General features: G+C 68.3%; 192 protein-coding genes (2 of these 192 only partly in view). 64 read left to right on the top strand and 128 right to left on the bottom strand.

The features are described 5' to 3' along the window. The 7 genes from PSR88_RS31015 to PSR88_RS30985 all read right to left on the bottom strand — a co-directional run. On the bottom strand, positions 1-22,761 hold the 5' portion of the coding sequence (locus PSR88_RS31015; RefSeq protein WP_037197338.1) for a non-ribosomal peptide synthase/polyketide synthase. 10,986 nt of this gene lie to the left of the window's left edge; the window shows 22,761 of its 33,747 coding nt (coding positions 1-22,761); its start codon is at positions 22,759-22,761; its stop codon lies off the left edge, out of view. 1,325 nt (positions 22,762-24,086) lie between these two features. After that, on the bottom strand, positions 24,087-26,030 hold the full coding sequence (locus tag PSR88_RS31010; RefSeq protein ID WP_029539477.1) for an acetoacetate--CoA ligase: 1,944 nt from the start codon (positions 26,028-26,030) through the stop codon (positions 24,087-24,089). Between the two features lie 48 nt (positions 26,031-26,078). Beyond that, positions 26,079-26,924 carry an HpcH/HpaI aldolase/citrate lyase family protein gene (locus PSR88_RS31005; protein WP_011598128.1) on the bottom strand — a complete coding sequence of 282 codons (846 nt, stop codon included), beginning with the start codon at positions 26,922-26,924 and terminating at the stop codon, positions 26,079-26,081. Then, a complete protein-coding gene (locus PSR88_RS31000; RefSeq protein WP_009479336.1) occupies positions 26,921-27,406 on the bottom strand; it encodes a MaoC family dehydratase in 486 nt (161 codons plus the stop codon). Before PSR88_RS31000 ends, PSR88_RS31005 begins: the two co-directional genes overlap by 4 nt. Next, complete coding sequence (locus tag PSR88_RS30995; RefSeq protein ID WP_009479335.1) at positions 27,403-28,563, bottom strand: acyl-CoA dehydrogenase family protein; 1,161 nt, start codon at positions 28,561-28,563, stop codon at positions 27,403-27,405. The genes PSR88_RS31000 and PSR88_RS30995 overlap by 4 nt, the downstream gene beginning before the upstream one ends. Next, positions 28,560-30,569, bottom strand: a complete 2,010-nt coding sequence (locus tag PSR88_RS30990; RefSeq protein WP_009479334.1) for an acetyl/propionyl/methylcrotonyl-CoA carboxylase subunit alpha — start codon at positions 30,567-30,569, stop codon at positions 28,560-28,562. Before PSR88_RS30990 ends, PSR88_RS30995 begins: the two co-directional genes overlap by 4 nt. A 14-nt stretch (positions 30,570-30,583) precedes the next feature. Further along, entirely contained in the window at positions 30,584-32,173 is a 1,590-nt protein-coding gene (locus PSR88_RS30985; protein ID WP_011598126.1) for a carboxyl transferase domain-containing protein, read from the bottom strand. A 115-nt stretch (positions 32,174-32,288) separates the two neighbouring features. Between PSR88_RS30985 and PSR88_RS30980 the strand changes: the two genes are divergently transcribed. Beyond that, positions 32,289-32,894, top strand: a complete 606-nt coding sequence (locus PSR88_RS30980; protein WP_029539478.1) for a TetR/AcrR family transcriptional regulator — start codon at positions 32,289-32,291, stop codon at positions 32,892-32,894. A gap of 107 nt (positions 32,895-33,001) precedes the next feature. Here PSR88_RS30980 and PSR88_RS30975 read toward each other — a convergent pair whose 3' ends face one another. The 3 genes from PSR88_RS30975 to PSR88_RS30965 all read right to left on the bottom strand — a co-directional run bounded on the left by PSR88_RS30975 (position 33,002) and on the right by PSR88_RS30965 (position 35,245). Beyond that, a complete protein-coding gene (locus PSR88_RS30975) occupies positions 33,002-33,271 on the bottom strand; it encodes a GlsB/YeaQ/YmgE family stress response membrane protein (protein ID WP_009479331.1) in 270 nt (89 codons plus the stop codon). Between the two features lie 148 nt (positions 33,272-33,419). After that, entirely contained in the window at positions 33,420-34,046 is a 627-nt protein-coding gene (locus PSR88_RS30970) for a response regulator (protein ID WP_009479330.1), read from the bottom strand. After that, positions 34,043-35,245, bottom strand: coding sequence for a sensor histidine kinase (locus PSR88_RS30965; protein WP_016883262.1), 1,203 nt, complete (start codon positions 35,243-35,245; stop codon positions 34,043-34,045). The genes PSR88_RS30970 and PSR88_RS30965 overlap by 4 nt, the downstream gene beginning before the upstream one ends. Positions 35,246-35,408: 163 nt before the next feature. Between PSR88_RS30965 and PSR88_RS30960 the strand changes: the two genes are divergently transcribed. Continuing rightward, on the top strand, positions 35,409-35,993 hold the full coding sequence (locus PSR88_RS30960) for a GlcG/HbpS family heme-binding protein (RefSeq protein WP_016883263.1): 585 nt from the start codon (positions 35,409-35,411) through the stop codon (positions 35,991-35,993). A gap of 12 nt (positions 35,994-36,005) precedes the next feature. Beyond that, complete coding sequence (locus tag PSR88_RS30955) at positions 36,006-36,503, top strand: ankyrin repeat domain-containing protein (protein ID WP_009479327.1); 498 nt, start codon at positions 36,006-36,008, stop codon at positions 36,501-36,503. 9 nt (positions 36,504-36,512) lie between these two features. On the opposite strand, the gene PSR88_RS30950 is transcribed toward PSR88_RS30955, so the two are convergent. From PSR88_RS30950 to mftA, 19 genes are all read right to left on the bottom strand, one after another. Continuing rightward, positions 36,513-38,150 (bottom strand): AMP-binding protein, encoded by a 1,638-nt coding sequence (locus tag PSR88_RS30950; RefSeq protein ID WP_011598121.1) that lies wholly within the window; start codon positions 38,148-38,150, stop codon positions 36,513-36,515. Positions 38,151-38,311: 161 nt separating this feature from the next. Continuing rightward, complete coding sequence (locus PSR88_RS30945; protein ID WP_011598120.1) at positions 38,312-39,652, bottom strand: MFS transporter; 1,341 nt, start codon at positions 39,650-39,652, stop codon at positions 38,312-38,314. A 121-nt stretch (positions 39,653-39,773) separates the two neighbouring features. Next, positions 39,774-40,319: a hypothetical protein gene (locus PSR88_RS30940; protein ID WP_016883264.1), complete on the bottom strand. Its 546-nt coding sequence runs from the start codon at positions 40,317-40,319 to the stop codon at positions 39,774-39,776. Positions 40,320-40,397: 78 nt separating this feature from the next. Beyond that, the gene (gene eutC / locus PSR88_RS30935; RefSeq protein WP_011598118.1) at positions 40,398-41,165 is read right to left on the bottom strand and encodes an ethanolamine ammonia-lyase subunit EutC; all 768 of its coding nucleotides are present in this window, start codon (positions 41,163-41,165) and stop codon (positions 40,398-40,400) included. Then, complete coding sequence (locus tag PSR88_RS30930) at positions 41,162-42,574, bottom strand: ethanolamine ammonia-lyase subunit EutB (RefSeq protein WP_009479322.1); 1,413 nt, start codon at positions 42,572-42,574, stop codon at positions 41,162-41,164. Before PSR88_RS30930 ends, eutC begins: the two co-directional genes overlap by 4 nt. After that, complete coding sequence (gene eat / locus PSR88_RS30925; RefSeq protein WP_016883265.1) at positions 42,571-44,025, bottom strand: ethanolamine permease; 1,455 nt, start codon at positions 44,023-44,025, stop codon at positions 42,571-42,573. Before eat ends, PSR88_RS30930 begins: the two co-directional genes overlap by 4 nt. Positions 44,026-44,180: 155 nt before the next feature. Beyond that, complete coding sequence (locus tag PSR88_RS30920; protein WP_016883266.1) at positions 44,181-44,723, bottom strand: DUF779 domain-containing protein; 543 nt, start codon at positions 44,721-44,723, stop codon at positions 44,181-44,183. Then, on the bottom strand, positions 44,723-46,246 hold the full coding sequence (gene adh / locus PSR88_RS30915; protein ID WP_009479319.1) for an aldehyde dehydrogenase: 1,524 nt from the start codon (positions 46,244-46,246) through the stop codon (positions 44,723-44,725). Before adh ends, PSR88_RS30920 begins: the two co-directional genes overlap by 1 nt. A gap of 75 nt (positions 46,247-46,321) precedes the next feature. Then, positions 46,322-47,638, bottom strand: a complete 1,317-nt coding sequence (locus PSR88_RS30910) for a helix-turn-helix domain-containing protein (protein ID WP_011598116.1) — start codon at positions 47,636-47,638, stop codon at positions 46,322-46,324. A 66-nt stretch (positions 47,639-47,704) separates the two neighbouring features. Continuing rightward, positions 47,705-49,177, bottom strand: coding sequence for a mycofactocin system GMC family oxidoreductase MftG (mftG, locus tag PSR88_RS30905; RefSeq protein WP_016883267.1), 1,473 nt, complete (start codon positions 49,175-49,177; stop codon positions 47,705-47,707). Continuing rightward, complete coding sequence (gene mftF, locus PSR88_RS30900; protein ID WP_016883268.1) at positions 49,177-50,577, bottom strand: mycofactocin biosynthesis glycosyltransferase MftF; 1,401 nt, start codon at positions 50,575-50,577, stop codon at positions 49,177-49,179. Before mftF ends, mftG begins: the two co-directional genes overlap by 1 nt. 106 nt (positions 50,578-50,683) lie before the next feature. Beyond that, positions 50,684-51,406 carry a mycofactocin biosynthesis peptidyl-dipeptidase MftE gene (gene mftE, locus PSR88_RS30895; protein WP_009479315.1) on the bottom strand — a complete coding sequence of 241 codons (723 nt, stop codon included), beginning with the start codon at positions 51,404-51,406 and terminating at the stop codon, positions 50,684-50,686. Positions 51,407-51,446: 40 nt separating this feature from the next. Next, the gene (locus tag PSR88_RS30890) at positions 51,447-53,408 is read right to left on the bottom strand and encodes a mycofactocin system FadH/OYE family oxidoreductase 2 (protein WP_016883269.1); all 1,962 of its coding nucleotides are present in this window, start codon (positions 53,406-53,408) and stop codon (positions 51,447-51,449) included. Continuing rightward, positions 53,405-54,217: a mycofactocin-coupled SDR family oxidoreductase gene (locus PSR88_RS30885; RefSeq protein WP_009479313.1), complete on the bottom strand. Its 813-nt coding sequence runs from the start codon at positions 54,215-54,217 to the stop codon at positions 53,405-53,407. Before PSR88_RS30885 ends, PSR88_RS30890 begins: the two co-directional genes overlap by 4 nt. Positions 54,218-54,225: 8 nt before the next feature. Beyond that, the gene (locus PSR88_RS30880) at positions 54,226-56,190 is read right to left on the bottom strand and encodes a mycofactocin system FadH/OYE family oxidoreductase 1 (RefSeq protein ID WP_016883270.1); all 1,965 of its coding nucleotides are present in this window, start codon (positions 56,188-56,190) and stop codon (positions 54,226-54,228) included. 16 nt (positions 56,191-56,206) lie between these two features. Further along, a complete protein-coding gene (gene mftD / locus PSR88_RS30875; protein ID WP_009479311.1) occupies positions 56,207-57,388 on the bottom strand; it encodes a pre-mycofactocin synthase MftD in 1,182 nt (393 codons plus the stop codon). A gap of 29 nt (positions 57,389-57,417) precedes the next feature. Next, positions 57,418-58,635 carry a mycofactocin radical SAM maturase gene (gene mftC, locus PSR88_RS30870; RefSeq protein WP_007295767.1) on the bottom strand — a complete coding sequence of 406 codons (1,218 nt, stop codon included), beginning with the start codon at positions 58,633-58,635 and terminating at the stop codon, positions 57,418-57,420. A 35-nt stretch (positions 58,636-58,670) separates the two neighbouring features. Beyond that, entirely contained in the window at positions 58,671-58,973 is a 303-nt protein-coding gene (mftB, locus tag PSR88_RS30865; RefSeq protein WP_081437482.1) for a mycofactocin biosynthesis chaperone MftB, read from the bottom strand. A 2-nt stretch (positions 58,974-58,975) separates the two neighbouring features. Beyond that, positions 58,976-59,071, bottom strand: coding sequence for a mycofactocin precursor MftA (gene mftA, locus PSR88_RS30860; protein ID WP_005573048.1), 96 nt, complete (start codon positions 59,069-59,071; stop codon positions 58,976-58,978). Positions 59,072-59,203: 132 nt separating this feature from the next. On the opposite strand from mftA, the gene mftR reads away from it, so the two are divergent. Then, entirely contained in the window at positions 59,204-59,827 is a 624-nt protein-coding gene (gene mftR, locus PSR88_RS30855; RefSeq protein ID WP_029539479.1) for a mycofactocin system transcriptional regulator, read from the top strand. A gap of 38 nt (positions 59,828-59,865) precedes the next feature. Continuing rightward, on the top strand, positions 59,866-60,690 hold the full coding sequence (gene mftM / locus PSR88_RS30850; protein ID WP_016883271.1) for a mycofactocin oligosaccharide methyltransferase MftM: 825 nt from the start codon (positions 59,866-59,868) through the stop codon (positions 60,688-60,690). A gap of 5 nt (positions 60,691-60,695) precedes the next feature. Here the strand turns inward: mftM and PSR88_RS30845 are convergent, their stop codons facing one another. Then, positions 60,696-61,982, bottom strand: a complete 1,287-nt coding sequence (locus tag PSR88_RS30845; protein WP_016883272.1) for an HNH endonuclease — start codon at positions 61,980-61,982, stop codon at positions 60,696-60,698. Positions 61,983-62,276: 294 nt separating this feature from the next. Here PSR88_RS30845 and PSR88_RS30840 point away from each other — a divergent pair, with 294 nt between their 5' ends. Then, positions 62,277-62,732 (top strand): hypothetical protein, encoded by a 456-nt coding sequence (locus PSR88_RS30840; RefSeq protein WP_016883273.1) that lies wholly within the window; start codon positions 62,277-62,279, stop codon positions 62,730-62,732. Positions 62,733-62,752: 20 nt separating this feature from the next. Here the strand turns inward: PSR88_RS30840 and PSR88_RS30835 are convergent, their stop codons facing one another. Further along, positions 62,753-62,911, bottom strand: a complete 159-nt coding sequence (locus PSR88_RS30835) for a hypothetical protein (protein ID WP_009479305.1) — start codon at positions 62,909-62,911, stop codon at positions 62,753-62,755. A 42-nt stretch (positions 62,912-62,953) separates the two neighbouring features. Between PSR88_RS30835 and PSR88_RS30830 the strand changes: the two genes are divergently transcribed. Then, entirely contained in the window at positions 62,954-63,256 is a 303-nt protein-coding gene (locus PSR88_RS30830; RefSeq protein WP_016883274.1) for a putative quinol monooxygenase, read from the top strand. A 44-nt stretch (positions 63,257-63,300) separates the two neighbouring features. Beyond that, complete coding sequence (locus PSR88_RS30825) at positions 63,301-63,873, top strand: putative immunity protein (RefSeq protein ID WP_051004179.1); 573 nt, start codon at positions 63,301-63,303, stop codon at positions 63,871-63,873. On the opposite strand, the gene PSR88_RS30820 is transcribed toward PSR88_RS30825, so the two are convergent. The 8 genes from PSR88_RS30820 to mdo all read right to left on the bottom strand — a co-directional run bounded on the left by PSR88_RS30820 (position 63,860) and on the right by mdo (position 73,908). Further along, positions 63,860-65,524: an ABC transporter permease gene (locus PSR88_RS30820; RefSeq protein ID WP_016883276.1), complete on the bottom strand. Its 1,665-nt coding sequence runs from the start codon at positions 65,522-65,524 to the stop codon at positions 63,860-63,862. The genes PSR88_RS30825 and PSR88_RS30820 overlap by 14 nt on opposite strands. Further along, a complete protein-coding gene (locus PSR88_RS30815) occupies positions 65,521-66,456 on the bottom strand; it encodes an ATP-binding cassette domain-containing protein (protein ID WP_016883277.1) in 936 nt (311 codons plus the stop codon). Before PSR88_RS30815 ends, PSR88_RS30820 begins: the two co-directional genes overlap by 4 nt. Positions 66,457-66,526: 70 nt before the next feature. Then, positions 66,527-67,213, bottom strand: a complete 687-nt coding sequence (locus tag PSR88_RS30810) for a MadR family response regulator transcription factor (RefSeq protein WP_016883278.1) — start codon at positions 67,211-67,213, stop codon at positions 66,527-66,529. Further along, positions 67,210-68,550, bottom strand: a complete 1,341-nt coding sequence (locus PSR88_RS30805; protein ID WP_016883279.1) for a MadS family sensor histidine kinase — start codon at positions 68,548-68,550, stop codon at positions 67,210-67,212. Before PSR88_RS30805 ends, PSR88_RS30810 begins: the two co-directional genes overlap by 4 nt. 4 nt (positions 68,551-68,554) lie before the next feature. Then, positions 68,555-69,742, bottom strand: coding sequence for an iron-containing alcohol dehydrogenase (locus tag PSR88_RS30800; RefSeq protein WP_317569181.1), 1,188 nt, complete (start codon positions 69,740-69,742; stop codon positions 68,555-68,557). Between the two features lie 139 nt (positions 69,743-69,881). Then, the gene (madC, locus tag PSR88_RS30795; protein ID WP_016883280.1) at positions 69,882-71,420 is read right to left on the bottom strand and encodes a MadC family VWA domain-containing protein; all 1,539 of its coding nucleotides are present in this window, start codon (positions 71,418-71,420) and stop codon (positions 69,882-69,884) included. Positions 71,421-71,422: 2 nt separating this feature from the next. Continuing rightward, on the bottom strand, positions 71,423-72,529 hold the full coding sequence (locus PSR88_RS30790) for a MadB family AAA-type ATPase (protein WP_009479296.1): 1,107 nt from the start codon (positions 72,527-72,529) through the stop codon (positions 71,423-71,425). A gap of 107 nt (positions 72,530-72,636) precedes the next feature. After that, a complete protein-coding gene (gene mdo, locus PSR88_RS30785; RefSeq protein ID WP_005239439.1) occupies positions 72,637-73,908 on the bottom strand; it encodes an NDMA-dependent methanol dehydrogenase in 1,272 nt (423 codons plus the stop codon). Positions 73,909-74,230: 322 nt separating this feature from the next. Here mdo and PSR88_RS30780 point away from each other — a divergent pair, with 322 nt between their 5' ends. Next, entirely contained in the window at positions 74,231-75,286 is a 1,056-nt protein-coding gene (locus PSR88_RS30780; protein ID WP_009479295.1) for a ferredoxin--NADP reductase, read from the top strand. A gap of 6 nt (positions 75,287-75,292) precedes the next feature. On the opposite strand, the gene PSR88_RS30775 is transcribed toward PSR88_RS30780, so the two are convergent. Further along, positions 75,293-75,889: a CHAP domain-containing protein gene (locus PSR88_RS30775; RefSeq protein ID WP_016883281.1), complete on the bottom strand. Its 597-nt coding sequence runs from the start codon at positions 75,887-75,889 to the stop codon at positions 75,293-75,295. Between the two features lie 26 nt (positions 75,890-75,915). After that, entirely contained in the window at positions 75,916-76,644 is a 729-nt protein-coding gene (locus tag PSR88_RS30770) for a DNA alkylation repair protein (RefSeq protein WP_051004180.1), read from the bottom strand. Positions 76,645-76,818: 174 nt separating this feature from the next. Here PSR88_RS30770 and PSR88_RS30765 point away from each other — a divergent pair, with 174 nt between their 5' ends. Beyond that, a complete protein-coding gene (locus PSR88_RS30765) occupies positions 76,819-77,184 on the top strand; it encodes an SPW repeat protein (RefSeq protein WP_029539480.1) in 366 nt (121 codons plus the stop codon). Between the two features lie 86 nt (positions 77,185-77,270). Continuing rightward, complete coding sequence (locus PSR88_RS30760) at positions 77,271-77,924, top strand: TetR/AcrR family transcriptional regulator (protein ID WP_011598094.1); 654 nt, start codon at positions 77,271-77,273, stop codon at positions 77,922-77,924. Here the strand turns inward: PSR88_RS30760 and PSR88_RS30755 are convergent. The 4 genes from PSR88_RS30755 to PSR88_RS30740 all read right to left on the bottom strand — a co-directional run bounded on the left by PSR88_RS30755 (position 77,912) and on the right by PSR88_RS30740 (position 83,340). After that, complete coding sequence (locus PSR88_RS30755; RefSeq protein ID WP_009479290.1) at positions 77,912-78,685, bottom strand: glutamate racemase; 774 nt, start codon at positions 78,683-78,685, stop codon at positions 77,912-77,914. The two genes, PSR88_RS30760 and PSR88_RS30755, sit on opposite strands and share 13 nt — an antisense overlap. 32 nt (positions 78,686-78,717) lie before the next feature. Continuing rightward, positions 78,718-79,947 (bottom strand): FAD-dependent oxidoreductase, encoded by a 1,230-nt coding sequence (locus tag PSR88_RS30750; RefSeq protein ID WP_016883284.1) that lies wholly within the window; start codon positions 79,945-79,947, stop codon positions 78,718-78,720. 83 nt (positions 79,948-80,030) lie between these two features. Then, positions 80,031-82,562, bottom strand: a complete 2,532-nt coding sequence (locus PSR88_RS30745; protein ID WP_009479288.1) for an ABC transporter permease — start codon at positions 82,560-82,562, stop codon at positions 80,031-80,033. Between the two features lie 4 nt (positions 82,563-82,566). After that, a complete protein-coding gene (locus PSR88_RS30740; RefSeq protein WP_005239421.1) occupies positions 82,567-83,340 on the bottom strand; it encodes an ABC transporter ATP-binding protein in 774 nt (257 codons plus the stop codon). Between the two features lie 142 nt (positions 83,341-83,482). Between PSR88_RS30740 and PSR88_RS30735 the strand changes: the two genes are divergently transcribed. The 5 genes from PSR88_RS30735 (at position 83,483) to PSR88_RS30715 (ending at position 89,087) form a co-directional block, all read left to right on the top strand. After that, the gene (locus PSR88_RS30735) at positions 83,483-84,400 is read left to right on the top strand and encodes a hypothetical protein (protein WP_016883285.1); all 918 of its coding nucleotides are present in this window, start codon (positions 83,483-83,485) and stop codon (positions 84,398-84,400) included. Positions 84,401-84,472: 72 nt separating this feature from the next. Further along, the gene (locus PSR88_RS30730; RefSeq protein WP_009479284.1) at positions 84,473-86,035 is read left to right on the top strand and encodes a long-chain-fatty-acid--CoA ligase; all 1,563 of its coding nucleotides are present in this window, start codon (positions 84,473-84,475) and stop codon (positions 86,033-86,035) included. After that, a complete protein-coding gene (locus PSR88_RS30725; RefSeq protein ID WP_011598089.1) occupies positions 86,032-86,460 on the top strand; it encodes a YchJ family protein in 429 nt (142 codons plus the stop codon). Before PSR88_RS30730 ends, PSR88_RS30725 begins: the two co-directional genes overlap by 4 nt. A gap of 24 nt (positions 86,461-86,484) precedes the next feature. Further along, positions 86,485-87,087 (top strand): hypothetical protein, encoded by a 603-nt coding sequence (locus tag PSR88_RS30720; RefSeq protein ID WP_016883286.1) that lies wholly within the window; start codon positions 86,485-86,487, stop codon positions 87,085-87,087. A gap of 101 nt (positions 87,088-87,188) precedes the next feature. Next, complete coding sequence (locus PSR88_RS30715) at positions 87,189-89,087, top strand: ABC transporter ATP-binding protein (protein ID WP_009479281.1); 1,899 nt, start codon at positions 87,189-87,191, stop codon at positions 89,085-89,087. On the opposite strand, the gene PSR88_RS30710 is transcribed toward PSR88_RS30715, so the two are convergent. Beyond that, positions 89,068-90,471 (bottom strand): maltokinase N-terminal cap-like domain-containing protein, encoded by a 1,404-nt coding sequence (locus PSR88_RS30710; protein ID WP_009479280.1) that lies wholly within the window; start codon positions 90,469-90,471, stop codon positions 89,068-89,070. The two genes, PSR88_RS30715 and PSR88_RS30710, sit on opposite strands and share 20 nt — an antisense overlap. After that, entirely contained in the window at positions 90,468-92,324 is a 1,857-nt protein-coding gene (gene treS / locus PSR88_RS30705; RefSeq protein ID WP_029539482.1) for a maltose alpha-D-glucosyltransferase, read from the bottom strand. The genes PSR88_RS30710 and treS overlap by 4 nt, the downstream gene beginning before the upstream one ends. A gap of 151 nt (positions 92,325-92,475) precedes the next feature. Here treS and PSR88_RS30700 point away from each other — a divergent pair, with 151 nt between their 5' ends. Both PSR88_RS30700 and PSR88_RS30695 read left to right on the top strand, forming a co-directional pair. Further along, a complete protein-coding gene (locus PSR88_RS30700; protein WP_009479277.1) occupies positions 92,476-93,027 on the top strand; it encodes a DUF664 domain-containing protein in 552 nt (183 codons plus the stop codon). Positions 93,028-93,114: 87 nt separating this feature from the next. Then, on the top strand, positions 93,115-93,747 hold the full coding sequence (locus PSR88_RS30695) for a hypothetical protein (RefSeq protein WP_037197346.1): 633 nt from the start codon (positions 93,115-93,117) through the stop codon (positions 93,745-93,747). 36 nt (positions 93,748-93,783) lie between these two features. On the opposite strand, the gene PSR88_RS30690 is transcribed toward PSR88_RS30695, so the two are convergent. Next, positions 93,784-95,544 (bottom strand): DEAD/DEAH box helicase, encoded by a 1,761-nt coding sequence (locus PSR88_RS30690; protein WP_009479275.1) that lies wholly within the window; start codon positions 95,542-95,544, stop codon positions 93,784-93,786. A gap of 109 nt (positions 95,545-95,653) precedes the next feature. Here PSR88_RS30690 and PSR88_RS30685 point away from each other — a divergent pair, with 109 nt between their 5' ends. The 4 genes from PSR88_RS30685 to PSR88_RS30670 all read left to right on the top strand — a co-directional run bounded on the left by PSR88_RS30685 (position 95,654) and on the right by PSR88_RS30670 (position 99,871). Then, the gene (locus tag PSR88_RS30685; RefSeq protein WP_016883289.1) at positions 95,654-96,451 is read left to right on the top strand and encodes a carbon-nitrogen hydrolase family protein; all 798 of its coding nucleotides are present in this window, start codon (positions 95,654-95,656) and stop codon (positions 96,449-96,451) included. Between the two features lie 59 nt (positions 96,452-96,510). After that, positions 96,511-97,140: a phosphoribosyltransferase gene (locus PSR88_RS30680; protein ID WP_009479273.1), complete on the top strand. Its 630-nt coding sequence runs from the start codon at positions 96,511-96,513 to the stop codon at positions 97,138-97,140. A gap of 99 nt (positions 97,141-97,239) precedes the next feature. Continuing rightward, positions 97,240-97,944: a hypothetical protein gene (locus tag PSR88_RS30675; RefSeq protein ID WP_029539483.1), complete on the top strand. Its 705-nt coding sequence runs from the start codon at positions 97,240-97,242 to the stop codon at positions 97,942-97,944. Positions 97,945-98,083: 139 nt separating this feature from the next. Then, positions 98,084-99,871, top strand: a complete 1,788-nt coding sequence (locus tag PSR88_RS30670; RefSeq protein ID WP_009479271.1) for an AMP-dependent synthetase/ligase — start codon at positions 98,084-98,086, stop codon at positions 99,869-99,871. A 51-nt stretch (positions 99,872-99,922) separates the two neighbouring features. Here PSR88_RS30670 and PSR88_RS30665 read toward each other — a convergent pair whose 3' ends face one another. Continuing rightward, on the bottom strand, positions 99,923-100,546 hold the full coding sequence (locus tag PSR88_RS30665) for an alpha/beta hydrolase (RefSeq protein ID WP_050787532.1): 624 nt from the start codon (positions 100,544-100,546) through the stop codon (positions 99,923-99,925). A gap of 78 nt (positions 100,547-100,624) precedes the next feature. Between PSR88_RS30665 and PSR88_RS30660 the strand changes: the two genes are divergently transcribed. Beyond that, positions 100,625-104,092, top strand: coding sequence for a TM0106 family RecB-like putative nuclease (locus PSR88_RS30660; protein ID WP_016883291.1), 3,468 nt, complete (start codon positions 100,625-100,627; stop codon positions 104,090-104,092). Here the strand turns inward: PSR88_RS30660 and PSR88_RS30655 are convergent. Both PSR88_RS30655 and PSR88_RS30650 read right to left on the bottom strand, forming a co-directional pair. Continuing rightward, on the bottom strand, positions 104,077-105,276 hold the full coding sequence (locus PSR88_RS30655) for an amino acid deaminase/aldolase (RefSeq protein ID WP_016883292.1): 1,200 nt from the start codon (positions 105,274-105,276) through the stop codon (positions 104,077-104,079). The genes PSR88_RS30660 and PSR88_RS30655 overlap by 16 nt on opposite strands. 60 nt (positions 105,277-105,336) lie before the next feature. After that, the gene (locus tag PSR88_RS30650) at positions 105,337-105,981 is read right to left on the bottom strand and encodes a TetR/AcrR family transcriptional regulator (RefSeq protein WP_009479267.1); all 645 of its coding nucleotides are present in this window, start codon (positions 105,979-105,981) and stop codon (positions 105,337-105,339) included. 101 nt (positions 105,982-106,082) lie between these two features. Here PSR88_RS30650 and PSR88_RS30645 point away from each other — a divergent pair, with 101 nt between their 5' ends. Next, positions 106,083-107,399, top strand: a complete 1,317-nt coding sequence (locus PSR88_RS30645; RefSeq protein ID WP_011598078.1) for a D-arabinono-1,4-lactone oxidase — start codon at positions 106,083-106,085, stop codon at positions 107,397-107,399. Between the two features lie 10 nt (positions 107,400-107,409). Beyond that, positions 107,410-108,774 (top strand): amidase family protein, encoded by a 1,365-nt coding sequence (locus tag PSR88_RS30640; RefSeq protein WP_011598077.1) that lies wholly within the window; start codon positions 107,410-107,412, stop codon positions 108,772-108,774. 12 nt (positions 108,775-108,786) lie between these two features. Here the strand turns inward: PSR88_RS30640 and PSR88_RS30635 are convergent, their stop codons facing one another. From PSR88_RS30635 to PSR88_RS30625, 3 genes are all read right to left on the bottom strand, one after another. Continuing rightward, positions 108,787-109,752 (bottom strand): adenosine deaminase, encoded by a 966-nt coding sequence (locus PSR88_RS30635; RefSeq protein WP_011598076.1) that lies wholly within the window; start codon positions 109,750-109,752, stop codon positions 108,787-108,789. Positions 109,753-109,778: 26 nt separating this feature from the next. Further along, on the bottom strand, positions 109,779-110,975 hold the full coding sequence (locus tag PSR88_RS30630; protein WP_009479263.1) for a class I adenylate-forming enzyme family protein: 1,197 nt from the start codon (positions 110,973-110,975) through the stop codon (positions 109,779-109,781). Between the two features lie 92 nt (positions 110,976-111,067). Further along, positions 111,068-111,874, bottom strand: coding sequence for an enoyl-CoA hydratase/isomerase family protein (locus tag PSR88_RS30625; RefSeq protein WP_011598075.1), 807 nt, complete (start codon positions 111,872-111,874; stop codon positions 111,068-111,070). Between the two features lie 40 nt (positions 111,875-111,914). Here PSR88_RS30625 and PSR88_RS30620 point away from each other — a divergent pair, with 40 nt between their 5' ends. Continuing rightward, entirely contained in the window at positions 111,915-113,279 is a 1,365-nt protein-coding gene (locus PSR88_RS30620) for an FAD-binding oxidoreductase (protein WP_009479261.1), read from the top strand. Here PSR88_RS30620 and PSR88_RS30615 read toward each other — a convergent pair. Both PSR88_RS30615 and PSR88_RS30610 read right to left on the bottom strand, forming a co-directional pair. Beyond that, positions 113,233-114,744, bottom strand: a complete 1,512-nt coding sequence (locus PSR88_RS30615) for an MFS transporter (RefSeq protein WP_009479260.1) — start codon at positions 114,742-114,744, stop codon at positions 113,233-113,235. The two genes, PSR88_RS30620 and PSR88_RS30615, sit on opposite strands and share 47 nt — an antisense overlap. A 2-nt stretch (positions 114,745-114,746) precedes the next feature. Beyond that, positions 114,747-115,361 (bottom strand): PadR family transcriptional regulator, encoded by a 615-nt coding sequence (locus PSR88_RS30610; protein WP_009479259.1) that lies wholly within the window; start codon positions 115,359-115,361, stop codon positions 114,747-114,749. Between the two features lie 79 nt (positions 115,362-115,440). On the opposite strand from PSR88_RS30610, the gene PSR88_RS30605 reads away from it, so the two are divergent. Beyond that, positions 115,441-116,163, top strand: coding sequence for a GNAT family N-acetyltransferase (locus PSR88_RS30605; protein ID WP_009479258.1), 723 nt, complete (start codon positions 115,441-115,443; stop codon positions 116,161-116,163). A gap of 30 nt (positions 116,164-116,193) precedes the next feature. Beyond that, complete coding sequence (locus PSR88_RS30600; protein WP_016883293.1) at positions 116,194-117,231, top strand: glutathione S-transferase family protein; 1,038 nt, start codon at positions 116,194-116,196, stop codon at positions 117,229-117,231. A gap of 10 nt (positions 117,232-117,241) precedes the next feature. Here PSR88_RS30600 and PSR88_RS30595 read toward each other — a convergent pair whose 3' ends face one another. Next, positions 117,242-117,637: a VOC family protein gene (locus PSR88_RS30595; RefSeq protein WP_011598069.1), complete on the bottom strand. Its 396-nt coding sequence runs from the start codon at positions 117,635-117,637 to the stop codon at positions 117,242-117,244. A 4-nt stretch (positions 117,638-117,641) separates the two neighbouring features. Continuing rightward, a complete protein-coding gene (locus PSR88_RS30590; protein ID WP_009479255.1) occupies positions 117,642-118,496 on the bottom strand; it encodes an AraC family transcriptional regulator in 855 nt (284 codons plus the stop codon). A gap of 98 nt (positions 118,497-118,594) precedes the next feature. On the opposite strand from PSR88_RS30590, the gene PSR88_RS30585 reads away from it, so the two are divergent. Beyond that, positions 118,595-119,281: a hypothetical protein gene (locus tag PSR88_RS30585; RefSeq protein ID WP_011598068.1), complete on the top strand. Its 687-nt coding sequence runs from the start codon at positions 118,595-118,597 to the stop codon at positions 119,279-119,281. Between the two features lie 17 nt (positions 119,282-119,298). Here PSR88_RS30585 and PSR88_RS30580 read toward each other — a convergent pair whose 3' ends face one another. Beyond that, complete coding sequence (locus tag PSR88_RS30580) at positions 119,299-120,681, bottom strand: glutamate decarboxylase (protein ID WP_011598067.1); 1,383 nt, start codon at positions 120,679-120,681, stop codon at positions 119,299-119,301. A 128-nt stretch (positions 120,682-120,809) separates the two neighbouring features. Between PSR88_RS30580 and PSR88_RS30575 the strand changes: the two genes are divergently transcribed. From PSR88_RS30575 to PSR88_RS30555, 5 genes are all read left to right on the top strand, one after another. Then, the gene (locus PSR88_RS30575) at positions 120,810-121,922 is read left to right on the top strand and encodes an ABC transporter ATP-binding protein (protein WP_011598066.1); all 1,113 of its coding nucleotides are present in this window, start codon (positions 120,810-120,812) and stop codon (positions 121,920-121,922) included. Further along, complete coding sequence (locus tag PSR88_RS30570) at positions 121,919-122,698, top strand: ABC transporter permease (protein ID WP_009479251.1); 780 nt, start codon at positions 121,919-121,921, stop codon at positions 122,696-122,698. The genes PSR88_RS30575 and PSR88_RS30570 overlap by 4 nt, the downstream gene beginning before the upstream one ends. Positions 122,699-122,748: 50 nt before the next feature. Further along, positions 122,749-126,630, top strand: a complete 3,882-nt coding sequence (locus PSR88_RS30565) for an ABC transporter ATP-binding protein (RefSeq protein ID WP_029539485.1) — start codon at positions 122,749-122,751, stop codon at positions 126,628-126,630. Positions 126,631-126,741: 111 nt separating this feature from the next. Then, positions 126,742-130,518 carry a multifunctional oxoglutarate decarboxylase/oxoglutarate dehydrogenase thiamine pyrophosphate-binding subunit/dihydrolipoyllysine-residue succinyltransferase subunit gene (locus PSR88_RS30560; RefSeq protein WP_011598064.1) on the top strand — a complete coding sequence of 1,259 codons (3,777 nt, stop codon included), beginning with the start codon at positions 126,742-126,744 and terminating at the stop codon, positions 130,516-130,518. 21 nt (positions 130,519-130,539) lie between these two features. After that, the gene (locus PSR88_RS30555; RefSeq protein WP_009479247.1) at positions 130,540-131,256 is read left to right on the top strand and encodes an AAA family ATPase; all 717 of its coding nucleotides are present in this window, start codon (positions 130,540-130,542) and stop codon (positions 131,254-131,256) included. Positions 131,257-131,268: 12 nt separating this feature from the next. On the opposite strand, the gene PSR88_RS30550 is transcribed toward PSR88_RS30555, so the two are convergent. Together PSR88_RS30550 and PSR88_RS30545 are read right to left on the bottom strand one after the other, a co-directional pair. Next, the gene (locus PSR88_RS30550) at positions 131,269-131,982 is read right to left on the bottom strand and encodes a hypothetical protein (RefSeq protein WP_016883296.1); all 714 of its coding nucleotides are present in this window, start codon (positions 131,980-131,982) and stop codon (positions 131,269-131,271) included. A gap of 175 nt (positions 131,983-132,157) precedes the next feature. Next, complete coding sequence (locus tag PSR88_RS30545) at positions 132,158-132,796, bottom strand: TetR/AcrR family transcriptional regulator (protein WP_016883297.1); 639 nt, start codon at positions 132,794-132,796, stop codon at positions 132,158-132,160. Positions 132,797-132,866: 70 nt separating this feature from the next. On the opposite strand from PSR88_RS30545, the gene PSR88_RS30540 reads away from it, so the two are divergent. From PSR88_RS30540 to PSR88_RS30530, 3 genes are read left to right on the top strand one after another with little or no spacing between them, the layout of a single operon-like run. After that, a complete protein-coding gene (locus PSR88_RS30540; RefSeq protein ID WP_016883298.1) occupies positions 132,867-134,468 on the top strand; it encodes a flavin-containing monooxygenase in 1,602 nt (533 codons plus the stop codon). Continuing rightward, positions 134,465-135,295: an SDR family NAD(P)-dependent oxidoreductase gene (locus PSR88_RS30535; protein WP_011598060.1), complete on the top strand. Its 831-nt coding sequence runs from the start codon at positions 134,465-134,467 to the stop codon at positions 135,293-135,295. Before PSR88_RS30540 ends, PSR88_RS30535 begins: the two co-directional genes overlap by 4 nt. 7 nt (positions 135,296-135,302) lie before the next feature. Continuing rightward, a complete protein-coding gene (locus tag PSR88_RS30530; protein ID WP_016883299.1) occupies positions 135,303-136,223 on the top strand; it encodes an alpha/beta hydrolase in 921 nt (306 codons plus the stop codon). Here PSR88_RS30530 and PSR88_RS30525 read toward each other — a convergent pair. Then, positions 136,182-137,123 carry an ABC transporter substrate-binding protein gene (locus tag PSR88_RS30525; protein WP_029539486.1) on the bottom strand — a complete coding sequence of 314 codons (942 nt, stop codon included), beginning with the start codon at positions 137,121-137,123 and terminating at the stop codon, positions 136,182-136,184. The two genes, PSR88_RS30530 and PSR88_RS30525, sit on opposite strands and share 42 nt — an antisense overlap. A 143-nt stretch (positions 137,124-137,266) precedes the next feature. Here PSR88_RS30525 and PSR88_RS30520 point away from each other — a divergent pair, with 143 nt between their 5' ends. From PSR88_RS30520 to PSR88_RS30505, 4 genes are read left to right on the top strand one after another with little or no spacing between them, the layout of a single operon-like run. Beyond that, a complete protein-coding gene (locus PSR88_RS30520) occupies positions 137,267-138,241 on the top strand; it encodes an ABC transporter substrate-binding protein (protein ID WP_016883301.1) in 975 nt (324 codons plus the stop codon). 10 nt (positions 138,242-138,251) lie between these two features. Beyond that, positions 138,252-139,409 (top strand): ABC transporter ATP-binding protein, encoded by a 1,158-nt coding sequence (locus PSR88_RS30515; RefSeq protein WP_016883302.1) that lies wholly within the window; start codon positions 138,252-138,254, stop codon positions 139,407-139,409. 4 nt (positions 139,410-139,413) lie between these two features. Then, the gene (locus PSR88_RS30510; RefSeq protein WP_005239327.1) at positions 139,414-140,112 is read left to right on the top strand and encodes an ABC transporter permease; all 699 of its coding nucleotides are present in this window, start codon (positions 139,414-139,416) and stop codon (positions 140,110-140,112) included. Further along, positions 140,109-140,813, top strand: a complete 705-nt coding sequence (locus tag PSR88_RS30505; RefSeq protein ID WP_005253728.1) for an ABC transporter permease — start codon at positions 140,109-140,111, stop codon at positions 140,811-140,813. The genes PSR88_RS30510 and PSR88_RS30505 overlap by 4 nt, the downstream gene beginning before the upstream one ends. Before the next feature lie 82 nt (positions 140,814-140,895). On the opposite strand, the gene PSR88_RS30500 is transcribed toward PSR88_RS30505, so the two are convergent. The 3 genes from PSR88_RS30500 to PSR88_RS30490 form a co-directional block, all read right to left on the bottom strand. After that, positions 140,896-142,089, bottom strand: coding sequence for an NADP-dependent malic enzyme (locus tag PSR88_RS30500; protein WP_009479238.1), 1,194 nt, complete (start codon positions 142,087-142,089; stop codon positions 140,896-140,898). 376 nt (positions 142,090-142,465) lie between these two features. Beyond that, positions 142,466-142,825 (bottom strand): hypothetical protein, encoded by a 360-nt coding sequence (locus PSR88_RS30495; protein WP_011598054.1) that lies wholly within the window; start codon positions 142,823-142,825, stop codon positions 142,466-142,468. After that, a complete protein-coding gene (locus PSR88_RS30490) occupies positions 142,822-143,676 on the bottom strand; it encodes a PHP domain-containing protein (protein ID WP_009479236.1) in 855 nt (284 codons plus the stop codon). Before PSR88_RS30490 ends, PSR88_RS30495 begins: the two co-directional genes overlap by 4 nt. Positions 143,677-143,823: 147 nt before the next feature. Between PSR88_RS30490 and corA the strand changes: the two genes are divergently transcribed. After that, positions 143,824-144,915 carry a magnesium/cobalt transporter CorA gene (gene corA, locus PSR88_RS30485; protein WP_011598053.1) on the top strand — a complete coding sequence of 364 codons (1,092 nt, stop codon included), beginning with the start codon at positions 143,824-143,826 and terminating at the stop codon, positions 144,913-144,915. On the opposite strand, the gene PSR88_RS30480 is transcribed toward corA, so the two are convergent. Then, a complete protein-coding gene (locus PSR88_RS30480; protein WP_029539487.1) occupies positions 144,912-145,499 on the bottom strand; it encodes a suppressor of fused domain protein in 588 nt (195 codons plus the stop codon). The two genes, corA and PSR88_RS30480, sit on opposite strands and share 4 nt — an antisense overlap. A gap of 65 nt (positions 145,500-145,564) precedes the next feature. Here PSR88_RS30480 and PSR88_RS30475 point away from each other — a divergent pair, with 65 nt between their 5' ends. Both PSR88_RS30475 and PSR88_RS30470 read left to right on the top strand, forming a co-directional pair. Then, the gene (locus PSR88_RS30475) at positions 145,565-146,260 is read left to right on the top strand and encodes a metallophosphoesterase (RefSeq protein ID WP_011598052.1); all 696 of its coding nucleotides are present in this window, start codon (positions 145,565-145,567) and stop codon (positions 146,258-146,260) included. Then, entirely contained in the window at positions 146,250-147,116 is an 867-nt protein-coding gene (locus tag PSR88_RS30470; RefSeq protein WP_005264657.1) for a hypothetical protein, read from the top strand. Before PSR88_RS30475 ends, PSR88_RS30470 begins: the two co-directional genes overlap by 11 nt. On the opposite strand, the gene PSR88_RS30465 is transcribed toward PSR88_RS30470, so the two are convergent. After that, positions 147,106-148,212, bottom strand: a complete 1,107-nt coding sequence (locus PSR88_RS30465; RefSeq protein ID WP_029539488.1) for a winged helix DNA-binding domain-containing protein — start codon at positions 148,210-148,212, stop codon at positions 147,106-147,108. The two genes, PSR88_RS30470 and PSR88_RS30465, sit on opposite strands and share 11 nt — an antisense overlap. Positions 148,213-148,287: 75 nt before the next feature. On the opposite strand from PSR88_RS30465, the gene PSR88_RS30460 reads away from it, so the two are divergent. Then, positions 148,288-149,823, top strand: a complete 1,536-nt coding sequence (locus tag PSR88_RS30460; protein WP_016883304.1) for an MFS transporter — start codon at positions 148,288-148,290, stop codon at positions 149,821-149,823. Here the strand turns inward: PSR88_RS30460 and PSR88_RS30455 are convergent. The 6 genes from PSR88_RS30455 to PSR88_RS30430 all read right to left on the bottom strand — a co-directional run bounded on the left by PSR88_RS30455 (position 149,793) and on the right by PSR88_RS30430 (position 155,919). Then, positions 149,793-150,962: an ABC transporter ATP-binding protein gene (locus PSR88_RS30455; protein WP_009479229.1), complete on the bottom strand. Its 1,170-nt coding sequence runs from the start codon at positions 150,960-150,962 to the stop codon at positions 149,793-149,795. The genes PSR88_RS30460 and PSR88_RS30455 overlap by 31 nt on opposite strands. A gap of 37 nt (positions 150,963-150,999) precedes the next feature. After that, entirely contained in the window at positions 151,000-151,836 is an 837-nt protein-coding gene (locus tag PSR88_RS30450; RefSeq protein ID WP_005239292.1) for a carbohydrate ABC transporter permease, read from the bottom strand. A gap of 2 nt (positions 151,837-151,838) precedes the next feature. Next, the gene (locus PSR88_RS30445; RefSeq protein WP_005573473.1) at positions 151,839-152,786 is read right to left on the bottom strand and encodes a carbohydrate ABC transporter permease; all 948 of its coding nucleotides are present in this window, start codon (positions 152,784-152,786) and stop codon (positions 151,839-151,841) included. Next, entirely contained in the window at positions 152,783-154,147 is a 1,365-nt protein-coding gene (locus PSR88_RS30440; RefSeq protein ID WP_192815080.1) for an ABC transporter substrate-binding protein, read from the bottom strand. Before PSR88_RS30440 ends, PSR88_RS30445 begins: the two co-directional genes overlap by 4 nt. Positions 154,148-154,397: 250 nt before the next feature. Beyond that, positions 154,398-154,889, bottom strand: coding sequence for a general stress protein (locus PSR88_RS30435; protein WP_005239275.1), 492 nt, complete (start codon positions 154,887-154,889; stop codon positions 154,398-154,400). A gap of 67 nt (positions 154,890-154,956) precedes the next feature. Continuing rightward, positions 154,957-155,919: an HpcH/HpaI aldolase/citrate lyase family protein gene (locus tag PSR88_RS30430; protein ID WP_009479227.1), complete on the bottom strand. Its 963-nt coding sequence runs from the start codon at positions 155,917-155,919 to the stop codon at positions 154,957-154,959. A gap of 71 nt (positions 155,920-155,990) precedes the next feature. On the opposite strand from PSR88_RS30430, the gene PSR88_RS30425 reads away from it, so the two are divergent. The 5 genes from PSR88_RS30425 (at position 155,991) to PSR88_RS30405 (ending at position 161,392) form a co-directional block, all read left to right on the top strand. Then, on the top strand, positions 155,991-157,262 hold the full coding sequence (locus PSR88_RS30425; protein WP_009479226.1) for a magnesium transporter MgtE N-terminal domain-containing protein: 1,272 nt from the start codon (positions 155,991-155,993) through the stop codon (positions 157,260-157,262). Next, a complete protein-coding gene (locus PSR88_RS30420; RefSeq protein ID WP_005264640.1) occupies positions 157,259-157,780 on the top strand; it encodes a DUF1003 domain-containing protein in 522 nt (173 codons plus the stop codon). Before PSR88_RS30425 ends, PSR88_RS30420 begins: the two co-directional genes overlap by 4 nt. Before the next feature lie 116 nt (positions 157,781-157,896). Next, a complete protein-coding gene (locus PSR88_RS30415) occupies positions 157,897-159,060 on the top strand; it encodes a lytic transglycosylase domain-containing protein (RefSeq protein ID WP_011598047.1) in 1,164 nt (387 codons plus the stop codon). A gap of 293 nt (positions 159,061-159,353) precedes the next feature. Further along, positions 159,354-160,232 (top strand): lytic transglycosylase domain-containing protein, encoded by an 879-nt coding sequence (locus tag PSR88_RS30410; RefSeq protein ID WP_011598046.1) that lies wholly within the window; start codon positions 159,354-159,356, stop codon positions 160,230-160,232. A 23-nt stretch (positions 160,233-160,255) separates the two neighbouring features. After that, positions 160,256-161,392: an Mrp/NBP35 family ATP-binding protein gene (locus PSR88_RS30405; RefSeq protein ID WP_016883305.1), complete on the top strand. Its 1,137-nt coding sequence runs from the start codon at positions 160,256-160,258 to the stop codon at positions 161,390-161,392. 66 nt (positions 161,393-161,458) lie between these two features. Here PSR88_RS30405 and tatB read toward each other — a convergent pair whose 3' ends face one another. The 4 genes from tatB to sigE form a co-directional block, all read right to left on the bottom strand. Further along, positions 161,459-161,884, bottom strand: coding sequence for a Sec-independent protein translocase protein TatB (gene tatB, locus PSR88_RS30400; protein WP_009479222.1), 426 nt, complete (start codon positions 161,882-161,884; stop codon positions 161,459-161,461). 68 nt (positions 161,885-161,952) lie between these two features. Next, entirely contained in the window at positions 161,953-163,476 is a 1,524-nt protein-coding gene (locus PSR88_RS30395; protein WP_016883306.1) for a trypsin-like peptidase domain-containing protein, read from the bottom strand. A 94-nt stretch (positions 163,477-163,570) separates the two neighbouring features. Next, the gene (locus PSR88_RS30390; RefSeq protein ID WP_009479219.1) at positions 163,571-163,933 is read right to left on the bottom strand and encodes a DNA-directed RNA polymerase sigma-70 factor; all 363 of its coding nucleotides are present in this window, start codon (positions 163,931-163,933) and stop codon (positions 163,571-163,573) included. Between the two features lie 16 nt (positions 163,934-163,949). Continuing rightward, a complete protein-coding gene (gene sigE, locus PSR88_RS30385; protein ID WP_011598042.1) occupies positions 163,950-164,582 on the bottom strand; it encodes an RNA polymerase sigma factor SigE in 633 nt (210 codons plus the stop codon). 284 nt (positions 164,583-164,866) lie between these two features. Here sigE and PSR88_RS30380 point away from each other — a divergent pair, with 284 nt between their 5' ends. Then, on the top strand, positions 164,867-165,505 hold the full coding sequence (locus PSR88_RS30380; protein ID WP_016883307.1) for an O-methyltransferase: 639 nt from the start codon (positions 164,867-164,869) through the stop codon (positions 165,503-165,505). A gap of 27 nt (positions 165,506-165,532) precedes the next feature. Here PSR88_RS30380 and glgC read toward each other — a convergent pair whose 3' ends face one another. Next, the gene (glgC, locus tag PSR88_RS30375; protein WP_005239253.1) at positions 165,533-166,747 is read right to left on the bottom strand and encodes a glucose-1-phosphate adenylyltransferase; all 1,215 of its coding nucleotides are present in this window, start codon (positions 166,745-166,747) and stop codon (positions 165,533-165,535) included. Between the two features lie 121 nt (positions 166,748-166,868). Between glgC and glgA the strand changes: the two genes are divergently transcribed. Beyond that, the gene (glgA, locus tag PSR88_RS30370) at positions 166,869-168,038 is read left to right on the top strand and encodes a glycogen synthase (protein ID WP_009479216.1); all 1,170 of its coding nucleotides are present in this window, start codon (positions 166,869-166,871) and stop codon (positions 168,036-168,038) included. 9 nt (positions 168,039-168,047) lie between these two features. On the opposite strand, the gene PSR88_RS30365 is transcribed toward glgA, so the two are convergent. The 11 genes from PSR88_RS30365 to PSR88_RS30315 all read right to left on the bottom strand — a co-directional run bounded on the left by PSR88_RS30365 (position 168,048) and on the right by PSR88_RS30315 (position 177,511). Beyond that, positions 168,048-168,890: a putative RNA methyltransferase gene (locus PSR88_RS30365; RefSeq protein ID WP_016883308.1), complete on the bottom strand. Its 843-nt coding sequence runs from the start codon at positions 168,888-168,890 to the stop codon at positions 168,048-168,050. A 90-nt stretch (positions 168,891-168,980) separates the two neighbouring features. Next, the gene (locus tag PSR88_RS30360) at positions 168,981-169,148 is read right to left on the bottom strand and encodes a DUF3117 domain-containing protein (RefSeq protein ID WP_003936084.1); all 168 of its coding nucleotides are present in this window, start codon (positions 169,146-169,148) and stop codon (positions 168,981-168,983) included. A 150-nt stretch (positions 169,149-169,298) separates the two neighbouring features. Next, positions 169,299-169,874, bottom strand: coding sequence for a DNA-3-methyladenine glycosylase I (locus tag PSR88_RS30355; protein ID WP_009479214.1), 576 nt, complete (start codon positions 169,872-169,874; stop codon positions 169,299-169,301). Beyond that, positions 169,871-170,182, bottom strand: a complete 312-nt coding sequence (locus PSR88_RS30350) for a DivIVA domain-containing protein (protein WP_011598039.1) — start codon at positions 170,180-170,182, stop codon at positions 169,871-169,873. Before PSR88_RS30350 ends, PSR88_RS30355 begins: the two co-directional genes overlap by 4 nt. A gap of 52 nt (positions 170,183-170,234) precedes the next feature. Continuing rightward, entirely contained in the window at positions 170,235-171,194 is a 960-nt protein-coding gene (locus tag PSR88_RS30345) for a glucosyl-3-phosphoglycerate synthase (protein WP_011598038.1), read from the bottom strand. Beyond that, the gene (gene folP, locus PSR88_RS30340) at positions 171,191-172,090 is read right to left on the bottom strand and encodes a dihydropteroate synthase (protein ID WP_016883309.1); all 900 of its coding nucleotides are present in this window, start codon (positions 172,088-172,090) and stop codon (positions 171,191-171,193) included. Before folP ends, PSR88_RS30345 begins: the two co-directional genes overlap by 4 nt. A 93-nt stretch (positions 172,091-172,183) precedes the next feature. Beyond that, a complete protein-coding gene (locus tag PSR88_RS30335) occupies positions 172,184-173,959 on the bottom strand; it encodes a long-chain-acyl-CoA synthetase (protein ID WP_016883310.1) in 1,776 nt (591 codons plus the stop codon). An 83-nt stretch (positions 173,960-174,042) separates the two neighbouring features. Beyond that, positions 174,043-174,600 carry a TIGR00730 family Rossman fold protein gene (locus PSR88_RS30330; protein ID WP_029539490.1) on the bottom strand — a complete coding sequence of 186 codons (558 nt, stop codon included), beginning with the start codon at positions 174,598-174,600 and terminating at the stop codon, positions 174,043-174,045. Beyond that, positions 174,600-175,400 (bottom strand): TIGR00730 family Rossman fold protein, encoded by an 801-nt coding sequence (locus PSR88_RS30325; RefSeq protein ID WP_016883313.1) that lies wholly within the window; start codon positions 175,398-175,400, stop codon positions 174,600-174,602. Before PSR88_RS30325 ends, PSR88_RS30330 begins: the two co-directional genes overlap by 1 nt. 42 nt (positions 175,401-175,442) lie before the next feature. Next, positions 175,443-176,516, bottom strand: coding sequence for a succinyl-diaminopimelate desuccinylase (gene dapE / locus PSR88_RS30320; RefSeq protein ID WP_009479211.1), 1,074 nt, complete (start codon positions 176,514-176,516; stop codon positions 175,443-175,445). Positions 176,517-176,557: 41 nt separating this feature from the next. Next, on the bottom strand, positions 176,558-177,511 hold the full coding sequence (locus PSR88_RS30315; RefSeq protein ID WP_009479210.1) for an SMP-30/gluconolactonase/LRE family protein: 954 nt from the start codon (positions 177,509-177,511) through the stop codon (positions 176,558-176,560). Positions 177,512-177,652: 141 nt separating this feature from the next. On the opposite strand from PSR88_RS30315, the gene dapD reads away from it, so the two are divergent. Both dapD and PSR88_RS30305 read left to right on the top strand, forming a co-directional pair. Then, on the top strand, positions 177,653-178,606 hold the full coding sequence (dapD, locus tag PSR88_RS30310) for a 2,3,4,5-tetrahydropyridine-2,6-dicarboxylate N-succinyltransferase (RefSeq protein ID WP_011598033.1): 954 nt from the start codon (positions 177,653-177,655) through the stop codon (positions 178,604-178,606). Between the two features lie 31 nt (positions 178,607-178,637). Continuing rightward, the gene (locus tag PSR88_RS30305) at positions 178,638-180,002 is read left to right on the top strand and encodes an amino acid permease (RefSeq protein ID WP_037197365.1); all 1,365 of its coding nucleotides are present in this window, start codon (positions 178,638-178,640) and stop codon (positions 180,000-180,002) included. A gap of 18 nt (positions 180,003-180,020) precedes the next feature. Here PSR88_RS30305 and PSR88_RS30300 read toward each other — a convergent pair whose 3' ends face one another. The 10 genes from PSR88_RS30300 to pruA all read right to left on the bottom strand — a co-directional run bounded on the left by PSR88_RS30300 (position 180,021) and on the right by pruA (position 192,934). Next, positions 180,021-180,434 (bottom strand): DUF1622 domain-containing protein, encoded by a 414-nt coding sequence (locus PSR88_RS30300; RefSeq protein ID WP_011598031.1) that lies wholly within the window; start codon positions 180,432-180,434, stop codon positions 180,021-180,023. Between the two features lie 106 nt (positions 180,435-180,540). Then, positions 180,541-181,470, bottom strand: coding sequence for an HAD family hydrolase (locus tag PSR88_RS30295; protein ID WP_016883315.1), 930 nt, complete (start codon positions 181,468-181,470; stop codon positions 180,541-180,543). Positions 181,471-181,483: 13 nt separating this feature from the next. Next, complete coding sequence (locus PSR88_RS30290) at positions 181,484-183,844, bottom strand: arylsulfatase (protein ID WP_016883316.1); 2,361 nt, start codon at positions 183,842-183,844, stop codon at positions 181,484-181,486. Between the two features lie 109 nt (positions 183,845-183,953). After that, the gene (locus PSR88_RS30285) at positions 183,954-185,600 is read right to left on the bottom strand and encodes a substrate-binding and VWA domain-containing protein (protein ID WP_016883317.1); all 1,647 of its coding nucleotides are present in this window, start codon (positions 185,598-185,600) and stop codon (positions 183,954-183,956) included. Positions 185,601-185,731: 131 nt separating this feature from the next. Continuing rightward, positions 185,732-186,970 carry a PucR family transcriptional regulator gene (locus PSR88_RS30280; protein ID WP_011598027.1) on the bottom strand — a complete coding sequence of 413 codons (1,239 nt, stop codon included), beginning with the start codon at positions 186,968-186,970 and terminating at the stop codon, positions 185,732-185,734. Between the two features lie 129 nt (positions 186,971-187,099). Beyond that, on the bottom strand, positions 187,100-188,140 hold the full coding sequence (locus PSR88_RS30275; RefSeq protein ID WP_342338612.1) for an NADP-dependent oxidoreductase: 1,041 nt from the start codon (positions 188,138-188,140) through the stop codon (positions 187,100-187,102). A gap of 52 nt (positions 188,141-188,192) precedes the next feature. Next, a complete protein-coding gene (locus PSR88_RS30270) occupies positions 188,193-189,593 on the bottom strand; it encodes an acyl-CoA synthetase (RefSeq protein ID WP_009479200.1) in 1,401 nt (466 codons plus the stop codon). A gap of 12 nt (positions 189,594-189,605) precedes the next feature. Further along, a complete protein-coding gene (locus PSR88_RS30265; protein WP_011598025.1) occupies positions 189,606-190,265 on the bottom strand; it encodes a rhomboid family intramembrane serine protease in 660 nt (219 codons plus the stop codon). 54 nt (positions 190,266-190,319) lie between these two features. Then, positions 190,320-191,297: a proline dehydrogenase family protein gene (locus tag PSR88_RS30260; RefSeq protein WP_016883318.1), complete on the bottom strand. Its 978-nt coding sequence runs from the start codon at positions 191,295-191,297 to the stop codon at positions 190,320-190,322. Further along, the gene (gene pruA / locus PSR88_RS30255) at positions 191,294-192,934 is read right to left on the bottom strand and encodes an L-glutamate gamma-semialdehyde dehydrogenase (RefSeq protein WP_011598023.1); all 1,641 of its coding nucleotides are present in this window, start codon (positions 192,932-192,934) and stop codon (positions 191,294-191,296) included. The genes PSR88_RS30260 and pruA overlap by 4 nt, the downstream gene beginning before the upstream one ends. Before the next feature lie 155 nt (positions 192,935-193,089). On the opposite strand from pruA, the gene PSR88_RS30250 reads away from it, so the two are divergent. Beyond that, positions 193,090-193,680 carry a hypothetical protein gene (locus PSR88_RS30250; protein ID WP_029539491.1) on the top strand — a complete coding sequence of 197 codons (591 nt, stop codon included), beginning with the start codon at positions 193,090-193,092 and terminating at the stop codon, positions 193,678-193,680. Positions 193,681-193,687: 7 nt separating this feature from the next. Here the strand turns inward: PSR88_RS30250 and PSR88_RS30245 are convergent, their stop codons facing one another. From PSR88_RS30245 to PSR88_RS30215, 7 genes are all read right to left on the bottom strand, one after another. Further along, complete coding sequence (locus tag PSR88_RS30245) at positions 193,688-194,101, bottom strand: PPOX class F420-dependent oxidoreductase (RefSeq protein WP_009479195.1); 414 nt, start codon at positions 194,099-194,101, stop codon at positions 193,688-193,690. Positions 194,102-194,150: 49 nt separating this feature from the next. Then, entirely contained in the window at positions 194,151-195,044 is an 894-nt protein-coding gene (locus PSR88_RS30240) for a hypothetical protein (RefSeq protein ID WP_016883319.1), read from the bottom strand. A gap of 45 nt (positions 195,045-195,089) precedes the next feature. Continuing rightward, complete coding sequence (gene dapC, locus PSR88_RS30235) at positions 195,090-196,190, bottom strand: succinyldiaminopimelate transaminase (protein ID WP_016883320.1); 1,101 nt, start codon at positions 196,188-196,190, stop codon at positions 195,090-195,092. 2 nt (positions 196,191-196,192) lie between these two features. Continuing rightward, the gene (gene fdxA, locus PSR88_RS30230) at positions 196,193-196,516 is read right to left on the bottom strand and encodes a ferredoxin (protein WP_005263360.1); all 324 of its coding nucleotides are present in this window, start codon (positions 196,514-196,516) and stop codon (positions 196,193-196,195) included. 108 nt (positions 196,517-196,624) lie between these two features. Then, positions 196,625-197,392: a hypothetical protein gene (locus PSR88_RS30225; protein WP_016883321.1), complete on the bottom strand. Its 768-nt coding sequence runs from the start codon at positions 197,390-197,392 to the stop codon at positions 196,625-196,627. After that, positions 197,389-200,016, bottom strand: a complete 2,628-nt coding sequence (locus PSR88_RS30220) for a bifunctional FO biosynthesis protein CofGH (RefSeq protein WP_016883322.1) — start codon at positions 200,014-200,016, stop codon at positions 197,389-197,391. The genes PSR88_RS30225 and PSR88_RS30220 overlap by 4 nt, the downstream gene beginning before the upstream one ends. Positions 200,017-200,061: 45 nt before the next feature. Further along, positions 200,062-200,247, bottom strand: coding sequence for a hypothetical protein (locus tag PSR88_RS30215; protein ID WP_005239177.1), 186 nt, complete (start codon positions 200,245-200,247; stop codon positions 200,062-200,064). Between the two features lie 84 nt (positions 200,248-200,331). On the opposite strand from PSR88_RS30215, the gene PSR88_RS30210 reads away from it, so the two are divergent. From PSR88_RS30210 to PSR88_RS30200, 3 genes are read left to right on the top strand one after another with little or no spacing between them, the layout of a single operon-like run. Further along, positions 200,332-200,832 carry a PH domain-containing protein gene (locus tag PSR88_RS30210; RefSeq protein ID WP_029539492.1) on the top strand — a complete coding sequence of 167 codons (501 nt, stop codon included), beginning with the start codon at positions 200,332-200,334 and terminating at the stop codon, positions 200,830-200,832. Further along, positions 200,829-202,370 carry a PH domain-containing protein gene (locus PSR88_RS30205; RefSeq protein ID WP_011598016.1) on the top strand — a complete coding sequence of 514 codons (1,542 nt, stop codon included), beginning with the start codon at positions 200,829-200,831 and terminating at the stop codon, positions 202,368-202,370. The genes PSR88_RS30210 and PSR88_RS30205 overlap by 4 nt, the downstream gene beginning before the upstream one ends. Beyond that, positions 202,355-203,068 (top strand): uracil-DNA glycosylase, encoded by a 714-nt coding sequence (locus tag PSR88_RS30200; RefSeq protein WP_009479189.1) that lies wholly within the window; start codon positions 202,355-202,357, stop codon positions 203,066-203,068. Before PSR88_RS30205 ends, PSR88_RS30200 begins: the two co-directional genes overlap by 16 nt. A 56-nt stretch (positions 203,069-203,124) precedes the next feature. Here PSR88_RS30200 and PSR88_RS30195 read toward each other — a convergent pair whose 3' ends face one another. Beyond that, on the bottom strand, positions 203,125-203,967 hold the full coding sequence (locus tag PSR88_RS30195) for a uroporphyrinogen-III synthase (RefSeq protein ID WP_029539493.1): 843 nt from the start codon (positions 203,965-203,967) through the stop codon (positions 203,125-203,127). Between the two features lie 39 nt (positions 203,968-204,006). Here PSR88_RS30195 and PSR88_RS30190 point away from each other — a divergent pair, with 39 nt between their 5' ends. Then, on the top strand, positions 204,007-204,384 hold the full coding sequence (locus PSR88_RS30190; protein WP_016883325.1) for a VOC family protein: 378 nt from the start codon (positions 204,007-204,009) through the stop codon (positions 204,382-204,384). On the opposite strand, the gene PSR88_RS30185 is transcribed toward PSR88_RS30190, so the two are convergent. The 6 genes from PSR88_RS30185 to typA form a co-directional block, all read right to left on the bottom strand. After that, on the bottom strand, positions 204,381-205,898 hold the full coding sequence (locus tag PSR88_RS30185) for a catalase (protein ID WP_009479186.1): 1,518 nt from the start codon (positions 205,896-205,898) through the stop codon (positions 204,381-204,383). The two genes, PSR88_RS30190 and PSR88_RS30185, sit on opposite strands and share 4 nt — an antisense overlap. 30 nt (positions 205,899-205,928) lie before the next feature. Next, positions 205,929-206,357: a hypothetical protein gene (locus PSR88_RS30180; protein ID WP_009479185.1), complete on the bottom strand. Its 429-nt coding sequence runs from the start codon at positions 206,355-206,357 to the stop codon at positions 205,929-205,931. Between the two features lie 14 nt (positions 206,358-206,371). Then, positions 206,372-206,530, bottom strand: coding sequence for a hypothetical protein (locus PSR88_RS30175; protein ID WP_005239161.1), 159 nt, complete (start codon positions 206,528-206,530; stop codon positions 206,372-206,374). Between the two features lie 99 nt (positions 206,531-206,629). Next, the gene (gene mshB, locus PSR88_RS30170) at positions 206,630-207,508 is read right to left on the bottom strand and encodes an N-acetyl-1-D-myo-inositol-2-amino-2-deoxy-alpha-D-glucopyranoside deacetylase (protein WP_016883326.1); all 879 of its coding nucleotides are present in this window, start codon (positions 207,506-207,508) and stop codon (positions 206,630-206,632) included. Beyond that, on the bottom strand, positions 207,505-209,325 hold the full coding sequence (locus PSR88_RS30165) for an ABC transporter family substrate-binding protein (protein WP_016883327.1): 1,821 nt from the start codon (positions 209,323-209,325) through the stop codon (positions 207,505-207,507). Before PSR88_RS30165 ends, mshB begins: the two co-directional genes overlap by 4 nt. 122 nt (positions 209,326-209,447) lie before the next feature. Continuing rightward, positions 209,448-211,355: a translational GTPase TypA gene (typA, locus tag PSR88_RS30160; RefSeq protein WP_009479182.1), complete on the bottom strand. Its 1,908-nt coding sequence runs from the start codon at positions 211,353-211,355 to the stop codon at positions 209,448-209,450. Between the two features lie 333 nt (positions 211,356-211,688). Between typA and PSR88_RS30155 the strand changes: the two genes are divergently transcribed. Continuing rightward, positions 211,689-211,865 carry a hypothetical protein gene (locus PSR88_RS30155; RefSeq protein ID WP_005253649.1) on the top strand — a complete coding sequence of 59 codons (177 nt, stop codon included), beginning with the start codon at positions 211,689-211,691 and terminating at the stop codon, positions 211,863-211,865. A gap of 2 nt (positions 211,866-211,867) precedes the next feature. Here the strand turns inward: PSR88_RS30155 and PSR88_RS30150 are convergent, their stop codons facing one another. Beyond that, positions 211,868-212,248, bottom strand: a complete 381-nt coding sequence (locus tag PSR88_RS30150; RefSeq protein ID WP_016883328.1) for a (deoxy)nucleoside triphosphate pyrophosphohydrolase — start codon at positions 212,246-212,248, stop codon at positions 211,868-211,870. Between the two features lie 58 nt (positions 212,249-212,306). On the opposite strand from PSR88_RS30150, the gene PSR88_RS30145 reads away from it, so the two are divergent. Then, a complete protein-coding gene (locus tag PSR88_RS30145) occupies positions 212,307-212,591 on the top strand; it encodes a 4a-hydroxytetrahydrobiopterin dehydratase (RefSeq protein WP_011598010.1) in 285 nt (94 codons plus the stop codon). Here PSR88_RS30145 and PSR88_RS30140 read toward each other — a convergent pair. Continuing rightward, a complete protein-coding gene (locus PSR88_RS30140; RefSeq protein WP_016883329.1) occupies positions 212,539-213,870 on the bottom strand; it encodes a mannosyltransferase in 1,332 nt (443 codons plus the stop codon). The genes PSR88_RS30145 and PSR88_RS30140 overlap by 53 nt on opposite strands. A gap of 318 nt (positions 213,871-214,188) precedes the next feature. Between PSR88_RS30140 and PSR88_RS30135 the strand changes: the two genes are divergently transcribed. Beyond that, on the top strand, positions 214,189-214,971 hold the full coding sequence (locus PSR88_RS30135; protein ID WP_192815081.1) for a hypothetical protein: 783 nt from the start codon (positions 214,189-214,191) through the stop codon (positions 214,969-214,971). 109 nt (positions 214,972-215,080) lie between these two features. Then, positions 215,081-215,431 (top strand): hypothetical protein, encoded by a 351-nt coding sequence (locus PSR88_RS30130; protein ID WP_009479177.1) that lies wholly within the window; start codon positions 215,081-215,083, stop codon positions 215,429-215,431. 10 nt (positions 215,432-215,441) lie between these two features. On the opposite strand, the gene PSR88_RS30125 is transcribed toward PSR88_RS30130, so the two are convergent. Further along, positions 215,442-215,912 (bottom strand): MarR family winged helix-turn-helix transcriptional regulator, encoded by a 471-nt coding sequence (locus tag PSR88_RS30125; RefSeq protein ID WP_016883330.1) that lies wholly within the window; start codon positions 215,910-215,912, stop codon positions 215,442-215,444. 325 nt (positions 215,913-216,237) lie between these two features. On the opposite strand from PSR88_RS30125, the gene PSR88_RS30120 reads away from it, so the two are divergent. Then, positions 216,238-216,741: a nuclear transport factor 2 family protein gene (locus PSR88_RS30120; protein ID WP_011598006.1), complete on the top strand. Its 504-nt coding sequence runs from the start codon at positions 216,238-216,240 to the stop codon at positions 216,739-216,741. A 4-nt stretch (positions 216,742-216,745) separates the two neighbouring features. Here PSR88_RS30120 and PSR88_RS30115 read toward each other — a convergent pair whose 3' ends face one another. The 12 genes from PSR88_RS30115 to nuoD all read right to left on the bottom strand — a co-directional run. Then, positions 216,746-217,480 carry a DUF1906 domain-containing protein gene (locus PSR88_RS30115; RefSeq protein ID WP_016883331.1) on the bottom strand — a complete coding sequence of 245 codons (735 nt, stop codon included), beginning with the start codon at positions 217,478-217,480 and terminating at the stop codon, positions 216,746-216,748. A gap of 165 nt (positions 217,481-217,645) precedes the next feature. Next, on the bottom strand, positions 217,646-219,265 hold the full coding sequence (gene nuoN / locus PSR88_RS30110) for an NADH-quinone oxidoreductase subunit NuoN (protein WP_016883332.1): 1,620 nt from the start codon (positions 219,263-219,265) through the stop codon (positions 217,646-217,648). Continuing rightward, a complete protein-coding gene (locus PSR88_RS30105; RefSeq protein WP_192815082.1) occupies positions 219,262-220,833 on the bottom strand; it encodes an NADH-quinone oxidoreductase subunit M in 1,572 nt (523 codons plus the stop codon). The genes nuoN and PSR88_RS30105 overlap by 4 nt, the downstream gene beginning before the upstream one ends. Continuing rightward, positions 220,830-222,752: an NADH-quinone oxidoreductase subunit L gene (nuoL, locus tag PSR88_RS30100; RefSeq protein WP_016883334.1), complete on the bottom strand. Its 1,923-nt coding sequence runs from the start codon at positions 222,750-222,752 to the stop codon at positions 220,830-220,832. Before nuoL ends, PSR88_RS30105 begins: the two co-directional genes overlap by 4 nt. 72 nt (positions 222,753-222,824) lie before the next feature. Beyond that, positions 222,825-223,124 carry an NADH-quinone oxidoreductase subunit NuoK gene (gene nuoK, locus PSR88_RS30095; RefSeq protein WP_005239116.1) on the bottom strand — a complete coding sequence of 100 codons (300 nt, stop codon included), beginning with the start codon at positions 223,122-223,124 and terminating at the stop codon, positions 222,825-222,827. After that, entirely contained in the window at positions 223,121-223,930 is an 810-nt protein-coding gene (locus PSR88_RS30090; RefSeq protein ID WP_085990446.1) for an NADH-quinone oxidoreductase subunit J, read from the bottom strand. The genes nuoK and PSR88_RS30090 overlap by 4 nt, the downstream gene beginning before the upstream one ends. A 31-nt stretch (positions 223,931-223,961) precedes the next feature. Beyond that, positions 223,962-224,528 carry an NADH-quinone oxidoreductase subunit NuoI gene (gene nuoI, locus PSR88_RS30085; RefSeq protein ID WP_011598000.1) on the bottom strand — a complete coding sequence of 189 codons (567 nt, stop codon included), beginning with the start codon at positions 224,526-224,528 and terminating at the stop codon, positions 223,962-223,964. Then, complete coding sequence (gene nuoH, locus PSR88_RS30080; RefSeq protein ID WP_016883336.1) at positions 224,521-225,873, bottom strand: NADH-quinone oxidoreductase subunit NuoH; 1,353 nt, start codon at positions 225,871-225,873, stop codon at positions 224,521-224,523. The genes nuoI and nuoH overlap by 8 nt, the downstream gene beginning before the upstream one ends. After that, positions 225,870-228,347 (bottom strand): NADH-quinone oxidoreductase subunit G, encoded by a 2,478-nt coding sequence (locus PSR88_RS30075; protein ID WP_411755672.1) that lies wholly within the window; start codon positions 228,345-228,347, stop codon positions 225,870-225,872. The genes nuoH and PSR88_RS30075 overlap by 4 nt, the downstream gene beginning before the upstream one ends. Positions 228,348-228,423: 76 nt before the next feature. Further along, positions 228,424-229,722, bottom strand: a complete 1,299-nt coding sequence (gene nuoF / locus PSR88_RS30070; protein WP_009479165.1) for an NADH-quinone oxidoreductase subunit NuoF — start codon at positions 229,720-229,722, stop codon at positions 228,424-228,426. A 1-nt stretch (position 229,723) separates the two neighbouring features. Continuing rightward, complete coding sequence (gene nuoE / locus PSR88_RS30065) at positions 229,724-230,647, bottom strand: NADH-quinone oxidoreductase subunit NuoE (protein WP_016883339.1); 924 nt, start codon at positions 230,645-230,647, stop codon at positions 229,724-229,726. Continuing rightward, positions 230,644-230,686 carry the 3' portion of an NADH dehydrogenase (quinone) subunit D gene (nuoD, locus tag PSR88_RS30060; protein ID WP_016883340.1) on the bottom strand. The gene runs 1,274 nt beyond the window's last position, so only the last 43 of its 1,317 coding nucleotides appear in the window; the start codon falls outside the window, past its right edge — the gene reads right to left on this strand; the stop codon is at positions 230,644-230,646. The genes nuoE and nuoD overlap by 4 nt, the downstream gene beginning before the upstream one ends.

The following is a 230,686-nucleotide window of genomic DNA, read 5'->3' as shown; positions in this document are numbered from 1 at the left end:
CAGCGACTCGCCCTCGAACACGAGAGCGGTGACGTCCGGGTTCTCCGCGGCGGCGGACGCGAACATGTCCGAGAGCGTCGTCTCCGGCAGGGCCCGCTCCGTGTCGTTCCATCCGGACACCACCAGCGCACGCTCGTCGCTGCCTGCGAGCGGCAGGTCGCCGACCGCGGTCCGCGGCGAGTCCACCGCGGCGGCCAGGACGCGGCGGAACATGTCCGCGAAACGCTTGACGGTGGCGGCGTCGAACAGGTCGGTCGCGAACGTGAACACGCCCGACATCTGCTCACCCTCGGGGCTGTCGCCCAGGATCAGATGCAGGTCGAACTGCGCGGTGTCGCCCTCGACCTCGAGCGGTGTGACGGTGAGGTCGGGCAGTTCCAGCTCGGCCTTCGTCGTGTTCTGGAACGAGTAGCCCACCTGGAAGATCGGGTGGTGGGCCATCGAGCGTGCCGGGTTCAGGACCTCGACCAGGCGCTCGAACGGCACGTCGGCGTGCGAGAACGCCTCGAGGTCGGCCTCCCGGGCACGATCGAGGATCTCGTCGAACGTCTGCTGCCCGTCGACCTGCACCCGCAGCGCAAGGGTGTTGACGAACATGCCGACGACGTCGTCGAGTTCGCGCTCGCCGCGGCCTGCGATCGGGGTGCCCACCGAGATGTCCTCGGCGCCGGACAACCGGCTGAGCAGCACCGCGAACGCGGCGTGCACGGCCATGAACACGCTGGCGTTGTGCCTGCGGGCCAGCGCTGCCAGACCGCGGTGCACCTCGGCGTCGATGGTGAAGTCGATCCGCGACCCGCGCAGGGACTGCACGGGCGGTCGCGGCCGGTCCACCGGCAGCTCGAGGAGATCGGGCACGCCGGCAAGCGTCTTCTTCCAGAAGGCCAACTGGGCGGCGATCAGGCTGTCGGGGTCGTCCTCGCTGCCGAGGAGTTCACGCTGCCAGATCGCGTAATCCGCGTACTGCACCGGGAGCGGCGCGAAGCCGGGTTCCCGGCCTGCCGCCCGCGACGCATACGCCACCATGACGTCGCGCACGAACGGCGCCGTGGACTCACCGTCGGTGGACACGTGGTGCACGACGAGTGCCAGCACGTAGTCCTGCGGGCCGACCTCGAACAGTCGCGTCCGGATCGGCGGAACGTCGGCGGTGACGTCGAATCCGGCGGTGACCATCTCCACCAACTGCTCGCGCAGTTCGTCATCCGACACCGCAGCGGGCGTCAGGTCCAGCCGGACCTGGTCGGCGGGGAGGATCACCTGGTGCGGGCCCTCCGGCGAGTCCGGGTAGATCGTGCGCAGCGACTCGTGCCGGTCGAGCACGTCGAACACGGCGGACTGCAGCGCGTCCACGTCCAGCGCACCGGTCAATCGGACCGCGAGGGGAATGTTGTAGGCGGGCGAGTCGGGGTCGAAGCGGTTGATGAACCACATCCGGGACTGTGCCAGCGACAGCGGGACGAAGGCAGACCTCTCCCGCGGCGCGAGGACGGGCCGCGGTCGGAGGTTCTCGTCCGGAGTGGCGATGCGGGCGGCGAGGCCCGCGACCGTCGGCGCCTCGAACAGTTCCCGCACTCCGATGCGGCGACCGAAGACCTGCCCGGCCCTGGACACGACACGGGTGGCGCTCAGCGAATTTCCGCCGAGGTCGAAGAAGCTGTCGTCGACGCTGACCTGCTCGAGTCCGAGCACGTCGGCGAAGATGCCTGCGATCGTCTCTTCCGCGGGTGTCGTCGGGGCACGGAACTCCGCGCCCGCGGTGACGAACTCGGGTTCGGGCAGCCGCGCGCGATCCAGCTTGCCGATGCCGGTCAGCGGGACCTCGTCGAGGAGAATCACGACGGACGGCACCATGTACGGCGGAAGCGTCTCGCCGACAACCGACTTCAGCGATTCCGGATCGACCGTTGCCCCGTCGGCAGGCAGGACGTACGACACGAGAGTCGTCAGCCCGGCAGGGTTCTCGCGACCCACGGTCACGGCGAACTCGACGTTCGGCTGCGCGGCCAGGGCGGCGTCGATCTCACCGAGTTCAACGCGGAACCCGCGGACCTTCACCTGGAAGTCGGACCGGCCGACGTACTCCACCCGGTGTCCGTCCGCCCAGCGCACGACGTCGCCGGTGCGGTACATGCGCGCGCCGGGTTCGCCGAACGGGTTGGCCACGAACCGCTCCGCCGTGACCGACGGACGGTTGTGGTAGCCGCGGGTCACCGACGGACCGCAGATGTAGAGCTCCCCGGGAACTCCCTCGGGCACCGGACGCAACCTCGAATCGAGGATGAGGGATTCGACGCCACGCAGCGGCGAACCGATCGTCACGCGTTCGCCCGCCACCATCGGTTCGGTGATGGTGACGATGACCGTGGTCTCGGTGGGACCGTAGGCGTTGCGCATCTCGCGGCCGGGAGCCCACCGTGCCACGAGTTCCGGTGTGCAGGTGTCGCCGCCGACCACGACGGACGTGACCGTGTCGAGCCCGTCGGGGTCGACGGTCATCAGCGCGGTCGGTGTCATGACCACGTTGTTGACCCGTTCGCGGCGGATCAGGTCGGCGAGTTCGTCGCCGCCGTACACGTCCGCGGGCGAGATCACCAGGGTGGCGCCCGCGCTGAACGCGGCGAGCATCTCCCCGACCGACGTGTCGAAGCTCGGCGACGCCACGTGCAGGAAACGGGAGTTCGGCGACACGACGTAGTGCTCGCGCACCTCACGGGTGAGGTTCGCCAGACCGCGGTGGGTGACCACGACGCCCTTCGGCTTACCCGTCGAACCCGAGGTGTAGATGAGATACGCCGGGTGATCGACCGCGAGGGGACGGATGCGGTCACTGTCCTCAACCGGGCCCGCATCCTCCAAATCGACCTCGGCGACGAACTTTTTGTTGTCAAGCTGCAACCACGTCACGGCCTGCGGGAGACTGTCGTGCACGCCTGACACAGTGAGGCCCAGGCCCGCACCCGAGTCCGACAACATCTCGGCCACGCGGTCGAGCGGAAGCTTCGGGTCCACAGGCAGGTAGGCACCGCCGGCCTTCGCGATCGCCCAGATTCCCCAAATTGATTCGACAGAACGCGTGATCGCGAGAGCAACATAGGTCTCCGGACCCACGCCGTGCCCAATGAGCACTCGTGCCAACCGGTTGGACTGCTCATCGAGCTGACGGTAAGTCAGCTCACGTCCCTCGAAAGAGAGCGCGGTTGCATCCGGAGCGATCTCGACCCGTGAACGCAGCAGATCGGGCAGCACCTGCGGTGCCACCGAATCGAGACCTCGCACCGGCGCGATTGCCGCCTTCTCCTGCGGATCGAGGATCTCGATATCACCGAGCACTGCCGACGGCTCGGTCGAGACCACGTCGAGGATGCGGGCGAATCTCCTCGCGAAGCCCTGGATCGTGTCCTCATCGAACAGATCTGTCGCGTAGTTGAAGGACGCGGAGATACCCGCGGCTCCCCCCTCGACGTAGCGCTCGCCGACACTGAGCTGTAGATCGAATTTCGCCACATCCAAGGGTGTTTCGAGTATCGACACCTCCAGTCCGGGGAGTTCGAGCGTGGCGCCGGTGCTGTCGTTGAACGCCAGCGCGACCTGGAACAGCGGTTGATGCGCGGTCGAGCGGGGCACCTTCAGCACCTCGACCAGGCGCTCGAAGGGGACGTCGGCGTGCGCGAATGCCTCGAGGTCCGTCTCGCGAACCTGCTCGAGCAACTCGACGAAGCGGGCGTCCGGGTTCACCGTGCTCCGCAACACCAGCGTGTTGACGAACATGCCGACCATGTCGTCGACTTCACGTACGCCGCGACCAGCGATCGGGGTCCCGATGGCGAGATCGGTGTCGGAGCTGAGACGCTCTAGCAGCACCGCGAACGCCGCGTGCACAACCATGAACATGCTCGCGTTATGCCGGCGCGCGACAGCGGCGAGCGCTCGATGCGTCTGCGCATCGATCTCGAACGCGAATGTCGCGCCCCGCAACGACTGCACCGGCGGACGCTGATGGTCGGTGGGCAATTCGAGCAGTTCAGGGAGGTCCGCGAGTGTCCTACTCCAGTAGCCGATCTGTCGCGCCGCGATCGAACCCGGTTCGGATTCGTCGCCGAGCACCTGACGCTGCCACAGTGCGAAATCCGCGTATTGCACCGAGAGCGGATCCCAGCCTGGTTCTGTCCCCGCAGCGCGCGCAACATACGCTTCCATCATGTCGCGGAACAGCGGCGCCATCGATGCACCGTCAGCCGCGATGTGGTGGACGACGAGGACGAGGATGTACTCGTTCTCGCTCACCTTCAGAAGGCGGACGCGAAACGGAACGGAAGTGCTGACGTCGAAACCGGCGTTTGCCAGTTCCCTGGCCTGCCTGTACAGCTCGGCCTCGTCGCCCACAGACTCCGCGACCAATTGCGGTACCGCATCCGAGGCCGGGAGAATGACCTGACACGGCCCGTCGGGCGATTCGGGAAACACGGTGCGCAGCGACTCGTGCCGTTGCAGGACATCAGCAAGTGCAGCACGTAGGGCCTCGACGTCCAGGTTTCCGCTCAGGCGTAGCGCCATCGGCAGGTTGTAGGCCCCCGACCCGGTGTCGAACTGGTTGATAAACCACATCCGGGACTGTGCCAGTGACAGCGGAATCCGTTCCGGACGCGGTCCGGCGACCAGTGGAAGACGGGGGCGGTCGCCGTCGACAGCCCGCTCGACCAGTGCAGCAACACCCTCGACGGTGGGGTTCTCGAACACCGAACGCACCGTGAGCTCCGTGCCGAGAGCCATATCGAGACGTGCAACCACACGGGTGGCACTGAGCGAGTTCCCGCCGAGATCGAAGAACGAATCGGTGGCGCCGACCCTGTCGATTCCGAGGACCTGCGCGAAGACGCCCGCCACGACCGCCTCGACCTCGGTCCGCGGTACGACGTACTCGCGATACTCCGATTCGAAGTCGGGTTCCGGCAGGCGCTTGCGGTCGACCTTGCCGTTGTTGTTGAGCGGCATCGACTCGAGCACCACGAGTACGTCCGGAACCATGTGCGCGGGCAGCTTCTTCTCGAGCGAGGCCAAGACCTCGCTCGGGTGCAGCTCTCCCTCGGCCGGCACCGCGTATGCCACGAGGCGCTGACCCTGCGGACTCTCATGCACCACCGCCACCGTCTGGTAGACGTCGGGGTGGGCGAGCAGCGCGAACTCGATCTCACCAAGTTCGATACGCAGCCCGCGAATCTTGACCTGGAAGTCGGTACGGCCCAGGAAGTCGTAGTTCTTGTCGTTTCGGCGACGCACGAGGTCGCCGGTGCGATACATGCGCGTTCCCGAAGCGCCGAACGGGTCGGCGATGAAACGGGTCGACGTGACACCGAACATGTTGCCGTATCCGCGGCCGACCGCGATGCCACCGACGTACAGCTCACCCGTCATGCCGTCTGGCACTCGGCGCAGACGGCTGTCGAGAACATAGAGAGCCACGTTGTCCAGCACGGGTCCGATCGGCAGACGCAGCTGATCTGACACCGCGTCCGCGGGCTGGATCACGTACGACGTCACGATGTCTGACGCCTCGGTGGGCCCGTAGCTGTTGTGGCACCGCACGCCTCGGTCGAGGAACTTCTTCAGCGGCGCCGCCTTGACGGCTTCGCCACCGAGCGCGATGGTGCGAACGGAGGCAAGTTCCTCATCGTTCTCCAGCTCGGCGACGATCTCGAATGCTCCGGGCGCCATGTTGACCACAGTCAACTCGTTCTCGGCGATCTGCCGCAGAATCGACTGCGGCTCGAAGCCTTCCACCGCGAGATGGATGGCGCCTCCCGATGACAGCGTTCCCCACACCGTCTTCTGGGTGAGGTCGAATCCCGGAGCCGATGAAACCAGAACACCGTCCCCTTGCTCGAGGGAGAGCTGCCCCCGGAACCAGACCATCATGTTGCAGAAGCCGGTCATCGGTACGAGGGCGGGCTTCGGCCTGCCGGTGGACCCTGACGTAGAGATCACGTATGCCAGGCGTACACCGGAACCCGGCTCCGCCCAACGGTTGTCGAGATCGGTGCCCTCGCGCGCGGCGAGTGCCTCGGACACATCGGGATCGTCGAGAACGAGCACATCGACATTCACGCCGTCCGCGTCAGCCCACGAGCCCGTGCTGATCACCATGCGAGCGCCACAGTCCTCGATCATGGCTGCGATGCGCTCAGCCGGATACGCCGGATCGATCGGAGCATAGGCAGCTCCGGCCTTCCAGGTCGCCAGCATGCCGACGATCCACTCGATCGACCGCGGGACGACGAGGGCCACCACGTCGTCCGGACGGACTCCGCGAGCCACCAGCTCGTGCGCAACGTGGTTCGCACGCGTGTTCAGCTCGCGCCGCGACAGTCGGATCCCGTTACCTACGAGCGCGAGAGTGTCCGGGTCGAGACTCACCTGCTCGTGCCAGCAATCGATCAGATCGACAGGAAGGGCGTCGACGCGTCCGTCGGACGTCGAGGTGGCCTCGGCGATCACCCCGGCGAGCATGCCTGCGAACTGATCCGCGAAACCCTCACCGGACGCACCATCGAGCAGACCGGGCAGCAAGGTGGACAGCGCGACAGTCACCGCGGCCTCCGGACCGACACCGACACTCGCCAAGGTCTTGGCCAGCTCGCCGGACTTCTCGTGCCATTGCCGATAGGTGACGTCTATTCCGTTGTGCGACAGCGCGGTGCCGTCGGGGTTGATCGACGCTGCAGCGTCGAGGAGCTCCGGCAGCGGCTTCGCGGCCAAGTCCTCGGCGACACTGTGCGAACCGAGCGACGCTACGGGGGCTTCGGACGCGACGCGGCTGTCGAGCTCCGCGTGCTCGTCGGCCGACAGGATGTCGATGTCGCCGACCACGACGGAACTGTCCGCCACGACCGCGTCGAGGATGCGCTGGAAACGATCCGCGTACTTGCCCACGGTCGTCTTATCGAAGATGTCGGTGGCATAGGTGAGGACCGCCCGCGTCGGGCCTTGGGCGTCCGCTCCCTGCTCGTCGATTGCGAGCGTCAGATCGAACTTCGCGAGGGTGGCTTCGCTGTCCAGTGCCGTCACGGTCAGTCCCGGCAGCTCGAGCCGGGCAGTCTCGTTGTTCTGGAAGGTCAGCATGACCTGCACCAACGGTGCATACGTGTTGGACCGCACCGGAGCGAGCGCTTCGACCAAACGCTCGAAGGGCACATCCGTGTGCTCGAACGCGCCGAGATCCGTCTCGCGCGCACTCGCCAGGACGTCGCCGAAGGTGGCCGATTGCGCGACCTTCGTCCGCAACACGAGCGTGTTGACGAACATACCGACGAGGTCGTCGAGGGCGGCATCTCCGCGACCACCCACCGGTGTGCCCACCGCGATGTCGTCGGTCCCGCTCATCCGCGAGAGGAGCACCGCGAAGGCGGCATGCACCACCATGAAGACGGTCGCGTCGTGCCGACGGGCGACCTCGGCGAGCGCGGCCTTCTGCTCGGCATCGATCTCGAACTCCACACGCGCACCCTGTGGCGACCTGTGGGGGGTCCGCTGACGATCCAATGGGAGGTCGAGCAGGGCCGGGAGGTCCGCGAGGGTGTCCTTCCAGAACTCGAGCTGCTTCGACGCCGGGGACGTCGGGTCGTCCTCGGAGCCGAGCACCTCACGTTGCCACAACGCAAAGTCCGCGAACTGCACCGGAAGCGGCGTCCAGCCAGGCTGCCCGCCGGCAATCCGAGCACTGTAGGCAGTCAGCAGGTCCCGCGCGAGCGGCGCCATGGAGCCGCCGTCCGCGGAAATGTGGTGGATCACCACGACGAGCACGTGTTCGGTACTGCTCTCGCCGCCTACCCGGTAGAGCGCGGCGCGAACCGGGACGGCCTTCGCGACGTCGAAACCGGTCGTTGCGAGGGCGAACACCTGCCGGTGCAGATCGGTGTCGTCGGCGACAGGCGTGACCGCGAGGTCGATTCCTACCTCGTCCGGGGTACGCACGACCTGGTACGGCCCCTCCGGCGAGGAAGGGAACAGTGTCCGCAGCGATTCGTGCCGTACCACGACGTCCCGCAACGCGGTCTGCAACGCCGCGACGTCGAGCGATCCCGTGAGCCGTAGCGCGAGCGGGATGTTGTACGCGGCTGAAGCCGGGTCGTACCGGTTGGCGAACCACATCCGCTGCTGTGCGAGAGACAGCGGGATGCGGTCGGGGCGCGGACGCGGAACGAGCGCGGGGCGGGCGGCAGTACCGGCGCCGTGTTCGGCCACGCGCCGGGCGAGACCGGCGACGGTCGGTGCCTCGAAAAGTTCACGAACGCCGAGGTCGGTGCTGAGCGCCGTGTTCAGCCGCGACACAACGCGAGTCGCGACAAGCGAGTTGCCGCCCAGATCGAAGAACGAGTCGTCCAGTCCGACCCGCTCCACACCGAGAACGTCGACGAAGATATCCGCCACGATGCGCTCGACGTCTGTCTCGGGAGCCCGGTATTCCCTTCCCTCCGCCAGGAACTCGGGCTCGGGCAGGGCGCGGCGGTCGAGCTTGCCCACCGGGGTGAGCGGGATGGCGTCGAGGGTCACGATCGTCGACGGCACCATGTACGTGGGCACGAACTCGCCCACGAAGTCCAGCATCCGGGTGACGTCCACCTCGGCGCCCGGCACCGGAAGCACGTACGACACGAGGACCGAATCGCCGGACGGTCCGGGCAGCACGGACGTCGTGGCGAAGTCGACGGCGGGGTGCTTGGCGAGCACCGCGTCGATCTCGCCGAGTTCGATGCGGAACCCGCGGACCTTCACCTGCTGGTCCGAGCGGCCGACGTAGTCGACGGTCAGCGCACCGTCCGCGTCCTTCGTCCAGCGCACGACGTCGCCGGTGCGGTACATCCGGTCGCCCGGCTCACCATACGGGTTCGCGACGAAGCGTCCCGCGGTCAGCGGCGTGCGCTGGTGATAGCCACGGGCGAGTCCGAGACCCGACAGATAGAGGTCACCTGCGATACCGACCGGAACGGGGCGGAGCCGATCGTCGAGGACCAGCGCGCTGGTGCCGCGGATCGGACCACCGATCGTGACCGGGCCGTCGGCGGCCATCGGGTCGCTGATGTTTGTCATGATCGTGGTCTCGGTGGGACCGTATCCGTTGAACAGCGAACGTCCGGGTGCCCAGCGGGCCGCGAGTTCCGCCGGGACGGCCTCGCCGCCGGCGACGACGAACTGGAAGTCGTCCAGCCCGGATGGGTCCACGGACGCCAGCGCCGAAGGCGTGACGAAGCCGTGCGTGACGCGGTGTGCGCGCAGGAACTTCGCGAACTCGGGTCCGCCGTACACGTCGGTGGGAGCGATCACCATGGTGGCACCGGCGCCGACCGCGAGCAGCAGTTCGAGAACGGACGCGTCGAAGCTCGGCGACGCGAAGTGCAGCGTCCGCGAGTCCGTCGTCACCCGGTAACGCTCACGCTGTTCGGCCGCGAAGTTGGCGAGACCCCGGTGCGTCACGACGACGCCCTTGGGCTGCCCGGTGGTGCCGGACGTGTAGATCACGTAGGCGCTGTTGGCCGGTGTCACGGCCGTGCGACGCTCCGCCTCCGCGACGGGAGCCGTGGAATACTGCGCGGCGGCGTTCTCGAAGTCTTCGCTGTCGAGGACCAGCCAATCCACGTCCGCAGGAAGCCGGCCGACCTCGGAGCTCACGGAAAGCCCCAGCGACACACCGGAATCGGTGACCATGTGCGCTATGCGCTCGTCCGGGTACCCGGGGTCGATCGGCACGTACGCGCCGCCGCTCTTGGCGACCGCCCAGATGCCGGCGATCGACGCGATCGAGCGGGTGATGCCGAGCCCGACGAACGTCTCCGCGCCGACTCCGCGCTCGATCAGGATGCGCGCCACACGGTTCGAGAGCTCGTCCAGCTCGCGGTAGGTGATGCTGTCGCCGCCCGAGACGATCGCGACCCCGTCGGGGTTCGCGGCGACCGCCGCGGACAGCAGTTCGACGAGAGTCGTGGGCGGTGTGCCCTCGATACCGCGGACCGGTGTCAGTTCCGCTGTCTCCTCGGCGTCGAGGATGGGGATGTCCCCTACCGCGGTGTCGGTTCCGCCGCCTGCGACGGCGGCGAGGATCCGCACGAAACGGTCCGCGAAGCCCTGCACGGTCTCCGCGTCGAAGATCTCGGTGGCGAACCCGAGAACGCCGGTGATCCCGGTGGGCGCACCCTCGTCCGACCACAATTCGCGCAGGTCCACGGTGAGGTCGAACTTACTGAACTCGACGTCCACGGCGCCGGGTGTCGCCTCGAGTCCGGCGAATTCGAGCGACGGAATGCCGTTGACCTGATGGGTCAGCACGACCTGGAACAGCGGCGAGTACGCCGTCGACCGGGTCGGCTTCAGGGCGTCCACCAACTGCTCGAACGGGACGTCCTGGTTGCTGAACGCGGCGAGGTCCTGGGTGCGGACCTGCTCGAGCAGTTCGGCGAAGGACGTGCCGGGCTCGACTTCGGTCCGCAGCACCAGCGTGTTGACGAACATGCCGACGAGGTTCTCGAGTGCCTCGTCACCGCGACCGGCCACAGCTGTTCCGATGGCGATGTCGGTGCTCGAACTGAGCCGTGCCAGCAGCACGGACAGCGACGCGTGCAGCACCATGAACAGCGACACGTTGTGTGCGCGCGCGACCTCACCGAGACGACGGTGGATGTCCTCGTCGACGGAGAAGCCGACGGAGGCACCGGCCATCGACCGCACCGTCGGGCGGGGCCGGTCGGTGGGGAGCGCCAGGACGTCGGGCACACCCGCGAGGGTCTTCGACCAGAAATCGATCTGCTGCGTGGCAACAGATTCCGGATCGTCTTCGGATCCGAGGAGAGCGCGCTGCCAAATCGCGTAGTCGGCGTACTGGACCGGGAGTTCCGGCCACTGTGGCTCGCTCTCCTCGAGACGCGCGGTGTAGGCCGCCATGATGTCGCGTGCCAGCGGAAGGGTCGACGCGCCGTCGGAGGCGATGTGGTGCATCACCAGAACCAGTACATGGTCGTCCGCACCGATCCGGAACAAGCCTGCGCGGACAGGGAGGGTGTCGGTGACGTCAAATCCCTGGGACGCGAACTCGAACAACCGCGCCGTCAGATCCGTCTCAGCCACCTCGACCGATTCGATCCCCAGGTCGACTTTCGACGCAGGAAGAATGACCTGGTGCGCACCGGAATCCGAGTCGGGGAACACCGTCCGCAGGACTTCGTGGCGCGTCACGACGTCGGAAAGAGCAGACGACATCGCCGCGACGTCGAGGTCGCCACGGAGCCGGACCGTCAGCGGCACGTTGTACGCCGGGGACGCCGGGTCGAAGCGGTTGAGGAACCACATGCGCTGCTGCGCCAGCGACAGCGGGAGTTCCTGTGGCCGGGCCTGCGCGACGAGAGCGGGGCGCGGTGTTCCGTCGCCGCCCTGCTCCTCGACGAAGGCGGCCAGTTCGGCGACGGTGGGAGCCTCGAAGAGATCCCGCATGCCTACGATCGCGCCCGTCGACGACGACAGGCGTGCCGCGACCCGAGTGGCGCTGAGCGAGTTGCCACCGAGATCGAAGAACGACGCGTCGACGCTGACGCGATCGACACCAACCACGTCGCCGAAGATCGTTGCGACGATCTCCTCCAGCGGCGTGCGCGGAGCAACGAACTCGGCAGTGTCCGCGGCGAACTCGGGTGCCGGGAGCGCCTTGCGATCGATTTTGCCGCTCGAGTTCAACGGCATCTCGTCGAGGACGACGAGCGCGTCGGGGACCATGTGTGACGGCAGAAGCGAACGCAGGTGCGTGGACACGTCGTGCGCCACCACGGTCGCATCTGCCGCGGCGGTGACATACCCGACGAGCCGCTGAAGTTCGTCACGCTCGTGGACGACGACGATCGACTGCTTGACCCCGTCCATCGCGGTCAGGGCCGACTCGATCTCACCGAGCTCGACCCGCAGACCGCGGATTTTGACCTGGAAGTCACTGCGCCCGAGGAAGATCAGCTCACCGTCGGCGCGCTCGCGCACGAGATCGCCGGTCCGGTAAATACGGGAGCCGGCATCGCCGAGGGGGTTGGCGACGAAACGCGCGGCGGTGGTGCCGGTCATCCCGCCGTAACCGCGCCCCACTACGACGCCGCCGATGTACAGTTCGCCGGTCACGCCGGCAGGCACGGGGCGCAGCCGCTTGTCCAGCACGTAGTAGTCGGCTCCCGGCAACGCGGACCCGATCGGGATCGGGGTGGCCTCGGCGCCGGGTGCAGTCAGGTCGAGCTCGTAAGACGCACTCACGTCCGACGCTTCCGTCGGGCCGTAAGAGTTGACCAGGCGGACGCCCCGGCCGATCAGCTTCGCGTACGCAGCCGGCCGGATCTGCTCACCACCGAGGACGACGCAGTCCAGTGCCGCCAGACGGTCGTCGACGTCGAGTTCGGCGAGCAGTTCGAATGCGCTGGGCGCCATGTTCACGACGCGGACGTCGCCCATGGCGAGATGACCGAGTATGTCCGCCGGGTCGAACCCCTCCGCCGCGAGGTGGAGTACGCCACCGGAGATCAGCGGAACCCAGACGTTCTTCTGTGTGAGGTCGAACAGCGGGGAACTCGCGACGAGGACACCCGTGCCGTCGCCGATGCGAATTTCGTCGCGGTACCACCGGTAGGTGTTCATCACACCAGCCATGGGCACCATTGTCGGCTTCGGCCGTCCCGTCGAGCCCGACGTCGAGATGACGTATGCGAGACGGGATCCCGCCTCGTCGTCCGACCACGGGTCAAACCCGAGGTCGCTGGCGTCGTACTCGGTCAGCGCCGCGACGGTGTCCGGAGCGTCGAGGACGATGGCCTCGTCGAGAACGGTGTCGCCCAACGGCGTACGGCCCAGTTCGCGCCACGACGACGTGGTGATCGCCACGCGCGCTCCGCTCGTCTCCACCAGACCGGCGATACGCTCGAGAGGCCACGCCTGGTCGAGTGGAGAGTACGCGGCACCGACCTTCCACGCGGCGAGCATCCCGACGACCCAGTCGAGCGAACGCGGAACGATCAGGGCGACGACGTCGTCGGCCCCGACACCCCGGTTCGCGAGTTCGCGGGCCATCTGGTTGGCGCGGCCGTTCAGCTCGGCACGCGTCGTCGTGATTGTCCCGCCGACCACCACGACGGCGTCGGGGTCGCGCTGCACGTGCTCGTGCCATGCGGCGAGAGGGGACTCCGGCCGGGCCGCGGCCGTATCAGCGGGGGCTGCCAGCTCCGGGACGATCGGTGCGGCCGTGTACTTTTCGAGGTCGACGTCTCCAACGAGCGCGTGCGCATCGGCGATCACCGTGTCCAGGATCGCCCCGAAGCCGTCCTTCCCGTCCTCGGACGGCGGGGCCATCATGATCGTGGGAACCAGACCCGACAGCACCACGGAGACGATCGCGTCCGGACCCATCCCCCGCTCCGACAGCGGCGCGGACATCAAGCGGAGCCGCTCGTCGAACTCGCGGTACGTCACCTGCATGCCGTCGTGGGCGACCGCGACGGCGTCGGGAGCGACCTCGACAGCGGCAGCCAGGAGCTGCGGCAGCTCGCGAACGGTCATCGTGCGGGCGGGCCTGACAGGGGTCAACTTTGCTCTTTCACGTTCGGTAAGAATGTCGATGTCCCCCACCGAGACATCCGGGTCGGCGACGACCGCTTCGAGAATGCGGACGAAACGCTCCGCGATCCGCTCCACGCTCGCCCGTTCGAACAGGTCGGTGGCGTACGTGAACCGGCCGCCGAGGCCTGCCGGTTCACCCGACTCGTCGGCCTTCTCGGTGATCGTCAGTGTGAGGTCGTACTTGGCGCCCTGCGCCATGTCCTCGATCACGCGGACGGTCAGACCGGGCAGTTCGAGCGCGTCCATCCGGTTGTTCTGGAACGACAGCATCACCTGGAACAGCGGCGAGTACGCCGCCGAGCGCCGAATCCGCAGTGCCTCCACGATCTTCTCGAACGGCACGTCGGAATTACCGAACGCCGCCAGGTCGCCTTCGCGGACCCGTTCGACGAGTTCGGCGAACGAATCCCCCGGCCGCACGTGGGTGCGCAGGACCAGGGTGTTGACGAACATGCCCACCAGGTCGTCGAGCGCCTGATCGCTGCGTGCGGCGAGCGGGGTGCCGACGGTGATGTCGTCGCTGTTGCTCAGCCGCGACAGCAGTGTCGTCAACGCCGCGTGCGTCACCATGAAGAGCGAGGCGCCGCGTTCCTTGCCGACCGCTTCGAGGCCGCGCCGCAACTCGGGGGTGATCGCGAAGTCGATCGAATCGCCCCGCATCGACTGCCTGGCCGGGCGTGCGTGGTCCAGCGGAAGGTCGATGAGCTCGGGTGCCCCGGCGAGGGTGTCAGCCCAGTGCGCGATCTGCTTGCCCGCAAGCGACTGGGTGTCGGCGGGGTCGCCGAGGACTTCGCGCTGCCACAGTGCGAAGTCGGGGTATTGCACCGGCAGCGGCTGCCACAGGGGCGCCGCACCAGCGGTGCGCGCGCTGTAGGCGACCATGAGGTCGCGCGCGAGCGGGGACATCGACGCGCCGTCGGCGCAGATGTGGTGCACGACGAGGACGAGCAGGAACTCGCTCTCGCTCGTGGCGAACAGCCGGATGCGCAGCGGGGGCGCGACCGTGACGTCGAATCCCTCGGTGGCGAATTCGGTGAGGGCCGTGCGGAGTTCGGCCTCGGTCACCGGGACGGGCGTCAGGTCGAACGGAACCTGCGCGGTGTCGACGACCTGCTGATACGGGCCGTCGCCGGAGTCGGGAAACACGGTCCGCAGCGACTCGTGCCGCGCGAGCACATCCGACACGGCGGACGACATCGCGTCGATGTCGAGCGAACCGGACAGACGCACGGCGAGCGGGATGTTGTACGCGGAGGACGCCGTGTCGAACCGGTTCATCAGCCACATGCTCTGCTGAGCCATCGACAACGGAACCCGCTCGGGGCGGGGTCCTGCGACGAGGACCGGGCGGTCGGAGCCCGTGCCTGCCTGCTCGGCCACCTTCAGGGCGAGCCGTTCCACGGTCGGTGCCTCGAACAACTCGCGCACACCCAGACGGGTGCCCGCGGCAGCGTTGAGCCGGGCGACAGCCTTCGTCGCCACGAGCGAGTTGCCCCCGAGGTCGAAGAACGACTCGGCGACACTGATCTTCGCGAGCCCGAGCACGTCAGCGAGGACACCGGCGACCAGTTCCTCGGTCGGCGTACGCGGCTCGATCATCTCGCCCTGCAGGGCGTCGAAGTCGGGCTCGGGCAGGGCCTTCCGGTCGAGTTTGCCTGCGGTGGTGAGCGGGATCTCGTCGAGGACGACGACCGCGCTCGGCACCATGTGCGCCGGAAGCATGTCGCCGACGAAATGCGTCACCTCGGCGACGTCCACCGCGGCGCCCGCGGTCGGCAGCACGTACGACACGAGGGCGGTCGAACCCGACGGCATCGACGTGCCGAGGGTGGCCGCGAACTCGAGGTCCGGGTGCTTGACCAGAACGGCGTCGATCTCGCCGAGTTCGATCCGGAAACCACGGACCTTCACCTGGAAGTCACTGCGACCGACGTACTCCACGCCGTAGCCGGCACGGTGCCCGGGGTCGACGACGAACCGGACGACGTCGCCCGTGCGGTACATCCGGCTGCCGCTGTCGCCGAACGGGTTCGCGACGAATCGTTCGGCGGTGAGGCCGAGACGGTCGTGGTAGCCGCGGGCGAGGCCGGGGCCTGCGATGTACAACTCCCCCGCCACGCCGACGGGTACCGGGCGCAGCAGTTCGTCGAGAACGTAGACGGTGACACCGCAGACGGGACCGCCGATCTCGACCCGGCTCCCGGGCACCAGCAGGTTGCTGACGTTGCTCATGACGGTGGCCTCGGTGGGTCCGTAACCGTTGTACATCCGGCGACCCGGCGCCCAGCGTTCCACCAGTTCCGGCGGGCACGCCTCGCCGCCGACCACGACGACCTCGAGCCGGTCGAGTCCGGCCGGCTCCACCGACGCGAGCGCGGCGGGCGTGACGAAGGCGTGGGTGACCTCGTTGTCCGCGAGGAAGTTTCGGAGCTCCTCGCCGCCGTACAGGTCTGCGGGGGCGACGATCATCGTCGCGCCGCAGCCGAAGGCGAGCAGCAGTTCGAGGACGGACGCGTCGAAGCTCGGGGACGCGAAGTGCAGGGTCCGCGCCGACGGGCTCACCCCGTAGTGGGTGCGCTGCTCGGCGGAGAAGTTGGCCAGACCGGTGTGGGTGACGACGACGCCCTTGGGCAGACCGGTGGTACCGGACGTGTAGATCATGTACGCCGGGTGCTCGAGCTGCACCGACGCGGTCCGCTCGGAATCCGTGACCGGATCCGCCGACTTCGGGGCGCACAGCGCGTCGCACTCGGACGAATCGAGGGCGAGCCATTCGACGTCCGAGGGAAGGGTGTCCCGCTGGGCGGCCACGGTCAGGCCGAGAATCGCACCGGAGTCGGCGACCATGTGCGCGATGCGCTCGGACGGGTAGCGGGGGTCGACGGGCACGAAGGTGCCGCCGGCCTTGGCCACGGCCCACGTTGCGATCACCGAGTGCAGCGAGCGCGTCATCCCGAGCGCCACCGACGTTTCCGGTCCCACACCGCGATCGACGAGAACCCGGGCGAGCCGGTTCGAGCGCGCGTCGAGTTCCGCGTAGGTCAGCGATTCGCCGTCCGCGACCAGCGCGGTGCGCTCGCCGTTCTCGGCCGCGGTCGCGGCGAGGATCTCCGGCAGCGACAGCGGTGCGACGGCGTCGGTGCCGTGCGCCGCCAGCAAGGACGCACGCTCACCGGGAGCGAGGATGTCGATGTCCGCGACGAGCGTGTCGACGTCCCCGGACAGCGCACCGAGCACGCGGACGACCCGCTCCATGATCTCCTCGACCTCGGCGGCCTCGAAGATCTCGGGAAGGAACTTGGCCGTCAGGTGCAGCCGCGGGTCGGTCATCGCGACGATCGCCAGCGGGTAGTGCGTGGCGTCGTTGGACGTCACGTCGAGAACGCGGAGACCCTCGATGTCGCTGCTCTTCGTGAGCGCCTCACGGTCGAGCGGGTAGGACTCGTAGACCATCAGCGTGTCGAACAGCGCGCCGAGGCCGAGTCCCTGCTGGATGTCGGTGAGCCCGACGTGATGGTGATCGAGCAACTCTGTCTGCTCGTGCTGGATGCGGTCGAGCAGGGTGCGGACGGCGTCGCCGGCACGGACGCGGACCCGCACCGGCAGAGTGTTGATGAACAGCCCGAGCATGGACTCGATGCCGGGCACCTGCGGCGGACGACCCGAGACGGTGGTGCCGAACACCACGTCGTCCCGTCCGGTCAGCCTGCCCAGCACGATTCCCCACGCGGCCTGGACGAGGGTGTTCATGGTGACACCGAGTTCGCGCGAGCGCGCGGTCATGTCGGCGAGCAGGTCGTCCGGCAGGTCGATCACCAGCTCACCGGGGGTGAGCGTCGGCGCGGTCTCCGCGTGCGCGGGTGCGAGGAGGGTGGGCTCCTCGATACCGCCCAGGGCATTCGTCCACGCGGCCACGGGCACCTGCGGGTCCTGCGCGGACAGCCACTCGAGGTAGCTGCGGTACGCACGCGGCTGCGGCAGTGCCAGTTCGTCGCCGTCCACCGCGTACAGGGTCAGCAGATCCTGGATGAGGATCGGCAGCGACCAGCCGTCGAGGAGGATGTGGTGGTTGGTGACGGCGAACCGGTAGCGGTCCTCGCCCGTCTCGACCAGCAGGAACCGAACGAGAGGCGGCGCAGTCATGTCGAACCGGTCGGTCCGGTTCGCGAGCATCAGCGCCTCGAGTTCCGCAGCACGATCGGACTCGGACGCGGCCGAGAGGTCGACGTGCGTCCACGGCACGTCCACCCGGTCGACGACCACCTGCATGCCGGCGCCGTCGTCGCCCGCGACGAACGCGGTGCGCAGGTTGGGGTGCCTCGCGACGAGTGACTCCGCGGCACGGCGGAGGCGGTCGGTGTCGACGGATCCGCCCAGGTCCATCACGAGCTGGGTGGTGTACACGTCGGTGGCGGTACCGGCCAGCGACGCGTGGAACAGCAAGCCCACCTGCAGCGGGGCCAGCGACCAGACGTCGGCGAGCGCGGGGTAGTCGCTCTCGAGGGTGTCGATCCGGCTCTGACTCAGGGACACGAGGTCGAGGTCCGACGGCGTCCGGCCACCGGCTCCGGGCCGCTTCGTGTGTTCGACGAGCCCTTCGAGCGCGCGTGTCCACAGGCCCGTGAGCTCGCCGACCTCGGCGTCGGTGAGGACGCCCCGGGGGAAGTCGACGGTGGCCGAAAGTCGCTGTTCTCCTTCGACATCCACGATCATCGCGTTGATGTCGAGGGCGAAGTGCACCGGCATCTCGCTGTTGCGGGTACCGGTCAGCTCCATCGTGTCGGTGTCGGGCACCCAGCCCGCCGCCCGGAACGCGTCGGGGATCTCGCCCACCGACACGCGACCGAGGTAGTTGAAACTGATCTGCGGGCTCGGCAACGCGGCGAGAACCGCGCGGGTCTCGGCGTTGAGGAATCGCAGCATTCCGTAACCGATGCCGTGCTCGGGTACCCGGGCGAGTTGTTCCTTCACCGACTTGACGGCCCGGCCTGCGGCCGCACCGCCGGCGAGGGCGTCGCGCACGTCGACGCCCGGCGCCGACAACCGGACCGGGAACATGCTGGTGAACCAGCCGACCGTGCGGGAGAGATCGGCGCCGGGCAGCACCGTCTCCTCGCGGCCGTGGCCTTCGAGGTGCACGAGGGTGGAGGACTCGGTGACGCCGCGTTCCGCGCGCCACGCCGCGACGGCGAGGGCGAGGGCGGTGAGGAGACCGTCGTTGACGCCGCCGTGGAACGCGCGCGGCACGTCGGTCAGCAGACCGTCGGTGACGTCGGCCGGGACCTCCAAGCGGACCCGGCCGGTGGTCGAGACCGTGTCGCGTCCGTCGAGGGCGCGCGAACCGATCAGCGGGTCCGCACCGTCGAGAGTGGTGCGCCAGTGGTCGAGTTCGGCCACGCGGCGGGCGCTCCGGGCGTTGTCGGCGAGGCCGTGCGCCCAGCGGCGCACCGACGTGCCGACTGCCGGGAGCAGCGGGTCGGCCCCGGCGGCGATCTGCGCCCACGCGGATGCGAAGTCGGGCACCAGCACTCGCCAGGACACCCCGTCCACGGCGAGGTGGTGGATCACGACGAGCAGTCGTCCCGACTGCGGGGTGCTCTCGCCCTCCCCGCTGTCGGCGTCCGCGCCGTCCCGCGGTGCGAGATCTCCGGCATCCTCTGCGGGCGCGAACCAGACGAAACGCACCACGCTGCCGGTCGCCGGGTCCAGCGTGTCCACCGTGCGCTCGAGAGCGTGCGCGGCCAGCGCCTCGAACGAGTCGGTGCCGGGTCCCTCGCTGAACTCGACGCGATCGACGAGCCGGTCGACGTCGACGGAGCCGATCGGTGCGACCTCCAGCGACCATCCGGCCGGAGAGTCGGTGCGGCGCAACGACGAACGCAGAGCGTCGTGACGATCGACGACGGCCGCGAGCGTGCGCACCAGGCGGTCCCGCTCCACCTTCGGCGGCAGTGCCAGGAGAATGGACTGGGAGAAGCGGTGGAAGTCGCCGCCGAGTTCCGTCATCCAGTGCACGACCGGTGTCAGCGGCATCGTGCCGATACCGGCGCCCGGAAGTTCCTCGAGGACGTGCACCGTCGCCGACTCGGATGCCGACTTCGCGACCTCGGCGAGCGAGGCCACGGTCTTGCGCTCGAAGACGTCGCGGGCCGTGAACAGGACACCGGCTTCCTTCGCGCGGGACACCAGCTGGATCGAGACGATGCTGTCGCCACCGAGCGCGAAGAACGAGTCGCCGACACTGACCCGCGGCAGACCGAGAACCTCGGCGAACAGTCCTGCGATCGACTCCTCCATGGTGCTGCGAGGGGCCACGTACTCACTGGACTCCGCCGCGAACGTCGGTTCGGGCAAGGCCTTCCGGTCGAGTTTGCCGCTCGCTCCGACCGGCATCTCGGCGATCACCACGACGGCGTCGGGAACCATGTACGAGGGCACCGCGCGGCCGACGTGGACCGTCAGATCCTCGACGTCCACCGCCGAACCGGGTTCGGGGACGACATAACCGACGAGCCGCTGCCCCAGGGAGCTATCGTGCACGACCGCAACCGACTGCGCCACATGGGGATACGAGGACATCGCGGCCTCGATCTCGCCCAGTTCGATGCGCAGGCCGCGCACCTTCACCTGGAAGTCGGTGCGACCGAGGTACTCGATGCTGCCGTCGACGCGCCACTTGACGAGGTCGCCGGTGCGGTACAGACGGGTTCCCGCGGCGCCGAAGGGATTGGCCACGAAGCGTTCTGCCGTGAGTTCCGGCCTGCCCTCGTAGCCGCGCGCGACCTGGGCGCCCGCGAGATAGAGCTCTCCCGCGGATCCGATGGGAGCGGGCCGGAGGTGGCCGTCGAGCACGTACGCCTCGGTGTTCCACACCGGGGTGCCGATGGGAATCGTGTGGAGGGTCTCCCGATCCACCTCGCCTGCGGTGGCGTGCACGGTGAACTCGGTGGGGCCGTACAGGTTGTGCAACCCGGCGTCGGACTTCGCGCGGAACGTTGCGGCGACGGCAGGCGGAAACGCCTCGCCCGCAACGAGAACAACGCGCAGGCTGACGAGTTGTTCGCGGTCCGCTTCGGCGACGAACACCGACAGCATCGACGGGACGAACGACGTCGCCGTGACCTTCTCGCGCGCGATCACGTCGGCGAGGTAGGCGGGGTCGCGATGCCCCTCGGGTGCGGCGATCACCAGGCGCGACCCGGAGGCGAGTGCGGCGAACAGTTCCCACACCGACACGTCGAACGTCGTCGGGGTCTTCTGCAGCACGACATCGTTCGCATCGAGCCCGTAGCGCGACGCGATCCACGTGACCTGGTTCAGGACCGAAGCGTGGCTCACCGCCACGCCCTTCGGACGTCCGGTGGACCCGGACGTGTAGATGACGTAGGCCGGGTTCGCCGGCCGCAGATCGGCTGCCCGTTCGTCGTCGCGGATCGGGCCGGCCGGGGCGCCGCTCAGATCCAGGGCGTCGATCTCCAGGACGTCCTGATCGGCGGGAAAGACGAGGCCGTCGCGCGCGACCGTGAGGATGCACAGCGGGCGGGCACTCTCGAGCACGTACGCCGTGCGCTCGGCGGGGTGGTCGGGGTCGAGGGGCACGTACGCGCCGCCCGCCTTGACGACGGCGTACATCGCGACCATGGAGTCGAGCGAGCGGCGGATCGCGAGGGCGACCTTCGTCTCCGGACCCACCCCCCTGCCGATCAGCGTCCGGGCGAGACGGTTCACCCGCGCGTCGAACTCGGCATACGTGAGCTCCTCGCCGTCGAAGACGAGTGCCGTCGCGTCGGGCGTGCGCCCGACCTGGGCGTCGAACAAGTCGACGACGGTCCCCGCCGGCGGGGTCACGACGTCGCCGTTCCACCCGGTCACGACCTGTCCGCGTTCCTCGTGGCTCATCGCGGCCAGGTCCGACACCGAGGCGTCGTCGCCGGCGCCGAGGAAGCGCTCGAAGAAGTCGAAGAAGCGGCTGTGGTGACGGTCCAGCTCGTCGGCGGAGTACAGGTTGGGGTTGGCCTCGAAGTCGATGTGGATCTTGCTGCCCGCCACACCCTGGTAGATGTTCAGCGAGAGATCTTCGACCGGTCCGGTGGTGAGGACGTTCTGGTGTCCGGTGACCGTCCCCAGCTTGATCTCGCTGTGGAACATCATGATGTTGATCGAGGGACCGAAGAAGCCACGCTGCCCCTGGGGCGCTCCCGCGTCCCGGCGGATGTCCTCGTGGCGGTACCGCTGGCGGCGCAGGGCGCCAGTGAGCTCGATCTGGACGCTCTTGACCAGCTCGGGGACGGTCATCTCCGGGGTGATCTGGAGTCGGAGCGGAACGATGTTCGACACCATTCCGCCGGAGCGACGCAGCGTGGCGGTGGTGCGCGCCGAGACCGGGAGGCTGAGGACGACGTCCGTCCGGTCGGTCATATGGGCCAGGTACGCGGCGAATGCGGCCACCACGATGGGTGCGGAGCTGGCGTTGCTGCCGCCGAGCGCCTCGTCGAGCAGGGTGGCGGTGGACTCGGGCAGGGCCTCGGAGGAGAGCCGCGCGAACTTGCCCACCATGGCCGCGCGACCGGCGAGGCTCGGAGCCTCGGGCAGGTGCGCGGTGCGTTCGGCCCAGTATTCGCGATCCTTCGCGAACCGCTCGGAGTTGCGGTACCGCTGCTCGTCCTCGACGATCCGGACCAGGTCCTCGGCGCGGCAGGCCGGCGGCTCGGTGCCCTCGACCAGTGCGGTGTAGATCTCGGCGATGCGAGCGATCAGCGCCATCGCGCCGAAACCGTCGAGCGCGATGTGATGGATGCGGCAGAACCAGAAGTAGTGATTCTCCCCGACGTGGAGCAGGTAGACCACGACGAGGCGGTCCTCGAGGAGGTCGACGGGGGCGCTGTAGTTGGCCCGCATCCACTTCTCGGCGGCGTCGACGGAATCGTTCTCGGCGCGGAGGTCGACGTAGGTGATGGCGTCGTCGAGCGCCTTGTCGACGTACTGGTACGGAACGCCGTCGATCTCGACGAGGCGGAGGAAGCCGGAGCCGAACTCCCGGCCGGTGCGCTTGCTGGCCTCGGTCAACAGGTCGAGGTCGATGTCACCGCGAAGCTCGATGTACTGGGCGATGGTGAGAGGAACGTCGCCCATCGCGTGTTGCGCGAACCAGATGCCACGCTGCGCAGCCGACAGCGGAAACGCTCCTTCCGGAGCACCGCTACTACCCGCTGCTTGTCCCGACCCCAAGGGTTACTCCGTTCTCGAACGCGTGGCGACTGCCGCCTGTGTCTTTGGTGATTCGTAGCTCTCGGTCGCACGGACTACGTCGTGGGCCGGTCTTCCGATGAACGCCATCACATGAACAAGCCTTGCCGGTTCGAAGCATCTCGCGGAGCGGTGACGTGCCGGGCATGGGACGCCCTGCGCTGATCGAAGAGTTCCGCCACACTCGGAGTCGATGTCAGACGATCGTCCGAAACCCGATTGCCTGCGACGCTGAACACTCCAAGGCCCTTACATCCCGAACTACTTGCGGTGAGCGGGTTCATACGTGGCTCCGTTCTCTCATCGATCCAACAAGCGGCCACCCAATCGGTGCTCGTCATCCTCCGAGTCGAGAGCCGAGTCTACGGCGCTGGTGGAGGAGCGAAACATCGTCGCGATCATTGCTTCGGCCTCCTCTCGCTCGGTGGTGACAATCTCGGTTCGTACGGTTCTGCGGTAGCGCCGGGAATTACATCGGTGTCGGATCCACTGCCGTTACCGGCGCCGGTGTGACGTACCCAACCCTCGATACTTCCAGAACCAGGCCTGAATTCGATCTTCGACGCGCACATATTCAACAGGCCGAACCACATTCCGGGCACTGTGTACAACCAGAATACGGATACCGTACCGAGAGTCGGAATTTCGCTAGGTGTACAACTGTCGTATCCAGTTTCATGTTCCACCTCCCGACTGTTATCCGCGCACGGTGCAGCCGATCTGACGACCGGCCGCGGCGTTGAACACTCACTGCCCCCCGTGACCGCAGTTTTTGCCAACCACCGTGTCTACCAAAGCCCCGCGCAGGTCTCAAAATGAAGAGCACCCGAAGTTGCACACCGGGAATAACCGACCAGGCCCGTCACGCATCCGCTTCGAACGGAAACTTGGACGTTCACGTGAGCACCCGGGCTCCGGAAGATCGGCCGCTGACCTGCCACGAGGACGCAGACACGCGCCCCCGGCGAAGGGAGGTGAACCGACGACACCACGGCTGCATCCCAGCATCTGGAACACCCTCCCGGTGCGCGGCACTCTCGATGTCCGATTAGTCGCGATCGCTGACGCGTGACCGATCGTAGGCTGACGGGAGATTTCTCACATTCGGCGGCGCGTCGACGTCGGGGAGCATGCTTCTACCAGCAAGTAACTAAAGTAAGACTAACCTAAACTTTGCCGCCCGACGACACTGACATCGAGGGACTCGCCGCTCACCGTCCGTGGCTCGCGAACCAATCGAGCAGACCGGGGTCGTCCACGGCGCTGCGGTCCACCGTGCGCCCCGCATCCGCTCCCTGGAAAATGCGCTTGAGGGGCACCTCGAGCTTCTTGCCGGTCCGGGTGTGCGGGATACCGGGCGCCTCGATGATGTCGTCGGGCACATGCCGCGGAGAGGCCTGCTCACGAATCGCGGCACGGATACGCTGCTTCAGCGCGTCGTCGAGTTCCGCCCCCTCCGACAGGACCACGAACAGCGGCATCCAGTATCCGCCGTCCGCCAGGTCGACACCGACGACAAGCGCTTCGGCGACCTCCGGGAGCTTCTCCACCACCTGGTAGATGTCGGCGCTACCCATCCGAATCCCGTTGCGATTCAAGGTGGAATCGGACCTCCCGTGCATCAGGACGGTCCCGCGATCGGTGATCGTGATCCAGTCGCCGTGCCGCCACACTCCGGGGAAGACATCGAAATATGCCTCGCGGTACCGCTTTCCGTCCGGATCGTTCCAGAACGACACCGGCATGGACGGCATCGGCGCCGTCACGACCAGTTCACCGACCTCCCCTCGCACCGGTTGCCCCGACTCGTCGAACGCGTCGACGGCGACACCCAGGCAGGGGGCGGACAGCTCCCCCGGCCAGACCGGTACGTTCCGGGCTCCCCCGACGAACGCCGACACCACGTCGGTCCCACCGGTGATCGACACGACGGGAACGCGGCGACCGACGTTCTCGGACAACCACAGTGACGACGCCGCCGGCAGCGTGGACCCGGTCACCCCCACCGCCCGGAGTGCGCTCAGATCGTGCTCGCGCACGGGGACCACACCCGCCTTGTCGCACGCGAGAACATAGCCGGGACTCGTGCCGACCACGGTCACACCCAGTCGTGACACCAAGGACCACAACGCATCCGGCGTCGGATAGGACGGACTTCCGTCGTAGGTGACGATGGTGGCCCCCACCAGCAGGCCCGCCGTCTGGAAGTTCCACATCATCCAACTGGGACTGGTGTACCAGAACAGGGTGTCGTCGCGGCGGATGTCGAGTTGGAGCGCGAGCGACTTCACGTGTTCGAGGAGGACGCCGCCGTGACCGTGCACGATGCCCTTCGGCAGGCCCGTGGTCCCCGAGGAGAACACCACCCACAGCGGGTGGTCGAACGGGACGGCGACGGACTCGAGTACGGCGTCCCGGCCGGTGGCATCCGCCCAGGTGAGGGTGCCGTCGACGGCACTGTCCGGATCGAGATGCGGCACGACCACGGTGAGGGCCGACGACGGCAATCCGCCGCGCAGGTCGGCGGCCGCGGCGAGCCGATCGTGTTCCTTGCCCCCGAACCGGTAGCCGTCCGCGGTGATCAACGCTTTCGGGTCCAGTTGACCCAGTCGATCGAGCGCGGCCGGCGCGGAGTAGTCCTGTCCGCACGCGGCCCACACGGCACCGAGCGACGCCGTGGCGAGGAACGCGACGACGGCCTCGGGAATGTTCGGGAGGTAGCCGACGACCCGGTCACCGACCCCGACTCCGTGCTCGCGGAGAGTCGCGGCGAGGCCCGCCACCGCGGACCGCAACTCGTCCCACCCGACGGAGACGTCGGTGGCGCCCTCACCCGCGTACAGGATCGCCGGTGTGCCGGGGCGGGCGTTCCGGAAGACGTGGTCGACGTAGTTGAGGGTCGCCCCGGGGAACCAGACGGCACCCGGCATCGCGTCGTCCGCGAGGGCCGGTCCGGGGTGGGTGGCGGACCGGAACTCGAAGTAGTCCCACACGTCCTGCCAGAACGCCGCCGGGTCGGCGATCGACCAGCGCCACAGCGCCCGGTAGTCGTCGACCCGGACGCTGTGACGCCGTGCGACGAACCGGGCGAAGTCGGTGACGACCGCGTCGCGCACGTCGGATTCGGTGGGCACCCATTGCGGATCGGCAGTCATGGGCACCATCTTCCCCGAGAGCGCGGCAGTTCCGCGCTCTTTCGCCGCCTACCGCGGGGACTCGGACGTGCTCTTCCCCTTCGAATCGACCTGGGAGCGGCGCAGGATCGCCTCGGCGTGACGCAGGACCGGCGCGTCCACCATCTTTCCCTCGAACGCGAAGACTCCCCGTTCGTCGGCGACGGCGGCGAGAACCCGCGTGGCCCAGTCGACGTCCTCGTCGGACGGCGCGTACGCCTCCCGGATCACCGCGATCTGGCTGGGATGGATGCCGACCTTGACGTCGAATCCGACGGCGACGGCGTCGACCGCCTCGGCACGCAACCCGTCGAGGTCCTTGATGTCGAGATAGACGGAATCCAGGGCGAGCCGGTGATACGCCTTGGCGGCCAGCAGTGTCGACGACCGCACGTGATCGGCGACGTCACGATAGCTGCCGTCCTCGCGGCGACTGGAGTTACCGCCCATCGCCGCCACGAGATCTTCGGCGCCCCACATCACGCCGATCGTGCTCGCCGCGAGCGCGATCTCGCTCACCGCGAGCGCACCGAGAGGCGACTCGACGAGGGCGATCACCTCACGCGGCGCCAACGACAGCACCTGGTCGGCGGACTCGCACTTGGCCAGCATCAGCCTCGTGTAGCGGGTGCCGTCGAGTGCCAGCAGATCGCGCTCGTGGTCCTCGGTTCCGACCGGATTGACCCGCACCACCGTGCGATCCGGATCCAGCGGGGTGTCGATCAGGGCGACCCGCGCCGCTTCCTTGTCCGCGGGCGCCACCCCGTCCTCGAGGTCGAGGATCACGACGTCGGCTGCCGCAGCCGCTTTCGCATACCGTTCGGGCCGGTCGGCCGGGCAGAACAACCAGGCGGGCCCGGGCAGTTCCCAGCTCACGACGGCCTCTTCTGGACGAGGGTCTTGCGGACCGCGATCGCCACCACGTCGCCGTTCTGGTTGCGGCCGGTGTGCTCGAGCGTGACGATGCCCTCGCCGGGCCTGCTCTTCGACTCACGCTTGTCCACGATCTTCGTCTCCGCGTAGAGCGTGTCGCCGTGGAACAGCGGCTTCGGGAAACTGATCTCCGAGAACCCCAGATTCGCGACGATCGTCCCCTGCGTCAGTTGTGCCACCGACAACCCGACCACGGTCGAGAGGGTGAACATCGAGTTGACGAGGCGCTCACCGAACTGGGTGTTCTCGCTGTACGCGGCGTCCAGGTGCAGTGCCTGCGTGTTCATCGTCTGCGTCGTGAAGAGGACGTTGTCGGCCTCCGTGACGGTCCGGCCGGGACGGTGCTCGTACACCGCTCCCAGCTCGAACTCCTCGAACCACAGGCCCCGCTGGACGATTCGCTTCGGTTCGGTCGTCGCGGTCACAGGCCCGCCTCCCGCGCGATCAGCATCAGCTGCACCTCGGTGGTGCCCTCGCCGATCTCCAGGATCTTGCTGTCACGGTAGTGCCGGGCCACGGTGTACTCGTTCATGAATCCGTAACCGCCGTGGATCTGGGTGGCGTCCCGGGCGTTGTCCATCGCGGCCTCGGAGGCGACGAGCTTGGCGATGGCGGCCTGCTTCTTGAACGGCTTGCCGGACAACATCCGGGCAGCGGCGTCGTAATAGGCGGTGCGCGCGGTGTGGGCGCGCGCCTCCATGCGGGCGATCTTGAAGGCGATGGCCTGGTTGTGGCCGATGGGCCGTCCGAACGCCTCGCGTTCCTTGGCGTACTTGACCGACTCGTCGACGCATCCCTGGGCGGCTCCGACGCTGAGCGCGGCGATGGCGATGCGGCCCTCGTCGAGGATCCGCAGGAAGTTCGCGTACCCGCGGCCACGCTCGCCGAGCAGATTCTCCTCGGGAACGCGCACGTCCGAGAACGTGAGCGGGTGGGTGTCGGAGGCGTTCCAGCCGACCTTGTTGTACGCCGGCTCGGCGGTGAAGCCCGGCGTCGACGTCGGCACGAGGATGGTGGAGATCTCCTTCTTGCCGTCCTTCGTACCGGTCACCGCGGTAACGGTGACGAGCTTGGTGATGTCGGTGCCGGAGTTGGTGATGAACTGCTTGTTGCCGTTGATGATCCACTCACCGCTGTCGAACTTCGCGGTGGTCTTCGTCCCGCCGGCATCGCTTCCGGCACCCGGCTCGGTGAGCCCGAACGCGGCCAGGCTCTTGCCGCTCGTCAGCTGCGGCAGCCACTCCTGCTTCTGCTCCTCGTTGCCGAACCGGTAGATCGGCATCGCACCCAGCGACACGCCGGCTTCCAGGGTGATCGCGACACTCTGGTCGACCTTGCCCAGTTCTTCGAGTGCCAGGCAGAGGGCGAAGTAGTCGCCGCCCATTCCGCCGTACTCCTCCGGGAACGGCAGGCCGAACAGGCCCATGTCGGCCATTCCCGCCACCACCTCGTACGGGAACGTGTGGTTGGCATCGTGTTCCGCCGCGACCGGTGCCACCACGTTCTTGGCGAAATCGGCGACGGTCTTCGCCAACTGCTGGTACTCGTCGGGAAGCTGGCCGGTGGCAAGGAATTCGGTCATGACGCGTCTTCTTTCGTGTCGGTGGTGTCGGTGTGCGGGGTGACTCGTGCGAGCAGCTGGTCGACCATCACCTGGTCACCGGGTGCGACGAGGATGTCGACGACGCCGTCGACGGGGGCGGTGAGCGAGTGCTCCATCTTCATCGCCTCGACCACGACGAGGCTCTGGCCTGCGGTGACGTGGGCGCCTGCCTCGGCGCCGACGGCGATGACGGATCCGGGCATGGGGCTGGTGATCTCGGCCTCGCCGGCGTGGACGTCGCCGGTGCGGACACTGAGTTCGCGGACCTCACGCAGCATCGTCGTGCCGTCGGAACCGGCGAGCCAGATGTGCCCGTCGGTCTGGGCGACGCGGTAGGTTTCGCGCCTGCCGTCGATCACCACGGACAGCGTCGTTCCGTCGAGCGCCGCCGTCAGGGACAGGGTGTCGCCGTCCTCCACCTGCGCGGTGGCCTCGGACGGACTGCCGGTGATGCGCACGTGGTCGGTGCGGGTGGCAGAGGACAACCGGATGCTGGTGGGCGCGGGAACCCCGACCCGCCAGCCGCTGGGAACGTCCCACGGATCGGCCTGTGCCCGCTCGGGCCAGCGCTGCAACCAGCGGAAAGCCGCAGCGGCGATCAGGGCGGCGTCGGTGGCCTCCGCGGCGACGAAGTCCTCGAGCCGTCGGTCGAGCAGACCGGTGTCGAGGTTGCCGGCCACCACGTCGGGATCGGCGAGCAGGAAGCGTGCGAACTCGATGTTGGTGACCACTCCCAGCACACCGGTGCCGGCCAGTGCCCGGTCCAGCTTGCGCAGCGCACCGGCGCGGTCGTCGGCGTGGGCGATGACCTTCGCCAGCATCGGGTCGTAGTCGCTGCCGACCACCGTGCCGGGCTGCAGCCCGGAGTCGACCCGGACACCGGGGCCGGCGGGTTCGACGACGTCGGCCACGAGTCCGCCGGTGGGGAGGAATCCGCGACTGGGGTCCTCGGCGTAGACGCGGGCTTCGATGGCGTGACCGGTGAGGGTGATGTCGTCCTGGGCGAAGCCGAGCGGCTCACCGGCGGCCACTCGCACCTGCCACTCGACGAGGTCCAGGCCCGTGACGAGTTCGGTGACCGGGTGCTCGACCTGCAGCCGGGTGTTCATCTCCATGAAGAAGAACTCGTCGGGCTTGTCGGCGGAGACGATGAACTCGACCGTTCCCGCTCCGGAGTAGTCGACGCTGCGCGCCGTGTTGCAGGCGGCCTCACCGATCCGGGCGCGCGTCGCCTCGTCCAGCAGCGGCGACGGAGCCTCCTCGATGACCTTCTGGTGGCGGCGCTGCAGACTGCATTCGCGCTCACCGAGGTGGACGACGTTCCCGTGCCCGTCCGCGAGGATCTGCACCTCGATGTGCCGGGGCCGCAGCACGAATCGCTCGAGGAACAGCGTGTCGTCGCCGAACGCCGACGCCGCCTCCCGCCGAGCGCTGCGCAGTGCCTCGGCGAGTGCGCCCGGCTCCTCCACCAGTCGCATGCCCTTGCCGCCGCCGCCTGCCGACGGCTTGACGAGGACGGGGTATCCGATGTCGCCTGCGGCCGCGATCAGTTCGTCGTCGGACAGGCCGGGACGGGCGATGCCGGGGACGACGGGCACGTCGAACTTCGCCACCGCGTTCTTGGCGGTGATCTTGTCGCCCATCACCTCGATCGCGTGAGCGGACGGGCCGAGGAACGCGATTCCCGCGTCCGCGCAGGCCCCGGCGAACTTGGAGTTCTCCGACAGGAACCCGTAACCGGGATGGATGGCCTGCGCGCCGGTTGCCTGCGCCGCCGCAATCACCTTCTCGATGACGAGGTAACTCTCCCGGGCCGCGGCCGGGCCGAGCAGCACCGCGGTGTCGGCCTCACGGACGTGCCGCGCGTCCCGGTCCGCCTCGCTGAACACGGCGACGGAACGGATTCCCATGGCCCGCAGGGTGCGGATCACACGCACCGCGATCTCGCCGCGGTTGGCTACCAGGACGGTATCTATCCGAGTCATTTCAGTCATTCCACTCACATCCGGAAAACGCCGTAGGAAACCGGCTCGACCGGTGCGTTCGCACACACCGAGAGCGCCAGTCCGAGAACAGTTCTGGTATCGGCGGGGTCGATGATGCCGTCGTCCCACAGCCTGGCCGTCGAGTAGTACGGATTACCCTGCGCCTCGTACTGCTCGCGGATCGGCGCCTTGAACGCCTCTTCGTCCTCGGCCGACCACGGGTTGCCCGCGCTGTCGAGTTGCTCGCTGCGCACCGTAGAGAGCACCGATGCCGCCTGCTCGCCGCCCATCACGGAGATCCGGGCGTTAGGCCACATCCACAGGAACCGCGGCGAGTACGCCCGCCCGCACATCGAGTAGTTGCCCGCACCGTAGGAGCCGCCGATCACGACGGTCAGCTTGGGAACCCGGGCGCATGCCACCGCGGTCACCATCTTGGCGCCGTGCTTGGCGATGCCGCCGGCCTCGTAGTCGCGACCCACCATGAAGCCTGCGATGTTCTGCAGGAACAGAAGCGGAATCTTGCGCTTGTCGCACAGTTCGATGAAATGCGCGCCCTTCATCGCGGACTCGGCGAACAGCACGCCGTTGTTGGCGACGATGCCGACCGGGTGGCCTTCGATGTGCGCGAAACCGGTGACCAGGGTCTTGCCGTACTCCGCCTTGAACTCCTGGAACTCGCTTCCGTCCACGATGCGGTCGATGACCGCGTGGACGTCGTACGGGGTGCGCGGGTCGGTGGGGACCACGTCGTAGAGGTCGGTCTGCGGCGCCGACGCGGGGACGGCGCTGATCACGTCCCACGGACGCTCGGCGCGCGGGCCGAGGGTCGCGACGATGTTCCGCACGATCCGCAGCGCGTCCTGGTCGTCCTCCGCGAGGTGGTCGGTGACGCCGGAGACCTTCGAGTGCAGGTCGCCGCCGCCGAGCTCCTCCGCTGTCACGACCTCACCGGTGGCGGCCTTCACCAGCGGCGGGCCACCCAGGAAGATGGTGCCCTGGTTGCGGACGATGACGGCCTCGTCGCTCATCGCGGGCACGTAGGCGCCGCCCGCGGTGCACGAGCCGAGGACCGCCGCGATCTGCGGGATGCCCTGCGCGCTCATCGTGGCCTGGTTGTAGAAGATGCGGCCGAAGTGCTCGCGGTCCGGGAACACCTCGTCCTGCCTGGGCAGGAACGCGCCGCCGGAGTCGACGAGGTAGATGCACGGTAGCTGGTTCTGCAGCGCGATCTCCTGCGCCCGCAGGTGCTTCTTCACCGTCATCGGGTAGTAGGTGCCGCCCTTGACGGTCGCGTCGTTGGCGACGATCACACATTCCCGGCCGGACACCCGGCCGATGCCGGCGATGACGCCCGCGCCGGGGCATTCGTCGTCGTACAGGCCGTTCGCCGCGAGCGGGGAGATCTCGAGGAACGGGCTTCCGGGGTCGAGCAGGGTGTCCACTCGATCGCGGGGCAGGAGCTTGCCTCGGCTGACGTGCCGCTCGCGCGACTTCTCGCTGCCGCCGAGTGCGGCCACGGCCAGCCTCGACTTCAGCTCGTCCACCAATTTCGTGTGCTCTGCCCGGTAGCCCTCCCGTGCAGTGGTTCCGCTCAGTGCCATCCTGCCGCCTTCTCGTCTTGACGCCCGTGCCGAGTGAGTTAATACTCGATAACTGAATCTAAGATAACTGTGATTAACTGAGTTGTCCAGACCGCATCCGAGAAAGAGCAAGGCGATGACCACAGACGTCGACGGCACCGAAGCGCCGATCACGCGCCGGGAACAGATGAAGGCGGATCGTCGCCGCCAACTGCTCGACGCCGCCGCCCGCCTCATCGCCGAACGGGGCTTCCTCGGCGTCCGCCTCGAGGACCTCGGTTCCGCGGCGGGAATCAGCGGCCCCGCCGTGTACCGGCACTTCCCCAACAAGGACGCCGTCCTCGTCGAACTGCTCGTCGGGATCAGCACGCGACTGCTCGAGGGCGGGTCGCTCGTCGTGGCGGAGGCCGCCTCCCCGGAAGCGGCCCTCGAGGGTCTGATCGACTTCCACCTGGACTTCGCGCTCGGCGAACCCGACCTCATTCGTATCCAGGACCGGGACCTGGAGAGCCTGCCCGCCGAGGCCCGCCGGGAGGTCCGGCAGACGCAGCGGCGCTACGTGGAGATCTGGGTGAAGGTGCTGCTGCAGGTGGACACGTCACTGGACGAGACGGATGCCCGCACCAAGGCACACGCCACGTTCGGGCTCATCAACTCGACCCCGCACAGCGCCGATCCCACGACCCCCTCGCGCACTCGGAAAGTACTGCGCGACATGACGCTTCTCTGCCTACGCCCGTGAGTACTTGTTAACGTCCGGCGGTTAATAAGTACTCACGGGCGGCGAAGCCGCAGAAGGGCCCCGCCCTGACCGGACGGGGCCCTTCTCGTGCCAGTGCGATGTGGCGCCTACACCCTGTTCTTGCTCGTCATCGAGGTGTATCCGAGGGTCAGCACGGCCGCTACGGCGATGCTGATGATCCACCGGATCCAGTCGATTCCGCCGGTGTCCCCCTTGTCGAGGAGCCCCTCCCACACCCAGTACCCGATCAGCGCACCGATGATGCCGAGGACGACGGTGATGATCCAACCCATCGCCTGCTTTCCCGGAATCACGAGACGCGCCAGAACGCCGATGACCGCACCGAAGATGATGGTGCCGATGATGTCCATGACCATGGCGCTTGTCCTCTCAACACGCAATTCATGGTGCGAGCGGAAGGTCACCGCTCATGTCGAACATAACCACGTGGACACCCGTTCGACAGGGCTTCGGCAAATCGTTGCCAAAAGGTTCATGCGGCGTACCGCTGTGAACCCCCTCGGTTCAGCGAATGCCCTGCCGTCGCAGGGCCACGGACACCGCCGCGGCGCGGGTGTCGACACCGAGTTTCGCGTAGATGTGGGCGAGATGGGTCTTGACCGTCGCCTCGCTGATGAAGAGGGCTTTGCCGAGTTCCTTGTTGGTCATGCCCTCGGCCAGCAGGGTCAGCAGTTCGGCCTCCCGCGGCGTGAGGGCCTCCTCGGGGCGCTGCATCTGCTGCAGTAGCCGCGACGCGACGGGCGGCGACAGCACACTCTGGCCGGCGGCCGCGCCGCGCACGGCCGCGAAGATCTCCTGGGGTGTCGAATCCTTCAGGAGGTATCCGATGGCACCGGCGTCGATGGCGCGCACCACGTCGGCATCCGTGTCGTAGGTCGTGAACACCAGCACCGGCAGGGCCCGATCGACCTGTCGGATGCGGCGAATGGCCTCGACCCCGTCGATACCGGCGCCCAGGGCGAGATCCATCGTCACGAGCTGCGGCCGGAAGGCGCTCACCGCGTCGACCGCCTCCTCCCCCGTGCCCGCCTCGGCGATCACCTCGATGTCCGGCTGCGAGTCGAGAAGCGCTCGCAGCCCGGCACGAACGACCACATGGTCGTCGACCAGCAGCACGGTCACTCTCGTCATGCCGCGGTTCCTCTCGCGCACGGTATCTGGGCGGCCACCACGGTGCCCTCGCCCGGTGCGCTCTCGACGGTGAACGTGCCGCCTAGTTGCTCGACGCGACTGCGCATCGCGCGCAGGCCGTATCCGCCTCGCGCCGAGGGAGATCCGGCGGGCGGGGGTTCGAAACCGGTGCCGTCGTCGAAGATGTCGAGCGCGACGGCGTCCGGAAGGTACGTCAACGTGACACCCACGGTCTCGGCGTGGGCGTGCCGGGCGATGTTGGACACCGCGCTCTGGGTGATCCGCAGCAGCGCATGCGTCACCTCCGCCGGAATCGCGATCGGAGTGCCCACGATCCGGAGCTCCGTCCGCGGGTGGTGGGTACGCGCGGCGGCGAGCAGTGCCGCGTCGAGTGGCTGGGATTCCAGATTGGGCGCCGCGAGATGGTGCACGAGACTGCGTGTTTCCGCCAGGTTCTCGCGCAACGTTCCGGTCGCCACGCGGACGTCCTCACGTGCCCGCTCCTCCGTCCGCGGATCTGCCCGCGCCCAGATCTGCTCGGCCGCCTCGAGCCGGAGCAGGCTGCTGGTCAGCCCCTGCGTCACGGTGTCGTGGATCTCGCGGGCCAGTCGTTCGCGTTCGGCGAGCACCCCCGCCTCCCGCTCGGTTTCCGCGAGCCGGGACCGGGTCTCCGCCACCTGGCGGAGCAGTCGCACCCGTTCCCGGCCGTCGCGCTCGATCTGGCTGTACGCCATGACGATCAGCGCCCCGGTGCACAGCGGTCCCACCAGCACGGCCCACTCGGTGCGGCCGGAGAAGGTGAAGAACGCCACCGAGGTGAGGACGGCGAGAACCCCGACGACCGGGTACGCGATCCGGCTCGGGTACGCCCGCGTGCACAGGAAGAACATGGGAAACGCGCACCAGGCGAAACTCGGCGCGAGCCAGACGAGCACCGCCCACGTCGTCAGGACCGGCCATACCCACGGTTCCCACACGCCTCCCCGCCGTGCGACAACGGCGGTGACCGTGTACAACGCGGCAAGCGCCGCGATCAACGCGACCACCACGATGAACCGTCCGCTCACTCCGTGGTAGGTCAGATATCGCGCCGTCGACGTCGCGAGGAGGACGTAGAACGACACATGGATGGCGGTAACGAGCGGGCCGCGCAGACCCGCGCCGTCCGGCCTGTCCACTCCGTCCACAGGTGTCGTCACGTCGAGTGATCCTACGGATGTGCCGTAGTTCGCGGATCCACCGTTCGGATGATCTGCCGGGACCGGACGGATGAGTTCGGGGGCGCCGTCGGCCCGATGCAGTCACCGGCACCGCCGGGCCAGGCTGGTCACGTCAGCTCGTCACTTCCCGAAAGGCCTTCCGATGCGCACCTTCCACCGCCTGCCCCGCGTTCTGGCGATCACAGTCCCGCTCGCCGCGATCGTCGCCACCTCGGCGTGCGGCACGTCCGCGTCCGACGAGGCGAGTCCGACGTCCACTCCGCTCGCGACCGCCGCCGCGCCTGCCCCGATCGACGGTGCGGACGGCGTGGTGAGCCAGAACCGTCTCGGTATCGGCACAGCGCAGGCCGCCGCGCAGGCGGCGCTCGCGAAGTGCCAGGCCGACGGGCTCGGCTTCGTCACCGTGTCGGTGGTCGATCGTGCCGGCAACGTGCACGCCATGTTGCGCGGGGACAATGCCGCTCAGCACACCGTGGAGGCGGCCCGCCAGAAGGCGTACACCGCTGCCGCGTTCGGCGCGAACACCAGCGATCTGAGCGAACGGGCCAAGGGCGACGGCGCGACGGTCGCCGACCTTCCCGGCACCTTGTTCCTCGCAGGCGGGGTGAGCGTGAAGTCGGCCGGCGGGTCGATCGCGGGTATCGGCGTCGGCGGCGCGCCCGACGGAATGCGGGATCAGGCGTGCGCGGCCGCCGGGCTCGACGCGATCGCCGGGACGCTCGGTTGAAGAGCAGCCCCCGTGTCGACGCCCGAACTGGAACACGCGCTGTTCGACGCCGTCGTCCGTGACGACGTCGCCGCCGCGCGGACGCTGATCGACGCCGGAGCGGACGTCGACGCGAAGAACGCCCGCGAGGACTCGGCGTTCCTGTACGCCGGCGCGGAGGGACTGAACGAGATTCTCGCGCTCACCCTCGACGCCGGCGCCGACGTCACCAGCATCAACCGGTTCGGCGGAACCGCGCTGATCCCGGCGGCCGAGCACGGCCACGTCGACACCGTGCGGATGCTGATCGAGGCCGGCGTGCCGATCAACCACGTCAACGAGCCGGGCTGGACGGCCCTGCTCGAGGCCGTGGTCTACGGCGACGGCTCCGAGCGGTATCAGGACGTCGTCCGCCTGCTGCTCGACGCGGGCGCCGATCCTTCCATCGAGGACGCGGACGGCCGCACGGCCCTGCAGCATGCCGAGCGGCGCGGGCAGGACGCCGTCGCGACGTTGCTGCGGACCAGATGACGAGACGGGTCAGGTGCGCCCGATCAGGTCGAGGGACTGCTCGCGCATCTCGACCTTGCGCACCTTGCCGGTCACCGTCATCGGGAACTCGTCGACGACGTGCACGTACTTCGGGATCTTGTAGTGGGCGAGCTTCCCGGTGCAGAATTCGCGCACCTTCGCCGCGTCCAGGGGCTCGGCACCGTCCTTCATCCGCACCCACACCATCAGTTCCTCGCCGTACTTCGCGTCCGGCACCCCGATGACCTGGGCGTCGAGGATGTCCGGATGCGTGTACAGGAACTCCTCGATCTCGCGGGGATAGACGTTCTCGCCACCGCGGATGACCATGTCCTTGATCCGCCCGGTGATCGCGACGTAGCCGTCCGAATCCATCACACCGATGTCACCGGTGTGCATCCACCGTCCGGCGTCGATCGCTTCCGCGGTCTTCTCCGGGTTGTTCCAGTACCCGAGCATCACCGAGTAACCCCGGGTGCAGAGCTCGCCCGGCGTGCCCCGCGGAACGGTCAACCCCGTTGCCGGATCGACGATCTTGACCTCGAGGTGCGGGCCGACCCGGCCGACCGTCGACACGCGCTGATCGATCGTGTCGTCCGACCGGGTCTGCAACGACACCGGCGACGTCTCGGTCATGCCGTAACAGATGGAGACCTCGGCCATTCCCATCTGTTCGATGACCTGCTTCATCACCTCCACCGGGCAGGGTGACCCGGCCATGATTCCGGTCCGCAGACTCGACAGGTCGAACGATGCGAAGTCCGGTTCGGCGAGTTCGGCGATGAACATCGTCGGCACCCCGTACAGCGACGTGCACTTCTCCGCTTCGACGGCCTGCAGCGTGGCTGTCGGGTCGAAGGACGGCCCCGGAATGATCATGGTCGCGCCGTGACTCGTGCACGCCAGGTTGCCCATCACCATGCCGAAGCAGTGGTAGAACGGCACCGGGATGCAGACGCGGTCGTTCTCCGTGTAGTGGCACAGCTCGCCGACGAAGTACCCGTTGTTCAGGATGTTGTGGTGGCTGAGCGTCGCCCCTTTGGGGAATCCGGTTGTCCCCGAGGTGTATTGAATATTGATCGGATCGTCCGAGGACAGGGCCGCCTGCGCGGCAGGCAGCAGCGCCGGGTCGGCCTCGTGCGCAGCCATGCCGTCCGACGCCAGCCGGCTCCACTCGGCACTCCCGAGGAGCACCACCATCTCGAGGTCGGGGCACTGCGGCCGGACCTCCTCGATCATGGCCGCATAGTCGGACGACTTGAATTCGGGCGCCGACACCAGCAGGCGGATACCGGCCTGGTCGAGCACGTACTTCAACTCGTGCGCCCGGTAGGCGGGGTTGATGTTGACGAGCACGGCGCCGATCTTGGCCGTCGCGAACTGGATCAGCGTCCACTCCGGGCAGTTCGGCGCCCAGATCCCCACCCGGTCGCCCTTCCCGATTCCCCGCTTCAGCAACCCCGCCGCCACGGCGTCGACGTCCCGCCTCAGTTCGGCGTACGTCCACCGCCGTCCCGAGGGCCGGTCGACCAGGGCGTCACGATCGCCGTGGGCTGCCACGGTCCGGTCGAAGTTGTCTCCGATGGTGTCGCCGAGCATCGGGGCGTCCCACACGCCGTTGGTGTAGCTGGGAAGCGGGGTTGTCATCACTCTTCCTCTCCAGGAGCCCGTTCGGGCACCTACGGGACGGGCAGACCCGAAGGCCCTTCCGCGGTCGAACTTACTCTTGGTTGATGTGATCCAGGGCATACTGCACGGCGAGGGGCGCCGGTATCTGTGCGAAGTCCGGACACCCCTCGCCGGCCCTGTCAGAGCGCGTCGTCTTTCGTTTCCACCAGGGCTTTCGTGCACAGCAGGCTGACCACGCCGAGGACGGCGAGCATCACGCCGATCGCGGCGCTGCCGTACGCGGACGCCAGCGGCGCGGCGATCAGCGGCGGCACCGCGCCGCCGAGCACGCCGGCGAGGTTGTAGCCGAGGCCGGCGCCGGTGTAGCGGTAGCGCGTCTGGAACATTTCGGGAAGCAGGGCGCCGCAGGGGCCGTAGGCGATTCCGAAGATGGCGAGCGTGACCATCACGCCGATCGTGAACGCGACGGGTGAACCGGTGTCGAGCAGGGGGAACAGTGCGAGCGCCCACACGACGGCCAGTCCGCAGGAGATCATGATGACCCGTCGGCGCCCGATCCGGTCCGAGTACAGAGCCGAGACGACGATCGTGAATCCGAAGACCACGGCCGAGGCGATCCCGACCGTCAGCACGAACGGGCGGCTGAATCCGAGGGTCTTGGTGCCGTAGCTGGTGAGAAACGCTGTGCCCATGTAGAAGAACGCGAAGAGTGTAGCGAGCGCGCCGGCGGAGAGGAGGATCTCCTTTGTCTGGTACCGCCAGGCGTCCATCAGCGGGAGGGTCCGCGGGGCCGCGTCGGCACGGTCGGCAAGCTGGGCCGCGCGGAACACCGGTGTCTCCTCGATCGCCAGTCGCATGTAGAGGCCGATGCCGACAAGGACGGCGCTGAACAGGAAGGGAATCCGCCACCCGAACTCGAGGAAGACCTCGTTGGTGTCGCCGAGCAGGGTGCCGGTGACGAGGAACGTGGCGCTGGAGAGGATGAAGGCCACCGCGGGGCCGAGTTGCGGGAACATCGCGTAGAGGCCGCGCTTACCCGGGGGTGCGTACTCCGCCGTCAGCAGTGTGGCGCCCGCCCATTCGCCGCCGACGGCGAATCCCTGACCGAAACGCAGCAGCACCAGCAGGATCGGTGCCGCGACCCCGATCGTCGCGGCACCGGGCAGCAGGCCGATCAGGAACGTCGAGACACCCATCAGGATGAGCGTGGAGATCAGCGTCTTCTTACGTCCGATCCGGTCTCCGTAGTGGCCGAACAGCATGGCACCCACGGGCCTGGCGACGAACGCGACGGCGAAGGTCGCGAAGGAGGCGACGGTGCCTGCGGTGGAGCCGAGGGCGGGAAAGAACACCGTGGGGAACACCAGGGCTGCGGCGGTGCCGTAGATGAAGAAGTCGTAGAACTCGATGGTCGTGCCGATGCCGCTGGCGATGGCCACCTTGCGGACGCTGGTACCGCCCTGGCGCACCGGCGTGGGGGCGTGGGGGGCTCCCGCACCCGAGTTGGAGACTGTGGTCACTCGATTCCTCCGTGGTCCGTGGGGAACACCCTGGTGGGCGTATCCCGGATGAGAGGAAAAGTAGTGATCCGGCTCACTGCGCCACCACCCCCGAATAGGGGGGGTGGTGACGCGCGTCACGTCACTCGGCGGTGCCGGACGCGCCGAGCAGCTCCGTGCGGAGTTCGGTCCACACGGTGGCGTACGAGTCGATCACGGGTTCCGAGATCCACTTCGTCTCCCCCGCAGTGACTTTCGCGAGAGCATCGGCGAACAGGTCCTGGTAGCGGGACAACCGGGGCACGAACGCCGACAGGTCGTCGAACACGACCGACGCACGTCGGTCCAGGTCGGCCAGCTGATCGGCGTCGGCCGAATCGATCAGTCCGACGAACTCCTCGTGGAACGGCACGAAGCTCTCGTACACCTCCGCGATGGAGTCCTCGTCGATGGACACCCGCTCGGCGTCAAGTTGATCCTCGAGTTCCGACAGTCCGGCGTCGGTGAGCTCGATCCGGCCGTCCGAGGCTTCCTGCGCCTTGCCCTGTGTGAGCAGCGCGTCGTAGGCGGCCTGCGCGGACGCGGCGCTCACCCCGAGATGCTCGGCCAGAACAGACGCGCTGACCTGCTCTTTCAACCGGACCGCCTGCAGCAGGGCCAGCTCGTCCACATTGCCAGCGAAGGCCATAGATCTCTCCTCGTCACACCCCGTCCAGGGCGGTTCTCCGCAGGCCCGGTCGGACCTGCCGCCCTTTAGATAACACGACTACAGTTCGAGGATCTCCGAGGGGGCTGCGAGCGCATCGGCACGGGAGGTGTCCTTCAACTCCACTCCGGACCGGCCCAGTTTCCTGGCACCGGACACGAGACCCGCCACGACGCGGGCTGCGAGTTCGTAGCCGAGCCCCTCGGGTGGGTGGATGTTGGACACGCAGTTCCGGTCCGCGTCGGTGCGTCCGGGACGCGGGAGGTGCGTGAGATAGACGCCGACGCTGTCGGCCACCGACAGCCCCGGCCGCTCCCCGATCAGCAGGACGAGCGTCTGCACGCCGAGTGCCTGCGCGATGTGGTCACCGAGCGCCACCCGGGCCTGGGTCGCGATCACCGGCGGCGCCAGCGAGTACGTCCCGCCGAATTCGTCGACCAGCGCGGACAGCAGGGACACCCCGTGATCGGTGAGCGCCCGCGGCGACAACCCGTCGGCGAGGACGAATCCGACCTCGGCCGTCACCGCGGGAACCGCGGACAGGTCGGCCGGCGTGCGGCCCAGGTCGGGCCGGCGCAGGTATTCGCTGCGGTCCGATGCCTGACTCGTGACGACCACCGGCCTGCCCAGGCCCACGGCCTCGACCTGCTCGGCCAGCGCCTCCGCGTCGAGCGGCTGGTGGACGGCGTCACGTGCGGCGGCGTGCGCCGACCGGAACTCGAGGACGCGCTGCGTGGGCAGGGCGTCACCGGTGCGGCCGAGTCCGATGCGCGCCTGCGTCGTGGCCCGCAGTTCCGCCCAGAAGTCTTGCACCACAGGATCGCTCATCGTGCCACCGTCAGTGCCCGCAGCGGCGACGCCGCGGCGTCGACCGGCAGGACCCGTCCCGCGTCGTCGACCATGCCGAGACGGCGCATCCAGTCCTCGAATTCCGGTGCCGGCCTGAGTCCGAGCACCTGGCGCGCGTACAGCACGTCGTGGAACGACAGACTCTGGTACCCGAGCATGACGTCGTCCGCACCGGGTACCGCGATGACGAAGGCCGCGCCTGCGACACCGAGCAGGGTGAGCAGCGTGTCCATGTCGTCCTGGTCGGCCTCGGCGTGATTGGTGTAACAGACGTCGACACCCATCGGCAGGCCCAGGAGCTTTCCGCAGAAGTGGTCCTCGAGCCCGGCCCTGATGATCTGCTTGCCGTCGTACAGGTACTCCGGACCGATGAACCCGACCACCGTATTGATCAGCAGCGGTTCGAGATCACGGGCCACCGCGTACGCCCTGGTCTCGAGGGTCTGCTGGTCGACGGGCCTGCCGCCCGTGCCGAGGTGGGCGCCCGCACTGAGCGCCGAGCCCTGACCGGTTTCGAGGTACATGACGTTGTCGCCGACGGTGCCGCGTTTCAGGGACCGACCGGCCGCGTTGGCCTCTCGGAGCAGCGAAATGTCCACACCGAAACTCGAATTGGCGCCCTGTGTTCCGGCGATGGACTGGAACACGAGGTCGACGGGAACGCCTTCCTCGATCAGGCCCATCGTGGTGGTCACGTGCGACAGCACGCACGACTGCGCCGGAATGTCGAAGCGCTGACGGATGTCGTCGAGGAGGTGGAGCAGTTCCGCGGTGGCGTGCGGCGAATCGGTGGCCGGGTTGATCCCGATGACGGCGTCACCGCAGCCGAGCAGCAGGCCGTCGAGCGTGGCGGCCGCGATTCCACGCGGGTCGTCGGTGGGATGGTTGGGCTGCAGCCGGGTTCCCAGGTGCCCCGGTACGCCGAGCGTCGTCCGGAACCCCGCGGTGACGGTGACGGCCCGCGCGACCGCGATGAGGTCCTGGTTGCGCATGATCTTGCTGACCGCCGCGACCATCTCCGGTGTCAGCCCCGGGGCGACGCGACGGAAGGTCTCGGCCGCACCGTCTCGCGCCGCGACGTCCAGCAGCCAGTCGCGCAGGCCGCCGACGGTGAGATGGGAGATCTCGCCGAACGCGACCCGGTCGTGCGAGTCGATGATGAGCCTCGTGACCTCGTCGTCCTCGTAGGGAACGACGAGTTCGTTCAGGAACGTGCCGAGCGGGACGTCGGCCAGCGCCCATTGCGCGGCGGCGCGTTCGGCGTCGGAGGACGCCGCGCACCCGGCCAGTTCGTCGCCGCTGCGGAGCGGTGTCGCCTTGGCCATGAGGTCGACGAGACCGTCGAACGTGTACCCGGTTCCCGCGACTCCGTGACTGTAGGTGGTCATTCCAGGTCTTCCTCTGCCTTCGCAAGAACAGCAAACTCCTCGTCGGGCGAATTGGCAACGAGGTGATGGCGGCTGTACAGGCCGAAGTACGCCATGAAGGCCGCGAAAGCGATCAGCGTCCAGAGTGCGGCGACCGGATCGACGAGGAAGGTGGCGATCACCGCGGCGGCCGCGATGACGAGCGCGAACGACGTGGTGACGATGCCCCCCGGGGTGCGGTACGGCCGCTTCATCTCCGGCTCACGCCTGCGGAGGACGATGTGGCTGACCATCATCAGCACGTAGCTGACGGCCGCGCCGAACACCGCCATGTTCAGCAGCATTGCGCCTTCACCGGTGAGCGACAGTACGAACCCGATGACGCCCGGCACGATGAGGGCGAGCGTGGGCGCCTTCCGCGAGTTGGTGATCGACAGGTTCTTGGGAAGGTAACCGGCGCGGGACAGCGCGAACGTCTGCCGCGAGTAGGCGTACATGATCGAGAAGAAGCTGGCGACGAGGCCGGCCAGTCCGATGTAGTTGACGACCTTCGCCGCGGTTCCGTCACCGAGCGCCTCGACCAGCGGATTGCCGGACGTCGACAGACTCTCGGCACCCAGCGCTCCGGTAGCGAGGAACAGGACAGCCGCCCCCGTGACGATGAGGATGAGCATGCTGATGATGATTCCGCGCGGCACGTCCTTCTCCGGCTCGCGGGCTTCCTCCGCGGCCAGCGGCACGCCTTCGACGGCGAGGAAGAACCAGATGGCGAACGGGACGGCGGCCCAGATACCGAATGCACCGAAGGGCAGGAAACTCGACGCTCCCACCGCATCGGTCGCCGCGATGTCGGTGAGGTTGCCCGCGTCGAACAGGCCGATCGCGGAGACCGCGAAGATCACGAGACCGACCAGTGCGATCGCCGTGATGACGAACATGGCCTTGAGTGCCTCGCCGGCGCCGGTCAGATGGATTCCGATGAAGATGGCGTAGACCGCCAGGTACACCCACCACCCGTCGGTGATACCGAACAGGTTCAGTGACTCGACGTAGCTGCCGATGAAGGTCGCGATGGCGGCGGGCGCGATCGCGTATTCGATGAGAATGGCCGTGCCGGTGGCGAATCCGCCCCACGGCCCGAGTGCGCGCCGCGCGAACGTGTAACCGCCGCCGGCGGCGGGCAGGGCGGACGACATCTCGGCCATGCCCAGCACCATGGCCAGGTACATGCCCGCGATGACGACGCCGGCGATCAGCAGGCCGCCGAATCCGCCCTCGGCCAGTCCGTTGTTCCATCCGGCGTAGTCGCCGGAGATCACGTAACTGACACCGAGGCCGGCGAGCAGCACCCAGCCCGCCGAACCCTTACGGAGCGTGCGTTTTTCCAGATAGCTGCTGTCTTCCGAGTGGAAATCGGCAGCATCGTGATGTTGCCCGGTTCCGGAATTCTTGGATGGTTCTACGAGTGACATTCCGTCCCCTACGTCGATCCGAATGGTGCCTCGCCCGCCCCGCTCGTGGAGCGGGATCGAACGGCCGAGGCCAATGGTGAACGAGTTGTGTACACGTCGTGTCAGCGAATCATGACCACGACGTAAAAACCTAGGTCGTAGTGCACTGCGGGGCGCTACGGGCCCGGGCGGCGGGCGGGCACGGGACATGCGTCGACGGCTTCGGCGACCACTTGCGGTTCGGGGGACGGCGCGGGCCTCCAGCCCTGCTCCCACCGCTGACCCACGATGACCTCCTCCGCGGCGAGGCTGGCGTTCTCCTCCGGGGTGAACGCACGCGCGCGACTGAGAAAACGCATGCCTTCGGGACTTTCCAGGCTGAATCCCGATCCGCGGCCGGGCACGACGTCGAGCACCAGCTGGGTGTGCTTCCACGCCTCGAACTGCGAACCGGAGATCCACACGGGCACCGCATCGCCGCCTTCGGGCCGGGTGGACGGGGTCTCCCCGACCCCGAGTCGCAGGTCGAGGACGCCGAGCAGCACGTCGCGGTCGCCGACGATGAATTCACCGTCGGGGTAACACATCGGCGCGGAGCCGTCGCAGCACCCGCCGGACTGATGCATCATCAGCGCCCCGTGGGTACCGCCGAGGCGGCGGAGAAGCTCCACCGCCCCGGCGGTTGCCTTCAGGCGCTGAGGCGCCCGGGCTGCGTCCATCAGAAGAAGCCCTGAGCCTTCTGGGCGTAGCTGACCAGCAGGTTCTTCGTCTGCTGGTAGTGCTCGAGCATCATCAGGTGGTTCTCGCGGCCGATGCCGGACTGCTTGTAGCCACCGAACGCCGCGTGCGCGGGGTACTGGTGGTACGTGTTGGTCCACACGCGCCCGGCCTGGATGTCGCGACCGGCGCGGTAGGCGACGCCACCGTCCCGCGACCACACGCCGGCGCCGAGGCCGTACAGCGTGTCGTTGGCGATCTCGATGGCCTGGTCGTAGTCCTTGAACGACGTGACGGAGACGACGGGACCGAAGATCTCCTCCTGGAAGATCCGCATCTTGTTCTGACCGGTGAAGATCGTCGGCTGCACGTAGTAGCCGCCGGACAGGTCGCCGCCGAGTTCGGCGCGCTCACCGCCGGTGACGACCTTGGCGCCTTCGCCCTTGCCGATCTCGATGTACGACAGGATCTTCTCGAGCTGATCGTTCGAGGCCTGCGCGCCGATCATCGTGTCGGTGTCGAGCGGGTCGCCCTGACGGACGGCCTTGGTGCGGATGGCCGCCATCGCGAGGAACTCGTCGAAGATGTCCTCCTGGATCAGCGAACGCGACGGGCAGGTGCACACCTCGCCCTGGTTGAGGGCGAACATCGTGAAGCCCTCGAGCGCCTTGTCCTGGTAGTCGTCGTTGGAGGACAGCACGTCGGAGAAGAAGATGTTGGGGCTCTTGCCACCGAGTTCGAGGGTGACCGGGATCAGGTTCTGCGACGCGTACTGCATGATGAGCCGGCCCGTGGTGGTCTCACCGGTGAACGCGATCTTCCGGATCCGCGGGCTCGAGGCGAGCGGCTTGCCCGCCTCCACACCGAATCCGTTGACGATGTTCACCACACCGGCGGGCAGCAGGTCGCCGATGACGGAGATCAGGTGCAGGATCGACGCCGGGGTCTGCTCGGCGGGCTTGAGGACGACCGCGTTGCCCGCGGCGAGTGCGGGAGCGAGCTTCCACACGGCCATGAGGATCGGGAAGTTCCAGGGGATGATCTGGCCGACGACGCCGAGCGGCTCGTGGAAGTGGTAGGCGACGGTGTCGGAGTCGATCTCCGACAGTGCGCCTTCCTGCGCCCGGATCGCGCCGGCGAAGTAGCGGAAGTGGTCGACGGCCAGCGGAATGTCGGCGTTCAGGGTCTCGCGGATCGGCTTGCCGTTGTCCCAGGACTCGGCGAGCGCGATGGACTCGAGGTTCTCCTCGATGCGGTCCGCGATCTTGTTCAGGATGATGGCGCGCTCCGCCACCGACGTCTTGCCCCAGGCCGGGGCCGCAGCGTGTGCGGCGTCGAGCGCAAGTTCGATGTCCTCGGACGTCGAACGCGCGACCTCGCAAAACGGCTGTCCGGTGACGGGTGTCGGATTCTCGAAGTACTGGCCCTTGACGGGCGCAACCCACTGGCCGCCGATCCAGTTGTCGTAACGCGATTGGAAGGACATGACGGCGTCCGGCGAACCCGGGCGGGCATACACGGTCATCGATAACTCCCTGGTGTCGTGAAACTCGGGTGGAACTGGGTGTGACTCACAACACTAGGGACCGTACCGTTGCAACTACGTTGCGTACTGCTGATCGAACAGATCAATCCTGGACTTGACCTGGGAATACAGGGGCGAACGCGGGTCGAGGCCCGCCAGGTACGCCTCCCATGCGGCGACGTCCTCGCGGCCGTGGACGGACGTGGTCCATTTGGCGAGCAACCGTTGATCACCTTCCCGCAGCAGCGCCGCCTGGACGCGTGCCCGCAACTCGTTGCGAAGATCCTCGACCCCGGGCGCCTCCGACCCGGGAAGGACCGGGCCCGAGTACACGTCGAGGGCGGCGGTGAGCTCGCCACGGTCCAGGGCTCCGCGAACCTGCCGGACGTCCGACGTCAACTCGGCGAGCAGCCGATAGGGCCGCGAACCGAGGTTTGCGGGACCGAAAACCTTACGCAGGCGCGACATCTCGGCACGAATGGTGACGGCGTCGAGTTCGTTCTCGTCGAGCAGCACCGCGAGGCGGTCGGAACTCAGGCCTTCGGGGTGCTCCGCCAGAAGCAGGAGGATCTCCGCGTGCCGCTGCGACAGCGGGATGCGTTCGGGCCCACGGACCAGAGTCGGCCGTCCCGATCCCAGCACCTCCAACCGCAATACCGTCTCGACGAGCGGGTGCGGCGAACGCAGCTGGTGCAGTCGCAACTCCGCCTCGGCCGCCGCGACGGTCGCCCTGATCAGCGAGAGCACCTCGGGCACCGCCACCCGCGGACCACCGGTGATGTCGATGGCCCCGACGATCAGCCCGGTCGCGGGGTCGTGGACGGGCGCCGCCGAACAACTCCAGTCGTGCACCGAGCGACTGAAATGCTCGGCACCGAAGATCTGCACGCAATGGTCGAGCGCCAGCGCGGTACCCGGGGCGTTGGTGCCGACGGTGTCCTCACTCCAGTCGGCGCCCTCGACGAAGTTCATCTCCAGTGCGCGGTCCTTGGCGGACGAATCGCCCTCGACCCACAGCAGCTGACCCTTCTCGTCCGTGATGGCCACGAGCAGCCCGGTGTCGGCGGCGTCCTCGACGAGAAGCTTGCGGACCACCGGGCGGATGATCGACATCGGGTGCGACGCCCGGTACGCGGCGAGATCCGCGGCCGCCAGATCGACCGCGCGGGCCGACCCGTCCGGGTTCACTCCCTTGCTGGTACTGCGCAACCACGAGTCGAGGATGACGGAACGAACGGAATTCCCGTCACCGTCCGGGGCACGACCGGCGGGTGCGTGACGCTCGACGAACAACTGATGCGCCGACGACACCCTGCGTGCCAGCATCGCGACGTCGTCTCCCGGGCGCACGGCGACCCACGGATTGCCCCCTGTGGGCGGTTGACTTTGCATCGAACTCCTCCACGGCGTCTCTGCCTACTGTAACCCGCGTCACACGGGCCTGTGTCGTCCCCTCGGTCACTCCCCCAGGAACGTACTGACGCGCTCGGCGACCATCACCGCCGTGGCGTGCGGCCCACGGCTCGGGACCACCGGGAACACCGAGGTGTCGGCGATGGTCAGCCCTTCCATTCCGCGGACGTTGCACCACTCGTCCACCACCGCGCCCGCGTCGTCGCGTCCGCCCATCCGGCAACTGCCGCACAGGTGCAGCGACGTCCCCAGGTGGGCGAGCACCGCGCGGTCGGACACCTCCCGGGACAACGGCTCGAGCAGCGGGCCGAGTTCCGGTGAGCGGAGCAGTTCCAGCCCGATGGCCTGCCCCTCGCGCAGCGCCCGGCGGTCGGCGGCGGATTGCGCGTAGCGGTATTCGATTCGGGGACGGTCCCGGCGGCGCCCCGACGTGAGCCGGATGTCGCCCCGACTGTCCGTCACCATGAGCCCGATCCCGAGGATCGGGTCGGGCTGCCCGGATCCGGGGACGAGCACGTCGAACGGCGCCGTGTACGGACGGATTTCGAGGTCGCCGACATTCAGCACCGTTTCGACGACCGGACTGGTGTCATTGCGGCGGAGCGAGTCCCGGATACGGTACGGCAGAGCCACTTCGGGGTGATCACTGAAGTCGCTGCCGACACCGGGCGCGTCGAGGACGACGGGAATGCCGTTGTCCTTCAGGTGTTCTGCCGGACCAATCCCCGAAAGCATCAGCAGCACCGGGGTTTCGACAGGACCTGCCGCCAGCACGACCCGACCGGTGCGGACCGTGCGCCGCACCCCGTCCGACTCCACCTCCACCCCGACGGTCTCGTTACCGGAGAACAGAATTCGGACGACGTCGGAATTCGCTTCGACCGTCAGATTGGGCCGCTTCCACGCCGGCAGCAGGTACGCCACTGCCGTACTGACACGGTGGCCGCCGTCGACGTTCAGGGGCACCGGACCGACCCCGCCTGCGCCCGCGCTGTTCTTGTCGGGTTCCTCGGGATGTCCTGCACCGAGCGCCGCGGCGCGGAACGCCGCGCTGATCTCGCTCAGCCGCTCCGCGGGCTGCCTGCGAACGGGCATCGGTCCGGTCGTGCCGTGCCGGGAGTCGTCGAAGTCGGCGTCACGCTCGAGTGCCCGGAAGGCGGGCAGCACGTGCTCGTATGACCACGACGCGGGCCAGTGCCGGAAATCCGCTTCCGTCCCACGGACGAAATAGGCGCCGTTGACGGCGCCCGAACCACCGAGGACGTGTCCCCGCACCATGGCCGACGGAACGCTCGGGGCCAACTCCACGCCGTACGTCTCGGCGAACGCGCTACCCGGACCGACCGGCAGCGTCCGGTAGTCGAGCACGGGACAGTCGGACACCGTTCGGTAGCCGGGCCCGGACTCGAGGAGCAGAACCGATCGTCCGGGATTCTCGCTGAGCCGGGCGGCCACCACACATCCACTCGAACCGCCGCCGACGACCACGACTTCGGCGGCGCGAATCGGATCGGCCACTACGACTTCAACCGGGGCTTCAATGCGTCGAGGTCGCGGGCGGTGATGGCGCCCTTCCAGAGCCCGGCGCCGTACGCGACGTCGTCGATCCGCTTGAACACCGTGTGCCGCACCGGTCCCAGCCCTCCGGGCGCCCGGTGGGTCACCCAATCGGCGACGCCCTCGGCGACGGCGATCGCGAGCGCGATACGGCGAATCCGTTTCGAGAGCAGCACCGCCAGCAGTGTGATCGGCCAATAGTGGCGACACATCGCGGACGCCAGCTGCCAGGCACCGCCGGCGAAACCCTGGGCCGCGAGGATCGCGGCGATGCGGGTCGGCTGGTCGAGTCCGGTGAACATGCGGCGCAGGCGCATCAGCATCATCGCGAGTGTGGCGACGGCGCCGAGCAGGCCGAGCCGGGTGCACGTGGCGGCGGCGAGGCACGCGAAGAACGTCCACGGCGACATCGACAGCGGGGGAACCATCCCCGAATGCCTTGCCGCCAGCGGCGCCGCACCGGTGCCGTAGAACAGCTTGCGGTCGAACCACTTTCCGAACGTCACACGGTGATCGTGCGCAACGTGGGCCACGGGCTCGTACCGCAGTCGCCAGCCGGACTCCTGGAGTCGCCAGCACAGGTCGACGTCCTCCGCCACGTGCATCGACTCGTCGAAGCCGCCGAACTCGTCGAGCACTTCGCGGCGGGCGATCATCGCGGCGCTCGGGACGTACGACACCGGGCCACCGGACTGGACCGCGGACTCCTTACGTCCGAGGTCGAGGGAGGAGCGGGCGTGCTCGTACCGCGCGAGTGTGCTCGCGTCGGGTTCGAGCGCCACTATCCTCGGGGCGACAAGTGCGACTGCGGGATCGCTGAAGTGGCCGAGCATGACCTCGATCCAGCCGGTGCGCGGCAGGACGTCCGAGTCGAGGAACGCCACGAACGGAGTTGCGGCGTAACGCAGACCGGTGTTCCGGGCCGCGGCCGGCCCCTTGGCCGTCTCGTGGCGCAGGACGGTGACGTGGCCACCGCACCCGTTCTGCAGCACGGGGGCGACGATCGGGACGTCGGAGCCGTCGTCGACGACGACCACCTCGAGTCCGCGGAGCGAGGCCAGCACCCGGTGCAGCCCCGACGCGTTGTTCTTCACCGGAATGACAACGGTGACATCCCGGGGCGACGGAGTACTCATGGGGCGCGGGTTGGCGACCCCCGAATCGAGGAGGCGGCGTGCGACGACCGCGGACTGCGGATCGACGACCTCGAGGTAGCCGTCTCCGATCATGGCCGCCGCGGTGGGCGCCAGCTTCAGCATCCGAGTCGGCGAACCGCCGATGAGCACGCGACCTCCGGAATATGCGCGTACCTTGGGGTCGATTCGGATCCCGAATCCGTCGGGAAGTCGAGCTTGGCGCATCAGTCGATCGTATGCGGATCGGAGAGCGCTGGCAGAGCATGCCGGAAATTAGTCGCGTCGGCATGCCGGAAATCCGCCCTCGGCAACTCGAGGACGCCCGTGCGGGTCATTGGAGCCTCCCATCGGCGCCCGGTTCCGACCGGAGCCTTCCATCGGGGCCCGGTTCCCACCGGGCCAGTGCCTTGGTGACTGCGTGGACGAGTACGCCGAAGATCTGCGCCCCCTCCGCGGCCGTAGCGCCCGTCGGGTCACCGAGCACGCCGTTGGCCGACACGGCGACCATACCGCCTTCGCGCAGTCTTGGCATCAACCTCGCAACAGGTTCCGTATTACCGGCTTCAGCCCTGGACAACCTCACTCGAGCGGGTGAAAGGTGTAGCAACAAGGACGTTTCCGTACGCCCGGCATGGGCGTCCGCCCCGGGTACCGCACACGGCACCCAAGCCACATCGCGTGCCTCGTACCGAAGCAAGGCGACAGCCTTGACCAGCGCGGGCCCGTTCCCTCCGTGCCCATTGACGAACAGCACGCGGTCGGCCCACCGGCACGCGGACCTGCCGTACTCGACCAGCACGGTTTCGAGCGCCTCCGACCCGAGCGAGACCGTCCCGGGAAACCCTTCGTGCTCGCCGCTGGCTCCGTAGGCGATCGGGGGCGCCACCAGTACGTGCGGCAGCGCGCGGCACACGGCGTCGGCGATGGCGGTGTCGGTGTCGAGCGGCAGATGCGGTCCGTGCTGCTCGAGAGAGCCGACCGGGACCACCACCGTCGACACGCGGGACACGAGTTCGGGCCACACCGCGTCGTCGAGGTGTCCGGAATGGGGCATCCACCGATGCTAGGCGATGCGGAACCGGCCGCTGCGGGCGCTAGAGCGCGAGCGCAACCCGCTCCCCCTCGATGACGGCGGAATGCGCGCGGCGCGGAGCCAGGGCATCGCCTATGCGATGAACCTCGATACCTCTGTCGGCCAGGTCTTTCCAGAGCTCTTCCTCCGGCTGCTGATGCGCCGAGGACACCACCCAGTCGACGGTGAGCTGCCGCGACTCACCGGTCGGATGATGCAGGAGCGTGACCGCGAGCCGCCCTCCGTCGACGGCCTCGCACCCGGTCGGCACCACGTCCGTCACCTGCGTGATGCCCTTGTCGTGCGCCCGCCGGTTCCAGCCCTCGAGGTCCAGCGTGATGCCGAGGTCCTGGCCGACGATCATCCCCGGTGTGCAGATCGTGACGGCACACCCGGCGTCGGCGACGAACTCCGCGACGGACGTGCCCTGATGGAATCCCAATTCGTCGACCACCAGCACCGTCCCGGCCGGACGCGCGCGGCCCTCCAGCACGTCCCGCACGTCCACCACCCGGTCCGACGCGCCCGCCCAGCGCGGTCGGCGCGGACGCGCCCCGGTCGCGAGCACCACCACGTCGGGACGTCCCTGCATCAGCGCCCCGGCGGTCGCGTCGGTGCCGGTCCGCACATCCACACCGCGCCGAACGCATTCCGATTCCAGATCGACGACCAAGTCGAGGAAGTCACGGCGCCCCGGGACGACGGCAGCCGTCCGGACCTGGCCGCCGAGAACCGTCGCGCGTTCGAACAGGGTCACGTCGTGCCCCCGCTGCGCCGCGGTCGCCGCGGCCTTCAGCCCGGCCGGTCCACCGCCGACCACGAAGACCCGCCTGCCGGGAACCGTCGGTTCGGGCAGCAGGACCGATTCCCTGCCCGCGCGCGGGTTGACGACGCACCCGAGCCACCGGCCGAGCCCCATACGTCCGATGCATTCCTGATTGCACGCCAGGCACGTTCGGATGCTTCCTTCTTCGCCGGCCAGGGCCTTCGCCGCGAAATCCGGGTCCGCGATCTGGCCGCGCACCACCCCGATCAGGTCACAGTGCCCCTCGTCCAGAGCCTGGTCGGCCTGGTGCGGATCGGAGAATCGGCCGACACCGACCACGGGAAGACCGACCCGTTGCCGGATCGCGTTCGGGACGAACAGCGCGTACCCGCGAGGGACGGCCATGGACGCCTCGATCATGTGGAGCGTCTCGGTGGCCATCCCGATGGACGTGTTGATGTAGTCGACACGGCCGCCCGCCTCGACCAGAGCGGCCACCTCCACCGCCTCGTCGAGGCGGACTCCACCGTCGAACAGATCCTCCCCCGCGAGCCTCACCCCGAGTGCGCGATCCGGACCGATCGCGACGCGCACGGCCTCGACGACCTCGAGGAGGAACCGGGCCCGGTTCTCCAACGATCCCCCGTAATCGTCCGTGCGCTGGTTCGTGGCGGGGGCGAGAAAACTGCGCACCAGCGACGAATGGGAGCACTGCAGTTCGATCCCGTCGAATCCGCCTCGGACGCAATGCTCGGCCACGCGCGCGTACCCGTCGACGAGGGTCCGGATCTCCCGCTGATCGACCGCCTTGGGAACTTCGCGGAACAGTGGATCGGGGACTGCGCTCGGCGCCCACAGCGGCCGCCGCGAGTACATGCTCGACCCCTGGCCACCGTTGTGGTTGACCTGAGCCAGGATCGGGACTCCGTGCTGGTGAACCGCGTCGGTGATCCGCCGGTACCCCGGGACGACCTCCGGCCGGTAGCCGGCGATCACCTTCTCGTACGGCCAGTCGCCCGGATGGGTGGCGTGCTCCTCGGAGACGATCAGGCCGGCACCGCCCTTCGCGCGCGCCGCATAGTAGGCGGCGTGCTGCGCGGTGGGCAGGCCGTCCACGGCGTACCCCGTGAGGTGCGCGGAGAAGACCACCCGATTGCGCAGGGTCAGCGGCCCCAGACGCAATCGGGTGAACAGGTGGCGGTACGCGGAGGTGCTCACACCTTGGTGTTGCCCATGTCGACGGCGACCTGACTGCCCGTGACCCTCCGCGAACCGTCGCCGGCCAGCCACAGCACCGCATCGGTGATGTCGTCGGTGTCGGCCAGCGGGTGCTCGGTGAGGATGGTGCCGAAGCTCGACAGGTAGTGCGGGTGCTTCTCGAGTATCACGAGGCTGCCCGGATCGGTGCCCATCGGAGTCTTCACCCCGTACGGGTGAACGGAGTTCACCCGAATCCCGTATTCGCCCAGTTCCTTTGCCGCGGTCTGGGTAAGTCCGACGAGCCCGAACTTGGAGGCGGCGTAATTCGCCTGCCCCGGCAACGGCTTGATGCCCGCGACGGAGCTGATCACGATGATCGAACCCCCGCGACCTCCCTCGATCAGCGCAGGCACCGCAGCCTTCAGCGTCTTCCACGCCCCGGTGAGGTTCACGTCGATCAACGTCTCCCACTGCTCGTCGGGCATCTCCCAGAAGCGGTTCCAATTGCAGATCCCGGCGTTCGCGATCACGATGTCGAGCCGGCCGAACTGTTCGACTCCCCGGTCGACGACAGCCTTCAGTTGCGCACTGTCACGCACGTCCGCCTGCTCGGCGAGAATCTTGCCACCCTCGGATTCCACGAGCCGCACCGTCTCGGCCAGGTCGTCCGGCGTCGCCGGCTCGTAACTGTTGTACTCCGACACCGGCCCGCAGATGTCCACGGCGATGATCGCCGCACCATCGCGCGCCAACCGCACCGCGTGCGTCCGTCCCTGCCCACGGGCAGCCCCGGTGATGAACGCGACCTTGCCGTCGAACTGTCCCATGAAATGACCTATCTCTCGTTGACGAGGGTGAACGGATGGTGGTCGAACTCGTTCTGCCTGTGCGCGGTCCAGGTCAGCGCCTCGGCGCGACCCTCCCGGACGGCCTCGAGCAGTGTGCGGGGGGCCACGCAGTCGCCGATCCGCACCGCATCCGGACGCGACGAGCCGAGTGTGTCCTCGGAGAGGCGGTGTGAGCAGTCGATCAGCACGGTGCACGGCACCACCGACTCTTCGGCGGTGTACCGGTTGCGGATACGCATGCCGTCGTCGCCGATCGAGACGATGCGACTGTCGAGGTGGCGCGTCACCCCGGCTCGTTGCATCCGGGTGTTGGCATCGGCGAGATCTCCGGTCATGCCGAGTCGCGAGCCGGCCACGGAGTCCTGGGTCACGATGCTCACGTCGCGCCCCTGCGCCGCGAGCCATTCGGCGACTGCCACGCCGACCGGTCCGCCGACCGGGTCGAAGACGACATGGGGCCCCTTCGTCGGCGGTCCCCTGTCCAGCAGATCCGCGGCGCCGACGCACCGGACGTTCCCCTTGGCGGGAAACGGCAACGGGCGGGGCCTGCTGCCGGTCGCGAGGATTACCGTCGCGCCCGCGCGTTCCGCGGCGTCGATGTCGGCGTCCGAGACAGCGGTTCCGAGACGGAATTCGACTCCGAGGCTGCGGCATTCGTTCTCGAGCCAATCGGTGAGCGCTCCGAGGTGCGGCGCACCTACGGCTGCCCGCACCATCCCGCCGAGCCTGGCCGACGCGTCCGCCACGGTGACGCGGTGACCGCGCAGGGCCAGCACTCGCGCCGCCTCGAGACCGGCCGGGCCGCCGCCGACCACCAGGACCGCGCCGGTGGCCACCTCGGCGGTGTCCTCGACGGGATCGACGGTCTCGTGCCCGGCCGTCGGATTACCGACACACGTGACCACCGGATTGCGGGGGTCGAGCACCTGGCACGTCTGATTGCACAGGACGCACGGCCGCGGCGCCGCACCGCGCCGAATCTTGACGACGAGATCCGGGTCGGCGATCTGGGCACGCGTCATCTCGACGACGTCGGCGACGCCCTCGTCGAGCGCCTGCCGGGCGTCGGCCGGATCGACGACGCTGCCCTGGAGAACGACCGGGACCACGCCCGCGACAGCGGCGCGGATGTCCCGGCAGAGCTCGGTGTTGAACGAGGGTGGCCGGTGGAAGTCGGGGCGGTACGCGTTCGGCGTCATCGGTCCGCCCCGGACCACCACGAGCAGGTCGAGATCCTCGGCAACTTCTCGTGCGTGTCCGGCGGCGATCGACGGCGTGATCCCCGCCCAGGACGTCGCCTCGTCGCAGCTCAGGCGGAGCGACAGGACCCGGCCGGGGCCCAGCTCGTCGCGGACGGCGGCGAGGACCTCCCGGGTGAGGCGCAGCGGGTCGGCGCCGTACGCGTCATCGCGCACATTGGTGAGGTTCGAATGGAACTGCCGCAGTATCCCTCTCGGTCCCGCGTCGAGCTCGACACCGTCCACGTCCGCGGACACGGCCGCGGCGGCCGCGGCACGGAAGCCCTCGACGAGACCGTCGATCTCCGCCCGCTCCATCTGCATCGGCATCTCACGGGAGATCACGTCGGCAATGCCCGACGGTCCCCACAGCACCGCCTGCGAATACGCACTCGACCCCTGCAGTCCGGTGTGCCCCAGTCCGGCCAGCACCAGCGTGCCGTGCGGGCGGCACGCAGCGACCACGTCCCGCCAGCCGCCGACGCAGTCGGACGCCAGCGGCGCCCGCTCGTACGGCCAGTCGGACGCATGGACCGACGCCACCTCGGTGACGACGATCCCCGCACCACCACGCGCCCGACGCTCGTAGTACGCGACGTGCCGCGAGGAAAGCGCTCTTCCCGCACCGAGATTGGTGGGGTGCGGACCCAGAAGCACCCTGGCCGGGGCGTGGCGTCCGGCCAGGGTGATCGGGTCCGTCAGTTGCGCAGACATCTACGCCGTTCGTCGGTCAGGATTCGGCGCCGAGCACACGGGCGAATCCGGGCGGGATCACGACGTCGGACGGCGTGAGGTCGTGGATGGACGAATGACCCAGCCCGAGCAGCGCCGAGTCGATACCTCCGCGGAGGACGTCGAGAACGTTCTCGACGCCGGCCTGACCGTTCGCCGAGAGGCCCCACAGGTACGCGCGGCCGATCATGACCGCCCTCGCACCGAGCGCGACGGCCTTCACGACGTCGCTACCGCGGCGGATACCACCGTCGAGAAGCACCTCGACCTGGTCGCCGACGGCCTCCGCGATGGCGGGCAGCGCGCGGATCGGCGCCGGGGTGCCGTCGAGGTTGTTGCCGCCGTGATTCGACACGGAGATCGCGGTGACGCCGGCGTCGACGGCGCGCTTGGCGTCGTCGACCCGCATGACACCCTTGAGCATGAACGGCCCGCCCCACTGCTCGCGCAGCCACGCGATGTCGTCCCACGTCGGCAACGGCGTCTGCATCCACTCGCCGTAGGCGCCGAAGAACGTGGGCGGTTCCTGACCGGGCTGCGCCAGGTTCGGGGTGGTCAGATCCGGGATCTTGCGGGTCTTCGCGAACTCGTACAACCACTTCGGACGGGCGATGCCCTCCGGGGCGAACTGGAGCATCGCCTTGAGGTCCATCTTCTCGGGAATCGCCGGGCTACCCCAGTCGCGTCCGTACGAGAACGACCAGTCGGTGGTGATGATCAGGCCGGTCGCCCCGGCGGCGCGGGCGCGTTCCATCCGCTGGATCAACACGTCCCGGGTGCCGACCCAGTACATCTGGAAGAACGTCTGAGGATTGGCCGCCGTGACCTCCTCGATCGACTTGCTCGCGAACGAACTCAGACCGATCGCCGTTCCCCGTGCCGCCGCCGCACGCGCGACCGCGACCTCGCCATCGGGGTGCACCGCCTGCACACCGGTCGGGGAGATCACGACGGGCAGCGAAATCGGCTGACCCATCACGGTCGTCGACAGCTCACGCTTGTCGGACAAACCGACGACGTGCGGGGCGAACCCCAACTCGGCGAACGCCGCGATGTTGTCGTCGACCGTCACGCCCCGCTCGGAACCGGCGATCAGCGCCGCGTACACCGACTTCGGCAGGCGCTTCTTCGCGCGACGCTGAGCCTCCGCCACCGTCTCGAAGAACGGATTCTTACCCATGGCAATACCTCTCGTACCTGGCAGACGACTTACGTCTGGTCCATGCCCGCAAGCGGGTTCTCGTCACAAATCTTTGCCGGCGGACGCACCATCAGCGTCAACGGAACCGGCGCCCGCGGAGTCCGGCGCTGGCCGGTGCGGGAATGGTCGACACTGGATTTCGGGATCTCCCCCGCGGCAGCCAACGCCAGTTCGCCGTTGCCGATCACACATTCGGGGTCCGGGCCGTCCATCGGCAGCCCGGTGAAGAACTTCGCGGCCATGCATCCGCCGCGGCAGGAGTCGTAGTGGTTGCACTTGCTGCACGCGCCACCGGTCTGCGGGGACCGCAGCTCCTGGAACAGCTCCGACGTCTGCCACACCTGCTGGAAACCGCCGTCCGCCACGATGTTTCCCGCGAGGAACTGCTCGTGGATCGCGAACGGGCAGGCGTAGACGTCGCCGATCGGGTCGATCAGGCACACCACCCGTCCGGCGCCGCACAGGTTCAGACCGGGCAACGCATCGCCGTACGCGGACAGGTGGAAGAAGGAGTCGCCGGTGAGCACACCCTCTCCGTTGGCGACCAGCCAGTTGTACAGCTCGCGCTGCTGCGCCTGCGTGGGATGCAGTTCGTCCCACACGTCCGCGCCGCGCCCCGACGGTCGCAGCCGGGTGATGCGCAGGGTGGCGCCGTACTTGTCGGCGAGGGCCTTGAAGTCGTCGAGCTGGGACACGTTGTGCCGGGTAACCACCACGGAGATCTTGGCGTCCTTGAAACCCGCCTCGGACAGATTCTCGAGTGCCCGCACCGCCATCGCGAACGAACCCGGACCACGGACGGCGTCGTTGACCTCGGCCGTCGCACCGTCGAGGGAGATCTGCACGTCGACGTAGTCGCTGGCCGCGAGCCGGGCGGCGACCTTCTTGTCGATCTTCACCCCGTTCGTGGAGAACTTCACCCCCACCTGGTGGGCCGTCGCGTAGTCGACCAGCTCCCAGAAGTCCGAGCGAACCGTCGGCTCACCGCCGCCGATGTTCACATAGAAAACCTGCATACGCTGCAGTTCGTCGATGATCGACTTGCACTGCTCGGTGCTCAACTCCCGCGGGTCACGTCGGCCGGAGGAGGACAGACAGTGCACACACGACAGGTTGCACGCGTAGGTCAACTCCCAGGTGAGGCAGATCGGGGCGTCGAGACCGAGTTCGAACTGGTCGACGAGGCGGCCGACCGGGGCGGAAGGCCTTTCGAGCATGGAGGTCATGGGCTGTGTCCTCTGGTACGGGTGGAGAGAGCTGGTCAGGCGGGGACGATCATGTGCGACTCGGCCAACGTGCCGAGCGCTCGCGCATACTGCGCGGCAGCGTCGTCCCCGATACCCTGCGCCCGCAGTGCGGACCGGGCGTCGGCGTGTGAGGGAAGCGCTTCGACCACCGCGACGATCGTGCGGTTCTTCAGGAACGACAGCTTGCGCGTCCCGAAGTGGTAGAGCAGCGCCCCGAAAGGTTCGGGACGCAGCGCCACCTGCGGATGAAGCTTCCAGCCCACATCGAGATCGATACCGGCGTTGCCGGCCACTGAAGGAGAAGCTGGAGCGGACATGATCAGTACACGCCGCACATGCCGTCGATCGAGACCTCTTCCACCAGGGATTCCTCGACCAAGTCGTTTTCCAGCACGTTGTTGTCGCGATCCGACATGATTTCCTCCTACTGTTCGGTGATACGGCGCGAGCCGGAGGGATGTTCCCCGTCATAGGAGACCGTCCCTGTGACTCGCCTCACCACTGTAATGGCATCGAGTGCAGAATGACAGATCGGGAGGGGACGAAATTGAGAAGTCGTCGAAAACCATCCAGTCGGATAGGGCGACGCCCGTCCACAACGCAGGATCGGATCAGCACCGTCGGGATCGAACTGTTCACGGAACAGGGGTTCGACGCCACCAGCGTCGACGAAGTCGCCGAAGCGTCGGGCATCGCCCGACGCACCCTCTTCCGCTACTTCCCGTCCAAGAACGCGATCCCGTGGGGAGACTTCGACGCTCACCTCGCCGAAATGCGCGCCCAACTCGCAGCGCAACCCGACGACATCCCGATCGTCGACGGACTCACCGCAGCACTCCTACAGTTCAACGCGTTTCCCGCGAGCGAGGAACGCAACCACCGCAAACGCATGGGGCTGATCCTGCGAGTCCCCGCCCTGCAGGCGTATTCGGTGGTGATGTACGAAGGGTGGCGCAACGTCATCGCCGAGTACGTCGCGAGCCGGCTCGGAACCTCACCGACCGACCACGTTCCCCGGACAGTCGGCTATCTTCTACTCGGCGTTGCGATGTCGGCGTACGAGCAGTGGCTCGACGACGATTCGCTCGAACTGAACGAACTACTCGCCAGCGGAATGCAATCGCTCTACGATGGGCTGAGTTCCCTCGGCGAGCCCGACACCCGAACCTGACCCACTCCCGCCATCACCTCTCGGCAAGGTTGCCTCGAATGACTTCCACTCTCGACACGCCCCCTTTCGACTCCCTTGCACCGTGCGAATCCGGGCTGTGGTCACATGGTCATGTCACGGTCGAGCGGGTCGCGGCCGGGCCGCTCACACTCACCCGTGACGGCGACCAGCTGCGGGTGACGCACGCCCTGACACCCGACGATCTGAGCGAACGACTCGTCGCCTCGGTCACCGCGTCCATCGAGGACGCCGACTTCGGCCAGGACGAATTCGAATCGACCATGGTGGGACTGGTTCGCTCTACCGTCGACGGTGCGCTCGAAGCGTGGACCGTCTACTACCGCAACTCCATGAACGAACTGCTGGACGGCGCCGCCGACTTCGCACCGATCCACGAGAAGGCGGAACAACTGGTCCGCGGTTCGGTCCTCGACCTCGGGTCGTGCTTCGGATTCCTTCCGCTCCGACTCGCCCGCGCCGGTCGGTCCGTCACGGCAACCGACATCCTGCCCGGCACCATGACCCTCCTCGACGCCGTGGCACTGCAACTCGGCCTCGATCTGCGCACCCTCGTCTGCGACGCCGCGCACGTGCCGGTTCCCGACAACAGCGCCGACACCGTCACCGCAATCCACCTCCTCGAACACGTCGACGAAAACATCGGGGCCGCAGTGATATCCGAAGCCCTCCGCGTTGCCCGCGAGCGGGTTGTCGTCGCCGTCCCCTACGAGGACGAGGCAACGGCCTGCCACGGACACATCCGCACGTTCGACACCCCGTCGCTCACGAAGCTCGGTGAATCGACGGGACGCCCGTTCGAGGTGTTCGAGCACCACGGCGGCTGGCTCGTGATCGACTGCTGACCACCTCACGACGCCCACAGATGCGCCGGGGTCGGGAGCGGCGGCGCGGTTGATCGGTAGTGGTGCCCGGTCGGGGTGCCGAGGTCGATGAGGTGGGTGCCGCCGGGATTGCGTACGGGGCGGGCGGACCATCCGTCGCCCTCCTTCGCATAATTGCAGGCCTCGCAGAGGCCGGTCCCGTTGTCCGCCGTCGTGGCACCGGATTCTCGGTGTGAGCGGATGTGGTCGTGATGCCGGATCGGCGCGTCACACCACGGGGTGCGGCACGTTCGGTCCCGCAGATCGATCAGTGTGGCGAGGCTTTTCGGGAACGTGCGCGACTGCGATTCCATCGCGGTCAACGCCCCCGACTGCGGGCACGCATACACCCGCCGCAACGACGTCGTGTCACTGTCGACGGCGTCGGCCACCAACTGCCGGGCGATTCCCGCCGGCACCGGCCCGAACCCCTGCAAGTGCGCGGCCTCGTGACCGCCCGCCAGCAGGGTCTCGTCCGAGAGCACCAGATTCACCGCCACGGGAACACCCGACGCCACCGCGTGCCCGGTGCCGCGGTCGAACAACAAGTCCACCATCAGCTGATTGCGGGTGCGGCCGCCGCTGTTCCCGGTTGCGATGAGACTGTCCGCATCCCGACCCAGCGTGGCCTGCAAACACACCGCCTGCTCCACCGGCATCAGCACGCTGAGATACGCCATCGAGTCCGGCGCCGGCCGTGTCGTCACCCGACGCTCCGATACCGCCTTACGATGCCGGGCCACGACCGCCGCGGCATCGAGTTCCACCGCCAATGCTTTCGCCCGTGCGATCAGACCGCGGTCGCCGACGCCGTCGAGAGTGGCCGGGTCCGAGCACAACCGACGGTCCACGATCGCCCGATCGGCCGCGGACAGGCAGGCTGTTTCGCGCACTAGCAGGGTGGCTCGCCATTCGTTCAGCCGGCCGGTCTGCAACAGGGCAAGGGTGTGCGGCATCTCGTGCACCAACGCCCGAGCGAACCCGAGATGCCGACCACCACGGTTCGGGGATTCCCTGCGCGCCAACGCAATCTGCGACGCAATGCCGCGGTCCCACTCCACCCGCGGCAAACCTCGAGCTCTGCGGTCCGCACGTATCTGCGTGGCGATGTCGTCGGTGATCACCGCCTGCACCGCACACCCGACCGACTTCAACGCCTCGATTGCATCGAGCCACTCGATCCCCAACCCAGTGTCCACACCCGCCTCGACACTTCGCAGCCGCGCCGCGAATACACGCAACTCCTCCAGATCCGGCGCCACCAATCCCCCCACAACCAACCTCCCCCAAGGTCATTCGAAACTTTGTTCGATTCTAGCCCCCGAACACGACCACAGCAATAGAAAGCTCCGACAGACCCGTCGCGCAGGCGCGAGACCCGCTCCCCGACGCTGGAGCCGGTGTTGGTCACGCAGCCCCGGAGTGATCGTCGCCAACTCGAGCGTCGCGACCGTCCGCGACCTCGACGGCACCACCGCACGGCTAACGAAATCCGATGCCGCAGCGACAGAAGCACCATACGGACCCGATCGTCAGAAGCGGGGCCGCCGGACCCGAAGGAGTATCCGATGACCCAAAGGATCCGCAGGTTCCTCGCCGGAGCGGCCGCGTCGTCCGCCCTTGCCGCCGCGGTGGTCGCGGTTGCCGCCGCACCCGCACAGGCCGAACCCTCGGCCGACTGTCACACCGGCACCACGCCCACATCGGGCACCTCGCACTGCACGGCGCAGGGCGTGCCCGATGGCATGACTGCGGTCCACATCGGCACCGTCGAGTGCTTCGGCCTGACGCCACGAGCGATTCCGGGACCCGGGGGTGTCTCGGACATTCCGTGGATTCAGGGCTATCGCCGCGATGGCCTGTGGGTGCCGACGGGGACACCGTCGACCGGATCGTGCGTCGGCGGGATCGGTGCCCCGTGGTGGGAGGTCGGCGTCTCGACGGGCGCCTTCACTACGTGCGGGCTGCAGGAGGGGATCGTCACCTATGTCAGCGTCGGCTGCAATCCGATCCGCCCCCAGTAGGGCACACGGACCGTCAGCGATTACGGAATGCGGTCGGCGAGGATCTGCTCGCGGAGTATGTCGGCGTGGTCGTCGAGCATGGATGCGATGGTGTCGGAACGGGCGAGGGTGAACGACTGGTCGGGAGTGCTCGCGATGAGAGGTGCTGTGGCGAAGACACGTCCCGGCCCGAAGTACACCCGACCGGCTCGACACGAGGACGCCAGGAAGAGAAGCGGACCATGGTCATCGTCGCAGGACACATCACCGTCGAACCGCAGCAGCGCGAGTCCTATATCGCAGGCTGCGTGAGCGTCGTCGAACAGGCACGCGGCTCCGCGGGTTGCCTCGACTTCGCCATCTCCGCCGACCTGATCGACCCCGGTCGCATCAACGTTGTCGAGCGCTGGGAGTTGCAAGCGGCGGTCGACACTTTCCGCGGCAGCGGCCCGAGCGACGAGCAAGGCGCGGACATGCTGTCGGCGTCGGTGGCCGAGTACGACGTCGCCGACGTGCGGACCCTGTTCGGGGAAGACACAGCGTGAACGCGCGGTACGGCACACCGGCCCCGATGGTCGAAAATGGAACGATGGCAGGGGAAGCGAACGAGATCGTTCTGAGCACGCAGGAACTTCGTGAGGTCACCGCATTCGCCGTCGGGTGTGCGGAGGTGGTCCTCGAGATATTCGAGGCCGATCAGCCGCACGACTCGCGGCCCCGAGACGCGATCACGGCTGCGTGGGAATTCGCGCGGGGTGCTGAACGCGGCAAGTCTCTGCGCGACACAGCGTGGGCCGCGCTCGCGGCAGCCAAGGGCACCGACACTGTGGCTGCGCGCGAGGCAGCGTGGGCAGCGATGTCTGCGGCAGGCGCCGCCTATCTGCATCCGTTGGCCAAGGCCACCCAGGTCAAACATGTTCTCGGAGCAGGCGCTCACGCGGCCAGAGCCGCCGAACTCGTCGCCGGTGACGATCGGACCGTCGGTGCCGGGCACGTCGTGCAAGCGGTGCTTCGTGCGACACTGGTCGTCGTCGATGTGCTCGAACGCTTCCCCGCGGCACCGGGAGGTGGTGGACGGGTCGGTGAGTTGATCCGCATGCTGGACACCGACCTTCGCCGCCGACCGCCGGCCCAGCCTCCCTGTTCCGCTACGAGTTCGTGAGGTCGCGCCGACGGAACAGCACCACTCCGACGGCACCCACGCCGAGGGCGATCACCGCGAGCGAAATCAGCGGAGTGGCCGTCACGTCCGCGGCGGGAACGGGCGGGACGTGCGTGAACGGCGACAGATCGCGGACCGCCTGAGGCAGCCCGAGCAGTGGTCCGAGGAAACCGAAGATCAGGCAGACAGCGAGCACACCCCAGGAGAGCCCGGCCGACCAGGCCGGGACGCCGCCGAACACCAGCACCACCAATGCCGCGACCACCCCGATCGCCGGTACGAAGACGAGGGCGGCCCCCGTGAGGTGCACGACCTTCCCCGGCGCGTCCTCGGTCACCAGACCGTACGCGAGCCCGGTCGCCGCCCCGGTCAGCGTCTGCAGGACGACGATGCCGACGGTGACCAGGCCGACGTGCGCCAGCATCCACCGCGGACGCGAGACCGCTGTCGCGAGAACGGGTTCGAGTCGACCCGCCGACTCCTCTCCGCGCATCCGCAGCAATGCCTGGACGGCGTAGCCTGCGACCGCGATCGCCATCATGCCGAAGATGGCGGCGAAGTAGGCGTCGACCATGTTCGTCGTGCCGCCGCCGAGCTGTTCCATCATGTCGGCCACCTGCTCGCCCTCGCCGAGGAAGTCGTCGATCTGCTCTGCGATCGCGCCGTACACCACGGCGAGGACAGCGATTCCGAATGCCCACCAGAACAGGATTGTCCGTTGTATCCGCCACGCCGATCCGACCGCCGTCGGCAGCGAACGGGACGCGCGGGCGGGGCCCGGGCGGGTCGGGACGAGCCCCGAGCCGACATCGCGGTGTTCTGTGAGGGCGAAGCCGACCGAGCCGACCGCGAGTGCGAACACGACGGGGAGCACCAGCACCCACCCGGCGTTGTCGTCGTACGGACGGACCTGCTCGGCCCAGCCGATCGGCGACACCCACGTCGGCCAGCCGCTCACCACCCGCGTGCCGTTGTCCGTCACGGTTCCCGTCATGTCCCCCACCGCACGCAACAGGAATGCCACGCCCAGGGCGGCCCCGGCCAGTCCGTTGGCGGTGCGGGCACTGTCCGTCACCTGCGCCGTCACCGCGGCGATCGCCGCGAACGCGATACCGGCACCGGCGACGGCCGCGCCGAGCGCCACCGACCCGTCCAGCGGCAGACCCGCCGCCACCAGCACGACGACGTTGAGCAGTCCGAGAGCAAGGTTCGCACCGACCGCGACCACCAGGGCTGCGGTGAGCAGTGCCTTCCGGCCCACCACGGCGGCCTCGACGAGTTCGGCGCGGCCGGTCTCCTCGTTCTGGCGGGTGTGCCGCACGACCAGCAGTGTGGTCATCAGGCCGGCGGCCAGCGACAGTGGCATGACGATCTGACAGGCGAGCACGGCGCCGGCACTGTACCCCGACACGAGACCGTTGGTGGCCAGCGCGACCGGCGACGCCGCAGTGGCCATAGCGAAACTGCGAAGGTCGGGCTCCGTGGGATACAGTCCGAGCACGCTCGATGCCGAGAATGCCTGCAGCGCTGCGAGAGCGAGCAGCCACACCGGCAACTGGATGCGGTCGCGGCGCAGGGCGAGCCGCACGAGCCGGGCGGTTCCCGCATACTGGCCGCGGCCCGCCGTGGACGGCGCCGTCACCGTGCTCACGGCGTCCGCGTCCCGGACTCGGCCCGCCGATGGTTCTCGCCCTCTCGGGCCAGTTCGTCCCCGTAGTGCCGGAGGAACAACTCTTCCAGCGTCGGTGGCGTCGACGTCAGCGACGTGATGCCGAACGTCAGCAGGTGGCGCAGCACCCCGTCGATCGCGCTGGTATCCACCTCGCACCGGGTGTGCAGGCCGTCGACTCGCACGTCGTACACCCCGTCGACGGCGTCGAGCCCGGTCACCGGCCGCTGCGTCTCGGCGGTGATCGACGTGCGCGTGAGGTGACGCAGTTCCGCGAGGGTGCCGGTCTCCACGGTCCGGCCCTCGCGGATGATGCTCACCCGATCGCATAACGCCTCGACCTCCGCGAGGATGTGACTCGACAGCAGGACCGTCTTCCCCGCGTCGGACATTTCCTCGACGCAGTCCTGGAACACCGACTCCATCAACGGATCCAGCCCGGACGTGGGTTCGTCGAGCACGTACAGTTCGACGTCCGACGCGAACGCGGCCACCAGTGCGACCTTCTGCCGATTGCCCTTCGAGTACGTGCGTGCCTTCTTCGTCGGATCGAGTTCGAATCGCTCGAGGAGTTCCGCGCGCCGCGGCTCGTCCAGCCCGCCGCGCAACCCCGCGAGGAGGTCGATCGCCTCCCCGCCGCTGAGGTTGGGCCACAGGTTCACGTCACCGGGAACGTAGGCGAGCCGCCGGTGCAACGACACGGAGTCGCGCCACGGGTCGCCGCCGAGGAGGTGCGCACTGCCCGAGTCGGCGCGCAGCAGGCCGAGCAGGACCCGGATGGTTGTCGACTTGCCGGACCCGTTGGGGCCGAGGAATCCGTGCACCTCCCCCGTCCCCACCTCGAGGTCGAGGCCGTCGAGTGCGCGGGTCGGCCCGAACGTCTTGACGAGATTCTCCACCGAGATCGCAGCCATGATGGGGACGCTACGCCGGTTCGCGGGTGGTCACGACGGGTTCCGCTGCCCCCGCCGCGACGGGGCCGGATCAGATCAGACCGAGTTTGCCCGCCTCGTACACGGCCTCCGCACGGCGGCCGACGTCGAGTTTGCGCATGATGTTGCTGACGTGAAATTTCACCGTCGTAGCCGAGATGAACAGCCGCTCGCCGATTTTCGCATTCGACAGACCCTTGGCGAGGAGCTGCAGGACCTCGAGTTCACGTTCGGTGAGCCCGTCCCGCGGCGTCGTCTGCCCGTTGAGCGAGCGGATCACCGCCGACGCGCTGCGTGAATCGAATGCGCTCTCGCCGCGGGATACGGCGCGGATGGCGCGGACCAGTTCGGTGGTGTCGACATCCTTGACCACGTATCCGCGGGCGCCGGCTTGGATGGCGCGGACTACGAGTTGCTCGTCGAGGAACGTCGTGAGCACGAGCAGTCCCATCGTGCCGTCCGCGGCGGACAGCTGGGCGCACAGTGCCAGCCCCTCGTAGTCGGAGGCCGCCGACAGCTTCAGGTCCATCAGCACGACGTCCGGCGCGACGTCACCGACGACGGCCAGCGCCTCCTGCATGGACGACGCCTCCCCGACGACCTCGAGATCCGGCTCCCGTTCGAGGACCGATCGCAGACCCTGACGGAGAATCGCGTGGTCGTCGACGAGCACGAGCTTCACCACCGAGGTGGGGCGAGCGGACCCGGCCTGGTCACGCACCGCGGTTCGTATGGTCATCGGTCCACCTCACTGTCGGAATATAACGGGATCCGGGCAGCCACCCGGACCCCGCCGATCCTGGCCCGCGCCACTTCGAGGGTGCCGCCCAATTCGGCTGCCCGGGCCTGCATGTTCGCCAACCCGCGGTGGTGCCCGTCGAGGTCGTTGTTCGCCGCCATCCGCAGCATCAGTCGCATCCGCTTGGGATCTCCGTCTCCGTCGTCGGCGACGGAGAGCAGCACCGAATCGGCCGAATACGTGAGTCGCAGGACGGCGCGCGTCGCGTGGGCGTGGACGGCCGCGTTGAACAGTGCCTCGCCGGCGATCCTCAGCAGCGCGTGTTCCCGGTCGCTGGACAGCTCGGCGGGTGTGCCGCCGACGCGGACGGTGACCGCGAGTTCGTCGGGCATGTGCACGACCCCGAGTTGCTCGAGCATTTCGGGCAGGGACGTCCGGTCGGATCCCCCGGAGTGGTTGAGCGCGTAGATGGCCGAGCGCAACTGCTCCACGGCGCGGCGCGTCAATTCCTTGGCAAGATCGAGCCTCTCACTGCGTTCGTCGTCCGGGACACCGCTGCGGCACACCTCGATCTGCATGCCCGCCGACAGCACCGCCTGCGTGACACTGTCGTGGAGTTCGCGGGCGATCCGGTGCCGTTCCTCGTCGAGCACCTGGTGCCGGTGCGCCGCCCCGAGTTGACGCTGGGTGGATTCGAGTTCGGCGTTGCGCACCGCGAGATCGGAGGCGGTGCGGCGCGCCTCCGAGTACGCGTGCTCGGCCCGCTCGAGCAGCAGCTGTCCCCGCTGGTAGAGCGCCGAATTCTGCAGTGCCACGGCGGTCTGACTCGCGAGGATGCTGAGGACCGCGCCGTCGGTGGTGTCGAGAGTGCGGTGCTCGGCCGTCCAGGCCGCGAAGGCTCCCACGACGCCACCCTCGAGGACGATCGGCACGAAGGCGTGGTGCGCGTCGATGACGGGAGCGCCCCCGGTGCGCGCGGACCGGATGTCGGCCAGACACGTCACGACCTCGTCCGGCAGCGGTGGGCCCTCGACGTCGTCGACGAGGAACGGCGTCGCGTCCGGCCCCAGGACCAGCCGGCGCGGGCCGGCGTCGGGCAGCATGCCGTCGGCGAGGGCGAACGCGACCCATCGCGCGTCCAGGTGCGCCCGGGCCGCCTCGGCGACCGCGCAGATGAGGGTCTCGGGGCCCTCCACCGTACGGACGAGGGCCCGTGAGATGAGTTCCAGCGCGTGGACGACCCGTTCGAGACGTTCTGCGGCGCCACGATATTGGGGGTAGAACGTCGGCTTGCCGGACCGCAGTCCGGTGAGCGTCGACAGGTCCGGGGCGTTCACGGGCTCACAGCGCAGTCCGGAACAGCGCCACCATCTGCTCCTGGGTGGCCGTGCGTGGGTTGGTGGACATGCAGGCGTCGCGGAGGGCGAACTCGGCCAGGCGTGTCAGGTCGGCTTCGCGAACTCCCAGCTGCCCCAGACCTTTCGGCACTCCGACCTCGCGGGCGAGGCGTTCCACCCGGTCCGCGACCGCGAGAGCGGCCTCCTCGGGTGTTCCGCGACGCTCCTCGAGACCGAGCGCCGCGGCGATGGCGACGAACGGGGTGGCGTCGTCGGTGGCGTTGAATCGGATGACGTGCGGGAGAAGGATGCCGTTGATGACACCGTGCGGCAGGTCGAGCAGTCCCCCGACCTGATGGCTCATCGCGTGCGCGGCACCGAGGATCGCATTGGTGAACGCAAGCCCGGCTTCGAGACTCGCCTGCGCCATGACGGCACGCGACTCCATCTCCATCGGCTCCTCGATGGTGCGGACGAGGGTGTCGGTGACCAGTCCGACCGCGCGGAGCGCATGGTGGTCGGTGAGCGGGTTGTGGGCCAGCGACACGAACGCCTCGATGCCGTGAGTGAGCGCGTCCAGGCCCGTCGCGGCGTTGAGCCAGTCCGGCATGGTGGTCAGCAGCCGGGGGTCGATCACGGTCACGTCCGGCACGAGCGCGCGGCCGATGATGGTGATCTTGGTGCCCCGCCTCGTGTCCGTGACGATGCAGAACTGCGACACGTCGGCGCCCGTTCCCGACGTGGACGGCACCATCACCAGCGGCGGGATCGGACTGGTGGCCTGGTCGACTCCCTCGTAGTCGAGGATGTTGCCCCCGTTCGCGGCGAGCACCGCGATGCCCTTCGTCGCGTCGATGACGGAGCCGCCGCCCAGCGCGACGAGGACATCGCACTCGCCCTCGCGATACGCGTCGTGCCCGGCCGCGATCTCGTGGTCCTTGGGGTTGGGCGTCAACGCGCTCCACACGACGGGGGTGAGGCCCTGTTCGCGCAGCTGATCCTGGAGTTCGGCGGCCCAGCCGGCGTCGATCAGACCGGGATCGGTGACGAGCATCGGCCTCGATCCGCCGAGGCGGAGTACGGCATGCGCGGCCTCGACCATGGACCCGATACCGAACACGATCTCGGGTGCGTGGAATTTCACCAGCCTGCCCGGGGCGGTGGTGCGGGTGGACGGATAGGACACGGACAAGTCGACACTCCTCCCGACACCTGCGTGCATGTGATCCAGATTACAAGACTCTGACCTAGACCCTACGGTCCGGGACGAGCCCCCACACCCGCCGAAGGACAGGTGCGGTACCTGCCCGATCGGGTAGGTAGCGGGGTTCTCACCGCAACGCGTGCCCCAGCTCGGCGGCGCGGGACATCAGCTGGGCGGCATCCCGCGCGACGACGACACGGTCGCAGATGTCCGCGTACTCCGGCATCGCGCACGACGCCTGGTTCCAGTACCGCTCGGGTTCCGGCGTGATCCAGGCCAGCCGGTGGACCTTGCGACGCAGTTCGGCGAATTCGTCGACACCCGGCGGCAGGCCGTTGCACCGCCCGTCGCCGACGACGACCACAGAGGTGCGGGAGTTCACGTCGGTGCCGAACTCGGTCAGCACGTCGGCGAACACCCGGCCGTAGTCGCTGCTCGCCTCCAGGTCGATGCGCGGGTCGGCGAGCACCGACGCGAGCGCGTCGTCGTCGGTCCCGGCGAGGAGGGTGTCCGTGACGTCGACGGGCCGGTCCACGAACGCCAGGACCTGGCAGCGGCTCGCCCGGCGATGCATGGCCTGCGCCAGCCGGAGTGTGAAGGCGGTGACGGGTCGTACCGACAGCGACACGTCCGCGAGGATCAGCACCCGCACCCGGTCCGGGCGGGGCGCCTTCACCATGAGATGGAACGGTATGCCCTCGGTCCGCAGGCTCGCGCGCACGGTCCGTCGCATGTCGAGCCTGCCCCGCGCGAGTTCGCGCGGCCGGGGGCGCGACGGCCCGCGCATCCGCCGAAGCACCTCGTAGCACGCCTGATTCACTTCGGCGCGGGTCGTGGCCGCCACCGCGCCGCTCGTGGTCTCCGGTCCTTTTTCGGGTCCGCCGGTCAGGTCCCGGGCGTCCGCCAGCGCGTCGACGAAGGCCTCGACCGCCTCCGCCAGCCGGTTCAACTGGGCCGCGGTGAGTGGTTCGGCCCCATCGGAATCGGCATAGACCGTGCTCGGGTCGTAGGCGTCGAGCCACGCGAGGATCGACTCCGGATCGTCCCAGGACAACGATCCGACGACGGCACCGCTCGTCGCCGACGCCAGGTCCCCGACGGCGGTGCTCGCCGCCCGCTCGACCTCCACCGTGTAGGTGACACCGCGTCGTCCGGATTCGGCTTCCGAATCGACGGACAGATCCGCGTCGCTCGACGTCATGCTGACATCGTCGTCGTCCTTGTGGGGGTTGAACCCCTTCTGTGCCTCGGGGGTGTCGAAGTGGTCGCCCACCTCTGCGGCGCGCTCATTGTATTCGGCGTATCGCGCCGTCTCCGCGTTGTCCGCGACCTCCAGCGCGGTGGGCAGGCCCTCCGCGAACTCGGTCCGGGACGGTGCACGCACGTCGTCGGGTGCCGCGTCGGCGACCGATGCGAAGAACACGTCGAAGGCGCGGTCGAAACCCGCTTGCTCGTACGTGTACTTCGCGCACACCGCACGCAGCGACGCCCTCAGCGTGGGCAGGTCCCGGCCGCCGATCAGGCCGAACACCCGGCGAACCTCGATGACCTCGGCCGGGGACGCGGCGACACCGTAGCGGCGCAACACCTTTCCGAAGGACGCCGCGAGCACGTCGAGGAGTTGCGCGGGAAGGGACCGGGAAGGGTCGGGCTGCGGGTGGAGCATCGTCAGCGCCTGCCCTGCCGACCCGCGCCGATGCCGCCGCGGTCGCGACCGCCGTGCCCGCGGAACACCGCGGTGGTGGTGTTGGCCGGCCGCGATGCGACCGTCACCCGCTCCACCGGCCCGGCCGGAGCGGTCTCGCCGTCGTCCGCCGGGAACGGCCGTTCGCCGGAGAGCCGGGTGCGGACCAGTTCGACGTCGCTGGTGTATTTGAGCAGGGCGGTGAGCAGGATGTCGCGGACCGCGGCCTGCGAACTCACGGCCACTCCGGTCGACTTCAGGACCACCGCCGCACGGGCCGCGTCGATGACCTCCGCGATGGACGGACTCTTGCGGAGCGGCAACTGCCGCAACGTGCGAGCCAGATCCACCACGTCCGCCGCGACGGCCTCCTCGACCTCGGGGGCCTTGGCCGTCACGATGTCCCGCTCACGCTGTGGTGTCGGGTAGCCGAGGTGGTAGTGCAGGCAACGACGCTTGAGTGCGGGTGACAGTTCGCGAGTGTCGTTGGACGTCAGGATCACCCACGGCGCCGACCGCGCGGTGAACGTCCCCACTTCTGGGATGGTGACCTGCCCCTCCGCGAGAACTTCGAGGAGCAGCGCCTCCATCGACTCCTCGGTGCGGTCCACCTCGTCGACGAGCAGCACCACCGGTTCCGGTGACAGGATCGCCTCGAGCAGAGGACGGACCGACAGGAACTTCTCCGAATACAACCCGAAATCCTGCGCGGCCAGGAACTGCGACGCCTCGGCGACGTCGTCGAACGCGGCCATCTTCTCGCCGATGCGGTCGCGCAACATCTGCACGTGCAGAAGCTGTTTCGCGTAGTCCCACTCGTACAGGGCCCGGTTGTCGTCGAGACCTTCGTAGCACTGCAGCCGCACGAGCTTGCGCCCCGACGCCTCGGCCAGCGACTTCGCCAGCTCCGTCTTGCCGACGCCGGCCGGCCCCTCCAGCAGCAGCGGACGTTCGAGGGCGGTCGCCAGGTGGACGACCACCGCGAACTCGTCGTCGGCGATGTAGTCGACCTCGCGCAACGCCTCCTTCAGTTCCGCGCCGTCGGCGAAGCGGATGTCCTCCGGTTCGGGGGCTGTGTGCGGTGCAGTCATGATCGGGGCGTCCGTCCTTCGTCAGCGGTGTGGTGGTGGGAACGCATCCGGGGCGGGGCCGGGCTGGGGTGTGGCTCCCGCCCCGGACGCGAGTTTCGGTGAGCCGGTCAGTACGCGCTGTTGATCGCGTGATCGACCACGGGGAGCATCGACTCGACCGTCACCTCGCGCGGGTTGCCCGGCGTGCACCAGTCGCCCTGGATGTGCTCGGAGATGGCCCGCACGGTCTTCTCGTCGCCCCGGATGGTGTCACCGCGACCCTCGTACTTCTTGGTGTTCATCTGGTTCTTGTCGTACGAGTCGGTGCGAACCTGACCGAAGTTGTCCGGAATGCCGACGTCCTTCGCCAGGCGGATGGCCGCCTCGACCGCAGCGTCCGCGGCCTGCACCGTGGTGAGGTTGCGGGTGTCGACCCCCAGCGCCCCGGCCAGCTGGGCGTAGCGCTCGTACCGCGACGGCAGGTTGTACTCCCAGACGCGGGGCAGGGCGATCGCGTTGTTCAGACCGTGGTGGCTGTCGAAGAACGCGCTGACCGCGTGCGAGATGGAGTGCACGATGCCGAGACCGCCGGAGTTGAATGCCTGGCCGGCGATGTACTGCGCGTTCATCATTCCCTCGCGGGCCTTCAGGTTGCGCGGCTCGAACACGGCCTCGCGCAGGTTCTTCGCGACGAGTTCCACCGAATACAACGCATTGCCGAGCGACGGCGCGAAGTCGAGACGCGACACGTACGGCTCACTGCCGTGCGCGAGGACGTCGAATCCGCAGTACGCCGTGAAGTGCTGGGGGCAGGTGTAGTACAGCAGCGGGTCGTCGATCGCGAGGGTCACGATGGTCGCCTCGTCGAATCCCACCCACTTGTGCGGGTTGTTCATGTCCGACGTGTCGGTGATGACGTACGCCCATGACGTCTCCGAACCCGTACCGGCCGTGGTGGATACGGCGATGTGGGGCGGGTTCTCCTTGTTGGTGGACTTCGCGAATCCCTCGAACTCGTTGATGTTGCGGCCGTCGTGCGCGACCACCACACGGGCGCCCTTGGCGGCGTCGTGGCTCGAGCCGCCGCCGACGGAGATGATCGAGTCGCACTTCTCCTTCTGGTAGAGCGCTGCCGCCTCCATGACGTTGTAGTCCTTGGGATTGGACTCGACCTTGTCGTAGAGCACGACCTCGACGCCCTGGTACTCGATCTTGCCGACCAGTTCCTCGATGATGCCCGAGCCGCGCAGGCCCGTGGTCATGAGCAGGGTCCTCTTGAATCCGAGGTTCTTCGCCTCGACGCCGATGATGTCGTGGGCGCCCACTCCCATCAGTGCCCGCGGGAACGGGTGGAATTCCTTGATGGGGAAGTCCCAGATCTGGTTGAGCTCGATGGCCATGGCCGTCTCCTCGATTAGTCGATGTCGGATCTGAAGCGTTGTGGAAGGGGACGCACTCGATGTGATCGGCGTCTCACCTGGAACCCACTGTGACCTAGTTCGGGCCCCGGTTACAGGCCTGCGAGGCCGAACCGTCCGACCGCGGCGCACAAACTGCCCGAACGGGCAGGTACGGCCGGGCCGAGCCGGAGAGGGCGGCACTCGATAGGCTGTCCCCTTCATGCGGAGTCCACCCGCTAGGCAAAAACTAGAACCTGTTCTATATTTGGAGCAGGCAAGCGAGCGTTCCGGCGCTGCGGAGTACGGAAGGACTGCACACACGATGACGACTGTCGAGGTGCCACACAGCTCACGATCGGTGGTGCTCACCGTGTCGGGCGTGGTCGAGGAAACCCCCGACTCCCTGTCACTGGTCTTCGACGTCCCTGCAGACCTCGCCGACAAGTTCGCCTACAAACCGGGCCAGTTCCTCACCCTGCGCATCCCCAGCGACCGCACGGGATCGGTCGCCCGGTGCTACTCGCTGGCCAGCTCACCGTTCACCGACGACGCGCCCAAGGTGACCGTCAAGCGGACCGCCGAGGGCTACGGGTCCAACTGGCTCTGCGACAACGTCGCCGTCGGCGACACCATCGAGGTCCTCCCCCCGTCGGGAGTGTTCACCCCCAAGTCGCTGGACCACGACTTCCTGCTGTTCGCGGCAGGCAGCGGCATCACCCCGGTGATCTCGATCCTCAAGTCCGCCCTCACCGAGGGGTCCGGCAAGGTCGTGCTCTTCTACGCCAACCGCGACGAGAAGTCGGTCATCTTCGCCGAGGAACTCCGCACACTCGCGAGCCGGTACCCGTCACGGCTCGTGTCCATCCACTGGCTCGAGACGGTTCAGGGACTGCCCGGCGTCGATCAGCTCGCCTCCGCCGTCGCGCCCTACCTCGGGCACGAAGCGTTCATGTGCGGACCGGCGCCGTTCATGGACACCATCCACAAGGCCCTCGCCGACGCCGGGATGCCCCGCAGCCAGGTGCACGCCGAAGTGTTCAACTCGCTGGCCGGCGACCCGTTCCGTGACGCCGACGTCGTGGAGGTCACCGAGGACGAGGCCGCCGACGCCGCCACCGTGGAAGTGGAACTCGACGGCGAGATCCACAACCTCAGCTGGCCCCGCAAGCAGACCCTCGTCGACATCATGCTGGCCAAGGGAATCGACGTCCCCTACTCCTGCCAGGAGGGCGAGTGCGGATCCTGTGCGTGCACCGTGCTCGAGGGCAAGGTCGAGATGGAGAACAGCGAAATCCTCGACCCCGAGGACATCGAGAGCGGCTACATCCTGGGTTGCCAAGCCCGTCCGGTCACCGATCACCTCAAGATCGAATTCTGACGCCGCTCACCCGAGCCGGCCGAAGCCGACGACGGCGGAGTCGCTCGACCAGTCCACGGTGTGGACGCGGATACGGCCGAACTCGTTGCCGCCGACCGTCGTAGCGGTGTCCCCGTCGACGGCGACGACGATGTTGGTGTGCTGGCCGACCCAGCTGCTGTTGTCGTAGAGCACCACGTCCCCGACGGTCGGGCGGTATCCGCCACCGACCTCTTCGAACCGCGACTGCGACTCGTAGTACTCCTGCAACGTGTAGACCCCGGGAATCCGCCAGTGCCCGGAATTCGGATTCGACAGTGGCCGGCCGGCTTCCCGCATGATCCAGCTGACGAAGTCCGCACACCAGGGCTCTTCGACCCCTTCGGAGTAGAACGTGCCCGGCCGCTGCCTGTCGTGTTCGGCCTCGAGCAGCCCGACGATCCGTGCCTGCTGCGGCGACAACGCGGTCGTGTCGACGGCCGGGAATTCCGCGGTGTCCCAGGGCAGGTAACGGTCCGGCGCCAGCCACAACACCCCTCCCGCCACGACGACCAGCACCGCAACGACGGCGGCGACGATCAGCCCGGCACGTCGGCGGCGGCGAGTGGGCGCGGGAGCAGTCATGCCACCCGAATGTAGCGGGTATCCGGTCACCTCATCGCGCGGTAGCCCGCGCGCTCCTCGGCGGTCAGATGCTCACACGCGTACGTCAGCGCGGTGCGACCCATCGCCGCAGCGTGCCGGTCGAGGAAACCGGTGAGCAGGTCGCGGTCGACCCGCTTACCGACCTCGCGCAGCATCCAGCCCGTCGCCTTCTGCGTGAGGTCGCGGCGATCACCCAGGACGGACTCCGCGACCTCGAGTGTCGTGGAAGCGTCACCCCGGCGGATGAAACCGAACGTACTGAGCAGCGCCACGCGGCGCCGCCAGAGGTCGTCGTCCGCGGCCAGCGCGAACACCGGGTCCCGCGGCCGGTCGTACAGCCACGCGCCCAGGATCCGGTCGGCGGACGAATCCACCAGATCCCAGTTGTTCACCCGTCCCCGCAGCACCAGGTCGAGGTAGAAGGAAGCGATCTTCTCGCGCAGGGCGTCGTCACCGACCTTCGCCGCCCGGTCGAACTGCGTCGCGAGCACTAGCAGCCCCGCCAGTCGATGCTCATGCACCGGACTGTCGAGAAGCACCGTCACCTCCGGAAGGTCCAGATCGGCGTGAGCACGGACCACGCTGCGCGTCCCGGGAACCCGCACGCCGATGAAGACGTCGCCCTCCCCGTATTCCCCCGGACCGGTCTTGAAGAACCGTGCCAGATTGACGGCGTCGGCCGCGTCCGACAACTCGTCGAGTGCGCGCTTCAGGTCGTCCGCGGTGGAAGTCACGAACGCACTGTCCCACAGGTGACCGACAGTCGCCGTGACAGTGCGGTCGAAGATCACGAAACATACTCTGACCTGCAGTTCGCGTTATCCGACTGCAACGAGCCAGGTATTGATCGGTCGGTCAATCAGGCGTGTACTCGAGGTGGACACAATCCATTTTCGAGGAGGCTGGACATGAGATCGTGGAGTCGTATGCAAGATGTGGTGGCGATCGTGATCGGAGTTTTCGCGGCGCTCTCGCCGTTGTGGCTCGACACCAACAACGCCGCGATGTGGTCACTCATCGTGCTCGGTGTACTCGTGGCCCTCTCCGGTCTCGTCCATATGAGCCGCCCGGAGATGACTGTGGCCGAGTACGCGATGGCCGTCTTCGGAGTGCTGTTGTTCCTCTCCCCGTGGGTGATGAACTTCGACGCATTCACAGGCGCGTCGTGGACCGCATGGGTCGTCGGTGTCCTGGCAGTCGTCGTGGCTGTCACCGGATTGCCGATGATGAGTTCCCGGATGCACGGACACGGAGGGCTGGCGACTCATCACTGATCCGTGAACCACAGCACCGAGAACATCGATTGGGGCGGGGCACAGGCTTACGGCCTGTGCCCCGCCGTTCACGTCCGGAAAGGCCCATGCCAACACCCCATCTCGGTAAGCCCGGTGGCCCCCAACCGCGGAAAGGCCGGCGGCGGCGCAGCGCGAAGATCGACGGCGACGCCCGGGAACTGATTCTCGACGCTGCCGAATCCCTCTTCGCCGTACACGGATTCGATGCCACGTCCACCGCATCGATCGCCTCTGCCGCGCACGTCCCGAAAGGACTGGTGTTCTACTACTTCCCCTCCAAGACCGACATCCTTCTGGCGCTGCTGTCCGAAAGACTGCCGACCGAACCCTTCGGCGACGTGGGCCCCCTGGTGACTCCGGGTGACCCCGCCGCCAGCCTCGTCAACCTCGACAACGCGCTGAATCTGCGCGACCACCACTCGTCGGTGATGCGCGTGATCATCTGGCGCGAGGCCGAGACCCACCCGGACGTCCGTGCGCACCTGCGACGGTTCCGCGACTACCTCAGCGACATCACCGAGCGTCTCCTGCAGGCCAGTTCGCCCTACCCCGTGCAACCCGGAACGCTCCGGGCCTGCGCGACGGCGTGGGTGGCCGCGATGTTCTCCGTGGCCGGCAGCGACCGCCTCCACGACCTCGACGACCTGCCGCGACGGCACGGCGAGGAACTCGACAACGTCGCACGCGTCGTGGCGGCCGGGATGGTTCAGCTCGGCTGAGAACGCCCCGCCGACAACAGCTGACCGGCGGGGAACGCCTCGGCGCTCGCGGGCAGACGCCCGGGCCTCCCGCTGAGGAAGACCTCGACGGTGCCCTCCCCCGCGCTCGGACGGTTCAACGCATCGATGCGGCGGAGGGTCTGCGTCGCCACCGCCTCGGCGCTGTCGAACAGCCGAACCCCGGCGGGGAGCTGCGCCGCGATCTCGTCGGCCATCAACGGATAGTGGGTGCAGCCCAGCACCACCCCGCCCACATCGTCGGGTGTGCGCTCCACGGCCGAGGCGATGGCAGCGGTGGCCGCGTCCCGCTCGCCGCGGTCGATCGCCTCGGCGAGGCCGTGGCACGCGACACCCACGACGGAACTGCCGTTCCCGAACTTCTCGATCAGATCCGCCTGATACCGGCTCGCCGTCGTCGCCGCGGTCGCCCAGACGGCCACCGACTCACACGCGGCAGCCGCCGGTTTGATCGCAGGAACCGTGCCGACGACCGGAACTGCCGGTCCGACGAACTCCCGGACGTGGTCGAGTGCGGTGACACTCGCCGTGTTGCACGGCAGCACGATCACCTCGGCTCCGCGGTCGAGGCAGCGCTGCGCGGTCGCGAGAACGCGGTCGATCACCCACTGTTCCGGTTTGGGACCCCACGGAGCCCCGTCCGGATCCAGAGCGAGGATCAGATCGAGGTCGGGTCGCAACTTGCGCAGCCACGCCGACGTCGGCAGCATGCCGAGACCCGAGTCGATGAGCGCAACAATCACTCGGAGAATCTATCGCGCCCCCGCCCGGCCGCCTACGCCGACGCGGCCTCGAGGACCTCGCCGATCGGCGTTCCCGCCGCGATCTTGCCCCGCATCTTCATGACGCCCCCCGCCATTCCACCGCCGACGACACCGGCCAGGATGCCGTCCCGCTCGTAGTAGGCGAGGAACTTGCGGCCGTCGTCCTTGATCACGTGCACCTCGTCGGTGGCCGCCACCGTGCCCAGGGCCTGGATCTTGATGTCGTACTGGTCGCTCCAGAAGTACGGGACCTGAGCGGCGGCGTTCTCGTCGCCGGTCCCGGTCAACGCCCCGGCGAGGATCTTGGCCTGCTCACCGGCATTGCTCCAGTGTTCGACGCGTTTTCGACCGCCCACCCGCAGCTGCCACGCGGCCACGTCGCCGACCGCCCACACGTGCGGGACCGCCGTGCGTCCGACGCCGTCGCACACCACACCGTTGTCCAGTTCGACGCCGGAGCCGTCGAGCCACGCGGTGACCGGCACCGAGCCGACTCCGATCGCCACGACGTCGACGTCCACCTCGGTTCCGTCGCCGAGGACGGCTCCGGTGACCCGGTCGGTGCCCACCAGCGACGTGAGCCCGACACCGGCCCGCAGATCGACCCCCTCGCCGGTGTGCAGCCGGGCGACGAGTCCGCCGATCTTCTCGCCGAGCACGGACGCGAGCGGCGTCGGCTGCGGCTCCACCAGCACCACGTCGAGGCCACCCGCCCGCATGCTCGCCGCCAGCTCGCAGCCGATGAACCCCGCCCCGACGATCAGTGCGCGCTTGCCCTCGGCGAGGTCCGCGCGCAACGCCAGGCTCTCGTCGATGGAACGGAGAACGTGGACGCCCGCGAGGTCCGGGAGACCGGGTATCCGCCGCGGCACGAGGCCGGTGGCGATCACCAGTTCGTCGTAGCCGAGTTCTGTGCCGTCGGCGAGTCTCAGGATGCGGGATCCGCTGTCCACCGCGACCGCCTCGACGCCCAGACGCAACTGGATGTTCTTCTCGTCGAAGAACTCACGCGGCTTGAGCGTGGTGTCGCTCTTCTCCCCGCGCATCACTTCCTTCGACAGCGGCGGACGGTCGTACGGAAGGTGCGGTTCACCGCCGAGAAGCACCAGGTCACCCTCGTATCCGGCCCGCCGGAGCTCCTCGGCGGTGCGCAGACCTGCCAGGCCCGCTCCGACGATCACAATTCTCTGCACTGTCCCCGTACCCGCCCAATCTGCCCCTGCGACGAACATGACCGCCATCACATCTCTGGCACAAGTCATATCAAACGCGCTCCGCGCCCGTGAGTACTTATTAACCGTCCGCGGTTAACAAGTACTCACGGTCAGAGGTCGGCGATGGCCTCGAGGGGCCGGGTGCGGGCGGCGCGGCTCGCCGGCCACAGCGCTGCGAGCACACCGACCACACCGGATCCGAGGAGCATCGCGATCACCTGCCCCCACGGCACCGTCACCTGGTCGAGACCCTGGTCCTTCAGGGTGCTCACGAAACCCCACCCGAATGCGATGCCGAGCAGCACGCCGACGGCCGCACCGAACACCGCGATGAGCATCGACTCCAGGTAGATCGTGCGACGCATCTGCGACCGCTGCATTCCGACCGCGCGGAGCATGCCGATCTCCCGCCTGCGCTCGACCACCGACAGCGCGAGCGTGTTGATGATGCCGAGGATCGCGATCACGACGGCGAGTGCGAGCAGTCCGTACAGGATGGCGAGGAGAGTGTCGATCTGCTGCCCCTGTGTTCCCTTGAACTGTTCCCGGTCCTGCACCTGAACCACGACGAACTGCTTGGTCGCGGATTCGAGGTCGGCTCGCAGCTGCGTCAGATCCGCACCCGGTTTCGCGTCGATGAGGACAGCCAGATCGGGAATGGTCGCGGCCGGCATCACCTGGCGGTACACGTCGTCCGAGACGAGCCAGTCGCCGACCAGCTGGTTGTCTTCGAAGACGCCTGTCACCTCGGCGTCGACGACCTTCCCGTCGGCGCTCGTCATCGGGACGGTCGTCCCCAGCGTCCAGCCCTTCTGCGCGGCCGTCGTCTGGGACACGACGAGGTGGTTGCCCGTCAGATCGGCGCCACCCTCGACGAGCTCGTAGTCGAGGACGCCCTCGAGCGGGCCGTCCAGCGACGCGCCCTGCTCCTGCTCGTCGTCGACCTTCACGGACACCGGATGCAGGGCGGCGGCGCTCTGGACGTCGTCGAGGTTCCGCACGGCTCTCGCCGCGCCGCTGGGCACACCGATCTGGTTGGGGCCGGTGAGCACGTAGTCGGCGGACACCCCCGAGTCGACGAGCTGGTTGACGCTGGCCTTCGCGGACGCGCCGAACACGCCGATGACGGACACGAGCATCAGACCCAGCGTCAGCGCGAAGGCGGTGGCCGCCGTGCGGCGCGGATTCCGCACGGCGTTGGTGCGGGCCAGGCGCCCGACCGGACCGAACGGCTTGGCCAGCACCGCGCCGAGAGCTCCGACGATCGGGCGGGACAACGCCGGGGCGGCGAACAGCACGGCGAGGATCAGACCGAGCGCGCCGGCACCGACGACGGCGGCCGCGCCACCACCCGTGCCCCGCGAACCGATGACGAGTCCCACGACGCCGAGGACACCGAGGACTGCACCGGCGATGGTGCGCACGTGCAGTGAGTCGCCGGTGGACGCGAATTCCTCCCGCATCGCCGCGACCGGCGGGACCTTGGACGCGCGCCGGGCGGGTGCGTACGCGCTGACGGTTGTCACGAGCACCCCGACCACGAGGGCGATGAGAATCGTGCGCGGCCCCACTTGCAGGGGACCCTCGGGCAGACCGACGTCGAACGCGTTCAGCAGTCCGCGCAGACCGTAGGCCAGGCCGACGCCGGCGGCGATCCCGATCGCGCTGCCGATCACGCCGACCACGAGGGCCTCGAAGACCACGGAACGGCCCACCTGCTTGCGGCTGGCACCGATCGCGCGGAGCAGCGCCAGTTCGCGCAGGCGCTGGGCCACGATCATCGAGAACGTGTTGTAGATGATGAACGTGCCGACGAGCAGGGCGATCGCACCGAATGCGAGGAGGAAGTAGTTGATGAAGCTCAGCGCCTCCGTCACCTGCGCCTTGGTCTCCTCGCGCACCTCGTCGCCGGTCTGGACCTTCGCGTCGGGAAGGGCCGCGGCGATCTCGTCGCGCAGTTCGGTCTGGGACACACCCGTTCCGGCGACGTCGATGTACTCGACGTGCTTGCCGTCGGTGAACAGTTCGCGGGCCTGCGAGTCGACGAACGTCGCGCCGATGAATCCACCGGTCTCGTTGCCGGTGTCGTAGATGCCGGAGACGGTGACGTCGACCATGCCGCGAGCGGGCACGAGAACCTTGGCGGTGTCGCCGACCGCCAGTTGCGCGCGTTCTGCGGCACTGGCGTTGACGGCCATCTGGCCGACCTGAGCGGGCGGGCCGCCCTGAACGTACTCGTCGGGTTCACCGAGCGCCTGGCCCGGCGGCAGATAGGACTCGCCGATGCTCGGCGCACCACCCGTCTGGACGGCGGCACCGTCGGAGTCGATGAGGACGATTTGCCCGCTGACGGCAGGTGCCACCGCGCGCACTCCGTCCAGCGCGGTGATGGTGTCGAGGTCGGCGAGGGGCACTCCGCTGGAGTTGCGCTCCTCGCTCGACACCCGCACGTCGACCCCTTGCGCGGTGTTCTCGAAGATCGAGTCGAACGTCTTCTGGAGTGTGTCGGTGAAGACGAAGGAACCGGCGACGAACGCGGTGCCGAGCACCACGGACAGCACCGTCAGTGCCAGCCGGACCTTGTGTGCCGCCAGGTTGCGCAGCGACACCTTGCGCATCGGGGCGCTGGATGTGGACGCCATGCGGTCAGACCGCCGCGTCGGACGCGAGGGCGTGAGCGGGCTCGTCGAGTCGCTTCATGGTGTCGAGGACCGAATCGGCCGTCGGGTCACGCAGTTCGTCGACGATCTTGCCGTCGGCGAGGAAGACCACCCGGTCGGCGTAGGCCGCCGCGCGGGGATCGTGCGTGACGATGACGACGGTCTGATGGAACTCGTCCACCGCGGCCCGCAGGATCGACAGCACCTCACCCGAGGACTTGGAGTCGAGGTTGCCGGTGGGCTCGTCACCGAAGATGATCTCCGGCTGCCCGGCCAGGGCGCGCGCGCACGCGACGCGCTGTTGCTGACCGCCGGACAACTCGCCGGGGCGGTGCTCGAGACGGTCCTGCAGTCCGAGCTTGGTGAGCACGTTCTCGAGCCATGCGGCGTCCGGCTTGCGGCCCGCGATGTCTAGCGGAAGGGTGATGTTCTCCAGTGCCGTCAGCGTCGGCACCAGGTTGAACGCCTGGAACACGAAGCCGATCCGGTCACGTCGCAGCTGCGTCATCTGCTTGTCCGTCAGGGTCGTCAGCTCGGTGTCGCCGATGAGGACGGAACCCGAACTGGCCGCATCGAGACCGGCCAGGCAGTGCATCAGCGTCGACTTACCGGAACCGGACGGTCCCATGATCGCGGTGAACTCACCACGGGCGAACTCCGCGGATACCGCGCTGAGCGCGTGGACCTGGGTGTCGCCGGTGCCGTACGTCTTGGACAGCTCGACAGCACGGGCAGCGACAGCGGGGGCATGCGTGCTCATGATCGCCTTTCGTATTTCTCTTGTGCGGTCCGGCCCCGTGGTGACGGGCCGGGACGGTGCACGCGCGGCGCACTCCTCCATCTTGTCGACACCCGCTGCGGCCCGCCATCAGGGACCACCCTGATCTTCGGTCGCCGCGGCCGTGATCTCCGACACGGAGACCCCCGCGGAAACGCCCACAACGGAAGTACCGACCTGGGAGAATTCCGGTATCGCCGGTGCGAAGGAGAGCCTCATGGCCATCGAATCCCCCAAACCCCGGGCCGGATCGCGGTTCCTCGACGCTTTCCTGCAATCACCGTTCGCCGGTCTGGCGCCGTGGATCGTGATGTCGCTGCTGTCCGGCCCCGGGCGGTTCGAGGAATCGGTCGCCACCGCTCTCGGGTTGTCGATTCTGTTCCTGTTCCTCAGCCACCGCCGCGGCGGAACCCTCAAACCTCTCGAAGTGTTCGACATCCTCTACTTCGGGTGCCTCGCCGCGATCGGACTGTTCGCGTCCGACGACCTGATCACCTGGCTGGAGAAGTGGTCGGGCGAGATGTCGAGCCTGGCGCTGGTCGCCTTCGCGTTCGGGTCGCTGCTACTGCGCAATCCGTTCACCCTGCCGTACGCGAAAGAGACCACACCCGAGGAGTATTGGACCTCGCCGCTGTTCCTCAAGGTCAACCAGCTCATCACGCTGGTGTGGGCACTGTCCTTCACGGTGTCGGCGGCGGCTGGACTGTACGGCGACCTGGTCCTCGACCAGCCGGACAATTTCTGGACGGGCTGGATCATCCCGATCGGGGCGTTGCTGTTCGCGCTGTCCTTCACCGAGTGGTATCCGGACGTGGCGAGCGCGCAGGCGCCGCGGGAGCCAGGGGAACCGGAAGAAGTGGCACCACCCCTCGTCAAACTGTTCGACTTCCTGCCGCCGTTCGTGGTCGGCGTGGGTATCGCGATGCTCGTCACGGACAACGACCCCGACTGGCTGGGCATCACCCTGATCGTGGTCGGCGCCCTCGGCACCGCCGCGCTGCGACGCGCGGACGCACAGAGCCGAAGCAGTTCGGCCGCGTGAGGCAAAACGTCACTGATCGAATCACCGGCTACTAGCCTGATGTGACTGACGTCACAGACGAGAGGTGGGCGCATGTCGGACGCCGACAACGAGATCATCTTCGACCGACTCGCGCACTGGGCGCAGGTCCGACCGGACGACGTCGCCGTGCAGTTCCAGGGCACCGAATACACGTGGTCCGGGTGGCACGACCGGATCCTGCACATCGCGGGAGCCTTGGCGGAGGGCGGAATCGGGGCCGGCGACACGGTCGCGTTCGTCGACAAGAACCATCTGTCCTGCCTCGAGGTCACCTACGCCGCGTCGCTCCTCGGCGCGGCCGCCGCGGTTCCCAACTGGCGGCTGGCCGGTGAGGAACTCGACTACGTGATCAACGATTCCGGGGCGCGGATCCTGTTCGTGGGCAACGAGTTCCTCCAACAGGTCATGGCACTGCGCGACCGGTTGACCGGTATCGAGCAGATCATCACCGTCGGCGGGGAGCACGACGAGTTCGAGCCGTGGCTTGCCGAGGCGCCGGTGCTGTCGTCGAGGCCGGAGGTGGGAGCGGATGCCACCGCGCTGATCCTGTACAGCTCGGGAACCACCGGCAGGCCGAAGGGCGTTCAGCTGACCCACCGCAACCTGATCGCCCACAGCACCGCGGTGCTCGAGATCCTGCCCGCGCGGCACGACGACTGCCTCCTCGTCGCCATGCCGCTGTTCCACGTCGGCGGAAGTTGCTACGCCATCATGGGCGTGCACGCCGGCGCCCGGTGCCACTTCACCCGGGAGGCCGACGCCCCGTCCCTGTTCGGCGCGCTCGCTGCGGGTGCGAACATCGCGTTCCTGGTGCCGCCGGTGATAGCCGGAGTGCTCGCCGCCGGCGAGCAGGCCGTGGCCGCGTTCGGTGCGCTGCACCGCATCACGTACGGCGCGGCGCCGATGCCGCTGCCGTTGCTGCGCAGCGCGCTCGCCGCCTGGCCCGAGGCGGAGTTCGTCCAGGTCTACGGAATGACCGAGTGCGCGGGTGTCGTCACCGCGCTGCTGCCCGAGGTGCATCGCGACGCGGCACAGGAGGAGAGGATGGCGTCGGCGGGACAGCCCATTCCCGGGGTGGAGATGCGCATCGTGGACCCGGCCACCACCGAGGACGTCGCTCCCGGCGAGACGGGGGAACTGTGGTGGCGTTCCGAACAACGCACACCCGGCTATCTCGGCAAGCCCGAGGCGACGGCGGAGGCCATCACCGCCGACGGGTGGTTGCGCAGCGGCGACATGGGACGGGCGGACGCCGACGGTTTCGTGTTCATCGAGGACCGCCTGAAGGACATGATCATCACCGGCGGTGAGAACGTGTACTCGCCCGAGATCGAACGGGTGCTCGTCGAACACCCGGCGGTGGCGGAGGTGGCGGTGATCGGCGTGCCCGACGACCACTGGGGTGAGACGGTCAAGGCCGTCGTCGTACCGGTGACCGGGACGACCATCGAACCGGACGAGCTGATCCATTACACCCGCCAGCGTCTGGCGAAGTTCAAGTGCCCGACGACGGTCGACGTCGTCGACCTGCTCCCCCGCAACCCCACCGGCAAGATCCTCAAGCGGGAACTGCGCGCGCCGTACTGGAAGGACCGCACGCACAAGCTCGTGTGACCGCCGTCCATACTGGGATCGTGACCGTTCGATGCCCCTGCCTGCTCGGTGAACCGTACGACGAGTGCTGCGGGAGGTATCACCGCGGCGAGGCGACGGCGCCCACCGCCGAGCGTCTCATGCGATCACGGTTCAGCGCGTTCGCCGTCCTGGATGCCGACTACCTGCTCGCGACATGGCATCCGAGCACCCGGCCCGGGACCCTGGACCTCGATCCGGAGCAGCGCTGGACCCGCCTCGACATCCTGGCCACGAGCGGCGGCGGACTGCTCGACACCACCGGAACCGTCGAGTTCCGCGCGCACTACGTACTGGACGGCCACCGCGAATCGCTGCACGAGAACAGCCGATTCGTCCGTGAGGACGGCAATTGGCTGTACCTGGACGCGATCGCGACGCCACGCCAGGGTCTCCCCCTTCTCTGATCGGCCCCGGCTTACGATCGGATCATGATCAACCACCGGATCGGTCCCTTCGCCGCGTTCGCCGCCTGCGCCCTGGCCCTGACGCTCACCGGATGCTCGGAGTCGAACTCCCCCAGCAGTGTGGCGGCGACGTCACCGGCCGCGGCCGCCACCACCAGCAGCGCCCTCGAATCCGAGTCGGCGCCGATCCCGACCGACGCGTCGCCGAAATCGTCCGCGGCGTCCGAGTCCGCGAAGCTCACGGTCACCGACGTCCGCGTCGGCGAGCACGACGGATTCGACCGCGTGGTGTATGAACTCGGCGGCAAGGGCACACCGGGCTGGCGGGTCGCGTATGTGGACGAGGCGGTGCAGGACGGCAGCGGCAGGACGATTCCGGTGTCGGGCAACGGCATCCTGCAGGTGCAGATCGACGGCTCGGCGTACCCGTTCGACAGTGATGTGGAGGGATACTCGGGCCCCGACCCGGTCCCCGGTGTTCCCGGCGGCACGGTGACGGAGGTCAACGGCGCGCTCGTGTTCGAAGGCGTCACGCAGTCGTTCATCGGCGTGACGCAACCGGGCCGCCCCTTCACGGTGTCGACTCTGTCCGACCCGACGCGGGTGGTCGTGGACGTCGCGAAGTAGCGCTTCCGCGCTCGCCGCTTGACCTCGAGTAACGTTGAGGTTCTACCGTCGTGTCATACCCCGGCTCTACCGTGGGGGGATAGCGACAGGAGGCCGCTGGCATGAGCATGGAAGTCACGGCGTGGAACGCGATGTACAACGCGATGCACGCCCAAGAGGATCGTCGACCCTTCTCCCGCACGACGTTGCGGCGGATAGCCCGGTTCGCCCTGCCACACCGCCGCAGCCTCGGGTGGTACCTGCTGCTCAGCGTCGTCACGGCCGCGCTGGCGGTGGCCACCCCGGTGCTGGCGGGCCGGGTCGTCAACGCCATCGTCGGCGGCGACGCGGTGTCCGTCGTCGTACGCCTCGCGGCACTCATCGCGGTCATCGCCGTACTCGAATCCGCCCTCGCCCTGTGGACGCGGTGGCTGTCCGCGAGCATCGGCGAGAACCTGATCCTCGACCTGCGGACCGCCGTGTTCGACCACGTGCAGCGGATGCCGATCGCCTTCTTCACCCGCACTCGGACCGGCGCGCTGGTCAGCCGCCTCAACAACGACGTGATCGGTGCGCAACGCGCGTTCAGCGACACGCTGTCGGGCGTGGTGTCCAACCTCGTCACGCTCGGCATCACGCTCATCGTGATGATCGGGATCTCCTGGCAGATCACGCTGTGCGCACTGCTGCTGTTGCCGATCTTCGTCCTGCCCGCCCGCAGGATGGGCGCGCGGCTGGCTCAACTCAATCGTGAGGCGGCCAACCACAATTCGGTGATGAGCACTCAGATGACGGAGCGGTTCTCGGCGCCGGGTGCCACACTCGTGAAGCTGTTCGGCCGCCCGTCGGAGGAGTCCGCCGAGTTCGCGGTCCGGGCCAGGCGGGTGCGGAACATCGGTGTCCGCACCGCGATGCTGCAGTCGGTGTTCGTCACCGCGCTCACTCTCGTGTCCGCTCTCGCGCTGGCGCTCGTCTACGGGCTGGGTGGGTTCTACGCACTGCGCGGACAACTCGACGCGGGAGCAGTCGTCGCGATGGCGATGCTGCTGACCCGGTTGTACTCACCCCTCACGGCGCTGGCCAGCGCACGGATGGATGTGATGAGCGCGCTGGTGAGCTTCGAGCGCGTCTTCGAGGTCCTCGACCTGAAGCCGCTGATCGCCGAGAAGCCCGACGCGGTCGCGGTGCCCGACGGCCCGGTATCCGTCGAGTTCGACTCCGTGGAATTCGCGTATCCCTCGGCCGACAAGGTGTCGCTGGCATCGCTCGAGGAGGTCGCGACCCTCGACACCCGCGGCGGCGTCGACGTGCTGCACCGGCTGTCGTTCCGTGCCGAACCCGGGCAGATGGTCGCCCTGGTGGGATCGTCCGGAGCCGGCAAGTCCACCATCGCCCAACTGGTTCCCCGGCTCTACGACGCGGACGCGGGCTCGGTGAAACTCGGCGGGGTGGACGTGCGCGACCTGACCGCCGACTCCGTGCGGGCCACCGTCGGCATGGTGACTCAGGACGGGCACCTCTTCCACGACACCGTGCGGGCCAACCTCTTGCTCGCCCGGCCGGGTGCCACGCCGGCCGAACTCGCGGAGGTGCTGGAACGGGCGCGGCTCACCGACCTCGTCGCGGCCCTGCCCGACGGCCTCGACACGGTGGTCGGCGAACGCGGCTACCGGCTGTCGGGAGGCGAACGCCAGCGGCTGACCATCGCGCGCCTGCTACTCGCACATCCGCGGGTGGTCATCCTCGACGAGGCGACGGCGCACCTCGACTCCACGTCCGAGGCCGCCGTCCAGGAGGCCTTGGGCGAGGCCCTCGCCGGGCGGACCGCGGTGGTGATCGCGCACCGGTTGTCGACCGTCCGCGCGGCCGATCTGATCCTCGTGGTCGAGGCCGGGCGCATCGTCGAACGCGGCACCCACTCCGAGCTGCTCGCCGCGGGCGGCCGATACGAGGAGCTGTACCGCACTCAGTTCGACACGGGCACGGTGTCGTCCCCGACGCTCACCGAGGTGCTGAGGTGAGTCTGCGAATGGCGGAGAGGGGCAGGCCGATCCAATTAGGGCGGTTCCTCGCCTCGTACACGGTCTCGTACACCGCCTTGTCGAGTTCGTAGGCTCGGAGCAACGCCGCCGCCTCGCGTGGGTCGGTGCCCGACACGGAGGCGTAGCCCTCACAGAAGGCGTCGGCGTTGCGCTGCGCCCACTCCCTCGCGCGGAAGTCCCGCTGCGACGCCGCCCCCATCGCTCCCATCGGCACCGAATCTGCCAGTAGGTGGTGAGCGGCGTAGTCGAAGGACCGCAGCATTCCCGCCACATCCCGCAACGGGCTATCCCGTTCCCGGCGCTCGTCGAGCGTCTTGGCGGGCTCCCCCTCGAAGTCGATGAGCAGCCACCGCTCCGGTGTCCGCAGCACCTGACCGAGGTGGAGGTCGCCGTGAATCCGCTGGACGGTGGTGGCGCCCAGAGCTTCCGCCTCGGCGAACTTGCCCCGCACCGCCGCCGCCACCTCCCCCAGTTCGGGAACGATCGAGGTGGCGGCGTCCAGCCTGCGCGTCATCGCCTCCACGGTCGTCGACGCCACCTGTCGTTCCTCCGCACCGAGCGCACGCGCCAGGGTGGCATGCACCTCGGCGACCGCAGCGCCCATCCGATAGGACTCACCGGCGAAGTCCGTCCCCAACTCCGCGGCGTGGAGATCCGCTTCGATCAGGAGGTCGCGGACGCTGCCCAGCGCCATGCTCCACCCGTCCGCCGAGTTGGCCTCGAAATCCTGGACCATCGCGAGGGTGGTCAGAATCCCGGCCACGTCCGTCTCCATCCACGCCCGCAGCGTCGCCACGTATTCACTGCCCGCTTCGGCGAGCGCGAGGTGGAGTTCTACGTCCGGGTTCACGCCCGGCGTGACCAGCCGGAAGATCTTCATCAGGAGCTTCTCCCCCAGCACCACCGACGTGTTCGACTGCTCCGCACCGAGTGTCCGCCCGCGGAGCCCCGGTTCGATCACCGTGCCCGGCACCGTCTTCAACTGCACCGGCCCCGATCCCTCGGCCTCCGACAGCAGGTCGGCGTACAAGGTGATGATCTCGGCATCGTGCAGGCCGTCGTACGCGATCATGATGTTCCCGTCGCCGTCCGGCAGCGCCCACGGCTCGAGGTCCTCCGGCAGATGACTGCGAAAACCCAGAGGTATCTGATACACCTGCGGCGGTCCTGCCTCGAACTCCACCGACACCAGGAGATGCTCGGCGGAGAACCCGAACGCCGTCGTCAGTTCGTGGCGCAGCAGGATCCGCACCGCCGCGATGGTGGTGCCCTTCGCGGCGAACCACCGCCGGTCCGGCAACCACCGGACGAGTTGCCGCTCGAGGGTCTCGTCGGGAATGCGTTCACTGGTGGGTTCGTTCACTGCTGCACCGCCTGTTCCGCTTCGCTGCTGACCGGGTGTCCGCTCACCGCGCCGTCGGACTTCGGATCCGGTTGCAGCGCAAACCAGAAGAATCCGTGACCGGGGAGTGTGATCATGTACCCGCCGTCCCCGATCGAGGGGAAGGGAACGGAACCGGTGAGCTCCACGGGGATTCGGCCGGCGAACTGGGTGAGGTCCAGGATCACCGCCTGCGGGAACCTGGACAGGTTGTTGACGCACAGGATGACGTCGCTGTACGGGCGGTCCTGGCTCGGCGGCGTCTCCCGCACATACGACAGGACGGCCGGGTTCGCACTGCCGAGTTCGGTGAACGACGCCGTTCCGAACGCCGGATGCTGTTTGCGAACCTGGATCAGGCGCCGGGTCCAGTGCAGCAACGAGTTGGTCGAGTTCATCTGCGCCTCGACGTTCACCGACTGGTAGCCGTACGTGGGATCCATGATGACCGGCAAGTACATCCGGGCTGGGTCGGCACGGGAGAATCCGGCGTTGCGGTCGGGCGTCCACTGCATGGGAGTCCGCACCGAGTCCCGATCGCCGAGCCAGATGTTGTCGCCCATGCCGATCTCGTCGCCGTAGTAGAGAACGGGCGAACCCGGCAGACTCAGCAGCAGCGCGGTGAACAGCTCGAGCTGGTTGCGGTCGTTCTCGAGCAACGGCGCGAGACGTCGCCGGATGCCGATGTTCGCCTTCATCCGCGGATCCTGCGCGTACTCGGAATACATGTAGTCACGCTCCTCGTCCGACACCATTTCGAGGGTCAGCTCGTCGTGGTTCCGGAGGAAGATTCCCCATTGGCACGAACTCGGAATCGGCGGGGTCTGCGCGAGGATCTCGGAGATCGGAAACCGGTTCTGCCGGCGCACGGCCATGAAGATGCGGGGCATCAACGGGAAGTGGAACGCCATGTGGCACTCATCGCCCACGTCCGGCTCCCCGAAGTACTCCACGACGTCCGACGGCCACTGGTTGGCTTCGGCGAGAAGCGCCCGCCCCGGGTACTCGGCGTCCATGACGGCCCTGCATTTCTTGAGAAACGCATGCGTCTCGGGCAGGTTCTCGCAGTTGGTGCCCTCCCGCTCGAACAGGTAGGGCACGGCGTCCAGCCGGAAGCCATCGATTCCGAGGTCCAGCCAGAATCGCAGCACGTCGATCATCGCGTCCTGGACGTCGGGATTGTCGTAGTTCAGGTCCGGCTGATGGGAGAAGAACCGATGCCAGTAGTACTGCTTGCGCACCGGATCCCACGTCCAATTAGACGTCTCGGTGTCAACGAAGATGATGCGCGCGTCCGGATACCCTTCGTCACGGTCCGACCACACGTAGAAGTCGCCGTACGGGCCATCGGGGTCGGTGCGCGACTCCTGGAACCACGCGTGCGTGTCGGACGTGTGGTTCATGACCAGGTCCGTGATGACTCTGATCCCGCGGCGGTGCGCCTGATCGAAGAGCTGGACGAAATCCTCGACCGTCCCGAACTCCGGGAGCACGGCGCGGAAGTCGCGGATGTCGTAACCGCCGTCGCGTAGCGGCGAATCGTAGAACGGCGGCAGCCACAGGCAGTCGACCCCGAGCCAGGACAGGTAGTCGAGTTTGGACGTCAGCCCCTGGAGATCGCCCGTTCCGTCGCCGGAGGAATCGAAGAACGCGCGGACCAGCACCTCGTAGAACACCGCGGTCTTGAACCACTCGTTGTTCACTTGCAGTTCTCTGGCGTGGAAGAAGTCCTCGGACCGGGCCTCGATGAGGTGGCCTTCGAGGTCGTGCTCCGGTGAGGCCGCGCCCTCCCGGGACGGGTCGGCGAAGGCCGACGACGAATCTTCCAGGGCCATAAGCACCTCGGTTCGCGACTCGATCACAGGAACAGGGGCGTTCCCCGGACAGTGCCTCGATCGTAGGTCGGTCCTGCCCGAACCGCTGGGGACGCGCGCAGAGTGTCGATCCAGGACAGTAGGTGTCCGCTATTCGCGCCACACTGAACTCATGACCGAGACACCCAGCACCCAGAACCCCATCTCCGACGAGCGCGGACTCCTTCTCCTCATGCTGGACAACCAGCGCACCGCCTTCCGCAACGCGATGTCCGGGCTGACGGAGGAGCAGGCCCGCAGTGTGCCCAGCGCCAGCGAGCTGAGCCTGGCGTCCCTCCTCAAGCACGTGATCGACGGCGAAGAGGCGATGACCTCCCGCATCACCGGGGCTCCGCGCGATGTCGGCGACGACCCGGTGGCAGCGTGGATGGCCGCATGGAACGTCACTGAGGACGAGACCGTCGACACCCTCCTCGCCCGCTTCGACGACGCACAGCGCGCCACCGAGGCCGCGGTCGCCGCCGAAACCGATCTGGATCGCGACGTCGACCTGCCCGCCGACGTGGCGCAGTGGATGGCGCCGGGGGTCGTCTTCACGGTCCGGTACATGCTGCTGCACCAGATCGAGGAACTCGCCCGGCACGCCGGTCACGCCGACATCATCCGGCAATCCCTCGACGGCGCGCGCGCCGATACGCTGGCCGGCGGCGGCAGCTGGTCCTGACTGTTTCCGCTCTCTCGGGTAAATTCTCCGCTCGGGCGGCGCTGCAGAGCCGCCCGGACGAGACAACGAGGAGTTCAGGTGGACGGTATGAGCGTGATGCGACGCACGATCGCGGCGGCAACGGTCGGTATCGCGGCGACTTTCGGCCTGTCGGGCACGGCAGCGGCCGAACCGGCCACCCCCGACGTCCCCGGCCTCGCCGAACTGCGCACCCAGGCCGACAAGCCCGAGGCGAAGGCCGCGGTCGAGGCGCTGGCCACGTCCACGGTGCTGCATGACGTCGCGGGCGCGTACACCCCGTTCCTCTACACCGCACCGACCGTGGGTTGCGGCACCGTCGCACCGGTCACGCTGACGCTGGCGTCGGGCACCACCGGGCCCACCGCCGAGGTGAAGGCGAACGAGATCAGCTTCCAGGCCCTCTCCGCGTACCCCGGTGTCGTGAAGTCCTCGGGACTCAACGTCGCGTGGATCAACACCAACACCGGCGCCAGCGGAATCCTGCCCCTCGACGGCGTCACCGAGGGCGGCTACCCGGCGCTGAACAAGGTCGTGGCGACGGGGGCCGGCACCGTCGTGGCATCGATCTTCGGCACCGTCGGCTACACCAACGCGACCTGCTACGTGCTGCCGACCGTCGGTTCGTTCTTCGTTCCCGAGGAGGGCCCGCTGCCCGCCGAAGCGGCACAGCCCGCCCCGGCTCCCGCTCCCCCGGCGTAACCGCCGGGGATCCTCTTCGGGAGGGCCGCGTGAGAGCTACTCGCGCGGCTTTTTCCTGCTGTCCCGGTCGCGCTGGAACTTTCCGCCTGCCCGATCGTCGCGGCCACCACGCGGTCGGCCCGACGGCGGACCCGAATCGGGTTGCAGCTGAATCAGCACTCCGGAGATCCGGGTACGACGCAGGGCTTCGAGGGTCTCGCTGGACAGGTCGGCGGGCAACTCCACCAGGCTGTGGTCGGGGCGGATGCTGATGTGCCCGAAATCGCTGCGCCGCAGCCCACCCTCGTTCGCGATGGCACCGACGATCGCACCCGGCACCACACGGTGCCGCTTGCCGACCGCGATCCGGTACGTCGCGAGCTCCTGGCCCTCCGGTCCACGCGACCGCGTCGGGGGGCCCTCGTCGAACCGGCGTGCCGGGCGTTCACGAGGCTCGCGCTCACGGCGAGGCGCCGGCGGCGGTTCGGGTGCCATGAGGAACGCCTCACCGTCGCGCGACTGCACCGCGAGCGCGGCGGCGATGTCGGCGAGCGGCACGTCGTGCTCCTGCTCGTAGTCCTCGATCATCTTGCGGAACAACGCCAGATTGTCGGACGTGAGGCTCTCGGTGATCGAGTCGCCGAACTTGGACACACGCTGCGCATTGACGTCGTCGACGCTGGGCAGCTGCATCTCGGCCAGCGGCTGACGGGTCGCCTTCTCGATGGCCTTGAGCAGGTGCCGCTCGCGCGGTGCCACGAACAGCAACGCCTCGCCCGCGCGGCCGGCGCGACCGGTACGGCCGATCCGGTGGACGTACGACTCCGTGTCGTGCGGGATGTCGTAGTTGACGACGTGGGAGATGCGGTCGACATCCAGGCCACGCGCAGCCACGTCGGTGGCCACGAGGATGTCGAGGGCGCCGCTCTTGAGCTGGCCGATGGTCCGCTCACGCTGCGCCTGCACGATGTCGCCGTTGATGGCCGACGCGGAGAAACCACGAGACCGCAACTTTTCGGCGAGGTCCTCGGTGGCCTGCTTGGTGCGCACGAAGATGATCATCGCCTCGAAGTCCTCGACCTCGAGGACACGCGTCAGGGCGTCGAGCTTGCGCTGGTGCGCCACCTGGACGTACCGCTGCGAGATGTTGGACGCGGTCGACGTCTTCGACTTCATCGTGATCTCGACGGGGTCGTGCATGTACTGCTTCGAGATCTTGCGGATGGCCCCCGGCATCGTGGCCGAGAACAGCGCCACCTGCTTGTACTCCGGGGTGTCGGCGAGGATGCGCTCGACGTCCTCCTGGAAACCCATCTTCAGCATCTCGTCGGCCTCGTCCAGGACGAGGTAGGAGAGCTTGGACAGGTCGAGCGTGCCCTTCTCCAGGTGGTCGATCACGCGACCGGGCGTGCCCACGACCACGTGCGCGCCGCGCCGCAGTCCGGACAGCTGGACGCCGTAGCTCTGACCGCCGTAGATGGGCAGGACGTGCAGGCCCGGGATATGGGCGGAGTACTTGCCGAACGCCTCCGCGACCTGCAGGGCCAGCTCCCTCGTCGGCGCGAGGACCAACGCCTGCGGCGACTTCTGCGTCAGGTCGATCTTCGAGAGGATCGGAACCGCGAACGCAGCGGTCTTGCCGGTGCCGGTCTGCGCCAGGCCGACGACGTCGTTGCCGGCGAGGAGGGGCGGAATGGTGGCTGCCTGGATCGGCGAGGGCGACTCGTAGCCCACATCGGACAGTGCCTTCAAGACCCGATCATCGATGTCGAGGTCGGCAAAAGTGGGGGGTTCGGGGTCACGCTCGATATCACTCATTGACCAGCAGTTTAGTGCACGAGTCCACAGTGCATCGCCACGCCGTGGAAATACGCGGCGACCGGGACGGGAGACACCTGCCGCGGGGTCGTCGCCTAGCGTGGACGGCATGGTCGATGTCGCTGTCATTCAGTTCGCTCCCGGTCAGGACAAGCAGGAGAACCTGCGCACCCTCCGCACGCTCGCCGCCGAGGCCGCGGGCCGCGGCGCGAAGGTGGTGGTGGCGCCCGAGTACGCGATGTTCACGGCGCCGCGGACGGACGAGCGGATCGTCGAGTCGGCCGAGGGCCTGGACGGCGAGTTCGTCAGCGGGCTGGCCGCGACCGCGAAGGAACTCGACGTCCACCTGGTGGCAGGGGTCAACGAACATTTGCCCGGGGACGATCACATCTCCAACACCCTCGTCGCCCTCGGACCGGGCGGCGACATCGTCGCCACCTACCGCAAACTCCACCTGTACGACGCGTTCGGCTACAAGGAATCCGACGTCATCCGCGCCGGGGAGATCGACGCCCCGCAGACCTTCGCCGTCGACGGCCTCACGTTCGGCATGCAGACCTGCTACGACCTCCGGTTCCCCGAGGTCACCCGCCGCATCGTCGACGCGGGCGCCGACGTGCTGCTGCTGCCCGCGCAGTGGGTGCCCGGACCGTTGAAGGAGGACCACTGGTCCACGCTCGTGCGGGCGCGCGCCATCGAGAACACCGTGTATGTGGCCGCCGCCGACCAGAGCGCGCGCACCGGGGCCGGGAACAGCATGATCGTCGATCCGATGGGCGTGACTCTCGCGTCGCTCGGCGAGCGGGTGGGCACCGCGGTCGCGGCGGTCAGCGCGGAGCGGATCACCGAGGTGCGGGAGAAGAACCCCGCCCTCGCCCTGCGCCGATTCACCGTCAGCGAGATCTGAACGGCGCGATCGGGAGTAGCGTCGGAGACGAACAGTTCTCCCCGATCACGGAGCGTTCGATGTTGTACACCAGTCGCGCCGACGCCGGTCGCAGACTGGCCGCCGCACTGGAGCACCTGCGCGGCACCGATCTGGTGGTGCTCGGTCTGCCGCGCGGCGGCGTCCCCGTCGCGTTCGAAGTCGCTGCCGCCCTGTCGGCCCCTCTCGACGTCGTGCTCGTCCGCAAACTGGGTGTCCCGTGGCAGCCGGAACTCGCCATGGGTGCCATCGGCGAGGGCGAATCCCGGGTGATCAACGACGACGTCCTCCGCATCGCCCGGATCAGCAAGACCGCACTCGCCATGGTCGAGGCGAAGGAGCGCCGCGAACTCGAACGGCGGGCTCGGGTGCTCCGCGGCGGGAAGCCGCGAGCGTCACTCAAGGGCCGCACAGCTGTCCTCGTCGACGACGGCATGGCCACGGGCGCGACCGCGGCGGTGGCCTGCCAGTCGGTGAAGAAACTGGGCGCGGCACGCGTGATCGTCGCGGTCCCGGTGGCTGCGCCCGAGGCCGTCGGCCGTCTGCGTGTGACCGCCGACGAGGTGGTCTGCCCATACGTCCCGGCCGATCTCGGCGGCGTCGGCAACGCGTACGACGATTTCCATCAACTCTCGGACACCGAGGTCACAGACCTGCTGGCCCACCACTGACGGTGGTTCTCGAGGAATCTTCAGCTCCAGTGCAACGTTCCCGGAGGCCCTGTCGATACACCGGACAGAGCACAGAACAGACTGCCTTTGGAGGATCTCGTGACCGTCTCTGCCGATACCGTCGAAACCGTCGTCACCGCTTGCCGCGACCGATTGGGCGACCCGTCCGGCTGGGTCACCTCCGATGCCTACCGGCACAGCCTGGCCCTCTGCATCATCGAATCGGTGCAGTCGAGCGCCGGGCACAGCGAGGTCGCCGTCGTCGACGGCTATCTGGCGTACCGGCGGGCGCACCCCGATCAGCCGCTCACCGACGGCGCCCGCGACCTTCTCCGCACGTTCGAGGAGGCGGGCAGCTCGGATCAGTGGGCGGGCAAGGTCGGCTCGTACAAACGGCGGTACTCCGCGACCGGTGTGCCGATCGAGGCGCGTCACATCCAGCTGGCGGCGGAGCGGCTACACCAGCTCCGGATCAACAGCATCGACGACCTTCTCGAGGCCGCCCGGGACGAAGCCGCCCTGGAGCAGATCCACGACGCGTGGATCGAGGTGTGCGGGGAGAGCAGCGACGTCACGTGGGCGCACTTCCTGATGCTCGCCGGGATCCCCGGGGTCCGGCCGAATCGGGTGGCGGACGTGTTCATCAGCGGCGCGCTCGGAATTTCGGAAGCCACCGACGACGGCCCTGCCGAGGAGATCCTCGAGGCGACGGCGACCGAACTCGGTGTCGATCCGGATCAGTTGAACTATGCGATCCGGCGCTGGCTGTCGGCGAACTCGCGGCGTCTCGAAGAGGCTGCCTGAGTTATCAGTTTACGCCGAGTTACACTTATCTCCGCTGGTCAGAACAGAAATACACATAACGGACATCGACCCTGGTGCGAAACTGGGACAAATGTGATCGAATGCACATCCGTCATGTCGTTTCAGTGGAGGGGTCATAGTGCGTGAATTCTCGGTACCGCAGTCGTTCTCAATTCCGGAGGACGCCTCCATGGCGGACACGGTCTTCCGTCATGCCGAGGAAGACCCGAAGTTCGTTCCGTTCAAGCGCCCCGGCAACGGTGGGTGGGTAGACGTCACCGCCGCCGAGTTCGCGGAGCAGGTCTCCGCCGTCGCGAAGGGCCTCATCGCTTCCGGCGTCGAGCTCGGCGACCGCGTCGCGATCCTGTCGGCGACCCGGTACGAGTGGGTCGTCATCGACTACGCGATCTGGACGGCAGGCGGGTGCACCGTCGCCATCTACGAAACGTCCGCACCCGATCAGGCGAAGTGGATCCTCGAAGACTCCGGCACATCGCTGCTGGTCGTCGAGAACGCCAAGCAGGCCGACGCGCTGAAGGTCGTCACCGACGCCGCGCCGGACCTGAAGGAGGTCCTGCAGATCGAAGGCGGGGCGATCGACGAACTGTCGAAGCGTGGCGAAGGCGTCACCGACGAGCAGCTGCACGAGCGTCGTCACCAGGTGCGCGCGTCCTCGCCCGCGACCCTCATCTACACGTCGGGCACCACGGGTCGTCCCAAGGGCGTGCAGTTGACCCACTCCAACTTCTACGCGGAGTCCGCGGCCGTGAAGCTGGCGCTCAGCGACGCGATGTACGCCGGCAGGCGCACCCTGATGTTCCTGCCCCTCGCGCACGTCTTCGCCCGCGCCATCTCCTTCGGCGCGTTCGACGCCAAGGTCACGGTCGCGCACACCGCCGACCTCACCACGCTGCTCGACCAATTCGCCGCGTTCAAGCCGCACTTCATCCTGTCGGTGCCGCGCGTGTTCGAGAAGGTCTACAACTCCGCCAAGCAGAAGGCATACGACGGCGGCAAGGGCAGCATCTTCGAGAAGGCGTCCGCCACCGCCATCGCGTACAGCGAGGCGCAGGACAACGGCGGCGCCGGGCTCGGTCTCAAGCTCAAGCACGCCCTGTTCGACAAGCTCGTCTACTCGAAGCTGCGCACCGCACTCGGCGGCGAGTGCGACCGCGCCGTCTCCGGTGGCGCCGCGCTCGGTGCACGCCTCGGTCACTTCTTCCGCGGCATCGGCGTCCCGGTGTACGAGGGTTACGGTCTCACCGAGACGAGCGCCGCCATCTCCGTGAACACCACCCGTGCGCAGAAGGTCGGCACCGTCGGCAAGCCGATCGACGGTCACGCCGCGAAGATCGGCGAGGACGGCGAACTGCTCCTGAAGGGTCCCGTCGTGTTCGGCGGGTACTGGCACAACGAGCAGGCCACCGCGGATTCGATCCGGGACGGCTGGTTCCACACCGGCGACCTCGGCTCGATCGACGAAGAGGGCTACATCTCGATCACCGGTCGCAAGAAGGAAATCATCGTCACCGCGGGCGGCAAGAACGTCGCGCCCGCGGTCCTCGAGGACGCACTCCGCGCGCACCCGCTGATCAGCCAGTGCCTCGTCGTCGGCGACGGCAAGCCGTTCATCGGCGCGCTCATCACCCTCGACTCCGAAACCCTCCCGGGCTGGAAGGAACGCCACGGGCTGGCCGCCGACACCCCGGTGTCCGAGCTGGTGAAGAACCCCGACTTGGTCGCCGAGATCGACGAGGCCGTGGCCGAGGGCAACAAGAAGGTGTCCAACCCGGAGCGGATCAAGAAGTACCGCATCCTCGAGGTCGACTTCACGCAGGAGACCGGTGAGCTCACGCCCACGCTGAAGCTGAAGCGGAACGTCATCCACAAGGAGCACGGCGCGGCCATCGAGGCCATCTACGCGTAGGCGGCTCCGCCGCCCGTGAGTGTTCGAGGAGTGCAGAGACTCCTCGGGCACTCACGGGTGCGCAGCGCCGAGGACGAAGTCGCGGACCACCGCGGTCACGGTGGCGTGGACCTTCTCGTGAAGCAGGTCGTGTCCGGCGTCGTCGAACTCCCGGAACTCGAGGCGTCCGATCCCCGCCGCCCAGTCCCGGACGGGGTCGATCGGTGCGATGCGGTCGTCGACGCCGTGAACCGCGAGCAGCGGAATCCCGAGTGACCCGAGCGCGTCCGCCGTCTGCTGCACGGCGGCGGTCTTCGGTGTCCCGCACAGAATCGCGCCCCGGAAACCGGAGTCACCGGACGCGAGAAGTTCCATCGAGACCGCGGCACCGAGCGAATGACCCATGAGCACGAGCGGAACATCCGGCGCGTGCCTGCCGGCGAGGCCGGTGAGAAGCGCGGCGTCCTCCGCCAGGTCCGCCACCGATCCCGGATGGTCGCCTTCGGACAATCCGTGACCGGCCTGGTCGATTCCCCACACCCCGATTCCGGCAGGCGTCAGTCCGCGCGCGAACCGGTGGTAGTGACCCGTGTGCTGCCCCATGCCGTGGAGAAACACCAACTGGGCGACGGGTCCTCCCACCGCGCTCCAGTGCCGGTAGTGGACTCGTCCGGAGTGGCCGTCGAAGAAAGGCATGGCTGCCATTCTGGGCCTGTCGCACCCCGATGGCACAATCGGCCGGGTGAACTCACCGGCAGAACTGGGGACGTAGCTGTGTTCCTCCTCGACGACACCATCGTCTACAGCGCCAGCGACCTCTCCGCGGCCGCCACCTGCGAGTTCGCGTTGTTGCGCCGGTTGGACGCCACACTCGGGCTCGCCGGCGCCGGTTCCGCCGCCCCGTCCGTCGACGACGATCCGATGCTGCGACGGACGTCCAGCCTCGGCGATGCGCACGAACATCGCCGGCTCGAGCAGTTCCGCGCCGAGTACGGCGACGGGGTGGTCACGATGGACCGTCCCGAATACACCGCGGTGGGCCTGTTCGACGCGAACCTGGCCACCGTGGAGGCGATCCGCGGCGGCGCCGACGTCGTGTACCAGGGGACGTTCTTCGACGGCCGCTTCCTGGGTTTCTGCGATTTCCTCGTCCGCGACGGCGACACGTATGCCGTATACGACACCAAACTGTCACGGCACGCGAAGGTGTCGGCCCTGCTGCAGCTCGCCGCGTACGCGGAAGCGCTGGCCGACAACGGGATCCCGACGTCCCCGGACGTCCACCTGCTGCTCGGCGACGACAGCGACTCGGCGCACTCGCTCGGCGACATCGTTCCCGTGTACTCCGCGCGACGGTCCTCGCTCGAACGAATTCTCGACGAGCACCGCGACGAGCAGTCGCTCGCGGAGTGGGGCGACCCCCGGTACACGGCGTGCGGCCGGTGCGACACGTGCACCCCGGAGGTGGAGCAGCACCGCGACCTCCTGCTGGTGGCCGGAATGCGCACGACGCAGCGGAGCCGGCTGATCGCGGCCGGGATCGGCACCCTCGATGCCCTCGCCGCGCATGCGGGCAGCGTCGAGGGCCTCCCCGAGCGCACCCTGGAATCGCTTCGCGCGCAGGCGGCCCTGCAGTTGCGGCAGGAGTCATCGGGCACCCCCGAGTTCCAGGTGTACGCCCCGCAGGCTCTGGGCGGGCTGCCCGAACCGGACGACGGCGACATCTTCTTCGACTTCGAAGGAGACCCGCTCTGGGCCGAGAACGGATCCACGGACTGGGGTCTCGAATACCTCTTCGGTGTAGTCGAGGGTCCCGCCGACGCCGCCGTGTTCCGGCCGTTCTGGGCACACGACCGCGCCGAGGAGCGGCAGGCACTCGTCGACTTCCTCGACTACGTCACCGCGCGTCGTCAGCAGTACCCGAACATGCACATCTACCACTACGCCGCGTACGAGAAATCGGCGCTGCTGCGACTGGCGGGACGGCACGGCGTCGGCGAGGAGACCGTCGACACCCTGCTGCGCGACAACGTCCTCGTCGATTTGTATCCGGTGGTGCGCGGGTGCCTGCGCATCGGCGAACGGTCCTACAGCATCAAGAAACTCGAACCGCTGTACATGCCGGAGCAGCCGCGCGACGGCGACGTCACCAACGCCGCCGCGTCGGTGGTCGCGTACGCCGACTACTGCGATCACCGCGACAACGGCCGCGAGGACGAGGCACGCGCGCTGCTGCAGGGCATCGCCGACTACAACGAGTACGACTGCGATTCCACGCTGCGGCTGCGCGACTGGTTGATCGGGCAGGCGGAGACGCACGGCGTGGCTCTCCGGCCGCCCGGCGACGGGCCCACCCCGGTGACCGAGGACTGCACCCCCGCGGAGGCGGCGTTGCGCGAGTTCGCCGGGCACGGACCGAGCGAGCACCGCGGGCACGATCAGCATGCGGCCGCACTCATGGCGGCGGCGGTCGGCTACCACCGCCGCGAGCGGAAACCGTTCTGGTGGGCGCACTTCGACCGGCTGGTCGTGCCGCACGACGAACTGTCCGACATCCGGGACGTTCTGGTGGTGTCGTCCGCGGTCGTCGAGGAGAACTGGCACAAGAGCAGCCCGCGGCAACGCAAGCTGCGCCGGCGCCTGCAGCTCACCGGCCGTTTCGGGACCGGGAGCACGGTGGGGCCCAAGACCACGATGTACGCGCTCTACGACACTCCCGCACCCGAGGCGGTCGCGGGCGACAATCCGCAGCAGCGGGGAACGTGCACGGTCAACGTGCTCGACGTCGGGAAGGACGGCCGGCGCCGCGACGTCGTGATCGTCGAGGAACTCCTGAACGGCGAGGAGTACGGGCAACTTCCGACGGCGATCACCCCCGGTCCCCCGATCACGACCGACCGCATCGAATCGTCCATCGCGGTGGCCGCGGACGACATGTGCGCACCGCTGCCGGAGCTCCCGTTGTGCGCGTCGGTGGACATTCTGCGGCGGTCCGACCCGCGCACCCGGAGCGGGAACCCGCTCCCGCCCGTCGACGGCACGGACTACGCGGGCGCGATCACCGCGGCACTACTCGACCTCGAAGACTCGTACGTCGCAGTGCAGGGACCTCCCGGCACCGGCAAGACGTACACCGGGGCCCGGGTGATCAAGGCGCTCGTCGAGCAGCACCACTGGCGGATCGGCGTGGTCGCGCAGTCGCATTCGGTGATCGAGAACATGCTCGGCGGCGTCGTGAAGGCCGGGCTCCCCGCCGAACTCGTCGCGAAAAAGGACGGGCGGCATCGCGCCGCGACGTGGACCGACATCAGCTCCAACGACTACCCGGGTTTCATCGACCAGGCCGAGGAGACGGGTTGCGTGATCGGCGGGACCGCCTGGGATTTCGCGAACACCGACCGCGTTCGGCCCGGCAGCCTCGATCTGCTGGTCATCGACGAGGCCGGGCAGTTCGCTCTCGCCAACACCATCGCGGTGGGCGGGGCGGCCCGCAACCTCCTGCTTCTCGGCGACCCCCAGCAACTTCCGCAGGTCAGCCAGGGCACCCACCCGGAACCGGTGGACGCGTCGGCCCTCGGGTGGCTCGCCGAGGGGCACGGGGCGCTGCCCGCGAGCCGGGGTTATTTCCTCGAGCGCACGTGGCGGATGCACCCGGAACTGTGCGCACCCGTATCGACGCTGTCCTACGACGGCAAGCTGCGTTCGCAGGAATCGGCCAGTGCCGCACGGCGACTCGACGGCATGGGGGCGGGTGTGCACACCGTCTTCGTCGACCACCAGGGCAACGCCACCCAATCCCCGGAGGAATCGCGGGAGGTGGTCAACCGGATCACGAAGCTGCTCGGTTCCGGCTGGACCGACCCCAGCGAGTTCGAGGGCACCCGCCCACTCGACGAGTCCGACATCCTGGTGGTGGCGCCGTACAACGCGCAGGTCGGGTTGATCGAACGCAATCTGGCCGCGGTCGGTCTCGACAAGGTCGAGGTGGGCACGGTCGACAAGTTCCAGGGCCGGGAGGCGGCCGTCGCCATCGTGTCGATGACTGCGTCGGCGATCGAGGACGTGCCGCGCGGCATGTCGTTCCTGCTGTCGCGGAACCGGATGAACGTGGCGGTGTCCCGCGGCAAGTGGGCGGCGATCATCGTCCGGTCGGAATCGTTGACGCAGTACATGCCGAGCACCCCGGAAGGTCTGACCGAGCTGGGTGCCTTCATGCGGCTCACCGGTCAGCCGAAGCACTGACCTTCGCCGCGGTAGGTGGGCACCACGGTGCGGGAGCCGTCCGACTCGACGAGGTGCACCTCGGTGAACCGCTCGCACAGCTCGCCGGCCTTCGCGTGCCGGAACCACACCCGGTCGCCGATGCCGAGATCCGCGGCAGCCTTTCCGGTCACCGGGGTCTGGACCTCGCCTGCGCCCTCGTTGCGCAGTAGCTTCAGCCGCGGCGGCCACACCGGCTTGGGCACCCGACTGCCCCCGGCGGGACCGGAGGCGATATAGCCGCCGCCGAACAGCGTCGCGATGCCGGGAGTCGGCCGCCGGACCGCCGAGAGGGCGAAGTACAGCGACGGGTGCGGACGGAACGCGCGGTACCTGTCGAAGAGCGTCGGGACGTACAGGCCGGAACCGGCCGTCACCTCCGTCACGACCGGGTCCGCGGAGCTCACCTCGAGGGAGCCGGTGCCCCCGCTGTTGACGATCTCGAGCACCCCGACCTCCGACTGCACGGCGTTCACCACGGCATCGCGACGGGTCGCGAGTTCGTTCGCGGACGCCCGCTTCATCCAGCCGATCGGTGGACTGGAATCGGGCAGACCCGCGATCTGTGCCTCGTAGAACATGACGCCGACGACGGCGAACCCCCGCCCCGCGGCCCGCTTCGCGAAGGCGGCGACGGTGGACGGTTCGCGGAGCGGGGAACGGCGGACCCCGATGTGGAGGGGACCGAACCGCAGCGAGGCGTCCACGTCGATGCACAGCCGGGCCCGGAGGGAGGTGGTGCCGGCCGCGGCGAGAACGAAGTCGAGGTGGTCGTCGCTGTCGACCATCAACGTGATCCGGTTCAGCAGTTCGGGGTCGGCCGCGAGTTCGGCGAGGGCCCCGCGGTCGACCGTCGGGTAGCCCATGAGGATGTCGTCCGCGCCGCGGCGGGCGAGCCAGATCGCCTCGCGCAATGAATACGCCATGATCCCGCGGAACCCGCCGGCCCCGGTGAGCTTCTCCCCCAGCGCGACCTGGAGTACCGCGCGGCAGCGAACGGACTTGCTGGCGACGCGGACGGGGGTGCCGCCCGCGCGCAGCACCAGGTCGGCGGCGTTCGCGCGCAGGGTGGTCAGGTCGAGCGCGGCCAGCGGCGGGTCGACCTCGGTGGTCGAGGCGATGAGACGGTCGAGCGTGGGCGTCACAGTTCGTCCAATCTTTTCCATCGGTCTGCGACGCCAGTCAACCACCGAGTTGGACGATTGTCCAGATCGAATCGGACCCGCTCAGGCCCGCTCGACCGCCTTCGACGCGATCACGTGCACCATGTCGTCCAGCGCCGCGATCATCGCCTCGCTGTCGCGGTCCACCAGCCACCGCAGCACGAGCCCGTCCAGGATCGCCAGCCCGAACCGCGCGATCGCCTCGACCGGGGTGGCCCAGCCGACTTCCGCGATGCGGGCACACTCGACGAGGAACTCGATCGCCTCCTCATCCATGGTCCGGTACTGCTGACCGGCGATATCGCCGGCCCGCTCGCTCCCGGACGCGCGGTGCCGCAGCGCCTGCGCGGTGATCTCGTATGTCAGCAACTGACGGTCCGGGGTGGCCTCGATGATCGGCCACATTCCGCTGATCCCGATGTGGAGGAGTTCGCGCAGACCGTCGATCCCGCGCAGGTCCGGCGCGTGCCGCACCTGACCGAACGCCAGTCGCATCGACGCGCTGAGCTGAAGAACCAGGCTCTCGCCCATCGCCGCGAGGAGCTCCTCCTTGCTCTCGAAGCAGTAGTGCACCACACCGAGCGAGACGCCCGCCTCCTCCGCCACGGCACGCACCGTGACCGACGCGACGCCGCGCTGCTCCGCGATGGCCAGCGCCGACTCGACGAGTTGGGCACGACGTTCATCCGCAGGAAGCCTGTTCAGCATCCTCTGATCGTAGAACCTGCGGGGGCCTCGCCCACGACCAACACGGACGCCCGACCAACCCGCCATTTGCCTGGACGAGCGTCCAGGTTCATGATGGGCGAATGGCACAGGACACATGGCGCAACTGGGCGGGCACCGAGACGGCGAACCCGCTGCGCTTCGCGACTCCGCGCTCGGTGGAGGAACTCAGCGCGCTCGTCTCCGGTGCCGCGGAGCACGGACAGCGAGTCAAGGCCGTCGGGTCGGGTCACTCCTTCACCGGGGTCGCCGTCACCGACGGGATCCTCGTCAGCCTCGACGCCCTCACCGGGATCGAATCCGTCACCCTCGACGAACCGGCGGGGGCCCTCGTCACCGTCCTCGCCGGCACGCGGCTGCACGACCTGAGCGAGCAACTCTGGCACCGTGGCCTGGCGATGATCAACCTGGGTGATATCGACGTGCAGTCCATCGCGGGTGCGCTGTCCACCGGAACCCACGGCACCGGCGCGCGTTTCGGAGGTCTCGCCACTCAGGTCCGCGCCCTGCAGGTGGTGCTGGCGGACGGCTCGGTGGCCGACTGCTCCCCCACCGAGAACCCCGAACTGTTCGAGGCGGCACGCCTCGGGCTCGGCGCCGTGGGCATCATCTCGAAGGTCACGATCCAATGCGTGCCGAACTACGTGATGCACGCCGTCGAGAAGCCCGAGTCGTTGGACGCCATCCTCGACCGGCTCGACCACGACCGCACCACGATCGACCACTTCGAGTTCTACTGGTTTCCCCACACCCGCCGCGTCCTGACGAAACGCAACACCCGGCTACCCGGCGACACCCCGGTTTCTCCCCTACACCCGGTCCGCGCCTACGTCGAAGACGAACTGCTCGCGAATGTCTTGTTCGAGGGCATCAACAGGGTCGCGGGCCTTGCCCCGACGACGATCCCGAAGATCAATCGGCTGTCGTCGCGCATGCTGAGCGCGCGCGAATTCACCGACCGCAGCTACCGCGTCTTCGCGTCGGAACGCCGGGTCAAGTTCCGGGAGATGGAATACGCGGTTCCCACCGAGGCCCTCCCCGACACTCTCGCGGCGATCGATGCGTGGGTGGAGGAGTCCGGTTTCACGGTCGCGTTCCCCGTCGAGGTCCGGTTCGCCGCGGGCGACGACGTCTGGCTGTCGACGGCGAACGGCCGGGACACGGCGTACATCGCCGTTCACCAGTACCATCGCCGAGATCACGAGCCGTACTTCGCCGCGGTCGAGGCCATCGCCCGGGAAGTGGACGGGCGACCGCACTGGGGCAAGATGCACGGCCGCACCGCCGACGACTTGCGGCCCGCGTATCCGAACTTCGACGAGTTCCTCGCCGTGCGCGACAAGTACGACCCCGGGCGAATGTTCGGCAACGCGTACCTGCAGCAGGTCCTGGGTCGCTAACGTGAGCTAGGTGGCCCCCAGTCGATCTTTCGACCGTCGCGACTTCCTGCGCGTCGCGGGTGCGTCCGGGGCAGCGGCGATCGGCGCCGTGATGCTCGGCGCGTGCGGGGAACGCCTGCACGACCCGCAGGTTCCGCCGCTTCCCGACGGCTTGTCCGTTCCGGACGGCGGCGCGGTGTCCGAGTTCGCACCGGTCGACAAGGCGACGTGGCGCGTGCAGGGCGATCCGCTGGTCGCGCCGACCGGCGACGGGCCCCTCGCCGGCATGCGACTCGCGGTCACCGACCTGTACGCCGTTGCGGGACAGCAGATCGGTGCGGGCAGCGGACGGCGGCTCGCCGAGGCTCCAGTCGAGACGGGTACCGCCGCAGTGGTGGCGCGCCTCCTCGGTCAGGGCGCCCGCGTCGTCGGCCTGGCGCAGACCGACGACCTCGGTTACGGGCATTCCGGCATCAACCAGCAATTCGGCACGCCGCCCAACCCCCGCGCCGAGGACCGCCTGCCCGGTGGTGCGACGTCGGGCGCCGCGAGTGCGGTCGCGCAGGGTTCGGCCGACATCGGATTGGGTATCGACACCACCGGTTCCGTCCGCATCCCCGCCTCGTATCAGGGCCTGTACGGCTTCGCACCGTCCCGGGGCGCCGTCTCCACCGACGGGCTGTTTCCGCTGTCCCCCACGTTCGACACCCCGGCGTGGGTCTGCGGCGACCTCGACACCCTCGTCGCGGTCTCCGGCGCGCTTCTCCCGCTCACGGCGGAGACCCCGTTCCGCAGCGCGCTCACCTCGGACGGCATCAACGCCGTCGCCGAGGCGGGGGCGCTCGGCGCGGTGCGGCGCGCCCTCACCGCGTGGGAGAAGAGTTCCCTCCCCCGGCTGACGTGGACCGACACGGACATCGGCCGGCTTCCCGACTGGTACGACGCCGTCGTCGCCGTGCAGGGCTACGAGGCGTGGCGGCTGCACGGCGACTGGGTGAGCGGGGCGATGACGTCGCTCGGCGACGAACCCGGCCGCAATTTCGCCGACGCGAGCCGCATCTGGGAATCCACGTACGGCCGGAAGCTGATCAAGCTCGGCGAGGCGTCGCAGACGATCACCGCGTACGTGGGCGACAGCCTGCTCCTGCTGCCGGCGACCTCCTCCACGCCCCCCGAGCGGACGAGCTACCCCAGCGGTGACCGGTTCCGGAACACGATGCGCGCCACCGGCATGCTCACGTGCCTCGCGACCATCTCCGGGCTGCCCAACGCGACCGTGCCGTTGCGCACCGACGACGGAGTTCCCGTCGGCCTCTGCCTGGTCGGCCCGCACGGCCGCGACCGGGACGTCCTGGCCGTCGTCGCCGGTCTGGGCGGCTCGGGGCTGATCGACTGACGGCGGGGACCGTCACCCGCGGAGCAGTTGCGCCTTGCGCGCGTCGCTCGCGAACGACGCTTTGATCGAGTTGCGCGCCAGGGTTTCCCGCTCGGCATCGGTGAGGTCGAGCTGATCCCGCAGCTGGGCGAAGTTGTCGTCGACGTACCCGCCGAAGTACGCGGGGTCGTCGGAGTTCACGGTGACGAGCAGACCCGCCTCCAGCATGGTCCGCAACGGGTGCTCGGACAGCGAGTCGACGACGCACAGTCGCACGTTCGACAGCGGGCACACGGTCAGCGGCACTTCCTCGTCCACCAGACGCGCCACGAGCGCCGGGTCCTCGAGCGCCCGCACCCCGTGGTCGATGCGCTCGGCGCCGAGGAGGTCGAGCGCCTGCCAGATGTACTCCGGCGGGCCTTCCTCGCCTGCGTGGGCGACCACGTGCAGCCCCTCCGACCGGGCGCGGGCGAAGACGTCCTCGAACAGCGACGGCGGGTTGCCCACCTCGGCCGAGTCCAGCCCGAGCCCGACGATCGGCGTCTGCAACCGGATGATCTCCGAGAACACTTCCTCCGCCTCGTGCACGGGACGGTCCCGCAGGATCGCGGCGATCGCGGCGCTGCTGAGGCCGAACTCCCGCTCACTGGTGCCCACCGCATCCATGATTCCGTCGAGCACCTCGTGCAGCGGCACACCACGATTGACGTGGGCCTGCGGGTTGAAGAAGAACTCCACGTGCGCGACGCCGCCCGCCGACGCCCGCGCGAAATAGGCGCGGGTGAGGTCCGCGAAGTCCTGCGCCGTCCGCAGCACTTGCATGTTGGCGAAGTACAGGTCGAGGAACGACTGCAGATCGGTGAACTCGTACCGCGACCGGAGATCGTCGAGGTCCGCGTAGGGCAGCTGCACGGAATTCCGTTCGGCCAGCGCGAAGATCAGCTCGGGTTCGAGGGACCCCTCGATGTGCATGTGCAGCTCGGCGACGGGAGAGCTCACGGGTGGATACCTGCCTTTCGCACCACCTAGGCAGCGGTGTCGCGGTCGACGATACGGACGAAGCCGTCGCCGTCGATATTCGCGGTGTCGCCGGTGTGAAACCAGCCACCCGTGAAGGTCTGCGCGGTGACCTCGGGCCGGTTCCAGTAGCCGCGGCTGACTCCCGGACCGCGGCACAGCAATTCGCCGACACCGCGGCCGGCGTCCGGTCCGAGGAGGGCCACCTCCATCCCGCCGAACGCGACACCCACACTGCCCGCGTGTGTCAGAGCGCACTCGTCGGGCAGCGCCAGCCCGGCCCCACACGTCTCGGTCATTCCCCACCCGAGGAAGTGCCTGGCCGCGGGGAACGTCCGGCGGAGCAGTTGCGACTGCTCCAGGGACAGACCGGAGCCGCTGTAGTCGATCCAGCGCACCGCGCGCCGGCCGAAACTCGTCACCCGCGAGTTCTCCACGGCCCGCAGGAGGACGGCGGGCGCCGCGGTGAGCACGTCGGCGCCGGTGCCGCGCCACGACGCGGCGTCGGTACTCCCGGTCAACAGGACCGTTCCGCCCACCACCAGCGTCGAGAGCAGTTCGACGAGCGATCCGACGGTGTGCAGTTCGGGTTCGACGAGGAGATTCCGCAGCCCCTCGGAGCTGAACCCGCGCGCGTGGAGCACGGATTCGATGGTCGAGAGGACGTTCTCGTTGCTCAGCTCCACACCCTTCGGCGAGTCCGACGGGCCGGGCGTGTACGACAGCAGCACCAGCTCGTCGGGGCTCGCGCCGTCGTCGATGAACGAGATACCCTCCGGCAGTTCGCCGTCGAGGATCAGCACCGACTCGCTGTCGGCGAGCACCTCACCGGTCTGCGCGTCGTCGAGTGCCGGGCTCACCCCGACCGGCACGCCGCCGGCGAGCAACACGCCGAGGAACGCCTCCACCCAGCGAACCCCCACGGGCTGCCGGACGGCGACGCGGTCGCCGATCTCGACCCCCTTCGACTTCAGCCCGCCGGCCACCCGCGCCGCGGACGTCCACAGTTGCGAGAACGTGAGCGACCGGCCACCGTCCTCCTCGACGGCGATCCGGCCCGCGTAGCGGTGCACGGAGATGTCGAGCAACTCGGTGAGCGACGGGTTGAGCCCGCCGTATCGGAGCAGGCCGTCGCGGCCACGGACCACCCGGTCGTCGTGGAAGAAGGGACCACTACTCGGGTACTCGACGAGGGACGACGGCATCTGTACCTCCGCTGACGACACTGCTACGCGACCGGGACGTTGCCACGACTATATGACGCCCGTCACAGTTGCGGGGAGCGGATCGCCGACGCCTACCGTCCGCGGTACGTCGCCTTGCCCGGTCCGACGTCGAGGAAGCTGCGCACCGCACCCTGAAGGTCGTCGGTCTCGAACAGCGCACCCGACACGTCGGGCGTGATCGAGTCGGCGTGCGCGACTCCACCCGACCGCCACGCGGAGATGATCTGCTTCGTGGCGTCGTGTGCGCGCGTCGGCCCGTCCGCCAGGCGTGCGACGAGGGCGCGGGCCTCGGTGTCGACGTCCTCGTGGACGGCGTTGACCACACCCCAGTCGCGCAGTGTCGCGGCGTCGTACAGGTCGCCGGTCATCACCAGTTCCCGGGCGCGGCCGGACCCTGCCCGCTCGGCCAGCCGCTGCGGACCGCCCATCGACGGAGTCAGCCCCACCACCGTCTCGACCAGTCCGAACTTCGCCTTCGGTGCGGCGAGGATGATGTCGCAGGCGAGCGCGATCTCGAAGGCCGCAGTCAGCGTCAATCCGTGCGCCGAGTACACGACGGGGCACGGCAGCGCCTCGAGCGGATGGCAGATCTCGGCGAACAACTCCTGCCACAGGTCCGCGCCCTGTTCCGCGGTGAGCCCCTCGAACACGTGGACGTCCACCCCCGCGGAGACCACCTTGCCCTCGGCACGCAGCAGCACCGCGCGCGGCGGATTCTCGGCGAGCGCCGCGACGTCGGCCTGCACGGCGTCGAACATCGCCTGATCGAAGAGGTTCAGTGCGCCGTGGGCGAACGTCAGGATCGCGATCTCGGCGCCGGCGTCGGTACGGACACGCTCGAGTCGGGTGGGATGCGCGGCGGCGGCAGGCTCAGTCATGCCGCCAGACTGCCACACGCGTTCCGCCTACGATCGGGGTGTGGACTCGCTGCGCGCGGCGCTGGCCGACGCCGTCGGAGAACGGTTCGTGACCGTGGACGCGGACGTGCTCGCCGCCCGCGCCACCGACCACACGGGACGCTACAGCGGGCGCGCGAGCGCACTCGTCCGGCCCGCGGATGCCGCGGAAGTCTCGGCCGTGCTGGGCATCTGCCGCCGGGCCGGGGTGAAGGTCACCGTGCAGGGTGGCCGCACCGGCCTCGAAGCGGGCACGGTTCCCGAGCACGATGACGTGCTGCTGTCGACGGAACGGCTGACCGCGGTCGGCGCCGTCGACCGCGAGAACCTGCGCGTCACCGTCGGCGCCGGGGTCACCCTCTCGACGCTCCGGCACGCCGCGTCCGACGCCGGACTGCTGTTCGGCGTCGACATCGCGTCCCGCGATACCGCGACGATCGGCGGCATGGTGTCGACGAATGCCGGTGGGCTGCACACCGTGCGGTACGGCCACATGTCCGCACAGGTGCTGGGCCTGGAGGTCGTGCTCCCCGACGGGGCGATCGTGCGGCGCAGCATGCGGGTGGGCGCCGAGAACTGCGGATACGACCTGCCCGCGCTGTGGGTCGGCAGCGAGGGCACTCTCGGTGTGGTCACGACCGTCGATCTCGCACTCCACCCCGTCCCGGAGTTCCGTGTGACCGCCCTCGCCGGCTTCGCGCAACTACCCGGCTTGATCGACGCCGCTCACGTCGTGCGGCGGCTCGACGGGGTGGACGCCGTGGAAATGCTCGACGGACGCGGGCTCGAATTGGCCTCCTCGCGGCTGAGTTTCGCCGTTCCCACGGGTCTACCGTGGTATCTCCTCGTCGAACTGGCCGGCCGGCGCGACCTCACCGACGACCTGGCCGCGGCGCTGGAGCAGTGCGATCCCGACGACGAACCCGCCGTCGGGATAGATTCCGCAGGCCGCGCCCGGGTGTGGTCGGCGCGGGAAGCGTTCGCGGAAGTGGTCGGACTGTTCGGACCCCCGCTGAAGTTCGACGCCGCCCTCCCACTGGACACCCTCGCCGCATTCGTCGCCGACGCGGTCGCAATGGTGACGAGCCGGGCACCCGACGCGATCCCGGTGCTCTTCGGGCACGTCGCCGACGGCAACGTTCACCTCAACGTGCTGCGCTGCCCCGACGAGTCCGTGCTGTACCGGCCGGTCACGGAACTGATCCGCGATCACGGCGGCAACATCGCCTCCGAGCACGGCGTCGGCGCACACAAGCGCAACTACCTGGACCTCGCCCTCAGCCGCGAGGACATCACCGCGATGTGGACGATCAAGCAGGCGTTCGATCCCGCGGACTACCTCAACCCTGCAGTGATGTTTCCCGACTGGCTGCGTCGCCCGCACTGACTCCGGGCTTCTTCTCGCGCAACGGTCGCGCGAAGCACACCGAGGCGAGGAAACCGATCAGCAGGACGGCCGCGGGCAGCCAGATCGACTGCGACATCGCCGTGGCGAACGGTTCCTTCACGAATTCCGGCATCTCCCCCACACCGGCCTCCTGGCTATCGGCGTTCAGCCCCTGAGCGGACAGGCGGGCCGTGATGAGTGCGCCGATCGCGGCGCTGCCGAGGACGGCGCCGACCTGGCGGGTGGTGTTGTAGACGCCTGCTCCGGCGCCCGCCTGATGGGGTGGAAGGTTGTGCGTGGCCGTGGCGGCGAGCGGCGACCAGATACACGCGTTGGCGAGGCCGATCAGTCCGATGGGCAGCAGCAGTTCCCAGATCGCCACGTCGGGTGACATGACCATGGACAGCCAGGCGAGCGCGATCGAGAACAGCAGGAATCCGGCGCCCGCGATGTACCGCGGATGGGTGCGGTCCACGAGCTTGCCGATGAACGGGGCGAACACGCCGGTGAGGACGGCCATGGGCACGAGCAGCAGGGCCGACCGTGTGGGCGACAGACCCCGCACCGCCTGCGTGTAGAACATCAGCGGCAGGACCATCGCGGTGATCGCGAAGCCCATCGAGGTGATCGCCACGTTGGCGAGCGAGAAGTTGCGGTCCTTGAACAGGCCTAGGGGCAGGAGCGGCTCGTTCTTGTTCCAGGACTGGTACCAGACGAAGACGCCGAGAAGGACGAGGCCGGCGCCGATCGACGCCAGCACGGTCGCCGACCAATCGTAGGAGCTGCCTTCCTGGATTCCGAACACGAGGAAGAACATGCCGAGCGCGCTGAGGACGACACCGGGGATGTCGAACTTGTGCTCGTGGGTCTCGAGCGAAGGCACCAACCGCCAGGCCAGCACGAACGCGACCACACCGACGGGGACGTTGACGATGAAGATCCACTCCCAGCCGAGGTTGTCCACGAGCACGCCGCCCGCGAGCGGTCCCACCAGGGTGGCGACACCGGCGACAGCGCCCCACAGACCCATCGCGGTGCCGCGACGGTCCGGCGGGAACGTGCGGGTGATGACGGCCATCGTCTGCGGCGTCATCAGTGCGGCGCCCAGTCCCTGGAAGACCCGGGCGACGATGAGCATCGTGATGGTGCCGGACAGGCCGCACCACAGCGACGCACCGGTGAACAGGACGAGCCCGATCAGGTAGATGTTCTTGGGACCGAACCGATCACCGAGTCGACCGGTGACCAACAGCGGCACCGCATACGCCAGCAGATACGCGCTGGTGACCCAGACGACCTTGTTGATGTCGGTGTGCAGGTCGTTCATGATCGCCGGGTTGGCCACCGCGACGATGGTGCTGTCGACGAGGATCATGAAGAAGCCGATGACGAGGGCCCACAGGGCCGGCCACGGATTTCGATGCTCGGGTGGCGACGTGGGTGGTGCGGTGCGCTCGGTGTCCATCATCAATCCTTTGCTGAACCGGATGGGATCCGGCGTGAGTGTGTCAGTCGTTCGAGAAGTTCCGGCGAAAGCCACGGGAGGGCTCCGGAGTCGATGTCGGCCACCAGGGCGCTGAGCCATTCGTGCTCCGCGCGGGCGACGGTAACGAGAAATTCGTTGCCGAGGAGGAAGATCCTGGGGGTCTCGGTGGAACAGGCGAGCGCGGCGGCGGTCTCGAGTTCGTCGATCTCGCGGGTGAGGTGATCGAGCCGTTCCCGGAGCAGTTCCACCACGGTGGGGGCGGCGACGTTGTGCGCCTCCGCCAGTGCCAGAGGGAACTGCGGGTACTCGTGCACCGGGGTGGCGAGCATGTCGCTGACCCGGTGGACGAGCGCTTCCCGGCCCGCCTCGGTGACCTCGTACATGGTGCGTTCGGGCCGATTTCCCGCCCGGTCGGTGCCGGTGGTGCGCACCAGCCCTTCACCTTCGAGCCTGCTCACGGTGTGATACAGCGAACCCGGCCGGATCTTCACGACGCGTCCACGCCGGGTGGCGGCGAGTTGGTACATCTCGTACGGATGCATCGTGCGCTCACACAGCAGACCGAGGATGGTGACACCGAGCGGCGTGAGTGCCACAGTCACCGCCTCCACTACTCCAAGTCAAATACTCCACGTGGAATATACCGTCCGGGCGGATAGGGAACAAGCGGTTACCGTGGGTCCCGTGGACCCCCATCACCTCGACATCATTCGACTCGCCTGGTCACGCGAACTGGGACTGCCCGACGACGCTCTGTCCACCCGGCCGGGCGCCGACGACCGCGCCGTCCGGGTGGACGACGACACGGACACGATCCGCTTCCTGCGCCTGGGCGAGACGTCCGCGCTCGTCGGACCGCGGTGGGCGATCGAGCGTGCCGACGGGCACACGTCGGAGGAGCTGACCGAATCCGCGACCCTGCTCGCCCTCACCCAGGATCGGTCCGGACGGTGCGCCGGTCCCGTGGCGCTCGCGTTCGGCACCGACTACCAGGATCCGGCGACCGGGCGGCCACCGCTCGTCTCCCACGAACACGACCACGTCCGGCAGGTCGAGGAGGCATGTCCCCCGGACGACGTCACCGAGGCCCGCTTGGGTGACCGCAACCGATGGTTCACGATTCTCGACGACGCGCAGCAACCGGTCAGTTCCGCCGGGTACGCCGAGTTCCAGGGGTTCCTCGCCGATGTCGGTGTGCTGACGGTGCCGGAGTTCCGGCGCCGGGGACTGGGCGCCACGGTCGCCGGGATCGCCACCGACGACGCGCTCGACAGCGGCCTGATCGCTCAATGCCGTTCACCCCGCGACAATCTGGCCTCGCGCGCGCTCGCCGCCCGCGCCGGGTACCGGGAACTGGGAACGTATGCCGCGGTCACGATCTCCCGAAGTACGCTCTGAGAGACATCGACAGACGGGGACGAGTCGACCATGACAGAACGAACGGCAGAACCGCACAGCACGGAAGGCGCCTACGTCGAATCCGGCGCCGAGTTCACGCGCGACACCCACTACATCCCCACCCGCATCACGGCCGACGGCCGCGACGGCTATCCGGTCGAACCGGGCCGCTACCGCCTCGTCGCCGCTCGGGCGTGCCCGTGGGCCAACCGCGCGATCATCGTCCGGCGACTACTCGGACTCGAGGACGTGTTGTCGATGGGACTGTGCGGCCCCACCCACGACAAGCGCAGCTGGACTTTCGATCTGGATCCGGACGGGCTCGACCCCGTGCTGAAGATCCCGCGCCTGCAGGACGCGTACTTCGCGCGTTTCCCGGACTACCCCCGCGGCATCACCGTGCCCGCGATCGTCGACGTCCCCACCGGGCAGGTGGTCACCAACGACTACCCGCAGATCACCCTGGATCTGTCCTCGGAATGGAAGCGGTACCACCGCGAGGGCGCGCCCGACCTCTACCCCGAGCCGCTGCGCGACGAGATCGACGAGGTCGCCGATCTCGTGTTCCGCGACGTCAACAACGGGGTGTACCGGTGCGGATTCGCCGGATCCCAGGAGGCGTACGAATCCGCGTACGACCGCCTGTTCGCCCGCCTCGACTGGCTCGAAGACCGTCTGACCGACCACAGGTTCCTCGTCGGCGACACGATCACCGAGGCCGACGTGCGCCTGTTCACCACCCTGGCCCGGTTCGACGCGGTCTATCACGGCCACTTCAAGTGCAATCGGAACAAACTCGACGAGATGCCGGTGCTGTGGAGTTATGCCCGCGATCTCTTCCAGACACCCGGGTTCGGCGACACCATCGACTTCACCCAGATCAAGCAGCACTACTACATCGTGCACACCGACATCAATCCCACCCGGATCGTGCCGAAGGGGCCAGACCTGTCCGGCTGGCTCGAGCCACACGGGCGTGAACAACTCGGCGGCAGGCCGTTCGGGGACGGCACGCCGCCACCTCCGCCGAAGCCCGGCGAGGAGGTCCCGGCCGGGCACGGGGCGTGATCGGGCGGGATCACCCGCCGGTGTAGGTGCCGAAACTCCAGAACACGCCCTCGGGGTCGCGGCAGGTGAAGCCGCGCGATCCGTAGTCCTCGTCCCGCAGTCCGCGAACGATCGTGGCGCCGGCGGCCACGGCGCGCTCGTGGAGCGCGTCGGGGTCGTCGACGACGAGGTACACCGAGCCCGTCCCCGGCGGCAGGTCGCTGATGACCGAGTCCTCACTGGGCGAACCGAGCATGATCCCGCCGCCCTTGGGCCAGCCGAGTTCGGCGTGATCGACCCGGTCGCCCTCGCCGTACACCGCGTTCTCGGCGAACCCGAAGGCGTCGACGAGGAAGCGGATCGCGGACCGCGCGTCGCGGTAGACGAGGGTGGGCCACACATATGTGGTGTGCGTCGAAGTAGTCATGTCATCACTCTGCGCCGTCGTCGTGGTAGGGGTCTTGGACGAATGAGAACGGGTCGATCTCACGCCACCGCGACGGTGCGACGCCCGCGAGGTCGCGCCAGTCCCGCGCCATGTGGGCCTGGTCGTAATACCCGCACACCGCGGACACGTCGGCGAGTGTCGCCCCGGCGGCACCCTTGAGCATCCGGTGGGAGCGGTGGAAACGGGACAACCGCACCACGTCCTTGGGTGTCACGCCGTATTCGGCGACGAACTTGTTCACGAGATGCCTTCTGCTCCAGCCGACGTCGTGCGCGACGTCACCGACCCGGGCGCCGTCGCCGGCGACGAGCAGCTGCCAGGCGCGGGTGAGGTGCGGGTCGATCTCCGCCGGCGCCGCGCGGCGGGTCAGGACCTCGTCGAGGATCGCGAACCGCTCGTCCCAGCCGGGTTCGAGCGACAGCCGTTCGGTCAGTTCCCCCGCGTCGGGACCGAGCAGGTCCTCGAGGCCGACGACCCAGGCGCCGAGGGCGGCCGTGGGGACCCCCAGCAGAGCGCGGGCACCGAGAGGACTGAGGGCCAGCTGGACGCCGTGCTGGTTGCCGTCGTGCCGGATGGTCACCGGGGCCGTGGCGATGCCGCTGGCCAGAGTGTCGAAACGACCGGGCGCCTGCTCGGGTGTCGCCTGGGCGGCGATGTCGAGGGGCTCGTCGATTGTCACGATCACCGTGAGGCAGGGCGACGGCAGACCGAGGTGGATGCCGGGCTCGAAACCGGCCAGCCGATAACCGTCGTATCCCGTGACCAGAGCGCGCAACGGTTCCGCCGGGCGCCGGAAGGCCCCGGACGACACCGCGGTATCGCTGTCGGCGACGCTCACGAAACCAGCCTAGGCAACGGTGCCGACACCGGCCACAGCGTCAACTCACCTACAGTCGGTGCCAGCACACTCGAAGCACAGGCGAGACGGGAGCCCCGATGGCTGGCAATGGTGGACCGGTGGAGAAGGTACTGGTCTCGGTCCTCGACAACGGGAGCCGTCTCCAGGCTCCCGCGGTGGCGAAGTACGTCGAATGGGTCCGGCGCTCGCACCCCGGTGAGTCGCCCGCGCAGATCGTCGAGCGGATGGAGAAGATGTTCCTGCTGGCCGTGACGGGCAGCGGCAGCGCAGTCGGTGCCACCGCCGCGATTCCCGGGGTCGGCACCATCGCGTCCATCGCGGCGGTGGGCGCCGAATCGGCGTTCTTCCTGGAAGCGGCGGCGCTGCTCACACTCGCGGTCGCGTCGGTGCACGGCATCTCCGCCGCCGACCACCAGCAGCGGCGCGCACTCGTCCTGTCGGTGGCGCTCGGCGAATCGGGCATGGAAATCGTCCAGAAGGCGACGGGCGTGACGGCGAAGAACTGGGCGAGCGCCATCACCAGCCGCATACCCGGCCCCACCATGAAGGGGATGAACAGCAGGCTGGTGCGCAAGTTCATCACCAAGTACGCCGCGCGCCGCAGCGCGCTGGTCCTCGGCAAACTCGTGCCCGCAGGCATCGGCGCGGCCATCGGTGGCGCGGGCAACCGGGCCATCGGCAAGGGCGTCGTCAAGAACGCGCGTGAAGCGTTCGGGCCCGCCCCGGCCCGCTGGCCGGACGAACTCCACGCGATCGAAGCGTGAGCCGGTAGGCGAAGCAGCTAGTGGGCGAAGTGCTGTTCCGTCGAACGCCCGCCGCCCTTCTCGCGGAGTTCGGCGCACACTTCCTCGATCGCCTCGGCGACGAGGGATCCGAGATCGGCGCTGAAGCCCTCGCGCACGACGATGCGCAGGACCGCCACGTCCTCCGCGTCGGCGGGCATCGTGTAGGCGGGCACCTGCCATCCCCGCGCCCGCAACTCGTGTGACACGTCGAAGACCGTGAAGCCGGGGTCGCCGACGAGTTCGAACGCCACCACCGGAATGTCGGTGCCGTCCGTGATCAGGGTGAAGCCTTCGATCTCGGCGATGCGTTTGCCCACGCGAACTGCGGTGTCGCGCAACGTCTGCATGATCGACCGGTAGCCGGCCCGGCCCAGTCGCAGGAAGTTGTAGTACTGCCCCACCACCTGATTGCCGGGCCGCGAGAAGTTCAGGGTGAACGTCGGCATGTCGCCGCCCAGGTAGTTGACCCGGAACACCAGCCCCTCTGGAAGGTGTTCCTTGTCGCGCCACACCACGAACCCTATCCCCGGATACGTCAGCCCGTATTTGTGGCCGCTGACGTTGATCGAGGCCACGCGCGGAACCCGGAAGTCCCACAGCAACTCCGGTTGCAGGAAGGGGACGACGAAGCCACCGCTGGCCGCGTCCACGTGGATCGGGACGTCGGGGCCGCCGGACGCGGCAAGTTCGTCGAGAGCGTCCGCGATCGCGGCCACCGGCTCGAGTTCCCCCGTATAAGTCGTGCCCACGATCACGACCGCTCCGATCGTGTTCTCGTCGACCGCGTCCCGAACCTGCTCCGGCGTGATGACGTAGCGGCCCTTCTCCATCGGCAGGTACTTCGGTTCGACGTCGAAGTACCGGCAGAACTTCTCCCACACCACCTGGACGTTGCTGCCGAGCACCAGATTCGGTCGCGCAGTGTCCTTCCCGGCCGCCTCCCGCTTCGCCCGCCACAACCACTTGAGCGCGAGACCACCGAGCATGACCGCCTCGCTCGAACCGATCGTCGAGACGCCGGTGGCGCTGGCCGGGTCGGTGGTCGACAGGTCGGGAGCGTGGAACAGATCGGCCACCATCGACACGCACCGGGACTCGATCGCCGCGGTCGCCGGGTACTCGTCCTTGTCGATCATGTTCTTGTCGAACGTCTCGGCCATCAGCTTGTCGGCCTCGGGATCCATCCACGTGGTGACGAACGTGGCCAGGTTCAGCCGCGAACTGCCGTCGAGCATCAACTCGTCGTGGATGAACCGGTACGCGGCCTCGGGATCGGTTTCCTCGTCCGGCAGCCGCAGCGCCGGAAACGGATCGATCGAGAGGCGCCCCGTGTAGGCGGGAGAAATGACGTCGCGATGGTGATGGTGGTGCTTGCTCATGTGCGTCCCCAATCGATTGGTGTCAGCATGCGCCGTCGCAGACGCCCTGTACGACAGTTGGTGAATCTCGGCACGGCAGCCCAGTAGGGTCGAAACAGTTCCATTCGATTGTGGCAGGGGAGGACGGGTTGACCACAGCAATCCCGGGAAGTTTCACGGCGCCGATCGAGGTGCGGGGGCTGTCGAAACGCTTCAAGAACGTCGACGCCGTCACGGACCTCAGTTTCACCGTGCCGCAGGGATCGATCACCGGATTTCTCGGGCCCAACGGGTCCGGCAAGACCACGACACTGCGGATGATCCTCGGGCTCGTGAAGCCGACGTCCGGCAGCTCCACGGTCGCCGGTGTCCCGATTCGACTCCTCGTCGACCCCGCGCGCACGGTCGGCGCCGTCCTGGACTCGCAGAGCCTGCACCCCAACCGGACGGCGCTCGACCACCTGAAGGTGTACGCGTCCGCGATCGGGGTACCGGACGCACGCGCACTGCAGGTGCTCGCGCTCGTCGGGCTCGAGGACGTCGCCGGGCGCAAGGCGGGCGGCTTCTCTCTCGGCATGCGGCAGCGGCTGTCGCTGGCGACGGCGCTGCTGGGTGATCCGCGCATCCTGATCCTCGACGAACCGGCCAACGGACTCGACCCCGAGGGCATCGTCTGGCTGCGCGAGTTCCTCAAGGGCTTCGCCGCGTCCGGCAGGACGGTGCTGATCTCGAGCCACATCCTCCGCGAAGTGGAACAGACCGTCGACAATCTCGTCATCGTCAGCCGCGGCTCCCTCGTCTACCAGGGACGCATGGAGGAGCTGCGCAAGTCGCAGCAGAGCCGGCTGCTGGTCGCGTCCTCGAGCCCGCCCGCCCTGGCCACCGCCCTCGCCGCCAGGGGCATCGTCGATGCCCGCTCGCTCGCGGACGGACGCCTCGCCGTCGTCGGCGCGTCCCTCGAACTCGTCGAGTCCGTGGCCGCGGACGCCGGGGTGACGATCTTCGGCGCCGTCGGCGACCACATCGACCTCGAGCAACTCTTCCTGTCGATGACCGCTGGTCAGTACGTGGCCGGAGCGAGCGCCGCGGCGCCCTCGGGCTACGGCCCGCCGCCGACGTACGCTCCCCAGCCCGGGTACGCACCTTCCGGGTACGCCCCGCAGCCGGGCTACGGTCCGCCACCCGGGTACGCCCCACCACCGGGCTACGGTCCGCCACCCGCACACCCCCAGCACGGTCCGACGTCCGGAGGTCCGCGATGACAGCGCTGCTCACCGCGGAATTCCGCAAGGTCACCACACTGCGGTTCTGGTGGATGCTCGGTCTGGCACCACTGATCGTCGGGATGTTCTCGAGCGCGATCACCCTGCCGGTGATGCGCGCGTTCACCGACGCGTTCGAAGCCGATCCGAGCGAGGCCAACCTCGCCGCCACCCTGTTCGGGCTGGCGGTCGCGGTCGCCCTCGTCGTCCTGTTCGCCGCGGTCTTCGGGGCGGTGAACGTGGGCACGGAATTCCGGTACAAGACGCTCACCACCACGTTCCTCACCGCCCGCGGCCGGGACGGGGTGATCGGCACCAAGCTCGCCGTCACCGCGGCCTTCGGCTTCTTCTACTGCCTCGTGGTGGAGGTGGTCAGCGTCGCCCTGCTGCTGACGTTCGGCGGGGACACCTTCGAACTGCGCGGATCCCTGTTCGCCATGCTCGGGGCGGCCCTGATCTGCGGGGCACTGTGGGCTCTCATCGGCGGCGGCGTGTCGATGCTCACCGGCTCGTCCGTCGGAAGCTGCATCGCCCTCGTGGTCTGGTACACCCTCGGCGAGATGATCCTCCGGTCGATCCTCAGCGGGATCGGCATCGGCTCCGTCGGAAGTGTCCTCCCCGTGTCCGCCACCCTCGGGACGGTCGCGAACGCGGCCGCGGGCAACGAGATCGACTGGCTGACGCTCTGGCCCACCGCTCCCCTCGCCCTGCTCGTGTGGACCGCGGTCTTCGTCGGCGGCGGCTGGGCGCTCACCCGGCAGCGCGACATCACCTGACGCCGCGCCGGGTGCCGCCCCTGTCGGTACCCGGCGCTAACGTGGATCCAGTGGCAAGGGAGAGTGCGTCCGGTTCGGTGATCGAACGGGAGCAGACGCTGGAGCAGGATCAGGCACGGCCGGGTTGGATTCGACGGCTGAGCGGTGAGTGCTGGGCGCACCGCCGCGTCGCACTCGGTGCCCTGTCCGTGACGGTCGTCGCCGCCGGGATCGATATCTCGTTCCCCCTCCTCACCAAGTACGCGGTCGATGCCGCGGGCTCGGGTAGCGCCACTCAGGTGATCAGCATCGCCGCCCTGCTCATCGCACTGCTCGCGTGCGTCCGCTTCGGCTGCCAGTACGGCCGCCGGATGCTCGCAGGCAAGCTGTCACTCGACGTCCAGCACGACCTGCGGCTCGGCCTGCTGGGCGCGCTGCAACGCCTCGACGGGCGGGGGCAGGATCAGATCCGCACCGGACAGGTGGTCTCGCGGTCCATCACCGACCTCCAGCTGGTGCAGGGCCTGCTCGCCATGGTCCCGTTGTCGGCGGGCGCGCTGCTCCAGTTCGTCCTCGCGCTCGGCATCATGGCCTGGCTGTCACCGCTGCTGACCGTCGTCGCGCTGGTGATCGTCCCCGCCGTGTGCCTCGTCGTCTACGCGATGCGCCCGAAACTGTTCGCGGCAACCTGGTCGGCGCAGCAACGGGCAGCCGACCTCGCGCAGCACGTCGAGGAGACCGTCACCGGTGTCCGCGTCGTCAAGGGGTTCGGCCAGGAGCGCCGGGCCGTCGACCAACTCGAAGACCACAGCCGGACGCTGTACGCCGAACGCCTGCGAGCCGCCCGGATCAATGCGCGCTTCGCGCCGACCATGGCGGCACTGCCCCAGCTCGGTCTCGTCGGCGTCATCGCGGTCGGCGGCTACCTCGCCCTGCACGGTTCCATCACGATCGGCACGTTCCTCGCCTTCGCCACGTACGTCGCCACGATGACCGCCGTCACCCGCACGCTGTCGTCGGTCGTGATCATGGCCCAGCTGTCCCGGGCCGCCGTCGAGCGCGTGTACGAGGTGATCGACGCCGAACCGGAGGTCGCGGACCCGCCGCATCCCACCGCACTGCCCGGCGGACCGCTGGGTGTGGACCTGCGGGCGGTCACGTTCGGATTCGAACCGGACCGGCACATTCTCCGCGGACTCGACCTGCGCATCGCGCCCGGCGAGACGGTCGCGGTGGTCGGCATGGCCGGCTCCGGCAAGACCGCCCTGTCGCTGCTGCTCCCCCGCTTCTACGCACCATCCGCGGGTTCCGTGTCCCTCACGTCGGCGGGCGAGTCGTTCGACGTCTCGCAGCTGAGCGCCGAGCAGTTGCGCGAAGCCGTCGGCCTCGTGTTCGACGAGCCGTTCCTCTTCTCCGACACCATCGCGGCCAACATCGCCCTCGGCAAGCCCGACGCCAGCGCCGAGGAGATCCGCGCCGCCGCCGACATGGCCGCCGCCGACGAGTTCGTCTCCGCGTTGCCGGACGGGTACGACACCGTGGTCGGCGAACGCGGTCTCACCCTCTCCGGCGGGCAGCGGCAGCGGATCGCGCTGGCACGCGCACTCCTCACCGACCCGAGGGTGCTGATCCTCGACGACGCGACCTCCGCCGTCGACGCCACCACCGAGGCGTCGATCTTCGCGGCGCTCCGGGCGAATCGCGGGCGGACGGCGCTGATCCTGGCGCATCGCCGCTCGACCCTGTCGCTGGCCGACCGCGTCGCCGTGCTCGACGGCGGACGGATCATCGATTCCGGCACGGTGGCCGAGCTCGACGAACGGTGCCCGCTCTTCCGCGCACTGTTCGCCTCCCCCGACACCGCGGGCCCCATCGACGTCAGCGTCCCCGCACCGAGCGAGCCGATGCCGTATCAGCGCATGCCGTCCGAGTCCGAGTTGTGGCCGGAGGACGTCGAGGAGTGGGACGTGCCCGGCTCGTCCGCCTCGTCCGGCCGCACCCCGGCGTCCGGTGCGGGCCCGGGCGGCGGCCGCACCGCCGGCGGACCGATGGCGGGAGCGCTGGGCAACGTGGCCGCGACCCCGGAACTTCGGGAGGCCGTGAACGCGCTTCCGCCCGCCGTCGAGAGCCCGGGCATCGACACCCGGGACCTGCGCCTGCCCGAGCCCGACTTCCGGCTGACGCGGATCCTGCGCCCGGTCCGAGCCCTGCTCGTCGCCGTCGTCGTCTGCCTCGCGCTCGACTCGCTCGCAGGGATCGCGTTCCCGTCGATCGTCCGGTTCGCGATCGACCGGGGTGTCGTCCCGCAGGACTCCGCAACCCTCTGGACGGCGGCCGGGGTCGGCGTCGCCCTCGTCGTCGCCGGCTGGCTCGTCGTCGCGCTGATGACGGTCCTCACCGCCCGGGCGGGTGAACGCGTGCTGTTCGGGCTGCGGGTGCGCAGTTACGCCCACCTGCAGCGGCTCGGACTCGACTACTACGAGCGCGAACTGTCCGGCCGCATCATGACCCGGATGACCACCGACGTCGACGCGCTGTCGTCGTTCATCCAGACCGGGATGTCCACCGCCGTGGTGAGTGTCCTGACCGTCCTCGGTATCTCCGTCGCCCTGGTCGCCACCGACGTCACGCTCGCGCTGGTGGCGCTCGCCGTCATCCCGCCGCTCGTCGTCGCGACGCTGATCTTCCGGCGGATCTCCTCGGTGGCGTACACGGTCTCGCGTGAGCGGATCTCGCTCGTCAACGCCGACTTCCAGGAGAACATCGCCGGGCTCCGCGCGGCCCAGGCGTACCGCCGCGAAGGGTTCGCCGCCCGGAGGTTCGCCGAGCGGGCCGACAGCTACCGGCGCAGCCGGATGCGGTCACAGCGGGCGATCTCGCTGTACTTCCCGTTCATCGCGTTCCTCTCCGACCTCGCTCTGGCCGCCGTGGTGTTCGTCGGCGCGCGCCAGGTCGCGGCAGGGGACACGACGACCGGGACACTCGTCGCCTTCGTGCTGTACCTCGGGCTGCTGTTCGGGCCCATCCAGCAGCTGTCGCAGGTGTTCGACGGGTACCAGCAGGCCAGTGTCGGTCTGCTCCGGATCGGGGACCTGCTCCGCACTCCCAGTTCCATCGAGCGGGCTACGTCGCGGGAAAACCTCCAGCCGATCGACGGGCACCTGCGCGGCGAGCTGTGCCTGCGCGACGTCGGGTTCCGCTATCAGGGCGCCGACAGCGACGCCCTGACCGACATCGACCTGCACATCCCCGCCGGCACCACCGTCGCCCTGGTCGGCCGGACCGGTGCGGGCAAGTCGACCATCGTGAAACTGCTCGCCCGCTTCTACGACCCGACGTCCGGCGCGGTGCTCGTCGACGACGTGGATCTCCGCCGGTACCCGCTCGGCGCGTACCGCGGACGCCTCGGCGTCGTCCCCCAGGAGGCGCACCTGTTCACCGGGACCGTCGCCACCAACATCGCGTACGGCCGCCCGGATGCGAGCCGCGAGGAGATCGAGGACGCTGCCCGCGCGGTCGGAGCGCTGGGCACGATCGCCGGACTGCGGGGTGGGATGCATCACCCCATCGGCGAGCGCGGGCAGGGATTGTCGGCGGGCCAGCGTCAGCTGATCGCGCTGGCCCGGGCCGAGCTGGTCGACCCCGATCTGCTGCTGCTCGACGAAGCGACCGCGACACTCGATCCGGCCACCGAGCAGGTAGTTCTCGAGGCGAGCAGCCGTGTGACCCGCACCCGGACGTCGGTGGTGGTGGCCCACCGGCTGGCCACCGCGGCCCGGGCAGATGTGATCCTCGTCATCGACAAGGGGCGCGTCGTCGAGACCGGATCGCACGCCAATCTGCGCTATGCCGGTGGCCACTATTCGGGACTGTGGGATGCGGCGGAGACCGGGTCGGGGAATAATCGCGGGGCGAGAACCGTCATCGATGGTGACCCCATCGGTTGGCCGTGAGACAGCTCACACGTGCAGGCCTGGCGATCTACACGTCACACGCGAGGGCTAGTCTCATGTATATAGGCGCTCTGATCGGGTACCGAAATAGAAACGAGGCGAACACCTGCCGTGAGCAGCAGCTCTACATCCCAGTTCGGACAGAACCAGTGGTTGGTTGACGAGATGTACCAGCGTTTCCAGGACGATCCGTCGTCCGTGGACGCGAGTTGGCACGAATTCCTGACGGATTACTCTCCCGACGCCGCCGCCAAGGCAGGCGCAGCCAACGGACACGGCACTAACGGCACCACCACCGCCGCACCTGCTGCCGCTCCCTCCGCCAAGGCGGCGACTCCCCCGGTTCCCGAGTCCGAGACCGCACCCAAGCCTCAGACCAAGACGGCCAACGGCGCCGCGCCCAAGGCTGCACCCAACGGTGCAGCTCCGAAGGCTGCTGCCCCGAAGACCGAGGCCCCCAAGAAGGCCGCACCCGCGAAGGAGACCGCGGCGACGGACGCGAAGGCGTCCGCTCCAGCTCCTGCAGTAGAAGAGTCGAAGGTTCTCCGCGGCGCAGCTGCTGCCGTCGCCAAGAACATGTCGGCCTCGCTGGCCATTCCGACCGCCACCAGCGTTCGCGCCATCCCTGCGAAGCTGATGTTCGACAACCGGATCGTCATCAACAACCACCTCGCCCGTACCCGCGGCGGCAAGATCTCGTTCACGCACCTGCTGGGTTACGCGATCGTGCAGGCGGTCAAGGCGTTCCCGAACATGAACCGGCACTTCGCCGAGATCGACGGCAAGCCCAACGCGGTCACCCCCGCACATACCAACCTCGGTCTGGCCATCGACCTGCCGGGCAAGGACGGCAGCCGGTCCCTCGTCGTCGCCGCGATCAAGAACACCGACACCCACAACTTCACGCAGTTCTACAGCGCCTACGAGGACATCGTCCGGCGCGCGCGTGACGGCAAGCTCACCGCCGAGGACTTCTCGGGTGTCACGATCTCGCTGACCAACCCCGGCGGCATCGGCACCGTGCACTCCGTGCCGCGTCTGATGAACGGCCAGGGCGCCATCATCGGTGCCGGCGCAATGGAGTACCCGGCCGAGTTCCAGGGCGCGAGCGACGAGCGTCTCGCCGAGATCGGCGTCGGCAAGCTCATGACGCTGACCTCGACGTACGACCACCGCATCATCCAGGGTGCCGAGTCCGGCGACTTCCTCCGGACCATCCACAACCTGCTGATCAGCGACGAGTTCTACGACGAGATCTTCCACGCGCTGCACATCCCGTACGAGCCGGTCCGCTGGCGCAAGGACGTGCCCGAAGGCGCCGTCGACAAGAACACCCGCGTTCTCGAGCTGATCGCCGCGTACCGCAACCGTGGCCACCTGATGGCCGACACGGATCCGCTGCAGTTTGTCAAGGACAAGTTCCGCAGCCACCCGGACCTGGACGTCCGCACGCACGACCTGACCCTGTGGGATCTCGACCGCGAGTTCAAGGTCGGCGGCTTCCACGGCCAGGAGAAGATGAAGCTGCGCGACGTGCTCAGCGTGCTGCGCGACGCGTACTGCCGCCACGTCGGTGTCGAGTACACGCACATCCTGGAGCCGGAGCAGCAGCAGTGGCTGCAGGACCGGGTCGAGGCGCACCACGTCAAGCCCACGGTCGCTCAGCAGAAGTACATCCTGAGCAAGCTCAACGCCGCCGAGGCGTTCGAGACGTTCCTGCAGACCAAGTACGTCGGGCAGAAGCGCTTCTCCCTCGAGGGCGCCGAGTCCGTCATCCCGATGATGGACGCCGTCATCGACCAGGCCGCCGAGCACCAGCTCGACGAGGTGGTCATCGGCATGCCGCACCGCGGTCGCCTCAACGTTCTCGCGAACATAGTCGGTAAGCCGTACTCGAAGATCTTCACGGAGTTCGAGGGCAACATGAACCCGGCGGCCGCCCACGGCTCCGGCGACGTGAAGTACCACCTCGGCGCCGAGGGCACGTACATCCAGATGTTCGGCGACAACGACATCACCGTGTCGCTGACGGCCAACCCGTCGCACCTCGAGGCGGTCGACCCGGTCCTCGAGGGCCTGGTCCGCGCGAAGCAGGACATCCTCGACAAGGGCGAGGACGGCTTCACCGTCCTGCCGCTCATGCTGCACGGCGACGCCGCGTTCGCCGGTCAGGGTGTCGTGGCCGAGACGCTGAACCTGGCACTGCTGCGCGGGTACCGCACCGGTGGCACCGTGCACATCGTGGTCAACAACCAGGTCGGTTTCACCACCGCCCCGGAGTACTCGCGTTCGTCCGAGTACTGCACCGATGTCGCGAAGATGATCGGCGCGCCGATCTTCCACGTGAACGGCGACGACCCCGAGGCCTGTGTCTGGGTCGCCCAGCTCGCTGTCGACTTCCGGGAGAAGTTCCAGAAGGACGTCGTCATCGACATGATCTGCTACCGCCGTCGCGGTCACAACGAGGGCGACGACCCGTCGATGACGCAGCCGGCGATGTACGACGTGATCGACACCAAGCGCAGCGTGCGTAAGAGCTACACCGAATCCCTGATCGGCCGCGGCGACATCTCGCTGAAGGAAGCCGAAGACGCACTCCGCGACTACCAGGGCCAGCTGGAACGGGTGTTCAACGAGGTTCGCGAACTCGAGAAGTACACGCCGGAGCCCAGTGAGTCGGTCGAACTCGACCAGGTGCTGCCCACGAAGTTGAAGACGTCCGTCGACGAGTCGGTGCTCGAGCGGATCGGCGACGCGTTCGTCAACGTGCCCGAGGGCTTCACGGTGCACCCGCGCGTCAAGCCGGTCATCGAGAAGCGCCGCGAAATGTCTCGCGAGGGCAAGATCGACTGGGCGTTCGCCGAGCTGCTCGCATTCGGTTCGCTGGTCGACCAGGGCAAGATGGTTCGCCTGTCCGGCCAGGATTCCAAGCGCGGCACGTTCACGCAGCGTCACTCGGTCCTCATCGACCGCAAGACGGGCGCCGAGTATACCCCGCTGCAGAACCTGGGCAGCGAGAACCCCGGCAAGTTCCTGGTCTACGACTCCGCACTCAGTGAGTTCGCCGCCGTCGGCTTCGAGTACGGCTACTCCGTGGGCAACCCGGACGCGCTCGTGCTGTGGGAGGCGCAGTTCGGTGACTTCGTCAACGGCGCGCAGTCGATCATCGACGAGTTCATCTCGTCCGGTGAGGCCAAGTGGGGTCAGCTGTCCGACGTCGTGCTGCTCCTGCCGCACGGCCACGAAGGTCAGGGTCCCGACCACACGTCCGGTCGTATCGAGCGCTTCCTGCAGTTGTGCGCCGAGGGTTCGATGACCGTGGCCGTGCCGTCCACCCCGGCCAGCTACTTCCACCTGCTGCGTCGTCATTCGCTCGACGGAATCCGCCGCCCGCTGGTCGTCTTCACACCGAAGTCGATGCTGCGGAACAAGGCCGCGGTCTCCGACGTCGAGGACTTCACCACCGGCAAGTTCCGCTCGGTGTTCGAGGAGCCCACGTACGAGACGGGCGACGCCGAACGCGACAAGGTGCGTCGTGTCCTCCTCGTCAGCGGCAAGCTGTACTGGGAGCTGCTGGCGAAGAAGCAGAAGGACAACCGCGAGGACATCGCGATCGTCCGCATCGAGCAGCTTTACCCGGTTCCGAGCCGTCGTCTCCGCGAGACGCTGGACCGCTACCCGAACGCCACCGAGTTCCGGTGGGTTCAGGAGGAGCCGGCCAACCAGGGTGCGTGGCCGTTCTTCGGTCTCGCTCTGCCCGAGTTGCTGCCCGACAAGCTGTCCGGGATCAAGCGCATCTCGCGTCGTTCGATGTCGGCACCGTCCTCGGGTTCGAGCAAGGTGCACGCTGTGGAACAGCAGGAGATCATCGATGAAGCCTTCGGCTGAAGCGTTCAGCTGAGCGTTTGATTGACTGATCTGCCACTGAGCCGGGTCGAGTTCACTCCACGGAGCGGATTCGACCCGGCTTCGTGGTATCTGGACCTGCCCGCGGTGGCGGAACTGTGCGACAACGGTCTGGCATTCGAGCGGCCGGTCACGGTGATCGTGGGTGAGAACGGTGTCGGGAAGTCGACGCTGGTCGAGTCGATCGCTGCGGCCTGGCAGGGTGGGTTCCACGGGGCGCAGGACCGAATGTGGTCGGCGGGTTCCAGCCCCGAGGACGCGGACCTCGGCACTCACCTCACGTGTGTCGGCGCCCGGCCGCAGCCGTATGGCGGGTGTTTCCTGCGTGCCGAGTCGATGCATTCGCTGTTCGGTGCGGCCGACGAGTCACGTCCCCGCGAGGACGATCCGTCGTTCAACCAGCTCTCGCACGGTCAGTCGTTCCTGCGGTACGTCGCCGACCGTCCGATCGGGGTGGGCCTGTGGATTCTGGACGAGCCGGAGGCCGCGCTGTCGTTCCAGTCCTGCCTGGCGCTGCTCGGGGTCATCGCGGATCTCGCCGAGGAGGGTTCGCAGGTGATCATGGCGACGCACTCTCCCCTGCTCGCCGCCGCGCCCGGCGCCGAGATCTGGGAACTCACTGACGAGGGCATCGACTACCCCGAGTGGAATCAGCTCGACCTCGTCCGCAACTGGCGGTCGTTCCTCGACGGACCCGACCGCTTCCTGCGGCATCTCTAGGCCGGCCGACCACTACCGCCCCGCCTCCGCCCGCGACCTCACGACCTGGACCGCGAGGGCGGTGGCGGTGGCGGCGAGGAGTCCGCCGAGGGCGGTGAGGGTGAGCGCGTCGGGGTGGATCAGCGGCTGACGGCGGAACGCCTGCCACGTGAGCACGGCGAGTGGCCCGGCGTCGGTGAACGCCAGCACGGCCGTCAGGGACGCTCGGGTTTTCTCGCTGCGGAGCCACGGAATCCGCGACGAGAGGACGCTCAGGACGAGGGCGCCGATCAGCATCACCTGCAGGCCGTGCAGTCCGACGAAGTGCGGGATGCGGAGGTCGCCGCCGGAGGTGCTCCAGTTGGTCACCGGCAGTCCCGGATGGTCGTCGGTGACGCCGACGCTGTGCCGTGCGGCGAGTTCGACGACGCGGCCGCTCGCGTCGGTCGTGGTCTGCCGGCCCTGAAGTCCCATGAGGTACCCGAGTGCCATGCCGGCCACCGCCAGGAACATGCCCGCATGGATGGCGCGGGTGAGGGCACGTTCCCCCACGCGCTGGAACAGCAGGATCAGGGCGATCACGAGGTTCGCGACGAACAGGCCGGGGACACCGGTCATGAACACGTATTGGCCGATCCTGTTGACGGCGTCGTCGGACGTGTTGAAGTGGCTGAACGTTCCGCGCGCGGCCTGCACGGCGATGAATCCGACGTCGATGATGCCGGTCACGGCGAACACCGTCGCCATGGCCCGCGACCATCACCGCCAGCGGCACCTGGCGGGACGCGACGATGCGGGAGCGGAGATCGAGGGTGGTCATGACGAGAACGCTGGGAACATCGCATGCGTCGTCACGTCACGCCGGGGAACGAAATCGGTGTCACCCGCGGGTACTACGGGTGTACCCCGAGTACTAGGGGTGTCAGGTGGTGGTGGCCGACATCAACGCGGCGGCGATCTCGGGTGCGGCGGCGATGGCGAGCGCGGGGAGGGCCTGGACGTTGAGTTCTATCAGTTCGTCGCGGGTCAGGTGTGGGTCGCGCAGCCAGGTGATGGTGACTTCCTCGACGTAGGCGATCCAGCCGCGGACGGCGAGTTCGACCGCCCGGGTGGGCTCGACACCGATCGCGGGCAGTTGTTCGAGGGTCCGTGCGGACATCACGGCCCGGGTCTCCTCGAAGACGGCGCGCATGTCGGGGTCGCCACTCGCCGTTCCCCGCAGGAGCGACACGTACGTGCCACGGTTCTCGCTGACGTAGTCGACGTACGACGCGAGGACCGAGCGCAGGATCTGCATCGGATCCCGCGCATCCCCGACGTACGGGTCGGGGGCGGTGCGGGCGAGCATCTCGCTGCTGGTGTGCCGCACGATCTCGAGGTGGAAGTCGTGCTTGGACGCGAAGTAGTGGAACAGCAGTCCGCGGGAGACGCCCGCCTGGTCGGCGATGTCCTCGACGGAGATCTGCTCGAGCGGGCGCTGCGCCAGCATCTTCGCGCCGAGGTCGATCAGTTGCGCGCGCCGTTGTTCGGGGCTGAGACGGGTCCGCTTCACGACGTCCATGAGACAAGACTACTGAATGAAGGTCAATAGGCTATTGACTGCCCCTCAATAGCGCCCTATGGTTTCTTACATGAGTCTCCCCGTCACAGATACTTCCGCCCCACCCGCAGGTGTCCGGCACATCGACACGCTGATCATCGGCAGCGGGTTCGCCGGCCTCGGCGCGGCGATCAAGCTGACCCAGGCAGGCAAGACCGATTTTCTCGTGCTCGAACGCGGGTCCGACGTCGGCGGTACCTGGCGAGACAACACGTACCCGGGCGCGGCGTGCGACGTTCCGTCACATCTGTACTCCTACTCGTTCGCGCTGAACCCGGAGTGGACCCGATCGTTCTCGACGCAGCCCGAGATCCAGAAGTACATCCAGTCGGTGGCCGACAAGTACAAGGTGCGCGACAAGCACCTCTTCGGGTGTGACGTGCAGTCCGCCCACTGGAACGAGTCGACCACCCGCTGGGAGGTCACCACCACGAAGGGGAACTTCGTCGCCAAGGTCCTCGTCTCCGCGGTCGGCGCACTGTGCGAGCCGTCCCTCCCCGACATCAAGGGCATCGAAGGTTTCGAGGGCGAGATCTTTCACTCCGCCCGCTGGAACCACGACGCCGACCTGACGGGCAAGCGCGTCGCCGTCATCGGCACCGGCGCCTCGGCCATCCAGATCGTGCCCGCCATCGGCAAGAAGGTGTCGCACCTCGACGTGTACCAGCGCACGGCGCCGTGGATCCTGCCCCGGGCGGACCGCGAGTACACGAAGCTCGAGCACACCGCGTTCAAGTATCTCCCCGGCTTCCAGAAGCTGTGCCGCACCGGCATCTACTGGATGCGCGAGAGCCAGGTCGTCGGACTCGCGAAGGCCCCCGTCTTCATGAAGCCGCTGCAGTTCGCGGCCGAGCGCCACCTGCGCCGCCAGATCAAGGACAAGGCTCTACGCAAGAAGGTCACGCCGAACTTCCAGATCGGCTGCAAGCGGATGCTGATCTCGAACAACTACTACCCCACCCTCGCGCAGGACAACGTCGACCTGGTGACCGACGGCATCGCCGAGGTCACGGCCGACTCGGTGGTCTCGAAGGACGGCACCGTCCGCGAGGTCGATGCCATCGTCGTCGCCACCGGCTTCCACGTCACCGACTCCCCCACGTTCGAGGGCATCTTCGGCAAGGACGGCCGCTCGCTCGCCGACGTCTTCGACGAAGGCGGACAGCAGGGCTACAAGGGCGCCGCGATCGCGAACTTCCCCAACATGTTCTTCCTGGTGGGCCCGAACACGGGTCTGGGCCACACCTCGATGGTCTTCATGATCGAGTCGCAGCTCAACTACCTCGTCGACGCCCTGCAGATGCTCGACAAGTACGACATCGGCAAGATCGAGGTCCGCCAGGACGCCCAGGACCGCTACAACGCCGAACTCCAGGAGAAGCTGTCGCACAGCGTCTGGAACAACGGTGGGTGCGCGAGTTGGTACCTCGACAAGCACGGCAACAACACCACGCTGTGGCCGGGCTTCACGTTCCAGTTCCGGAACGAGACGAAGCGCTTCGACCTCACCGCGTACGACAGCGTGGCCACCGCCGATCTACCTGCACCCGTGCACGTGAACGGCAAGACCCCCGGCCCCGCCGCCATCCCGGCACAGATCGACCTCGACGACGACAAGGTGACAGCACAGTGAGCGAGTTCGCAGGCAAGGTAGTCGTGATCACCGGAGCCGGTTCCGGTATCGGCAGGGCACTCGCCCTCAACCTGGCGGGCCGGGGTGCCAGGCTGGCGATCTCGGACATGGACACGGTCGGGCTCGCCGAGACGGCACGCCAGGCCGAGGCGCTGGGAGCCGAGGTCAAGGCCGATCACCTGGACGTCACCCAGCGCGAGGCGGTGCTCGCGTACGCCGACGACGTGCGGGCGCACTTCGGCAAGATCAACCAGGTGTACAACAATGCCGGCATCGCCTACCACGGTGAGTTCGAGAAGTCCGAGTTCAAGGACATCGAGAGGATCATGGACGTGGACTTCTGGGGAGTCGTCAACGGCACCAAGGCCTTCCTGCCGCATCTCATCGCGTCGGGCGACGGCCACGTCGTGAACGTCTCGAGCCTCTTCGGTCTACTGTCCATGCCGGGTCAGAGCGCGTACAACTCGGCGAAGTTCGCGGTGCGCGGTTTCACCGAGTCCCTGCGCCAGGAGATGCTGATCGCCAAGCACCCCGTCAAGGTGACGTGTGTGCACCCCGGTGGCATCAAGACGGCCATTGCCCGCAACGCCACCGCGGGACCGGGTGAGGACCTCGACACGTTCGCGAAGTTCTTCGACCAGAAGCTTGCACGCACCACGCCGGAGGCGGCTGCCGAGACCATCGTGAACGGTGTCCGCAAGAGCAAGCCGCGCGTCCTGATCGGTGCCGACGCCAAGTTCCTCGACGCCTGGGTGCGGCTCGTCGGACCCAGCTACCAGCGTGTGGTCGCCCTCGTCGCCGGACGAGTCCTCCCGAAGTCGAACTGAGGTACCGATGAGCTTCCACCTGCCGCTGCCGGTCGTCGCGACGGCCCTCCGGCCGTTCTACCGGCTCAGCCTCAACGCCCGGCTTCCGTACACCGTGCAGCGGGCGCTCCTCGACCTCGGCGCTCCATTGCAGCGGGTGCCCGCAGGTGCCGTCGTCCGCCCGACCTCGCTGGCCGGGCGGCCGGCGGAGCGAATCACGTTGGGACCCACCGAACGCCGGACCGCGGTGCTCTATCTGCACGGCGGGGCGTACACGATCGGTTCGCTCGCCACGCACCGTTCGCTGGCCGCTCACATCGCCAGGGAATCCGGCAGCGTCGTCTACACCCTCGACTACCGGCTGGCCCCGGAGCATCCGTTCCCGGCCGGGCTCGAGGACGCGGTCGCGGCGTACATGGAGCTGAACACCGAACACGGTTACGAGACAGAGCAACTCGCCATCGCCGGCGATTCGGCGGGCGGTGGCCTCGCGGTCGCCACGGCGCGCCGCCTGATCGACCGGCACGGTGTGACTCCGGCCGCGTTGGCGCTGATCGCTCCGTGGGTCGATCCCGGCAGGCGCGACATGTCCCGCGACCGGGATCTCGTGCTCAACACGGCGTGGTCGTTCGACGCCGCCGAGAAGTACCTGGGCAACGGGGACGCGCACGATCCGGGTTACGCACCGCTGCACGGAAATCTGGCGGGACTGCCGCCGACGCTGATCCACGTCGGGGTGGACGAGGTGCTCTACCCGCAGATCATGGAGTTCGTCGACAAGCTGAACGAGTCGGACGTGGACGTCACACTCACCGAGTACGCCCGGCTGTGGCACGTCGCCCACCTGCAGGCGTCCCTGGTCCGCGAGGCCGCGGATGCGGTCGCCGAACTCGGGGCGTTCCTGGATTCACAGATGAGCGTCGAGCCACACCCGCGCCACGTCGGCTGAATCGGCACCACCGCGGACCTGGCCGATCATGTCGGCCAGGTCCGCGGTCGTCAACTCACCCGCCACGACGTTCAGTGCCTTCAGCTGGGCTTCGGTGAGAGTTCCGATCCGGAACAGCGGCACCACGTTCTGCGCGGTGAACACGTGCTCGTCGTCCGCCAGCAGCACCAGATCTGCGTCCGAGACGTCCGGTGACGCGGTGGTCACCCCGGCCACCCGCACGGCTCCGTCCGTCGATGCCGGGGCGGCGAGTTCGCCGACGGCGGCCGCGTCGTCGGCCACTGTCCGGGTCTGCGCGAACATGCAGCCGGTGAGGTCGGGAAGCGCGTCGGCCTCGAACGCCGGGGCGAGCACGGCCGTGCTTCTGCTGCACGAGGGAGCGAGTTCGTCCAGGGTGGTGAGATCCAGCTGCCCCGACGTCTGCGAGGTCACGGCCAGCGCCGACCTGTCCTCGGCGGCCGCGTAGTCGGAGATCGAAAGCCCCTGCGGCAGAGCCTTGCTCAACGCCTCGAACACATCGTCCTGTTCCGTCTCCGTCGATTCGGGGTCGTAGTAGCGCAGCAACCGGCCCGTGAACTCCGGCACCAGCGTGACGTTTCCGGCATCGAGCTGTCCGAGGTACGCGGTCCGGTCACCGAGTCCCCCGTCGGTGGTGACCGGCGCCCCGGTCGAACGCAGGGCACCCGCGTAGATTTCGGCCAGGATCCGGCTCTCCGCTCCGTCACCCGCACCCACCACGATCTCGCCCGGCCCCTGCGCCGCGGAACCGTCGAGGGTCGTGTCACCGCCTGCGCATCCCGACGCCGCCCCCGCGACCAGTAGCAGCGCGGACGCGGCGATCAGTGCCCGGGACCACGCCGCTGGGCGCCCGGCCGATCCGTCTGTGCGTGTATGTGCCACGTCGCGCCTTTCGTTTACCTCGAGCTGGTCGAAAACCGTGCTCTGTCCGCCCCTATCGTTACACTGGCCAACCGATGGCGCGGACACGCGTCCACCGGTTCCCGTCGGCAGGCCCGGCGCCGGTGACAACGGGAAGGACGCTCATGCGCACCTCACGAATTCTGTCGGGCTTCACCCGCCGCTCCGTTGGCAGCATCGCTCTCGCGACGGTCGCCGTCGTGTCGCTCGCGGCATGCGGTGGCGGCGGATCCGACCCCCTGTCCGCCGGCGGCGAGGGATCGGGTGACGACCCCAACACGATCATCGTGGGATCCGCGAACTTCCCCGAATCGGAGACGGTCGCGAACATCTACACCGAGGTGCTCCGCGCCAACGGGTTCGACGTGACGACGAAGTTCAACATCGGCAGCCGTGAGGCCTACATTCCCGCGCTGAAGGACGGGTCGATCGACGTCATCCCCGATTACACGGGCAACCTGCTGCAGTACCTCGACCCGGATTCGACGGCCACGAGCGCTGCCGACGTGGACGCCGCGCTGCCTGCCGCGCTGGGCTCGGAACTGACGATCACCACACCGGCCCCGGCCGAGGACAAGGACGCCGTCGTCGTCACGAAGGAGACGGCGCAGCGCTGGAATCTCACCTCCATCGCGGATCTCGCGGCGCACTCGAACGAGGTGAAGTTCGGTGCGCCGGCCGAATTCCAGGAACGTCCCGGTGGCCTCCCCGGCCTGAAGGCCAAGTACGGCCTCGACATCACGGCCGACAACTTCGTCCCGATCGCCGACGGCGGCGGTCCCGCCACGGTGGACGCCCTCGCATCGGGACAGATCACGGCCGCCGACATCTTCACGACGTCCCCGGCGATCGCGCAGAACGGTTTCGTGGTGCTCGCGGATCCGCAGAACAACTTCGCGGCGCAGAACGTCGTGCCGGTGGTGCGCGCCCCCAAGTCCTCCGACAAGCTGACCCGGGCGCTCGACGCACTGTCGGCGAAGCTGACCACCGAAGAGCTTGTCGCGCTCAACGATTCCGTGTCGGGTGACGCGAAAACCGAGCCGGCCGCGGCCGCCAAGCAGTGGGTGACGGACCAGGGGCTCGACAAGCCGGTCTCGTGAGGAGCCTGCCGTGATCACATTCTCGGGAGTCACCAAGCAGTACCCGGACGGCACGACGGCGGTCGACAACCTCGACCTGGAGATCGACGCCGAATCGTTCACCGTCTTCGTCGGGCCGTCCGGCTGCGGCAAGACCACGTCGATGCGGATGATCAACCGGATGATCACCCCGACCGCGGGAACGATCACGGTCGACGGCCGCGACATCGCCCAGACCGACGCGGTGAAGCTCCGACTCGGCATCGGCTACGTCATCCAGAGCGCGGGACTGCTGCCGCACCGCACGGTGGTCGACAACGTCGCGACCGTGCCGGTGCTGCGCGGCGACTCACGACGCAACGCCCGCAAGGCCGCGTTGGCGGTGCTCGAACGCGTCGGACTCGACCCGGCGCTGGCGTCCCGCTATCCCGGGCAACTGTCCGGCGGGCAGCAGCAACGCGTCGGGGTCGCGCGGGCGCTGGCCGCCGACCCGCCGATCCTGCTGATGGACGAGCCGTTCAGCGCGGTCGATCCCGTTGTCCGCGAAGACCTGCAGGCCGAGATGCAGCGCCTGCAGGCCGAGATGCGCAAGACGATCGTGTTCGTCACCCACGACATCGACGAGGCCGTCAAACTCGGCGACCGAGTGGCCGTCTTCGGGCCGGGTGGCCGGTTGCAGCAGTACGACGCGCCCGACACGGTGCTGTCCGCGCCGGCCACCGATTTCGTCGCCTCGTTCGTGGGACGCGACCGCGGGTACCGCGGACTGTCGTTCCGGACGGCAGATCAGGTTCCGCTGCACACCATCCGGACGGCGACCGAGAAGGAGTTGTCCGGGCTCCGGCTCGAACAGGGTGAATGGGTCCTGGTCGTCACGGACGCGGGCGTTCCGCGGGGGTGGATCGATGTCACCGGCGTCGAGGGGGCGCGGGCCGGACGGCCCGTCTCCGAGTGCACGGCGGCGGGCGGGTCACTCTTCTCCCCCGGTGCCGACCTGCGGCAGGCCCTGGACGCGGCCATCTCCTCACCGTCGGGCATCGGAGTGGCCGTCGACGCCGACGGCGCGGTCACCGGCGGTATCCTCGGCTCCGAGGTGATCGCGAAGCTGGCCGAGCAGCGGGCAGCCGAGGATCGCGCGAGGGGTGAGCACTACTTCACTGCCCAACCGGCAACCCCGGACGGGCCGTGATCCCATGCGATGGCTCATCGACAATTTCTCGGTCGTCGTCGACCTGACGAAGACCCATCTCTATCTCGCACTGGTTCCGCTGCTGATCGGGTTACTCATCGCGGTCCCGGTCGGGACCGCGATCCGGGGTGCGTCCTGGCTGCGGAAGATCACGCTGATCGTCGCGGGTATCGCGTTCACGATCCCGTCGCTGGCGTTGTTCGTGACGATCCCCTCCGTCGTCGGACTGCAGATCCTGGACCCGCTCAATGTGGTGATCGCGCTGACGATCTACTCCACTGCCCTGCTCATCCGCGCCGTGCCCGAGGCCCTCGACTCCGTTCCCGCCGACGTCGTCGACTCCGCCACCGCGATGGGTTTCACCCGGCTCCGCCGGGCCCTGACCGTCGAATTGCCCCTCGCGCTACCCGTTCTCGTCGCGAACGTGCGAGTGGTGGCGGTGACCAACATCTCACTGGTGTCGGTGGGTTCGCTGATCGGGATCGGCGGTCTCGGCACGCTGTTCACCCAGGGCTACCAGCGAGACTATCCGGACCAGATTCTCGCCGGGATCATCGCGATCGTCGTTCTGGCCCTCGCGTTCGACCTGCTGCTGTTCCTGGTCGGCCGGGCACTGACACCGTGGACCCGGCAGCAGAAGGTCCGGCGCACGCCGCTGGTCGCGGGACAGTCGGCGGCCCCGGCCGCAGGGGAGGCTTCGTGAACATCTTCGGCGGCGCATGGGAGTACATCGTCGATCCGGGAAACTGGTCGGGCAGCACCGGAATCGGCGCCCGCATCCTCGAACACCTCTGGTACAGCTTCCTGGCGGTCGCACTGTCCGCCGTGGTCGCGGTGCCGATCGGACTGATCATCGGGCATCTGCGCAAGGGTGACGTGGTCGTGGTCGGTCTCGTCAACGCGCTCCGGTCGCTGCCGACACTGGGTCTGCTGACGTTCCTGGTGCTGCTGCTCGGACTGGGTCTCATCCCGCCGATCCTCGCCCTGGTGATCCTCGGAATCCCGCCGGTACTCGCGGGCACGTACGCGGGTGTCGCGAACGTCGACCGGACGGTCGTGGACGCCGCCCGCGCGATGGGAATGACCGAGTGGCAGGTCCTCACGCGTGTCGAGGCCCCGAATGCGCTGCCGCTCATGCTCGGCGGGCTGCGCAACGCCACCCTGCAGATCATCGCGACCGCAACGGTTGCTGCGTACGTCAACCTCGGCGGCCTGGGCCGCTACATCTTCGACGGATTGGCCCTGCGCCAGTACGACAGGGTGCTCGTCGGTGCGCTGCTCGTGACGATCCTCGCACTGGTCGTGGACGGCCTGCTCGCGCTGGCGGTGTGGGCGTCCGTTCCCGGAACCGGCCGCCTGCGCCGCAACCCGAGCGCCGAACAGATCGCCGAACGCGCGTCGTAGCGAACACGTCACCCAACGGCAAACACCCCGACACCGGAACCGTGGGTGCGGGTTCTGGATCGGGGTGCTCGACGGATTCTCGCTAGTCGGTGACGCCTTCTGCACGGGCAGCGGCGGCGACTGCCTCCGCGACAGCGGGGGCGACGCGAGGATCGAGCGGGCTGGGAACGATCTTGTCTACAGCCAACTCGTCACCGACGACCGAGAGGATTGCCTCGGCGGCGGCGAGCTTCATACCTTCGGTGATCCGGCGGGCACCGGCATCGAGCGCACCACGGAACACACCGGGGAAGGCCAGCACATTGTTGATCTGATTCGGGAAATCCGAGCGTCCGGTCGCCACGATCGCCGCATGCTTACGGGCGACGTCCGGGTGGATCTCCGGGTCCGGGTTCGACAACGCGAACACGATCGAACCCTCCGCCATCGTCGCGATCAGCTCCTCCGGCACCGTGCCGGCGGACACCCCGAGGAACACATCCGCCCCGTCGAGGGCTTCGACGATGCCGCCGCGGCGGCCGGCCGGGTTGGTGCGTGCGGCCAGATCCACCTTGACCTCGTTCAGGTCCTGCCGATCCTTGGAGACGATGCCCTTCGAGTCGAGCACCGTCACATCGGCGATCCCGGCGGCGAGCAGGATGTTCGCGCAGGCCACACCGGCGGCGCCGGCACCGGAGATGACCACCCGCAGCTGGTGGATGTCGCGGTCCTGGACCTTGACCGCACCCTTGAGGGCGGCCAGGACGACGATGGCGGTGCCGTGCTGGTCGTCGTGCATGACCGGGCAGTCCAGGGCCTCGATGACCCGCTTTTCGATCTCGAAGCAGCGCGGCGCGGAGATGTCCTCCAAGTTGACCGCACCGAAGCTCGGGCGCAGCCGGATCAGGGTTTCGACGATCTCGTCGGGGTCCTTGGTGTCGAGGACCAGCGGGATCGAGTTCAGGCCCGCGAAGTTCTTGAACAGGGCAGACTTGCCCTCCATCACGGGAAGGGAGGCGCGGGGGCCGATGTCGCCGAGGCCGAGTACCGCGGAGCCGTCGGAGACGACGACCACCAGGCGGCTGGTCCAGGTGTAGCGGTCGGCGAGGGTTTCGTCGGCGGCGATGGCGCGGGAGACCTGCGCGACGCCGGGCGTGTAGGCGATGGACAGGGCGCGCTGCGTATCGAGGGCGGTCGTGGTCTCAACCGAGAGCTTTCCCCCGATGTGGCCGGCGAAGATCTCCTCGTCGGTCAGCTCGACCTTCTGCGGTGTGGTGGGTTCGGACACGATGGACACGATGACACTCCTGCTAAGTCCAGGCTCACTCGGGGCCGGGTTACTGAGAAGTAACCGTGAGGATCGGCGCTGATCCTCACAGTTACTCCACGAACGACAACTGAGGGTGAAGCTTCCGGGGTGCGCGATCACGATGGCCGCAGAACGTCCGAAGCGTCATGGCACGGGCGGGTGAGCCCTGGCAACACTGCCATAAACCCCCGCCGAAGGGCGGTGGCGCCGACGTCGGAGTGGTGCTAAGTCTGGCACGAATATCGATGCACAATCAAATTGCCACGACAGTCAGATGTCTCACGTTTTCTGGCCTCTACCTGTGAGAATAAGTTACCGATGGGTCACTGTGAGAGCCGGTTTCACATAACGCGCCGAGCGTCCGTCAACCCCACCACTGGGTAGCCAGCAGAAGCGCCGCCGCCGCGAGGACGGCGACGGATGCGACCACGGCGACGAGACCGTCGCGGCGGTCCGCAATCCGCTGCGCCACGATCACGAACACCGACGCGACCACGTGCGCGGTGATGGAGATCGTCCCCGGGCCGGGGAAGCCCCGGCCGCCGCCCACGTAGGCGGAGCCGATCACGACGAGGCAGAGGATCACCACCCCGGCGGCGACGGCCCCGCTGAGGGCGCGCAGCGCGCGGACGACGAGAGGGCTGCGACGCGGTTCGGTGGCCGTCACCGTCCTCGGGAGGGTGGGACCGTAGGGGTCGTACCGCTCGAACTCGTGCGTGTTCATGCCGAGACCACCTGTACGCCGGATGCTTTCGAGACGAGGGTGTCGAATTCGTCGGCGTCCGTCGTGAACTCGCCGAGCCGGATGGCCTTGTTCGTGCCGTGGTAGTCGGAGGAGCCGGTGACGACCAGACCGAGCTCGTCGGCCAGTTCCTGCAGTACCCGAGCGTCGTCCGACGAGTGGTCGGGGTGGTGCACCTCGAGCCCGTGCAAACCCGCTCCCGCCAGGTCGCGGACATGATCGAGCGACAGCAGCCGCCCCCTCGTGCGGGCCCGTCCGTGGGCGAGGATGCTCACTCCCCCGGCCTCCGCCACCAGTTGCACGGCGTCGTCGAGGGGCGTATCGGACTTGTCGACGAAGTACCGGCCGCGGGGGGCCAGCAGATCCACGAACGCCTCACCGACGCTGCCGACCACTCCGGCGCGCATCAGGGCCCTCGCCAGGTGCGGGCGTCCCGCCGCGGGTCCCGCTTCCGCGAGCACCTCGTCGGCGTCGATGGGCAGACCGTCCTCCATCATCAACTCCGCCATGGCGCGGATCCGCACGATCCGCTCGGTCCGCAACCGTTCCCGCTCGCGTGCGAACGCCGCGTGCGCGGGATCGAACAGGTAGGCGAGGAGATGCACCGCAACCGGACGTCCGTCCTCACCTCGCCCCTCGCAGGACATCTCCATGCCCCGCACGAGCGCCAGCCCCGCAGGCAACGCCGCGACCGCTTCGGCCCACCCCGCGGTCGTGTCGTGATCGGTGATCGCCACGATGTCGAGTCCTGCTGCCCCCGCGGCACGCACCAGGTCCGCCGGGCTGTCGGTTCCGTCGGAGGCCGTCGAATGGGTGTGGAGATCGATGAGCACCAGACCAGTCTGTCAGGTGTCGCGGCACGGGGTCCGAGCGTGCGGCCCGGAAGCCTGGCGTGTCGGGCGACGCCGCCGGTCCGGAGCGGGTGCTGACGTACGATTCACCAGCAGCGTTTCCGACTCGACGGTGAAAGGGAGGGCCCCGTGCCGTCTGTGCCCTCGCTCCCCAAGCGTGGCAGCGACAAGGATCAGCGCAGCGGAGGCAAGGACCCGGGCCCCAGGATCCGCATCCCGACCGCGCGCGCCATCGTGGACTGCGGCGTGTACGTCGACGGCACGAGGCTCCCCGGAAAGTACACGCACCAGGCCGCGATGGCCGAGGTCCGCAAGCGGGGCCGAGGGTTCGTGTGGGTCGGGTTGCTCGCCCCCGACGAGGGGCAGATGGAGAGCGTGGCCGAGACGTTCGGGCTGCACGAGTTGATGGTCGAGGACGCCGTCCACGCCCACCAGCGGCCGAAGCTGGAACGCTACGACGACGTGTTGTTCCTGGTGCTGCGGACGGTCAACTATGTGCCTCACGAATCGGTGGCGACGGCCAGCGAGATCGTGGAGACCGGCGAGATCATGGTGTTCGTGGGCGCCGACTTCGTCATCACCGTCCGGCACGGTGACCATTCCCCGCTCGCGAACGTCCGGCATGCGCTGGAGGCGAACCAGGAGCGGCTCGCCCTGGGCCCGTACGCGGTGCTGCACGCGGTCGCGGACCACGTGGTGGACACCTACCTCGAAGTCACCCAGGCCATCGAAGAGGACGTCGACGGCATGGAGGAGGCGGTGTTCAGCCCGCGCAGCAGCGTGGCGGTCGAACACATCTACCTCCTCAAGCGCGAGATCGTCGAACTCCGCAAATCGGTGAACCCGCTGTCCAATCCGCTGCTGCGGCTGACGCGGGCACCGGGCAATCCGGTGCCGAAGGAGATCCGCCGCTACTTCCGCGACGTCCTCGACCACCACACCACCGTCGCCGAGCGGATCGCCGAATACGACGAGGTCCTCAGCTCACTCGTCGACGCCGCCCTCGCCAAGATCGCCGTGCAGCAGAACACCGACATGCGCAAGATCTCGGCGTGGGTGGCCATCGCGGCCGTGCCGACGATGATCGCGGGCATCTACGGCATGAACTTCGACAACATGCCCGAATTGCATTGGCAGTACGGCTATCACGGCGTGGTGTTCGTGATCGCGTCGGTGACGGTGGCCCTGTTCGTCACGTTCCGCCGGAACCACTGGCTCTAGAGGGACGCGGCACCGCGGTTCGGATCGCGGACGTCGATGCCCGCCTCCGTCCAGGCGTCGCGCAGTGCGCCGGCGCCGCGCAGCCGGACCCACGCCGCTTCGGTGCCGGTGAGCGGCACGACAGCGAGGAACCGGACGGCCTCCGCGGGCTCGGGCAGCGGGAGGTCCGGGACGGTCGATTCACCGAGTAGCACGGCGGTGAACGGTGCGTCCTTCCACAGCGGCTCACCCAGGTCGAGCAGCGCGTCCTCGACGAGAACCACCCCTTCCACCGACGGCGCCGCCGCCAGGACCGCGAGGGTCCGCGCCACTCCCGATGCCACCCCGGCCCCGCCGCGCAGGGTGAGGATCAGTTCGGCGCGGGGGCCACGGAGCGGGTCGGCCACCAGTTCGCCGGGGTCGCCCATCGGGTGCCGGGAGCACCCCAGGGTCACGTAGCGCACCAGTCCCGCGTCATCGGGCGCGAACCGCAGCACGTCCAGCGGCTCGACGCCCAGGAACGTCACCGATGCCGCAGTCGGCTCCGGGCCCCCGATCTGCCCCAGCAGGTGCGCGCGAACGGAGGCCACAACGCTGTCAGTCACCCCGCAATCAAACCACCGAAGCCGCTCACCCGTCCTCCGGCCTCGCGAGCCGGTAGCGTCGGAGCATGGTCTCGGTACTCGCAGTGTCCGACGAGACGATCGAGTCGCTGTGGAGTTCGCAGGTGCGTGCCATGGATGTCGACCTGATCCTCGGTGCGGGCGATCTCCCGTTCGACTACCTGGAATATCTGATCGACGCGCTCGACGCGCCGTGCGTCTTCGTGCCGGGCAACCACGACGCCGACCTGTCCGGCTACTCCGCGGGACGGGTCGGGTGGATGCGGGCGGGTCTACCCTCGGCGTGGCCGGGACCCTGCGGCGCGGTCAACGCGGACGGCCGGATCGTGCGCATCGCGGGCCTGCGCATCGCCGGTCTGGGTGGATCGATCCGCTACAACGACGGCCCTAATCAGTGGACCGAGCGACAGCAGCGGCGGCGGGCGCGCAACCTGGCGCTGACGAGTGCGTGGCATGCGCGCCGCTCGGGTGTGTCCGGGGTCGACGTGCTGCTCACGCACAGCCCGCCGCGCGGAGTGGGCGACCAGGAGGATCCACCGCACCGGGGTTTCGAATGCTTCGAGACCCTGGCGGGCAGGTTGCAGGCCCGCGTCATGATCCACGGGCACGTCCACCCGTACGGCCGGGCGGCCGAGGACCGCACACTCGGCCCGACGACGGTGATCAACACCGTGGGATTCACCCTGATGGAGCTGGCCCCGGGCGCCGACCCCACCATCGTCAGGCGCCGGCATGGCACGTGACACCGGATTCCCCGCCGCCGATGCGGAGAACGATTTCACCCGCCAGCGTCGTCGCGCCGAGTTGTCGCGGCTGGTCAGCTGGCTGCGCCGCGAACCGGACGACGTCAACGAGATCCTGCCGTTCGACGAGGTGGTCGCGGCCGTCGGCCGGGTCGGGGAACGGTCGCTCGGACTGCAGGTGATCCCGGTCAACTCCATCGTCGGGAGCGTCGACCGGACCCGCGACTTCGACCGGTTCTTCCGGCCCACGTCCACCCGGGTGCGCGAGCGCTGGCAAAGACTGGCGGCCGCGCAGCGCCGGGGCGAGTCGGTGCCGCCGATCCAGGTGTATCGGATCGGGTCCATGCACTTCGTCAGCGACGGTCACCACCGCGTCTCCATCGCGTACGCGATGCACTGGAGCACGATCGACGCCTACGTCACCGAAATCCAGACCAAGATCTCCCCCGACGGGATCGCGCAGCGCGGAGACCTGGTCATCAAGGACCACCGCCGCCTGTTCCTCACCCGGGTTCCGTTGAGCGGGCCCCAGCGGGCGGCGGTGGTCGTCACCGATCCCTGGGAGTACGCCGAGATCAGCCAGAGCGTCGAGGCCTGGGGTTTCCGGCTCATGCAGGAGGTGGGCGAATTCCTCAGCCGTGAGACCGTGGCCCGGCGCTGGTTCGGTGAGGAGTTCCTGCCGGTGGTCCGGATGCTGCGGGCCGCGGAGATGCTTCCCGACCACACCGACGCCGAGGCCTACCTGTGGGTGGCGCGCGAGCGGTACCGCCTTGTGCGCCAGCATGTCTGGAACGACGAGATCATCGCCGAGCTCAGCCACCTCGCACCGCGCAGGCACAAACCGGCTAGCCCGTGAACCGCACGACGCGCTCGGGTGCCTCGGGGTGCGCGAACTTCAGCAGACGCCTGCCCTCCGCCTCGATCGCGGTGCGGTGCGTTTTCGCGATGGCCGCCAACGGCTCCACGTCGAGTACCGCACGGCCTTTCTCGACCACCGTCGCGGTGAACGCCGCGACCATGCCGTTCACCAGGACGGCAGGTTTGATGATGCCGTTCTGGGTGAAGACCTTCTTCCGCACGTCGTCGTCGAGGAGGCGTCCGCGGTCCGCGTGCGAGAGCAGCACGTTGTCGAACGGCGCGAGGATGCGGACGGGGGCGGGGGTGCCCGGGTCCGGCCGGGGTGCGTCGGGAAGGTCGAAGAGTTCCGGTCCCGCTTCGCCCTGGAACACCCGGAGTTCCGGCCGCAGCCGGTCGAATACCTCCCCGAGCCGGGTCAGTCCCGACCAGGCCTGGGCGTCCCGCGCGCTCGCCGGGCCGAACGCGGCGAGGTAGCGCAACAGCATCGTGTCGATGGACGGTGCGGCGGACAGTGGACGACCCACCCAAGACTCCAGCGTCGACAGCGCCGGTTGCCCGGACCTGCCCCAGAGCCCCCGCGGTGGAACCTGGACCATCGGGACCAGTCCCCGCACCCCGTGGGCGAGCGCGGCCCCGTCACGGCCGGGGAATCGCTCCTCGAGCAGGGGCCGCATCTGGGATTGCGTGCGGGGTTCGTCGCGCACCAGTTCGCGTCCCGCGGCGGCGAGGGCGCCGAGGTCGATCCCGTCGAGACCGGACCGGTGCTGCGTGTTGGTGTGCAGGTCGCGGTCGAGCAGCGGTTGAGTGAGCGGACGGAACGAGAGCGCGTCCGAGGCCGACAGGGCGAAGACCGTGCCGCGCATCGCGACGATCCGCACCACCGCGCGGTTCTCGATGAGGTCCGACAGCGACTCGGCCCGGAATCGGCTCAGCCGCGCCCACAACGCGAAATACGGCGGGGCCGGAGCCTGGGCCTGCAGCCCGCAAAGGTGCTCGATCATGTCGAGAGCGGACGTGTCCGAGCGGCTCAGCAGCGATTGCCGGGCCAGTGTCGCCCGGCCCAGCGCTCGATTCGACATGCGTTCAGACCCCACCGTGAACCCCTTCGTTAGTTAGCCCCAGTACCGTATTTGATTACGCCCGTTCACCGACCCCTACAGGAGGACCCCATGGCCGCCGGATCGACAACCGCAGCCAGGGCTCTCCTGCCCGTCATGTGCTTCGTCGTGATGATTGTCGCCGTTCTGCAGACGTTGGTGGTGCCGATCGTCGGGACCATCGGCGCGCAACTCGACGTCGGCCCCACCGCCGTCGGCTGGCTCCTCACCGCGAACCTCCTCGCAGCCGCCACCGCGACACCCGTCCTCGGCCGCCTGGCCGACCTCCGCGGCAAACGGCCCGTCCTGCTCGGGGTGCTCGTGGTCGTGCTGCTCGGCTCCCTGATCGGTGCGTTGTCGACGTCGGTGGGAGTGCTGATCTTCGCCCGCGTGCTCCAGGGCGTGTCGTTCGCGCTGTTCCCCATCGGCATCGCGGTCCTGCGCGACGAACTTCCCGCCGAGAAGCTGACCGGGGCGATGGGGATCTTCTCCGGCACCCTCGGATTCGGCGGATGTTTCGGCATCGTCCTCACCGGTGTGCTGGTCTCCGACGGCGCCGACTTCCATCGCATCTTCTGGCTGTCCTCGGCCATCACCGCCGCCGGACTCGTCCTCGCGTGGATCGCCATCCCCCGCCGCCCGCGCACCGGAACGGGTTCCATCGACTGGATCGGCGCTGCCGGTCTCGCCGCCGGCCTCGTCCTCGTCCTGCTGCCGCTCGCCGAGGGCGGCACCTGGGGCTGGACGTCAGCCATCACCATCGTCAGCGGAATCGCCGGAATCCTGGTCCTGATCGGCTGGTTCCTCTACGAACGCAGGATCACCGACCCACTCGTCGCGCCCCGGCTGCTGACCAACCCGCCCGTCCTCGTCACCCACCTGTCCGCGCTCGTGGTCGGCATGTCGATGTTCGTGATGTTCCTGGGCAGCTCGTACTTCGTCCAGACCCCGCGCGCGGTGGCCGGATACGGCTTCGGGGCCACCGTCCTCGAGGCCAGCGCCGTATACCTGCTGCCGGGCGCGATCAGCGGTGTCCTCGCCTCGATCCTGAGCGGAAAACTGATCCACCGCTTCGGTTCCCGGGCCGTCCTCATCGCCGCGAGCGTCGTCGGCGTCAGCGGGTTCGTCGTGTTCGTCTTCGCCCACGACCGCACGTGGGAGGTCATCGCGGCCATACTGCTGGTCAACACGTACATCAGCCTCGCGTACGCGTCGCTGCCGTCGCTGCTCGTGGCCGAGGTCCGGCAGGACGAGACCGGCGTCGCGAACAGCATCAACTCCATCGCCCGGTCCGTGGGCAGTTCCGTCGCCAGTGCGCTGCTCGCGACCCTGCTCGCCGGCATCACCATCGATGGAACGGACGTCCCGACCGAATCGGCGTACGTGATCGCGTTCGTCGTCGGCGCGACCGCGGCCGCCCTCGCCGGGCTGCTGCCGTTCTTCGGCATCACGCGCACCACCCGCACCCCGTCCGACGAGGAGGAGGACGAGGTCCACGCGACCGCCCTCGCGGCCGAGTGGGGCACTGTCGGCGGCCTCGGCGGAGCGAACACCCGCGGTTCGGGTGAGCGCCCCGCTCAGCGGGTGAGGTTCGCTCCCGAATCCTGATCGAACAGGGCGATCTTCGACCGGTCGAACCACAGTTCCACCGGCCTGCCGTGCGCCGCGGACGATTCGGTCGACAACCGGGCGACCAGCTGCCCACCACCCGCGACCGCGGTACCCGAGTCGGCAGCGAGTTCCTCGAGTTCCCGCGAGGTCACCTGCGGCCCCTCCGCCGTGAAATAGGCGTACTTGTCCGAACCCATCGACTCGAGCACCTCGACGTTGGCCGTGAACGTGGCACCGGCCGCCCTCTGCCCCTCGTCGACGAGCGCCACGTCCTCGAAGTGCTCGGGCCGGATCCCGACCACGACGTCCTTCGCCGTGTTCGACGACCCGATCTTGTCGCGCGTCTCCGCGGGCAGCGTGAATTCGCCGAGCGGCGTCGACACACCGTCGGCGGTGAGCTGCCCCGGGAAGAAGTTCATCGACGGCGAGCCGATGAAACCCGCAACGAACAGGTTGTTCGCGTGGTCGTACAGATCCTGCGGCGCCCCGATCTGCTGAACCACACCGCCCCGCAACACCACCACCCGATCGCCGAGGGTCATCGCCTCGGTCTGATCGTGTGTGACGTACACCGTGGTGGTGCCGAGTCGCTGTTGCAGCCGGGCGATCTCGGTGCGCATCTGGACGCGGAGCTTGGCGTCGAGGTTCGACAGCGGCTCGTCCATCAGGAACGCCTTCGGGTTGCGGACGATCGCCCGTCCCATCGCGACCCGCTGCCGCTGTCCGCCCGACAGATTGGCCGGTTTGCGATCGAGGTGCTGGGTGAGGTCGAGGACCTTGGCGGCGTCGTCCACCTTCGCCGCGATGTCCGACTTCGACATCTTCGCCAGCGTGAGCGGGAACGCGATGTTCTGCCGCACCGTCATGTGCGGGTACAGCGCATACGACTGGAACACCATCGCGATGTCGCGGTCCTTCGGCGCCTTCTCGTTGACCCGCTCACCCGCGATGCGCAGTTCACCGGACGAGATGTCCTCCAGGCCGGCGATCATGTTGAGAGTGGTCGACTTTCCGCACCCGGACGGTCCGACCAGAATGATGAATTCGCCGTCGGCGATCGTGATGTCGACGTCGCTCACCGCCTTGGCGCCGTCCGGGTACAGCTTCGTCACCTTGTCGAGCACGATTTCGGCCACAGAAACTCCTTCATAGTTTCGACCCTGCAAGCAGGTCTCAGCCCTTCACTGCGCCGGAGGTCAGACCGGCCACGATGCGTCGTTGGAAGAACAGCACGAAGATGATGATCGGGATCGTGATCACCATCGCGGCTGCGGCGATCGAGCCCGTCGGCTCCTCGAACTGGGAGGCGCCGGTAAAGTTCGCGATCGCGGCCGGTGCGGTGATGGACCGTTCCGTCGAGGTCAGCGAGATCGCGAACAGCAGGTCGTTCCAGCAGAAGATGAAGACCAGGATCGCGGCGGTGACGATGCCCGGCGCCGCCAGCGGGGCCACGACCTTCCGGAACGCTTGAGCCGGTGTGGCGCCGTCCATCTTGGCCGCCTTCTCGAGCTCCCAGGGGATCTCCTTGAAGAAGGCGGACAACGTGTAGATGGCCAGTGGCAGCGCGAACGTGATGTACGGGAGGATCAGACCCGCCCAGGTGTCGAACAGCCCGAGCCTGCGCTCGATGTCGAACAACGGGCTCACGAGGGAGATCTGCGGGAACATCGCGATCAGCAGGGCCACGCCGACCAGCAGCTTCTTGCCCGGGAAGTCCAGCCGGGCAATAGCGTAGGCGGCCATGGTGCCGATGACGACGGCGATTACCGTGGAGATGAGCCCGATGCCGATGGAGTTGATCAGCGCACTGGTGAACGCGTTGGTCTGAAAGATCCCGCGGTAGTTGTCGAGTGTCCACTTCTGCGGAATGAACTTGCCGTCCTTGATCGTTCCCGCGGGCTTGAACGACAGGCTGGCGATCCACAGCACCGGGACCAGTGCGTAGAGCAGGACGAGCAGGTTGACCACGGACCAGCTGATCTTGCGGCGAGGTGTGTCGACGACGGCCATGGCTATCGGTTTCCTTCCGTGTCGGACCCGGGAGCCGAGGCGCCGAACAGCTTGATGAACACGAACGCGAGCAGTGCGACGCAGAGGAAGATGAGGACGCTGATCGCGGAGCCGATTCCGAGGTTGAATGCCTTGAACAGGTTGTCGTAGCCGAGGATCGACAGTGATCCGGTGTCGTTGGCGCCCTTGGTGAGGACGTAGATATTGTCGAAGATCCGGAACGCGTCGAGCGTGCGGAACAGCAGCGCCACCAGAATTGCCGGTTTCATCAGCGGCAGGATGATCCGCACCAGCCGCGTCCACGCCCCGGCGCCGTCGACCTGAGCGGCCTTGAGAAGGTCGTCGGGGACGAGGGCCAGTCCGGCGAGCAGCAGCAGCGCCATGAACGGCGTCGTCTTCCACACCTCGGCGAGCACGATGATCGCCAGCGACGGAATCTGCTGCGTCAGCGGGGCGCTGCCGTCGGGCAGCAGGTTGGCGAGATACCCGGTCCCCGGCGTCCACGCGTAATACCAGCTGTACGCGGCGGCCACGGTGACGATGCCGTACGGGATCAGCACCACCGTCCGCACGATGCCCTTCCCGACCAGCGTCCGGTGCATCACGAGCGCCAGGATCAGGCCCAGGACGAACTCGATCACCACCGATACGACCGTGATGCCCACCGTCACCGCGAAGGCCTGCCACCAGTACGCGTCCGACAGCACCGACACGTAGTTCGCGAGGCCCACGAATTTGCGGTCGTCGGGGAAGCGGAGGTCGTAGCGCTGCAGGCTCAGCCACACCGCGTAGACGACGGGGTAGGCCGTCACCGCGACCATGAGGATCGCGGCGGGAGCCACCAACCACAGTCCCAGTCGGCGTTCGGCCTTCTTCCCCTCCGAGATCTGCTTTTTCGACGCGACTTTCGGCTCTTCGGCCCGGTCCGCCTGCACGGTTTCGGTCGTCACGGGATCAGCCCTTCCGAGTTGACCGCCTTGCGTACCTGTTCGGCGAGTTCGTCGACGGTGCGCGGCGGGTCGATGTCACCGACCGGATTCAGCGTGTCGGTGATCAGGGTCGAAATGCTCTGGTACGCCGGTGACACCGGGCGGACGGATGCCGTCTCCAGGCTCTCCCGCACCTCGCGCCACGCCGGGTACGCCTCCTGGAACGCCGGGTCGTCGTACAGGCTCGCCAACGTCGGCGGCACACCACCGTTGACGGCGTTGTTGCGCTGGTTCTCCTCGTTTCGCAGGCACGACACCGCCTCGAACGCCAGGTCCGGGTGCTGGCTGGTCTTCGCGACCGCGATGTTGAATCCGCCGATCGTCACCTCGGCCGGTCGCCCGGGGATCACCGACGGGTACGGCGCCGGGAGGAAGTTCTGCTGACCGTCGACGGTGAGCACCGTGTTACCCGTGTCCACGGACGTCGGGTTGCCCTTCTCGTCGATGAACGGCAGGTCCCCCTTCTCTGCGTTCTCGATCATGCCCGGCAGCACGAACGGCCAATTGACCTCGAACGCAGCCTTTCCGCTCTCCATCCCCAGCCGGGACGACGCCTCGTCGCCCTGGGAAACCGACGGGTCGGCACCCTCTGCGGTGGCCACCCGCTTCATGACCTCGAGCGCCTTCAGCGCGGCGTCGCCGTCCGCGACCGTCACGGTGGTCCCGTCCTCGGCGACGACGGACCCGCCCGCGCTCGCGAGCAGGGTGTTGAACCACACCATCAGGCCCTCGTACTGCTTGCCCTGCACCCCGATCCAACTGGGCCTGCCCTCCGCGGCGAGGCCCTCCGCGATGTCGATCATCTGGTCCCACGTCTGCGGGGGCTGCCCGTCCGGCATGAGGTCCTTGCGGTACCAGAGCAACTGGGTGTTGGTGTTCAGCGGCGCGGCATACAGCTGGTCCTGCCACTTCGCGGATTCGAGGGGGCCTTCGAGCGTGCCCTCGCTGACCTCCGCTGCGATGGCGGGCGGGAGCGGCACCGCCCAGCCGGCCTCGGCGAACTCGGCGGTCCACACCACGTCGAGCGTCATGATGTCGAGTGACGTGTCGTTTCCGGTGAGCCGGCGGGCCAGCTGGAGCCGCTGATCGTCTGCGCCCTTCGGCAGCGTGCGCTGCTCCACGGTGTACCGGCCGCCGGCCGCGGCCGTGCAGTTGGCCGCGGCCTCCGCATATTGTTCGGCGCCGTCGGCAGCCGTGTAGAAGCTGAGGACGATGCCCTCTTCGGACGACCCGCACGCAGCCAGCAGGGGAACGGTGAGGACGGTGGCGGCACCGATCAGTCCCCACTTCAGCGAGCGTCCGGGCTTGGTGCGATGCAGCACAGCCGCCTCCTCGAGCGGCCCCTCACGGATCCAGTCGCGGTACGGCTGGGCACGCGGGCCCGCACATTTGTTCCTGCCGGAACGTGCACTCCACCGACAGGTCACGGTTTCGGCGTGGGCCGGAGCCCACGCATTGCGCCGTAAACCTATCCGACATTGTCGGCGAACTGGGTGAAATCGCCGCGAACGTCGCGAATGGGACGCAATCCGTGACCCGACCGCAACCCACAGGTCGCGGTGGGAGCGCCGATCAGAGCGCCAGTTTGGCCAGCATGTCCCGGGCCTTCTCCGCCGACTTCGGCTCGCACAGCACGTCGTACCGCCCGGCGACCAGCTGCATGGTCGACGCGAAGTCCCGGGTCCCCCGCGTCGCTGCGTACGGGATCGTCGTGGAGATCAGCCCGAAGATGATGCCGCCGACGATGCCGACGACGAGCGGCGCCAGGAAACCGCCCGTGACGATGCCCAGCAGCAACCCGAAGAACACGCCGAGCCATGCCCCCGAAACAATGCCCCCGCCAATTACTTTCGCCCAGGTGAGACGGCCCAGCACCCGCTCGACCTGCATGAGGTTGACCCCCACGATGGTGACGTCCTCCACCGAGAATTCCTGATCGGAGAGGTAGTCGACGGCGCGCTGTGCCTCCGCGTAGGTGGGATACGAACCGATGGGCCAGCCCGTGGGGGGTTCCGGCAGAGCCCCACGCCGCGCCCCATTGGACTGTCCGAGTGGATTCGTCATCGTCAGCTGGTCTCCTCGTGTGGTTCTCTCAGGATCGGTCCTGTGATAACCATTCTGCCTGCTGAGGCTATTTCCCGTCAGGTCGCACGAACTCGGTGGTCCGTTTCATACCCGCGGCGCGGCCCTTGGCGGAGATCACCAGCGCCATCTTGCGACTCGCCTCGTCGATCATCTCGTCGCCGAGCATGACGGCACCGCGACCGCCGCCGGCCGAGGAGGTGTGGAACTCGTAGGCGTCCAGGATCAGTTCGGCCCGGTCGTAATCGTCCTGACGGGGGCTGAACACATCGTTCGCCGCCTCGATCTGGGTGGGATGCAGCACCCACTTGCCGTCGAAGCCGAGCGCGGCCGTGCGCTGCGCCGACCGGCGGAACGCCTCCACGTCGCGGATCTGGAGATAGGGACCGTCGATGGCCTGCACCCCGTGCGCGCGGGCGGCCATCAGGATGGTCATCAGGATGTGGTGGTAGGCGTCGCCACGGTCGTAGCCGTCCGGTTGCTCCCCGACGACCAGCGTGCGCATGTTGATGCTCGCCATGAAGTCGGCGGGACCGAACACCAGGGTCTGCACGCGGGGACTGGCCGTCGCGATGGCGTCGATGTTGGTGAGCCCGATCGCATTCTCGATCTGCGGCTCGATACCGATCCGGCCCACCTCGAGCCCGTTGGCCTTCTCTATCTGGGTCAGCAGCAGGTCGAGGGCCTGAACATGACTGGCGTCCGGCACTTTCGGCAGCAGGATCGCATCGAGGTGGGCGCCCGCGCGTCCCACGACCTCGACGACGTCGGCGTACGTCCATTCGGTGGTCCAGTCGTTGACCCGCACCACCTTGATCTGGTCGCCCCACCCGTCCTCGGCGAGCGCCTCGGCGATGGTGCCGCGCGCTTCCTGCTTGGCGAGCGGTGCCACCGCGTCCTCGAGGTCGAGGAAGATCTCGTCCGCGGGCAGCCCCTTCGCCTTGTCGATCATCTTGCGGCTGCTGCCCGGAACGGCGAGCACCGACCGCCGTGGCCTGTAGACGGAACTCATGACGGACGATCCTCCACTTTCGCAGGTGTTCGATTCCCTGTATTTCTGTACAAGGATCTAGCCTGGCAATCATGGCAGCTGCGAACAAGGTTTTTGCAGCCAGGCTGGCCGGCCTGGTGGTGCTCGGCCCCGATGGGGAGTCGATCGGCCGCGTCCGGGACGTGGTGATCACCGCGCGCGTCGGCCGGCAGCAGCCGCGCGTCCTCGGACTGGTCATCGAATTGTTCACGCGCAAACGCATCTTCGTCCCGATGCTCCGGGTCACCGCCATCGAACCGAGCTCCGTGACACTCACCACCGGCAACGTCAGTCTGCGCCGATTCCAGCAGCGGCCCGGCGAGGTACTCGCCCTCGCCCAGGTGGCGGATTCCCACGTGCGCGTGGACGACCCGGAACTCGAGGAGCTGCGGGACGCCGACATCATCGTCGTCGATCTGGGCATCGAGCAGACCCGCACCCGGGACTGGGTGGTGTCGAAAGTCGCGGTGCGCGGGCACCGCGGCCGACTCGGTCGCCGCGCCGCCATGCACGTCGTCGAGTGGCAGCACGTCCAGGGCCTCACACAGACCGACCTGGCGATGCCCGGCCAGGGTGTCTCGGCGCTGCTCACGCAGTTCGAGGGCATGCGCGCGGCCGACGTCGCGAACGCGATGCGGCTCCTGCCGGAGAAACGCCGCCACGAACTCGCACTCGCACTCGACGACGAACGCCTCGCCGACGTCGTCCAGGAACTGCCCTCCGACGACCAGACGGACCTGCTCATGCATCTCGAGGTCGAGCGCGCCGCGGACGTCCTCGAGGCCATGGACCCCGACGACGCCGCCGACCTCCTCGGTGAACTTCCCGAGACCGAGGCCGAATCCCTGCTGCAGCTGATGGACCCGCAGGACTCCGAGCCGGTCCGACGGCTGCTCGAGCACTCCCCCGACACCGCGGGTGGTCTGATGACTCCGGAGCCGGTGGTCCTCACCGCGTCGACGACGGTCGCCGAGGCGCTGGCCCGTGCCCGGATCTCGGATGTCACCCCCGCTCTCTCGAGCATGGTGTTCGTCGTCCGCCCGCCGACCGCGACGCCGACAGGCCGCTACCTCGGCTGCGTGCACCTGCAGAAGTTACTGCGGGAACCCCCCGCGAGCCTGGTCGGTGGACTGCTCGACACCGACATGCCGCGGCTGGCACCCGAGGATTCCCTGACGTCGGTGACCCGCTACTTCGCAACCTACAACCTGGTGTGCGGGCCGGTGGTCGACGCCGAGGACCACCTGATCGGAGCGGTCACCGTCGACGATGTCCTGGACCACCTCCTCCCCGAGGACTGGCGTGAAGAGGAGATCGACGGATGAGCGAGAAGTCAGCCAGCGCGGCCGCCCGGAGCCTGTCCGACCGGCAGCGCCTCGACACCCCGCGGGGTACCCGCCGCTTCCGGGTCACGTACGACGTGGAGGCCGTCGGGCGGGCCAGCGAGAACTTTGCCCGGTTCCTCGGCACGGGCCGATACCTGATGATCCAGACGGTGGTGGTGATCGTCTGGATCATCATCAACGTCTTCGCCGTCCGATTGCAGTGGGACCCGTACCCGTTCATCCTGCTCAACCTGGCGTTCTCCACCCAGGCCGCGTACGCGGCGCCGCTGATCCTGCTGGCGCAGAACCGCCAGGAGAACCGCGACCGCGTCTCCCTCGAGGAGGACCGCTCGCGCGCCGAGCAGACGAAGGCGGACACCGAGTTCCTCGCCCGGGAACTGGCTGCGCTGCGCATCGCGATCGGCGAGGTCGCCACCCGCGACTACCTGCGGCGCGAGCTCGACGAGATCAAGTCGCTGCTGGGCGACGAGGAAGACACCCGAACCCGGCGCAAATGAGGGTCGGCGAATCCCCGCAAACTCCGGCAGGCTCGATCACGTATATGTAACGTCAGTCACATCTTCTCGGATGTATGCGGTGTGCGAAAGCGAAGAGCACCGCAGGGGGTGATCGAGTGCGGATACGTGGACTGTTGACGGTCGCTGCCCTGACAGTGGGCGCAGTTGCCACCCTCGGGTCCTCGACCGGCGGTTCTGCTGTGAGTGGCGCGTCCGTGGGCACTTCGGCCTTCGGTTCCACGACGGGAGCGACGACGCTCACGGCAGCGTCGATCACGCCGGGAACCACCCCTCAGGCCGCGTACTTCCCGCCGTCGGGAATCCTGGCACCCACACCGCGGGTAGCGCGGTCGCAGAGGGCCGCTCCCCCGCCGCCCGCCCCGCTGCCCGCGGTGACAAATCCCACATCCCCGGCGTCGCCGTCCGGCACCGGGCTCATCGCCGCGCCGGTGATCCTGAGCGCTCTGGGCATCCCGGAGATCGTGCTCAACGCGTACCGATCCGCGGAACTCGAGATGATGGCGGAGTCCCCGAAGTGCGGTCTGCCGTGGCATCTGCTGGCCGGTATCGGCCGCATCGAATCGGGTCACGCCGGCGGCGGCCGGACCGACTCGGTCGGCACCACGATCACCCCGATCCTGGGTCCCGTTCTCGACGGCAGGCTGGCCGGCAACGAGGTCATCCGGGACACCGACCGCGGCGCCACGGACGGCGACCCCGGGCACGATCGTGCCGTCGGACCGATGCAGTTCATTCCGTCCACGTGGGCCAAGTACGCGTCCGACGGCAACGCGGACGGTGTGGCCGATCCCAACAACGTGTTCGACGCGACGCTGGCGGCCGCCCGGTACCTCTGCTCGGGCGGTCTCGACCTCCGCGATCCGCTCCAGGAAACCCGCGCGGTCCTGCGGTACAACAACTCTGCCGCGTACGCCGCCAACGTCATCACCTGGTCGAACGCCTACAGGAACGGGGGAACTCCGACGCCGAGCCAGCTGTCGGAATCGGCGTCGCCGTCGCCCGGACGTCTCGCCGACGCCGCCGCGGCCGAATCGGACCTTCCACGCGATCTCGCGACCACCCCGCAGCCGTCCACCGACGGCGCGGCCACCCCCGCGACGCCCGCTCCGGCCCCGCCGATTCCCGGACTCCCGCCGCTGCCGCAACTGCCCTGTCTGATCTTCTGCCCACCCGCCGACCCCGGCGCCCCGGCATCCGTCACGCCCGGCCCGGTCGAGCCCGCCCCGGGCGCCCCTCCGGCCGACGCCGTTCCCCGGTAGTCACCCCCGCCTCCGCCGCGCGCTCTGCTTGCAGGGCGCGCGGCGGAGGCGTTCCGGTGTCCGGGTCCTGACGCTGCGACCGGCCCGATCCGTCCGACACCCCCGGCACCTCCGCGTCCTGGCGTGACCTTGCCGTGTTGGTTACCCTCGCTCACGTGCCTTGGGAGTAACGGAACCGTGCGATACAAGCCCGTTTGATCACGGTTGGATAACGGAAACGTATCGAATCAGGTAGCCTCGATCCGGTCAATTGAACGGAACACCCCGAGACGGGGGTCGCAGGAGGCAATCGAGTGGGTCGGCACAACAAGAAGACGGACTCCCATATCCGCCGCAATTCGGTCATCGCGCTTACCGGACTCGTCCCCATCGGACTGATCACCGCAGCCAACACGGCCGGCGCCGCACCCAAGGTTCCTTTCCTTTCCACGAGCTCCTCGTCGGAGGTCGCCGACCTCGCCCAGGAGGCGACCGACACCGCACCGGAGGCCGCGGAAGCCGTCACCCCCGTGGCCGAGACCGCCGCCGAGGCCGCACCGGCCGCCGAAGCGGCGCCCGCTGCTCCGGCGCTCGCACCCGTCCAGGCCACCCCGCCCCTCCCGGCGAGCATCGCCCAGGGCGCGCTCGGCATCCCGGCCATCAGCGTCGCGGCGTACCAGAACGCCGAGCGCATGCTCGCCGTCGAACAGCCGGGGTGCGGCATGTACTGGACGCTCATCGCCGGAATCGGCCGCGTCGAGTCCACCCACGCCTACGACGGCAAGGCGGACGACAAGGGCAACATGCTCAAGCCCGTCCTCGGCCCCGTCCTCGACGGCACCCTCGGCGGCAACGCCGTGATCCGCGACACCGACGGCGGCAAGCTGGACGGCGACGCGAACTACGACCGCGCAGTCGGGCCGACCCAGTTCCTCCCCGAGACGTGGAATCGCTACGCGGGCGACGGCAACGGCGACGGCGTAGCCGATCCGCAGAACCTCTTCGACTCCGCGCTGACCACCGGAAAGTACCTGTGCGACGGCGGATTGAACGTCAAGGATCCGATTCAGGCCGCCAAGGCCGTGCACCGCTACAACAACTCCGCCGCCTACGTGGCCAACGTGCTCGCCTGGTCCGCCGGCTACTCCAGCGGAATCATCCCGGCGGCCGCGGACCTGCCGCGCATCCACTGAGCGCACATCCTTACCATTGAGTCATGCCAGTCCTGAGCGAGTCCGCTGTACGTAGCGCCCTGGCGCGCGTCCAGGATCCCGAGATCCGGAAACCGATCACCGAACTCGGGATGGTCAAGAGCGTCGACATCGCGTCCGACGACAGCGTCGACATCGCGATCTACCTGACCACCGCAGGCTGCCCGATGCGGACCGAGATCAGCGACCGTGTCACGAAGGCCGTGGCGGACGTCCCCGGTGTCGGTGCGATCCGCGTCGAACTCGACGTGATGAGCGACGAGCAGCGCACCGAACTCCGCAAGTCACTGCGCGGAGACTCGGCCGAGCCCGTCATCCCGTTCGCCCAGCCGGGTTCCCTGACCCGCGTCTACGCAGTCGCGTCCGGTAAGGGCGGCGTCGGCAAGTCCAGTGTCACCGTCAACCTGGCCGCCGCACTCGCCGCCCGCGGACTGTCGGTGGGAGTTCTCGACGCCGACATCTACGGACACTCCGTTCCCCGCATGCTCGGCACCGACGCCAAGCCCACGCAGGTGGAACGCATGATCATGCCGCCCGTCGCGCACGACGTGAAGATGATCTCCATCGCCCAGTTCACCCAGGGCAACACCCCGGTCGTGTGGCGTGGACCGATGCTGCACCGCGCGCTGCAGCAGTTCCTCGCCGACGTCTTCTGGGGCGACCTCGACGTACTGCTGCTCGATCTGCCGCCCGGCACCGGCGACGTCGCCATCTCCGTCGCGCAGCTGATCCCCGGTGCGGAGATCCTCGTCGTCACCACCCCGCAACAGGCGGCAGCCGAGGTGGCCGAGCGCGCGGGCGCCATCGCACTGCAGACCCGTCAGCGCATCGTCGGAGTCGTCGAGAACATGTCCTGGATGGACATGCCCGACGGCAGCCGGATGGACATCTTCGGATCCGGCGGCGGACAGGCCGTCTCCGACCGTCTCACGAAGGCTGTGGGCGCGAAGGTACCGCTGCTGGGACAGATCCCGCTCGAGCAGGCGGTCCGTGAAGGCGGCGACGGCGGCGTTCCCATCGTCCTCGGCCACCCGGATTCGCCGGCCGCGACGGCACTCCGCGACATCGCGGACAAGCTGGCCGTCCGCAAGCGCGGACTCGCCGGAATGTCGCTGGGGATCGACACCACCCGCCACCTCTAGGCGCTACGCGCCTGTGCGCCTTTCTGGTTGCCGGAGCAACCGGAAAGGCGCACCAGCCCGGAGGGCCTATGTTGCGTCGAGGTCGATCGGGGGGCGCTCGCCCGCCGCGAGCGGCTTGTTCTGCGGCGGAGTCGGCGTCGACGGATCGGCGCTCACGGCCTTCGTCCCCGACTTGTCGAACGACACCGAACTCGGCTTGTCGAAGTTGCCGGTGAGAATCGAATCGTCACCGTCGAGCAGATGCTTGGTGATGACCGCGCGCGGTGTCATGCCGCGCAGCTGATTGAGGTCCGACAGCGGCTTACGCAGATCCTCGAACTCAGGACCGAGCTCGTCCTTGAGCTGCTGGCTGGCGCCGCTCGCATACTCACGGACCTGCCTCAGTGATTTCGTTACCCAGCTGACCGCACCCGGAAGCCGCTCAGGTCCCAAGATAACCAGAGCCGCGACGAGGAGGACCATGAACTCGCCCCAACCAATGTTGCCGAACACGTGGTCAGCCTACTGTGCGGTGAGGGTGTTGCCCAGGTGACGGAGCGATCTCACAGCAACCTCTCGAGTCAGTCGGAGGCCGGGGTCACGTCGACATCGACGAGCCGGCCCTCGCGGATCAGCTGAACCCGGACGGGCTCGCCGATCTTCTGCAGGTTGACAGCAACGACCAGTTCGTCGGCGCTGGTGACCGTGCGGTCGCCGACCTTGACGATCACATCGTTCTCGACGATCCCGGCCCGCGCGGCCGGGCTGTCCGAGCGGACATTGGCCACCTGGGCGCCGCTGGTGTTGTCGTTGACGACGGTGCGGGCGTTGACACCGATGTCCGGGTGGTGCATTTTGCCGTCCCGGATGAGGGTCTGAGCGACCGTCGTGACGTCGTCGATGGGAATCGCGAAGCCGAGACCCACCGAACCGCCGGACTCGCTGAGCATGGCGGTGTTGATGCCGATGACCCGGCCGGTGTCGTCGACGAGCGCGCCGCCCGAGTTGCCGTGGTTGATGGCGGCGTCGGTCTGGACGGCGTCGATGACGGCGTTCGTGTCGGAGCCCTCGCCGGACAGTCGCATCGGACGGTGCAGGGCGCTGACGATTCCGCGGGTGACGGTCTTGCTGAGGCCGAGGGGCGATCCGACGGCGACGACGTCCTCACCGACCTGCACGTCGCCGGACTTGCCGAGTTCCGCGACCGTCAGGTTGTCGGCGGACACCTTGAGCACGGCCAGGTCGGTCTTGATGTCGCGACCGACGATCTGCGCCTCGGCCTTGGTTCCGTCCGAGAAGATCACCTGGATCTTGCCGCCGTCGGGGGCGGTGGCCGCGGCGGAGATGACGTGATTGTTGGTGACGATGTAGCCGTCGCCGTCGATGACGACACCCGAACCGGTACTGCCCTGGTCGCCGACCGCCACCTGGATGGACACGACGGCGGGCAGCACGGCGTCCGCGACCTGCGCGACGGGCGACTGGCCGAGGTCGTCCTCGCCGCCGCCCTGGACGAGGGTGACGCTCTGGCTGGTGAGCGAGCTGCGATCGGCGGTGATCACGGCGGCGAGGAGGCCGCCGACCAGACCGATCGCGAGTGCGATTCCGCCGAGCGCGACGAGCGCCTTCGGCGCCACCTTGCCGCCGAACAGAACTTCGCGGGCGCTGAGCGCGGGGGCGGGCGGTCGGGAACGTTCTTCGGCGTGCAACGCCGGCGAGCCGAGTTCGACGCCCGCGTCGGGATCACGCCAGGGGTCGGCGGGCGGTGCCTCGACTGCCGGGGTCGCGGGCTTCTCGTTGGGATCACGCTGAATGGTGTCGACCTCGCCGTCCGGCCGGCCGAACGCCTCCGCCAGTACGGGGTCGGGGGCACCGACCTTCACCGAGGGTTCGCTCTCACTCCGGGCGTCCGACGGGGCGAAGGAACCGGTGACGCCACCGGGCCGGCCGAAAGCGCGGCTGGACGCTGCGTCGATCTGCGGCCGGTAGACGGGCCTCGGATCGAGCCGTGGGGCGTCCGCCGGGCGGAGCGTGCCCGACTCGTCCGCCACGGGACCGTCGGGTGCCGTCGTATCGGAACCCGGAGACTTGTAATCCGCCGTCACGCTGTCGTGTCCCCCTCGTGTGCGTCAATCACGCGCCCCAGTATCACCGATGCCTCGCTGAGCGCGGACACCGCCGTCGTCGGTCCGGGAGCGCTCAACGGCGCCGGCGCCGGGACCAGATCCGGCTCGTGATCGAGTACGCGCTCGTGAGCGGCGAATCCGGGGTGTGGGAGTCGAACGGGGGCTTGTCGGCGGGATCGCCCTGGTTGCAACTGGGGATCTGGCTCAGCAGACCGAGGAGGCCGGACGGCATGGCGACGTCGCCGCTGCGGCGCAGGGCACGCCGGGCCTGCTGCTGGGAGTCCACCTCGAACGCGCACTCGGCGCAGATCGACAGGTGGTGGGCGGCGCGCAGATAAGCGGACATGCGGAGTTCACCGTCGACGTAGGCGGCGATCGCCTCACTCGCCAGGTGTTCGGTGGAGCCAAACTGGCGAGGTACACGCCCCTGCGTCATTCGTCCCTCCTGGTAACTACCCGACGCCGATCTGATCGGAGTCAACCTTTCCGTTCACAGCCAGATGCTCACGCAGAGCCTGCCTGCCGCGGTGGATGCGGCTGCGCACGGTTCCGAGCTTCACACCCAGTGTGGCACCGATCTCCTCGTAGGACAGTCCTTCGATGTCACACAGCACGACCGCGGCGCGAAACTCCGGGGCCAACGAATCGAGCGCTGCCTGCAGATCCGCGTCCAGGCGGGCGTCGTGGTAGATCTCCTCGGGGTTCGGCCCGTCGGCCGGGACACGATCGTAGTCCTCCGGGAGCGCCTCCATGCGGATGCGGTTACGACGGCGGACCATGTCGAGGAAAAGGTTGGTGGTGATGCGGTGCAACCAGCCCTCGAACGTGCCGGGCTGGTAGTCGGACAGGGAGCGGAACACGCGGATGAACGTGTCCTGAGTGAGGTCCTCGGCGTCCTGCGCGTCGCCCGACAGCCGGTAGGCCAGTCGGTAGACTCGGTCGCCGTGCTCGCGGACGAGTTCGTCCCAGGACGGCATGGCGGACTTCTCGCCTGTGGCATCGAACACAGCGGTGCCCGTCAGCTCGGCGTCCGACAGCTGCTCGTCGGCGTTTCTCTCGTCTGGAGCCATCGTGTGGTTGCTCATCGAGTTAAGTGGATCCTCCTACTCAGGACCGCAGATCACTGAACGTGGTATTGGCGTCAACTCCCGAGCGCCGGGATTTGTTCCCCGTTTCTCGGACTTTTCCTCCGTCGTCGTGATCTCCCCGCCGGGCGGTCTTCGGATCTGGCGTTGGACATACTCTTTCCCACCGCGATATGTGTGCGGTGTGAGCAAGCTGAGGTATTCCTGAGAATCGCGGCCGGGCAGGTCGCGGCATCGTTGTCGAGCGCGCCTCGCAGCGGCGATGACGAGACCCCGATAGCCTCATGTGCGTGCAGACAAACGCCGAACGGATACTCACCCACGCAGAAGGGGCTGTCCATGAAGACGAGGCCCTCGGTGCGGCCAGGGAGCGGGCGGACGACCTCGGTGCCGGACCGGTACCTCCCGCGGTCGGTGCTGCTCTAGCCCTGTTTGCCCGCATGCTGGACGCCAAGACGGTCGTCGAGGTCGGAACCGGCGCGGGTGTGAGCAGTTTGTGGCTGCTCCGGGGCATGCGCGAGGACGGCGTCCTCACCACGATCGACAGTGAACCCGAGCACCAGCGGGCCGCCAAGCTGTCGTTCCGGACGAACGACATCGCACCGGCCCGGACGAGGCTGATCAACGGCCGGGCGCTGGACGTTCTGCCGCGGCTCGCCGACGGGGCGTACGACCTGGTGTTCGTCGACAGCGCACCGGTCGATCACCCGCACTACGTCCGCGAAGGGGTTCGTCTGCTGCGTCCGGGCGGCGCGATCGTGCTGCACAACGCGCTGCACGGCGGACGGGTCGTCGACCCGAGCCAGCGTGACGCGGCCACCGTCGCCGTCCGCGAGGCTGCGAAGGCGCTCGCCGAGGACGACCAGCTGATCCGTGTGTTCCTGCCGATCGGCGACGGTCTGCTCTGCGCGTCCAAGCTCTGAGAGCCCCGTTCGTTCCGGGGCCTCACGCTAGATCCAGACGCCCTTGCCGATGGCGACGACGCCGCCGTTGCTGACGGCGAAGCGTTGCTTGTCGCGCTCGAGGTCGACGCCGATGATCTCGCCGTCGCCGACGACCACGTTCTTGTCGAGGATCGCGCGGCGCACGACGGCACCCTTGCCGATGCGCACACCGGGCATGAGGACGCTGCCCTCCACGGTCGCGCCGCTGTCGACCATCACGTTGGAGCTGAGTACGGAGTTGCGCACGGTGGCCGCCGACAGGATGCACCCGGCCCCGACCACGGACTCCTGCGCGAGGCCGCCCTGCACGAACTTGGCCGGCGCCAGGTTCTCCGTCTCACCGCGGATCGGCCACCGACGGTTGTAGAGGTTGAAGATCGGGTGGACCGACACGAGATCCATGTGGGCGTCGTAGAACGCGTCGAGCGTTCCCACGTCGCGCCAGTAGCCCCGGTCGCGGTCGGTGGCGCCGGGAACGATGTTGTCCTTGAAGTCGTACACGGACGCCTCGCCCGCCTCGACCAGGGCGGGGATGATGTCGCCGCCCATGTCGTGGTCGGAGTCGGAGTTCTCGGAGTCGGCCCGGATGGCGTCGACGAGCACCTTGGTGGTGAACACGTAGTTACCCATCGATGCGAACGTCATGTTGGGGTCGTCCGGGGTTCCCGGCGGATGCGCCGGCTTCTCGAGGAACTGGACGATGCGGCCCGACTCGTCGCTGTCGATACAGCCGAACGCGAACGCCTCGCTGCGCGGCACCCGGATCCCGGCCACCGTCACCCCGGCACCCGACTCGATGTGGTGCTGCACCATCTGCTCGGGATCCATCCGGTACACGTGGTCGGCACCGAACACCACGATGTACTCGGGATCCTCGTCGTAGACGAGGTTCAGCGACTGCAGGATCGCGTCCGCACTACCGGTGTACCAGCGCGGGCCCAGACGTTGCTGCGCGGGAACGGGAGTGATGTATTCACCCGCGAACCCGGACAGTCGCCACGTCTGAGAGATGTGGCGGTCCAACGAGTGCGACTTGTACTGCGTCAGAACACACAGGCGGAGGTATCCCGCATTGACCAAATTGCTGAGCACGAAATCGATCAACCGGTAGGCGCCTCCGAAAGGCACAGCGGGCTTCGCCCGATCCGCGGTGAGCGGATAGAGACGTTTGCCCTCGCCGCCGGCGAGCACGATTCCAAGCACATGTGGCTGGCTCCTCACCCTGTCAACCTATCGGGCGGCCACTCCCCCCGCCAGCGAAGCGCCGAGTCATGGTTTCTCCGATACCTGAATGTGTCCGAGAGCGGTGGCCCGAAGCGGCCCGGACGGTTACGTTAGGCCGGTGCGGGTGGCGATGATGACCAAGGAATACCCACCGGAGATCTATGGCGGTGCGGGTGTACACGTCACCGAACTGGTTGCTCAGTTGAAGCAGCTGTGTGAGGTGGACGTGCACTGTATGGGCGCTCCGCGCATCGGAGCGGTCGTACACACCCCCGATCCCGCGCTGGCCGGAGCCAATCCGGCACTCGCGACGCTGTCCGCCGAATTGCGCATGGCGGACGCCGCGACCGGTGCCGACGTCGTGCATTCGCACACCTGGTACACCGGCCTGGCGGGCCATCTGGCGTCCGCGTTGTACGACGTGCCCCACATCCTCACCGCCCACTCCCTCGAGCCGCGGAGGCCGTGGAAGGCGGAGCAGCTGGGCGGCGGCTACCGCATCTCCTCGTGGTCCGAGCGCAACGCCGTGGAGCACGCCGACGCGGTGATCGCCGTGAGCGCCGGGATGCGACTCGACGTCCTCGACGCGTATCCGTTCGTCGACCCGCACCGGGTCCACGTGGTGCGCAACGGGATCGACACGTCCGTCTGGCACGCCGGGCCGGCAGGTCCGAGAGACTCCGCCCTCGCGAAGATCGGCGTCGACCCGGACCAGCCGATGGTGGCGTTCGTCGGCCGCATCACCCGCCAGAAGGGCGTCGGTCACCTGATCGCCGCGGCACACCAGTTCGCGCCCGAGATCCAGTTGGTGCTGTGCGCGGGAGCCCCCGACACCCCGGAGATCGCCGCCGAGACCGAGCAGGCCGTCGCCGCGCTCGCGGCGCATCGGGGCAACGTGTTCTGGGTCCGGGAAATGCTCCCCACCGACCAGGTGCGGGAGATCCTGTCGGCCGCAACCGTCTTCGTGTGCCCGTCCGTGTACGAGCCGCTGGGGATCGTGAACCTCGAGGCCATGGCCTGCGAGACCGCGGTCGTCGCGTCCGACGTCGGCGGTATCCCCGAGGTGGTGGAGGACGGGGTCACCGGCCGTCTGGTGCACTACAACTCGTACGAGCCCGAGGCGTTCGAACAGGCGCTGGCCGAGGCGGTCAACACAATCGCGGCCGACGTCGGCACCGCCCAGGCGATGGGCAAGGCGGGACGGGCGCGGGCGATCGCCGAGTTCTCCTGGGCGGCCATCGCGCAGCAGACCCTCGACGTCTACCAGGACGCACTGTCCCGGCGCTGAGCGACGAGCTCAGAGGCGGGTGTAGGTGGACACCGTCACCGACGCCGTCACCGGATATTCCTGCGGCAGCGCCGCGATCGAGGACGCCAGCCGGTCAGGGGTGAGGTGCCGCGCCGACGGCCCCATCCCGACGAGCCGGGCCACATCGAGGTGCGACAACGACATCGGGTACTCCACGGCCATGTGGTCGGTGCGCTCGAATCGCCCGGACATCGCGGCCCCGAGACGTTCGACCTTCCGGTCGTCCACCCGGACCATGCCGAGCAAGTCCACGAGTTCCCCCAGGTGCCGCTCCGTGGGGGTGAGGACCACCAGGGACCCGCGGTCGGCGAGCACCCGGTGCGCCTCGTCGGCGTTGCGCGGCGCGAACACGCACAGGACGTGGCTGAGCACGTGGTCCCGCACCGGAAGGTGTTGCCACACGTCGGCAACCACTGCTCCGGCGCGTCGGTGGGCCTTGGCGATGCGCCGGGCCGCGTACTTGGACACGTCGAGGCCGATTCCCCGGCCGGTCGGGACGGCGTCGAGGACGCGCGCCAGGTAGTGGCCTGTGCCCGCGCCGATCTCGAGGATCCGGGGATCGTCGCCGGGCCCGGTGCCCGCCACGACGGCGTCGGCGACGGCATCCATCAGCCGGTCGAAGCTGCCGCCGCCGAGGAAGTCCGCACGTGCGGCGATCATTTCGGGGCTGTCGCCGTCGAACTTGCCGCCGGCCCCGGTCATCAGGCTCACGTAGCCCTGCCGCGCCACATCGAAGGCGTGCCCCTGGTCGCACAGGATCGTGCCTTCGTCGAGTTCCACGCGGGACCGGCACTGCGGGCACGCCAGCAGGTCGGTCACATCGGCCAGCACGAACGTTCGCCTCCCGGTTCCGGACACGGAACAGGCCCCGCACCGAGAACGGCGACGGGGCCTGCCCTGTGAGGTTCTCTCCGCACTCGACTAACTGGTGACGCCCTTGAGCTCTTCACCGAGTGCGGCAGCTTCCTCCGGGGTGAGCTCGACAACCAGACGTCCACCACCCTCGAGCGGAACCCGCATGACGATTCCTCGTCCCTCTTTGGTTGCTTCGAGGGGACCGTCCCCGGTCCGGGGCTTCATGGCCGCCATCCTCTGCTCCCTCCAGATCTGCGCTGCCTGCTTGCGCCTCGACAAATTTTGGCACCCCGCCAACACTCGGCGAGGCTTGTGACATCCATTCTTCCCTATGGACACGAGTACCGGGAACCTGAGTCACAAATAGGCAGGTCCACCGGCAGTTCAGGCGGTGATCGGAACCCAGCAGGCGGCCACGTGGTCGTCCACCATCCCGGTGGCCTGCATGAGTGCATAAGCAGTGGTAGGGCCCACAAACTTGAACCCGCGGCGCTTCAATTCCTTCGCCATCGCGGTGGACTCCGGAGTGACGGCCGGGACGTCGTTCACGGTGGCGAGGCGGCTCGGGCGCGGCGGCGGGGCGAACGACCACAGCAGGGTGTCGAGGTCGGTGTCCGACAACTCCAGCAGGGCCCGTGCATTGCTCACCGACGCCTCGATCTTGGCCCGGTTCCGCACGATCGACGCGTCCGCGAGCAGGCGCGCCACGTCCCGTTCGGTGTAGCGGGCCACCGCCTCCGGATCGAACCCGGCGAACGCGGCCCGGAAGGCCTCGCGTTTGCGGAGAATCGTGATCCACGACAATCCCGACTGGAACGCTTCGAGGCACAGCCTCTCGTACAACTCGTCGCGGCCGTGCAGCGGACGACCCCACTCGAGGTCGTGGTAGTCGCGGTACAGCCGGGACCCGTCCGTGTCGACCGCCCACGCGCACCGCACCCGGTCGTCGGGGGCTGTCACGAGGGATCACCCGGGCGTTCGGACGCGGCTTCAACCGCCGCCAACTGCTCACGCAGCGAATCGATTTCACGTCCCAGCCGGGACAGCGCCCAGTCGACTTCGCTCGCCTTGTACCCCCGTAGCGTCTGCTGGAAGCGCAGCGCCTCCACGTCGGCACCCGTCACACCCTCGGCGGGCAGGGCCGTGAGTGTGGTGCCGGGCGGCAGGGGCGCGAGTTCCTCGGAACGGCCGAACACCGCACTGGCGGCGAGGAACAGCATCGCGCCGACGAACGCCATGACGAGCAGATAGAGCAGGGCTGTCACCATGCCCCGATCCTGTCACGGACGTCCGACAGCAACCTTCCTCAGGGGCGCGCGGTCAGGGGCACACCGTGTTCATCGGCGGGCGATCGGCGAGCGCGACGTCCGTCGTCGTCGGGACGAAGGAGTCGCCGTCCACCAGGAACTGGGTCAGACCCGCCCCGGAGTCGGGCACCCCGCAGCGCCGCATCATCGTGCCGATGATCTGCCTGCTCATCACCCCGAGTTCGGACAGCGGGCGGTTACGGTGCTTGCGCACCCCCAGATTGACCTGGCCGATCGCCCCGAGTCCGAGACGGTCGTACGTGTCGAGCAGCAGACCGATCTCGACGCCGTAGCCGGGGGCGAACGGGACCGCCGACAGCAACTCCCGGGTGCCCGCGTACTCGCCGCCCAGCGGCTGCAGCACGCACGTCAGTTCCGGCCGGAGCGAGGCCAGCATGGGGCGCGCCACCAGCTCGGTGACCCGGCCTCCTCCGTTGGCGTCCTCCGTGCCGCTGAGGCGGAGCGGCCGGCGGTAGTAGCCCTTCACGAGATGGATGCCGTCGGCGGTCAGCAGCGGTCCCAGCAGTTTCGGGACGAACGCCGGATCGGGGTTGATGAGATCCGAGTCGACGAAGGCGATGAGGTCGCCGGTGCTCGCGGCGACGGAACGCCACAGCACCTCGCCCTTGCCCGCCACGGGCGGGAACGCGGGCACCGCTTCCTCCCGGCTGATGACGGTGGCGCCCGCCGCGCGTGCGCGTTCCGCCGTCAGGTCCGTCGATCCGGAATCGAGCACGATCAACTCGTCCACCAGACCACCGAGCAGGGGGTGGATCGTGTCCACCACCGCGGCGACGGTCTCCTCCTCGTTGAGCGCGGGCAGGACCACCGACACGGTGCGCCCTGCCTTCGCCCGTTCGAGTTCGGCGATGCTCCACGACGGCTGGTCCCAGCTGTTCGCCTCGGCCCAGCTGCGTGGGGTGCGCTCCTCGGCCACCATCGTCCGGGCCGCCCGGGCCCCCACGGCACTCATGCCAGCCCCCGCACGGTGCGGGATGGTGCGCGCCGGCCTTGAATCGCGGCCACCATGTCCACCACTCGACGCGTGGGGGCAACTTCGTGGACACGGAAGACACGGGCGCCTCCTGCGGCGGCCATCGCTGTCGCTGCCAATGTTCCCTCCAACCGCTCGACGAGATCTACCCCTAGAGTCTCCCCGACGAAGTCCTTGTTGCTCAGCGCCATGAGCACTGGCCATCCGGTATTTACAAGATCTTCCACTCGCCGCAACAACTCGAGCCCGTGATAGGTGTTTTTCCCGAAGTCGTGGGTCGGATCGATGAGGATCGAGTCGGCGGGCACACCCAGCCGGGCGGCGTTCTCGGCGGCCGACACCACTTCCCGGAGGACGTCCGCGACGACGTCGGCATAGCGGACGCGGAACGGCCGGGTCCGCGGAACCGCTCCCCCGGTGTGCGAACAGACGATGCCGGCGCCCGTCTCCGCGGCCACCTCGACGAGCGCAGGGTCGGCGCCTGCCCACGTATCGTTGATGAGATCGGCGCCCTCCGCGACGGCCAGCCGGGCCACGTCGCTGCGCCAGGTGTCGACGCTGATGAGCAACTCCGGGTAGCGCTCGCGGATCGCGGCCACGAACGGCACCACCCGCCGGGTCTCTTCCGCCGCGTCGACGACGTCACCCGGTCCGGCCTTCACGCCCCCGATGTCGACGAGGTCGGCACCCTCGTCCACAGCCCGGTCGACCGCCGACAGGGCGGCGGAATCGGTGAACGTGGCACCGCGGTCGTAGAACGAATCGGGTGTCCGGTTCACGATGGCCATCACCAGCGCACGATCGACCGCCACGGGGCGCCCGCACAGCGTGGGCGACAGGTGGTCGGGCGCGGGCGGTACGTCTGTCTCGGCCATGTCACCAATATTGCACGCAGCGAAATCGACACCACCCGTGAGTACTTGTTAACGGCGGGCGGTTAAGAAGTACTCACGGGCGGCGTAGCCGCATTACCCCTTGGGGAGCGAACCCTTCGCCACTTCGTCGACGTACCCGTCGTATGAGGGCTTGTACCCGTCGCTGCGCCCGGACAGCACGTGCAGCGTGTCGGTGTCCTCGACGTCGTAGCCCTCCTTGCGGAGTTCCACCTTGCGGCTCTTGAACGTCGACGTCTGTTCCAACGAGTCGACGACGCGGACGAACAGCGGCACCGCGTACGACGGCAGCCGCTGGAACAGCAACTCCGCGACCTCGGAACCGTCGAACTTCTCGTTCTCGTGCAACGTCACCGCGGCCATCCCGGCGCGACCGTCGGTCCCGGGGATCTCGACGCCGTAGACGACGGCGTGCTCGACCGCGGGATGCGCGAGGAGCGCGCCCTCCACCTCGGTGGTCGCGACGTTCTCCCCCTTCCACCGGAACGTGTCGCCGAGCCGGTCGACGAACGCGACGTGCGACCAGCCCTGCCTGCGCACCAGGTCGCCGGTGTCGAACCAGCAGTCGCCGTCGTCGAAGCCGTCGCGGACGAGCTTCTTGTCGGTGGCCTCCTCGTCGGTGTATCCGTCGAACGGCGCCCGGTCCGTGACCTTCGACAGCAGCAGTCCGACGTCGCCGGTGCGAACCTTCCGCAGCCTGCCGTCGGAGTGCCGCCGGGGCGATCCGCTGTCCTCGTCGTACTCGACCACGGCGTGCGGCAGGGGGCAGATGCCTGCCGTCCGGTCGACGTTGAGGGCGTTGACGAACGCGATGTTGCACTCGCTGGCGCCGTAGAACTCGGCCACCCGGGAGATCCCGAACCGGGTGGTGAACTCGGACCAGATCTCCGGGCGGAGACCGTTGCCGACCATCAGCCGGATGGAGTTGTCGCGGTCGCCGGGCTTCTCGGGCTGGTTCAGCAGGTACCGGCACAGTTCGCCGATGTAGGTGAACGCGGTAGCCCGGTTCAGTTCGACGTCGGCCCAGAATTTGGACGCCGAGAACTGCTTGCCCAGTGCGAGCGTCGCACCCGATCCGAGCACCGAGGACAGCGACACCGTCAGCGCGTTGTTGTGATAGAGCGGCAGGCAGCAGTACAGGACGTCGCTGCCACGCAGCCGGACGCCCATGTTGCCGAGCCCGGACATGCTCTTGAGCCAGCGGAAGTGGCTCATCAGGCTGGCCTTCGGCAGTCCCGTGGTGCCGGAGGTGAAGATGAAGAAGGCCTTCTCCCGGGCCTGGATCTGCTCGCACACCTCGGGGTTGTCGTCTGCGGCCTTCTCGGCGAGCCGGTCGAGGTCGTCGAAGTAGAGCACCGAGGGCACGGCAGGCGGTTCGTCGAGCGAGTCCATGGCCTCGCCGCACGCCTCGGACACCACCAGAACCCGGCTGTCGAGCAGCGAGATGCTGTGCGCGAGCACGTCTCCGCGCTGGTTGTGGTTCAGCATCCCGGCGGCGGCGCCGAGCTTGACCGCGGCGAGTGCGATGAGCAGCGTCTCGGGCGAGTTCTTCCCCAGGATCCCGACGACGTCCCCGCGTGCCACTCCGAGGTCGGCGAGCACGTGGGCGTACCGGTTCACGCGGACGTTGGCGTTCCGGTAGCTCAGCGATTCGCCCTCGAACCGCAGGAACGTGCGGCGCGGGTGCGCGGCGGCAGCGCGCTGGAAGACGAGGCCGATCGATTCCCTCGCGTCGGGGGTCCGGATCAGGCCGAGGACCCCCTTCGCCATGATCGGCAACTCCGGAATCATGGCCGGCAGCCGCCTCGCGAGGTCGACCACCCCGATCGTCGAACGAGCTTCAGAACGCATGACATCCCCTCAGGCCTGCAGTATGAGTCAGGTCACCTTACTGCACGGTAACAACGTGCGCCACGACGCGGACCGGGCGGCGCTCAGGAGACGCAGGCGTCCAGCGCCTCCCCGACATCGACCCGGACGAGCAGCCTGTCGAGGGCGCGCTGCGCCACGAAACCGCCGCCCCGCAGCCCGTCGAGCCAGTCGAGCAGCCCCGTATAATGACCGTGCGGATCGAGCAGGACCACCGGTTTCTCGTGCATACCGAGATAGCCCGCGGTCCACGTTTCGAACAGCTCCTCCAGCGTGCCGATACCGCCGGGCAGCGTGACGAACGCGTCCGCCCGGTCCTCCATGATCTGCTTGCGCTGGCGCATGGTGTCGGTGACCACCAGCTCGTCGGCGTCGACGTCGGCGACTTCCCTGTGCACCAGAGCTTTCGGAATGACACCGACGGTTGTCGCCCCTGCCGCGCGGGCAGCCTCGGCCACCGCGCCCATCATCGAGACGTTGCCGCCGCCGGACACGAGTTGCCAACCGCGCTTTCCGATTTCGGTACCCACCCGGGACGCGAGTTCCAGGAAGTGGTCGTCCACGGGACCGGACGCACAGTAGACGCACACCGAGAACGACCGCGGTGGAACAGTTTCCGGCATCACCACTGGTCCTCCGTCCCGAGCAGGGCAGCTTCGTCGACACCCTGCTGCGACCGTATGACGATCTGCACCGCTTCCTCCACATCGTCCGTGACGTGCAAGAGATTGACGTCACCTTCCGAGATCTTGCCGCTGCGTTGAAGAGTTCCCCGCAACCAGTCCACGAGCCCGGACCAGTACTCGGTGCCGAACAGGACGATCGGGAATCTCGTGACCTTGCGCGTCTGCACCAGAGTCAGCGCCTCGAACAGCTCGTCGAGCGTCCCGAACCCGCCGGGCAGGCAGATGAACGCCTGCGAGTACTTCACGAACATCGTCTTGCGCGCGAAGAAGTAGCGGAAGTTGATGCCGAGGTCGACCCACTCGTTGAGGCCCTCCTCGAACGGCAGCTCGATGCCGAGGCCGATGGAGTAACCACCCGATTCGCTGGCGCCGCGGTTGGCCGCCTCCATGACGCCGGGGCCGCCGCCGGTCATGACGGCGTAGCCGGCCTCGGCCAGGCGGGCACCCAGCGCCCGTGCCGCCTCGTACTCCGGGTGGCCGTCCGGAGTGCGAGCGGAACCGAAGACGGTGACCGCGCGCGGCACCTCGGCCAGGGCACCGAACCCCTCGATGAACTCGCTCTGGATCCGCAGTACCCGCCAGGGGTCGGTGTGCACCCAGTCGGTCGAGCCCCGCTCGTCGAGCAACCGCTCGTCGGTGGTGGTGGTGTCGGCCTTGCGGGCGCGCCTCAACTGCACCGGACCCCGGTGCTTCACGGACGAGGACTTCCGGCCGTGACTGTTCTTCTCGGGTGCCATGCGCCCCAGGCTAGCGGGTGGCCCGTTCGGGGCACCGGGCAATCACGGGGCGCTCAGATAGGCGCGCAGCACGGTCGTCACGTCGGTGATCTGCTGGACGGGCACGTGCTCGTCCCGCTTGTGTGCGAGGTTCGGATCGCCGGGGCCGTAGTTGACGGCCGGGATGCCGAGGGCGGAGAACCGTGACACGTCCGTCCACCCGTACTTGGCGCGGAACTCGCCGCCCGCCGCCTCGATCAGGGCCGCAGCCGCCGGATCGCTCAACCCGGGCAGGGCTCCCGGCGACAGGTCCGTGACCTCGAAACCCAGTTCGAGGCCGTCGAAGACCTCCCGCACGTGGTCGATGGCCTGCTCGGCGCTGCGGTCGGGGGCGAAGCGGAAGTTCACGTCCATCTCCGCCGCGTCGGGAACCACGTTGCCCGCGACGCCGCCCGAGATCCGCACGGCGGACAACCCTTCCCGGTACACGCAGCCGTCGATGTCCACCGACCGCGCCGTGTAGTCCGACAGCCGCTGCAGGACCGGGGCGAAGCGGTGGATCGCGTTGTCACCCAGCCACGATCTCGCGGAGTGCGCGCGGGTGCCGCGGGTGGTCAGCGTCACCCGCAACGTGCCCTGACACCCCGCCTCGATGAGACCTCCGGTCGGCTCGCCGAGGATCGCGACGTCCGCGCGCAGCCAGTCGGGGATCTCGCGTTCGATCCGTCCGAGCCCGTTGTGCACGGCTGCGATCTCCTCGCAGTCGTAGAACACCAGGGTCAGATCGTGCGCGAGGTTCCGGGTGGTGGCGGCGAGGTGCAGGAACACCGCGTCGCCCGACTTCATGTCGACCGTTCCGCATCCGTGCAGCAGATCACCCTCACGCCGGGAGGGCACATTGTCCGCGATCGGCACCGTGTCCAGGTGACCGGCGAGCATCACCCGGCTCGGCAGTCCCCGATCGGTCCGGGCGAGCACGGCGTTGCCGTTGCGGATGATCTCGAAACCGGTGGTCTGCTCCCGCAGCGCCGACTCGACGGCGGCGGCGATCGCCGACTCGTCGTGCGAGACGCTCGGGATGTCCACCAGGGCGGCGGTGAGGTCGATGGGATCGGCGTGGAGGTCGAGTGGGCTCACCCGTCCACCCTAAGCCGACCCGTCCGCCCGCTCGGGTGTTGCTACCCGTCGACGCCGCCGGGGATCTCGTAGATCGCACCGTCGAAACCGATGCGGAACAGCCGTCCCGCCGAGAAGCCGCCGGACCCCTGCCCGTAGACGACCATGCTCGACGTCGGCAGACCGGACGCCAACACGCAGTACTGCCCCGGCGAGTCGAGGCGCCAGATCTCGCCGCGCACGTTGGCCGGGACCACCGGACGGCCTCGCGAGTCCATGGCCAGGCCGTCGGGCGCGGCGAACGTGTCGAGACCGGACAGGTCGAGGATGCTCTCGGGCGCTCGCGGGTTCGCCAGCGGAATCCGGCTCACACCCGGATTCACGAACGTCCGCGACACGTAGAGGTACCGATCGTCCGCGCCGAGCACCGCACCGTTGGCGCTGGGCAGCGTCGCCCAGTTGGGTTCCACCCGCCCGTCGGCGAACACCCGCCCGATCTGGGTTCCGAAGTCGTTGGTGGCGTATGCGGTTCCGTCGGCGGCGACATCGAGTCCGTTGGCCGCGCTCAGTCCCGATACGAACGGGGTGAGCACGTTGGTCGCGGTGTTCAGCTTCGCGATCGCGCCCGGACGCAAGATGTCGCCGAGGAACACGCGGGCGTCCGCGCCGTATCCCACCAGCAGTGAGCCGTCCGACGCCCAGGCCAGCGCCCCGGCCCCGCCGTCCGGCACCGTCGCGACCGGGACCGCGGGGGCTCCCGGGGCGTCGAGGCGGAACACGCGTCCGCTCACGAGGTCCGTCGTGTAGAGGCGACCCCCGCCGTCCACGGCGACTCCCTCGAGCGCCGCACCCGGCACCCGCCCCACGAGAACCGGCGCCTGACCGGCGCCCGGGCACACCGGGGCGGCGGACGCGGTCTGCGGCGCCACCACCGACACGACTCCCGCGAGCAGTGCGCCCGCTGCCGCCGCCCGCAGGCCGCCTCCGACGAATCGACCCAACCTCGAAATGCGCATTGCCACGACCTTTCCCGGTGTGTCCCACGTGCCCCGTGCATACTCCCCCACCCGCCCGGAACCCGCTCGGTTTCGATTCGATCACGCCCCGATAACGACCGCTGGGAATGCCCGAGTAATGAGGCAGTAACCTCTACTGCCGTGAGCACACAGGGAGCATCAGCAGTAGGCATCGCCAACGTGACCGTCGGCGGCACGGTCCTCGACACCTGGTTCCCGGCACCCGAGCTGGGAAACTTCGACGACGCGGGCACCGTGCGGATCGAGGGTGGCGACATCCCCTCCGATCTGGCACTCCTCGCCGGACCCGACGAAGCGCGTGAGGTCGACCAGGTCGTGGTGCGCACCACCATCGCCGACCTGTCCGCGCCGCCGGCCGACGCACACGACGCCTACCTGCGCCTTCACCTCCTCTCGCATCGCCTCGTGACCCCGCACGGCGTCAACCTCGACGGTCTGTTCGGATTGCTGTCCAACGTGGTGTGGACCAACTTCGGCCCCTGCGCGGTCGAGGGCTTCGAGAAGGTGCGGTCGCGCCTGCGCATCCGCGGTGTGGTCACCGTGTTCGGTGTCGACAAGTTCCCGCGCATGGTCGACTACGTCGTCCCGTCCGGCGTCCGCATCGCCGACGCCGACCGCGTGCGCCTCGGCGCCCACCTGGCCAGCGGCACCACCGTGATGCACGAGGGCTTCGTCAACTTCAACGCCGGCACGCTCGGCAACTCCATGGTCGAAGGCCGCATCTCCGCGGGCGTCGTCGTCGACGACGGATCCGACGTGGGCGGCGGCGCCTCGATCATGGGCACCCTGTCCGGTGGCGGCAAGGAGACCATCTCCGTCGGCAAGCGCTGCCTGCTCGGCGCCAACGCCGGTCTCGGCATCTCGCTCGGCGACGACTGCGTCCTCGAGGCCGGCCTGTACGTGACCGCGGGAACCAAGGTCACCGGGCCGGACGGCACCGTCGTGAAGGCCAAGGAACTCAACGGCCAGTCCAACCTGCTGTTCCGTCGCAACTCCGTGTCGGGAGCCGTCGAGGTCGTGCCGTGGAAGGGCACCGGCGTGGAACTGAACGCCGCTCTGCACGCAAACGACTGACGCAGTGAGCGGTTCGCGAACACCCGACACCATGACCGATTCGACCAGCACCCTGGGCCGGGGCCTGAAGGTCCGTCACCTCACGATGATGGGCCTCGGTTCCGCGATCGGTGCCGGACTGTTCCTCGGCACCGGTGTCGGTATCGCGACCGCCGGTCCCGCCGTCCTCGTCTCCTACCTGCTCGCCGGCATCATCGTCGTGTTCGTGATGCGCATGCTCGGCGAGATGGGAGCGGCGATCCCCGCCAGCGGGTCCTTCTCGCACTACGCGCGGATCGGCATCGGCGAATGGGCCGGATTCGTGATGGGCTGGCTCTACTGGTTCATGCTGATCATGGTTCTCGGCGCCGAGATCACCGGCGCCTCCGGCATCGTGAGCGGCTGGCTACCGGGTGTTCCGCAGTGGGTCGTCGCCCTCGTGTTCGTGATCTTCTTCGCGGCGGTCAACCTCGCGAAGGTCAGCAACTTCGGTGAGTTCGAGTTCTGGTTCGCGGCCATCAAGGTCACCGTCATCATCGCGTTCCTGGTGATCGGCGTGCTGCTGGTGTTCGGCCTGCTGCCGGACACCGAACCGGTGGGCACCACCAACCTCTTCGGCCACGGCGGCTTCATGCCCGAGGGCTTCGCCGGCGTCGCCGCGGGACTGCTTGTCGTCGCGTTCGCGTTCGGTGGCATCGAGATCGTGACCATCGCCGCCGCCGAATCCGAGGACCCTGAGCGGTCCATCGCCGTGGCGGTGCGCAGCGTCGTCTGGCGCATCAGCGTCTTCTACCTCGGCTCGATCTCGATCATGGTCCTCGTCCTTCCCTGGGATTCCTCGGACCTGAAGAGCGGACCGTTCGTGGCCGTCCTCAACCAGGCGCACATCCCGTACGTGGCCGGGTTCATGGAACTGGTGGTCGTGGTCGCGTTGTTGTCGGCGTTCAACGCCAACATCTACGGCACGTCGCGGATGGCGTATTCGCTGTCCCGGCGCGGCGACGGTCCCGCGTTCATGGCCCGGATCTCGAATTCCGGAGTGCCCCTCAACGCGGTGCTGCTGTCGGTGTTCTTCGGTTTCGTCAGCGTCCTGCTCAACTGGTGGCTGCCCGACGACCTCCTGGGACTTCTCCTGAACGCCGTCGGCTCGGCGCTGCTGGTCATCTGGATCTTCATCGTCGTCTCGCATCTGCGGCTGCGCCCGCGGCTCGAACGCGAGGGCAAGCTGACCGTGCGGATGTGGTTGTTCCCGTGGCTCAGCTACCTCACGCTCGCAATGCTCGGCGGTTTCGTCGTGCTCATGCTCTTCGACTCCGATGCCCGCACCCAGCTGATCTCGACGTGCGTCCTGTTCCTCGTCATCGCGGCACTCGGTGTGCTCAACACCCGGTTACGCCAGCGCTCGCAGACGGTGTGACCGATTCGGGCCGGCGACTCACCGGCCCGAACTCGGCTCCTGCCCCGCGGACGAGCGCGCCGCGTGGGCGAGCACCTGCGGTCCGGTCACGAACGCCTTCCGCCACGGTGCGACACCGTCGATCTCGATCTCGATGGACAGGCTCAGCACGGTGCGAATCAGCACGATCACCCCCAGGACGGCGGCATCGGTCAGCGACGGTGTGGACGTGACCGTCTTGACGATGTCGGCCGCGACGAGCAATTCCAGGCCGAGCAGAATCGCGCCTCCCAGCGACTCCCGCAGGGTCTTGAACGCCTGAGCACCGTCCCCGGTCCGCCTCCACGCGCGGACCGCGAGGAAGAAGGCGAAGAGGAACCCGACAACCATCGCAAGGACACCGAGCACTTCGAACACTTCCGTTGCGAGTTCGAAGAACCTGACAGTGTCCATGGAGTGTTCCTGTTCGGGAGGGTGCGCAATCGGGGCCCGGTCGTGCCATGCATCACGCTAGGCGTCGATTCCCCGATTCGCGGCCAACCCACGAGGATTCCCCGGACTATTCGAGTTGCGGCGGGAACACCGTTGCCCAGTCGTTTTCGATACTGACGACGGTCCAGTCCTGGGTTCCGGCCAGTTCGAGCGCCTCCTCGGCGCCCGCGACGTAGTCGAACTCGCGGGCGGCGTCGTCGTGGCGCAGCAGCAACCGCAGCGACGGCCGGTCCGTCGCCTCCGAGAATTGCAGCATCGGGATGTCCCCGTTGCTGTTTCCCGCCGCCAGCAGGGGTCGCCTGCCGATCCGGTTCCAGATCTGCACCGGCTTCTCGGGTCCGTCGTCGAGGACGTCCGCCTCCGCTCTGCGGACGATCACGCCGCTGCTGCCGTCGTGCTTCCAGGCCAGTGACACCCCGCTGCCGATGACCCGCTGCCGCGGAATGCCGTACACGTCGTGACTGATCGGCCGCATGAAATCGCGGCCACCGCCGGACACGATGAAGTTGTGGAATCCGTTGACGGCCAGGTAGTCGAGCAGCTCCACCATCGGTGCGTAACTGCACGCCAGGTAGTCGCGGTCGAGGGTGGGATGCCGTGCGGTGCGCAGGAACCGGTCCGCCCCGGCCTCGAATTCCTCCACGGTTACATCGGCGAAACCGGTCAGCACACCGGCGGCGAGTTCTCTCACGCCGCTGTCGTCGCCGCTGTAGTGCCGCCTGATGACGTCGTTCAACCAGCCGTAATCCTGCGTGTAGGCGGCCTGCCAGGGCTGACGGGTGCGAAGATCCTCATCGTGCTCGGCCATGACGACGAGACGGCGCAGGATGAAGTCGAGCTGAATGGGCATCGGCTTCTCACACCACAGAGTGCCGTCGTTGTCGAAGACCGCGATCCGATCCTCCACGGGGACGCCCTCCGCCGTCACCCGCCCGACGAATCCCACGATGGCCGCCTTGCCATCACCCTCACGCCAGCTCGGAAGGGGTTCCGTCATGGCCCTTCCGCTCTCACTCGCGGGAGAGCATGGCCGCGGCTTCGCGTTCGAGGTCGACGAACGGTTCGCCGCTGACGTCGATCGCAATTCGGTTCAACGTCCCACCGGTGAAGGCCCACGGCGACGCACCCGGGTAGTCGTCGGTGACGGGTTCGCCGCTGTCCCGGCCGGCATTGAGACCCTCGCCGCCTCCGATGCTGAATTTGCCGGGCTGCGTTCGGATTCGGCCCTCGCCGACCTTGCGGTCGCCGTAGTACAGGCTCAGGACCCCGTGGGCGGTCCCGGGTGGGTCCTCACCGTCCTTCTCGAACGACGCGGCCAGTATGAGGTTCTCCCCGGTCGGCAGGTCCTCGGTCGCATCGATCTTCTGCTGATCGCTGCCGAGGAAGTTGTACACGTAGTGCAGCCGGTTGTCCTTGACGTACAGCGAGTGCCCACCGAACCTGCCGCCGTGGGAGAACAACACTCCCGAGGCACCGGGTTCGGGGAGGTCGACGAGCGCCCCGATCGAGTAGGAGCGGTTACGGAGGTTGACCGCCACCGCCTCCGGTACCTCCGCGCCGCCCGGTCGGTAGACGTAGCGGTTGCGCGGCGGTGCGAGCTGCGGACGTGGGGTGGTGAGGAGTTCGACGGGCGAGCGGTCGTCGAGCGGCAGCGCCTGGTTCGCGCCGGCCTCGTGGAACCACAGCCCGACGAGCTCGGCGAGTCTGCCGGGTTCCTCGGCGGCGAGGTCGTGGAGTTCGGCTCGGTCCACCTGGGTGTGGTACAGCTCCCAGGTGTCCTCCGGGAAACGACTCCACCCGCTCAGCGTCGGGTGGGTGGTGACGGCCTTCCAGCCGTCGTGCCAGATCCCCCTTCCGCCGAGCATCGAATAGAACTGCGTGTGCTTGGCGGTCGGGATGGTGCCGGCGTCGAAGCTGTAGCGCATGCTCACACCCTGGATCGGGTGCTGGGTGTACCCCTTCACCGTCTCGGGGAGTTCGACACCCAGGCAGTCGAGCAGCGTCGGGACGATGTCGATGGCGTGGTGGTACTGGTCGCGGGTCTCGCCGCGGGCCTCGATCCCGGCGGGCCACGACAAAATGCACGGATCGCTGGTGCCGCCGTTGAACGAGTAGCGTTTCCACATCTTGAACGGGGTGTTGAAGGCCATCGCCCACCCGTTCGGGTAGTGGTTGTAGGTCTCGGTGCCGCCGAGCTGGTCCAGCTTGGTCAGATTCTCGGCGAGATCGTCCGGCACGCTGTTGGCGATCTTGTTCTCGTTGACCGAACCGTTGGGTCCGCCCTCGCCGCTGGCACCGTTGTCGGAGACCACCACGATGATGGTGTTGTCGAGCTGCTCCATCTCCTCGAGGTAGGCCAGCAGTCGGCCGATCTGGTCGTCGCAGTGCGAGAGGAAACCGGCGTACACCTCGGCCATGCGCGCGAAGAGCCGTTTTTCGTCGTCGGACAGGGTGTCCCAGGGGCGGGTGAAGTCCAGCGGCGGGAACGGCTGGCCGTCGGGTCCGGTGCGGGAGTCGGGGGTGCCGATCGGGTTGAGCGGCGGCAACGCGGTGTCCGGAGGTACGAGGCCCATCTCCTTCTGCCGGGCCAGAGTCCGCTCGCGCATCGCCTCGTAGCCGTCGTCGAACCTGCCGCGGTAGCGGTCGGCCCACTCCTGGGGCACATGGTGCGGTGCGTGCGCGCAGCCGGGTGCGTAGTACAGGAACACCGGCCGGTCCGGGGCAATTGCCTTGACGTCGCCGAGGTAGTCGAGCGCGTGGTCGGTGATGTCGACGCTGAAGTGGTAGCCCTGCTCCGGGGTGGCGGGCTGCTCGACGGGATGGTTGTCGTGCACGAGATCCGGATACCACTGGTTCGTCTCCGCGCCGAGGAAGCCGTAGAAGCGCTCGAAGCCGCGGCCGACCGGCCAGTTCCGTTTCGTCGATGCCAGGTTCATCTCGTCCTCGGCACACAGGTGCCATTTGCCGACCATCGCGGTGGAAAAGCCCTGCTCGACCAGGATCTCGGCGAGGGTGGCGCACTCGGGAGGGATGTGCCCGTTCCCACCGGGGAATCCGACAGCACACTCACTGATGCACGCCATCCCGTTGGTGGTGTGGTTACGCCCCGTCAGCAGGCAGGATCGCGTCGGGGAACACAGGGCGGTGGTGTGCCACTGGCCGTACCGCAGACCGTTCGCGGCGATCCGGTCGATGTTCGGGGTCTCGATCGGCCCGCCGTAGCAGCCCATCGCTCCGAAACCGACGTCGTCGAGCACGATGTAGAGGACGTTCGGCGAACCGGGCGGCGCCTTCGGCTGCTCGTACGGACCCCAATCCGGGATCGAGTCCCGAATATCGAGATTGACGACACCTCTGAACGGCTTGGCCATGACGAGCTCCTCGATTGAGTCCGACTCCCCCTTTCACCAAAGCACTACCACCCGATAAATGGCTAGGGGTGCGGTCTCGAAAGTCCGACTGCGCCGGAACGGAATTCCGCTAGCTGCGACCGCGCGCGGCCAGCGCGTTGACGAACACGTTGGCGATGTCGGCGGGATCCTTCGCGACGTAGCTCGACCCTCCGGTGACCCGCGAGATCTCGGCGAGTGTGGCCGCATCGGCGTCGCCGGTGATGCCGATCGTCACGATGATGACAGGCCGCGCCGGATCCGTCTCGCGCTGCAGGATGCTCAGGAGCTGTTCCTTCGTGATGGAGTCCGGATCCTCGTTGGCGCCGTCGGTCAGGATGATCACACTGTTCACGGCGCGCGGGTCGTACGTCTCCTGCACCGTCCGGAACGCGGCCAGCGTCGTGTCGTACAGGCCGGTGCCGCCGCCGATCAGCCCGTCGACCTTCCCCGCCTGCTGCGCCATCAGCTGGCGCTGTGTGAGGCCGTCGACCACCGTGTCGTAGCGGCGGATCGGGACCATCTCCTTGTAGTCCTGCGGTCCCCCGCCGAGCCCCTGCGAGAACGCCCACAACCCGGCGGACACGCTGTCCGGGAACATCGCATTGCCGGCGAGCGCCGCATCGACCGTGAGGTCCATGCGCGACCGGTTGCCTGCGGGGGTCTCCATCGACCCCGATACGTCGATCGCGACGAGCGTGCGGATGGGCAGCGCCATCAACGCCCACCCGCCGAGGGCGTCCTGTAGCGCCGACTCGTCCTCGAGCGCGAGCTTGGTGACTCGGCCGACGCCACGGTCGCCGGCCGGCGGGCTTCCGTCGGGTCCGCGGAATCCGTTCTCCGCGAGTACCGCACGGGCCTCCTCACCGCCCAGAACAGCGGCGACGGCACGTGCCACCTGGGTGGCCCGGTAGTGCCGGTCGGGGGCCGGCGAGGTGACGACGAGAGGAAAGTTCATGAAATTGCTGCCCGTGGGGGGCACCGTCGCGGTGAGCGAGGGTGCGCCGTCACCGTCGGAGAATTCGAGCACGGACTGTTCGGTGGCCACGGCGACTCCACCGTTGTCGACGACTCCCTGCAGCATCTCCTCACCGATGGGCTCATCCGCGGTACGAGCACTCTCCTCCTGCGCGAGCGGGACCAGCGCGGCCCGCACCGTCCCCGCAGACACGGGGTCGGCCTGGCCCTCGGCGAGTGCCGCGTTGATCGGAGCCTGCGCGACCCCGGTCACGAGGGGGTTGCCCAGCTGGATGTCCTTGATCTGGAGGGCGGCGAGCCACGTCGGCGACGTGGGGGCGTCCTCCTCGCGGGAGGCCAGGACAACGGGCGAGGATGCGATCGACCCCGTCATCACCTCGACCGGACCGGCAGCGGTGAGTGCCGCCTTGCCCACCCAGGCGCCGGTGTCGGGGATCCAGAGGTCCGGGGCGTCGGTTCCCTTGCCGAGACGTCCCGCGATGTCGCCGGACGTCGCGGCGCTGACGGCGACGTTCGCGCAGCCCAGGTCGGTGTCCTTCGCTTCGCCGAGGATGCTGCTCAGGGCGGGCACGATGCTCGGGTCGGCGGCGAGGGTGTAGTCGGTGACCTGATCACAGTCGTCGGCCCAGGAGCGCACCGCCTGCACGACGACGACCACGGAGGCCACGAGTCCGAGCACGACAGCGGCGCACACCGCGTAGAACCCGGGCGAGCGACCACCGCGTTCCTGTCCCGCGCTCGAATGACGCCCTCCGGCCATCGCCTGCCTCCCTAACATTTCGGTCACGAGACGACCACCGACACACCCGGACCGAATATGATCCGGCCCACATCGTAGCGAACGGTGCAGCGTACGACGCTGCGCCGGCGGGCGGCCGGATCAGGGCGATGTCAGCGATCGGGTTGCTCGACCTCGAGCCTGCGGGCGACGAGCGCGGCCTGGATCTGCCGCAGTCCGGACGGGCGGGTCGGATCGCAGCCCGTCAGCTGCGCCACCCGCTTGAGACGGTAGTCCACCGTATTGGTGTGAAGGTGCATCTGTTTCGCGGTGCGCTGCCGATTGAGATCGTGGCCGATGTGCACCTCGAGCGTCTCGATCAGTTCGGGTGAGCCCTGCAACGGTTCGAGGAGCCGCGCCAGGTGGGTCCGGCCGGGCCCGGGCCTGGTGAGCTGGTATTCGAGCGCCAGATCGTCCATTTCGTAGAGGCCCGGTTCCAGCGCCAGCTGGTGGGCGAGGCCGAGGAGTTCGTGGACCTGGTCCGCGGCCGCGGGGATACCGGCGGTGCGGACCCGCGTCGCCGTCGCGGTGAGGGGAACTCCGGCGGCGGCTCCGATGCGGTCGAGCAGCGACACCATCCAGGCCCGCTCGGGCGAGCCCGGCAGCAACAGTGTTCCGCCGTCCGGGCTCAGCGAACAGAGGGCGGCACCACCCGCGGCGTCCGCCAGCTCGATCTGCAACCGGCGGAGTTTCTGCCGGGCGACGACGGCTTTGCGCCGGTGGGTCACGGCCTCCGTGGGATGCGACGGAATCGACAGCCCCAGCACCACGTACTCGTCGGCCAGCTCCACACCCGCGTGCCGCGCGGCGGTCGCCGCCTTTCTGCCGCTGAGCAGCGCCGTGACGAGGTTGACCGCGGCACCGTCGCGTTCGCTGTTGACGGCTTCGAGTTCCTCCACGTAGCTGGTCGTGGCGGCGACGGTCACGCATTCGAGGAGCGTGAACATCACTTTCTGGATGACCAGGAGTTCGGGCAGGTCTTCCTTGCGGGCGTTCGAGGCGACGAGGTCGCCGGCCTCCTGGATGCCTTCGTGGAGAATGCGGAGCACGAGCTTCAACGGGAACCCCTCGCGGGCCCAGCGCGCGGAACTGTTACGCACCTCCGCGAGGTCCTCGTCCGTCGGGCTGATGCCCTCGTCGAGCATCTGGATACCGAGACCGAGGCAGACGATCGTGAAATCCATGACGTCGCTCTGCAGTTGTTCGCCGGGCAGTGAACCGCAGGGGGTCACGTTGTCGGCGAAATGCCGGACCAGCTTCTGCGCGACCGTCAGCGTGTCGCGCAGCGGGGCGGAGGCGGGCCTGCCGTCGACGAGGATCTGCGAACCGGGCCCCGAACTATGATTCGTCATAGATCTGATCACTCCCCTATGTGGATGACACCGAACTCCCGCATCATCGACATCACGCAAACATAACGAGGGTTCGCTTCTGTCACCGTTGTATCACGACAGCGCCGTGTCCAGGGCGAATACGGCCCGTTAGTCCTCCTCGGCGACCCGGACCACGAGCTTGCCGAAGTTGCTGCCCCGGAGCAGACCGATGAACGCCGCGGGCGCATTCTCGAGCCCGTCGACGATGTCCTCGCGGTAGGCGAATCGCCCGTCCCGGATCCACCCGGACACATCACGCTGGAAGTCCGCGTACATCTCGGAGACGAACTCGCGCTGGATGAATCCGCGGATCGTGAGGCTCTTGACCAGCACCCGGGTGAAGAAGCCGGGCAGCCGATCCGGCCCCTCGGGCGTCTCGGTGTCGTTGTACTGCGCGATCAGGCCGCACACGGGAACTCGCGCATACAGGTTGAGCAGCGGCAGCACGGCCGCGGCCACCGCACCGCCGACGTTCTCGAAGTAGACGTCGATGCCGTCGGGGCACGCGGCGCGCAGTTCCTCGGCGAAGTTCGGAGACCGGTGGTCGACGGCGGCGTCGAATCCGAGTTCGTCCAGCAGGTAGGCACACTTCTCCGGTCCGCCCGCGATCCCGACGGCCCGGGCGCCCTTCAGTTTCGCGATCTGCCCCACCGCCGAGCCGACCGGACCGCTGGCCGCCGCGGCGACCACCGTCTCGCCTGCCTTCGGTTGCCCGATCTTCAACAGGCCGGAGTACGCGGTGAAGCCGGGCATGCCGAGAACTCCGACGGCGGTCGACAACGGCGCGGCGCGGCGGTCGAGTGTGCGGAGCTGGTTGCCGTCGACCACGGCGTGCGACTGCCAGCCCGCGTACCCGAGAACGTAGTCACCGGTTGCGAAATCCGGGTGCCGGGAGTCGACCACCTGTCCGACGGTGCCACCGACCATGACCTCGTCGATCTCGACCGGGTCGGCGTAGGACTCCGCGGCACTCATCCGGCCGCGCATGTACGGGTCGAGGGAAAGGTAGATAACGCGGATCAGCACCTGGCCTTCGGCGGGGTCGGGGAGGTTCACCGCCTCGAGCCGGAAGTTGTCGGTGGTGGGCGCGCCGTCCGGCCGGGAGGCGAGGACGATTCGGGTGCTCTGGACGATGCTCTCGACACTCACTGTGCGCCTGCCAATCCGTGTTGGGCCGGTATCGCACGCCACCTTACCGATTTCAGAACAGCTGCTTCTTCTGCACCTTGCCCATCGCGTTCCGCGGAAGCGACTCGACGACACGGATCTCGCGGGGCCGCTTGTGCACCGACAGTTCGGTGGCCACGTGCTCGATCAGCTCGGTTTCCGAGACGTCGTCCCCCACCACGAAGGCCACGAGCCGCTGGCCGAGGTCCGGGTCCGGGAGGCCGACCACCGCGGCTTCCCGCACGCTCGGGTGGCCGAGGAGAGATGTCTCCACTTCCCCTGCCCCGACCCGGAATCCACCCGACTTGATGAGGTCCGTGGATTCGCGGCCGACGATGCGGTGGAACCCGTCCGGGTCGATGACGGCGACGTCGCCGGTCTTGAAGAAGCCGTCGTCCGTGAACGATTCGGCCGTCGCGTCGGGCTTACCGAGATAGCCGTCGAAGAGCATCGGACCCCGCACCTGCAGTCCGCCGATGGATTCGCCGTCGTGGGGAACGTCGCCGCCGCGCTCGTCGCGCAGCCGGGTCTCGACGCCGCGGACCGGCACACCGACCCACCCCGGGCGACGCTCGCCGTCGGCCCTGGTGCTGAGCGTGAGCATCGTCTCGCTCATGCCGTACCGCTCGATCGGTGCGAGCCCGGTCAGCTCGTGCAGCTTCTCGAACACCGGCACGGGCAGCGGGGCGCTGCCCGACACCAGCAGTCGCGCACCCGACAGCGCGCGCGCCGACTCGGGGTCGTCGGCGATGCGACCCCACACCGTGGGGACACCGAAGTACATCGTTCCGTGTGCGGCGGCGTAGGCCGCCGGGGTGGGCTTGACCGTGTGGACGAGACGGCTGCCGATACGCAACGGTCCCAGCACACCCAGGATGAGTCCGTGGACGTGGAACAGCGGAAGTCCGTGCACCAGTGTGTCGTTGCGGGTCCACTGCCAGGCGTCGGCGAGGGCGTCGAGGCCGGCGGCGATGGCCTTCCTGCTGATCAGCACTCCCTTGGGCGGTCCTGTGGTGCCGGACGTGTAGAGCACGAACGCGATGCCCGACTCGGGCGGTTCCGGGTAGCTGTGCCACGACCGGGCGTGGACGCGGACCGGAACGACGGGCAGCCCGGCCGTGTCCGCGGGCGCCTCACCGAGCCACGCCTGCGCACCGGAATCACGCAGGATGTGCTCGAGTTCGGCGGGACCGGAATCGGGCGGCACCGGCACCGCGGTCACACCGGCGATGAGGCAGCCCACGACGGCGAGGACGGTGGTGACGGTGGGGGTGGCGAGGATCGCGACCCGATCCGCGCGTGCCACACGCTCGGCCACGGACGTCGCCGCACCGAGCACGTCACCGCGCGACAGGGTGGCGTCGCCGATCCGGATGGCGTCGGGAATGTCGTCGCCCTGGGCGACGGCCAGAGGATTCAGAGATCGCAGCAGCACATCGACAGCCTCTCACAGGGCCCGGACGCGGTCCGGTGGGTCTCCCGGTGGCGGACTGACGGTGGCCAGTGCCGCACCCAGCAGCGCCCCGGTCAGCACAGCCAATCCGTGGGCGTCGTCGACGACCACCAGCAGGACACCGGCGGCGACGATGCCGCCGCTCGCGGCGAGTGCTCGCCACTCCTTGGACTGCATCACCACCAGACCGGCGAGGGACGCGGCCAGCGCAAGCGTGGCACCCGAGTTGCCCGCCCCCGGCGACGGGAACAGAAACGCGGTGAACAGGCCGAAGATGATCTGGCTCGCCACGAACAGAAGGACGGCCCGCACTCCACCCCAGACCCGGACCGCGAGCGGGGCGACCCACGCGAGAACGAGCAGATTCACCGCGGTTCCGGCCAGTCCCCCGTCCTGCACCGCAACCGACGTGACGATCCGCCACCACTGGTGGTCCCGGATCTGGGTGGGGTCACGCTCGAGGGCGTCGAGGACGGCGGGGACGACGATCTGCAGCAGCGACGGCACGGCGATCAGCAACCACAGCACCACCGCGGTGCGCGGCGGACGGGTGAGCCGGACCTCGCCGATGCGCGTCGAACCGAGCAGCGTCGCGAGGACGAGAACGACGGCGAAGAGGACCGCGCTGGTCCATCCCCCGCCTGAAGTCGTCACCGCGAAACTCTACAACGACACACCCCCACGGGAACCGATCCGCGACCGCGCCGGTCAGTCCCGGGTGACCACCGAGCGCAGGAAGAACCGCAGGTTCGAGGGACGCTCGGCCAGTCGCCGCATGAAGTACGCGTACCACTGACTTCCGTACGGCACGTACACCCGAACCTGCTTGTCCTCGTTCGCGAGCCGACGCTGCTCGACGTCCCGGATCCCGAACAGCATCTGGTGCTCGTAGGCGTTCGCGGCGCGGCCGGTGCGCCCGACCAGCGGGGCGACCGCGTCGATGACGGCCGGATCGTGCGAGGCCACCATCGGGTACCCGGACCCGTCCATGAGGATCCCCAGGCATCGCAGATACGACGCGTCCACGGCAGCGCGGTCCTGGAAGGCCACGGACTCGGGTTCCCGGTACGCCCCCTTGCAGAGCCGGACCCTCGACCCGGGGCCTGCGAGGGCGCGGCAGTCGTCCTCGGTGCGTCGCAGATACGACTGCACCACCGCACCGAGCCAGGGGTAGTCGTTGCGGAGTTCGCGCACGATCGCCAGCGTCGAATCGGTGGTCGTGTGGTCTTCGGCATCCACGGTCACCCACACCCCCGCCGCCTCCGCGGCGGCGCAGATCGTGCGGGCGTTGTCGGTGGCGATCCTGCGACCGTCGCCGGCGAGCGCCTGCCCGAGCGCCGACAGTTTCATCGACACCTCGAGGCGGCGAACACCCGAAGTTCCGTCCGCCGTTTCCGGTAGCGCACCGAGGTCGGCGACGAGCGCCAGATATTCGTCGACCGTCGCCTGGGCTCCCGCGACGTCTCGCGTGTCTTCGCCGAGGAAGTCGATCGACACCGATCGGCCCGAATCGAGGATCTCCCGAACGGCCGCGAGCGCCGACTCCCGGTTCTCCCCCGCGACGAAGCGGTCGACGAGCTTCCGCGTGACCGGGGCGCCGGTGACCGCCCGTTTGACTCGGGACGACCGGGCCGCCGCGAGGATCGCCGGGCGCAGCGGATTCGCCAGAACCGTGGGCGCTTTCATTCCGACCCCATGTGCGGATATCGGTAATCGGTGGCCGGGACGAACGTCTCCTTGATGGTGCGGGCCGACACCCACCGCAGCAGGTTGAGCTTGGACCCGGCCTTGTCGTTCGTGCCCGAGGCGCGGGCCCCGCCGAACGGCTGCTGCCCGACGACGGCACCGGTCGGCTTGTCGTTGACGTAGAAGTTGCCGGCAGTGAACCGGAGAGCCGACGTCGCCTGTTCGACGGCCTGGCGGTCGTCGGCGATCACCGCGCCGGTCAGCGCGTACGGGGCCGCCGAGTCGACCTCGGCGAGCACGTCGGCGAACGCGTTCGGGGCCGAGTCGTCGTACACGTGCACCGTCAGGATCGGACCGAAGTACTCGGTGGTCATCGCCTCGTCGGCAGGATCCTCCGCGAGGAGCACGGTGGGGCGGACGAAGTAGCCGACGCTGTCGTCGTACTTGCCGCCGACGGCGATCTCGAGACCGGTAGCGCCGCGGGCGCGTTCGATGGCCGCGACGTTCTTGTCGTAGGCGCGCCGGTCGATGAGGGCCCCGCCGAAGTTCTCCAGATCCGTCACGTCACCGTAGGTGAGAGCGTCGACTTCCGCGGTGAACGTGTCCCGCATCCGCCGCCACAGCGACTTCGGGACGTAGGCGCGGGAGGCGGCCGAACACTTCTGGCCCTGGTATTCGAACGCACCGCGGACCAGTGCCGTCCGCAGCACGTCCTCGTCGGCCGAGGCGTGCGCGACCACGAAGTCCTTGCCGCCGGTCTCCCCCACCAGCCGGGGGTAGCCGGCGTACTTCCCGATGTTCGCGCCCACCTCGCTCCACAAGCGCTGGAACGTCCGGGTCGAACCGGTGAAGTGGATACCCGCGAGGCGGGGGTCGCTCAGCAGCACTTCCGAGACCGCCTGCCCGCTGCCGGTGAGCAGATTGATCACACCCGGAGGCATTCCCGCCGCCTCGAGCAGTTTGATGGTCCAGTACGCGGCGACGGTCTGCGTCGACGACGGCTTCCAGATCACCGTGTTGCCCATCAATGCGGGCGCGGTCGGCAGGTTGCCCGCGATCGCGCTGAAGTTGAACGGCGTGATGGCGTAGACGAAGCCCTCGAGCGGACGGTATTCGAGCCGGTTCCACACCCCGGGTGAGGAAATCGGCTGGTCGGCCAGGATCTGGCGTGCGAAGTGAACGTTGAAGCGCCAGAAGTCGATCAGCTCGCACGGTGCGTCGATCTCCGCCTGCTGGACCGACTTCGACTGGCCGAGCATCGTCGCCGCGGCGAGCGTTTCTCGCCACGGGCCGGACAGCAGGTCGGCGGCGCGCAGGATGACCGCGGCCCGGTCGTCGAACGAGAGTGCCCGCCAGTCCGGTGCCGCGGCCGTGGCCGCCTCGACCGCCGCCGACGCGTCGTCGTGGGTCGCGCTGCGCAGCGTGCCGAGCACGGCGGCGTGCCGGTGGGGTTGCACGACGTCGACGCGCTCGCCGTTGCCGTGCCGGTGTTTGCCACCGATCACGTGAGGGATGTCGACGGGATTGGTGGCGATGTCGGTGAGTGCCGATTGCACTCGGGAACGTTCGGGACTGCCCGGCGCGTACGTGTGGACCGGCTCGTTGGTGGGCACCGGAACCTGGGTGATGGCGTCCATGCTGCCTGCCTCCTGCCCTCAGATCGTGAGGAACTGTGACCGGGGACCGGGCGAACGGGGACACCCGTCCGAGCGGAACCCTTGAGCCCAGGTTAGCGCCGGACGGGGGTACTCATCCGGTTTTGACGCGCGGGTCGGCTGGCTACCATCGGCACATGGCCGAACGGAATCGCGTGTCACCCCGATCCGAGATCGTCGCGATTCCACTCCGCGGCCGGTTCATGGGAAACCGGGGCTGCCTGCACCGGGGGCACACCGTCGTGCGCAACCATGCAGGCAAGCGGTGGATCATCTGCGTCACGGACTACCCGGCCCGCACCGTCGCCCAGTGGAGCGACGGCCATTACACGGTCCTGTTCTTCCACGACGAGGCGGTGGCCCTCGCGGCCGGGCACCGGCCGTGCGCCCTGTGCCGACGCGAGCGGTACAACGACTTTCGCGTCGCGTGGCAGTCGGCACACGGGGGTGGGCTGCCCGGGGCGGACCAGATGGACGCCCGGCTGCACGGGGAACGACTGGTCGGTTCCGGCCAGCGCACGCACGAGGCCGCGTGGTCGTCGTTGCCCGACGGCGCGTTCGCGCTGTCCGACGGCGGACCCGCGGTCGTGCTGGGTGACACGGTCGTCCCGTGGTCGGCCGAGGGATACGGGACTCCGGCGAACCGGCCGACCGGCACCGCCATCGTCCTGACACCGCCGTCCACGGTCGCCGTCCTCGCAGCCGGCTACCGACCGGACGTCGCGTAAGTCGCCTCTACACGTCGCGTGCGTTCGACACGAGTTGATGGACGTCCTGATCGGTGGGGCCGAGCCCGAAGCTGATGATCCGTTCGGGGCGGATGCGAATGGTCGGTCCGCCGAGATCGTTCGCCTGGGCGGCATCGGCGTCGAGGGCCTCGGCGCGCCCGCGGATTTCGACGCAGCGGACCCGCCACGGGTCGACCGACGGCACGTCGTCCACGACGAACGCCACCTTCCCGTTGTCGGCGACGTTGCGGAACTTGCGGCTCGCCGCCATGTTGTAGCCCTGGATGTCGATCGTGGATGTGCCGGCGTTGTAGTGGAAGCCGACGGGACTGACCTGCAGCGTGCCATTCGGCTGAATCGTCGCGAGCCGGCCCAGGCGTTGTGAGGCCAGATAATCGAGTTCCTGCTGAGTGAAGGACATGAATTCACGCTAGAACCTCGAGTGCGCTGCAGGTCAAGTTCCGGACGTCCTAGCCGAGACCGTCGACTGCACGCCGGGCTTCCTCGACGCGCCGCTCCGCCGCGTCGAGGTCTCGTTCCCCCCGGTGCACCGCCTCCGCCGACGCTTTCTCCGCGTTCCGGGTGAACTGCCGCTCCTGCTCGGCGTGTTCGAGTTCGGCGCGCAGTTCCTCGATCCGGTGGTCGATCTCCGTCAGCGTCGACCGCGCGTTCTCCAGTTCCGATCTCGCGTCGGTCAGTTCACCGCGGACCTCCTCGGCCCGGGACGTGACGTCCGCCAGTTCGGCCTCGGCCGCTGCGCGTTCGGCGTCGCGGTCGCGCTCCACCGGCTTCTTCTTCGACTTCTTCCCCGGCTTGTCGGCCGGGGGCGTGGTGGCGGGTTCGGACGTCGAGGTCTTCTTCGCCGTCTTTCCCTGGACGACGGAGAGTCCGGCCGGACCGAAACCGCTGTAGCTCGCCGCCGTCACCACCCGGCCACGCCGCACCTGTTCGGCGGTCTCGGCGTCGGCGAGTGCGGCGTGCAGGGTCTGACCGACATCCCGCAGTGCGTCCTCCCCGACCGTCCGGCCTCGCTCGGCGGCGAGTTCACCGGCCTTGCGCGCCAACGCCCGCACCACCTGCTGCCGCTGCGTGTTCAGCCGCCGAAGGTCCGGGCCGGACAGGTGTCGCTGCGCGTCGCGGAGGGCGTCACCGAGGGTGAGGAGCGCGCCGACCTCGTCGGGTAGCTCGCGGGCCAGCAGGTTGACGAGCCAGCCGACGACCGTCGGCTTCCGCAGTTTCCCGATCTCGGTCGCCAGTGCGCGGTCCTTGTTCTCCCGCGCCGCGGTCACCCGCGCGGTGCGCGCCTCGACGAACTCACCGGGGTCGAGGCCGTACAGTTCGTCGGCGACGTCGTCGAGGGTCACGGCCCAATACTTTCACCGTGACCGCTCCGTACGTGCCGACTCGGGTCAGACCAGTCGTTCGGCCGCGGCCGCGATTCGTTCGTCGCTGGCCGTGAGGGCGATGCGCACGTGGGTGCCGCCACCGGGACCGTAGAACTCCCCCGGCGCCACGAGAATGCCCCGCTCGGCGAACCACTCGACGGTGTCCCGGCAGGCTTCGCCGCGGGTCGCCCACAGGTACAGCCCGGCTTCGGAGTTGTCGACGGTGAATCCGGCGCCACGCACCGCTGCGAGAAGGATCTCGCGGCGACGGCGGTACCGCTCACGCTGCTCGTTCTCGTGGTCGTCGTCGCTGAGCGCGGCGGTCATCGCCGACTGGATCGGCAACGGCACCATCATGCCCGCGTGCTTGCGGACCTCGAGAAGTTCGGCCACCAACGCCGGGTCACCGGTGACGAACCCCGCGCGGTAACTCGCGAGGTTGGACGTCTTCGACAGTGAGTGCACCGCGAGGAGCCCGGTGAGATCGCCGTCGTTCACCCGCTCGTCGAGGATCGAGAGGGCTTCACCTTCCCAGGTCAACCCCAGGTAGCACTCGTCGGACGCCACGATGGCGCCCCGGCTGCGCGCCCAGTCGACCACCTTGCGCAGATGCCCGAGACCGAGCACCTTGCCGGTGGGGTTGGACGGCGAGTTCACGAAGATCAGCGACGCACCCTCCGGACCGAGCCGGTTGAGACCGTCGGCCCGGATCACCCGCGCACCCGCGAGGAGCGCACCGACCTCGTAGGTCGGGTACGCCAGCTCCGGAATGACCACCAGGTCGTCTGCGGCGAGCCCGAGAAGGCGTGGCAGCCAGGCGATGAGCTCCTTCGTGCCGATCGCGGGCAGCACCGCAGCCGGATCGATGCCGGTGATGCCGTAGCGGCGGCGCAGCGCCTCCACCGCGGCGTTCCGCAGCTCCTCGGTGCCGTGCGTCGTCGGATATCCCGGAACCTCGGCGACCGCGGTCAGCGCGTCCTGGATGATCGGGGCGACCGGATCGACGGGGGTCCCCACCGACAGGTTGACGATGCCACCCGGGTGGGCGAAGGCTTTCGCCTTCGCCGATTCGAGCGAGTCCCACGGAAAGTCGGGAAGTGCTGTGGCTACCGGGATACGAGGCACACCTAGTCCTCGCCCATGGGGGGCAGAGCCTTGACGAACGGCGGGTCGTAGTCGACCTTGCCCAGCTTCGCCGCGCCGCCGGGAGAACCGAGGTCGTCGAAGAAGTCGACGTTCGCGGCGATGTAGCCGTTCCACTGGTCCGGGACGTCGTCTTCGTAGAAGATGGCTTCGACGGGGCAGACGGGTTCACAGGCGCCGCAGTCCACGCATTCGTCCGGATGGATGTAGAGCATCCGCCCGCCCTCGTAGATGCAGTCGACGGGGCATTCCTCGATACACGCCTTGTCCAACACATCCACGCACGGTTCAGCAATCGTGTAGGGCACTGCCGCTCTCCCTGCCTTTCTGACACGAGTAAACGCGAGGTACGGGCTGCTTGTACCCCGCGGAAGAAACTATTATCGCCTGCCCGGCGGACCCCTCTGCGGTGAGGGTTACCTGACCAAACGTACCGTCGCGGGCAGCGGCGCGCGGGACGCGATCCACTGCTCGCCCTGCTTCGCGGCTCTCACCAGCGCTCCCCGTTCACCGAGATACCCGGCCACCACACCGACCACCGGGATATTGCCCAGCAGCGAGTAGGTCGAGCCCGGCGCAGGACGCTTGTCGAGTTCGTCACTGAGCGCGCGCACCGTGCGCCCGGTACGCCACAGCGCGCCGATGAGCCCGAACGGGCGCCACACGGACTCGCCGTCCGCCGAATCGGATCGCGTCGTATCGGCGAGCACCGCAGACGCGTCGGTGTCACGCCGGCAGAGCACGGACGCCAGCAGGTCCACCTGGTCGGACCGGTTCGTCACGCCGTATTCCCGGGCGACGGCGACGAGAACGACGGCCTGATTGGCGAACCCGAGCACGTCCTGGATCGGGAGTCGATTGAGAAGCACCCCGAACATGCCCGGGAATGCGACCGCGATCGTGTTCAGCGCGCCGATCCTCGTCACCCACCACCGTGCCCGCTCGTCGTCGCTCGCCTTCTCCCACGACGCCGTCCCCGGGAACTGCACGGTGTCGAGAACCCAGGCGATCCCGTCGAGCAGCGCCTCCGCGGCGCCCCTGTCCTCCGCTGTCAAGGTGAACGTCCGGCGCTTGATACCGAACGGATCCGTGAGGGCCAGATCGAGCACGGGATTGATGCCCCGGGCGGCGCGATCCAGGATGCCGACGACCGTGTCGTCGCCCAGCCGATCCGTCTCGCTCATGCGGCCGGTGTCCTTCCCTCGCGTCGGGCGTGTGTGGTGGTGCGTTCGCGTGCCGGGCGGCCGATTCCCTCGGCGATGGCCCGCAGTTCGGCGACGGTCTTCTCGGAGCCGTGCTCCGAACCCGCCATCCGGGAGATGGTCTCCTCCATCAGGGTGCCGCCGAGGTCGTTGGCGCCGCCCTGCAACATCACCTGGGTGCCCGTGACCCCCAGCTTGACCCAGCTGGTCTGGATGTTCGGGATCCGCCCGTGCAGCATGATCCGGGCCAGGGCGTGGACGGCCCGGTTGTCACGGTTGGTCGGGCCCGGACGCGACGCGCCCGCCAGATACAGCGGCGCGCTCTGATGCACGAAGGGCAGCGGCACGAACTCGGTAAATCCGCCTGTCCGGTCCTGGATTCCGCGCAGCACCCGCAGATGCCCGACCCAGTGATTCGGGTTGTCGACGTGCCCGTACATCATCGTCGAACTCGACCGCAGACCCAGCTCGTGCGCCGTGGTCACCACCTCGATCCAGGTGGCGGTGGGCAGCTTGCCCTTGGTGAGCACCCAGCGCACCTCGTCGTCGAGGATTTCCGCGGCCGTGCCGGGAATGGTGTCCAGACCGGCCTCGCGCAGTTCCGTCAGCCAGTCCCGGATGCTCTGCCCGCCGCGGGAGGCGCCGTTGACGATCTCCATCGGGCTGAACGCGTGCACGTGCATCGACGGCACCCGCGCCTTCACCGCGCGCACCAGGTCGGCGTACCCGGTGACCGGGAGTTCCGGGTCGATGCCGCCCTGCATGCAGACCTCGGTCGCGCCCGCGACGTGGGCCTCCCAGGCGCGGTCCGCGACCTCGTCGGTGGACAGGGTGAACGCGTCCGCGTCACCCTTGCGCTGCGCGAACGCGCAGAAGCGGCAGCCGGTGTAGCAGATGTTGGTGAAGTTGATGTTCCGGTTCACCACATAGGTCACCTCGTCGCCGACGGCGTCCTTGCGGAGGGCATCCGCCAGCGCCACCATCGCCTCGAGCCCCGGACCCTCGGCCGTCGCCAACGCCAGGTACTCGTCGTCGGTGCAGCCCGCCGGATCGCGCTCGGCGCTGCGCAGCGCCGCGAGGACGTCGGTGTCCACCCGGACCGGGCCGCTCAACTCCAGCACCTGCTCGCGGACGGTCTCCCAGTCCCCGAACGCGCTGCCGAGGTCGCTGCGCGTCTCGGTGTTGCGGCCGTCGGTGTCGATCTCGGTGTTCAGATCCACCCGGCCCGTCGACTCCCAGGACTCGTCCGGCTCCTGCCACGGCAACCCGACCGGCGCGGTGTCGAGCTTGGCCAGCCCGGTGTGCGGGTCCGCGAGGGCCTGCACGTGCCCGGTGATCCGCGGATCGATCCAGGGCGAGCCGGCCAGCACGAACTGCGGCTGCGCCGCCGTGCGTTCGGTGAGCTCGAATCCGGCCTCGGCGGTGATCGCGGCCAGGGTGTCCAGGTTCGGCCACGGCCGCTCCGGGTTCACATGGTCCGGGGTCAGCGGCGACACGCCGCCCCAGTCGTCGACACCCGCACCCAGCAACGCCAGGCATTCGGTGTTCGACACCAGGTTGGGCGGTGACTGGATGCGCATCCCCGGGCCGAGCAGCAGCCGGGACACGGCGATGGTCGCGGCGAACTCCTCGAGACCCGCGTCCGGGGCGTCGCGCATCGCGGTGTCGGGCTTGGCGAGGAAGTTCTGCACGATCACTTCCTGAACGTGCCCGAACGCCTTGTGCGACTTGCGGATCGCCATGATCGATTCCGCCCGTTCACGGAAGGTCTCGCCGATGCCCACCAGGATGCCCGTCGTGAACGGCACACTCAACCGCCCGGCGTCGGTGAGTGTACGCAACCGCACCGCCGGATCCTTGTCGGGGCTGCCGTAGTGGCATTCGCCCTTGTCGGTGAACAACCGGGTCGACGTCGTCTCGAGCATCATGCCCATCGACGGGGCCACCGGCTTGAGGCGGGAGATCTCCTCCCAGCTCATCACGCCCGGGTTCAGGTGCGGCAGCAGCCCGGTCTCCTCGAGCACCCGGATCGACATCGCCCGCAGGTAGTCCAGCGTCGAATCGTAGCCGCGCTCGTCCAGCCACTGCTTGGCCTCCGGCCACCGATCCTCGGGACGGTCACCCAGCGTGAAGAGGGCTTCCTTGCAGCCCAATTCGGCGCCCTGCCGGGCGATCTCCAGCACCTCGTCCGGTTCCAGGTACGCGCCGCGCCCCTCGGCCCGCAACTTGCCGGGCACGGTCACGAACGTGCAGTAGTGGCACTTGTCCCGGCACAACCGCGTCAGCGGAATGAACACCTTGCGCGAGTACGTGACGGCCCTGGGTCTGCCCGCCGCCAGCAACCCGGCATCCCGAACCTTCGCCGCCGACGAACACAGGTCGGCCAGGTCGTCGCCGCGGGCCTGCAGCAGGGTCGTCGCCTCGTCCACGTTCAGAGTGGCGCCGTCGCGGGCACGTCGCAGCACCCGCCGCATGGCGGAGGCGGAGGGAGCCACTTCCTGCGCAGACGCGCCGGACGGAGCTGGTGCCGGAACACCGGGCATGGGAAGCATCGTGGGCCGGCCGGATTCTTCACCTGAATGGGTCACCCAGCGATCATGCGCCATCGACGACGACCACTGCCACCCAGACTCCCGCGAACGTGCGGATCGCTACCCGCGGGGGTAGTCCTCGTCGACCGGAACCGCCCGGCTCTGTTCGGCCACGTCCGCCTCGTTCACCTCCAGTGACGACACTTCTTCGACCTCGTCGGAACTGTCGTCGTCCACGGCGAGTTCCTGCTCCAGCCGGTCTGCCTCGGGTACCTCCGGAGAATCGGCCGCATCGAATGACGTCATGTCTGCGCTCCTTTCACTTCGGGGGGGTTCTCCCACGATAGGTCGGTTCTCGACAGAATGCCGGGGCACGGCCAAAGTAGGGTCATGAGTGTGCCCACCACCGTCGCGATGGCGGACCCGCTGTGGCGGCCCAGCCCCAAGGCCAAGCAACTGTGGGCGATCAACGCCGCCCTGCTCTGGCTTCCGCTCTTCGTCGTGCAAGCGGTCGCTCTCGTCTTCCACTGGTGGCCGGTGTGGGTGCACGTCACGGTCCTTGCGATCACCGTCGTGCTCGCGGTCCTCCACGTCGCCGTCGTCCCGCTCTGGCGGTACCGGGTGCACCGCTGGGAGATCAGCGACACCGCGGTCTACACCCGCAGCGGCTGGTTCACTCAGGAACGTCGCATCGCGCCTATCTCCCGCATCCAGACCGTCGACACCGAACGCGGACCCATCGACCGCATGCTCGGGCTGGCGACCGTCACCGTCACGACGGCGTCGTCCGCCGGTGCCGTCAAGATCTCCGCCCTCGATCAGGACACCGCCGACCGCACCGTCGCGCGGCTCACCGAGATCGCGGGTACCAATGTCGGTGACGCCACATGAGTGTGGCACCGGAACCGGGAATCGCTCCTCCCATCGCGCACGGCGAGGCCGCGGTCGCCGCCGAGGAGGAACAGCCCTGGTTGCGCCTGGACCGCCGGATGCTACTCGTCCACCCGGTCGACGAGATCGTCAAACTGCTGCCCGTGTTGCTGATTTCGCTGGTGATCGGCACCCAGAGCGGCAACCACGTGTGGAGTCTCGTCGCCATCGTCGTGTTCGTGGTGTTCGGCATCTCGCGCTGGTTCACGACGAGCTACCGCATCGGCCCGGTCCACGTGCAACTGCGGCAGGGCCTGTTCCGCAAACGCCTGCTGTCGGTACCGCGCAACCGCATCCGGTCCGTCGACGTGGAGGCGGGGGTCCTGCATCGCCTGCTCGGGCTGTCGATCGTGCGCATCGGCACCGGCCAGCAGGTGGGTTCCAAACCCGACGCGGCGAAGTTCGAGCTCAACGCCCTCTCCACCGGGCTGGTTCCCGACCTGCGGGCCACACTCCTCGCCCGGCAACCCTCCCCCGATGTCGAGCCGACCGCGGTCGCGCAGGAGCCCGCGGTCACCGAGATCGGCCACTGGACACCGGCCTGGGTCCGCTACGCCCCGTTCTCGGTGACCGGCGTGGTGACGATCGCGGCGATCGTCGGTCTCGCGTTCCAGTACGGGATCGGCGCGAAGATCGCCCGCTCGTCGACGGTGGCCGAGGGCATCGAATCCGCTGAGCGCGTCGGGGTCGCCATCGCCGTCGTCGTCGGGATCGTCGTCCTCCTGATCGCCGCCAGCGCCCTGGCCTGCATCCGGTACCTCCTGACGTACGGCAACATGACGCTGACGGACACCGGCCGCACCCTGCACGTCAGCCACGGCCTGCTGAAGACCCGCCAGACCACCCTGGACCGCGCCCGCCTGCGCGGGACGACCCTCGAGGAACCGCTCCTCCTCCGGCTCGCCGGCGGCGCCCGGCTGGATGCCGTCATGACCGGCGTCAGCGCCGCGAGACGGGAGTCGTCACTCCTGCTCCCCCAGGCACCGCGCGCGGAAGCGGAACGGGTGATGGCCACCGTCATCGGCGACCACCGTCAGGCCGCAGCACCGCTCACTTCGCACGGGCCGGTCGCGCAGCGGCGGCGCTACACACGGGCCCTGATCCCCGCCGAGATCGCGCTCGCCGTCGCCCTGGTCTTCGTGATCCTCGATCGGCCCGTGTTCTGGGCCGCGTGGGCCGCGATCGTCGCGCTCGCCGTCGGCGGGGTGGTGCTGGCGTGGGATCGGTACCGCGGCCTCGGACATGCGGTGCTCCCCGGGTGGCTGATCACCCGCAGCGGCTCCCTCGACCGCGCCCGGGACAGCCTCGAAGCCGACGGGATCATCGGGTGGACTGTCCGGCAGTCATTCTTCCAGCGGCGGGCCGGGGTGGCGACCATCATCGCCGCCACACCCGCAGGCACCGGAAAATATCTGGTGATCGATCTGCCTGCCGACCAGGCGTGGTCGCTCGTCGAGTCGGTGACACCCGGCGGAGGTGACGTGTGGGCGCGGCGCTGACCGACATCGCCGGTCTCGACGCCCAGCTGATCGAATGCCGAGCCTGCCCCCGCCTCGTCGAGTGGCGGGAGACGGTCGCACGCGAGAAGCGTGCGTCGTTCCGCGACGAAACCTATTGGGGACGTCCGGTTCCCGGATTCGGCCCACCCGATGCGTCCCTGCTGATCGTCGGTCTCGCCCCCGCCGCCCACGGCGCGAACCGCACCGGGCGCATGTTCACCGGCGACCGCAGCGGCGACTTCCTCTACGCCGCACTCCACGCCGTGGGACTGGCGAGCCAGCCCACCGCCACCCACATCGGCGACGGCCTCGAACTGTTCGGCGTCCGCATCACGTCCCCGGTGCACTGCGCACCGCCCGCGAACAAGCCCACCCCGGTGGAACGCGACAACTGCCGCCACTGGCTCGACGCCGAACTACGCATCCTGCAACCTCACCTGCGGTCGGTGATCGTGCTCGGCGGCTTCGGCTGGCAGTCGCTGCTCCCCGTCCTCGACGACGCCGGCTGGGCCGTCCCCCGGCCGCGCCCGAAGTTCGGGCACGGCGCGCACGTCGAACTCCCCGGCGCCGAACGTCCCCTGCACCTGTTCGGCTGCTACCACGTCAGCCAGCAGAACACCTTCACCGGCCGCCTCACCCCCGCCATGCTCGAATCTGTGTTGTCCGACGCCGCCCGCGTGGCCGGGCTGATCGGGTGACCACCCCTCCGGGGGCGAACGGTACATCCGACCTGTCAGAAACTCGACAGTGCCGTTCACCCCACATGTTGCCGATTCGGGAGTTCCTCGATGATGTATTTGGCCATGCTGCCGAGCCGGGGGCGGGCGGGTTGCATGGTGTCGACGCCGAGGGCGGTGAGGGGCGAGGCGGTCACCGAGCCGACGCAGACGGGTGCGACCGGACCTGCGAAAGCGTGCAGGAGGGCCTCGACGCGGTCGGTGTCCTTCGCGGTGCTGAGGAGCGACGACACGGCGGGTGCGCTGGTGAAGGTGACGGCGTCGACCTCGGCTCGGATGATCTGATCGAGCAGTGTGAGCAGCGGCTGCTGGTTCTCGGGTCTGATCCACCGGTACACCGACACGGCCGCCGTTTCGGCCCCGGCGCCGGCGAGGGAGACGCTCAGGTCGGTCATCGGTTCCCATTCGGTGATGGTGCCGTGCAACTGGACCGCGACTCGTAGACCGCGCACGCCCTCGGCGACGAGGTGTTCGTGCACCTCTTCGGACGATTCGGTTTCCGGCGACCACTCCTCGCGCAGGCCGACGCCGCGGACGGCGCCCTTCGCCTTGGGACCGCGGGTGATGATCCGCGCCGATTGCAGGGCGGCGAGCAGTGCGTCCTCCTCGTCCCAGGCCCGCGCCGCGTCCAGCCATCCGCGGAATCCGACGGCGGTGCTGACGACGAGGAGGTCCGGCGGCGACGCGATGATGTCGGCGGTGCGGGACCGCAGATCGGTGTCGTCGACGAGTGGCAGCACGTGGATGGCCGGTGTGTGGACGATGGCGGCCCCGTGCCGTTCGAGGAGCGTGATGAACTCGGCGGCCCGACGTTCGGCGGTAACGGCGATGGTCAGTCCGGAAAGTTCGTCATTCGACATTCTCCCAGTGTGACGGACGAATCGCACTAAGCTGCCCACATGATCACTGCTGTGCACACATTGGTCTACGCCGACGACGCCGAGGCGGCCCGCGACTTCTTCCGCGACGTGCTCGGCTGGTCACATGTCGATGCGGGCGGCGGGTGGCTGATTTTCCGCACCGGACCGTCCGAGCTGGGTGTGCACCCCACCTCGGACGAGCGGGGCGGTGAGCCGTGGTCCACTCGGCCGCACCACGAGATCTCGCTGATGTGCGACGACATCGAATCGACCGTCGCGGAACTCGAGGCCAAGGGCGCCGGGTTCACCCGCGGGATCCGCGACGACGGGTACGGCCTCACCACGTCGCTGCAGATTCCCGGTGCGGGCGAGATGATGCTGTATCAGCCCCGGCACCCGGTGGCGTTCGAGAGTTAGGCCTTCGCCTGCGCGCTGCTGCGCGCCGCATTGGCCTGTTCGCCCGCCTTGGGGTCGGTCTCCGACTGTTTCTTCCCGACACCGTCGGCGATTCGATCGCCGAGGGTCTTGTCGACGTTGCGCCAGTACTCGAACGCCTTCGCCAGGACCGGTTCGGTGACCCCGTTCAGCAGGTGCCCGACGATGTTGTCCACCAGGCGGTCCCGGGCGGCGTCGTCGAGTACCTCACGGACCATCGTCCCGGCCTGACCCCAGTCGTCGTCCTCCCTGTGGAGCGCGTACGGAGAGCGGACCATGTCGCCGGCGCTGTACCAGGTGGCGGTCGCCCCGACCTGCGACGGGTCGGCATGCGGGCCGCCCTTGGAGTTCGGCACGTAGACCGGATCCCCGGGGTTGTGGTGCCGCATGTTGCCGTCCTTCGAGTACGAGCGGACGGGTACGTGCGGCCTGTTGACGGGCAGCTCCTTGTAGTTGGCGCCGATGCGGTAGCGGTGGGCGTCCGGGTAGGAGAACAGCCGGCCGATGAGCATCTTGTCCGGGCTCGGGCCGATGCCGGGGACCAGGTTGCTGGGCTCGAACGCGGCCTGCTCGATCTCGCAGTGGTAGTCCGTGGGGTTGCGGTCGAGTGTCATCCTGCCGACGGGGATCAGCGGGTAGTCGCCGTGCGGCCACACCTTGGTGAGGTCGAACGGGTTGAACCGGTAGTCGTCGGCATCCTCGAACGGCATGATCTGCATGTTCAAGGTCCAGCTCGGGTACTCGCCGCCTTCGATGTGCTCCCACAGGTCCCGCGTGTGGTAATCGGTGTCCATGGACGCCATCTGGTCGCCCTCGTGCTGCGTGAAGAACTCGATGCCCTGGTCGGTCTTGAAGTGGTACTTCACCCAGAACTTGTCGCCCGCGGCGTTCACCCACATGTACGTGTGGCTGGAGTACCCGTTCATGTGCCGCCAGGTGCGCGGGATGCCGCGGTCGCCCATGAGCCACGTGACCTGGTGCGCCGACTCCGGGGACAACGTCCAGAAGTCCCACTGCATGTCGTGGTCGCGGAGGTTGTTGTCGGCACGCCGCTTCTGCGAACGGATGAAGTCCTGGAACTTCATCGGGTCGCGCATGAAGAAGACGGGTGTGTTGTTTCCGACCATGTCGTAGTTGCCCTGGTCGGTGTAGAACTTGAGGGCGAATCCGCGTGGGTCGCGCCAGGTGTCCGGGCTGCCGCGCTCGCCGGCCACGGACGAGAACCTGATCAGCAGATCCGTCTTCTTTCCGGGCTGGAAGAGGTCGGCTTTCGTGTAGGCGGAAACGTCTTCGGTGACTTCGAACCGTCCGAACGCCCCGCCTCCCTTCGCGTGCGGTTGCCGCTCCGCGACGCGTTCGCGGTTGAACTGCGCCATCTTCTCGATCAGGTAATGATCCTGGAGGAGGATGGGCCCGTCCGTCCCGACGGTGAGCGAATGTTCGTCACTCGATACCGGGATGCCGGCGTCGTCGGTCGTGAAGTTCTGATCTGCCATCGCGATGCTCCTTCAGCAGGCTGCTGGTGGCTATCGCGTACCCTCGCGCACCGTCGGCGAAACAGATCCGAAGGCCGCCTTCGCGCTGACTTTCCACAGGTAGACCGCTGCCGGGACCAGCGATCCGAACAGGAGCAGGAGCGTCCAGACGGACGCGAGCATGAGCACGTCGCCGCCCGGACCGCCGAACATGCAGAGCAGGAAACCGAACCCCCACCCCGCGAGCGGCAGCACTCCCGTGCCCACCCGGCCGGTCGTCGACCGGGCTGCGATCACCAGCGCCAGGTTGGCGACCGCGGCGGCGAGGATGCTGATCGGGAACGGGGTGGCGCCGAGGTAGGTGGGCAGGAAGAGCACCGAGAGGACGGCGCACAGGAAACCGTCGAACACCAGCAGCGTGAGGGTGACCCTCCCCAGAACATCGAGGTGCCCGGGTTTCGCTGCGGTGCCGACGGTCATGTGTCAATAGTGGATCAGGCGACGGGCGGGTAGCCCAGCAGGGTCAGCAAATGGCTCTGCATGTCGGCGAATCCGTACAGCACGCTGTAGTACAGGTCGTGCTGGGCCGGCCACGACGGCCGGAGCGTATCGACGAACGCGACGATGGCGTTCTGAACATCCCAGTTGTACATCTATCGCCTCTCCTGACGGGTGTCACGCGGACTCGACCGGGGCCGCTGCGTGACGTGGGCCACAGTGTAATACGTAACTCTCGTCACAGATACCTACGGTCAGTGACCGATGCCACCGAAGAGGTCCCGCTCCCGGCCGTCGGCGTCCCGCTCCCCGGCGGCGCCACGGACCAGCACGAAATGCTCCTCCGCCAGAATCGGCTGTGCGATGTCGTTGGAGAGCGCGTACTCGGTGCCGCTCGGCGCCACCGTCACCTGGGTGGCGTGCGCCGACAGCGCTTCCCTCTTCGCGTCGAGCACGGCCCGCACGTCGATCACCGTCGTCACGTCGGCGTCCGGAACGCTCGGCAATTCGCCGGGCTCCGGCAACCGCCAGCCGTCGGGGATGTCGCCGATACGGCAGATTCCCGACTCGAGCGCGCTCGCCTCGGTCACCGTCCAGTACAGCTTCGCGACCTCCCACGGTTCGCCGCAGTCCGGGTACTGCGCCGAACCCGCCGCCTCGACGGCCGCGGTGGTGACCGTGTGCACCTGGATGTGGTCGGGGTGCCCGTACCCGCCGTCCGGGTCGTAGGTGACCACGACGTGTGGCCGCAGTTCCCGGATGACCGCCACTATCGCGGCGGTCAGGGAGTCGCGGTCGGCGTTGACGAACGCGCGCGGGTCGGCCGCCGACGCCGTGCCCGCCATGCCGGAATCACGGAAGTGCCCCGCCCCCAGAAGGAACCGCGGCCTTCCCGCACCGAGACACGACAGCGCGGACGTCAGTTCGCCGATCCGGAAACCGCCGAGCTGATCGGCGGCGTCGGCGACCAGCTGCGCCCACTCCTCGCCGATCACCTCGCCTTCCTCGCCGAGCGTGCACGTCAGGACGCGAACGTCGGCGCCGTCGGCGGCGTAGCGCGCGATGGTGCCGCCGGTGGTGAGCGTCTCGTCGTCGGGGTGGGCATGAACCAGCAGAAGTCGCCGCTCACTCATTCCTTGATCCTGCTCCAGTCCGCTGCGTCACTGAATATTCCGACCGGCACGGCCCCCGACAGCGACACCCCGTCGACGCCGGGTCCCGCCGCGACGAGTGTGCGGTCCTGCATGATCGGCAGCACCGCGGCCAGATCCCAGAGTTTGCGGTCGGCGTCGGCGAGAGTTTGCGGCACATCACCGACCCCCCGCAGCGCGGCGTCGATGGACGGCTGAAGGGTGGGGTCGCACACTCCCGACAGATTCGACGGGGCCTCGGCCTCCGCAACCGAATCACGTTCGGGGTCGGTGGTTTCGGTGTTCGGCTGGGTCGCCGCGACCACTGCGGGCGGGCAACTGTGACGGGAGGCCAGTGCCGTCGCCGGGTCGGATCCGGCGCGCGACCAACCCACGACCGCCCCGATCTCGCCCTTGCTCAGCGACTCCCCGTACAACTCCTCGGCGGGCAGCGACGTCACGGTGGCGTCGACGCCGGCACCGCGCAACTGGTCGGCGGCCGTGTTGGCGACCGCGCTGGCGGTGTCGTCACCCTCGGGTGTCCCGATGACGAGCGTCAGCGGGACGCCGTCGCGGACGAGCCGGGTCGACGGCGCCGCGCCTGCGGGAACGACGGTGCCCGTGGGTGTTTCGGCGACGTATCCGTACTCGGCCAGCTGCGCGAGCACCTGTTCGCGACCCGGCCGTGCGGGTGCGGTCGCGGTGTAACCGGGATCGGAGGGGGCGTAGACCTGCGAGCGCGCCGGGACGGCCGCCGACTCACTGCCGGCGCCGACGACGGCGAGCAGTTCGGTGTCCAGCAGCTCCAGAAGACTCTTCCGCACCCGGACGTCCGCGAGTTCGGGAACCCGGCCGTTCAGCGTGAGGTCGAGTCCGCGCGGCTGGAAAGACGAACCCGTCCGCACCGTCGGGATCGCCGCCAGCTGGGCGGAAGTGGCTGTCCCCCCGTGAATCTGGACGATGTGCGTGTCGTTGTTGCGCATCGAGCCGGCGAGCTGCGACGGGGTGCCGTCGCGGCGCATCAGGATCTGGTCGGGCGTCGCCGGTTTGTCCCAGAACCGGTCGTTGCGTTCGAGCAGGATCTCGTCGCGCCCGCGGTCGATCGACTTGATGTGAAAGTGCCCGCCGGACACCGGGATGTTCTCGGACAGTCCGGTCGCGAAGCCACCGGGGGAATCCTTGATGAGATGCGACGGCAGCAGGTCGGTGAAGAGTTCACGCCACGCCGGGTAGGCGGCCTTCATGACGACGCTGACCGTCTTGCCGCCACCGGACGACCTGACGTCCTCGATCAGCTCGTAGCCGGCGGGGTCGACCACGCCGGGGGCACTGATCATCTGCTGCCACAGGTAGCGGAAGTCCTCGGCGGCGATGGGCGCGCCGTCGGACCATTGCGCCTCGTTCCGCAGCTGGTACGTGACGGTGAACGGTTCCTGCGACGTGACGTCCGCGGAGATCACGAGCGAGGAGTCGGGAATCCAGGTGTTGCCGCCCGGGCGGGCGGGATCGGGCACCGGCCGGAACGGGCTCGGCAGCACGAGGGCGCTGACCGCGGAATTCGCCGGCGACTGGTCCGACAGGAGGTGCGGGTTGAATCCGCTGCCCACGTCGTCGATGGCGACGACGACGGGCTGCTTCTCGGTCGGCGACACCGTCGGCTTGGGGCTGTCGGTGCTCTCGACCGGCGGGGGCGGATCGGCGGTGCACGACGTGAGCATCGCCGTCGACACTGCCAGCAGGAGCGCGGTCACCGCCGCACCGTTCCCGCGCCTACGGCCCCGAACTCCTCGAACTCTCGCGAGTCGACCCCCAGCAACCACCGCGCCGCCTTTCCTCAGAGATACCGGAAGGCTCCGGAAACCCACGAGCGAATGTACCTTCGGCCGACGATCGACCGAAGGTACATTCGCCCGGTTGTGTATGACGTGGTCGGACGTGCCGACTACAGGGCCGCCTTGTCGCGGGCCTTGGAGCGTGAACGCTCACGGGCACGGTCGGTGGCCGACAGGTGCACCTTGCGCACGCGCACGACCTCCGGGGTGACCTCCACGCACTCGTCGCCGGCGCAGAACTCCATCGCGCCTTCGAGCTCGAGCTTGATGGGCTTGGCGAGGGTCTCCATCACGTCGGCGGAGGACTGACGCATGTTGGTCAGCTTCTTCTCGCGGGTGACGTTGATGTCGAGGTCCTCCTGGCGCGGGTTGATGCCCACGACCATGCCCTCGTAGGTGTCGGCGCCGGGCTCGACGAAGAACGTTCCGCGATCGGCGAGCTGGATCATCGCGAACGGGGTGACCGAACCGGTGCGGTCCGAGACGAGCGAGCCGGTGTGGCGGGCGCGGATCTCGCCGGCCCACGGCGCGTAGCCGTGGAACACGGCGTTCGCGATGCCGGTGCCGCGGGTCTCGGTGAGGAAGTCGGTGCGGAAGCCGATCAGGCCGCGCGACGGGACGATGAACTCCATCCGGACCCACCCCGCGCCGTGGTTGGCCATCTGCACCATCTTGCCCTTGCGGTTGGCGAGGAGCTGGGTGATGGCGCCGAGGTACTCCTCGGGGCTGTCGATGGTGAGCTCTTCGAAGGGCTCGTGCACCTTGCCGTCGACCTGACGGGTGACCACCTGCGGCTTGCCGACGGTCAGCTCGAAGCCCTCGCGGCGCATCTGCTCGACCAGGATGGCGAGCGCGAGCTCACCACGGCCCTGAACCTCCCAGGCGTCGGGGCGACCGATGTCGAGGACCTTGAGCGAGACGTTGCCGACGAGTTCCTGGTCGAGACGCGACTTCACCATGCGGGCGGTCAGCTTGTGTCCGCTGACCCGGCCGACGAGCGGCGAGGTGTTGGTGCCGATGGTCACCGAGATGGCGGGCTGGTCGACGGTGATCCGCGGCAGCGGGACCGGGTTCTCCAGGTCGGCGAGGGTGTCGCCGATCATGATGTCGGGGAAACCGGCGACGGCGACGATGTCACCGGCGACGGCCTTCTCGGCGGGCTGACGCTCGACGCCCTTGGTGGCGAGCAGTTCGGTGATCTTGGCCTTGGTGACGACGGGCTCGCCGTCCACCTCGCGACACCAGGAGACGGTCTGGCCCTTGGTCAGCTCGCCGTTGTGGATACGGACCAGCGCGAGGCGGCCGAGGAACGCGGAGGCGTCGAGGTTCGTGACGTGAGCCTGCAGCGGCGCGTCGACGTTGCCCTTGGGTGCGGGCACGTAGTTGAGGAGCACCTCGAACAGGGCGTCGAGGTTCTCGGCGTCCGGTGCGTGACCGTTCTCGGGCTGAACCTTGGACGCCTTGCCCTCGCGGCCGGAGGCGTACAGGACCGGGAGGTCGAGGGCGAGCTCGGCGGCTTCCGCGGCCTCGTCGTCGAGGTCGGACGCCAGGTCGAGCAGCAGGTCGTGGCTCTCGGAGACGACCTCTTCGATGCGGGCGTCGGGACGGTCGGTCTTGTTGACCACGAGGATGACGGGCAGCGACGCGGCGAGCGCCTTGCGCAGCACGAAGCGGGTCTGCGGCAGCGGGCCCTCGGACGCGTCGACGAGCAGGACGACACCGTCGACCATGGACAGGCCGCGCTCGACCTCGCCACCGAAGTCGGCGTGACCGGGGGTGTCGATGACGTTGATGACCGTGACGCTGCCGTCGGCGTGATGCTTGTGGACGGCGGTGTTCTTCGCGAGGATGGTGATGCCCTTCTCGCGTTCGAGGTCGCCGGAGTCCATGACGCGATCGACCAGTTCGGCGCGCTCCTCGAATGCCCCCGACTGACGCAACATGGCGTCGACGAGAGTGGTCTTGCCGTGGTCGACGTGTGCGACGATGGCAACGTTACGGAAGCTGGTGATGGTCACGCGGTGGCTCTCCTGGCTGAGTTGATTCGGCCACGCGAAAGTTCCCTCGCACGGCTTTCTGGCGGCCGCCTTGTCATCTCGATTCAGAATCCTCGTCGAGGCGATGGTAAATCGCCCAGTGCAGGCATCGCGGCCACGTGAATACTACCCGCCCGAGCGGCTACTTCGCGCATCGCCGGCTGCGGGAGCCCTGCCCGACCAGCGTAAAGTGATCTGCGCCACGTCGAATTCGCCCTGTCTCGCGCGTGGGTCGGGGCCGAAAGCTGAGGGGAAGCTAACCTGGGTGGAGCCGGTGATACCGGTGTTCCCCGTAGTAGGAAGGCCGAGCCGCGTATGGGCAAGGTGAAGGCCAGCAAGGTCTCGGGTCTCAAGCCGAAGAAGAAGTGCTGCCGCAGCAAGACGCGCTGCATCAAGTGCCCGGTGGTCATCATGCGCATGAAGAAACTCGAGAACGAGGGCGCGTCCAAGAAGGAACTGAAGAAGGGGCTCAAGAAGGCCCGCGCGGCCTGAGGTCAGCCCCAACCGTTCAGGTGCAGCCGTAGGTCCGGCACCCACCCGCGGTCGTTGCCGACGAGGTCGATCTCCCCCAGTTCCCGTCCGTCCACCCACCGCAGTTCCGCGTGGTCGAGCGCGACGGGTGTTCCCGACACCAGTTCCACCCGGTACGCGCGGAGCACCCGGCCGTCGGGTAGCGGCACGTCGTCGCCGATCCGGTCGCCGCCCGACACCTCGATCCCGAGTTCTTCCCGCAGTTCGCGGCGCAGCGCGTCCTCGGCGGTCTCCCCCGGCTCCGCCTTGCCGCCGGGCAGCTCCCACAGTCCCGCGAGTTCCGGGGGCCGCGTCCGCTGCGCGAGCAACAGCCGGCCGTCGACGATGATCGCGGCCGCCACCACCTCTCCGGCGTGGTCGACAGGCCTTGCACGTTCCACTGGCACCGCACCATCATGGGGTATGGCCGAGTTGCTGTCAGACGGAGAGATCGACACCGCGCTCGCAGAACTGCCCGGGTGGCGGCGGGCGGGTGATTCCCTCGTCCGCACCGTCGAGTCGCCGACCTTCCCCGAAGCCGTCGAGCTGGTCCGGAAGGTCGCGGAGGCGGCGGAGGCCGCCAACCATCATCCGGACATCGACATCAGGTGGCGCAAGGTCACCTACACCCTGTCGACGCATTCCGCGGGCGGGCTCACGCAGTTGGATCTGGATCTTGCTGCGCAGATCGACTCACTGGCGGGCTGACCGGGGCGGCGGCCACGGCACGCTTCGTGCGGCGCCCGGCGTAGGCCACCCAGGCGTAGACACCGAACGCGCCGACCACGTCGACCGTGCCCAGCCACGCGAGTACCGCGGGCCGGGAGATCAGCCAGATCGAGTCCTGGAAGAAGCTGAGCACCCACGGCACGCCGATGAGGGTCGTGACGAGCCAGTACCCGGCGAGGATCCGGGTGCCCAGCATCGATCCGTGGGGGCCGTGCAGCAGCCAGATCAGCATCGGAATGACCCACACCCAGTGGTGTGACCACGAGATCGGTGAGACGAGCAGCCCCAGCAACTCGACGATGACGAGGGTGCCGAGCCGATCGTCCCGGGCGATCGCCCGCCAGGCCAGGGCGGCGAGGACCACCGTGACCGTCACGGCCAGCAGCCAGAGGGCGCCCGTCTCGACGTCGTACCCGAGCAGCCGCGACAACGCGCCGCGCAGGGACTGGTTCCACACCGAGCCGACCGGCCCGATGCGATCGGCGTCACCGAGCAGGTGGGTGAAGTACTCCCGCGCCTCCGAACCGATCAGGAGATAGCTGACTCCGACGGTCGCGGCGAACGCGACGCCCGAGAAGACCGCGGCCTTCCACCGGCGCTGCATCAGGAAGTAGAGGCCGGTGATCGCCGGGGTCAATTTGATCCCGGCGGCGAAACCGACGAGCGCACCGGACAGCCACCACCGGGAGCTGCGGACCGCGGTCATCACGAGCAGCGCGAGGAACACGTTGATCTGGCCGTAGTCCAGCGTGGTGCGCACCGGTTCCACCCACACCCCCACTGTGGTCCACAGCACCGCGACCGCCCGCCAGTGCGGGCTGCGCGCGGCGTCACCGAGCACCAGCCCGAGGCTCATGCGCGCCAGCGCGTACAGGGCGAGGATGGTGAGCAGTTGCCAGCCGACCCCGACCAGCGGGAACGGCAGGTAGTGCAGCGGAAAGAAGACCAGCGCGGCGAACGGCGGGTAGGTGAACGGCAGCGGAAAGTCCGGTGTCACTTCCGAATAGGTGAAGTCGTAGAGACTGCCACCGCGGAGCGCCTCGGAACCGTCGACGTAGACGTGCAGGTCGACGAGGTTCATCCCGTTGGGACTCAACAGCGTCCACGCCATGCGCCCGAGCACCGACAGCGCGAGAAGCACAGGCGCGCACCGCAACAGGCCGTGCAGGGCGGACGCTCCCCGGGACGACGTGGGAGAACGCTCGGATGACGGGTCGTCGGAGGCTGCTCCGTCGTCGGACGCTGCATGGTCGGACACAGTGTGGTGCTCTCCCCGTGAGGTGTGTAGATGTCTCAGCCGATCCCGAAACGGTCCCGCACAGCGTAGACGGCGCCCGCCGCGGGCCCCGAGGTGTCCGTAGCCGCGCGTAACAGTTGCATCACCAATCACACGAATCACACGTGCCACAAGCTATGGTCACCGGAAGATCACCGTCGGGGTCTGTATGCCATACACTCCCACCGGGATGCCGCAGCTATCGGTGAACGAACTCGTGAGCTGTACAACCCGGGGGCGCTGTACATAGAGTGACCCCCCGAGCCGTCAGACGTGGATTGAGTTGTCGTCCACGCTGTTATGACTAAGGATGGGGAGACCGTGCTTCGAACCCGAGGTATGCGCAGAGCAGTAACTGCTCTCGCTGTTGCCGCAGCAGCCGCTATGGCAGTGCCGGCCCAGGCGAATGCGCAGCCGACGCCGCCGCCCGTGCCCGAAGGCGTCCCTGTGGAGATGCTCGCCTCGTTCGCACCCGCGATCATCGGCGCAGCCGCTGGTACCGAAGACATCGCCGCAGGACCTCAGGACGCGATCCTGGACCAGGCCCGCATCCTCCTCGAGTCCCCCGGCATCCCGCCGGAGCTCAAGTCCACTCTCGAGCGCGTCATCACGTTCCTCGACGGCAGCGGCGGCGGCGGCCCCGAGATCCCGCAGGAGAACGCACCCGTCATCGCGCAGTTCCTCTACCCGACCATCGGCAAGGGCTGCATCGGAGAGGGCGCCGACTCCGTGGGCACCGCACTCGCGGTCCCCGGTCCGGCCCAGCTGCCCCCGCCCGGACCCAAGGCAGGTCAGGCCGGTTTCGTGTTCACCGCCCTCGGAACCAGTTCCGTTGCCGCCGAACAGCCCGAGCCGCTGACCGTGACGTGGATCAACCTGGACAACCAGCGCCGCGCCACCCAGAACCTCACCAACGAGGCCAAGATCAACCCCGACGGACCGGCAACCCTGTCGGCGATCGCGGACACCGGCCCCGGCCGCGTCCTCGCAGTCGTGTCGGGTGGACTGACCACGCAGAAAGAGGGCGCCGCGCCGATCACGTGCAGCTTCCTCCCTACGGTCGGCATGTTCCAGGTCGCGTAACTCTTCACAGCTGACGAGCGAAGGGCCCTCCGGAAGATCCGGAAGGCCCTTCACTCATGTCTGCACCGCTTCTCTGTTTGCCGACGGCACCACCGTGGTAGACCGAGGAATGCCCTCGACGCATCACACACCAGATCACTCACTGCGATCGCGACACGCCCGGCGTTCGATACTGTCGATCCGTTCGGAGGGGTCGATTCTCTCGATCGGCTCCGCCTACTCGATCCTGTCCATCGGGAGTGTCGGCTCGGTGCTCTCGATCGGGTCGGTCGGGTCGGCGGGCTCGGCACTGAGCACCGCCTCGTTCGCCAGCCTCGGGTCTGCGCTGTCGGGACTGTCGCGGTGGTCCCTGATGTCCTGGAAGGGGTGGCACGACTCGCCGCCGGAACACCCTCACCTCACAGTCATCGCCGAGGAACCGGACCTCGCCCGGGACGCGACCGCGCACGTCCAGTCCTGACGATGTCAGATCAGGGCGTCCGCCCGGTGCGCGGCCAGGAGTTGCCGTCGTACTTCTCGATTTCGCCGTTGAACTTCGTCAGCAACCGGCGCAGCTCGCCCCGGTCGTGGTCGCTCCACTCGGCGATGATGCGCTCGACGCCTTTTCGGCCCAGCGCCCGGTCGGCGTGAAGCTGTTCGAGCCCCAGCGCGGTGGCCTCGACCTTGCGGGCCATTCCCCCGTCCGGGTCGGGGACGCGTTCGACGAGGCCACGCTTCAGCAAGGCGCCGATCTGCCGGTTGATCGTCGAGATGTCGAGCCGGAAGGCTTCGGCGAGCTGTTTCAGGCTGAGTGGATGTTCCAGTTCCAGGCGCCCGAGGAGGAGGTAGGCGGAACGGTCGAGTTGGAATCCCGCCCGTTGCGCATGGGCGTGATAGCGCGACAGCAATGTCAATTCGTTCTCGACAGCAGCCGCCACCTCGTCACGTTCGGACACCGACACCTCCAGTAGTTACCGTCATTCTGCCCGAGGCATTATTGTGCACCATACACAAGATGTGTAGTGTGCACATCCCGATCAGGATCCGTTCACGAACAGCGCGGTATAGAGGACCGAGGCGACGGTGTACACGAAATTGACGAGCAGCTCCATGGGAAAACCTCCAGGTTCCAGAGTGAAAAGAGTGACAACAGGTAATCGGAGTTGCGCCGAGGAGCGTTTCACGCCGTCCCACCCACCGGAAAATGCCCCACCCACGAACTGAAACGTGTTCTTATTTCCGGAGGCGCTCACACTCGGGTGCCGGGCGAGAGAAGGGGATGCACACATGCCGTGGAGTCGTGCCGAGCTCGAAGAGGCCTTCGCGCACTACCAGCGAACCGTCAGCCGCTGCGTCGAACTCGGAGACTGGAACGGCTTCGCCGACCTCTTCACGGAAGACGCCACGTACGTCGAGCACGCCTTCGGAGACTTCGACGGACGCGAGGCCATTCGGAAATGGGTCACGCGCACCATGTCGGCCTTCCCCGGAAGCCGGATGACCGCATTCCCGGCGAACTGGTACGTGATCGACGAGGACCGCGGATGGGTCATCTGCGAGATCGACAACCCCATGGAGGATCCCGGCGACGGTTCGGAGCACGCCGCAGCGAACATCACGATCCTGCACTACGCCGGCGACAACCTGTGGTCACGCGAGGAAGACGCGTACAACCCGATGAATTTCCTCGCCGCGGCCAAGAAGTGGTGCCGCGCAGCGGAAGCCGCCGGCACACTACCCGACGACGCCCGGGAATGGCTCACCCGGATGGGCGGGCAACCGGCGGCCTAGCCGGTCACCACTGGCCATAGTCGGGCTCGAGGATGTCATTGAGATCGATGCCGACCCCGTCGACGCTGCTCGCGTCGATCTCGTACTGGTGCAGGTGCGCCGACGGGTGAACATACCCCTCGGGGGTGCCCCAGTCGTGCTGCCAGTACCACGACCCGAGCCCGGCGAGCACCGCCAGATCCAGCGTCTTCGAGTTGGCGTAGATGCCGGTGTTCGCCTTGCCGACCACCGACTCCCACCCGGCGAGGTACGGGGCGATCATGGTGAGGAAATCGGCCGGCGTGGGATTGTCGTCGATGGACGCATAGATAGGTCGATCCTCGGAACCGCCTGCGGCGAGATGCAATTCGAGCCCGCGCTCCGCGTGCCGCTTACCCGCCTCGAGACCGCCACGCCAATCGGCCGTCGGCCCCTTGCCGAACTGATAGCACGAGACGACCGACAGTCCCGCGTCGAGCAACGCCTGCGCCTCGTCGGCGAGCATCGGCTTGCCTTCCATCCACTCGGCGCCGGGACGGCGGTCGGACACGTAGCGGATGGCACCGGCATAACCGGCCTCGAGGATGGCGTCCGCCGACGGCACCCCACCGGCGTAATCGATCAGGATGCCGAGACTGTCCGCCTTCGCGACGGCGACCGAGGACGTGGTGGACGTGAGCGCCGCGATCCCGGCCACGGCGGATCCCGCTGCCGCGTACCGGAACAGGTCTCTCCGAGAAATCTGCACTGTGGCCCCCATATCCGATCGGTCGCGCTCCGGCGTGTCTCCGACATTCACTTTCGCTCAGTCGGTATGTTGTCCGGTTTGCATTCCACCACACTCACACGGGTCCCGCCAGCCACTTGGACGACATCCGTCACATCGGACACTCGTGACCCGCGCCGAACCGGGCGGCGCAACGCGTCAGCGGAAGAACACCGCAGCCTGGTCCGCCAGATCGAGTGCCCCCTGCGGCAGGATTCCGAGCACCACCGTCACCACCACACCGACCGCGATGGCCGCGGCGGTGAACATGCTGGGCACCACGATCGTCGGGGCGTCGCTCTGCGGCTCCGAGAAGAACATCAGGACGATGACGCGGACGTAGAAAAACGCCGCGATCGCGCTGCTGACGACACCGACGAGGACGAGCGGAACGGCACCGCCCTCGATGGCGGCCTGGAAGACCGCGAACTTGCTGACGAACCCACTCGTCAGCGGGATTCCGGCGAATGCGAGCAGGAACAGTGCAAAGACCCCGCCGACCAGTGGCGAACGCCGCCCCAGCCCCGCCCAGCGCGACAGGTCCGTCGCCTCGCCCCGGCTGTCCCGCACCAGGGTGACGACGGCGAATGCGCCGAGCGTGCTGAATCCGTACGCCAGGAGGTAGAACATCGTGGACGACAGACCCGCCCGGTTGGCCGCGATCAGACCGGTGAGGATGAACCCGGCGTGCGCGACCGACGAGTACGCGAGCATCCGCTTGACGTCGTTCTGCGTGACCGCCATGACCGCACCGACCACCATGGTGAGGATGGCGACGCCCCACATCACGGGCCGCCAGTCCGCGCGCAGGTCGGGCAGAGCCACGTAGAAGATGCGCAGCATCGCACCGACAGCCGCGACCTTGGTGGCCGCCGCCATGAAGGCGGTGATCGGAGTGGGCGCACCCTGATAGACGTCGGGAATCCACGAGTGGAACGGGACGGCGCCGATCTTGAACAACAAGCCCACCGACAGGAGCGCGGTACCGATCAGCGCCAGCGTCTTGTCGTCGGTGCCCCGGGCGAGCGCGTCCGCGATCCGCGGCAACTCGACGGTGCCCGCGTAGCCGTACAGCAACGCCACACCGAACAGGAAGAACGCCGACGAGAACGCCCCGAGCAGAAAGTATTTGAGGGCCGCCTCCTGCGACAGGAGACGGCGACGCCGCGCCAGCCCGCACAGCAGGTACAGCGGCAGCGAGAGCACTTCGAGTGCCACGAACATGGTGAGGAGATCGTTGGACGCCGGGAACAGGAGCATCCCGCCGACCGCGAACAGGGCGAGGGGAAAGACCTCGGTATGCCCGGGGGCGTTCTTGGTGGCCTCCCGTTCGGCGACGCTGCCGGGGACGGCGAACGCCTGCGGGGTGAAGGCGTCGGTTCCGCCTTCCGGCTCGGCGGTCGCGGCCGTGACCTCCGCGGTCGCCACTCGGACCCCACTGTCGACGCTCCGCTCGGCGATCAGCAGGATCGCGGGTATCGAGATCAGCAGGATCGTTCCCTGGAGGAACAGCGTCGGACCGTCGACGGCCACCGCGCCCGCGACGGTGGAGGCGCGGGTCCCGGCGAGCATGACGACGGCCACGAACGCGGCGGTGAGTCCTCCGAGCGCGAGGACGAGATGGCTCGAGTAGCGGCCACGCCGGGGCAGGAACGCCTCGACGAGCACACCGGCGACAGCCACGCCGAACACGATCAACATGGGTGCCAGCTGACCGTATTCGATGTCCGGCGCGCGCAGCGTCGTGGACTGGGCGAGTACGAATTCGGAGGTACTCATCGGTGTGTGCCTCCCTGTGGGTCCTGCCCGGCGACGGTAGGTGCAGGATCGTGCTGACCGACGGTGACGAGGACGTGGCTCACCGCGGGGGTGATGACATCCAGCACGGGTTTGGGGTAGACGCCGAGGACGAGCAGCAGGGCGATCAGCGGCGCCACGACCGCGATCTCACGGCGCACGAGGTCGCGGACGGTCTCGTTGCCCTCCTTCAGCGGCCCGGTCATCATCCGCTGGTAGAGCCACAGCACGTAGATCGCGGCGAGGACGAGCGCGAAAGTCGCGACCACGGCGGCGATCTGGTAGCGCGAGAACGTGCCGACCAGGACGAGGAACTCGCTGATGAACGGTGCCAGGCCCGGCAGCGACAGCGTCGCGAGGCCCGCCACGAGGAACGTCCCTGCCATCACCGGCGCGACCTTCTGCACGCCGCCGTAGTCGGCGATGAGGCGGGTGCCGCGCCGCGACACCAGGAACCCGGCGATCAGGAACAGCGCCGCGGTCGAGATGCCGTGGTTGACCATGTACAGCGTCGAACCGGCCTGTCCCTGGCTCGTCATGGCGAAGATGCCGAGAATGATGAACCCGAAGTGCGAGATCGACGTGTAGGCGATCAGTCGCATCACGTCGGTCTGACCGATGGCCAGTACCGCGCCGTAGATGATTCCGATCACCGCCAGCACCGTGACGAACGGCGCGAAGTACGCGGACGCCTCGGGGAACATCTGAAGGCAGTACCGCAGCATGCCGAACGTCCCGACCTTGTCGACGACGGCCATCATGAGCACCGCGCTCGCAGGGGTGGCTTCCACCGCGGCGCCCGGCAGCCACGTGTGGAACGGCCACAACGGCGCCTTGACCGCGAACGCGAACATGAAACCGAGGAACAGTGCCTTCAGCACGCCGGGGTCCGCGTCCAGCCCTTCGGCGACGATCACCCGGAAGTCGAAGGTGCCGCCGCCGAAGGCGTCCTGGCGCGCCGTCACCACGTACACCCCGATGACCGCGGCCAGCATGATCAGGCCGCCGAACAGGTTGTAGAGCAGGAACTTCACCGCGGCGTACGTCCTCCCCACCCCGCCGAATCCTCCGATCAGGAAGTACATCGGGATGAGCATGGCCTCGAAGAAGATGTAGAAGAGCAGGACGTCGAGGGCGGTGAACGACACGATCACCATCGCCTCGACCATCAGCGTCAGCGCCACGTACGTGTGTGCCATCCGCCGCTGCCCGTAGTCGGGTGCGGTGTCACCGTCGTTCCACCCCGCCAGCAGCAGCAGCGGCACCAGAATGGTGGTGAGGAGCACCAGGACGAGCGCGATGCCGTCCAGGCCCAGGATGTACCGGGTGCCGAACGCCGGGATCCACGCGTGGGATTCCACGAACTGGTACTGCTCGCCGGTCGGATCGAACCGGATCGCCAGCACGACGGCCAGGCACAGCACCACCACGGACACGCCCACGGCGACGGATTTCGCGAGCGCGCGCTTGTGGACGGGCAATGCCAGGACCACACCGGCGCCGACGAGTGGCAGCACCCAGAGGGCGGTCAGCCACGGGAAGCCGCTCACCACAGCCTCACCAGCATCGTGGCGACCAGAAGGGCCGCCCCCGCGAACATGAACAGCGCGTACGACCGGACGAACCCGGTCTGCAGACGCCGCACCCGCATCGACGTTCCGCCGACGAGCGCGGCGAACCCGTTGACGGCACCGTCGACTCCGCTTCCGTCGACGGTGACGAGTGTTCGCGTCAGTTCCTGCCCGGGACGCATCAGCGCCGCCTCGTTGAACGCGTCGCCGTACAGGTCCTTCCTGGCCGCGACAGTGAACGCGGTGACGTCGGCCGGCGCGACCTCGGGGATCGGCTGCCGGGCGTACTGCCGGTAGGCCACCGCGACTCCCGCGAGCACCACCACCAGCGTGAGTGCGGTGATCGCCCACACGGGCAGGACGGGCTCGCCGTGGTGGGCGCCGACCACCGGTTCCAGCCAGTGCTGCAGGGAGGAGCCGACGGCGAGTAGGGCGCCGGCGGCGACCGAGCCCACCGCCAGCAGGATCATCGGCACCGTCATCACCCCTGGCGATTCGTGTGGGTCGGCGACGGGAACATCCCCCTTCCCCTCGCCCGCCCCGGAAGCCCACCGCGGTTGTCCGAAGAAGGTCATCAGCATCACCCTGGTCATGTAGAAGGCGGTGAGTCCCGCGCCGAGCAGCGTGACCGTTCCGAGGACGACGCCCTGAACGCCCTCGGCGGCGAACGCCGCTTCGATGATCTTGTCCTTGGAGAAGAAGCCGGAGAACGGCGGAATCCCGATGATGGCCAGGTATCCCAGCCCGAACGTGACGAACGTGATCGGCATGACGGTGCGCAGACCGCCGTAGCGGCGCATGTTCACCTCGTCGTTCATGCCGTGCATCACCGAGCCTGCGCCGAGGAACAGGCCGGCTTTGAAGAAGCCGTGGGTGAGCAGCAGCATGATCGCGAACGCGTATCCGGCCGGTCCCAGACCGGCGGCGAGCACCATGTACCCGATCTGGCTCATCGTGGATGCCGCCAGCGCCTTCTTGATGTCGTCTTTCGCGCAGCCGATGATCGCGCCGAACAGCAGGGTCACCGCACCGACGATCACGACGGCGAGCTGGGCATTCGGGGCCAGGTCGAAGATCGCGTTGGACCGGACGATCAGATACACACCCGCCGTGACCATCGTCGCGGCGTGGATGAGCGCCGACACCGGTGTCGGGCCCTCCATCGCGTCACCGAGCCAGGACTGCAACGGGACCTGCGCCGATTTGCCGCAGGCGGCGAGCAGCAGCGCGAGCCCGATCGCGGTGAGCACCCCCTCGCTCGCGGCGTCGGCACGCGTGAACACGTCGGCGAATTCGATCGAGCCGAAAGTCGAGAACATGATCATGATCGCGAGGACCAGGCCCATGTCGCCGACGCGGTTGACCACGAACGCCTTCTTCGCGGCCGCCGCCGCGGACGGCTTGTACTGCCAGAACCCGATGAGCAGGTACGAGGCGAGACCGACGCCCTCCCATCCGACGTACAGGCCCAGGAAGTTGTCGGCCAGCACCAGCAGCAGCATCGCCGCGAGGAACAGGTTGAGGTAGGCGAAGAATCGCCTACGCTCCGGATCGTGCGCCATGTAGCCGACCGAGTAGATGTGGATCAGCGAACCCACCCCGGTGATCAGCAGCACGAAGCACACGGACAGCTGGTCGAGTTGGAGACCGAAATCCACCTGGAGTTCGCCTACCGGCACCCAGCTGAACAGGGTCTGGTGCACGACCCGCTCGGCGGCGTCCCTGCCCAGCATGTCGACGAAGAAGACGACGCCGAGCGCGAAGGAGACCAATGCCGTCGCGCAGCCGAGGAGATGGCCCCACGCGTCGCTGCGGCGGCCCGCGAGCAGGAGCACGGCGGCGCCGAGGAGGGGCAGAACCGGCAGCAGCCACACGGCCGACGAGAGCGTTCCGCTCATGCCGCACCGCCGATCGGGGCGTCGTCGTCGGGCAAAGTCACCTTCTCGAGGATGTGCGTCATCGGGGACCCGTCAGTTCTTGAGGAGGTTGGCGTCGTCGACGGAAGCCGAACGGCGGGAACGGAATATGGTCATGATGATCGCCAGACCGACGACGACCTCGGCGGCCGCGACGACCATCGTGAAGAACGCGAAGACCTGGCCGTCGAGGTTGCCGTGCATCCGGGCGAACGTCACGAACGCCAGGTTCGAGGCGTTGAGCATCAGTTCGATGCACATGAACACGATGATCGCGTTGCGCCGGATCAGCACCCCGGCTGCGCCGATCGTGAACAGCAGCGCCGACAGGTAGAGGTAGTTCTCGGGGTTCATCGCCGATCCCCCTCATCGGTCACACCGGGGTCGGGGGTCGCGACGTCCGCGGTGCCCAGCGCCCGAGCGGGCAGGCTCGGCCGCCGTTCGAGCGACCGGCTGACGGACAGCTCGGAGAACGTGCCGTCGGGCAGCAACGCCGGTATGTCGACCGCGTTGTGCCGCGCGTACACACCCGGACTGGGCAGCGGCGTGACCCGGGCCCCCTCCCGGACGCGGTCCTGGGACAGCTCGCGCTGGTCCTTCCGCCGCTCGAAACGCTCCCGGTGGGCCAGCACCATCGCACCGATGGTCGCGGTGATCAGCAACGCACCGGTCAGTTCGAAAGCCCACACGTACCGGACGAACACGAGTTCGGCCAGCCCCTCGACGTTGCCCGCGGCGTTGGCCTGATCGAGACCGGTGAACGCGGAGACGGACGCGCTGCCGATGCCACCGATCAGCAGGAGACCGAATCCCAGCCCGGCCGCGATCGCGGCTACCCGCTGACCGCGGAGGTTCTCGACGAGGGATTCGGAGGAATCGACACCGATGAGCATGAGCACGAACAGGAACAGCATCATGACCGCGCCGGTGTACACCACGATCTGTACGACGCCGAGGAAGAGTGCGCCCTGGGCGATGTAGAACACGGCGAGGATGATCATGGTCGTCGCTAGGAAGATCGCCGAGTAGACGGCCTTGGTTGCGCTGACCACCCCGAGCGCGCCGATCACCGCCACGGTCGCGAGGACCCAGAACTGCACACCCTCGCCCGTCGAGGTCTGGGTGAAGGGTTCCGCGACCAGTTGGACCGCGGACGGCATCGTGTTCACCACGTCGGCTCTCCTCCCTCGATCACGGCCTGTCCCCCGCCGTGTCGTCGACCTCGGACTCGTCCTGCGCCGCAGCCGCCGCTCCCCCGGTCACGGTGCCGCGGTAATAGTCCTCGGCGGTGGCGCCCGGGGCCATCGGGTGCGGCGACTCGACCATGCCGGGCTCGAGCGGGGCCAGCAGCCGGTCCTTCTCGTAGATCAGGCCGGCCCGGTTGTCGTCGGCCATCTCGTACTCGTTGGTCATGGTCAGCGCCCGCGTCGGGCACGCCTCGATGCACAGCCCGCACCCGATGCAGCGCAGGTAGTTGATCTGGTACACCTGGCCGTACCGCTCGCCGGGCGAGAAGCGTTCCTCGTCGGTGTTGTCGGCGCCCTCCACGTAGATGGCGTCGGCGGGGCACGCCCAGGCACACAGTTCGCACCCGATGCACTTCTCCAGTCCGTCCGCGTAACGGTTGAGCTGATGCCTGCCGTGGTAGCGGGGCGCCGTCGGCACCTTCTCCTCGGGGTAGAACTCCGTATTCGATTTCTTGAACATCGTCGAGAAGGTCACGCCGAAACCCGCTATGGGGCCGAGGAATTTAGTCATCGCTGTTCTCCTGGGTGGGACCGGTGGAGTGTGCGCCGGTGACGGAGACGGGGGTGCGCCGGAACGCAGGCAGCGTCTGACCCGGCATCGGCGGAACCGGGTATCCACCGGCCATGGGGTCGAACGGTTCGAGTGTCTCCGGGGACAGTTCGGCGCGTCCCCGCGGCTCGACCGGCTTCTCGGGCGCGGGGACGCGGCCCGGGCGCAGCCGCTTCCACAACAGCACCACCACGACGAGGGCCACGACGAGGCCCGCGACGACGAGCGCGATCGACCGGGCGTCGTATCCCTCGTTGCGGAAGGCCCGGACGGTGGCGACGATCATGACCCACACCAGCGAGATCGGGATCAGGATCTTCCAGCCGAGACCCATGAACTGGTCGTACCGCAGCCTGGGCAACGTGGCGCGCAGCCAGACGAACAAGAACAGGAAGCCCCAGACCTTCAGCGTGAACCACAGCACCGGCCACCAGCCGGAATTCGCGCCGTCCCACAGGCTCAGCGGGAACGGGGCATGCCAGCCGCCGAGGAACAGCGTGGTGGCGAGCGCCGAGACCGTCACCATGTTCACGTACTCGGCGAGCATGAACATGGCGAAGCTCAGCGAGGAGTACTCGGTGTGGAACCCGCCGACCAGTTCGCCTTCCGCCTCGGGCAGATCGAACGGCGCCCGGTTGGTCTCACCGACCATCGACGTGACGTAGATGAGGAACGACGGCAGCAGCAGGAAGACGTACCAGGTGTGTTCCTGGGCGGCGACGATGCCCGACGTGGACATCGTTCCGGCGTCCAGGAAGACTGCCGCGAACGACAACGCCATCGCGATCTCGTACGAGATCACCTGCGCCGTCGAGCGCAGCCCTCCCAGCAACGGGTACGTGGACCCGGACGCCCAGCCGGCGAGCACGATGCCGTAGACGCCGATCGACGTGGCCGCGAGGACGTAGAGGACGGCCACCGGGAGGTCCGTCAACTGCAATGGCGTGTAGTGCCCGAAGATCGACACCGCCGGCCCGAACGGGATCACGGCGAACGCCATGAACGCAGGTACCGCGGCGATGACCGGCGCCAGGATGTAGATCGGCTTGTCCACACCCTTCGGGACGATCCCCTCTTTCAGTGCGAGCTTGATGCCGTCGGCGAGGCTCTGCAGCATGCCCCGCGGGCCGACCCGGTTCGGGCCGACGCGCATCTGCATCCACGCCATGACCTTGCGTTCGGCCAGGATCGTCAGAAGCGGGGTGAGGACGAGGAACACGAAGATGGCCAGGGCCTTGCCGAGCACCAGCCACCACGGGTCGTGCCCGAACAGTGCCGGGTCGGGGTAGACGCCCTCGATCGTCACAGCGCACCTCCCGGGACGATCCCGTTGGTGCCGGCCGCGCGGCGGACGTTCACGACGCTCCCCGCCCGGGCAGCCAGTTGCGGGTAGACAGCGGATCCGGGCGAGTTGAGCGGCAGCCACACCACTCGATCCGGCATGTCGGTGATCACCAACGGCAGCGTGACGGCGCCCCGTTCCGTCGTCACGGTGACCGGATCTCCGTCACCGGCACCCGACTCGGCCGCCGAGACCGCGGACATCCGCACGACCGGCGTCCGGGCAGTGCCCGCGAGGTGCGGTTCCCCGTCCTGCAGTCGTCCCGAGTCGAGCAGCATCCGCCAGGTGGCGAGCACCGCCTCCCCCGGCCCGGGTTCCCGCCGCGGCGGTTGCGGGTGGCCGGGCGGATCCGGGAAGTCTCCGTCCCAGGCGCCGAGCCTCTCCAGTTCGCGCCGTGCGGTCGCGGCGTCCGGAAGACCGAGCGAGACACCCATTTCGCCGGCGATCGCGTGCAGCACCCGCTGATCGGGCATCGACCCGGTGGCGCGGAGGGCGGCGTCGAAATCGCGTGCGCGCCCTTCCCAGTCGAGGAAGGTGCCCGGCTTCTCCATGACCGGTGCGATGGGGAACACCACGTCCGCGCGCTCGCTGATCGCACTGTGCCGCAGTTCCAGACTCACCACGAAACCTGCCGACTCGACGGCGGCCAACGCGGCCTGCGGGTCGGGGAGATCGTCGGCCTCGACACCGCCGATCACGAGCGCCCCGAGTGTCTTCGCCTCGGCCGCGGCGAGGATGCCCGCGGTATCCCGGCCTGCCGTCTCCGGCAGATCCGCGATGTTCCACACGGACGCGACCTGCCGCCGCGCCTCCGGATCGGCCACCGGTCGGCCACCCGGGAGCAGTCCGGGCAGCGCGCCCGCCTCGAGTGCGCCGCGTTCGCCGGCCCGGCGCGGCACCCAGGCCAGCCGGGCCCCGGTCTCGTCGGCCAGCCGCACCGCCGCGGACAGCGCGCCCGGCACCCCGGCGAGTCTCTCCCCGACCACGATGACCGCACCCGGCCTGCGCAGCAGCTCGGTGACACCGGGCTCCAGATCACCCGTGCGGAGACCGTCGAGCACTTCCGCCTCCGCATTCGGGGCGGACCGCAGCAGCCGGCCGAACATCTTCTCCAGGCCACGGGACGTGTACGGCGCGATCGAGTAGACCGGAACGGCCTTCGCCCGCACGGCCTTGCGCAGCCGCAGAAAGACGATCGGTGATTCCTCCTCCGGCTCGAACGCCGCGAGAAGGACGACCGGCGCGGCGTCGAGATCCTCGTACGTGACCGCGAATCGCTGCCCCGCCACCCGGGCCGCCAGGAATTCGGACTCCTCGCCGGAGTGCGCGCGACTGCGGAAGTCGATGTCGTTGGTGCCGAGCGCTGTTCGCGCGAACTTCGCGTAGGCGTAGGCGTCCTCCCACGTGGACCGCCCCCCGACGAGAACACCGGCGTTGCCCCGCGCGGCGGCCAATCCCCGCGCCGCGACGGCCAGGGCCTCGGACCAGGAGGCGGGTGCCAGCGTGCCGTCGTCGCCGCGGACCAGCGGGGCGGTGATCCGGTCCCGCTCGGTGGCGTAGGCGAACGCCCACCTCCCCTTGTCGCAATTCCACTCCTCGTTGACCTCGGGATCGTCGCCCGCCAGCCGGCGCAGCACCTTCCCCCGCCGGTGGTCGGTGCGCTGGGCGCACCCGCTCGCACAGTGCTCGCAGACGCTGGGGCTGGAGACCAGGTCGAACGGGCGGGCCCGGAACCGGTACGCCGAACCGGTCAGCGCACCCACCGGGCAGATCTGGACGGTGTTGCCGGAGAAGTACGACTCGAACGGTTCCTTCGCGTAGATCCCGACCTGCTGCAGCGCGCCCCGTTCCATGAGTTCGATGAACGGGTCGCCGGCGACCTGCTGGGAGAACCGGGTACACCGCGCGCACAACACACACCGCTCGCGGTCCAGCAGGACCTCCGTGGACAGCGGAATCGGTTTGGGGAACGTGCGTTTGACCTCCCCGAAGCGCGACTCCGCGCGCCCGTTGGACATCGCCTGATTCTGCAGCGGGCACTCGCCGCCCTTGTCGCACACCGGGCAGTCCAGGGGATGGTTGATCAGCAGCAACTCCATCACACCCTTCTGCGCCTTGTCGGCGACGGGCGACGTGAGCTGGGTGTGGACGACCATGCCGTCGGTGACCGTCGTGGTGCAGGAAGCGAGCGGCTTGCGCTGCCCCTCCACGTCGACGAGGCACTGACGGCAGGCGCCGACCGGATCGAGCAACGGGTGGTCGCAGAACCGCGGGATCTGAATACCGATCATCTCCGCGGCACGAATCACCAACGTGCCCTTGGGAACACTGACCTCGACACCGTCGATGACAACGCTCACTGCGTCAGGGCTCGTATCATGGCTCGCTATGCTCGCTGGCGCGGAGCCCTTCACGCGCGCCCTTCCCTCATCGCTCACTCGCTGCGCTCCCTCGCTCCTCGGTCCAGAACGCGCGGCCTCCGCGCCGAAACATCGCTCGCTACGCTCGCTGGCTTCATGCATGCACTCCCGCCATGAGCGTGGACTGATGCGGGTCGAACGGGCAGCCGCCCTGCTCGAAGTGTGCGAGGTACTCGTCGCGGAAGTACTTGATGGAAGACATGATCGGGCTGGCCGCACCGTCACCGAGAGCGCAGAACGACTTGCCGAGGATGTTGTCGGCAATGTCGAGCAGTTTCTCCAGATCGGCGTCGGTCCCCTCCCCCCTTTCGAGGCGCTCCAGGATCTGCACCAGCCAATAGGTGCCTTCCCGGCAGGGCGTGCACTTGCCGCACGACTCGTGCGCATAGAACTCGGTCCAGCGCAGCACGGCACGCACCACGCACGTGGTCTCGTCGAAGATCTGCAGGGCCTTGGTGCCCAGCATCGACCCGGCGGCCCCCACACCCTCGTAGTCGAGGGCGACGTCGAGATGCTCGTCGGTGAAGATCGGTGTCGAGGAACCGCCCGGAGTCCAGAACTTCAACCGGTGCCCGGCGCGGACTCCGCCCGCGTACTCGAGCAACTCCCGCAGGGTGATTCCGAGCGGGGCCTCGTACTGTCCGGGCTTCGTCACGTGCCCGGACAGGGAGTACAGGGTGAAGCCGGGCGACTTCTCGCTGCCCATCGACCGGAACCACTCGATGCCGTTCACGATGATCGGCGGGACGCTCGCAATCGACTCCACGTTGTTGACGACGGTCGGTGACGCGTAGAGACCGGCCACCGCGGGGAACGGCGGACGCAACCGAGGCTGACCGCGGCGACCCTCCAGCGAATCGAGCAGCGCCGTCTCCTCCCCGCAGATGTACGCCCCCGCACCCGCGTGCACGACCAGTTCGAGGTCGAAACCGCTGTCCAGGATGTTCGTGCCGAGGTAGCCAGCCGCGTACGCCTCCGCGACCGCGGCCTGCAGTCGGCGCAGCACCGGCACCACCTCACCGCGCACATAGATGAAGGCGTGCCCGGCGCGGATCGCGTACGCCGCGATGATGACGCCCTCGACGAGCGCGTGCGGCGTCGCCAGCATGAGCGGCATGTCCTTGCAGGTGCCCGGTTCCGACTCGTCGGCGTTGACCACGAGGTAGTGCGGCTTGGCATCGCCCTGCGGGATGAACGACCACTTCATCCCGGTCGGGAACCCGGCCCCACCACGACCCCGCAGTCCGGCCTCCTTGACGGTCGAGATGACCTCGTCGGGGTCCATGCGCAGCGCCTTCTGCAGGCCCTCGTACCCGTCGTGGCGACGGTACGTGTCGAGGGTCCACGACTCGGGCTCGTCCCAGTAGCGGCTCAGTACAGGGGTCAGCGGCATGTCAGTCTCCCTTTCGACCCGGGTCGGTGGCCGCCGGATCCGTCTCCGAGGTGGACCGATCCGGGGGCACCGTCGCGGACGGGGCAGGCGCCGGCTGGTCCTTCGCCGATTCCGCCGCCATCGGCTCGGTGTTCCGCGACGACGGCTCCGGGATCAGCGACGTCTCCGCCGGATCCGGCGCCGTCATGCCCCGTTCGTGCGCCACACGCAGTCCGGCGAGTGTGGCGTCGCCCGCGGTGCCGCCCTCCGCCGGCGCACCGGGACGCTCGTCGGGGAACCCGGCGAGAATACGGGCCGTCTCCCGGAAAGTGCACAGCGCCGCACCGCGGCTCGGCGACACCCGCTCCCCCGAACGCAGGGAATCGACGAGTGAGCGAGCCGACTCCGGGGTCTGATTGTCGAAGAACTCCCAGTTGACCATCACCACCGGGGCGTAATCGCACGCCGCATTGCACTCGATGTGCTCCAGCGTGACCTTGCCGTCCGCGGACGTGCCACCGTGCGGCAGGTCGAGATGCTCCTCCAGCGCGGCGAGGATCGCGTCGCCGCCCATGATCGCGCACAACGTGTTGGTGCACACTCCGACGTAGTAGTCGCCCGTCGGGTCGCGCCGGTACATCGAATAGAAGGTCGCCACCGCAGCCACCTCGGCGCCGGTCAACCCGAGCCGGCCGGCACAGAACTCGATCCCCGCCGGCGTGATGCACCCGTCCTCCGCCTGCACCAGATGCAGCAGCGGCAACAGCGCGGACCGCGAATTCGGGTAACGCCCGATGACGACGTCGGCATCGGCGTCCAGCCGCGCACCGACCTCCGGCGGATACTCCTCACGCGCACCCGGCCGCACCAACAGCCCGTTCTCCTCCGGCCGGGGGCCGAACTCGATGAAGATGGGGGTTTGCTTCGGTGCTGCTTGCTCGGTCATCGGTCCACGCCCCCCATCACCGGATCGATACTCGCAACC

It is taken from the genome of Rhodococcus sp. DK176 (genome assembly GCF_038447315.2).
Classification (GTDB): domain Bacteria; phylum Actinomycetota; class Actinomycetes; order Mycobacteriales; family Mycobacteriaceae; genus Rhodococcus_F; species Rhodococcus_F jostii_A.
The sequence above is the reverse complement of the archived record's forward strand: the minus strand, read 5'-3'. Positions and strand labels throughout refer to the sequence as shown.

What these genes read in the sequence shown, in the direction of transcription:
- PSR88_RS31010 (WP_029539477.1), bottom strand. Translation starts at nt 26,030, where the DNA reads ATGACTGCCGATCCGCAATGGGTGCCCACCGAATCCGACGTGCGCGAC.
- PSR88_RS30995 (WP_009479335.1), bottom strand. Translation starts at nt 28,563, where the DNA reads ATGACCGAATTCCTTGCCACCGGCCAGCTTCCCGACGAGTACCAGCAG.
- PSR88_RS30990 (WP_009479334.1), bottom strand. Translation starts at nt 30,569, where the DNA reads ATGACTCGGATAGATACCGTCCTGGTAGCCAACCGCGGCGAGATCGCG.
- PSR88_RS30985 (WP_011598126.1), bottom strand. Translation starts at nt 32,173, where the DNA reads ATGGCACTGAGCGGAACCACTGCACGGGAGGGCTACCGGGCAGAGCAC.
- PSR88_RS30980 (WP_029539478.1), top strand. Translation starts at nt 32,289, where the DNA reads ATGACCACAGACGTCGACGGCACCGAAGCGCCGATCACGCGCCGGGAA.
- PSR88_RS30975 (WP_009479331.1), bottom strand. Translation starts at nt 33,271, where the DNA reads ATGGTCATGGACATCATCGGCACCATCATCTTCGGTGCGGTCATCGGC.
- PSR88_RS30970 (WP_009479330.1), bottom strand. Translation starts at nt 34,046, where the DNA reads ATGACGAGAGTGACCGTGCTGCTGGTCGACGACCATGTGGTCGTTCGT.
- PSR88_RS30960 (WP_016883263.1), top strand. Translation starts at nt 35,409, where the DNA reads ATGCGCACCTTCCACCGCCTGCCCCGCGTTCTGGCGATCACAGTCCCG.
- PSR88_RS30950 (WP_011598121.1), bottom strand. Translation starts at nt 38,150, where the DNA reads ATGACAACCCCGCTTCCCAGCTACACCAACGGCGTGTGGGACGCCCCG.
- PSR88_RS30940 (WP_016883264.1), bottom strand. Translation starts at nt 40,319, where the DNA reads ATGGCCTTCGCTGGCAATGTGGACGAGCTGGCCCTGCTGCAGGCGGTC.
- eutC (WP_011598118.1), bottom strand. Translation starts at nt 41,165, where the DNA reads ATGAGCGATCCTGTGGTGCAAGACTTCTGGGCGGAACTGCGGGCCACG.
- PSR88_RS30930 (WP_009479322.1), bottom strand. Translation starts at nt 42,574, where the DNA reads ATGACCACCTACAGTCACGGAGTCGCGGGAACCGGGTACACGTTCGAC.
- eat (WP_016883265.1), bottom strand. Translation starts at nt 44,025, where the DNA reads ATGTCACTCGTAGAACCATCCAAGAATTCCGGAACCGGGCAACATCAC.
- PSR88_RS30920 (WP_016883266.1), bottom strand. Translation starts at nt 44,723, where the DNA reads ATGGACGCAGCCCGGGCGCCTCAGCGCCTGAAGGCAACCGCCGGGGCG.
- adh (WP_009479319.1), bottom strand. Translation starts at nt 46,246, where the DNA reads ATGACCGTGTATGCCCGCCCGGGTTCGCCGGACGCCGTCATGTCCTTC.
- PSR88_RS30910 (WP_011598116.1), bottom strand. Translation starts at nt 47,638, where the DNA reads ATGCAAAGTCAACCGCCCACAGGGGGCAATCCGTGGGTCGCCGTGCGC.
- mftF (WP_016883268.1), bottom strand. Translation starts at nt 50,577, where the DNA reads ATGCGCCAAGCTCGACTTCCCGACGGATTCGGGATCCGAATCGACCCC.
- mftE (WP_009479315.1), bottom strand. Translation starts at nt 51,406, where the DNA reads ATGCCCCATTCCGGACACCTCGACGACGCGGTGTGGCCCGAACTCGTG.
- PSR88_RS30885 (WP_009479313.1), bottom strand. Translation starts at nt 54,217, where the DNA reads ATGGGACAGTTCGACGGCAAGGTCGCGTTCATCACCGGGGCTGCCCGT.
- PSR88_RS30880 (WP_016883270.1), bottom strand. Translation starts at nt 56,190, where the DNA reads ATGTCTGCGCAACTGACGGACCCGATCACCCTGGCCGGACGCCACGCC.
- mftD (WP_009479311.1), bottom strand. Translation starts at nt 57,388, where the DNA reads ATGGGTAAGAATCCGTTCTTCGAGACGGTGGCGGAGGCTCAGCGTCGC.
- mftC (WP_007295767.1), bottom strand. Translation starts at nt 58,635, where the DNA reads ATGACCTCCATGCTCGAAAGGCCTTCCGCCCCGGTCGGCCGCCTCGTC.
- mftB (WP_081437482.1), bottom strand. Translation starts at nt 58,973, where the DNA reads ATGTCCGCTCCAGCTTCTCCTTCAGTGGCCGGCAACGCCGGTATCGAT.
- mftA (WP_005573048.1), bottom strand. Translation starts at nt 59,071, where the DNA reads ATGTCGGATCGCGACAACAACGTGCTGGAAAACGACTTGGTCGAGGAA.
- mftM (WP_016883271.1), top strand. Translation starts at nt 59,866, where the DNA reads ATGACTTCCACTCTCGACACGCCCCCTTTCGACTCCCTTGCACCGTGC.
- PSR88_RS30840 (WP_016883273.1), top strand. Translation starts at nt 62,277, where the DNA reads ATGACCCAAAGGATCCGCAGGTTCCTCGCCGGAGCGGCCGCGTCGTCC.
- PSR88_RS30830 (WP_016883274.1), top strand. Translation starts at nt 62,954, where the DNA reads ATGGTCATCGTCGCAGGACACATCACCGTCGAACCGCAGCAGCGCGAG.
- PSR88_RS30825 (WP_051004179.1), top strand. Translation starts at nt 63,301, where the DNA reads ATGGCAGGGGAAGCGAACGAGATCGTTCTGAGCACGCAGGAACTTCGT.
- PSR88_RS30815 (WP_016883277.1), bottom strand. Translation starts at nt 66,456, where the DNA reads ATGGCTGCGATCTCGGTGGAGAATCTCGTCAAGACGTTCGGGCCGACC.
- PSR88_RS30810 (WP_016883278.1), bottom strand. Translation starts at nt 67,213, where the DNA reads ATGACCATACGAACCGCGGTGCGTGACCAGGCCGGGTCCGCTCGCCCC.
- madC (WP_016883280.1), bottom strand. Translation starts at nt 71,420, where the DNA reads ATGCTCCACCCGCAGCCCGACCCTTCCCGGTCCCTTCCCGCGCAACTC.
- PSR88_RS30790 (WP_009479296.1), bottom strand. Translation starts at nt 72,529, where the DNA reads ATGACTGCACCGCACACAGCCCCCGAACCGGAGGACATCCGCTTCGCC.
- mdo (WP_005239439.1), bottom strand. Translation starts at nt 73,908, where the DNA reads ATGGCCATCGAGCTCAACCAGATCTGGGACTTCCCCATCAAGGAATTC.
- PSR88_RS30780 (WP_009479295.1), top strand. Translation starts at nt 74,231, where the DNA reads ATGACGACTGTCGAGGTGCCACACAGCTCACGATCGGTGGTGCTCACC.
- PSR88_RS30775 (WP_016883281.1), bottom strand. Translation starts at nt 75,889, where the DNA reads ATGACTGCTCCCGCGCCCACTCGCCGCCGCCGACGTGCCGGGCTGATC.
- PSR88_RS30765 (WP_029539480.1), top strand. Translation starts at nt 76,819, where the DNA reads ATGAGATCGTGGAGTCGTATGCAAGATGTGGTGGCGATCGTGATCGGA.
- PSR88_RS30760 (WP_011598094.1), top strand. Translation starts at nt 77,271, where the DNA reads ATGCCAACACCCCATCTCGGTAAGCCCGGTGGCCCCCAACCGCGGAAA.
- PSR88_RS30750 (WP_016883284.1), bottom strand. Translation starts at nt 79,947, where the DNA reads ATGGCGGTCATGTTCGTCGCAGGGGCAGATTGGGCGGGTACGGGGACA.
- PSR88_RS30745 (WP_009479288.1), bottom strand. Translation starts at nt 82,562, where the DNA reads ATGGCGTCCACATCCAGCGCCCCGATGCGCAAGGTGTCGCTGCGCAAC.
- PSR88_RS30740 (WP_005239421.1), bottom strand. Translation starts at nt 83,340, where the DNA reads ATGAGCACGCATGCCCCCGCTGTCGCTGCCCGTGCTGTCGAGCTGTCC.
- PSR88_RS30730 (WP_009479284.1), top strand. Translation starts at nt 84,473, where the DNA reads ATGTCGGACGCCGACAACGAGATCATCTTCGACCGACTCGCGCACTGG.
- PSR88_RS30720 (WP_016883286.1), top strand. Translation starts at nt 86,485, where the DNA reads ATGATCAACCACCGGATCGGTCCCTTCGCCGCGTTCGCCGCCTGCGCC.
- PSR88_RS30715 (WP_009479281.1), top strand. Translation starts at nt 87,189, where the DNA reads ATGAGCATGGAAGTCACGGCGTGGAACGCGATGTACAACGCGATGCAC.
- treS (WP_029539482.1), bottom strand. Translation starts at nt 92,324, where the DNA reads ATGGCCCTGGAAGATTCGTCGTCGGCCTTCGCCGACCCGTCCCGGGAG.
- PSR88_RS30700 (WP_009479277.1), top strand. Translation starts at nt 92,476, where the DNA reads ATGACCGAGACACCCAGCACCCAGAACCCCATCTCCGACGAGCGCGGA.
- PSR88_RS30695 (WP_037197346.1), top strand. Translation starts at nt 93,115, where the DNA reads ATGAGCGTGATGCGACGCACGATCGCGGCGGCAACGGTCGGTATCGCG.
- PSR88_RS30690 (WP_009479275.1), bottom strand. Translation starts at nt 95,544, where the DNA reads ATGAGTGATATCGAGCGTGACCCCGAACCCCCCACTTTTGCCGACCTC.
- PSR88_RS30685 (WP_016883289.1), top strand. Translation starts at nt 95,654, where the DNA reads ATGGTCGATGTCGCTGTCATTCAGTTCGCTCCCGGTCAGGACAAGCAG.
- PSR88_RS30680 (WP_009479273.1), top strand. Translation starts at nt 96,511, where the DNA reads ATGTTGTACACCAGTCGCGCCGACGCCGGTCGCAGACTGGCCGCCGCA.
- PSR88_RS30665 (WP_050787532.1), bottom strand. Translation starts at nt 100,546, where the DNA reads ATGCCTTTCTTCGACGGCCACTCCGGACGAGTCCACTACCGGCACTGG.
- PSR88_RS30655 (WP_016883292.1), bottom strand. Translation starts at nt 105,276, where the DNA reads ATGGAAAAGATTGGACGAACTGTGACGCCCACGCTCGACCGTCTCATC.
- PSR88_RS30650 (WP_009479267.1), bottom strand. Translation starts at nt 105,981, where the DNA reads ATGCTGAACAGGCTTCCTGCGGATGAACGTCGTGCCCAACTCGTCGAG.
- PSR88_RS30645 (WP_011598078.1), top strand. Translation starts at nt 106,083, where the DNA reads ATGGCACAGGACACATGGCGCAACTGGGCGGGCACCGAGACGGCGAAC.
- PSR88_RS30630 (WP_009479263.1), bottom strand. Translation starts at nt 110,975, where the DNA reads ATGCCGTCGTCCCTCGTCGAGTACCCGAGTAGTGGTCCCTTCTTCCAC.
- PSR88_RS30625 (WP_011598075.1), bottom strand. Translation starts at nt 111,874, where the DNA reads ATGACTGAGCCTGCCGCCGCCGCGCATCCCACCCGACTCGAGCGTGTC.
- PSR88_RS30615 (WP_009479260.1), bottom strand. Translation starts at nt 114,744, where the DNA reads ATGGACACCGAGCGCACCGCACCACCCACGTCGCCACCCGAGCATCGA.
- PSR88_RS30600 (WP_016883293.1), top strand. Translation starts at nt 116,194, where the DNA reads ATGACAGAACGAACGGCAGAACCGCACAGCACGGAAGGCGCCTACGTC.
- PSR88_RS30595 (WP_011598069.1), bottom strand. Translation starts at nt 117,637, where the DNA reads ATGACTACTTCGACGCACACCACATATGTGTGGCCCACCCTCGTCTAC.
- PSR88_RS30585 (WP_011598068.1), top strand. Translation starts at nt 118,595, where the DNA reads ATGGCTGGCAATGGTGGACCGGTGGAGAAGGTACTGGTCTCGGTCCTC.
- PSR88_RS30580 (WP_011598067.1), bottom strand. Translation starts at nt 120,681, where the DNA reads ATGAGCAAGCACCACCATCACCATCGCGACGTCATTTCTCCCGCCTAC.
- PSR88_RS30570 (WP_009479251.1), top strand. Translation starts at nt 121,919, where the DNA reads ATGACAGCGCTGCTCACCGCGGAATTCCGCAAGGTCACCACACTGCGG.
- PSR88_RS30550 (WP_016883296.1), bottom strand. Translation starts at nt 131,982, where the DNA reads ATGGCGACGGTGTTCGCCGTGACCGGCATCATCGACGTCGGATTCATC.
- PSR88_RS30545 (WP_016883297.1), bottom strand. Translation starts at nt 132,796, where the DNA reads ATGGACGTCGTGAAGCGGACCCGTCTCAGCCCCGAACAACGGCGCGCG.
- PSR88_RS30540 (WP_016883298.1), top strand. Translation starts at nt 132,867, where the DNA reads ATGAGTCTCCCCGTCACAGATACTTCCGCCCCACCCGCAGGTGTCCGG.
- PSR88_RS30530 (WP_016883299.1), top strand. Translation starts at nt 135,303, where the DNA reads ATGAGCTTCCACCTGCCGCTGCCGGTCGTCGCGACGGCCCTCCGGCCG.
- PSR88_RS30520 (WP_016883301.1), top strand. Translation starts at nt 137,267, where the DNA reads ATGCGCACCTCACGAATTCTGTCGGGCTTCACCCGCCGCTCCGTTGGC.
- PSR88_RS30510 (WP_005239327.1), top strand. Translation starts at nt 139,414, where the DNA reads ATGCGATGGCTCATCGACAATTTCTCGGTCGTCGTCGACCTGACGAAG.
- PSR88_RS30495 (WP_011598054.1), bottom strand. Translation starts at nt 142,825, where the DNA reads ATGAACACGCACGAGTTCGAGCGGTACGACCCCTACGGTCCCACCCTC.
- PSR88_RS30475 (WP_011598052.1), top strand. Translation starts at nt 145,565, where the DNA reads ATGGTCTCGGTACTCGCAGTGTCCGACGAGACGATCGAGTCGCTGTGG.
- PSR88_RS30470 (WP_005264657.1), top strand. Translation starts at nt 146,250, where the DNA reads ATGGCACGTGACACCGGATTCCCCGCCGCCGATGCGGAGAACGATTTC.
- PSR88_RS30460 (WP_016883304.1), top strand. Translation starts at nt 148,288, where the DNA reads ATGGCCGCCGGATCGACAACCGCAGCCAGGGCTCTCCTGCCCGTCATG.
- PSR88_RS30450 (WP_005239292.1), bottom strand. Translation starts at nt 151,836, where the DNA reads ATGGCCGTCGTCGACACACCTCGCCGCAAGATCAGCTGGTCCGTGGTC.
- PSR88_RS30435 (WP_005239275.1), bottom strand. Translation starts at nt 154,889, where the DNA reads ATGACGAATCCACTCGGACAGTCCAATGGGGCGCGGCGTGGGGCTCTG.
- PSR88_RS30430 (WP_009479227.1), bottom strand. Translation starts at nt 155,919, where the DNA reads ATGAGTTCCGTCTACAGGCCACGGCGGTCGGTGCTCGCCGTTCCGGGC.
- PSR88_RS30425 (WP_009479226.1), top strand. Translation starts at nt 155,991, where the DNA reads ATGGCAGCTGCGAACAAGGTTTTTGCAGCCAGGCTGGCCGGCCTGGTG.
- PSR88_RS30420 (WP_005264640.1), top strand. Translation starts at nt 157,259, where the DNA reads ATGAGCGAGAAGTCAGCCAGCGCGGCCGCCCGGAGCCTGTCCGACCGG.
- PSR88_RS30405 (WP_016883305.1), top strand. Translation starts at nt 160,256, where the DNA reads ATGCCAGTCCTGAGCGAGTCCGCTGTACGTAGCGCCCTGGCGCGCGTC.
- PSR88_RS30390 (WP_009479219.1), bottom strand. Translation starts at nt 163,933, where the DNA reads ATGACGCAGGGGCGTGTACCTCGCCAGTTTGGCTCCACCGAACACCTG.
- sigE (WP_011598042.1), bottom strand. Translation starts at nt 164,582, where the DNA reads ATGAGCAACCACACGATGGCTCCAGACGAGAGAAACGCCGACGAGCAG.
- PSR88_RS30380 (WP_016883307.1), top strand. Translation starts at nt 164,867, where the DNA reads ATGTGCGTGCAGACAAACGCCGAACGGATACTCACCCACGCAGAAGGG.
- PSR88_RS30360 (WP_003936084.1), bottom strand. Translation starts at nt 169,148, where the DNA reads ATGGCGGCCATGAAGCCCCGGACCGGGGACGGTCCCCTCGAAGCAACC.
- PSR88_RS30350 (WP_011598039.1), bottom strand. Translation starts at nt 170,182, where the DNA reads ATGGTGACAGCCCTGCTCTATCTGCTCGTCATGGCGTTCGTCGGCGCG.
- PSR88_RS30345 (WP_011598038.1), bottom strand. Translation starts at nt 171,194, where the DNA reads ATGAGTGCCGTGGGGGCCCGGGCGGCCCGGACGATGGTGGCCGAGGAG.
- folP (WP_016883309.1), bottom strand. Translation starts at nt 172,090, where the DNA reads ATGGCCGAGACAGACGTACCGCCCGCGCCCGACCACCTGTCGCCCACG.
- PSR88_RS30335 (WP_016883310.1), bottom strand. Translation starts at nt 173,959, where the DNA reads ATGCGTTCTGAAGCTCGTTCGACGATCGGGGTGGTCGACCTCGCGAGG.
- PSR88_RS30330 (WP_029539490.1), bottom strand. Translation starts at nt 174,600, where the DNA reads ATGCCGGAAACTGTTCCACCGCGGTCGTTCTCGGTGTGCGTCTACTGT.
- PSR88_RS30325 (WP_016883313.1), bottom strand. Translation starts at nt 175,400, where the DNA reads ATGGCACCCGAGAAGAACAGTCACGGCCGGAAGTCCTCGTCCGTGAAG.
- PSR88_RS30315 (WP_009479210.1), bottom strand. Translation starts at nt 177,511, where the DNA reads ATGCGCATTTCGAGGTTGGGTCGATTCGTCGGAGGCGGCCTGCGGGCG.
- PSR88_RS30305 (WP_037197365.1), top strand. Translation starts at nt 178,638, where the DNA reads ATGACCGATTCGACCAGCACCCTGGGCCGGGGCCTGAAGGTCCGTCAC.
- PSR88_RS30300 (WP_011598031.1), bottom strand. Translation starts at nt 180,434, where the DNA reads ATGGACACTGTCAGGTTCTTCGAACTCGCAACGGAAGTGTTCGAAGTG.
- PSR88_RS30295 (WP_016883315.1), bottom strand. Translation starts at nt 181,470, where the DNA reads ATGACGGAACCCCTTCCGAGCTGGCGTGAGGGTGATGGCAAGGCGGCC.
- PSR88_RS30290 (WP_016883316.1), bottom strand. Translation starts at nt 183,844, where the DNA reads ATGGCCAAGCCGTTCAGAGGTGTCGTCAATCTCGATATTCGGGACTCG.
- PSR88_RS30285 (WP_016883317.1), bottom strand. Translation starts at nt 185,600, where the DNA reads ATGGCCGGAGGGCGTCATTCGAGCGCGGGACAGGAACGCGGTGGTCGC.
- PSR88_RS30280 (WP_011598027.1), bottom strand. Translation starts at nt 186,970, where the DNA reads ATGACGAATCATAGTTCGGGGCCCGGTTCGCAGATCCTCGTCGACGGC.
- PSR88_RS30260 (WP_016883318.1), bottom strand. Translation starts at nt 191,297, where the DNA reads ATGAAAGCGCCCACGGTTCTGGCGAATCCGCTGCGCCCGGCGATCCTC.
- pruA (WP_011598023.1), bottom strand. Translation starts at nt 192,934, where the DNA reads ATGGACGCCATCACCCAGGTTCCGGTGCCCACCAACGAGCCGGTCCAC.
- PSR88_RS30250 (WP_029539491.1), top strand. Translation starts at nt 193,090, where the DNA reads ATGGCCGAACGGAATCGCGTGTCACCCCGATCCGAGATCGTCGCGATT.
- PSR88_RS30245 (WP_009479195.1), bottom strand. Translation starts at nt 194,101, where the DNA reads ATGTCCTTCACTCAGCAGGAACTCGATTATCTGGCCTCACAACGCCTG.
- PSR88_RS30225 (WP_016883321.1), bottom strand. Translation starts at nt 197,392, where the DNA reads ATGAGCGAGACGGATCGGCTGGGCGACGACACGGTCGTCGGCATCCTG.
- PSR88_RS30220 (WP_016883322.1), bottom strand. Translation starts at nt 200,016, where the DNA reads ATGGCGCATGATCGCTGGGTGACCCATTCAGGTGAAGAATCCGGCCGG.
- PSR88_RS30215 (WP_005239177.1), bottom strand. Translation starts at nt 200,247, where the DNA reads ATGACGTCATTCGATGCGGCCGATTCTCCGGAGGTACCCGAGGCAGAC.
- PSR88_RS30210 (WP_029539492.1), top strand. Translation starts at nt 200,332, where the DNA reads ATGAGTGTGCCCACCACCGTCGCGATGGCGGACCCGCTGTGGCGGCCC.
- PSR88_RS30205 (WP_011598016.1), top strand. Translation starts at nt 200,829, where the DNA reads ATGAGTGTGGCACCGGAACCGGGAATCGCTCCTCCCATCGCGCACGGC.
- PSR88_RS30195 (WP_029539493.1), bottom strand. Translation starts at nt 203,967, where the DNA reads ATGTCGAATGACGAACTTTCCGGACTGACCATCGCCGTTACCGCCGAA.
- PSR88_RS30190 (WP_016883325.1), top strand. Translation starts at nt 204,007, where the DNA reads ATGATCACTGCTGTGCACACATTGGTCTACGCCGACGACGCCGAGGCG.
- PSR88_RS30185 (WP_009479186.1), bottom strand. Translation starts at nt 205,898, where the DNA reads ATGGCAGATCAGAACTTCACGACCGACGACGCCGGCATCCCGGTATCG.
- PSR88_RS30180 (WP_009479185.1), bottom strand. Translation starts at nt 206,357, where the DNA reads ATGACCGTCGGCACCGCAGCGAAACCCGGGCACCTCGATGTTCTGGGG.
- PSR88_RS30175 (WP_005239161.1), bottom strand. Translation starts at nt 206,530, where the DNA reads ATGTACAACTGGGATGTTCAGAACGCCATCGTCGCGTTCGTCGATACG.
- mshB (WP_016883326.1), bottom strand. Translation starts at nt 207,508, where the DNA reads ATGAGTGAGCGGCGACTTCTGCTGGTTCATGCCCACCCCGACGACGAG.
- PSR88_RS30155 (WP_005253649.1), top strand. Translation starts at nt 211,689, where the DNA reads ATGGGCAAGGTGAAGGCCAGCAAGGTCTCGGGTCTCAAGCCGAAGAAG.
- PSR88_RS30145 (WP_011598010.1), top strand. Translation starts at nt 212,307, where the DNA reads ATGGCCGAGTTGCTGTCAGACGGAGAGATCGACACCGCGCTCGCAGAA.
- PSR88_RS30135 (WP_192815081.1), top strand. Translation starts at nt 214,189, where the DNA reads ATGACTAAGGATGGGGAGACCGTGCTTCGAACCCGAGGTATGCGCAGA.
- PSR88_RS30130 (WP_009479177.1), top strand. Translation starts at nt 215,081, where the DNA reads ATGCCCTCGACGCATCACACACCAGATCACTCACTGCGATCGCGACAC.
- PSR88_RS30120 (WP_011598006.1), top strand. Translation starts at nt 216,238, where the DNA reads ATGCCGTGGAGTCGTGCCGAGCTCGAAGAGGCCTTCGCGCACTACCAG.
- PSR88_RS30115 (WP_016883331.1), bottom strand. Translation starts at nt 217,480, where the DNA reads ATGGGGGCCACAGTGCAGATTTCTCGGAGAGACCTGTTCCGGTACGCG.
- nuoN (WP_016883332.1), bottom strand. Translation starts at nt 219,265, where the DNA reads ATGAGTACCTCCGAATTCGTACTCGCCCAGTCCACGACGCTGCGCGCG.
- nuoL (WP_016883334.1), bottom strand. Translation starts at nt 222,752, where the DNA reads ATGAGCGGAACGCTCTCGTCGGCCGTGTGGCTGCTGCCGGTTCTGCCC.
- nuoK (WP_005239116.1), bottom strand. Translation starts at nt 223,124, where the DNA reads ATGAACCCCGAGAACTACCTCTACCTGTCGGCGCTGCTGTTCACGATC.
- PSR88_RS30090 (WP_085990446.1), bottom strand. Translation starts at nt 223,930, where the DNA reads ATGCCGTCCGCGGTCCAACTGGTCGCGGAACCCTTCACCCAGACCTCG.
- nuoI (WP_011598000.1), bottom strand. Translation starts at nt 224,528, where the DNA reads ATGACTAAATTCCTCGGCCCCATAGCGGGTTTCGGCGTGACCTTCTCG.
- nuoF (WP_009479165.1), bottom strand. Translation starts at nt 229,722, where the DNA reads ATGCCGCTGACCCCTGTACTGAGCCGCTACTGGGACGAGCCCGAGTCG.
- nuoE (WP_016883339.1), bottom strand. Translation starts at nt 230,647, where the DNA reads ATGACCGAGCAAGCAGCACCGAAGCAAACCCCCATCTTCATCGAGTTC.